The sequence below is a fragment of the Azospirillum sp. CT11-132 genome, from assembly GCF_047302835.1.
Lineage (GTDB): Bacteria > Pseudomonadota > Alphaproteobacteria > Azospirillales > Azospirillaceae > Azospirillum.
The window spans coordinates 1,416,407-1,637,680 of record NZ_JBGLZA010000003.1; the positions used below are offsets into that span (position 1 = coordinate 1,416,407).

The following is a 221,274-nucleotide window of genomic DNA, read 5'->3' on the forward strand; positions in this document are numbered from 1 at the left end:
CAGATCCTGCGCTGCCTGCTGAACGGCAACAGCAACAAGATGATCGCCAACCACCTGAACATCACGGAAGCCACCGTGAAGGTTCACCTGAAGAGCCTACTGCGCAAGATCAACGCCTCCAACCGCACCCAGGCCGCCATCTGGGCGTTGAACAACGGCATCGGTGACCAGACTGCCGAGGCCGGCGTCGCCGCCACCGTCTGATCCATTCGACCGCTCTGCCAAAAGGTCTCGCCCGCCTTCCGTCCTGGCCGCCCGCCCCATCCATCCGGGGCAGGCGGTCGGCGGAGCGGAGCGTTGCCTTTTGCAGTGCTTTTCCGTCTCCGGAGCACTGAATTTGAGGTGCGACCCTGCCCCTCGGCCAGGAAAGTGCGACGGGCATAGAGGAAGCGGTCTAAGACCAAAAGCGAACTACAGCGTCAGAACGGGCGTTCCTATGTGAACGTCCGGGCCGATGACGCCATCCCGGTGTCGGATCGCCGCAACCTTCTGGAAATGCCCGCGATGAACGTGCTGATCGCCGACGATCACCTGCTGTTCCGAGACGGTCTGCGCCGGCTGCTGGCGCAATTCGACGCCGACATGACGTTTTTCGAAGCCAGCACCTATGACGAGGTGCGGGCGCTGTGCGATGGCACCAGACCCTTCGACCTGATCCTGCTCGATCTCGGGATGCCGGGCTGGACCGGCTTCTCGGCGCTGGGCGACATCCATGCCAGCCTGCCGAAGGCGCTTCTGGTGGTGGTGTCGGGATCGGAGAAGCGCTCCGACCTGCTGGCGGCCCTCGAGAACGGCGCCGCCGGCTATATCCCGAAATCCTCCAGCGCCAAGGTTCTGCTGGGTGCGCTGCAGTTGGTGCTTGCCGGCGGCATCTATCTTCCCGAACAGGCGATCCGCGGCGGCGATCGTGTCGAGCAGATGCATGGCGGCCACGGCGGGAGCGGCTCCGGCGACACGATGGACGAGTCCACGGCGCTGGGGAACGGCAACGGCGACCAGCTGACGCCACGCCAGCGCGACGTTCTGGCCCGCCTGCGCGACGGCAAATCCAACAAGCAGATCGCCCATGAGCTGGGGCTGACGGAAGGCACGGTGAAGGTCCACGTCACCGCGATCCTGCGGCATCTCGGCGTCCGCAACCGCACCCAGGCCGCTCTTACCGCCCAGAGTTTGTGACGCCAGGGTTTGTGATCGGGAGGACCTGCACCGCGCAGGTCCGCTACCGCCTCTTTTCTCCTACCGCCCTCTTACCGTTGGGCGCGCTCCACTGCGGAGACCAGCGCCAGCAGCGCGCCGCGCAGTTCGGCCGCATGGGTCCGCGGGCGGACGGCGGTGGCGTCGGGCACCGCGACGACCGTCAAGGTCCGGCAGCCGGTCAGCCCGTCCTCCAGCCGCGCGAAGAGGCCGGCCGGGTCGCTGCCCTGCATCAGGGTCACCGGCACCCGCACCGCCGGCAATTCGGAAACAAGCTCTCCCAGATCGCCGGACAGCACCGCCGGCAGCGCCCAACCGAAACGGGTGGCCAGCGCATTCCAACGGCGTCGCATCGGCGATTCGGCCCCGACATCGTCGACGATCATCACGCCACCGACCCGCTCCGGGTAATCGAGCGCCGCGGCGATTGCGAGCGGCGCCGTCACCGCCCCCGCCACCAGCACCGGCCGGCGCCCGCCACGCTCAACCAGCAGGGGAGACAGGATCGCCGCCCCGGCCGACGCCGGCACGGTCAGCCATTCCTGGCCCTTCGGCACATGGTCCAACAGGCGCCACCACGCCCCCTTGCCGGGATGAAGGAAGATCACCCGCCGTCCGGATGGATCGCCGGCACGGTCGGCCGTGCGGTCGCCCACCCCCTTCAAGGCCCCGTCCACGGTCCCATCCACGGCCAAGCCGGTCACCGGAAAGCGGGCGGCATCTGCCCGTCCGGCGCGGACGGTGGAAGGCTGGGTGTGAAAGAACACGGTCGCGGTCCCCGGTGCTGGCGTTCCGCGATGGGACTGCCCCATCGCCGAAGCCAACCCTAACGAAGCGGAACCCAAATCGTCCCGTACGATAAATCGGGCAGAAACCTTAACACGGCCCGAAAAGCCGCCCTGCCCGCAAAAGGTTTCAGCCGCCGCCGAAACACGACAAAAGCAAAGCAAATTCCAAGACTTGCCGACATGTCCGGACCACAGGCCGCCGGCCGGCAAGGCGATCGGTCAATGCAGGGTCACCTCCTCCCCCTCGCCATCCGGTGCCACCGCCAGCGGGCGGCGCAGCTCGCCGGACAGGCTGCGCCATTCCGGCGCTCCACCCAACTGTTGCAGCAACTGTGCGGTGAAGGCGAAGACCGCATGTTCCAGAGGCCCGTTGTCCTCGGCATGTGCATTCACGGTCAGGCAGGATTCCGCGGCGCTTTCGAAGATGGCGGCCGCGGCGCTGGCACCCGGTCCGGGGTCCGGCAATGGGATGGCCTGTGGCTTCTCCCCGCTGACACGCAGACGCGACAGGTTGTCGGCCAGCAGGCGGGTGCGGATGGCGTTGTCGACCGCGGCGGCCATGGTGTAGCCGGCCTCCTCCTCGACGGTGGCGCGCAGGATGCGCAGGCCGGCGATCAGCCCGCGGACCACATCGCCGTTGCCGCCGCGCTTGGCCGCCGCCGCGACGGCGGTGCCGAGGATGGCAGCGACCACCGGCGAGAGCGATTCGCCGTCGCCCGGGACGTTCGGCGCATCGGCGCCGGAGTCGGTGTTCAAAGCCTCGTTCATGCGGCCTCCGATCCGTGTGAACCGGAAACGGGCGGCCCGCCGGCGATGCTGCCGACGAAGGACCCGTCCGGATGCGTCGTCATGATGCCTGTACCGGATCTGTGGACCGAACGGATACGGTTCAAGGCATGGATGGCATACACCACCCCCTCTTTCGCGCCGCCGGACGGGGTGCTCCATCTTTGGAGTGTCCAAAGTCCGAAAGGCCACGGTTCGAAAGGCCCGCCTCTAGGCGCGCGGTGCGACCGTCCCCACATCTGCGGCGAAAGGGAGGGTTTCGTGTCATGTCTCTGCTCAGTCTTCTCCTCAACCTGCTGTGGCTGGTCACGGGCGGCATCTGGATGGCGCTGGGCTGGCTGTTGGCCGCGGTTCTGATGGCTCTGTCCATCGTCGGCCTGCCCTGGGCCCGGTCCGCCCTGACCATCGCCCATTACACCCTGCTCCCCTTTGGGCAAACCGCCGTACGCCGGGATGAGTTCCGCGGGCGCGAAGACATGGGCACAGGCGCCTTGGGCTTCGTCGGCAATGTCGTTTGGTTCGTGCTGGCCGGCTGGTGGCTGGCGCTTGGCCATCTGATCTCGGCGGTCGGTCTTGCCATCACCATCATTGGCCTGCCCTTCGCCTGGGCGCATCTGAAGCTTGCGCTGCTGGCTCTCTGGCCGATCGGAACCGAGATCGTGCCGTCGGACGATACCGGCCGGCGCGTGGCCGGACGGTTCTGATCTCGGTCCTGCGGCACTTTCCGCCAATTCAGTTCGGGGCGGCGGTTTCCATCCCCTTCGCCGCCCCGCCTTCCTGCCCAGCCTTTTCCCGCGCCTTCATCGCCTTCAGCATGACCGAGGCGCGCCAGAAACCCAGCCCGGCGCCGTCGACGAAATGCACATGGCGGTCGGCCGTCACATCGCCGACCAGACAGGTGACGGTGGTGGCATCGGCCCGTGCGGTGCCGTAGCGGATCGAGCCGGCCTGGGCCGCCTGGGCCAGCAGCCTTTCGATCGCGTCCGCCTCCCCCTCCGTCACGTCCAGCACCAGCCGCGGCCCGCCGGCCGATTTGCGGAAATCGGTACGCTCCGCCATGTGGCGGCGGTAGCGCTGCGGATCGAAGCCGCCAAGCGTCAGCCCCAGTTTCAGCAGCAGGACCAGCAGCCCCGACCCGGCCAGAGCCTTGCCCACCCGCCGGATGCGCGTGCCCAAACCGGCGCCGTCCCGACCGCCGCGCGCCTCCATCAGCAGGGCGCGCCAGTCCGGCGGCCAGCGCGCCTCCAGCCGCTCCCCCACCCCCAGCGGAGCGGCGCCGGCGGTGGGCACGATCGCCTCGATGGCGCGCTGGACGCGGGCCAGTTCCAGCAGCCCGGCCGCACCGGAATCGACCGCATCGACGATGACGCACAGCACGGTTCCGCGCCTCGGCGGCACCGGGTTCCAGCGGCAGGACACCGACTCCAGCCCGGGCAGCGGCCCTTTCCGCGGCGGCAGGCGCCAGCGCGCATCCTCCTTCACCCAGGCGTCGGCGGCCACCACCCCGGCGCCCAGGAACAGCCCGAAACTGTTGCCATTGCCGACATCGTGCAGGGCGGCCATCACCTCAAGCCCGTGGTCGAGCAGCGCCCGCACCGGCACCAGCCCGACGCGCAACGGCACGTCCATCACCTCCGCCGACCAGTGGGCAAGCGCCGAGAGCGCAGCCCGTGCCGCGTCCTCCCGCCCCGGCGGCACCGCGGCGATGGCGCCGTCGCCACCGAACTGGCAGGCCACCTGCTCCTGCCCGACCCGTACAGCGTCGGACAGCACCGCGACCACCCCGGCGGCGACGAAATTCACGTCACGGTGACGGCCCTGCCCGGCCAGTTGCGTGCTGCCGGTGACGTCGGCCACCGCCAGCGACCATCCGCCGTCCAGCGCCGCATAGCGGCGTGGGTCCGAGGCCTCGGCGGCGAAATCGCGGATCACCGGCAACAGCGGCATGGCGGACCCTCCCCAACGGGCAGCGGCAAGGCGAGGGTCGACCGTAGCACGCCCCCGGCCATGACGGCAGGGTGGTGGAACCCTGAAAGTCGAGCGACATCACCGTCGAAGCGGATCCTGAATACGGAAATTTCCATGCCGTAACCGATGCTTACGTCATTAACCGTTGTTAAAGGATATGGCGCCGAAACTGTCGGAATATGTCGGCACGGTTTCAGGTCTTCGAAACGAGGGGACGTCGCTCTTCATGTCTTGGCTGTCGAGATTTTCCGGAGGCAACAAGGAACCGGGTGGCACGAAGGCCGCCGCGGAACCGCGCAAGGAGCGCCCGTCCTCCCTGCCCAAGATCGTGATCGACCACCACGAATATGTGCCGGAGGAGTTCGTCCTCGGTTCCTTCCGCATCCGTCCCTATGACGGCGACCTGATCGCCAAGCAGAAGTTCGACTTCCGCCTGCAGTTCGACATCGGCGGCGATCCGGTCGACGTGTCCTGCATGGGTATCGTGGTGAAGCTGACCGCAGAGGCCGGCCTCGTCGCCCGCTACCAGTCGCCGCAGCCCTTCTACGAACGCAAGCTGGTCGACTACATGAAGGCCTTGAAGGGCCTGTAAGCGCGCAAACATGGCCGAAGATGGTGGTGCCGCGCGCCGGCTGCCACTATATCTATGGGCATGCCGATCCGACTGCTTCCCGAAACACTGGTCAACCGCATCGCCGCCGGTGAGGTGGTCGAGCGTCCCGCCGCAGCCGTCAAGGAGCTGGTGGAGAACGCCATCGATGCCGGCGCCACCCGCATCGACGTTGTGGCGCGCGACGGCGGCAAATCGCTGATCGCCGTCACCGACGACGGCTGCGGCATGACCGCGGACGAGCTGGTGCTGGCGGTCGAACGCCATGCCACCTCCAAGCTGCCGGGCGACGATCTTCTCGACATCCGCTCGCTCGGCTTCCGGGGGGAGGCGCTGCCCTCCATCGGCGCCGTCAGCTGCCTGACCATCACCAGCCGCGCCCGCGGCGCCGACAGCGCCTGGAGCCTGACGGTGGATGCCGGCGCCAAGGGATCGCCGCAGCCGGCGGCGCTGGCCCAGGGCACACGGATCGAGGTGCGCGACCTGTTCGCCGCCGTGCCGGCCCGGCTGAAATTCCTGAAGGCGTCGCGCACCGAATACGACCACATCGCCGATTGCCTGGAGCGGCTGGCGATGGCCCATCCCGGCGTCGCCTTCACCCTCAGCGACGGCGGGCGCGGCGGCCTGCGGCTGAGCGCGGCGCAGGGCGAATTGCTGGACGCCCGGCTGACCCGGCTGGGCGCCCTGATGGGCCGCGATTTCCAGGAGAACGCCGTGCCGGTGATGGCGCAGCGCGAGGGCGTGTCGCTGGCCGGCTGGATTGGCCTGCCCACCCTGCACCGCCCGACCGCCAAGCACCAGCACCTGTTCGTCAACGGCCGCCCGGTGCGCGACAAGCTGATGGTCGGTGCCGTGCGCGCCGCCTATGCCGATTTCCTGCCGCGCGACCGCCACCCGATGCTGGCGCTGTTCCTCGACATCGACCCGCAGGAGGTCGACGTGAACGTCCACCCGGCCAAGGCCGAAGTGCGCTTCCGCGACCAGGGTCTGGTGCGCGGCCTGATCGTCGGATCGCTGAAACACGCGCTGGCCGAGGCCGGCCACCGCGCCTCCACCACCGTCGGCCTCGCCACGCTGGGCGCCCTTCGGCCAGAACAGTCCGGCGAGAGCGACAGCGGCTTCACCCCCTCCCCCCTCCCCTACGGACGTTCCGGCGGCGGGTCGGGTGGGAGTTGGGGTGGCTCCTATACGCCGACCGCCGTGCCGCGCGGTCTGGCGGAGCGCTCCGCCGCCTTCCAGGCACCGACCCAGACTGGCCTGCCGCCCTTGCAAGGCCGTCTCAGCGGCTTCGGCAACGGCTTCGCCCCTGGCGCCCGCCCGCCGGAATACCGCACCCCCGACCCGTCGGCGCAGAAGCCCGAGCCGCCGCCCGACAGCCACCCGCTGGGCGCGGCACGGGCGCAGGTCCACACCACCTACATCGTGGCCCAGACCCGCGAGGGCATCGTCATCGTCGACCAGCACGCCGCCCATGAACGGCTGGTCTATGAACGGATGAAGGCCGCCCTGCTTGACGGTGGAGTGAAGCGTCAGGCCCTGCTGATCCCCGAACTGATCGAGCTGGACGAACCCTCCGCCAACCGCCTGCTGGCTCGCAGCGCCGAACTGGCCGAGCTTGGTCTGGTGATCGAGGGCTTCGGCCACGGCTGCGTCATGGTGCGCGAAGTGCCGGCCCTGCTCGGCCAGTCCGACGTGAAGAACCTGATCCGCGACCTTGCCGAAGAACTGTCCGAACTGGGCGACGCCCTGTCGCTGAAGGAGCGCCTGGAGGAGGTCTGCGCGACGATGGCCTGCCACGGCAGCGTCCGCGCCGGCCGCACGCTGAGCGTCGACGAGATGAACGCCCTGCTGCGGCAGATGGAAGCGACGCCGCACAGCGGACAGTGCAACCACGGGCGGCCGACATATGTGGAGCTGAAGTTGGCGGATATTGAGAGGCTGTTTGGGCGGAGGTAGGGGTTGCTCCCACCACGGGAGCACATGTAAGCTCCCTCCATGAGGATCATTTCACGCCGAACTCTGCGGGAGCATTGGGAAATGCCCGGTCGGGGTGACAGCGAGGCGCCGTTGACGGATTGGTTCAACGTGGTTCGCAACGTCGACTGGCCGGATACGGCAGCCGTCAAGGCTCAGTTCCGCTCAGCGTCTTTCGTGGGTGACCAGGTGGTCTTCAACATCGCCGGCAACAAATACCGGCTCGTTGCCGGGATCGATTACCGGTACCGCACGGTTTATGTGAAATGGGTCGGTACGCATCGGGAATACGACTCCATCGACGTGAGGACGGTGTAATCATGGATATTCGCCCGATCCGGTCCGATCAGGATCACGCCGCCGCCCTGGAGGAAATCGACCGCCTGTGGGGCGCCGATCCCGACACCGCCGACGGTGCGCGGCTCGAAATCCTGATGATGCTGGTGGAGGCCTATGAAGAGGCGAACCACCCGATCCCGCCGAGCGATCCGATCAGCGCCATCGAGTTCATGATGGAACAGCGCGGGCTGACCCGGCACGATCTGGAACCGATGATCGGCAGCCGCGCCCGGGTCGCCGAGATCCTGAATCGCAAGCGTGCCTTGACCCTGCCGATGATCCGACGACTGGCGGAAGGCCTGCATATCCCCGTCGATATCCTGGTGCGCGACTATCCCGTCCAGCGGGCAGCCTGACTCGACTTCCTCAACACAACGGGCGGCGCCCTTTTCGAACGCCGCCCGCCTACCCTCAGTACCCCACCGTGAACCGCTTGCGCTCTTGCTTCGGCGTTTCGATTTCGTCGACCAGCGCCACGGCGAAGTCCTCGTAGCTGATCCAGCTGCGCCCAGCGCCGTCCACCAGCAGCGCGTCGTCGCCAAGGCGGAACTTGCCGGAGCGCTCGCCCAGCACGAACTCGGCGGAAGGCGACAGGAAGGTCCAGTTCAGGTCTGGCTCGGCCTTCAGACGGTCGAGGAACTCGGCGCCCTTGCTGGCTTCGGCCTTGTAGAGGTCCGGGAAATCCGGGGTGTCGATCAGGCGGACGCCGGGGGCGACCTCCAGGCTGCCGGCACCGCCGACCACCAGATAGCGCGGCACGCCCGATGCCTTCACCGCGCCGATCAGGCTGTCGGCATCGCTCATCAGGAACATCACGGCGCTGACCACCGCGTCATGGCCGGCCAGCAGCGGGGCAAGCGTCCCGGCATCGTTGCCGTCGCCGGCCTTCACCGTCAGGCCGGGGGCGGCGGCGACCTTGGTGGGGTCACGGACGATGGCGGTCACGCTATGGCCGCGGCGGAGCAGTTCGGCCTGGATACGGCTGCCGGCGCGGCCGGCGGCACCGATGATGGCGATCTTCATGGCGGGTGTCCTTTCACCAGGTTTCCAATGGTGACTTGATGGCCGGTTGGAAATCTGGTGTAAAGAAGGCACCTTTTCGTTACATGGTCACCCGTGCGTAACCGCGGGCAGCCGGCGGCCGGGGGATTTGTCATGCACCAGTGCGGAACCGATCAGGATGGAAACGCCTATGCCTCCGCTTGTCCGACGCGGCAAGCGCTGGACCGGATCGCCGACAAATGGACGGTGCTGATCCTCGGTCTGCTGGAAAGCGGGCCGATGCGCTTCAACCAGCTGCGCCGCGAGATCGAGGGCATCTCGCAGAAAATGCTGTCGCAGACCCTGAAAAGCCTGGAGCGCGACGGGCTGGTCAGCCGCAAGGTCTTCGCCACCGTGCCGGTCACCGTCGAATATTCGATCACGCCGCTGGGCGCGACGCTGGCCGAAACGCTGGTGCCCCTGCGCGTGTGGGCCGAGACCCACATCGCTCAGATGCTGGAAGCCCGGTCCGCCTATGACCGCAGCGACGAGGATGGACCGGCCCGGCTGGACGTCGCTTAGACCGACTTGCCCGGTTTCACGTCCGCCTCCGTCCGGCGCAGCAGGTAATCCAGCCCGCCGACCCGGAACCAGCGATAGCCATAGGCCTCCATCACCAGACGGTGGCGGCCCTCGGCGTCGGGTTCGCTGTGGTCCTCCGACAGCAGGTTGACCAGCCGGCAGGCCTCGCCGTGCCCGTCCACGTCCAGCACGATCTCGCAGGGCTTGTCCGACAGGTTGTGCAGAACCACCACGCCGTTGTTGCGCCAGTCATAACGCAGGGCCAGCACCTCCGGCCGGCCGGTCTTCAGGATGCGGAAGTCGCCCCAGCCGATTTCCGGGCACTCCTTGCGCATGCGGATGATGCGCTCGGTCCAGTTCAGCAGCGATTCGGGATCGCGGCGCTGGATCGCGGCGTTGATCCGCTCGAACCCGAAGACGCCGCCGCTGATGACCGGGCTTTCCGGTTCGTCGGACTTGGTGAAGCCGCCATGCGGCTCGTCCGACCATTGCATCGGCGTGCGGGCGCACTCGCGTTCGGGCAGCGACAGGTCGTCGCCCATGCCGATCTCATCGCCATAACGGATAACCGGCGTCCCCGGCAGGGTGAACATCAGGCTGTAGGCCAGCTCGATCCGCCGCCGGTCGTCGTGCAGCATCGGCGCCAGCCGCCGCCGGATGCCGCGGTCATAGAGCTGCATGGATTTTTCGGGCCCGAAGGCGGCGAAGACTGCCTGGCGCTGCTCGTCGGTCAGCCGGCCGAGGTCGAGCTCGTCATGGTTGCGCAGGAAGCAGCCCCATTGCGCGGTGGCCGGGCGCGGCTTGGTGATCTCCAACGCCTTGGCCAGCGGCCCGGTGTCGGCGGTGGCCAGCGCATAGAACAGGTGCTGGTTGACCTGGAAATTGAACATCATGTGGCAGCGGTCGCCGTCCTCGCCGAAATATTCCAGGTCGTCCTCCGGCAGGATGTTGGCCTCCGCCAGCAGCACGGCGTCACCGCGCCGCCACTGCACGAATTCGCGGAAGCTGCGCAGCATGCCGAACTGCTCCTTCGGCTTGGCGATGTCCGCTCCCTTCTCCGCGATGATGAAGGGAACGGCATCCATGCGGAACCCGGCGACGCCCAGCTGGATCCAGAAGCCCATGATCTTCAGCAGTTCGGCATGCACCTCCGGGTGCGAGGTGTTCAGGTCGGGCTGGAACTTGTAGAAGCGGTGGAAATACCAAGCCTTCGCTTCGCGGTCATAGGTCCAGGTCGATTTCTGCACGCCGGGAAAGACCATGCCCTTGTCGGCATTCTCCGGCTTCTTGTCGGACCAGACATACCAGTCGCGATACTTGCTGTCGGGATCGCTGCGGGCGTCCTTGAACCAGGGATGTTCGTCGGAGGTGTGGTTGATGACCAGATCGATGATGACGCGGATGCCGCGCTGTTCGCAGGCATGGGTGAACTCCACGAAGTCGCCCAACGTGCCGTAGCGGGGATCGACGCTGTAGTAATCGGCGACGTCATAGCCGCCGTCCTTCATCGGCGAGGTCTGGAACGGCCCCAGCCACAGGCAGGTCACCCCCAGCCCCTGCAGATAGTCCAATCGGCGCAAAAGCCCCTGGAAATCGCCGATGCCGTCGGCGTTGGCGTCCATGAAGGTCGATAGCGACAGATTGTAGATGACCGCGTTCTTGTACCAAAGGTCCCGGATCATGGCCGCTCCATCCCTTTTGCCGATCCCCGGCCCAAAGCGGGGCCGACAGGCGGGGAACAGCGGCAGGGCCGGTTTGGTTGCGCCGGAGGATCGGTCTTTGGCGGTATGAGGCCCTGCGGCAAAGTTGCAGGTCAGGCATCCGGCATCTGGCATGCAAAACTTTTTGCGGTGGCATGCCAGTTTGCTTATGTTGCAGCACAGCATGACTTGGCCGTCACCGTGGGCGATCGCCGTCCGCGGGGGATGCCGTTTGCGGACATGCGCTGTTGTTCCTGTCGACGCCCTCCCCTCCCCGATAAGGACGTTTTCCTCATGATCGAGACCCAGGCCCTTCTGTTCCTCGCGCTGACCGGCATGATCGGCCACGCCGTCTATATGGCCAGCGGCCGCGGCGGCTTCACCGTGATCGAGCCCGAGAAGGACGAGACGGAGGAAGAGCCGGGCATCCTGTTCTCCTCCGACCGCTTCCAGCAGGCGGCCCAGAATGAGGCGAAGTCCGACAAGGCCAAGGACCGCCCTTTCTGGATCGAATGAATGATGCGGCCGACGAAATGGGCCGGGGTGCTTTGCGCATCCCCGGCCCGCTTTCATCAGCCAGTTCCCTGAACCAGCCCCCCAACCGTCCCCTTACCCGTTGGCGGTGCTGGCGGCGGCCCCGACCGGGACGGAATGTCCGGTTTCACCCTGCTCGGCACGGCGCGCCAGTTCGGCGTTGCGGGCATGGTGTCGGGCCAGCATCGGCTTCAGAACCAGCAGCGCACAGGCCGCCGCGGTCAGGTCCATGGTGGCCGTGACGTACAGCACGGTCGCCCAGGTGCCGGTGGCTTCCATCAGCAGGTTGCCCATCGGCACCAGCAGCGCCGCGACACCCTTGGCGCAGTAGAGGACGCCGTAGATCTTGCCGGCATGCTTGGTGCCGAAGGTGTCGGCCGAGGTGGCGCTGAACAGGCTGTAGACTTCGCCCCAGGCCAGGAAGACCATGCCACTGAGGATCAGGAACATCATCGGGTCGTGGCCGAAGCGGCTCAGCATGATGATGCCGACGCCTTCCAGCGTGAAGGCGACGAACATGGTCGCCTCACGGCCGATGTGATCCGAAATGAAGCCGAACAGCGGGCGCGAGATGCCGTTCATCACGCGGTCCAGCATCAGGGCGAAGGGCAGAGCCGCCATGGTCAGGCCGAAGACGCTGACCGGGGCTTCCTTCACGCCCAGATCGTGGGCGATGACGCCCAGCTGGGCCACCGCCATCAGGCCGCCGGTGACGGTGCCGATGAACATCGCCCACATCACCCAGAACACTGGCGTGCGGACCGCTTCGCCCAGCGTGTAGTCGCGGCGGGTCTGCGCGACCTTCGTGGAGGCCTTGACCTGCTCCTTCTGCGGCATGCGCAGGAACAGCGCAGCGCAGATGATGATGGCGCCCTGCACCAGACCGAACCAGAAGAAGGCCGACTGATAGCCGCTGCTGTGGATCATCGCCGAGATCGGCAGGATGGTGAGCGCCGAACCGGCGCCATAGCCGCCCGCCGTCAGGCCGACCGCCAGACCGCGCTTTTCCGGGAACCACTTCAGCGCGTTGTTGACGCAGGTGGCGTAGACGCACCCGACGCCGATGCCGCCGATGGCCGAGCCGACATACAGCATGCTGAGCGTGCCGGCATAGCTGTCGATGATCCAGGACAGGCCGGTGAAGAAGCCGCCGGCGGCGACGATCACGCGGGGGCCGTATTTGTCGATGAAATAGCCCTCGATCGGCGTCAGCCACGTCTGCACGACGACGAAGATGGTGAAGGCGGTCTGGATCGATGCGCGCGTCCAGCCATGGGTTGCCTGGATTTCTGGGACGAACAGCGTCCAGGCATACTGGATGTTGGCCGCCGCCACCATGCAGACGATGCCGACGACGATCTGCGTCCAGCGGACCGCATCGGTCACCGGCGGCGCCGATGCCGCCGGTTGTGAATTCATATGAGCCATCGTGCCTCCCGTTTAACTTGCCTGAGCCGGCGGCGCGGCCCCTCTCCCGGGGACCGGCACGCCAATCACGATTGCGGAATGACCCGGACGGACCGCTCTTGCTGACGGTTCCTTTCCGGAACTCGGCGCGGATGCCGACAATCGCTCGGAGTTCGATTGTCCCGATTTAGGAATGCCAGATATGTAATCTGGTATGCCAAAACCGGGGACAAAAAGACACCGACGGACGGATCGACGCCGTATGCATACAGTCAGACAAAGTAAAAGCTACAATTCGCGTCGCGCCGGATGCCCGGTCCACACCGGTTCTTGTGTCGGTTCACCCGCTTTGACGTAGGTTCTGCAAAAAGAAGCCGTGCCGGTACCTGCACGGCCCCCTCGAACGAGGGTGTGCAGTCTTAGGAGATAGATAGATGCCGCCGTTTCCATAAGGAACCGCATCGGCGACACATGATTTTTTGCTCGGATTGTTTTGGAACTCAACAGTCCGTTTCGTCTTTCCGCATGATGGAAAAACACGGATGTCCGTCTTGGAACGCAAGGGATGCGTCACCACCGGCCTTTGGGCATGGTCGGCAAAAAATGAAACTCGGGGGATTGAAACAGCGGACCGGCGACCCCGGGGAGGGGGCCGCGGTATTCGTCCCTGCGGTCAGGCCGGGCGGCGGACCGTCAGGAAGGCGACGCGGGTGTCGCCATAGCGGCGTTCATCGACCGCCGTGAAACCGTCGGGAAGAGGCAAGGGGTCGCGATCGGCAACCTCAACCACCGCGAGAGCGCCGTCGGCCAGCCAGCCGGCGCGCAGCAACCCCTCCAGCGCGCGCGGCGCCAGCCCCTGGCCATAGGGCGGGTCGAGGAAGGCCAGCGTGCAGGCGTGGGACGCCGGGGGTGGCTTGGTCGCGTCGGCGCGCAGGATTTGAGCGTTCGCCGCTTCGCGCAACGCCTCTACATTGGCGCGCACGGCGTCCAGCGCCGGCCGGCCCATGTCGAGGAAGCCGCACCAGGACGCCCCGCGCGACAGGGCTTCCAGCCCCAGCGCGCCGGTGCCGCAGAAGGCGTCGACAACCGCGGCGCCCTCGAACTCGGGCGCCCAGTCGGCATGGGCCAGGATGTTGAAGATGGCTTGCCGGGTGCGGTCGGTGGTGGGGCGGGTGTCGCGCCCGCCCGGCGCCACCAGACTGCGGCCGCGATGCTTACCGCCGACGATCCGCACGCGGGCGCTCCGTCCGTCCGCCGGCACCGCCACCGGACCTGTCGCCGCCACCCTTCGGCCCGCCCCGCGGCGCCGGGCCGGCACCCTTCGGGCCGTTCCCCTTCGGGCCGGCGGATTTGGGACCCGCAGTTTTGGGTCCTGCCGCCTTGGACTCGGCCGCCTTGAAGCCCGGAGCCTTGCCGTCTCTCGGCTTAGCCTCCCGGGGCTTGGCATCCCGCGAACGGGCGCCTTCGGAGCGCGGGGACTCGGACCGGCCTGCGTCGGGCCGCCGGGTGTCGGACCGCGCGCCCTCCGGCTTGCCGGGACGACCCGGCTTGGCCGCCGCACCACCGCCCAGCGACAGGGTGCCACGGGTCGATGCGCCGCGCCGGGCCGGCTTGGCCTCTTCGGTGCGGGCGGCTTCGGCCTCGTGCCGCTTGGTGGCGGAGCGCGGCGCGCGCTTCGGAGCGGTTTTGGCGTCCGCCTTCGCATCCGTCTTGCCGGTCGGACGGCCGCCGGAAGCCGCCTTCGCCGGAGCGGCCTTCACCGCCGCATCGGCGCGTGCCTTCGCGCGTTGCTTGGTCCCGGATTCGGCAGGCTCCGCCCCTTCGGGCGTGCCGAAGAAGGGGGCGATCTGTTCACGGACGACGCGCTTCGGCACCTCCTCGACGGCGCCCTCCTCCAGCTTGCCGAGTTGGAAGGGGCCATAGGCGACGCGGATCAGCCGGTTCACCTGGAGCCCAAGCGACTCCATGACCTTGCGGATCTCGCGGTTCTTGCCTTCCTTCAGGCTGACGGTCAGCCAGGCATTGCGGCCCTGGATGCGGTCCAGCGCGGCCTCGATCGGGCCGTACTTGACGCCTTCGATGGTCGGCCCCTTCTCCAGCGCCGCCAGTTGCCGCTCGTCCACCTCGCCGAAGACGCGCACGCGGTAGCGGCGGGTCCAGCCGGTGGCCGGCAGTTCCAGGAAGCGTGCCAGTTCGCCATCGTTGGTCAGCAGCAGCAGCCCCTCGGTCGTCAGGTCGAGACGGCCGATGGAGACCACGCGCGGCAACTCGGGCGGCAGGCGGTCGAAGACGGTTTCGCGCCCCTTCTCGTCACGGGCGGTGGTAACCAGCCCCGACGGCTTGTGATAGCGCCACAGGCGGGCCGGCTCCGGCTCCGGAATGACCTTGCCGTCGACCTGCACGATATCGCCGGGGCGCACCACGCAGGCGGGGCTGTCGAGCACGCGGCTGTTGACCGCGACGCGGCCCTCGGCGATCCAGCGTTCGGCGTCGCGGCGCGAGCAGAGCCCGGCGCGCGCCAGTCGCTTGGCGATGCGTTCGCCGCCGTCGGCGGCGGGGCCGGCGGCAGGGGTGGCGGCGGATTTGGATTTCTTGGCGGTATCGGAGCGGTCCATGGCCGGACCATAGGGCCTGGACGCGCCGCCCGCAACACGAGTCCAGTGCCCGGACGCCGGAATCCGGTTGACGCGCTCCCGGCGGGGTTGGCACCTTGCCCGGCCATGCCGTCTCCCCGCTATATGGACCTTGCCTTCGCCGCCGCCGAGGCCGCCGCCGCGCGTGGCGAGGTGCCGGTTGGCGCCGTCGTCGTCGACCCCGCGACGGGCACCGTCCTCGCCACCGCCGGCAACCGCACCGAGGAGCTGTGCGACCCCTCCGCCCATGCCGAGTTGCTGGCGATCCGCGAGGCCTGCGCCGCCCGCGGCCAGCCCCGCCTGCCCGGCTGCGACCTGTATGTGACTCTGGAACCCTGCGCACTGTGCGCCGCGGCGATCAGTTTCGCCCGCATCCGGCGGGTCTATTACGGTGCCTATGATCCCAAGGGGGGCGCGGTGGACCACGGTCCGCGCTTTTTCACTCAGCCCACCTGCCACCACGTGCCGGAGGTCTACAGCGGCATCGGGGAAACACGGGCGGGCGCGCTGCTGCGGGGATTCTTCAGGGAGCGGCGGTGAGCGCCCCGCGGGTCTCAGCCGGTTCCGCGACGCAATGTTATTGCCGGCGCCGTGCAATTGAATTGCGCAACGGTCAGGCTTATGCCCCGCAACTCATGCCATAGCAAAGACAGGTGAAAATCCCCCTTCCGGAACAACCGACGCATATAGTTCGTGTAAATACGGTTCACTCTGTTAAGTGTTTGTTTAGCGAATATATGCTCATGATGCGCTGACCGCCTTCAGCCATCAGGAGTTACGAAATGTTGTCGTTCCGCAAGCCGCAGGACAATCAGGCCGCCGAAGAGCTGGCCCTGCTGGGGCGCCATGCGGGTGTCGGGCTTTGGGATGCGGTGATCCACGACGGCGATCCGATGCACGCGCAAAGCCGTTGGCACTGGTCGCCGGAGTTCCGCCGACTCGCCGGCTTCGACCGCGACGACAAGGCAGGCTTTCCGGACAAGGTCGGTTCCTGGGCCGACCGGCTGCATCCGGACGATGCCAAGCCGACCTTCGACGCCTTCATGGCCTGCCTGAACGACCGCAGCGGCCGTACCGGCTACGATGTGAATTACCGGCTGAAGGTGAAGGACGGCAGCTATCGCTGGTTCCGCGCCATCGGCGGTGTCGCTCGCGACAGCAGCGGTCTGGCGCTGCGTGCCTGCGGTTCCCTGATCGACATCGATGCCGAGCGCAATGAACTGGAGCGGGCAAAGCTGCTCGACCGCCACGCTGGTGTCGGGTTGTGGGATGCGGTCTTCCACAATGGCGATCCGATGCATGCGCAGAGCCGTTGGCATTGGTCGCCGGAATTCCGCCGTCTCGCCGGCTTCGACCGCGACGACAAGGCAGGCTTTCCGGACAAGGTCGGTTCCTGGGCCGACCGGCTGCATCCGGACGATGCCAAGCCGACCTTCGACGCATTCATGGCCTGCCTGAACGACCGCAGCGGCCGTACCGGCTATGATGTCGATTACCGGCTGAAGGTTAAGGACGGCAGCTATCGCTGGTTCCGCGCCATCGGCGGCGTCGCCCGCGACAACAACGGCGTGGCGTTGCGCGCCTGCGGATCGCTGATCGACATCGATGCGGAGAAGCTGTCCGAACTGCGACAGGTGGAGATGGACGGCGAGCGCCGCCGCACCGTTTCCGGGCTTGCCGAATCGCTGGACCGCGAGGTGGGCACCGCCGCCGACCGCGCCACCGCCAACGCCCAGACCGTCGCCGCCGCGACGGAGGAGCTGTCGGCCTCGATCTCCGACATCAGCAGCCGCGCCAACGAGGCATCGGGCGCCTCGCTGAAGGCGTCCGAGGAGGCGTCGCGCACCAACGCCGCGGTGGAAGCCCTGGTCACTTCGGCGGAGCGCATCGGCGCCATCACCAAGCTGATCAACAGCATTGCGTCGCAGACCAACCTGCTGGCGCTCAACGCGACCATCGAGGCCGCCCGCGCCGGAGAGGCCGGCCGCGGCTTCGCCGTCGTGGCGAATGAGGTAAAGTCGCTGGCCCAGCAGAGCGGCAGTGCCGCCGACGACATCGCCGCGCAGATCGCCTCGGTCCAGCAGGAAGCGCTGCACGCCGTCGACGCCATCCGCCGCATCGGCGCCATCGTCACCGACGTCCAGCAGATCTCCACCACCATCGCCGCCGCCGTATCGCAGCAGGAATCGGCGACCAAGGAGATCGCCCACAGCGTCACCCGCGTGGTCCGCGACATCGAGGTGGTGTCGCAGAACATCGCAACCGCGTCGGAACGGCTGCGGGCGTGATGCTGACATGAAAAGGGGGCGCAGCGATGCGCCCCCCTATTCCATGGAAAATATGCGCCGGGGGATTTTTCAGGAAGCGGCGGTCAGCAGAGAGCGGACGTCACCGAGGAAATGTTCGGCGTTGGCGAGATGCTTGGCCGCACGCTCGCGCGTCACGTCCGCCGCGGGTTCCTCGTAATCGGTCAGCAGGCGGTCGCGCAATGCCGCCGCAAGCGCCTGGGCATGCTCCATCGGCATCAGACCGGGCTTCGCGACATGTTCGAAGAAAAGAGCCTGTACGCCCCGATGCGACTTCGAGCCGAATCCGTAACGGGTCAGGATCGCCAATGCCGCCAATTCCATCGCCAGATGCGCACGATTGACGCAGTCACGCGGAAATCCACCCGAATAAAGGAGCTTTGCGGCGTTCAGAGCTTCTTCGGCCCGGCCCAATCGTGCCAGAGGATCAATGGTTCCGGTCACACCGGCACTCCCTGCTCCCGAACCGTCTTGATCAGCGGATGTTGGGACGTGCGCAACGTCCGTACCGACCAGACGAAAGGCTGGACGATCCGGCCCGCGTCCATGGTCGGCACGAAAGCGATGTCCATGACCCGATCCGCCTCCTCCAGCGGATCGGCCGGCTCATCCTTCAGGATCACGGCCAGATCGAGATCGGACTCGTCGGTATAGTCGTCGCGCGACCGTGAGCCGAACAACAGAATCGAATCCAGACGGGAGCCGAAGACGGCTTCGGCCCCCTGGCGGAATGCGGCGATGGCCGCGCGGGTCTGGGGAGCGGTGTCCATACCGGGGCAAACGGCTTCAGTTGGGACCAAGTTCAAAATAGTCCCTTCGAGACTGCTTTTGTAGGTTCTTCCCTTACCCTTACCGCCCCACCGCCCGCCAGCCGATGTCGCGGCGGCAGAAGCCGTCCGGCCAGTCCAGCGCGTCCACCGCCTTGTAGGCCGCCGCCTGCGCCTCCGCCACCGTCGGGGCCAGCGCGGTGACGCCCAGCACCCGGCCGCCGACCGACAACACCCGGCCGTCCTCGGCCCGCTTGGTGCCGGCGTGGAAGACGGTCACATTCTCCACCGCGCCGGCCTTGTCCAGCCCGCGAATCTCGGTGTTCTTGGCATAGTCCCCCGGATAGCCGTTGGCCGCCATAACCACGCAAAGCGCGGTCTGGTCGTGCCAGCGCAGGTCGATGCTGTCCAGCACCCCGTCGGCCGCCGCCACCAGCGCCGCCAGCGCGTCGGACTTCAGCCGCATCATCAGCGTCTGGCATTCCGGGTCGCCGAAGCGGACGTTGAACTCCAGCGTCTTCGGCACCGGGCCGTCCGGCGTCTGCATGATCATCAGGCCGGCAAACAGAACGCCCTTGAACGGCTTGCCTTCCGCCGCCATGCCCTTGACCGTCGGCAGGATGATCTCGCGCATCACGCGATCCTGCAGGTCGGGGGTCAGCACCGGCGCGGGGGAATAGGCGCCCATCCCGCCGGTGTTGGGACCGGTGTCGCCGTCGCCCACCGCCTTGTGGTCCTGGGCGGATGCCAGCGGCAGCGCGTTCTCACCGTCGCACAGCGCGAAGAAGCTGACCTCCTCGCCGTCCAGGAACTCCTCCACCACCACCTCGGCACCGGCGGCGCCGAAACGGCCGCCGACTAGCGCGTCGTCGATGGCCTCGAAGGCTTCCTGCTCGGTGCGGGCGACGGTGACGCCCTTGCCGGCGGCGAGCCCGTCGGCCTTCACCACGATGGGCGCGCCATGCTTGCGGACATAGGCCTTGGCGGCCTCCGGGTCCTTGAAACGCTCGTAGAAGGCGGTGGGCACCCCGTATTTCGCCAGGATGTCCTTCATGAAGCCCTTGGAGCCTTCAAGCTCCGCCGCCGCGGCGCTGGGGCCGAAGGCCTTGACGCCCAGCGCGGTCAGCTTATCCACCAGCCCCAGCACCAGCGGGCCTTCCGGACCGACGACGACGAAGTCGATGGCATTGTCCTGGACGAAGCGCACCAACCCATCAACGTCTTCCGACCCGATGGGAACCAGCGTGGCGACATCGGCGATGCCGGCGTTGCCCGGCGCGCAATAGAGCGCGTCACACAGCGGCGAGTTGGCAATGGCCCAGCAGAGCGCGTGCTCACGACCGCCCGATCCGACGACGAGGACTTTCATGGGGTGGCGCTCCTTCCGCCTTGTTGCGATCTGCGCGCCTTGTATCATGGCGGCGCCCCAACTCAAGAGCGCCATGACGTCCGAAAACGCACCCCTCATCGCCCCCGAACCGCGCCCCGGCTCCAACCTGCCGGAATTCACCGTCGGCGACCTCGCCCGCCGGCTGAAGCGCAGCATCGAGGAGGAATTCGGCTTCGTCCGCGTCCGCGGCGAGATCAGCCAACCGAAGAAGCACAGCTCCGGCCATTGCTACATGCGGCTCAAGGACGACACCGCGGTGATCGAGGCGGTGTGCTGGCGCGGCACCATGGCGAAGCTGGCGGTCCGGCCGGAGGAAGGGCTGGAGGTCATCGTCACCGGCCGCATGACCACCTACCCCGGCCGCTCGCAATACCAGCTGATCGTCGAGTCGATGGAGCTGGCCGGCGAAGGCGCCCTGCTGAAGATGCTGGAGGAGCGCAAGCGCCGGCTGGCGGCGGAGGGGCTGTTCGACCCCGCCCGCAAGAAGCGGATCCCCTTCCTGCCCGACGTGATCGGCGTAGTCACCTCCCCCACCGGCGCGGTCATCCGCGACATCCTGCACCGGCTGAACGACCGCTTCCCCCGCCATGTCCTGCTGTGGCCGGTCGCCGTCCAGGGCGAGCGCGCGGCGGCCGAGGTGACGGCGGCCATCGAGGGCTTCAACCGCATCCAACCTGGTGGCCGCATCCCCCGACCGGATCTGATCATCGTGGCGCGCGGCGGCGGCTCGCTGGAGGACCTGATGGCCTTCAACGAGGAGAATGTGGTGCGCGCCGCGGCGGCCAGCGCCATCCCGCTGATCTCCGCCGTCGGGCACGAGACCGACACCACCCTGATCGACTTCGCGTCCGACCTGCGCGCGCCCACCCCGACCGCCGCCGCCGAGATGGCGGTGCCGGTGCGCGGCGAGCTGCTCGCCCAGATCCTGGACGATGAGCGCCGGCTGCTCGCCAGCGCATCGCGCGCGGTGGAGGATCGCCGAAACCGGGTGGAGGGGTTGGCCCGAGGCCTCGGCGATCCCCGCGCCCTCCTGGAAGGCCATGCCCAGCGGCTGGACGATCGTGCCGAACGGTTGAACCTTGCCGCCTCCGCGCTGCTGGAGCGGCGACGCACCCGCGTCGGCGAGCTGGCCGCCAAGCTACGCCACCCGCGCGAGAAGCTGGCCCAGGCCGAACAGAGATTGTCGTCGGAGAGCCGGGCGCTCGACTCGGCGCTGCGCCATGCAGTGACCACCGCCGGCGGACGCTTCGACCGCGTGGCCGGCCGGCTGTCGCTGACCCCGGCGCGGGTGAAGCTGACGGATGGCGAGCGCCGCGTAGCCGACCTGACGCCGCGGCTCGACCGCAGCTATGCCAAGGGTGTCGCCGACAAGGCGGCCAAGCTGGCGTCGCTCGGCCAATTGCTGGAAAGTTACAGCTACAAGGGCGTGCTGGCCCGCGGCTTCGCCCTGGTCGAGGACCGGGACGGCCGCCCGGTGACCCGCGCCGATCAGGCGACGCCGGGGCTAGCCGTCAACATCGTCTTCGCCGACGACGCCAAAGTTGCAGCAACCATCGACGGCGGCGCCCCGAAGGCGGAGGTCAAGACCGAGGCGCCGGCGGAGGCCAAGCCGGAGAAGAAGGCGGCTCCGCGCAAGCCGCGGGTGGTGCCGGTGCAGGGGACACTTTTCTGAGGTCGGATGCCGCGCCCGCATCGGAGGGGCGCGGCATCCGAACCGGTCACACCGCGCCCGCGAAGCTCCAGCGCAGGGTCTCGCCACTGCGGAAGGGCAGGACGGCGTCGCCTTCGCTGACCAGGATCAGGTCGGGGGTAACCGATGGGCGGCGTTCCAGCGCCACGTGCTCCTCGCTGACCGGCAGGTTGTAGAAACGCGGGCCGTTCAGGCTGGCGAAGGCTTCCAGCTTGTCGAGCGCACCGGCCTCGTCGAAGGCCTCGGCGTAGAGTTCCAGCGCGTTGGCGGCGGTGAAGCAGCCGGCGCATCCGCAGGCCGACTCCTTGGCCGTGACCGTGTGCGGAGCAGTGTCGGTGCCCAGGAAGAACGGCCCCTCGCCGGAAATCGCCGCCTCGACCAGAGCCACCCGGTGGATTTCGCGCTTGGCGATCGGCAGGCAGTAGAGGTGCGGGCGGATGCCGCCCTGGAAAATGTGGCTGCGGTTGATCAGCAGGTGATGCGCGGTGATGGTGGCGCCGATCCGGCCGCTGGCGGCATGCGCCCGCACGAACTGCACGGCGTCGGCCGTGGTCACATGCTCCAGCACCACGCGCAGGGTCTGGTGACGCTCCAACAGCGGGGCCAGGATGGTGTCGATGAACACCGCCTCGCGGTCGAAGATATCGACCGACTGGTCGGTCACCTCTCCATGGATCAGCAGCGGCATGCCGATCTCCGCCATCCGCTCCAGCACCGGGGCGATGCGGGCGATGTCGGTGACGCCATGGGCGCTGTTGGTGGTGGCGTTGGCGGGATAGAGCTTGGCGGCGGCGAACACCCCGTCCTTGAAGCCCTGGGCCAGATCATCGGCGTCGGTGCCGTCGGTCAGATAGGCGGTCATCAACGGGGTGAAGTCCACGCCGTCCGGCAGGGCCGCCAGGATGCGCTCGCGATAGGCTACGGCATCAGCGGCCGTCGCCACCGGAGGCTTCAGGTTCGGCATGACGATGGCGCGGCCGAACTGGCGGGCGGTGAAGGGCAGAACCGCCTTCAGCATGGCGCCGTCGCGCAGATGGACATGCCAGTCGTCGGGACGGCGGATGACAAGACGGTCGTTCGGCATGGATCGGGTCCCGGCGCTGGTGTCGAGGAAGGTGGCGAGCTTGGACGACGTTCTATCGCCATCGCCGCCGCATCTCAACAGAACCGGGACGCCGCATCCTCGTGCCGGAGCGCCTCCCCACCCGCCGGCCGGCGTTGGCGGGTGGGCAGGCGCAGCCGGAATGCAGCTTTACTGAATGGTGGTCGAGGTCTTCACCCCCAGTATGTTGTCGATCTTCGCGGCCTGCTCCGCCGTCACCGGCTTGCCGCCAATGGTGGCGAGCTGCTGCCGGGCCTCAGCCATGGCCTTGTCGCGGGCTGCGCTGTCCTTCAGCGCATGCGCGGCCAGCATCTGCTCGTGATACTTGCCGAGCTGGACCGTCAGCTGCTCGGTCGGCTTGGCGCCCAGTTCCTTGGCGACGGCATCGGCCTGGGTCTTGGTCACCTCGGCCTTCGGCGTGGCCGCGACCTGCTCATGCTTGGTCTTGCCGGCATCGGCCTTGGTCGCGTCGGCCTTCGGCGCCTCGTGCTTCGTGGCTTCGGTCTTGGTGGTCTCGCTCTTGGTGACGGCCTTATGGTCGGTCTTCTGCTCGACCTTCGGCGCAGTCGTGGTGGAGTCGGTCGTCGCGGCGGGGGCGGACGCGGCCGGCGCGGCCGGAACGACCGTTGCGGCACCCGCGCTCAGCACGGGGGCTGCCGCCATCAGGGCGGCAAACGCAAGGGTCGAAACGGACGAGCGGATACGCGACCCAAAGATGGTGCCGGACATTTGGTTTCTCCATTTCGGTGAACGATCCGCGCTGCGGGATCGTGCTTAGATGAACGCCGCCCCGCCGCCGTTCATTCCACGCCCTTCCAAAAAATTTCGCGGCCACTGAAAAATTTTCCGGCGCAGGTGACGGGGCCGGCGAAAGGGGCTAGAAAACGCACGCTTTTCCTATCCAAGCGCGGACCCTCTCCGATGAGCCTGATCACGCCCCGCACCCCGCCCGGAACGATGGAGCTGCTGCCGCGCCAGCAGGTGGCCTTCCAGCGCATGCTGGACACCATCCGCCGCGGCTACGAGCGGTTCGGCTTCGTCCCCGTCGAAACCCCGGTGTTCGAGACGGTGGACACGCTGCTGACCAAGTCGGGCGGCGAGACGGAGAAGCAGGTCTATTTCGTCCAGTCCACCGGAGCGATCCAGCAGGGCAACAAGCCGGAACTGGCGCTGCGCTTCGACCTGACCGTGCCGCTCGCCCGCTATGTGGCGGAGCATGAGCGCGATCTCGCCTTTCCCTTCCGCCGCTATCAGATCCAGCGGGTCTACCGCGGCGAGCGGGCGCAGCGCGGGCGCTTCCGCGAATTCTACCAGTGCGACATCGACGTGATCGGCAAGGACAGCCTGTCCGCCCATTACGACGCCGAGATCCCGGCGGTGATCCACCATGTCTTCACCGAGCTGAACTTCGGCGGCTTCACCATCAACGTGAACAACCGCAAGATCCTGCTGGGCCTGCTCGACGGTCTGGGCGTTGCCGACGCCGACACCCGCGTCCTGGTTCTGCGCGAGATCGACAAGCTGGACAAGATCGGCCGCGACAAGGTGCGCGCGAGCCTCCTGGGCCTCGGCGTGACCGAGCATGCCGCCGACACCATCCTGTCGCTGATCGACATGAAGGGCACGAACGCCGAAACGCTGGCCGCACTCGGCGCGCTCGACATCGAGAACGCCATCTTCCGCGAAGGCGTCGGCGAACTGACCACCGTCATCGAGGGGCTGAAGGCCTTCCAGGTGCCGGAGGGGACGGTGCGCATCAACCTCGCCATCGCGCGCGGCCTCGATTACTACACCGGCACCGTCTACGAGACCTTCCTGAACGACCATCCCGGCATCGGTTCGGTCTGCTCGGGCGGGCGCTACGAGAATCTCGCCAGCCACTACACCAAGTCGAAGCTGCCCGGCGTCGGCATCTCCATCGGCGCCACCCGCCTGTTCTACCAGCTGATGGAGGCCGGCATCATCAAGGACGCCGCCCCCACCGCGCAGGTGCTGGTGACGCAGATGGACCCGGCTCTGTCCGCCAACTATTTCCGCATGGCAAGCGAGCTGCGCGCCGCCGGCATCAACACGGAAATCCAGCTGGACGGCGGCAAGATCGCCAAGCAGATGAAGTATGCCGACCGCGCCGGCATCCCCGTCGTCCTGCTGATGGGCTCCGACGAGAAGGCCCGCGGCACCGCGACCCTGAAGCATCTGGTCAAGGGCGAGCAGGTCGAGGTTCCGCTGGGTGAACTGGCGGTGCGGACGAAGGCATTGCTGGAGGGGTGAGGGGTACCGCCTTAAACTCCCCGTTAACCATAAATCCCCTATCGTTCCGGCCTACACCGACCGTGTGAGTCGGGCGGCAGGGGGTTCGCTTCCGATATGGCCAAGGGGTGGATGCAGGTTGGGCGTTGGGCTCGGCGGGCGGCGATCGGCGTGACGCTGGCGACCACCATGGCCGCCGCCGGCTATGCCGGCTGGCGGGAGATGGAGACCTCGCGTCTCCAGGCCCGGCTGCTCTCCGGCGTCGCCCAGTCGATGACCGTGTCCTTGCGCGAAGGCCCCAACCCGCAGGCACGCTATCCCAAGCATGGGCCCTACAACGAGCGGCTCGGCTACACCGCCCTGCCCGGCTATCTCGACGCGCTGACCCATGACCTCTATGCGGTCGAACGGCAGGCGGTGCTGTCGCCGGTGCTCGATCGCTTCATGGCAGGCGGCGGCTTTCCGATCTATCGCGAGAAGACGCAGGCCGGGCTGACCCTGCTCGACCGCAACGGCGCCGTCATGTATTCGGCGCGCTATCCCGAACGGGTGTTCGACGGCTTCGATGATGTGCCGAAGCTGGTCGCCGACACGCTGCTGTTCATCGAGAATCGCGAGCTGCTGGACGCCGACCAGCCGCGCCGCAATCCGGCGGTGGAATGGGACCGCTTCGGTGCGGCGGTGGCGATGCTGCCCTTGCAGATGGTCCGGCCGGGTCAGCGTTCCCCCGGCGGCTCGACGCTCGCCACCCAGATCGAGAAGTACCGCCATTCGCCCGACGGACAGACCACCGGCAGTGTGGAGAAGCTGCGCCAGATGGCGTCGGCCAGCGTCCGCGCCTACAGCGACGGCGAGGACACCACGCAGGCCCGCCGCCGCATCCTGGTCGATTACCTGAATTCCACCCCGCTGACCGCGCGGGCCGGCTTCGGCGAGGTGAACGGGCTGGGCGACGGGCTGTGGGCCTGGTTCGGCACCGACCTGTCGATCGCCAAGCGCGTGCTGGTCGAGCCGGCACCGGACCTTCGCACCCTGAAGCTGAAGGCGCTGGCCTACAAGCAGGTGCTCGGCCTGCTGCTGGCGCAGCGGCGGCCCTCCCATTACCTGATCCAAGACCGCGCCGCGCTCGACCGGCTGGCCGATGCCCACCTGCGGGCGCTGGCGCAGGCCGGGGTGATCGATCCGGCGCTGCGCGACGCGGCGCTGGCCACGCCGCTGGCCTTCCGCGAGGAGGCGCCGACCGCCCCCGCCACCTCCTTCGTCGAGCAGAAGGCGACCAACGCCATCCGCGCCCGGTTGCTGGGCATGCTCGGCGTTTCCAACCTCTATGCGCTCGACCGGATCGACCTAACCGCGCAATCCACCCTGGATGCGGAGACGCAGGCCCGCGTGGTGGAGGTGCTGGGCAAGCTGAACGAACCCGATAATGCCCGCTCGCTGGGGCTGACCGGCGAACGGCTGCTCGACGCCCGCAACAACGACCTGTCCAAGCTGGTCTACTCGATCACGCTGTACGAGCGCGGACCCGAGGCCAATTACCTGCGCGTCCAGGCCGACAACCTCGACCAGCCGCTGGACATCAACGACGGCGCGAAGCTGGACCTGGGATCCACCGCAAAGCTGCGCACGCTGGCAACCTATCTGGAGATCATCGCCGAACTGCACAGCCGCTACGCTCATCTGGCGAAGGATTTGCTGGCCGATGTGGAGGACGAGGCGTCGGACAACCTGACGCGCTGGGCGACCTCATGGCTGGCGTCGGCCCCCGACCGCCGGTTGCCGGCCATGCTGGACGCGGCGATGCAGCGGCGCTATTCCGCCAGCCCCGGCGAGGTGTTCTTCACCGGCGGCGGCCAGCATACCTTCGTGAACTTCAACAAGGACGACAACGGCCGCATCCTGACCGTGCAGGAGGCGTTGCGGAACAGCGTCAACCTGCCCTTCATCCGGCTGATGCGCGACGTCGTCCAGTTCTATATGGATGAGGGGGCCGACGACGGCGCCCACATCCTGCGCTCGCCCGACCACCCGGCCCGGCAGGCCTATCTCGCCCGCTTCGCCGACCGCGAGGGCTCGGACTTCCTCAACCGCTTCTACAACGACTACCGCAAGCGTACACCGGACGAGGCGCTGGCCCGGCTGGCGACCCGCTCGCGCCCGGTGCCGCACCGGCTGGCGGTGATCTTCCGCACCGTGCGGCCCAAGGCCGGGCTGGCCGAGTTCTCCGCCTTCCTGCGCGCCCAGCTGCCGAAGTTGGCGTTGTCCGACGGGCAGCTTTCGGCGCTCTACGCCAAATACGGGCCGGACCGCTTCCCGCTGAACGATTTGGGCTATCTCGCCCGCGTCCATCCGCTGGAACTGTGGCTCGTCGCCTATCTCCAGCAGCATCCCGGCGCCACGCGATCCGAGGTGCTGGCCGCCAGCGCCGACGAACGCCAGGAAAGCTACCGCTGGCTGTTCAAGAAGGGCATGGCCGCCCAGAACACCCGCATCCGCATCGGGCTGGAGGAGGAGGCGTTTCAGCGCATCACCGCCCAGTGGCGCAGCGTCGGCTACCCGTTCGAAACGCTGGTGCCGTCGCTGGCGACCGCCATCGGCAGCTCGGCCGACCGCCCGGCGGCGCTGGCGGAGCTGATGGGGCTGATCCTGAACGACGGGGTGCGCCAGCCGACGGTGAAGATCCGCTCGCTGCATTTCGCCGCCGGCACGCCTTATGAGGCGAAGCTGGGGCTGGGACCACTGAAGGGCGAGCGCGTGCTGCGGCCGGAGGTCTGCGCCACCCTGCGCCGCGCGCTGATGGATGTGGCGCAGAACGGCACCGCCAAGCGCGTCTGGGGCTCCTTCAAGGACCCGTCCGGCGCGCCGATCCCGATGGGCGGCAAGACCGGCACCGGCGACCATCGGCTGGACCGCTGGGGGCCGGGCGGCGTGCTGATCGAATCGAAGGCGGTCAACCGCACCGCGACCTTTGTCTTCTACATCGGCGACCGCTTCTTCGGGACGATGACCGCCTTCGTCCATGGGCCGGAGGCCGACAACTACCGCTTCACCAGCGCCCTGCCCGCCCAGCTTCTGAAAAGCCTCGCCCCGGCGCTGCAGCCGCTGATCGACCAGGGTGCCACCCGCACCGCCGACACGCGCGCGACACCCACCGGCCTGTAAGGCGGAATGACCGGCTTCTTGCAGCCGGGCCTATTGCAACCTGGTGGCGGCGATCTTGGCGGTGTCGACCGGGGTGGCTGTGCAGCCGCCCAGCGTCGGGCCGACCGGAAGCTCGCCGAAGGCGGCAAGCGCGCCTTCCGCCTTCAGCCGGCCGACGAAACCGGGCTCCACCCCGCGGGCGACCCAGGCGAACCCCAGCCAGGTGGAGCGGACCGGCTCGCCGCCCGCCCGCACCATCGCCGTCATCGCCTCGGCATCGCTGGTGCCGGGGGAAAAGACCGCCAGCATCATTCCGTCGGTTGCATCCGGCAGCGCGGCGCGCTGCAGCGACAGCCCCATCAGCCCGGCCCAGACCAGCAGGATGCCGCCCAGCAGCGCCGCGGCGAGGCCGTGGCCGATGGGAAGTCCGGAAGAGGGTTGGGCGGGGCTGTCGCTCATGGTGGTCTACCTTACGCCTTCGCCTCGGCCGCCGCCAGCGACGGAGCCGGCTTCTCGGCGATCGGCCAGTGGACGATGGTCGCGAACATGGCCAGCGCCACGCCCAGCCACCAGACGACGTCGTAGGATCCCGTGCGCTCGTACAGCACGCCGCCGAGCCAGACGCCCAGGAAGCCGCCGACCTGATGGCTGAAGAAGGCGAAACCGTAGAGCGTGCCCATGTAGCGGGTGCCGAACATCAGCGCGACGAGCCCGGAGGTCGGCGGCACGGTGGACAGCCACAGCAGGCCCATCACCGCGGCATAGGCGATGACGGTGACCGGCGAGATCGGCACAAGGATGAAGATGGCTGTCGCGATGCCGCGCGAGAAATAGTTGGCGCACAGCAGGTAGCGCTTGCTGACCTTGCCCGCCAGCACGCCGGACGCGTAGGAGCCGATGACGTTGAACAGGCCGATCAGCGCCAGCGCCCAGGCGGCGAGCGACGCGCTGATGCCGGCCTCGGTCAGGTAGGGCGGCAGATGGGTGGTGATGAAGGCCAGCTGGAAGCCGCAGACGAAGAAGCCGGCGACCAGCAGCACATAGCTGCGGTGCTGGAAGGCCTGCCGCACCGCGGCGATGTAGCCGATGTTGGCGCCGGTCACCGCCGGGGTGCCGCTCGCCGTCATGCCCTTCGGTCCGGGGAAGACGCCGGCCAGCAACGGCACCGCGATCATCGAGGCCGCCAGCAGCAGCAGGGCGGTCTGCCAGCCGAAGCCGGCGATGAAGGCCTGCCCCATCGGGGCGAACAGGAACTGGCCCATCGATCCGGCGGCGGTGGCGATGCCGACCGACCAGCTGCGCTGTTCCGGCGGCAACAGCCGGGTGAAGCCGGCGATGATGATGCCGAAGGACGCGCCGGAAAGGCCGAGCCCGATCAGCACACCGGCGGTCAGGTACAACTCCACACTGGTGGTGGCGTAGGGCATCAGCGCCAGACCGGCCGCATAGAGAATGCCGCCGCCGGCCAGCACCGGGGCCGGGCCGTAGCGGTCGGTCAGCGCCCCGGCGAAGGGGCCGCCGGCGCCCCACAGGATGTTCTGGATCGCCATCGCCAGTGCGAAGACGTCGCGGCCCCAGCCGCGGGTTTCCGAAAGCGGGCCGATGAACAGGCCCATGCTGGACCGCGGTCCGAAGGCCAGCATCGAGATCAGGCAACCGCAAACGACGACGAGTGCGGGCGTCCTCCAGGAGGGCGCCGGTGCGGGGGTGGCGGTGGTCAAGGCGTCCTCCCGGAAGGGTCCGGCATTGCGCGCCGGTGTTGTGGAACTGCTATGCCCCGACGATAGGCGGGCACCAACAGTTCGGCAAATTCATAATCGGCAACCGGGTCATTCCGCGGCGGAATGCAGGATGGGAGGTGGCGCGGTCCGGCGATCGGGCCGATGCGAGGCTGACAACTCATGCCGCAGCGACTGCTCCAGCCTGTCGAACACCGGGGCGATGCGACCGGTCGTCCGCGACTGGATCAGCCAGATCGTCACCGCCATCCGGAAATCGGGCAATTCGAGTGGCCGGACGGCGACCGCACCGGGAATCGGCGCGATCAGCCCCATCGGCGCCAGACCGAAGCCGACTCCGCGTGCCACCAGCGACACCAGCAGGCTCTGGTCATAGGCCTCCACCGTCACGTTCGGCTGCAGGCCGAGCGGCGCCAGCGCCTGATGAAGCGCCTCGCGATAGCGGCAGCCGTTCGGCTGCAACACCCAGCCGCGCCGGTTCATGGCGGCCAGATCGGCGGAGCCGTCGCCGGGAGAGGCGATGATGCTGACCGGTTCGGTCCCGATCCGGCGGACCGGCAGATCGTCGGGCGGCGGCTGATCCTCGCACAGCAGGATCACCGCACCGTCCAGGCTGCCGGCGCGAACCTGCTCGATCAGCGGGTTGCTCCAGTCGGCATGCAGCCGCAGGGTCAGGCCGGGGAAGCCGGCGCGCAACTCGTCCAGAGGCCGGCCGGCGGCCAGCGCGGTCAGCACATGCGCCGTGCCCAGCCGCAGCAGCCCGCGCGGCTCGACCGACCCGGCGAAGGCGTCGGCGAAGTCGCTGGTCGCCGCCAGGATGCGCCTTGCATGGGCCAGCGCCAGTTCGCCGTCGCGGGTCAGGGCCAACGGCTTGGTCTGCCGGTCGAACAGCACGACGCCCAATTCCGCCTCCAGCCGCTGGATCAGCCGCGACACGGCCGACTGCGTCAGCCCCAGCCGGTTGCCGGCCTCCTGCACCGACTGCGCATCGGCCACGGCGATGAAGGTGCGGATCTCGTTGAGCTTCATGGGGCAGCCACAAGGTCGGGTGGGTTGCGCCGACAGGACGCGGCGATGCGTCTTCGCGTCTGGCATCCCAGTGTCGGACCGCGCTACCCTCGGGTCAAGCCATCGATAGGGAGCCATTCATGCCCGCCACCCCGCCCGACCGTTCCAGCCGCGAATATCCCGACCGTCCCTGGGTCGGTGTCGGGGCCGTCGTCTGGCGCGGCGACAAGGTTCTGCTGATCCGCCGGGGCAAGGCGCCGCGGATGGGCCAGTGGAGCCTGCCCGGCGGAGCGCAGTCGGTCGGCGAAACGGTGTTCGAGACCGCCGTGCGCGAAGTGCGCGAGGAGACCGGGTTGGAGGTGGTGCCGACCGGGATCGTCACCGTGGTCGACGCCATCACCCCCGATGCCGAAGGCCGCGTCCACTATCACTACACTCTGGTGGAAGTGGCGGCGGAGAGTGCCGAGGGCGACGCGGTCTGCGCCGACGATGCGCTGGAAGCCTGCTGGGCCACCGCCGAGGAGGCGGGCGAACTGACGGAATGGGACGAGACCCGGCGGGTCATCCTGATGTCTGCGGCCCAGCGGAGGAACCCGACCCCATAGGACGCAGGGTGCCGATAAGGCTCCGTTCGGCCAGGAACTCGCTCACCCCGTCTGCGCTCATCGGGCGCGACAGCCAATAGCCTTGCAGAACGTCGCAGCGGTAAGCCTGGAGGTAGAGCCGCTGTTCCGGCGTCTCCACCCCTTCCGCCACCACGCCCAAATCCAGCGCATGGGCCAGCGCCACCACCGCCTGGACGATGGCGGCGGCGTCACGGTCCTCCACCATCGCCTGGACGAACTGCTTGTCGATCTTCAGCGCTTCCACCGGCACCCGGCGCAGGGTCGCCAGCGACGACCAGCCGGTGCCGAAATCGTCCAACACCAGCCGGATTCCGGCGCCGCGCAACTGCAGCAAGGCCTCGCGCGCGTCGGCGCCTTGGCTGAACATGCTGGTTTCGGTCAGCTCCAGCTTCAGGTTGGCGGCAGGCAGGCCGGTCTCCGCCAGGATCGCCAGCACCTTCAGCACCAGCCCCGGATCGTCGAGCTGCCGCGCCGACAGGTTCACCGACACCGGAATGTCGGGATAGCCGGAACGCAGCCAGCCGGCGGCCACCCTGCAGGCGGTCCGCAGGGTCCATTCGCCCAGCAGATGGATCGCTTCCCCCTGCTCCGCCATCGGCACGAAGACGTCGGGCGGCAGCATGGTGCCGTCGGACAGGCGCCAGCGCGACAGCGCCTCGAACCCGGTCAGGCGGTTGGTGACGACGTCCGCCTGCGGCTGGAAGACAAGGGAGAGTTCCTGACGGTCGATGGCGTCGCGCACCCGCTCGGCGAATCCGGCGTCGGATATCCCCTGCGCTTCGGGTCCGTTCGACGTCGCGTGCGTGTTCGCCACCGTCCGCTCCCTCTCGACAACCATTCCCGGGTTCGACACCGGCCCGCTGGGCCTCATTGCCATAACAACCACAGGAACGATTTGTTAACCATGTCGCGAAAGAGCTTGACGAATTTTATATGGTTACGAAAGTGTTAACGTGGCTGGGCTGGTGACAAGAAAAGGTCGAAGCGGAAGCCATGCCGCACCCCCATTGGGAGCGGACGGTCACGCCCGTGCTTCCCCTCGTTTGAGGCGGCTGGGCAGAAGCTCCCCCGATTGATCGAGCACCGGATAGGCGGCGGCAACCAGATGGGCGTTGATCCGGCGCAGGTCGCGCAGAATGTCCAGATGGAGGGCACTGGTCTCCACGCTTTCCTTGCGGCCGGCGCGCAGGCGGGCGAAATGCGCCTCGGTGGCGCTGGTCTCCAGATCGCGGATTACCTCCTTCTCGTGGATCAGCGCGCGGGCGGACCGGACATCGCCCGACACGAAGACGGCGGCGGCCAGACGCTGGGTTTCGCTCAGCCGTTCCAGCATGCCGGCGATCTCGGCCGCCCCCTCGGTGGAAAAGCGCAGCCTGCGCCGGATCTTCTTGGAGGCCGCCTCCATCAGGTTGCGGTCGACGATGTCGCCGACATGCTCCAGATTTATGGTGAAGGTCAGCACGTCGGACACCCGGCGGGCGTCGCGTTCGTCCAGATCCTCGACATTGATCTGGGTAAGATAGCGCTTGATGGCGTCGTGCAGCCGGTCCAGCACATCGTCCATTCGCCGGATCTCCTGCACCCGCTTGCGGTCGTCGGTCTGGATGACGTCCAGCGCGCCGCGCAGCATGCTGTCCACCGTGTCGGCCATGCGCAACGCCTCGCGCGACGCGTTGGCGATGGCGAGATGGGGGACGCGCAGAGCGCTGCGGTCGAGATAGAGCGGCATCGCCGGGTCGGCGACCGCAACCCGTTCCGGGAACATCCGGGTCAGGACCCGCGCGAACCAGGGAAGCGGCCCGATGAACAGCCCGGCCATCGCCAGATTGAAGGCGAGGTGGAAGTTGGCCGCCAGCCGCGCGGCATCCGGCGACACCGCCTGCAAGCCGGCTGTGATCGGCCCCAGCAGCGGCACGACGATGAGGCAGCCGACGAGCCGGTTGATGAGATTGCCCACCGGCAGCCGCCTTGCCGCCGGGTTGCGGCCGTCGCCGCCCGGTCCCTCCACCACCGGATTGACGGCGCTGCCCAGATTGGCGCCGGCGACCATGGCGACCGCCGCCTCCGGCCCGATCACCCCGCCGCCGGCCAGCGAGGCGATCAGCAGGATGGCGGCGACGCTGGAATGGGCGGCCCAGGACAGCAGCGCCGCCAGCATCACAGCCACCAACGGATCGGCGGTCAGCATCGCCAGCATCCGCCGCAGCATCGGCGCGTTCTCCGCCGGGGCGATGGTCGCCAGCAGCAGGTGCAGCGACAGCAGCATCAGGCCCAGCCCGATGGCGACCCGGCCCAGGTCGCGGCTGCGCGTCCGCGCCCCGCGGCGGAAAGCGATGAAGCCGCCCAGCAGAAGGACCGGCGCCACATGCGCAACGTCGAAGGCGAGAATCTGGACGATCAAAGTGGAGCCGACATTGGCCCCCAGCATCACCGCCAGCGCCGGCATCAGCGACACCAGCCCGGTGGCGGTGAAGCCGGTCGCCATCAGACCGGTGGCGGTGCTGCTCTGCAGCAGCATGGTGATGCCCATGCCGGACAGGAAGGCGGTCCAGCGGTTGCGCAGCCCGGCCCCCAGGATGCGGCGCAGGTCGCCGCCAAGCGCGCGGGTCAGCCCGCTTTGCACCATGTGCAGCCCCCACAGGAGCAGCACGACATTCCCGGCCAGTTCCAGCAGCACCCGCGTCGCCTGCATCGCACCCCCTCTGTCGGGTCGGGGATGCGATCAAGCGGCACCCCTAACTGAAGTGTGGGGTGCGCCGATTGTTACGACAATATGACAGTTGGGTGACGGCGGAGGTGGAAAGGGAGACGATGATGCCGCCGCCTCCCCGATGCCCGCTTACTCAGACGTTGAAGCGGAAGTGGAAGATATCGCCGTCCTGGACGACATATTCCTTGCCTTCCTGGCGCATCTTGCCGGCGTCCTTCGCCCCCTGCTCGCCACCCAGCGTGACGAAACTGTTGTAGTCGATGGTCTCGGCGCGGATGAAGCCGCGTTCGAAGTCGGTGTGGATGACGCCGGCCGCCTCGGGAGCCTTGGCGTTGCGGCGCACGGTCCAGGCCCGCGTCTCCTTCGGGCCGACGGTGAAGAAGGTGATCAGGTCCAGCAGCTTGAAGCCGGCGCGGATCAGCTTGTTCAGCCCGGTTTCCTCCAGCCCCATCGACTCCAGGAATTCGGCCTTCTCGGCCGGGTCGGAGAGCTGGGCGACCTCGGATTCGATGGCGGCGGAGATGACGACGACCTCGGCATTCTCGGCCTTGGCCTTCTCGGCGACCTTGGCGGAGAAGGCGTTGCCGGTCGCGGCCGACGCCTCTTCCACGTTGCAGACATAGAGCACCGGCTTGTCGGTCAGCAGCATGAACTGCTTGAACACCGGCTTTTCTTCGTCGGACAGCTCGACCACGCGGGCGGGCTTGCCGTCCTGGAGCACCTTGAGGGCGCGCTCCATCAGGTCGGCCTTGATCTTGCTGTCCTTGTCGCCGCCCTTGGCCTTCTTCTGAAGGCTGGTCAGCTGGCGTTCCAGGCTTTCCATATCGGCGAGCATCAGCTCGGTCTCGACCACCTCGGCGTCGCGCAGCGGATCGACGTTGCCTTCGACATGGGTGATGTCGTCGTCTTCGAAGCAGCGCAGCACATGGACGATGGCGTCGACCTCGCGGATGTTGGCGAGGAACTGGTTGCCCAGCCCTTCACCCTTCGACGCGCCGCGGATCAGGCCGGCGATATCCACGAACTCCAACTGGGTCGGGACGACCTTCTGCGACTTGGCGATTTCCGCCAGCTTGTCCTGCCGCGGGTCGGGCACGCCGACGCGGCCGACGTTCGGCTCCTTGGTGCAGAAGGGGAAATTCGCCGCCTCCGCCGCCTGGGTGGCGGTCAGCGCGTTGAAAAGGGTCGACTTGCCGACGTTCGGCAGGCCGACGATGCCGCAATTGAAGCCCATGGGTGGGTGCTCGCCGTCGGAAATTCTGGAATTGAGGCGCTTTATCCTACGATGGGGGCCAAAGCGCAAACGCGAAGTGGGGGAAGGTCCGGCAGGCCGCGGCTTATCGCGCCTGCGTCGCCACTGTCACCTTGTTCATGAACAACTCCGGCTGGCCTTCCACCATCAGCGGCAGGTTGTCGGACACGGCATCCAGCAGCGGGTCGATCCAGCTCTGGTCGGCCTTGGCGAAGTCGTGCAGGACGTAGCCGCTGACCAGATCCTTGTTGCCGGGATGGCCGATGCCCAGGCGGATGCGCCAGTATTCCTTGCCGATATGCGCGTCGATCGAGCGCAGGCCGTTGTGGCCGCCATGGCCGCCGCCCTTCTTCACCCGGATCTTGCCGGGGGGCAAGTCAAGCTCGTCATGGATGACGACGACGTTCTCGGGCTTCAGCTTGTAGAACTGCAGGGCCGCCACCACCGACTGGCCGGACAGGTTCATGAAGGTGGCGGGCTCCAGCGCCAGAACCTTGTCGCCGGCGACGGTGCCCTCGGAGGTCTGGCCCTGGAAACGCTTCTTCCACGGGGTGAAGCGATGGCGCTGGGCGATGGTCTCCACCGCCATGAAGCCGATGTTGTGGCGGTTGCGGGCATACTCGTTGCCGGGGTTGCCCAGTCCGACCAGAAGCAGCATGTCCCTCACCCTTTGGAAACCACTCTCCACAAACGAAGCGGGGGGCCGAAGCCCCCCACCGTAACCATCTTCAAAGGTCGAACGCTCCTTATCAGGAAGCGGCGCCCTCTTCCGACTTCAGGCCCGACGGCGCAACGATGGTCGCGATGGTGAAATCGCGGTCGGTGATCGTCGAGGTCACACCCTCCGGCAGCTTGACCGAGGAGATGTGGATCGAATCGCCGACGTCGAAGCCTTCGCACGAGATGGTGATGTGCTCGGGGATGCTGTCGGCCGGGCAGCTCAGCTCCAGCTCGTGACGGACGATGTTCAGCACACCGCCGCGCTTCAGGCCGGCCGACTTGTCCTGGTCGACGAACTCGACCGGAACCTGCACGTTGGTGCGGGTGTCGCCGGACACGCGCAGGAAGTCGACATGCAGCGGGAAATCAGTCACCGGGTGGAACTGCACGTCGCGCGGCAGGACGCGGTGGGCGGTGCCGTCGACGGTCACTTCGAACAGGTGCGTGAAGAAGCCCGGCTGATGCAGGACGCGGGTGAACTCGAACTTCTCGAGCGAAATGGTCAGGGGAGCCTGCTTGCCACCATAGATGACGGCCGGAATACGGCCATCACGGCGGGTCTGGCGGGCGGTCCCCTTGCCGGCCCGTTCGCGCGTCTCAGCGCCGAGCGGAATGATCTTGGTCATGACGATGCTCCAAAACGAAAGGGCGCCGGCCTCCAGGGGTGCCGGCGCATGCGCGGGGTGCATACGGCAATCGGCCGGGCGCGTCAAGGAAAACGGGGCGTTCTCGCGGAGCGACCGCCGCCGGGGCGCTTCCGCTCCCAAAGGAGCCGAAAGCCGGCAAATTGGGCCTCACCAACGGTGGACGCGCGGCACTTGCGGTGTCATAGTGCGGCCCGCATTCGACCAGCCCCGTGTCCACGGGGCCAGACTCCGGAATTCGTGAGCGACGATGAGCGAGCCGATCTCCCTGTTCACCAAACTGGCGAACATCCACATCCGTTACGTCACGTGGCGTCGGGGCGCCAAGGTCGGCAGCGACCGCTTCGGCAACGTCTATTACCGCAACAAGGACGCCCAGCCCGGCACGCGCGAGCGCCGCTGGGTCCTGTATGCCGGTGAGCCCGATGCCTCCAAGATCCCGCCGGAATGGCATGGGTGGCTGCACCACACCACCAAGGAGCCGCTGCCCGAGGGGTCTAGCGCCTTCCACAAGCCGTGGCAGAAGGAACATCTGCCCAACATGTCGGGCTCGGTCCAGGCCTACCGTCCGCCCGGCCATGTGCTGGCCGGCGGGCAGCGCGTGCCGGCCACCGGCGATTACGAGCCCTGGACGCCGAGCTGATCCCTGCCGGGACTGACCATCACGTCGGAACGGAAAGCCCGGCCCCTTTCGGGCCGGGTTTCGATTCGGGAACTCGCAGCAGGATAGCTCTATGCGCCGGAATGTGATCGAAACCGTGCTGGGCGGCGTCGTGCTCGCCGTGGCCGCCGTGTTCCTTGCCTTCGCCTACAAAAGCGCCGACCTGCGCAAGGTGCAGGGCTATGACGTCACCGCCAACTTCAACAGCATCACCGGCCTGCAGAGCGGCGCCGATGTGCGCATCAGCGGCGTGAAGGTCGGCACGGTCACCGGACTGACGCTCGACCCCACCAGCTATCAGGCGGTCGTCCATCTTTCGGTCGACAATTCGGTGAAGCTGCCCAAGGACACCGCAGCGGTCATCGCATCGGAAAGCCTGCTGGGCGGCAAGTTCCTGTCGCTGGAGCCGGGCGGCGACCCCGACATGATCAAGCCGAACGGCAAGATCGAGTTCACGCAGAGCACCCCGGGCCTGGAACAGCTGCTGGGTCAGGTCATCTTCTCGCTGCAGAGCATGAGCAAGTCCGGCGATCAGGCCAATGGCCAGTCTTCCGGTGGCCAGCAGGGTCAGGCTCCCGGCCAGGCGCCGGCCCAGCCGCCCAAGCTGTAATTCCCTCAACCCTGGGCGTGGCCGGAACCGACGGACACGCTCAAGCGTTCCTCCTGCCATCCGGACGGCAATGCTCCCGGATCACGAGGCAGGAGGAAATGCGATGCGTCTGTCCCATTTGGCCGTGCTCGGCCTTGCCCTGGCGACCGCCGCCTGCGGCGCCGACATGGAAGAGAAATCGGCCACCGGCGGGCTTGGCGGCGCCGCGGCCGGCGCGGTGGTCGGCGGACCGGTGGGTGCCGTGGTCGGAGCCGCCGCGGGCGCGGGCGCCGGTGCGGCGACCCAGAAGATCGAAGACCGGAACGAGCCCCAGAGCGGGTCCGGCGCCACCTACAGCGCCCCCGCCTCGCGCAGCACCGTCACGCGCTGAAACACCCGATCCGCACAACGCACCCCGCACAACACACCCCAGCGTCCCCCGCCACTGGACGCTGACCCCGCTTCCGGGATAGAAGGCGGAGCGCCCCGGCGGAGGTCCCCTGATTGGCTGGATCCTGCCGCGGAGCGCCGTCCGCAATTACGGAAGCGATCCGACGTGACGAGACTTCTCCGACTTCTCCCGCTGGCGACCGCCCTGCTGGCAACCGTGTCCGTTCAGGCCGCTCCGGTCCCAAGCCAGATGATCGAACGGCCGGCGGCCAAGCTGCAATGGCTGGACAAGGTGACCGCCCGCACCTCCACCTTCACCATGAAGGTCGGAGAGACCAAGGCGATGAGCAGCCTGCGCATCACGCTACGCGCCTGCCGCGAGAACCCGCCGATTGAAACGCCGGAATCGGCCGCTTTTCTGGAAGTGACGGAAATCAAGCCCGGCGAACAGGCGGAATCGGTCTTCAGCGGCTGGATGTTCGCCTCCAGCCCCGCCCTGTCGGCGATGGAGAACCCGATCTATGACGTGTGGGTTCTGGGCTGCGAGCAACAATAGGCACGGCGAGCCCCCATCCAACCGCCCACGCTCTCGTGGGGACGGTTGGATGGGGATGGATTTACTTACTCCGCCACCGCCGCGATGGGATTGCCCAGCGCCTTGTCCAGATAGTCGTCCACCTGGATCGCCAGATCGTCGGTGCGGTTGACGAAGAAGTGACTGGCGCCGGGGACGACGCGGTGGTCGATGCGGATGTCCTTCTGGTGCGACAGCTTGGTCACCAGCTTGGTCACCGCGGCCTGGGGCACCACCTCGTCCTTGTCGCCATGGATGATCAGGCCCGAGGACGGGCACGGCGCCAGGAAGGAGAAGTCGAACAGGTTGGCCGGCGGCGAGACCGAGACGAAGCCGTCGATCTCCGGTCGGCGCATCAGCAACTGCATGCCGATCCAGGCGCCGAAGGAAACGCCGCCGATCCAGCAGAGCGGCGCATTGGGGTTGTAGGTCTGCAGCCAGTCGAGCGCCGCCGCCGCATCGGCCAGTTCGCCCTCCCCCTTGTCGTAGGTGCCCTGGCTGCGCCCGACGCCGCGGAAGTTGAAGCGGAGAGCCGAATAGCCGCGCTTGGTGAAGGACTGGAACAGGGTGAAGACCACCTTGTTGTTCATCGTCCCATTGTGCTGCGGGTGCGGGTGCAACAGCAGCGCAACCGGGGCGTTCGGCTGCTTGCCGTGGGTGTAACGGCCTTCCAGGCGACCGGCGGGACCGTTGAAGAGCACTTCAGGCATGGGAACGACGTTCCTGACGCGGACAAAGGGTTGTTGGGACCGCCATGGCGACCGACCGGACCTTCATCCGACCAACCGCCCCGGCGCACGGGCCTTTCGGGCCCGTCACGGATTTTCCCGTCTTGGAGTGGGGTTTTCCGCACACAATTCTTGACCGTTTTGCTTGGTCATCATATATGCGTCGTAACGTCCTCCGGGACAACCCGCCTGACCCGCCCGATCGGCCCCAGCGCTTGCGGGACCGATCGATAAGTCCGGGTCCCTGCCGGCCGGAACCCGAATGGGTCCGAACCGGAAAGGTCCTGAACCGCGAGGGTCCGACAGGCCGAAGCCGGGCGCGGGCGGCCGATGAGAGCGGCGGACTATACCACGGCGGGTGATGGCGTGTTCAAGCATCTTCGCGAAGAGATCGATGGGATCATGGCGCGGGACCCCGCCGCCCGCTCCCGGCTGGAGGTGGCGCTCTGCTACCCCGGCTTGCATGCCATCGTGCTCCACCGCATCGCCCGGCGCGCCCGTGACGCCGGCTGGCACACCACTGCCCGGCTGATCTCCCAGATCGCCCGCTCGCTGACCGGCATCGAAATCCATCCCGGCGCCACCATTGGTCGCCGCTTCTTCATCGACCATGGCATGGGCGTGGTGATCGGCGAGACGGCGGAGATCGGCGACGACGTCATGCTCTATCATGGGGTGACGCTGGGCGGCACCTCGCTGAACCCCGGCAAGCGCCACCCGACGCTGGGCGATGGCGTGATCGTCGGGGCCGGCGCCAAGATCCTGGGCGCCATCACCATTGGCCGCGGCGCGCGCATCGGCGCCAACGCGGTGGTGGTGGCGGACGTGCCCGCCGACACCGCGGTGGTCGGCATCCCGGCCAAGCCGGTCATTCCGCGCGACCGCGCGGAAACCCGGAAATTCATGCCCTACGGCACCCCCTGCGGCGAGATCCCCGACCCGGTCGCCCGCGCGCTGACCGGCCTGCTCGATCAGGTGACGGCGCTGCAGGCCCGTGTCGGAGAGCTGGAAGCGGACCGCCCGTCCGCCGCCCTCCCCCGATCAACACCCACACCGCTAGAGACGGTGGCGTCCCACAATGGCGGGATGCACGAAGCGCAAGGAGAATCGCGATGAGACTCAGCACCAAGGGACGCTATGCCGTGATGGCGATGGTCGATCTGGCCGCCACCAGCCAGGGCAGCCCGGTCGCGCTGGCGGACATCGCGGAGCGGCAGGAAATCTCGCTGTCCTATCTGGAACAGCTGTTCGCCAAGCTGCGCAAGGGCGGTCTGGTCAAGAGCGTGCGCGGCCCCGGCGGCGGCTATCTGCTCGCCCATCCGGCCGACGCCACCCGCGTCTCCGACATCATCCTGGCGGTGGACGAGCCGATCCGCACCACCCGCTGCGCCAACGGCACGCCGCAGGGCTGCCGCACCAACCGCTCGCGCTGCCTGACCCACGATCTGTGGGAGGAGCTGGGCAACCAGATCCATATGTATCTCAGCTCGGTCACCGTCGCCGACGTGGTGGAGCGGCGGATCATCGGCACCAGCGGCCTGAACCTGCTGCGCCCGGCCCCGGCCGCCGACAGCACCGCCGTCGCCGCCGCAGAGTGACGCCGCCGGATGAGATTGGCCTTCGCAGCTGAACGTGCCTGAAAAGTGACCACCCCGTTCGTCGCCCCCTTTCGTCGGACCGGTGTCTATCTCGACCACAACGCCACCGCTCCGCTGAAACCGGAGGTCAAGGCGGCGATGGGTCAGGCGATGGATCTGGTCGGCAACCCGTCCTCCGTTCACGCCTTCGGCCGCAGCGCCCGCCGGGCGGTGGAGGAGGCGCGCGCCGCCGTCGCGGCACTGGCCGGCGTGAAGCCGGCGCAGGTGCTGTTCACCGGCAGCGGGACGGAGGCGAACAACTTCGCGCTGCGCGGCTTCCCCGGCCGCCGGCTGCTGACCTCCGCCATCGAGCATGAGTCGGTGCTGGCCGCTTGGCCCGATGCGGAGCGCTTCGGCGTAACCCGCGACGGCGTCGCCGACCTCAAGGACCTGGAACGCCGGCTGCCCGCTGCGGACGGTCCGGCGCTGGTCTCGCTGATGCTGGTCAACAACGAGACCGGGGTGATCCAGCCGGTGGCCGAGGCCGCCCGCATCGCCCATGCCCGTGGCGCGCTGATCCATTGCGACGCGGTGCAGGCCGCCGGGCGGCTGCCGCTGTCGCTGCCCGACCTCGGCGTCGACCTGATGACGCTGTCGGCCCACAAGCTGGGCGGTCCGACCGGCGTCGGCGCGCTGGTCCTGGCCGAAGGGCTGGAGCCCGACGCGCTGATCCGCGGCGGCGGGCAGGAACGGCGCAAGCGGGCCGGCACCGAGAACCTGCTGGGCATCGTCGGCTTCGGCGCCGCCGCAAGGCTGGCGCGGGAGGGGCTGGCGGAGGCCGCTGACCTCGCGGCCCTGCGCGACCGGCTGGAGCGCGAGGCGCTGGCCGCCATTCCGCGCGCCCGGGTGATGGGGGCCGGTGCGGCGCGGGTCGCCAACACCAGCTGCCTGATGCTCCCCGGCCTGCCCGGCGAGACCCAGGTGATGACGCTCGATCTTGCCGGGGTGGCGGTGAGCGCCGGATCGGCCTGTTCCAGCGGCAAGGTGAAGCCGTCCCATGTGTTGGCGGCGATGGGCGAGGACGACCGGTCCGCCGCCAGCGCCATCCGTGTCAGCCTGGGCTGGACCAGCGACGACGAGGCGGTCGACCGTTTTCTGACGGCCTGGACCGCGATGGCGCGGCGAAGCGCGTCCGCGGATGGCTGAGTTCCGCTGTCGCCCGCCTGCCGCCCGCCATGCCTGCGCGACCATCTGTCCCCCGCCCGGAAAGTCCGCATTCGCGCATTGCGCCGGCTGCGGCTTATGGGTATGACCCCGCGGAAGGCCCGCCGGCTTGCAGTGGCGGCCTGATGTCGGGGTATCGATCCTATCGGCCGATCCTTTCGGCGTTTTGACGGACTGTGCGCATGACCCGTTCCAAATCCGGCCCGCCCGGCAACAGCAGCGGCGGAATTTCCGGCGCCATCGCCGGCGATCTGGAGCCCTGCGGCACCTGCGGCCGCTCGGTGGCGCCGCGCGCCCTGTTCTGCCACGCCTGCGGTGCGGCCCAACCGCCGCGGCCGCTCGACCCCTTCACCCGGTTAGGGCTGGAACGCCGCTTCGACATTGATCTGGAGCAGTTGTCGAAGCAGCATGCCGGCTTCACCCGCGCCATGGACCCGGAGCGCTTCGCGGCCCGCGGCCCGCGCCAGCAGGCCAACGCCAAGGCCCAGATCAACGCCCTGCGCGACGCCTATGAGGTGCTGCGCGATCCCATCCGCCGCGCCCATGCGCTGCTGGCCCTGATGGGCTGCACGCCGGCCGTCGGCGACGAGGACGGCAATGGGGATGAAGAAATCGCCGACCTCTCAACGCGGCTGTCCCGCGCCGACGATGCGCTGGAACTGGACCGCATAGGGCTGGACCTCAGCCAGCGGGTCGAGGCCTGCATCAAGTATCTCACCCCGGCCTTCCGCAAGGCGCAGACGGCCGCCGGCCCCGACAGCCCGCCGGCCTCCGACGGCGCCGCCCGCATCCTGGCCCGGCTGGAACGGCTGGAGGCGCTGGCCGCCGAGGTCCGCGACCGCCGCGCCGCCCTGACACCGCCGCGGCCCTGATCCGCTTTTACCCTACAATCACCCCCTAAATCGCCCCCCTAAACCGCTAGGCAACCTTAAAGGAACGAGGACCCCATGCCCAAGATGACCTTCATCGAGCCCGATGGCACCCGCCGCGAGGTGGACGCCCCGCTCGGCCTGTCCGTGCTGGAGATCGCGCACAAGAACAGCCTGGACCTGGAAGGCGCCTGCGAGGGCTCGCTGGCCTGCTCCACCTGCCATGTCGTGATCGAGCCGGAATGGTTCGACGTCCTGCCGGAAGCGCAGGAGGACGAGGAGGACATGCTGGACCTCGCCTTCGGCCTGACCAAGACCTCGCGCCTGGGCTGCCAGATCATCATGACGGAAGAGCTGGACGGTCTGATCGTCCGCCTGCCGGGCGGCAGCAACAACGCGATGAAGTGACGGTCCAGGGGAACCCTGTTCCGGCCGCCGGGGCCCGTGTCGCGCGATGCGGCGCCCGGCGGCCTTCTTTCCCTGCCGTTCCCCTGTCCCCGCCCTGCTTTCCTACCTTTTCCGGGCGCCTGCCCGCCCCATATAGGGCGCCATGAACTCCCTCGGTCTTTCCAAGCGCCCCCAGGACACCCGCGTCGTCGTCGCGATGTCCGGCGGGGTGGATTCCTCCGTCACCGCCGCCGTGCTGCGGGAGGAGGGCTATGATGTCGTCGGCATCACGCTGCAGCTTTACGACCACGGCCTCGCGTTGCAGAAGCCGGGCGCCTGCTGCGCCGGCCAGGACATCTACGACGCCCGTCAGGTCGCCGACCGCATCGGCATCCCGCATTACGTCCTGGATTACGAGGGCCGCTTCAGCCAGGACGTGATGGATGATTTCGCCGACAGCTATCTGCGCGGCGAGACGCCGATCCCCTGCGTGCGCTGCAACCAGCGCGTCAAGTTCCGCGATCTGCTGAACACCGCCCGCGATTTGGGCGCCGACGCGCTTGCCACCGGCCACTACGTCCGCCGCATCGCCGGCCCGCAGGGTGCCGAGTTGCACCGCGCCGTCGACCCCGCCAAGGACCAGAGCTATTTCCTGTTCGCCACCACGCGCGAGCAGTTGGAGTTCCTGCGTTTCCCGCTCGGCGGCCTGACCAAGCCGGAGACCCGCGCGCTGGCCGAGCGCCACGGGCTGGAAGTGGCGGCCAAGCCCGACAGCCAGGACATTTGCTTCGTCCCCAACGGCAACTATGCCGAGGTGGTGGCGAAGCTGCGTCCCGGCTCCGTCGAGCCCGGCGACATCGTCCATGTCGATGGCCGTGTGCTGGGCCGCCACAAGGGCGTCGTCCACTACACGGTCGGCCAGCGCAAGGGGCTGGGCATCGGCGGCATCCGCGGCCAGGAGGAGGAGGCGCTCTACGTCGTCCGCCTGGAGCCCGCCCGCCGCCGCGTCGTCGTCGGCCCGCGCCGCGACCTCGCCCGCTCGCTGGTGATGGTGCGCGACGTGAACTGGCTGGGTCCCGATCTGGCCGACGGTGCCGGGATCGAGGTGTCGGTAAAGCTGCGCTCCGCCCAGCCCGCCGCCCCTGCCCTGTGGCGCGCCGGCCCCGACGGCACCGCGCGGGTCGAACTGCTGGAGCCCCAGCACGGCATCGCTCCCGGTCAGGCCTGCGTCGTCTATCAGGGCGACCGCGTGCTGGGCGGCGGCTGGATTTCCGGCACGGCGGGAGGTGTGGCCGAGGGTGTGGAGGTCGGGGAAACGGTAGCCTGAATCAGGGGGTTATGCGGGTTTTTGCCGACCGGCCGAAAAAAATCGCACCCCCTGAAAATTCCGCGTTGACAGGCCAAGTCGCCCTATCCTATATAGCGGCTCCCGGCGGCAACGACGGGACACGATGGTAGCCAACGGCGGCGGAAACGCCAACAACGGCGCTCACGATGGCAGCGTAGCTCAGTGGTAGAGCAGGGGAATCATAATCCCTTGGTCGGGGGTTCAAATCCCTCCGCTGCTACCATCAAAGACAAAGGGCTGGCTCAGCAATGAGCCGGCCCTTTGGTCATTTTGGGTTTTCTAAGAACCAATCCTGGGCAACAGAAGCTGTCTGAAGGACAGCGCCGATGGTATTTCCGGCACGACGAGGAGCTTGGCCCGTCGGCACTCAGATTGCGCGTCCAGGCCGCTTTGCGTTAGTTTCCAATGGCTCCAAGCCCGTCCAACGGCCTCAAGGTTCCTTCAGTCGTCCGGTTCGACAAGCTGGTGACGCTGGACAGGCGGTTGGTGGTGGGTGAGTTGGGGAATGCAGAATCCGACTGGCTGACAGCCGCTCGATCGGCCTTCCATGGCGTGTTCGGGTTCGAGCCGCCTCAGTCGTAATCCCGCATCCGGACAAAGCCCGCCGAGGTCATCCGCAGCACGCCCGCCCCTACCCCTGTATCGACTTCGGCAGCGCGATCTGCGGTTCGACCTCCACGCGGTTGCGGCCGGCATTCTTGGCGCGGTAGAGCGCGGCGTCGGCACGGGCCAGCAGCGGTTCGATGCCGGTGTCGGGGCCGGTCAGCCAGCTCAGGCCAAGGCTGACGGTCAGGTACAGCTCGCCGCCGTCCTCCAGCTTCACCGGTTGGGCGGCGATCGCCTGGCGGAGGCGCTGGGCGGCGGCGAAGGCGTTTACCGGCGGGGTTTCCGGCATCACCACGGCGAACTCCTCGCCACCCAGGCGGCCGATGATATCGCAAGCGCGCAGAGTGTCCTTGCAGGCGCGTACCGTGCTGCGGATCGCCTCGTCGCCGGTGGCGTGGCCGTGGGTGTCGTTGACCCGCTTGAAGTGGTCGATATCCAGCATCACCACCGACAGCGGACGCTCGTATCGTCGCGAGCGGGTAAACTCTTCAGCCCCCCTTTCCAGGAAGCGGCGGCGGTTCATGGCGCCGGTCAGGGCGTCGGTGGTCGCCAGCCGTTCCAGGTCGCGCTGCATCGCCACGACGCGCGAGGCCGCCAGCAGGCGCGCCGCGGTCCATTTCCAGTCGAGCGGCTTGCGCAGGAACTCATCGGCGCCGGCCTCCACCAGTTCGTGGAACTGGTCGGTCATGCTGCCGGGGATCATTAGAATCAAGTAGAGGTGGCGAAGCCCCTGGGCGGTGCGCAGGTGCCAGCACAGCTCGATGCCGGTCATGTCGGCCAAACGGATGTCGGCCATCACCACGTCGAACCGCTCATTCGCCACCGCTTCGATGGCGGCGGCCCCGCTGTGGACCACGCTGGTGGCGTAGCCGAGCTTGTTCAGCTCATACACCATCATGGTCAGGTGGCGCGGTGAATCGTCGACGATCAGAATCCGCAACTCGAAAGCTCCCGGCGATCCTTGCCCGTTTATGGAGCATGAGGCCCAGGTTGTGCAAATGTCCTTAACGTCATGTCGCAGAACAATAACGAAAAGCCGGGGTCATACGCCGGTATGCCCCAGGCATGGCAGCGGCCGTGGCTGGGGTCGGACGGCGGCGCGGTCTGATGCTTTTGCACATGTTGCCTATCGGGCCGGCCGGTTGGTACTGTTCCTTGTAATTATGTTCGCGGGACAAGCGGACGACGACTGCGGGAGGCACGACCATGGACAGCGCGCGCGCGGCCCACATCGATGAACTCGTCCGTGTCTCCACTGGCCGTGTCTCCGCCGGCTTGCGGTCCGCCCGCGACCCGATCATAGAAAGCTCTTGGCGCCGCTGCGTCGCCGACCACAAGCTGGACCCCACCGTCGGGCGCGAGCCGCACATCCTGCCGCAGGAACGGCTGCGCGAGCATCGCGACGCCATGGACGAGTTCCTGCGCATGGCCCGCTTCGGGCTGGAGGCGCTGTACCGGCAGGTCGCCGGCATGGGTTATGTCCTGCTGCTGACCGACAGCAACGGCGTCACGGTGGACTTCATCGGCGACCCGACCTTCGACAACCATCTGCGCCGAGCCGGGCTGTATCTGGGGGCTGACTGGAACGAGGGGCATGCCGGCACCTGCGCCGTCGGCACCTGCATCGCCACCGCCCAGGCGCTGACCGTCCACCAGACCGACCATTTCGACTCCACCCACATCCCGCTGACCTGCACCGCGGCGCCCGTCTTCGACAGCGGCGGCGAACTGGCTGCCGTGCTGGACATCTCCGCCCTGCATTCGCCGGAACCGAAGATCAGCCAATATCTGGCGCTGCAGATGGTCCGCGCCTATGTCCATAAGATCGAAACGGCCAATCTCTACAACAACTTCCGCCGCGACTGGGTGGTGAAGCTGTCCGCGTCGCAGGAGTTCGCGGAGGTCGATCCCGACTTCGTCCTGGCGCTGGACGGCGGCGGGCGGGTGGTCGGCTTCAACCACAAGGCCCGCGACCTGCTGGTGGAGGATGGGAGGTCGCCGCTCGGCCGCTCCTTCGCCGAGCTGTTCGACTGCGAAGTGGACGATCTGGTCCATTTCGTCCGCTCGCTGCCGACCGAACAGCGCACGCTGCGCCTGCGCCGCACCGGCCTGCCGCTGTTCGCCCAGGCGATGCCGCCGCCTGCCGTGTCATTGCCGCGCAGCCATGTGCCGGACCATGGCGGCGACACGCTGCCGGAGCCGTTGCGCGTGGTGTCCGGCGGCGATCCGGCGCTGAAGGCGGTGCTGACGCGGGCGGCCAAGCTGGTCAACACCCGCATGAGCCTGCTGATCCATGGCGAGACCGGCACCGGCAAGGAGCATCTGGCCAAGGCGCTGCACAAGGCCAGCATCCGCCGCAACAAGCCCTTCGTCGCCATCAACTGCGCCGCACTGCCGGAAAACCTGATCGAGAGCGAACTGTTCGGTTACGAGCCGGGCTCCTTCACCGGGGCGACGGCGCGCGGCAAGAAGGGGCTGATCCTGGAGGCCGACGGCGGCACCCTGTTCCTGGACGAGATCGGCGACATGCCGCTGTCGTCGCAGACCCGCCTGTTGCGCGTGCTGGCCGAGCGGGAGGTGACGCCGATCGGCCGGACCAAGGCGGTTTCGGTGGATGTTCGCGTCATCGGCGCCACCCACCGCGATCTGGTGGAACTGGTCAAAGCCGGCAAATTCCGCGACGATTTGTACTTTCGTCTCAACGGCGCGGTGTTCACCGTGCCGCCCTTGCGCCAGCGCGGTGACTTGGAGTGGCTGATCGAGCGGCTGCTGGCCGAGCGGACGGAACGTGACGGCATCGGCTACCGGTTGACCCCGGCGGCGCTGGCGGCTCTGCGCGGACACGGCTGGCCGGGCAATGTGCGGGAACTGGTGAATGCGCTGGACTATGCCTGCGCGGTCAGCGACGGCGGGCTGATCGACCTCGACGACATTCCGGAGCCGGTGCAGCACAGCGGCCTGTTCCAGGCTTGGCCGGCGGAGGTGGCGGCAAAGCCCGAGGCGGAGGAGGACCCGGCCACCCGGCTACGCGAGACTTTGCGGCGGCACCACTGGAACGTGTCGGCGACGGCGCGGGCGATGGGGGTCGACCGTTCGACCATCCACCGGCAGATGCACCGCTTCGGCATCGTGGCGCCGCATCGGGCGGAGTGAGGGTGCGGCTCCGTTTGCCCCCACCGCAGGGGAGGGAACTCCGCCGCCTTCCCCAACAAGCACTTACCCCCTCCCCCGCCCAGCGGGGGAGGGGAGGGGTGGGGGCATAACGCCCCTCCCCTTACCCCACCGCCCCGAACCCGCCGCCGCCCGGCGTCTCAACCACCAGGGCGTCGCCCGGCCGCATCGCCGTGCTGTCCTGGGACGCCAGTTCCTGCACGCTGCCGTCGCTGCGCTGGACCCAGGTCCGGCCGACCGCACCGTCGGCACCGCCCTTCAGGCCGAAGGGAGCGATCTTGCGGTGGTTGGCGAGGATGGCGGCGGTCATCGGTTCCAGGAAACGCAGGCGGCGGATCACGCCGTCACCGCCGCGCCAGCGCCCTGCCCCGCCGGAGCCGCGGCGGATGCGGAAGCTCTCCACCAGCACCGGGAAGCGCCATTCCAGCACCTCCGGATCGGTCAGGCGCGAGTTGGTCATGTGGGTCTGCACCGCGTCGGTGCCGTCGAAGCCGTTGCCGGCGCCGGAGCCGCCGCAGACCGTCTCGTAATACTGGTGCCACTCGTTGCCGAATGTGGTGTTGTTCATCGTCCCCTGGGCCGATGCCATCACCCCCAGCGCGCCGAACAGCGCGTCGACGATGCACTGGCTGGTCTCCACATTGCCGGCAACCACCGCGGCCGGCGGGTTGGGCGACAACATGGAGCCGGGCGGGATGACGATCTCGATGGGGCGCAGGCAGCCCTCGTTCATCGGGATCTCGTCGTCCACCAAACAGCGGAAGACATACAGCACCGCCGCCCGGCAGACCGCCGACGGGGCGTTGAAATTGTTGGTCAGCTGCGTGCTGGTCCCGGAAAAATCGACGATCGCCGAGCGGGCGGCATGGTCGATCGACACCCGCAGCTTGATGACCGCCCCATTGTCCAGAGTCACCGCGAAGTCGCCGTCGCTCAGCACACCGATGGCGCGGCGGACCTGCTCCTCGGCATTGTCCTGGACGTGGCGCATATAGGCGATGACGGTGGACAGACCATGCAGGCGGACGACGCGGTGCAGTTCGCGGGTGCCCTGCTCGTTGGCGGCGACCTGCGCCTTCAGATCGCCGATGTTCTGCGCCGGGTTGCGCGCCGGATGCGGGCCGGAGCGCAGAAGCTCGACCATGGCCTCCTCGCGGAACTGGCCGTTCTCCACCAGCGGCACGCAATCCAGCAGCACGCCCTCGTCGGCGATGGTCTTGCTGTCCGGCGGCATGGAGCCGGGGGTGATGCCGCCGACATCGGCGTGATGGCCACGCGAGGCGACGAAGAACAGCAGGTCCTTGCCGGCCTCGTCGAACACCGGCGAGACGACGGTGATATCCGGCAGATGGGTGCCGCCATGGTAGGGATCGTTCAGCGCAAAGCTCTCGCCCGCGGTGAAGCTGCCGCCGCGCCGCTCGATGACCGCGCGCACGCTCTCGCCCATCGATCCCAGATGAACCGGCATGTGCGGGGCGTTGGCGATCAGCCCGCCGTCGCGGTCGAACAGGGCGCAGGAGAAGTCCAGCCGCTCCTTGATGTTCACCGAGCGGGCGGTCTTCTCCAATGTCACGCCCATCCGCTCGGCGATGGACATGAACAGGTTGTTGAAGACCTCCAGCGTCACCGGATCGACCTTCGCCCCGCCCTTGACCCCGCCCTTCACCCCGATGGCCTGACGCTGGGTCGCCGGCTCCAGCCGGGTCAGCACCAGATGGTTCTTGCGGGTAACCTCCGCCATCCAGCCGGGCTCGACCACGGTGGTGGAGACGGCTTCGGCCAGGATCGCCGGGCCGACGACGCGGTTGCCGGGCTGAAGCTGGCGGCGGTCGTAGAGCGGCGCCTCGCGGCGCTGGCCGCCGATATGCATCGCGACGGTGGCGAGCCGGCGCGGCAGCACCGCGGTGGTCGCGGGAAGCTCCGGATCCTCCAGCACGTCGGTCAGGCCGACGGCCTCCAGCGTCACCGACTCAACCTCCAGCGCGGTGCCGGGGGTGAGGAAGCCGTAACGGCGGCGGTGCGCCTCCTCGAAGGACTTGGTCATCGCCACCTTCGAGCCGAAGGCGACGGTCAGCGTGGTGTCGGAGCCGGCGGCCTTCAGATGGACGCGGCGGTTGATCGCCTGCCGGTCGGCGGCGACGCCCTGGCGGGTCAGCTCCGCCCGCCCCTCGGTCTCCAGGTCGGTGAACAGCATGGTCAGCCGGTCGACCACGGCGTCGCTCAACGGGCCTTCCACCGCTCGCTCGCGGATGGCGACGGTGTCGGCCAGCCCGATGCCGTAGGCCGACAGCACGCCGGCCTGCGGGTGCAGGAACACCCGCGTCATGCCCAGCGCGTCGGCGACGGCGCAGACATGCTGGCCCGCCGCTCCTCCGAAACCGTTCAGCGTGTAGCCGGTGACGTCATAGCCGCGCTCGACCGAGATCTTCTTGATGGCGTTGGCCATGTTGTCGACGGCGATGCGCAGGAAGCCTTCGGCGACCTCCTGCGGCGTCATCGTCGTGCCGAGCTTGGCGTTGACGGTGGCGGCCAGTTCGGTGAAGCGGGCCTTCACCACCTCGGCGTCCAGCGGCTGGTCGCCGTTGGGGCCGAAGACATGCGGGAAGAAGCGCGGCTGGATCTTGCCGACCATGACGTTGCAGTCGGTGACCGTCAGCGGCCCGCCGCGGCGGTAGCAGGCAGGCCCCGGATTGGCGCCGGCGCTGTCCGGCCCCACACGGAAGCGGGTGCCGTCGAAGACGCAGAGCGAACCTCCGCCGGCCGCCACGGTGTGGATGTGCATCATCGGCGCGCGCACCCGAACGCCGGCCACCACCGCGTCGAAGGCGCGCTCATACTCCCCGGCATAATGCGACACGTCGGTGGAGGTGCCGCCCATGTCGAAGCCGATGACCCGGTCGAAGCCGGCCATCCCGGCGGTGCGCACCGCACCCACCACGCCGCCGGCCGGACCCGAGAGGATAGCGTCCTTGCCCTGGAAGCGGCGGGCGTCGGTCAGGCCGCCGTTGGACTGCATGAACATCAGCGGCACCGGCATGCCGTCGACGCTGAGATCGTTGGCGACCCGGTCGACATAGCGGCGCAGCACGGGGGAGAGATAGGCATCGGCCACCGTGGTGTCGCCGCGGCCGACCAGCTTCATCAGCGGGCTCACCAGATGGCTGACCGAGACCTGGGTGAAGCCGACCGCGCGGGCCAGCGACGCGACCTGCCGTTCATGCTCCGGATAGCGGTAGCCGTGCATCAGCGCGATGGCGGCGGCGCGGAAGCCCTGGCGGTAGGCCTCCTCCAGCCCGCGGCGGACGGCGTGCAGGTCGACCGGCTTCAGCACCCGGCCGTCGGCCATCACCCGCTCCGGGACCTCCACCACATGGGAATAGAGCTGGTCGGGCAGATGGATGTGGCGCGCGAAGATCTTCGGCCGGGCCTGATGGCCGATGCGCAGCTGGTCGCCCAGCCCTTCGGTGATCAACAGGACGGTCGGCTCGCCCTTGCGTTCCAGCAGGGCGTTGGTGGCGACGGTGGTGCCCATCTTCACCACCTCCACCGTGTCCGGCGGGATCGGCTGGCCCGGCTTCAGGCCCAGCAGGTCGCGGATGCCCTGGACGGCGGCGTCGGCATAGCGCTCCGGATTTTCCGACAGCAGCTTGTGGGTCACGACCGACCCGTCCGGCCGGCGGCCGACGATGTCGGTGAAGGTGCCGCCGCGATCCACCCAGAACTGCCACCGGGCCGGCCTGGTCTCCGCCGCTCCGGCCACTGCCCCTCCGGCCACCGCCGCGTTCTCCGTCTCACCCATCGTCGCACCCGCCGAATTCCGTGCGCGGCAACCGCACCGCGCGTGGGCCGGAGTTTCGCGATCCGGCAGCGAATTTCAACCGCTTGAGTGGCCCGTCCCCATCAGGAGGTTGGGAAGCGGCGGAAAGAACACAGGATCACCGATGAAGGGCCCCGCCGCTCAGGCGGCCAGTCGCTCCGGCGACGGGGTGGGCAGGCGGCCAAGGATGGCGTTGCCGGACAGAATGCTGTTGAAGGCGCCGGTGCCGTCCTCCAGCGCCTCCAGGGCGAGGGAGAACTGGTTGGGCGGCGGCAGCTCGAAGCGGGAGGTGATCTCGCCGCTGTCCAGGGCCAGCCGGCCACCGAAACGGCGGGCCAGCGCACGCATGCGGACATTCTCCGACAGGCACATCATGTGGACATGGCGGATGCCGCGGTTGCGGGCGACGGTCAGGATGCGGCGGACCAACGTGCTGCCGACGCCCTTGCCCTGCAGCACCGATTCGACGCTGACGCCGAACTCCGCCTGTTGCGGCCAGAGGATGCGGTCGCCGCACAGTTCGACAGCCCCGCGCAGCACGCCATCCTCGAACGCGCCAAGAATGACCGTCCGGCCCCAATCGATGGCCGCGCAATGCCGCTCCACCGCCTCGTCCGACAGGGTGCCGGTAAAGCGGGCATAGCGGTCCGTCCGGTCAAGGCGGAGAAGATGCGCCCGGTACTGGGGCAGTTCGGTCGGCAGGATCTTGCGGATGATAGGCATGGCTCTGCTCACGGTTCTCGAAAATCCGAAAACGCATTCGCGCAGAACGTTTTTCCCCAGGCTCCGGCGCCGCCACCGGCGGACACCGCTTTTGTCACGGCCGGCGCTCTCTGCGGCGCCCTTTGTTGCATTGCAACATGGCGTGGCCGATGGGAATCGCAAGCGCTTATTAGAACTTCGCGATGCGAACAATGCTGGCCTGTTGCCCGTGCGCCACAGTTGGCCCGCCCGGTTCCGGCCGCTATGCTGCCCCCGGTTGGGGAGCCTGCGGACATAAGGGCGTAGCATGAGCATTTGGGGCAAGATCCTGGGCGGCGCGGCCGGCCTGTTCACCGGCGGGCCGATTGGTGCCCTGCTGGGCGGTCTGGCTGGGCATGCGGTCGACCTGTGGTCGCCCTGCGGCCCGGACGACCAGCAGCGCCGGGGCATGAGCGACGCCGATGCCGAAGCGGCCAAGCAGACCGTCGCCTTCACCATCGGCGTGATCGCGCTGGCCGCCAAGATGGCGCGGGCCGACGGCGTGGTGAAGCGGGTGGAGGTCGACACCTTCAAGCGGCTGTTCCGCGTCCCGCCGGAGGAGTTGGGCAATGTCGGCCGCGTCTTCGACCTCGCCCGCCGCGACACCCGCGGGTTCGAGGAGTATGCCCGCCAGATCGCCAAGCTGTTCGAGGACAAGCACGCGGTGCTGGAGGAGTTGCTCGATAGCCTGCTGATGATCGCCGAAGCCGACGATGAGCTGCACGAGACGGAAGTGGAGTATCTGCGCGCGGTCGCCGTGATCTTCGGCTTTGACGAGGCCGACTTCCGCCGCATCGTCGCCGGTCACCATCTGGCCGGTACCCCGATGGAGACCGACCCCTACGCCGTGCTGGGCGTGTCGCGCCACGCGGATGACGACGCGGTGAAAACCGCCCACCGGGCGCTGGTGCGCGAACACCACCCGGACCGGCTGATCGCCCAGGGCATGCCGCAGGAGTTCATCGACCTCGCCACCCAGAAACTCGCGCTGATCAATGCCGCCTACGACCGTATTCGCCGACAACGGGAGGGAGCCGCGGCCCTGTCCTGAGATGTCGCGATTCGTCACAGCTTTTGATGATCTGAAATTGCTTTGTCATAGGCTTTATCCCGTTTCCTGACATATCGTTCCCGGTGGGGCGGGCGATCGGTTGCCCGCGCGCTTTGGGGGCGACATGACGATGCGACGCACGATCATCCGGACGATCTTCGCCGCGGTTTTGGGAACGACGATGGCGGCGGGCGGCGCCGCGCAGGCGCAGATGCCGACGGCAGCCGCCGACACCACGGTGGTGCTGGGACAGCCGCTGACACTGAACCTGGGGGTGCCGCCGGCCGGCACCGACTGCGCCATCCAGGCCGCGACGCTGAACGCGCAAGCCCTGGTCCTGGTGGCCAACGGCCAGACCATCCCCGGCGCCCGCGCCAGCTTCGGTTGCTCGGCCAAGGGCGAGCTGGTGGGCACAGCCTCCACCTCCATCTCCGGCAACGGCGACGACGCGGCCCAACGGCGGGCGGCGTGGCAGACCGCCTTCAGCGGCTTCTTCAGCCTCGCCGGCGCCAAGACCCTGCCGGTCGCCTTCGGCCCGGCCACCGGCGGCATCACCACCGCGCCGAAGATGGTCTCCATCCAGGGCGCCAGCGACCGCGACCTGGGGCTGGCCGCGATCTGGTTCGCGCTGGTGGCGGCGCTGTTCCTGTTCGCCTTCTTCCGCCACTTCGGCCGCACCGACGCCATCACGCCGATCGCCGGCGTGCCGATGCCGGCCAACTACCGGGCGCCCTACAGCCTCGCCCGCTTCCAGCTCCTGTGGTGGAGCGGGATCGTCACCGCCTCCTACGTCGCCATCCTGACCATCATCGGGTCGATGGACACCATCACCACCGGCACCATGGCGCTGATGGGGATCGTCGGCGGCACCTCCGTCCTGGCCGCCTTCCAGGATCGCCGGCCGAGTGACGACGACACCCGGCGCCACCAGCATGCCGCCGCCTACCTCGCCGCCGCCGCGGCCACCCCGCCCGACCAGACCGCGATGGCCGCCAGCCTGGCCGAGGTCTATCCGCCGTCCCAAGGGTTGCTGCCCGACCTGCTGAGCGACGCCGCCGGCTACAACATCCATCGCCTGCAACTTCTGGCCTGGACCGGTGTGCTCGGCATCACCTTCCTCTATGAGGTCACCCGCACGCTGGGCATGCCGGAGCTGTCGGCCAACCTGCTGGCGCTGACCGGCATCAGCAACGGCACCTATTTCGGCTTCAAGATGCAGGAACAGCAGGTGCCGACGCCGACCGGGACCGCGTAACCGGCCGGCAATCGCAGGGGACGCAACCCGCCCAACCGTTTTTCCGGGTCGCGGCGGAGGGGGATGGCACGCTATAACCCATCCTCTCCTCTCGATTTTCCGGCGCACGAACGGTCCATGGCTCCTCCCGCACCCATCACGGCGCTCCAGGGCGTCACCGTCACCTTCGGCGGCCGGCCGCTGTTCGACGGCATCGACCTGTCCATCGGCCGCGGCGACCGCGCCTGTCTGGTCGGTCGCAACGGGTCGGGCAAGTCGACGCTGATGAAGGTGCTGGCCGGGATGATCCACCCCGACGGCGGCACCGTCTTCGTGCAGCCGGGCGCCCGCTTGGCCTACCTGCCGCAGGAGCCGGACTTCACCGGCTGCGCCACCGTCCACGACTATGTCGTGCAGGGCCTGCCCGCCGACGAGCAGGACGAGGCGCACCGCGTCGACGCCGTGCTCGACCGGCTCCAGGTGGACGGCAATCGCGATCCCCGCACCCTGTCGGGCGGCGAATCGCGCCGGACGGCGCTGGCCCGCACGCTGGTCGGCAATCCCGACGTCATGCTGCTGGACGAGCCGACCAACCACCTCGACCTCCCCACCATCGAGTGGCTGGAGGAGGAGTTGCTGGCCTTCCGCGGCGGGCTGCTGCTGATCAGCCACGACCGCGCCTTCCTGAACCGGCTGGCCAAGCGGACGCTGTGGCTCGACCGCGGCACGGTGCGCGCCACCGATCGCGGCTTCGCCGAGTTCGAGACCTGGCAGGCCGAGGTGTTCGAGGCGGAGGAGGCCGCGGCCCACAAGCTGGACCGCAAGATCGAAAGCGAGATGAAGTGGCTGCGCGAGGGCATCTCCGCCCGGCGCACCCGCAACATGGGTCGAGTCCGCAACCTGCTGGACCTGCGCGCCGGGCGCGCGGAGCAGATCAAGGGCGGCCAGCAGGCCAAGCTCGCCATCGCCGAGGCCGAGCGCGGCGGCCGGCTGGTGATCGAGGCGACCGGCATCTCCAAGGGCTTCGACACGCCCGAGGGCCGCAAGACCATCGTGAAGAACTTCTCCACCCGCATCCTGCGCGGCGACCGGGTGGGGCTGATCGGGCCGAACGGCGCCGGCAAATCGACCCTGCTGAAGATGCTGACCGGCCAGCTCGAGCCCGACGAGGGCACGGTGAAGCTGGGCACCAGCCTCGACACCGCCTATTTCGACCAGCGACGCGAGGGGCTGGACCCGGAGGACACCATCCGCAAGGTGCTGTGTCCCTTCGGCGGCGACGCGGTGATGGTCAACGGCGTGTCGCGTCATGTCGCCGGCTATATCAAGGACTTCCTGTTCGACACCCGGCAGCTGGACAGCCCGGTCAAGGCGTTGTCCGGCGGCGAGCGCAACCGGCTGCTGCTGGCCCGGCTGTTCGCCAAGCCCAGCAACATGATGATCCTCGACGAGCCGACCAACGACCTCGACATGGACACGCTGGACCTGCTGGAGGACGTGCTGGGCGACTATCAGGGTACGCTGCTGCTGGTCAGCCACGACCGTGACTTCCTCGACCGGCTGGTGACTGCCACCATCGCGCTGGAGGGCGACGGCACCGCCACCGAATATGCCGGCGGCTATTCCGACTATCTGGTGCAGCGCCCGGCCAAGGCGGCGCCCGCCGCTGCCGCCAAGCCCAAGCCGGCGGCCGTGGCCCCGGCCGCAGCAGCCAAGCCGCGCGGCAAGCTGAGCTACAAGGATCAGCGCGAACTGGACGAACTGCCCGCCCGCATGGACGGGCTGGGCACCGAGATCGCCAAGCTGGAGAAGGCGCTGACCGACCCTGACCTGTTCAGCCGCGACCCCGCCAAGTTCCAGAAGACCAGCGAACAACTGCACGCCAAGCAGGCGGCGCTCGCCGCCGCGGAGGAGCGCTGGCTGGAGTTGGAGGCGATGCGCGAGGAACTGGAAGGTGGGCGGGCATGACATTCGCCCACACGCTCCAGGCGCTGGTGGTGATGGCGCTTTGGGGGCTGAACTTCGTCGTGGCGAAATGGGCGCTGGCCGAATTTCCGCCGCTGTTCGTGATGTTCCTGCGCTTCGCCCTGGTGGCGGTGCTGATCATCCCCTTCTTCCGCGTGCCGCGTGACAAGCTGTGGAAGATCGCACTGTTGTCGGTGACGTTGGGCAGCATCCATTTCCCGATGATGTTCAGCGGGCTCAACGGGATCGACGCCGCCACCGCGTCGCTGGCGGCACAGGTGCAGGTGCCCTTCTCCTCCCTGCTGGCGGCGCTGGTGTTCAAGGACAAGCTGGGCTGGCGCCGCGGCATCGGCATGGCCGCCGCCTTCGCCGGCGTGGCGGTGATCGCGGGCGAGCCACGGCTGGGCGAATCGCTCTATTCGCTGCTGCTGATCCTGGCGGCAAGCTTCGCCTTCGCGGTGGCGAGCGTGCAGATGAAGCTGATCGGGTCGGTGAACGGCTTCGCCGTCAACGGCTGGATGGCGCTATTCGCCATGCCACAATTGCTGGTCCTGTCGCTGCTGATGGAGCATGGACAGATGGCGGCACTGGCGAACTCGACCTGGGTCGGCTGGGCATCCATCGCTTATATGGCCGTCGCCGTCACCATCATCGCCTATGGGCTGTGGTATCCCTTGCTGGGACGCTATTCCGTCAACCAGACCATGCCCTATCTGCTGACCGTGCCGGTCTTCGGCGTCGCCAGTGGCGTGCTGCTGATGGGCGACCCGGTGACGATCAACCTCGCCATCGGCGGGCTGCTGACCATCGGCGGAGTCGCGGTGATCGTTCGGCGCGGGCCGAAGGCGGTCAACCAGACGGTCACCAATCCAACCTGATCCGGCCCGACCTGATTAAGGTGCCGACATGAGCAGCTTCCGCCGGATCGACCGCCCCTCCCCCAACCACGGCCCGCGGGCCGATGGTTCACGGGTGGAGTTGCTGATCCTGCACTATACCGGCATGCCCACCGCCGCCCATGCGCTGGAGCGGCTGTGCGACCCGGCGGCCCAGGTCAGCGCCCATTACACGGTGGACGAGGACGGCACCATCTACACCCACGTTCCGGAGGACCGGCGCGCCTGGCATGCCGGCCGGTCGGGCTGGCGCGGCGCCGGGGACGTCAACAGCCGCTCCATCGGCGTCGAGATCGTCAATCCGGGCCACGAGTTCGGCTATCGCCCCTTTCCGCCGGCGCAGATGGCGGCGGTGGCCGAGCTATGCCAGGGCATCGTGAAGCGCCACGGGATCGCCCCCGCCGACGTGCTGGGCCACAGCGACGTGGCGCCCGCCCGCAAGGAGGATCCGGGCGAGCTGTTCGACTGGCCGGGCCTCGCCACCCAGGGAATCGGGATTTGGCCCACGCCGTCCCAGGCCGACGACGGCCCCTTCACCGATGCGGAGGTCGCCGCCCTGCTGGGACGCTATGGGTACGACCCGGCCGAACCGCGGGCTCTGCTGGCCTTCCAGCGCCATTTCCATCCCGAATGCCTGACCGGCGTCCCCGATCCCGAATCGGTGCGGCGCCTGCGCGCGCTGCTGCGGCTGACCGGACGGTGATGGCGTCTCGCCGAAGCGGGGCCGATCCCTTATATTAGGCACTCCGACCCAGTTGAGCGGGAGAGCGGCATGTCGTCCCTGGCGTACAAACGGATGAGCCTCGACGAGTTCCTGTCGTGGGACGATGGAACGCAGACCCGCTACGAACTGATCGACGGCGTGCCGGTGGCGATGGCGCCCAGCTATGGCGCCCACCAGATCGTTGCCGGGAACATCGCCCTGGAGATCGGCAGCGTTCTGCGCAAGCGCCCGCCCTGCCATGTCCGGTCCGAGGCCGGCATCCTAAAGCCCAACAGCTTCCGCAATTTCTTCCAGGCGGACCTTGCGGTCACCTGCACGCCACACCGGCACGGGCAGTACCACACGCCCGACCCGCTGGTGATCGTGGAGATCCTGTCGCGTTCAACCGAGGACCACGACCGCAGGGTGAAGCTGCCGGTCTACCGCTCCATCCCGTCGGTTCAGGAAATCCTGCTGGTGCAGAGCGAGTTCCTGTTCGTCGAGGTGCATCGCCGGTTGGACGGCAGCCGCTGGCAATGCGACCTGCTGGTGGAATCCGACGACGTGCTGCGGCTGGACAGCGTCGGCGTCGAGGTGCCGGTATCCGCGCTCTACGCCAATGTGGAATTGGGTCCGGAACCGTCGGACGTCGAACAGGCTCCCTGATCGAGCTTCCCTGATCCCCGGCTGCCATTTGGGATTTGCCCCCACGGCCGCTTCCCTATATGAACGACCGCGCCAGATGGCCGGATGGCCGCCTTCGGTTTCGACCGGGGGAGGAAAGTCCGGGCTCCACGGAAACACGGTGCCGGCTAACGGCCGGCGGGGGCGACCCTAGGGAAAGTGCCACAGAAAGCAAACCGCCGGCGTTTCGACGCAGGTAAGGGTGAAAGGGTGCGGTAAGAGCGCACCGCGGACCCGGCAACGGGGACGGCACGGTAAACCCCACCGGGAGCAAGACCGAATAGGAGCGGCCCGACCACCGTCCCCGCAACGGGATGGGCGTGGGTCAAGCGCGTTTCCGCGCCGCCGCTCGGGTTGGTCGCGCGAGGCGTCCGGGCAACCGGCGTCCCAGACGAATGGCCATCGCCTGCCCCTCGGGGCGGGACACAGAACCCGGCTTACAGGCCATCTGGCGCTTTTCCCATACCCTTTGCCCATTCCATCCCATTCCGGTGTCGCCGGTTGGGCGCATGATCCCATGGCGCCCCATGGTGGCACCCGTTTGCCCCCGCCCCGCCCGTTCGGATGGTCCGGCCTGGGACGGCATGGGCGGCCGTCCGCGTCATCCACAGGGCGGACGCCCCTTCTCCCCACGCTCCCCTCGCGGTTCGCCGGGCTTTTCCGCGGCCATCCCCAGGATGTGCACGGCCCCATCCACATTTTCCCCAGACTAATCCACAGCCGGTGGATAACTGTGGGGCGAATTCCCATGCCATCCCATGCCGGACCCGCCTTTCCCACCCAAGGTCCTATGCCGTCCGAGGGGGTCGATTCGGCCGGATGACAAACCATGGATTGATCACATTTTCTTAAAACTTTGGAACGTTCGACGAACGCGTGTGGATAACTTTATCCACATCGTGGGAGTCCAGCGAAATACTGCGAAGATTCTGAAAATTCGTACACCAACTTGCCTGGAAGCCACAGCCTGACCCAAAAGTCTTGACACCCCCGTCTGAATACTCGGGGGGCCGTTGACGCCCATGCCGTCCCATGCTATCCCAAGAATGCCCATTTAAGGGGGGCTCCTACCCATTTTGGTTAACACCGGGGGCGGGGGCTGAATGGGCCAAGCGGGGCTAGCGCGGGGCACCCGACCGCGCATGGGGGATAGCAGGGGGGACCACCGGGCCTATGGCCGTTTTCCTGTCCACATACGTCAACAAAGTTGACAGGAAAGGGCGTGTGTCCATCCCGGCACAGTTCAGGCAGTCGCTTGCCAAGACGTCGGCTCCCAGCACCGTCTACCTCTGGCCTTCGCTGAACCACCAAGCGCTGGAAGGCGCCGACCAGGACTATCTCGACGTCCTCTCCGAGAGCCTCGAATCCCCTGACCTCGATGCCGACGAGCGCGACATGATCGAGACCTTCATCTTCGGAAAGCTGATCCCCGTCTCCTCCGACGCCGAAGGCCGCATCGTCCTGCCCAAGGAGCTGGCGGAGTTCGCCGGCATCACCGAGGAGGCCGCCTTCATCGGCCGCCGCAAGACCTTCCAGATCTGGGAACCCGACGCGCTGAAGGCCCACGAGGCCGCGCTTCGCGAGCAGGTCGTGCGCAAGGACATCTCGCTCAGCCAGATCGTCGCCAAGGCCTCCCGCGGCGCCGCCAGCCGGAGCGGGGAGGGCGCATGATGACCGACACCCGCATCCATATTCCCGTCCTGCTGGACGAGGTGATCGCCGCGCTGTCCCCGCGCGACGGCGGCCTCTATGTCGACGGCACCTTCGGCGCCGGCGGCTACAGCCGCGCCCTGCTGCGGTCGGCCTCCTGCCGCGTGATCGGCATCGACCGCGACCCCGCGGCGATCGAGCGCGGCCGTGCCCTGGCCCAGGAATTTCCCGGCCGGCTCGAGGTGATCGAGGGCCGCTTCGGCGACATGGACACGCTGCTGGCGGACCATGGCGTCGACAAGGTCGACGGCGTGGCGCTCGACGTCGGCGTCTCCTCCCCCCAGATCGACGAGCCGGAGCGCGGGTTCTCCTTCCGCTTCGACGGCCCGCTCGACATGCGGATGGGACGGGATGGGCCGACCGCCGCCGACGTGGTCAACAGCGCCGACGAGGCGGAGCTGGCCGACATCATCTATCACCTGGGTGAGGAACGGATGGCGCGCCGCGTCGCCCGCGCCATCGTCGCCGCCCGCCGCGAGGCGCCGATCGAGCGCACGGCGCGGCTGGCCGACATCATCCGCTCGGTGGTGCCGAAGGGGAAGGGCGACGGGATCGACCCGGCGACCCGGACCTTCCAGGCGCTGCGCATCCATGTGAACGACGAATTGGGCGAGTTGCGGCGCGGCCTGTCCGCCGCCGAGTCGCTGCTGGCGCCCGGCGGGCGACTGGCCGTCGTCTCCTTCCATTCGCTGGAGGACCGCGAGGTCAAGGCGTTCCTGCGGGAACGCTCCTCGCCGCCGCCCTCCCCGTCCCGCCATACGCCCGTGACCGCGGTCGCGGCGCATCATCCATCCTTCCGCCTGCTCTCCCGGAAACCCGTGGACCCGAGCGAGGCCGAAGCCCGCAACAACCCCCGCGCCCGGTCCGCCCGGCTGCGCGCGGCTGAACGTACCGAGGCGCCCGCGTTCCCGGCGCCCGGCAAGGAGGCAGCATGAAAGGCAAGACCTGGCTGTTCTGGGGCGGCCTGATCGCGGCCGCCGGTGGCGTGCTGTTCCAGACCAGCTACGACGTCCAGGATCTTGAGGAGAAGCTCGCCGGGCTGAACCGCAAGATCATTCAGGAACAGGAGTCCATCCAGGTCCTGAAGGCCGAGTGGAGCTACCTGAACGACCCGACCAAGCTGGAACAGATGGCGCAGGCCTATCTGGCGCTGCAGCCCAGCGAGCCGCGCCAGTACATGGCGATGGACATGATCCCCATGCGCCCGGGTGACGCTGTCCAGCCGCCTGCCCAGACGAACCCTGCCCCGCTGCCGCCGATGGTGCGCGCGCCCGGCACCGGCGCCCCGCAGGTCGCCGCCGCCCGCATCCCCGCCGCTCCCAACAACAATGCCGCCGCCGGAATTGTTCCGGTCAGCCTGCCGGCCGGTGCGGCCCTGGCGAAGCCGCTGCCGATGGACAAGGCGCTGGAACGCGCGCCGGTCGTCGTGCCCGCCTCCCTGCCCTCCGCCGGCGGTCTGGCCGACCCGTCGCGCGGCGCGCGGATCAAGCCCGCCGCCCTGGTGCCCGGCTCCGCCCGCGCGCCGGCGGAGAAGGCGCCCGACCGCGCCGCCGGCAAGCTTGCGCCCAACGCGCCGACCGCGCGCCCGACCGAACTGGCGGCCCGCCCGACTCCGCCGGCACCGGCACCGGCTGTGGCGCCTAAGGCTGCCGCTGCTGCGGCCCAGCAGCCCTACCAGCCCAAGCCGACCGACAGCCTCGGGCTGCTCGTTGCGCGCCTGGGGGCCAATCGATGAACGGTCACGACCACGGCGGCCCGGCCGGCTACGGCCAGCCCGGCGCCAGCACTGGCAGCACCTATGTGCCGCCGCCGGCGCCCTCGCCCTTTCCCCCGTCGCCCCAGCAGCAGTCCGCCAAGCCGCGGACCTCGCTGGCGGTTGCGCTGGAACAGAGCCGTTACCGCCTGATGGTGACGGCTGCCGTGGTCACGACCGTCTTCACCGCGATCAGCGTCAAGCTGGCGATGGCCACCCTGTTCGCGGGCGGCGGCGAACCGCGCCAGCATGTGGCGCTGGAACTGGACAACACCACCACCAACCGCGCCGACATCCTCGACCGCAACGGCAACCTGCTGGCGACCTCGCTGGTCACCCAGTCGCTCTACGCCGACCCCAAGCTGGTGTCGCGCCCGGAAGAGGCCGCGCAGAAGCTGGTCAGCGTCCTGCCAGAGCTTGATTACAAGGATGTCCTGGGCAAGCTGGTCGGCGACCGCCGATTCGTCTGGCTGAAGCGCAACCTGACGCCGAAGCAGCAGGCCGCCGTCCATCGGCTGGGCATTCCCGGCATCGCGTTCGAGCGGGAGGAGCGCCGCTTCTACCCCGCCGGCCCGCTGACCTCCCACGTCGTCGGCTTCACCGGCATCGACAACAACGGCCTTGCCGGCATGGAGCAGGGCTTCAACAAGCGGCTGACCGAGGATCCGGGAACGCCACTGCAGCTCTCCATCGACCTTCGGTTGCAGCATGTCCTGAAGAAGGAACTGGCCGCCACGGTGCAGGAGTTCAGCGCCATCGGTGCCGCCGGCATCGTCTTCGACGTGCGCAACGGCGAAGTGCTGGCGATGGTGTCGCTGCCCGATTTCGACCCGCAGGACCCGACCGGCCTGAACCCCGACACGCTGTTCAACCGGGCGACGCTCGGCGTGTACGAGATGGGCTCGACCTTCAAGATTTTCAACTCCGCGTTGGCCTTCGACAGCGGCAAGATCCGGGTGTCGGACATGTTCGACGCAGCCCACCCGATCAAGATCGGCCGCTTTACCATCAACGACTACCACAACCTGCACCGCGCCCTGACGGTGGCGGAAGTGTTCCAGCACTCCTCCAACCTCGGCTCCGTGCGCATGGTGCAGCAGGTGGGCGTGGCGGCGCAGAAGGCCTTCATGACCAAGATGGGCTTCACCAAGCCCACCGGTCTGGAGCTACCGGAAAGCGGCTGGCCGCTGGTGCCGAATCCGTGGCGCGAGGTCAACAGCTACACCATCTCCTTCGGCCATGGCATCTCGGTCAGCCCGATGCACACGGTGGCCGCCGCCGCGTCCGTCATCAACGGTGGTCTCTTTCACAAGCCGACGCTGCTGAAGCGCAAGGCGGCCGACGAGATCCCGACCGAACAGGTGGTGTCGCGTCAGACCTCCGACATGATGCGACGCATGTTCCGCTTCGTGGTCACCGAGGGCACCGGCAAGTCGGCGGAAGTCAAGGGCTATGTCGTCGGTGGAAAAACCGGCACCGCCGACAAGCAGAAGGGGCGGCATTACCAGAAGAACTCGCGCATGTCGTCGTTCCTGGGCGCCTTCCCGATGAACGATCCGCGCTACATCGTCTATGTGCTGGTGGACGAACCCAAGGCCACGGCCAAGACCTACGGCTACGCCACCGGCGGCTGGGTCGCCGCCCCGGCGGTGGGCCGCATCGTAAAGCAGATCGGCCCGTTGCTGAACACGCCGATGGTGGACGAGAACGCGCCGGAAATCCTGAACTCCACCTACCTGAACGCCGCCGGTTCCACCAACTGGCAGCAGACCATGCCCTCCGTCACCGCCCCACCCCCGTCGAAGGGAAGCACCGTTGCGTCTTTCCCAACTCAGACCAAACCGCGCTGACGCCACCGCCGGCGCTGCCGACCCCGACATCGCCGGGCTGACCGCCGACAGCCGCGCGGTCAGGCCCGGCTTTGTCTTTGCCGCCCTGCCCGGCGTGAAGGCCGACGGGCGCACCTTCATCGCCGATGCGCTCGCAAAGGGCGCCGCCGCCGTGCTGGCGCCCGAGGGCACCGAACTGCCCGCCGGCTCCACCGCCGTCCTGCTGACCGATCCGCAACCGCGCCTTGCCTTCGCGCGCATGGCCGCCGCCTTCCATGGCGGGCGCCAGCCGGAGACGGTGGTGGCGGTGACCGGCACCAACGGCAAGACCTCCACCGTTCAGTTCGCCGCCCAGATCTGGACCCGGCTCGGCCTGCCCGCCGGCAGCCTGGGCACGCTGGGCCTGCTCGGCCCCGGCCTGCATGGCTATGGCGGGATGACGACTCCGGACCCGGTGTCGCTGCACCGCGACCTCGCCGCCGCCAAGGACGCCGGCATCGACCATCTGGCGATGGAGGCGTCGAGCCACGGGCTGGAGCAGTTCCGGTTGGACGGCGTGGCGATCAAGGCCGCCGGCTTCACCAACCTGACGCTGGACCATCTGGACTATCACGGCACGATGGAGGCGTACCGCGACGCCAAGGCGATGCTGTTCGACCGGGTCCTGCCGCCGGGCGCCGTCGCGGTGCTGAACGCCGACTCTCCGGAATTTCAACATTTTGCCACCATTTGTAACCACCGTGGTCACCGCGTCCTGTCCTATGGTCTGGCCGGCATCGAGCTTCGGGTGACCGGGGTGGAGCCGCTGGCCCATGGCCAGCGCCTCGCCCTATCCGTGCTCGGCCGCGACGTGACGGTGGACCTGCCGCTGGCGGGTCGCTTCCAGGCCTGGAACGTGCTCTGCGCGCTGGGCCTGGTCATCGGTTCCGGCTGTGAGGCCGGGCGGGCGCTGGCCACGCTTTCCTCCCTGGAAGGCGTGCCGGGCCGGTTGCAGCATGTCGCGACCCACCCCAATGGGGCGACGGTCTACGTCGATTACGCCCACACGCCCGACGCGCTGGAAACGGTGCTGCGGGCGCTGAAGCCGCATGCCGCGCGCCATCTGGTGACGGTGTTCGGCTGCGGCGGCGACCGTGACCGCAGCAAGCGGCCGGTGATGGGAGCGCTGGCGGCCAGACTGGCCGACCGTGCCATCGTCACCGACGACAACCCGCGCACCGAGGATCCCGCCTTCGTGCGGAGCGAGGTGCTGGCCGGGGCCACCGGGGAACTGGCCGGCCGGCTGGAGGAGATCGGCGACCGGGCCGAGGCGATCCGCACCGCGGTGCGGCAGCTTCAGCCCGGCGACGTGCTGGTCATCGCCGGCAAGGGCCATGAACAGGGACAAACGATCGGCACCGAGGTGCGTCCGTTCGACGATGCGGACGAGGCCCGGAAAGCCGTAGCGGAGGTTGGAGCATGAGTGCGGAGAAGACGGTCCTCTGGACTGCGGCGGACGCGGCGGACGCCACCGGCGGGCGTCTGGCCGGCCCGTCCGCCTGGACCGCCACCGGCGTCACCATCGACAGCCGCAAGGTGGCGCCGGGCGACCTGTTCGTCGCCATCCGCGGACCGAATTTCGACGGGCACGCCTTCGTCGGCGCCGCGCTGGCCGCCGGGGCCGCCGCGGCGCTGGTCGACCATCTGCCTGATGGTTTGCCCGATGACGCTCCGCTGTTGATCGTCCCGGTCGACACACTGGAAGCGATGGCGGCGCTGGGCAAGGTCGCGCGGGCACGCTGCGGCGCGCGCTTCGTCGGCGTCACCGGCTCGGTCGGCAAGACCGGCACCAAGGAGACGCTGCGCCACGTCCTGTCGGCGCAAGGGTCGACCTATGCCACCGAAGGCAGCCTGAACAACCATTGGGGCGTGCCGCTGTCGCTCGCCCGCCTGCCCGCCGATTGCGCCTATGGCGTGTTCGAGCTGGGGATGAACCACGCCGGCGAACTCGGCCCCCTGTCCCAACAGGTCAAGCCGCATGTCGCCATCATCACCACGGTCGAGGCGGCGCATCTGGAATTCTTCTCCGGCGTCGAGGCCATCGCCGACGCCAAGGCCGAGATCTTCGAAGGGCTGGACGCGGACGGCGTCGCCGTGCTGAACCGCGACAACGGGCAATATGCCCGGCTGGCCGCCGCCGCGCGCCGCCGTGGCCTGACCGACATCTGGAGCTTCGGCACCCATGAGGAGGCCGACGCCCGGCTGGTCGACTGTTCGCTGCACGCCACCTGCAGCGCGGTGACCGCGGTCATCCGCGGCGAGCGGCTGCAATATTGCCTGTCGCTGCCGGGCAAGCACTGGGTGATGAACAGCCTCGCGGTGCTGCTGGCGGTGAAGGCGCTGGGCGCCGACGTTGCCGCCGCCGCCCGGTCGCTGTCCAGCCTGCAGCCGGTCAAGGGCCGCGGCACCCGCAAGCGCATCCAGCTGCCGCAGGGCGCCTTCACCCTGATCGACGAAAGCTACAACGCCAGCCCGGCCGCCATGACGGCGACGCTGGAGGTGCTGGGCAAGATCGACCCCGGCGCCGGCGGCCGGCGCATCGCCGTGCTGGGCGACATGCGCGAGCTGGGCGACCGCGCCGACACGCTGCACATCGCGCTGGCCGAGCCGCTGCGCGCCGCGCAGGTGGACGCCGTCTATGCCTGCGGGCCGCACATGAAGGCGCTGTTCGACCGCCTGCCGGCGGCGATGCGCGGCGCTTGGACCGAGACCAGCGTGGAGCTGGCCCCCATCGTGACCGGGACCGTAAAAGGCGGCGACGTTATCATGGTCAAGGGGTCCCTGGGCAGTCGTACAGGTCTGATCGTCGATGCGCTCGCGGCACTCGACAGCGGGCGCGAAAGCGAGGACAAAGCCGCCTCCCGAACCACCAACCAGCCACAGGCGGCGGCGCAGTCCGCGCAGGCGCCGCGAGGCTGACGGACCCAAATGCTCTACAACCTCCTCTTCGGTCTGGCCGACGTCTTCACGCCGTTCAACCTGTTCCGGTATCTCACCTTCCGGACCGGCGGCGCCGTGCTGACGTCGCTGGTCATGAGCTTCGTGTTCTTCCCGCGCCTGATCGCCTGGCTGAAGCGCAAGCAGGGTGAAGGCCAGCCCATCCGCGCCGACGGCCCGGAGACCCATTTCAAGAAGAAGGGCACGCCCACCATGGGCGGCCTGATGATCCTGATCGCGATGACGGTCAGCACCCTGCTGTGGGCCGACCTGACCAACGCCTACATCTGGATCGTCCTGCTGGTGACCATCGGCTATGGCCTGATCGGCTTCGGCGACGATTACCTGAAGCTGACCAAGCGCAACACCAAGGGCCTGTCCGGCCGCTTCCGCCTGGGCTGGGAGATCACCATCGGGCTGGTCGCTTCGGCGCTGATCATGTGGGTATCGGCCCCGCCGCTTTCGGGCGGCGTCGCGGTTCCCTTCGTCAAGGATTTCCTGATCCAGCTGTCCTGGTTCTTCGTGCCCTTCGGCGCCTTCATCATGGTCGGCGCCTCGAACTCGGTGAACCTGACCGATGGGCTGGACGGTCTGGCCATCGTGCCGACGATGATCGCGGCCGGCTGCTTCGCCCTGATCTCCTACCTCTCCGGCAACGCGATCTTCGCCAACTACCTGCAGATCCATCATGTGCCGGGTTCCGGCGAGCTGACGATCTTCTGCGGGGCGCTGATCGGCGCCGGCATCGGCTTCCTCTGGTACAACGCCCCGCCGGCGATGGTCTTCATGGGCGACACCGGGTCGCTGTCGCTGGGCGGTGCGCTGGGTGCGGTCAGCGTGGTGACCAAGCACGAGATCGTGCTCGCCATCATCGGCGGCCTGTTCGTGCTGGAGACGGTGTCGGTGATCGTGCAGGTCGCTTCTTTCAAGCTGACCGGCAAGCGAGTCTTCCGCATGGCCCCGCTGCACCATCACTTCGAGAAAAAAGGCTGGGCCGAACCGACGGTGGTGATCCGCTTCTGGATCATCGCCTCGATCCTGGCGCTGGTCGGCCTGTCCACGCTGAAGCTGCGCTGAGGGGGGACCGGCGATGATCGACCTGTTCTACATGCAGGAGCTGCCCGTCGCGGTGATGGGGCTGGGCAAGTCCGGTCTCGCCACCGCCCGCGCGTTGCGCGACAGCGGCGCCGAGGTGCGGGTGTGGGACGACAACCCCGCCTCCCGCGCCGCCGCGGAGGCGGAGGGCTTCGCCGTCGTCGATCTCGCCACCGCCGATCTATCGGACCTGACCACCATCGTCTGGTCGCCCGGCATCCCCCACACTTTCCCCAAGCCGCATCCGGTGGCGGAGCGTGCCCGCGCGCTGGGGATCGAGCTGATCTGCGACATCGAACTGCTGGGCCGGGCGGAGCGCGACTGCGCCTTCATCGGCATCACCGGCACCAACGGCAAATCGACCACCACCACGCTGGTCGGCCACATCCTGGCCGCCGCCGGGCGCAAGGCCGCCGTCGGCGGCAACCTCGGCACGCCGGTGCTGACCTTCGACCCCATCGGGTCTGGCAACACCTGCGTGCTGGAGATGTCGAGCTACCAGCTGGAGCTGACCCACTCCATCACCTTCGACATCGCGGTCCTGCTGAACATCACGCCCGACCATCTCGCTCGCCATGGCGGGATGGAGGGCTATGTCGCCGCGAAGAAGCTGATCTTCCATCGCCAGACCTGGCCGCGCACCGCGGTGATCGGGGTGGACGACGAGCATTGCCGGAAAATCCACGCCGACCTCGCCGCCGCCGGCGACCAGCGCGTGTGGCCGATCTCGGCCCGGGGGCCGGTGGCGGGCGGCGTCTATGCCACCGACGGCTGGCTGGTCGACGACACCGACGGCGAGGCGGTGCGCGTGGCGGAGTTGTCGGCGCTGCCGACCCTGCTGGGCGCCCACAACTGGCAGAATGCCGCCGCCGCCTTCGCCACCTGCAAGGCCGCCGGCCTGCCGGTGGCGGCCATCGTCGCGGCGATGGCGACCTTCCCCGGCCTCGCCCACCGGCAGCAGCTGGTCGGCACGCTGGAGGGTGTGCGCTTCGTCAACGACAGCAAGGCGACCAACGCCGACGCCACGGAAAAGGCGCTGGCGACCTTCGATCCGATCTATTGGATCCTCGGCGGACAGGCCAAGGACACCGGCCTTAACGGGCTTGAGGGCTATATGGGCCGCGTGCGCCACGCCTTCCTGATCGGCGAGGCGCAGGAACAATTCGCCGCATGGCTCGATGCGCAGGGCGTTGCCTATACACGCTGCGGAACGCTGGATGTCGCGACCGCGAAGGCGGCCGGGATGGCGCTGGCGGAGCGGCTGGAGGGCGCCTGCGTGCTGCTGTCGCCGGCCTGCGCGTCGTGGGACCAGTTCGCCAATTTCGAGAAGCGCGGCGACGCCTTCGCGGCCTATGTCGCGAACATCGTTTCCGCGCATGAGAACACCGGGACCGGTACCAGCGGAGGCGTTGCATGATCACCTTCGACCGCACCGACCAATCGATCTTCGGCCGCTGGTGGTGGACCGTCGACCGCTGGCAGCTGGGCGCCGTCGCCCTGCTGATGTTCCTCGGGACCGTCCTGATCACTGCGGCCAGCCCGCCGGTAGCCGAGCGCATCGGTATCCAGGACACCTTCTATTTCGTCGAACGCCACGTGATGATGCTGATCCCGGCGATCATCATCATGGTCGGCGTCTCGCTGCTCAGCCCTCGCGGCGTGCGGCGGGTGGCGCTGGGGGTGTTCCTGATCTCGGTGGTGCTGGTCTACGCCACGCTGGTCGTGGGCGTGGAGATCAAGGGCGCCCGCCGCTGGATCCATGTCCCCGGCCTGTCGATCCAGCCGTCGGAGTTCGTGAAGCCGGCCTTCGCCGTGGTCGCGGCCTGGCTGTTCTCGCTGTCGCGCACCAATCCGGGCTTCCCTGGCGCGCTGGTGTCGATGGTGCTGTACGGCGTCACCATGGTCGGCCTGATCCTGCAGCCCGATTTGGGCATGACCTTCGTCGTCTCCGCCGTCTGGTTCACCCAGTTCTTCCTGGCCGGGCTGAACCTCGTGCTGGTGATGGGGCTGGGCGGCTTGGGTATCGTCGGACTGGTCGGCGCCTATTACACGCTGCCGCACGTCACCAGCCGCATTGACCGCTTCCTCGACCCGCATGCCGGCGACAATTACCAGGTCAATCGTTCGCTGGAGGCCTTCGCCAACGGCGGCCTGATGGGAACCGGCCCCGGTCAGGGCACGGTGAAGTTCTATCTGCCTGACAGCCACGCCGACTTCATCTTCGCGGTCGCCGGCGAAGAACTGGGGCTGATTTTCTGCTTGGGATTGGTGGTGCTGTTCGCCTTTGTCGTGCTGCGTGGATTCGCCCGCATCTTCAACGACAACAACTACTTCGTCCTGCTGGCCGCCGCCGGTCTTCTGATCCAGTTCGGGCTTCAGGCGGCGATCAACATGGGTTCGTCCTTGCATCTTATGCCGACCAAGGGCATGACCCTGCCGTTCATCTCTTACGGCGGCTCCTCGCTGCTCGCTCTCGGGTTCGGCATGGGCATGGTTCTGGCTTTGACACGCAAACGCTTCGGCCCCCTGGAATGAGGAGGCCGACGGACTTGAGCGCGACGACCCTCGACGCGAACGCCAACAAAGTGATCGTGCTGGCCGCCGGCGGCACCGGCGGACACATGTTTCCGGCCGAAGCGCTGGCGCGCGAGCTGCTGTCCCGCGGCCGCGCGGTGACGCTGGTCACCGACAAGCGCGGCCACGCCTTTGGTGAAAATCTGCCGGAGGTGCCGGTCCACCGCATCCGCGCCGCCTCCCCCGGTGCCGGCATCGTCGGCAAGCTGAAGGCAGCCCTGCAGATGGGTCTCGGCCTGCTGGAGGCGCGGGCGCTGATGCGCCGGCTCGATCCCGCCGCGGTCGTCGGTTTCGGCGGCTACCCGTCCGTGCCCACCGTCTATGCCGCCATCCAGTCCAAAGTGCCGGCCCTGCTGCACGAACAGAATGCCGTGCTGGGCCGCGCCAACCGGATGCTGATCGCCGGGGCCAGCCGCATCGCCGTCGCCTTCCCCGGCATCGAGAAGCTGGGCGAGGCGCAGCGCGCCAAGATCGTCCGCACCGGCAACCCGGTACGCCCGGCGGTCGCCGCCCGCCGCCTCTCCCCGTACGAGGCGCCCGGCGCCGCCGGCCCGATCCGCCTGCTGGTGATGGGCGGCAGCCAGGGTGCCCGCGTCTTTTCCGAGGTGATCCCCGCAGCGCTCGCCCTGCTGCCGGAGGAGATGCGCGCCCGCATCCATCTGGCGCAGCAGTGCCGTCCGGAAGACCTGGAAGCCGCCCGCGACGCGCTGGAGCCGCTGGGCCTCGCCCGGCTGGAGTTGCAGACCTTCTTCCGCGACGTGCCGGAGCGGCTGGCCGCCTGCCACCTAGCCGTGACCCGCGCCGGCGCCTCCACCATCGCCGAGCTGACCTGCGTCGGCCGTCCGGCGATCCTGGTGCCCTACCCGCACGCCACCGACGACCACCAGACCGCCAACGCCCGCCATCTCGCCGAGGCCGGCGCCGCCTGGCTCGTGCCGCAGCCCTCCTTCACCGCCCAGGCCCTGGCCGAGCGGCTGTCCTCCCTGCTGGCCGACCCGCAGGCGCTCGCAGCATCGGCGCGGGCCGCCCACGAGTGGGGCACCGCCGACGCAGCCACTGCGCTGGCCGACGCCGTGCTGGCGATGCTGGACGGCGGGCGAGCCGCCCGCACCGACCACACCGATCCCGTCAAGACCGATCCGAAGCAGACCGATCCAAGCCTGACCGACCACGACCAATCCCACAACGCCCGGCGGTCCGCCGCCGGCGCCAGCGCCAAGGGGGCCGCGGAATGATCAAAGCCAGGACTCTGACCAGACCGACGCCCCGTCCGCTGCAGGACTGGCCGGCGGACATGACTCGGACCGAGGGCGGCTGGTACAACCGTCCGGGCTGTCCGCTGGTGCCGCGCTTCCTCGCCGAAGGCGGCTTCCTGCGTGACCGCCTGTCGATGATCCACGGATCGCAGCCCCTCCCCGACGACCTGTCCGATGCGGCGGTCGACGCCACCCTTCGCCTGATGCTTCGCCGCGGAAAGTAAGCCTGACATGCGCGCCCTCCCCCTCTCGATCGGCACCATCCACTTCGTCGGCATCGGCGGCATCGGCATGAGCGGCATCGCCGAGGTGCTGCGGAACCTGGGCTATACCGTCCAGGGTTCCGACCTCGCCGAGAACGCCAACGTCAAGCGCCTGCGCGAACTGGGCATCAAGGTGTTCGTCGGCCATCGCGGCGAGAACATCGCCGGCGCCGCCGTGGTCGTCGTCTCCTCCGCCGTCAAGCGCGACAATCCGGAGGTGGTGGCCGCCCGCGCCGCCCTGGTGCCGGTGGTCCGCCGCGCCGAGATGCTGGGCGAGCTGATGCGCCTGAAATGGGCCATCGCCATCGGCGGCACCCATGGCAAGACCACGACCACCTCGATGGTCGGCCACATGCTGGAGCATGCCAACCTCGACCCCACCGTCATCAACGGCGGCATCATCAACGCCTACGGCTCCAACACCCGGCTCGGCACCGGCGACTGGATGGTGGTGGAGGCGGACGAGAGCGACGGCACCTTCGTGAAGCTGCCGGCCTGCATCGCCGTCGTCACCAACATGGATCCGGAGCATCTGGACTTCTACGGCACCTTCGACAACGCGCGCGCCGCCTTCGACAGCTTCGTCCAGAACATTCCCTTCTACGGCTTCGCCGCGCTGTGCATCGACCATCCCGAGGTGCAGGCGATGATCCCCCGCGTGTCGGACCGCCGCATCGTCACCTACGGCTTCTCGCCGCAGGCCGACATCCGCGCGGTCAACGTGGAACTGGGTCCCGACGGCGCCAAGTACGACGTGCTGATCTACGACCGCCACACCGGCGAGAGCCGCGCCATCGCCGGCGTGCGCCTGCCGATGTACGGGCCGCACAATGTCCAGAACTCGCTGGCCTGCTTCGCCGTCGGCAACGAGATGGGCCTGCCCGACGTGGTGATGCGCGACAGCATGGCCAAGTTCCAGGGCGTGAAGCGCCGCTTCACCAAGACCGGCGAGGCCAACGGCATCACCGTCATCGACGATTACGGCCACCACCCGGTGGAAATCGCCGCGGTGCTGAAGGCCGCGCGCACCGCCGGCACCGGCCGCACCATCGCCGTGGTCCAGCCGCACCGCTACTCCCGCCTCGCCGCCCTGTTCGAGGAGTTCTGCACCTGCTTCAACGACGCCGACGCCGTGATCGTCGCCGACGTCTATGCCGCCGGTGAGACGCCGATCGAGGGCGTCAGCCGCGACAGCCTGGTGGAGGGCCTGCGCATGCACGGCCACCGCCATGTCGTGGCCCTGCAGAACCAGCAGGAACTGGCGCAGGTCGTGCGCGAGATGGCGCGGCCCGGCGACTTCGTCGTCTGCCTGGGCGCCGGCAACATCACCCAGTGGGCGAACGCCCTGCCGGGCGAGCTGACCGCCCTCTATGGCGCCACGCGATGACGGCAGCGCCCCGCATGAGCCCGGCAGACGGCCACCTGCCCAACGGCCATCTGATGACACGGATGCCCGCCGTGCGCGGCCGGCTGACCGCCGACGCTGCGCTGGCGCCGGTGACGTGGTTCCGCGTCGGCGGCCCGGCCGAGGTGATGTTCCGCCCGGCCGACGCCGACGACCTCGCCGACTTCCTGGCCGCCCTGCCGGCCGAGGTGCCGGTGACGGTGATCGGCGTCGCCTCCAACCTGCTGGTGCGGGACGGCGGCGTGCCGGGCGTCACCATCCGGCTCGGCCGCGGCTTCACCGACATCGCCGCAGACGGGATGAGTTTGACGGCGGGGGCCGCGGCACTCGACCTGAATGTCGCCATGGTCGCCCGCGACGCCGGGATCGCCGGGCTGGAGTTCCTCTCCGGCATCCCCGGCACCATTGGCGGTGCGCTGCGCATGAACGGCGGCGCCTATGGCCGCGAGCTGGCCGATGTGCTGGTCTCCGCCACCGCGGTGGCGCGCGACGGCCGGCGGCTGGAGTTCAGCCATGCCAGCATGGGCTTCACCTACCGCCACAGCGCGGCGCCGGAAGACTGCATCTTCACCGGCGCCGTCCTGCGCGGCGAGCCCGGCAACCCGCTGGAGATCGCGCGCCGCATGGCCGAGATCTCCGACAAGCGCGCCGACAGCCAGCCGGTCCGCTCCCGCACCGGCGGTTCGACCTTCAAGAATCCGGAAGGCCACAAGGCCTGGGAGTTGATCGACAAGGCCGGCTGCCGCGGCCTGTCCATCGGCGACGCCCAGGTGTCGGAAAAGCACTGCAACTTCCTGATCAACAACGGCACGGCCACCGCCGCCCAGCTGGAAGCGCTGGGCGAGGAGGTCCGCCGCCGCGTGTTCGAGACCAGCGGCGTCACGCTGGAGTGGGAAATCAAGCGCATCGGCGTTCCCGCCGCCGAAGGAGCCGCCCAATGACCGAAGCCCTGCTCCACGCCCACAAGAAGCATGTCGCCGTCCTGATGGGCGGCTGGTCGGCCGAGCGCGAGGTGTCGCTGGTCAGCGGGGCCGGCGTCGCCAAGGCGCTGGAGGAGGAAGGCTACCGCGTCACCGCCGTCGACGTGCAGCGCGACCTGGGCGGGCTGATGAACGCCCTGAGTAACCCGCGCCCCGACGTGGTGTTCAACGCCCTGCACGGCCGCGGCGGCGAGGACGGGACCATCCAGGGCGTGCTGGAGTTCCTCGGCCTGCCCTACACCCATTCGGGCGTCCAGGCCGCGGCCATCGCCATGGACAAGGCGATGACCAAGCGGGTGCTGGACACCGTCGGCATCCGCTCCCCCAAAGGCATGGTGCTGTCCCGCGGGGAAATCACCGGCGGTACCCACCCCATGCCGGCGCCCTATATCGTCAAGCCTGTGGACGAAGGCTCGACCGTTGGCGTAACCCTGGTCCGCGAGGGGCAGAACAGCCCGGTCGGCGATGCGTGGACCTTTGGCGAGCGCGCGCTGATCGAGGAGTTCATCCCCGGTCGCGAGCTGACCGTGGGCGTCATGGGTGACCGCGCTTTGGCGGTGACCGAGATCGTCTTTCAGGCTCAGGTCTACGACTACACCGCGAAATACAGCGCCGGCCACGCCGTCCACACCATCCCCGCCGCGGTTCCCGAGGCGGTGGCGGAAGAAGCGAAGCGGCTGGCGGTGCTTGCGCACCACACCCTGGGCTGCCGGGGCGTGTCGCGCAGCGACTTCCGCTGGGATGACAGCCGGCCGGGAACGGACGGTCTGTACTTCCTGGAGATCAACAACCAGCCGGGCATGACGCCCCTGTCGCTGGTGCCCGAACAGGCCGCGCATGTGGGGATCACCTACGGCGCGCTGGTCGGCTGGCTCGTGGAGAACGCCGCATGTCAGCTCGCCTGATGGCCGACCCGGATTTTCGCGCCGCCGCCGCCGGTGCGCGCGCCCGGGACGAGATGCCGACCCCGCCGCGCGCCATGGCCGCGTCGGCGCAGAAAGGCAAGCGGCGCCGCGCCTGGCCGCGCTGGACCCGCTCCGCCGTCAAGGCGGCGCTGCTGCTGGTGCCGGTGCTGGGGCTGACCGCCGCCGCCGGCTCCGCCTGGAAGCGCGGCACCCTGGCCGACACGCTGGAGGCGGCGCAGGACAGCGTCATCCGGCTGACCGGTGACCTGGGCTTCCGCCTGTCGGAGATCCTGGTGGTCGGCCGCAGCGAGACGGAGCGCGACGCCGTGCTCGACGCGCTGGGCGTGCGCCGGGGCGAGCCGATCCTGTCGATCGATCTGGCCGACGCCAAGCAGCGGCTGGAGGAGCTGCCCTGGGTGTCGTCGGCCTCCATCGAGCGGCGGCTGCCCGGCTTCCTCTATATCCAGCTTTCCGAACGCCAGCCGATGGCGATCTGGCAGCATGACCGTCAGTTCACCGTCATCGACCGCGCCGGCCGCCCGCTGGCCGACGCGGCGGAACTGGCGCGCCGCGGCAACCAGCGGATCGAGACTCTGCCGCAGGTGATCGGCGCCAATGCTCCGCAGCAGGTCCACACCCTGCTGTCGGCGCTGGATGGTGCGCCGACCATCGCACCGATGCTGTCCTCGGCCAGCTGGATCAGCGACCGCCGCTGGAACCTGCAACTCAGCAACGGCGTGACGGTGAAGCTGCCGGAAGGCACCGCCGACATGCGCCGCGCCCTGCGCCAGCTGGAGCAGATGCAGACGGCCAGCCGGGTGCTGGACCGCGACATCGTCGCCATCGACATGCGCCTGCAGGACCGCGCCGCGATCCAGACGTCGTCCACCGCCCAGCTTCCGGGCTGGGACGACGATACGAAGAAGAAGAACGGCAAGAAATCATAAGGCCGGTCGGCGGCAGGCTCTTGTGGGGAAGCGCTTATCGCCGGCAGACAAGAGTTGAAGGGAAGTCTTGGGGGGCATGTTCGGGATGGGATTCAACGGTGCCAAGAAGCCGAAGCGGCCGGCCCGTGGCGGGATCGTCACGGCGCTGGACGTCGGCTCGACGAAGGTGTGCTGCGTCATCGCGCGGATGGAGGAACCCGGCTCCCTCCGCGTGATCGGCGTCGGCCACCAGATCGCCACGGGCATCCGCGCCGGGACCATCATCGACATGGAGGCGGCGGAGACCTCGATCGGCGCCGCCGTGCATGCCGCCGAGCAGATGGCCGGCGAGACTGTGCACGACGTCGTCATCAACCTGTCGATGGGCAACCCCCGCTCCCACGCCTTCACCGCCACCGTCCCGGTTTCCGGCCAGGAGGTGACGGAGGGCGACATCCGCCGCGCCATGGCCCATGCCCGCACCCTGCAGGCCGGCCCCGATCAGGCGCTGATCCACACCATCCCGCTGAGCTTCACCCTGGACGGCATCCGCGGCATCCGTGATCCCAAGGGGATGAGCGGCCATACGCTGGGCACCCAGCTGCATGTGGTCACGGCGGCCAAGGGCGCCATTCTCACGCTGGGCGCCTGCGTCGGGCGCTGCCATCTGCATGTCGAATCCGTCGTGGTCAGCCCCTTCGCCTCCGGCCTCGCCTGTCTGGTGGAGGACGAGATGGAGATGGGCGCCGCCTGCGTCGACATCGGCGGCGGCGGCACCACAATCTCGATCTTCGCCGAGGGCAATCTGGTGTGGACCGGCTTCGTGCCGCTCGGCGGACGCCACGTCACCAACGACATCGCCCACGGCCTGACCACGCCGCTGTCCCATGCCGAACGGCTGAAAGTCCTCTACGGCAGCGCCCGGGTGAACCCGGCCGACGAGCGCGAGATGATCGAGGTGCCGCAGATCGGCGAGGACGAGCGCAGCGGCAGCGGCACCGCCAGCCACCCGCGCTCCTTCCTGGTCAGCATCATCCAGGCGCGGATGGAAGAGATTTTCGAAGAGGTGCGCAGCGCCATCGAGCAGTCGGGCCATTCCAAGCTGGTCGGCCGTCGCGTCGTGCTGACCGGCGGCGCCAGCCAGCTGCCCAACACGCGCGACATGGCCGCCCCCATCCTGGACAAGCAGGTCCGCATCGCCCGTCCCACCCGGATCGCCGGCCTCAACGAGGCGCATGGCGGACCGGCCTTCTCGACGGTGGCGGGCCTTCTCCTACATGCCGTCCGCAATCCGACGGAGCTGATGGTGACCGGCCAAGAGGCGGTCGCGTCAACCGGGCTCCTCGGCCGCGTCGGCCTGTGGCTGCGGGAGAATCTGTAGATGACTCTCCCCGCCGCCGCCATTCACCGATTCCCGATCGGACAGACACCGGACACAACCGGGCGCCGGTCGCGGCATATCAAACATCAAACCCAACGAAAACAGGTTGTGGAGGCCTGAATAGAATGATCAACGTGACCATCCCCCAGATCGAGCCCGAGTTGAAGCCGCGCATCACCGTGTTCGGCGTCGGCGGCGCCGGCGGCAATGCCGTCAACAACATGATCAAGTCGAACCTGGAAGGCGTTGACTTCGTCGTCGGCAACACCGACGCGCAGGCGCTGAAGGGTTCCTTGTGCGAAAAGCGCATCCAGCTCGGCACGGGCACCACCCGCGGCCTGGGCGCCGGCTCCAAGCCGGATGTCGGCCGCGCGTCGGCCGAGGAGCAGATCGACGAGATCGTCCAGTATCTCGAAGGCTCCAACATGGTGTTCATCACCGCCGGCATGGGCGGCGGCACCGGCACCGGTGCGGCACCGGTCATCGCGCGCGCGGCCCGCGAGCGCGGCATCCTGACCGTCGGCGTCGTCACCAAGCCCTTCCATTTCGAGGGCGGCCATCGCATGCGGCTGGCGGAAGGCGGCATCGCCGAACTGCAGCAGTATGTCGACACCCTCATCATCATCCCGAACCAGAACCTGTTCCGCATCGCCAACGAGAAGACGACCTTCGCGGATGCCTTCAAGATGGCCGACGACGTTCTGCATTCGGGCGTGCGCGGCGTCACCGACCTGATGGTAATGCCCGGCCTGATCAACCTGGATTTCGCCGACATCCGGTCCGTCATGACCGAGATGGGCAAGGCGATGATGGGCACCGGCGAGGCCGGCGGCGAGCGCCGCGCCATCGAGGCCGCCGAGGCCGCCATCTCCAACCCGCTGCTGGACGACGTGTCGATGAAGGGTGCCCGCGGCGTCCTCATCAACATCACCGGCGGCTACGACATGACCCTGTTCGAGGTCGACGAGGCGGCCAACCGCGTCCGTGACGAGGTCGATCCCGACGCCAACATCATCTTCGGCTCGACCTTCGACAGCTCGCTGGACGGCGTGATGCGCGTGTCGGTCGTCGCCACCGGCATCGACGCCGCGGCGATGAGCAACCCGCGCACCCTGCATCCGGTCAACCTGTCGCTGGTCCCCGGCGACCGCGCCAAGAAGCCGGCCGCTCCCGGCAACCTGACCGGCGCCCCGGCTCCGGCCGCCGCCCAGGCCTCGGCCATCCCCAGCGCCGCAGCCGGTCTGCGCACGCCGCAGCCGGTCACCGCCGGTGCCGCCGCCATCCAGCACGACCCGGCCCAGCAGCAGCCGGCCCACCCGCAGGCCGCCCAGCAGCATGCGGAGGCGCCGAAGCCGGCGGCCGGTCCGCTGCATGGCGAGAACCAGGGCGGCCACTTCTTCGCGCCCAAGCCGGCCGATGCCCCGCGCCAGCCGATGACCGTCGGTGCCGCGCCGCTGTCGACCCCGCAGCAGCCGGCTCCCCAGCAGCACGCCCCCCAGGCGCCGCAGATGCAGGGCCATCAACAGCCGCATCAGCATCAGCCGCAGCAGCCCGCTCCGATGGCCGCTCCGCAGCACCACCATGCCCCGCAGGGTCATCAGCAGCACCCCGGCGGCCTGTCCGTCGGTCCGGCCCCGGCCCCCGCGCCGGAACCGGCGCCGGCCCGCAAGGGCAACTTCCTGTTCGGTCTGGTGACCGGCCTCGGCCGCAAGTCCGAACCGGCGCACCCGCCGGCGCCCCAGCCCGTGCATCAGCCGGCCCCCCAGGCCTACCAGCCGCAGCAGGCTCCGCAGGCCTATCAGCCCGCGCCCCAGAGCTATCCGCAGCAGCAGCCGACCTATCCGCAGCAGCCGCAGGCTCCCCACCAGGGCTACCCGGCGGGCCAGTATCCCGCGGCCCCGCAGCAGCCGCCGGTCTACCCGCCGCAGCAGAGCGCTCCGCAGCAGGCTCCGGGCTATCCGGCCGCTCCGCAGCCGCAGGCTCCGGCCCCGCGGGTGGATGCCAAGCCGGGTGAGCAGGAGGAACTGGACATCCCGGCCTTCCTGCGCCGTCAGGCCAACTGAGCGGACGGACCGACCCGGACGTGAACCGACCTTGGCCGCCGGACCTTTTCCGGCGGCCGGCCGATCCCGGCGAAAGCCGGAGATAACCGCCGTCGCCGCAGCCTCCTAATCGCGGCGCCGGCGGCTCCACAACCTGACCGAACCTTTCGGACCCCGGTGGCGCCCTCGTGCGTCTCCGGGGATTTTTTGTTGCCTTTTTCATGCGGGGCTAAGCTGATTGCTTGTATTGCGCACCACTTTTGCCCTGCAACAAACGGTAACAATGAGTGATTTGCCGATTTCCAACCTCGGGTGTTACCTATCAGCATGGTCGAAAGCGAACGCCGCCGACGTGATGATCTTCCAAGATCTTGCGGCGCGGCATTGCTGGGAACCTCTCCTTCACGACCAAGATGGAAAAGACATCGTGGCCAACAATCGCAGCAACGCGGACGGAATGTTCCAGCAGACCCTGAAGAAGTCGGTGACCATCGCCGGCGTCGGGCTGCATTCGGGCGTCATCGTCACGCTGACGATTTCGCCGGCCGATGCGAATTCCGGGATCACCTTCCTGCGCACCGATCTTCGTGGGGCCGCCGCCGTCATTCCGGCGCGCTGGGACACGGTGGTCGACACCCGCCTGTGCACCGTGATCGGCAACGAGCATGGCACCACCGTCGGCACGATCGAGCATCTGATGTCCGCGCTGGCCGGCTGCGGCATCGACAACGCCATCGTGTCGCTGGACGGCATCGAGGTGCCGATCATGGACGGCAGCGCCGCCCCCTTCGTCGCCGCCATCGAGCAGGCCGGCATCGCCGTGCAGAAGTCGCCCCGCCGCATCATCCGCATCCTGAAGCCGGTCGTCATCGGCGACGGCGTCAAGAGCGCGTCCTTCACGCCCGACGACGCCACCAGCTACAGCTTCGAGATCGACTTCGACAGCGCCGCCATCTCCCGTCAGGCCCGCGCGCTGGAGATCGACCCGGACAGCTTCAAGGACGAGATCAGCCGCGCCCGCACCTTCGGCTTCCTGCATGAGGTCGAGGGGCTGCGCAAGATGGGCCTCGCCCGCGGCGGCTCGCTGGACAACGCGGTGGTCATCTCCGGTGACACGGTGATGAACGCCGAGGGCCTGCGCTTCAAGGACGAGTTCGTCCGCCACAAGATCCTGGACGCCGTCGGCGACCTGTATCTGGCCGGCGCGCCGATCGTCGGTCATTTCCACGGCGTGCGCTCCGGCCACGCGCTGAACAACCAGCTGCTGCGCGCTCTGTTCGCCGACCGCAGCGCCTGGCGTTACGAGACGGCGGTGTCGCTGCCGGTCGCGCGCTGCGGCCTGGAGCAACTGGCGGTCGCCTGATCGCCACCGTCTTTCCTGAATGTCTGCCCCTGCCCTCCCCCACCGGGGAGGGCTTTTTCTTTGCGCGCAACTCCCCTCCCCTGCCGACATGGTGAGTCACGCAAAAGAAAAGCGCCCTCCCCTCTCGGAGCGGGCGCCGCGCGCAAATTCGGATAGCTTGCAGGTTTGTGAGTTGTTTCAGTATTTTAGGTAATTTTCTTTATGCGAAACTTTAGGCGGGTGGGAGACGGACCAGCCTCCCCTATTCCGCCACCGCCATCTCCGCCTCATTGCCGGCATACTCACCGAAGCGGGTGTCTTCCTTCAGGATGTGCTTGCCCAGCCAGTCGGAGCAGAACAGGAACACCTCCTCGCCACTGATCCGGCCGCCATCGGCGCGGAAATCGTCGCGGTAGCTTTCGACCTGCCGGGTCAGCCGGTCGTGCAGGGCCTTGTGCGCGGCGAAGGTCGGATAGTTCAGCCGCTCCATCTGCGCCTCCTCCTCCGCGAAATGATGGCGGGTGTAGGCGATCAGCTCGTTGAGGATGGCTTCGATGAGAGCGGGGTCCTGGCGGTTGGCCTCATCATACAGCTTGTTGACGATGGCGATCAGGACGCGGTGATCCTCGTCCAGCGCGTCGTTGCCCACGCTCATCCAGCGCGACCACTGAATTGGCTCCATGGCGTTTCCTTCGTCCCCCGTTTGCTCGGCACCGGGTGGGCGGGTGCGGGCGTTGACCGCCCGTCGGCACCGCCCTCCGCTGGAGGAGCGGGCCACCTGCCCGGCATGGTTTCGCTTTTCCTATAAGCGTTGTCTGATTTCACTCCCCCCATCCCCGTCCGTCAATCCGACCGAACGGGGATGCGACATTTTGGCGAACGCGGGATTCGGGATCAGGTCAGCCGCCGATCCTGGCCAGCCATTCGTCCTCGGTCAGGATCTCGACGCCCAGTTCCTTGGCCTTGGCCGCCTTGCTGCCCGCATCGGCTCCGGCGACCAGATAGTCGGTCTTGCCGGAGACGGAGCCCGCCACCTTGGCGCCCAGCGACTCGGCGCGCGCCTTCGCCTCCGACCGGGTCATCCGCTCCAGCGTCCCGGTGAAGACCACCGTCTTGCCGGCGATGGGGGAGTTGCTGGCCTTCGGCACCTCGGCCTCCAGCACGGTCAGCCTCTCCATCAGTCCGTGGACGATGGCGAGGTTGCGCTCTTCGGCGAAGAAGCCGGCCAGTTCCTCCGCCGCGACCTCCCCCACATCGGGGGTGGCGACCAGATCGAGCCAGGGCTGACCCGGCGCCTGCCCGGCCGCGCGCTCCATCGCCGCCCGCCACTCGGCCAGCGTGCCGTAGCGTTCAGCGAGCGCCTGTGCCGCCGGCTTCTTGACGCCCTTGATCCCCAGCGAGGCGATGATGGTCTCCAGCCGAAGCGCATCGTTGCCGGCCCCATCTTTGCCAGCATAGAAATCCAGCTTCGCCCCACACTCCGGATCGGCGAACCAGCCGATGATGGCGTCGGCGGTGGCACGGCCGACACCCTTCAGCTCGTGCAGGTCGCGCCAGTCCTGGCCGGGCATCGCCCGTTCCGCCGCCAGCATGCCGTCGACCCAGCCCTGCATGGTCTTGTACTGGCGGGCCAGCGACTTGGCCGTCACCTCGCCGACATGGCGGATGCCGAGCGCGTAGATCACCCGGTGCAGGTCGATGCCGCTGCGGCGCTGCTCGATCGCCTTGAACAGGTTCTGGACCGACTTCTCCTTCCAGCCCGGCCGGCCGATCAGTTCGACACGGCCCTCCAGGGTGAAGATGTCAACCGGGGACTTGATGAAGCCCTCGTCCCAGAACTCCTCGATGATCTTCTCGCCCAGCCCTTCGATGTCGAAGGCGTCGCGCGAGACGAAATGGCGGAGTCGCTCCTTCGCCTGGGCCGCACAGATCAGGCCGCCGGTGCAGCGCCGCACCACCTCGCCGGCCTCGCGGATGGCGAGGCTGCCGCAGACCGGGCAGGTTTCCGGTGCAACATAGGGGATGGAGTCGGCGGGGCGCTGGGACAGCACCACCTCCACCACCTGCGGAATGACGTCGCCGGCGCGTTGGACCACCACGAGGTCGCCGACGCGGATGTCCTTGCGGGCGATCTCGTCCTCGTTGTGCAGGGTGGCGCGGCTGACGACGACGCCGCCGACGGTGATGTCCTCCAGTTCCGCCACCGGGGTCAGCGCACCGGTGCGGCCGACCTGGATGGTAATCGCCTTCAGCCGGGTCTGAGCCTGCTCGGCCGGGAACTTGTGGGCGATGGCCCAGCGCGGCGCCCGGCTGACGAAGCCAAGCCGCTGCTGGAGTTCCAGGCTGTCGACCTTGTAGACGACGCCGTCGATGTCGAAGGGCAAGCCAGCACGACGCCGGCCGATGCCCTCGTAATAGGCCAGCAGCTTGTCCTTGCCGTCGCACAGCTCCGCCGGCCGGTTCAGTTGGAAGCCCCAGCCCTTCAGCCGCTCGCGGATACCCCATTGCGTCTCTGCGATCGGTTCCGACACCTCGCCCAGCGCATAGCCGAAGAAGCAGAGCGGCCGGGCGGCTGTGATGGAGGGATCGAGCTGGCGCAGGCTGCCGGCCGCCGCATTGCGCGGGTTGGCGAACAGCTGCTCGCCCTTCTCCGCACGGGCGGCGTTCATCGCCAGGAAGTCGTCGCGGTTCATATAGACCTCGCCGCGGACCTCCAGGACTTCCGGAAAGGGAGCCGGCAGGCGGTGCGGCACGTCACGGATGGTGCGGACGTTGGCGGTGACGTTCTCGCCCTCCGCCCCGTCGCCGCGGGTGGCGGCCAGAACCAGTTCGCCCCTCTCGTAGCGCAGCGAGCAGGACAGTCCGTCGATCTTCGGTTCCGCGACAAAGGTCAGCGGCGCATCGTCGGACAGACCGAGGAAGCGGCGGACGCGGGCATCGAACTCTGCCACATCCTCCGGCGCGAAGGCGTTTCCCAGCGATAGCATCGGGACGGCGTGACGGACCTTGCCGAAGCCGGCGGCCGGAGCGGCGCCAACCCGCAGGCTGGGCGAATCGGCACGCCGCAAGTCTGGAAAACGCGCTTCAACGGCGAGGTTGCGGCGGACCAGCGCGTCATAGTCGGCGTCGGAGATCTCCGGCTGGTCCTGCTGGTGGTAGAGCCGGTCATGATGGGCGATCTCGGCGGCCAGCGCCGCCAGCTCCGCCGCGGCCTGGTCCGGCGTCAGGGCATCGACGGCGATGCTGCGGGGATCGGGCGGCGTGTCGAACAGGTCCTGCATGGCGCGTCTCATGACGAATCGGGAGCTTCCGAAGAAGGGCCGCGCAGGATAGCGCATCGGGCGACTGCGAGGGCAAGTCCCTATATACTGGCTGACACACCCTTCGGAGTCCGCTGGCCTGATGAGCAAAGCCTATCTGCCGGACCTGCGCATCGACGACCGCATGATCGTCGCCGCCGCGCTGGACCGCATCCTCTACGACGATCCCGACCATTTCGCGGCCGAAGACGCGCGCACCGTGCGCCGGCTGATCCCGCACAGCCGCTCCGCCTGGCTGCGGCTGGGCTTCCGCGCCGAGCGGCAGGGACCGTCAATGAAGGGCGAGGCCGCCGGGATCGGCGATGTGCGGATGGAGGGCGACAAGAAGGTGGTGGAGGGCAGCGTCGGCGAATCGGCGACTTGGCGCTGCGGCCAGTACAAGATCACCAACCACGGCAGCGACCTGGAAATCTGGCAGGTGATGAGCGACGAATACGCGCCCGAGCCCAAGGGCGCCCGGCTGGAGTTCGACGAGAAGGGCGAGCCGGAACGGCTGACCTTCTTCCAGCCGCGGGATATCGAACTGCGGATACCCTTCACCAGCCTCGCCGTCGGCGTGCGGCTGGGCGGCTGGCAGCCTTGGAAGCTGGTGGCAAGCTAGCCCCCCACCTATCCTCCCCCGCTGGGCGGGGGAGGGACTGCCGCTATCTTCCTAAACAAGCACTTGTCTCCTCCCCCGCCCAGCGGGGGAGGATTAAGGTGGGGGCAATCGAAGACGACTATTCACGAACGCCCCCAACCTCACGTCACCCCTGCCGGTAGTTCGGCGACTCGTTGGTGATGGTGATGTCGTGGACGTGGCTCTCGCGCAGGCCCGCGTTGGTGATGCGGACGAACTGGCACTTCTCGCGCATCTCGGCGATGGAGGCGCTGCCGGTGTAGCCCATGGCCGCGCGCAGGCCGCCGACCAGCTGGTGGATGACCGCCGACACCGGACCCTTGTAGGGAACGCGGCCTTCGACGCCTTCCGGCACCAGCTTCATGGTCGAAACCTCCTGCTGGAAGTACCGGTCCGCCGAGCCGCGCGCCATGGCGCCGACCGAGCCCATGCCGCGATAGCTCTTGTAGGAGCGGCCCTGGAACAGGATGACCTCGCCCGGGCTCTCGTCGGTGCCGGCGAACAGGCTGCCCAGCATGGCGACGCTGGCGCCGCCGGCAATGGCCTTGGCCAGATCGCCCGAATACTTGATGCCGCCGTCGGCGATCACCGGGATGCCGTGCTTCTCGCACTCGTCCACCACATCCATGACCGCGGTCAGCTGCGGCACGCCGACACCGGCGATGATGCGGGTGGTGCAGATGGAGCCCGGACCGATGCCGACCTTGACGGCGTCCACACCGGCGTCGATCAGCGCCTTGGCCGCTTCCGCGGTGGCGACGTTGCCGGCGATGACCTGGGTGTAGCTGGACATGGCGCGGGCGGCGCGGACCTGCTCCAGCACCTTGGCGGAGTGGCCGTGCGCGGTGTCGACCACCAGCACGTCGACGCCGGCGTCGAACAGGGCCTCCGCACGGGCCAAACCGTCATTGCCGGTCCCGGTGGCGGCGGCGACGCGCAGGCGGCCCTTGCCGTCCTTGCAGGCGTTCGGATAGGCCTGCGCCTTCTCGATGTCCTTCACGGTGACGAGGCCGATGCAGCGGTAATCCTCGTCGACGACCAGCAGCTTCTCGATGCGGTGCTGGTGGAGCAGGCGCTTGCCTTCCTCCTGGCTGACGCCCTCGCGGACGGTCACCAGCTCCTTGGTCATCAGCTCACTGACCGGCTGCTTGGGATCGGTGGCGAAGCGGACGTCACGGTTGGTCAGCATGCCGACCAGCTTGCCGCTGCCGAGCTGATCGCGGCTTTCCACCACCGGGATGCCGGAAATGCGGTAATCGGCCATCAGCTGCAGCGCGTCGGCGAGCGTGGCGTTCGGCGTGATGGTGATCGGGTTGACGACCATGCCCGACTCGAACCGCTTGACCTTGCGGACCTCTTCGGCCTGCTGCTCGATGCTCAGGTTGCGGTGGACGACGCCGATGCCGCCGGCCTGGGCCATGGCGATGGCGAGGCGGCTCTCGGTCACCGTGTCCATCGCCGAGGACATCAGCGGGATGCCCAGCTCGATGGTCTTCGTCAATCTTGTCCGGGTGTCCACGTCGTTCGGCAGGACCGAGCTTTCGGCCGGAACCAGCAGCACGTCGTCGAAGGTCAGGGCTTCGCGGATTTTGGTGTCGCGCGCCATGTGTGAATCTCCCGGAAGATAAACGTGGCGCACTTATACACAAGACCATGGGCTTGTGAACCCGTGCGCACACAGCATCTGTCATGCAAGTGCGAAAAGAGGTCCCCTCCCGCTTCGGGAGGGTGAAATGGTTCAGTCCTCGGCCTTGCCGCCGCGGAAGCCGGTGGCGACGACATAGGTCTCGGACGACTCCGCGCGGCTGGCCGGCGGCTTGGCATGCTTGACCACGGCGAAGTCGCGCCGCAGCCGGTCGAGCAGCGAGCGCTCCGCCCCGCCCTGGAACAGCTTGGCGACGAAGGCGCCGCCGGGGGCCAGCACCTCCTCGGCGAAATCGTAAGCCGCCTCGGCCAGACCCATGATGCGCAGATGGTCGGTCTGCTGGTGCCCGGTGGTGGGGGCGGCCATGTCGCTCAACACCAGATCGGCCGGGCCGCCCAGCGCCTCCTTCAACGCCTCGGCGGCGCCTTCCTCCAGGAAGTCGGCCTGCATGGTGGTGGCGCCGGGGACCGGGTCCATCGGCAGGATGTCCAGCCCGACGACCTTCCAGCCGTCCTTGGCGGTCTGCACCTTCTCCACCGCGATCTGCGTCCAGCCGCCGGGGGCGGCGCCGAGATCGACCACACGCTTGCCGGGGCCGAGCAGGCGGAACTTCTCGTCCAGTTGCAGCAGCTTGAAGGCCGCGCGCGAGCGGTAGCCGCGCTTGGTCGCCTCGGCCACATAGGGGTCGTTCAGGTGGCGCTCCAGCCAGCGCTTGGAGGATTCCGTGCGCTTGCCGGCGGTCTTCACACGGACCGTGGCACGGCGCCCGCCCGGGCGCGTCGACGGAGTCTTTTCGGTCATGATCGCTGCAGTTCCTCGGTCATCCGGCGCAGGCGGGGAGCCTTTCCCCTCCTGTCCAATCATCTATCCGGTCGCATCGACCGGTTTATTCGCCGGCGGCCCCGATCAGGTCCACCAGAATTCCTTCGCGTAAGCCGCGGTCGGCGATGCGCAGACGCTCCACCGGCCAGACGTCGCACAGCGCGTCCAGAACGGCGCAGCCGGCGACCACCAGATCGGCGCGGTCCTGGCCGATGCAGGGATGGCGGGCGCGGCCGTCGAAATCCTGGGCGACCAGATGGTCGATCACCGCGCGGGCATGGTCCACCCGCAGATAGCTGCCGTCCACCGCCCGCCGGTCATAACGGCAGAGCCCCAGATGCACGCCGGCCAGCGTCGTCACCGTGCCGGAGGTGCCGAGCATCTGCACCTTGCCGGCGGCGATGCGGCTCTGGATACGGTTGCGCGCCTCGAACGGGGCGATGGCGTCGGCCACCGCCTCCACCATTTGGGTGTAGTTGACGCGGGTGACATCGGGGCCGCCATATTCCTCGGTCAGCCCGATGACGCCGCAGCGGATCGAGGTCTGGTCGAGCAGGCGCGGCGCCCTGCCCTTCTCCACCTGCAGCCACATCAGCTCGGTGGAGCCGCCGCCGATGTCGAAGACGATGGCATAGGGATGGGTCGGCTCCAGCAGCGCGGCGCAGCCGGCCAGCGCCAGCCGCCCTTCCTCCTGGCTGGAGATGATTTCGAGCGGGATGCCGGTCTCGCGCTCCACCGCCTCGACGAAGGCGGCGCCGTTGGCGGCGCGGCGGCAGGCCTCGGTCCCGACCGCGCGCACGGCGGTCACGCCCCGGCGCTCGATCTTTGAGCCGCAGACGCGAAGCGCCGCGATGGTGCGTTCCATCGCCGGCTCCGACAAGTGGTCGTTGCGGCTCAGCCCCTCGCCCAATCGGACGATGCGCGAAAAGGCGTCGATGACGCGGAAGCCGCCCGGCGCCGATTTGGCGATCAGCAGACGGCAATTGTTGGTGCCGAGGTCCAGCGCGGCGAAGACCGGGCGCACCAGCGCCGACGAACGCAACCGTCCGGTGTCGTTCTGCCGTTCGCTTTGCACCTGTAGATCCACGTACCGTCCCCGCCGTGCCTAAAGAGCGGAGTGTAACCCGGATCGCTGTCCGGCGGGAACCCTTCTCGACTCGGTTTCCGCCGGCGGCGACCCGCAGGTCACATCTGCGCCAATCACTTGGCTTTCACAAATCTCACTTGGCCTTCACGAAGGGGCAGGTGCTGGACTCGATCGGCAGGAAGGCCTCCGATGCCGGGATGCTGCGGACCTGCTTGTAATAGTCCCACGGCGCCTTGCTCTCCGCCGGGGCCTTCACCTGATACAACTCCAGATCGTACAGCACGCGACCGTCCTTACGGATGCTGCCGGGGGTGCCGAAATAATCGGTCGGCATCGCCTTCATCGCAGCGGTGACCGCCTCGGCATCGGTGGTGCCCGCCGCCTTGACGCCCTTCAGCCAATGCAGGGTGGCGAGGTAGGTATTGGCCTGCTCCTTGGTCGGCATCTTGCCGTGACGCTCGAAGAAGCGCTTCGCCCAGGCCCGGGTCTGGTCGTTCTTGTCCCAATAGAAGCCGCTGGTGACGTACAGCCCCTTGGCGAGGTCGAGACCCAGCGAGTGGATGTCGGTGATGAAGACGATGTAGCCGACCAGCCGCTGGCCGGACTGGGTCAGCCCGAACTCGCCCGCCTGCTTGATGGTGCCGATGGTCTCCGCGCCAACATTGGCGAGCGCCACCACCTTGGCGCCGCTGCCCTGGGCGCTGAGCAGGTAGGAGCCGAAATCGCTGGTGCCCATCGGGTGACGCACGCCGCCGACCACGGTGCCGCCGGCCTGTTTGATCGCCTCGGTTGCCGCCTTCTCCATGGCGGAGCCGAAGGCGAAATCGGCGGTGATGAAGTACCAGCTGGTGCCGCCCGACTGCACCACCGCCTTGGTGGTGCCGACCGCCAGCGACGCGGTATCGTCGGCCCAATGGATGCTGTAGGGCGAGCACTGGGCGTTGGTCAGCTCGGTCGTCGTCGCGGCGCTGATCATCAGCACCTTCTTTTTCTCGCGCGCGACCGCCTGCACCGCCAGCGCGACCGAGGAGACCGGGATGTCGGTCACCATGTCGACGCCTTCGCGGTCGAACCAGCTGCGCACGATGTTGGACGCCACGTCCGGCTTGTTCTGCATGTCGGCGGACAGCACCTCCACCGGCCGGCCGAGCACGTTGCCGCCGAAATCCTCCACCGCCATCCGGGTGGCGAGCACCGCGCCCGTCCCGCCGATGTCAGACGCGAAGCCCGCCTCATCCGCCAGCACGCCGATGCGCACCGGCTGGGTGGTCTGCGCCTGTGCGGAATGTGCCGCCGCTGACAACGCCGTCGTGGCAAGCAAGGCCGCCAGTGTGAAAGGCCTTAGAAAACGCCCCATGCGATCCTCCCCATCCCCGATTTTGCGTAACGGGTGCGTGCGCCGGGCTGCGACGTCCTGCCGCACCGTTCCTGTCCGTGGATAGCGGGATTTGGTTTCAGGCGCAAACAGTATCGTTTGCAACGTATTCCCCGGCGCCTTGCGAACCTCGCATCGGAAGAGTCCACGCAAAACAAAAGCCCTCGCTCCGAACTGGGGCGAGGGCTTTCGCATCGGGCATCAACGGCCCAAATGGTGTCGCCAATCAGGCGAGATAAAACTGAGCTATATCGGCCGAACAGTTCGGCAATATCACGTAAGCGCCGGTGGAGTCATGATCTTACTCACCCTCCCTGGTATCGGTCTCTACTGTTCCGCCCAAGCCATCTGCTTGAACGGTAAGGCGTTTCCGATGCTCGCTCACTTCACCTCAGTGTCGATTACTGTAAGACGAAGCCTGCTCCCCTTTCACAGAGCTGTCAAGAAAATCGCATGCTGCGGCGCAGTATCATTTTGGGAGGTTCGATCGCCCGTCCAATCGGGGGAGGGCTGGCCTTTTGCCGGGGCCGAACCCACCTTGTGGGGCATGCCGGAACACGATGAGAACACATGGGGCGGGCGGGTCGCGCGATATGCGCGGGTCGGCACCGCCGTTGGCGGGCTGGCCGCGCGGCTGGCGGGCGAGCGCGTGCTGGGAATCCGCGTGGAGCGGGAACGCCACGCGGCGGAACTGCGGGCGGCGCTCGGCGGGCTGAAAGGACCGCTGATGAAGGTGGCACAGATCCTGTCCACCATCCCCGACGCCCTGCCGAAGGAATACACCCAGGAACTGGCCCAGCTACAGGCCGACGCGCCGTCGATGGGCTGGCCCTTCGTCAAGCGGCGGATGGCGAGCGAGCTTGGTCCCAACTGGCAGTCGCGGTTCCGCAGCTTCGAGCACACGGCCGCCGCCGCCGCCTCGCTGGGGCAGGTCCACAAGGCCATCGGACCGGACGGGCGGGAGCTGGCCTGCAAGCTGCAATATCCCGACATGGCCTCGGCGGTGGAGGCCGACCTGCGGCAGTTGGGCCTGATCTTCGCGATCTTCGAGCGGACCGACAGCGCCATCTCCACCCGCCAAATCCAGAAGGAGATCGGCGCCCGCCTGCGCGAGGAGCTGGATTACGAACGCGAGGCCAAACACGCCCGACTTTATCAGTCGATGCTGGCCGGCACACAGGGCGTCCATGTGCCGGACGTGGTGCCGGAGCTGTCGAGCAAACGGCTGCTGACCATGGGCTGGGTGCATGGCCGCAAGATCCTGGAGTTCGTCGCCGAGCATCCGGAGGCCCGCGACGAGTTGGCGATGAACATGTTCCGCGCCTGGTACGTGCCCTTCTACAATTACGGCGTCATCCACGGCGACCCGCACCTGGGCAACTACACGGTCCGGCCCGACCGCTCGATCAATCTGCTGGATTTCGGCTGTATCCGCGTCTTCAAGCCCAGCTTCGTCAAGGGCGTGATCGACCTCTACAACGCCCTGCGCACCGAAAACCGCGAGCAGGCTGTGGAGGCCTACCGCACCTGGGGCTTCGTCAACCCGTCGAACGAGCTGGTCGACGTGCTGAACATCTGGGCGCGCTTTGTCTATGCCCCGATCATGGAGGATCGCCAGCGCAAGATAGAGGAGACCAACGGCGGCCATTACGGGCGAGAGACCGCCGGCAAGGTTCACGCCGAGCTGCGCCGCGTCGGCGGCGTCGAGATCCCACGCGAGTTCGTCTTCATGGACCGCGCCGCGGTGGGGCTGGGTTCAGTCTTCCTGCATCTGAAGGCGGAGTTGAACTGGTACCAGATGTTCCAGGGTCTGATCCGCGACTTCGACGTGAACGAACTGGCGGCGCGGCAGAGCGCGGCACTGGCGGCGCAGGGGTTGCCGCAGGCGGAGTGAGGGGGTGCCAATCCTTTGCCCCCTCCCCATCCCTCCCCCGCCGTTGGCGGGAGAGGGGGCAGGAGCTTTGGCGAGATACGGCGGCAGTTCCCTCTCCCGCGGAACGCGGGGGAGGGTTAGGGAGGGGGCATAGGATTGGCACAGCCCAGACCCTTCCCATCCGCCCACCGTTCAGTCTATAGCTTGCCCCTCCCATGAAGACCGCCGATTTCGACTTCGACCTGCCGCCCGACCGGATCGCCGAGCATCCCGTCCGGCCGCGTGACGCCGCCCGCCTGCTGGAGGTGGGCCAGACCTTGCGCGACCTCATCGTGCGGGACCTGCCGACGCTGCTGCAGCCGGGCGACCTGATGGTCGTCAACGACACCCGCGTGATTCCCGCCCGGCTCGACGGCCGGCGGGGCGAGGTGGCGGTGGAGATCACGCTGCACAAACGGTTGGGCGAGCGGGAATGGGCGACCTTCTCCAAGCCCGGCAAGCGGCTGAAGCCCGGCGACACCATCGTGATTGCCGAGGACTTCAGCGCCGAGGTGATCGCAAAGGACGGGATGGAGGTGCGGCTGCGCTTCTCCGCCGGCGGGGCGGAGCTGATGGAGGCGCTGCACCGCCATGGCCGGATGCCGCTGCCGCCCTACATCCGCCGCAAGGCCGACGAGGGCGACAACGCCGACTACCAGACCGTCTTCGCCGCCCGCGAGGGCGCCGTCGCCGCTCCCACCGCCGGGTTGCACTTCACGCCGGAACTGCTGGCGGCGCTGGATGCGCGCGGCGTGCGGCGGGTACCGGTGACGCTGCATGTCGGCGCCGGCACCTTCCTGCCGGTGAAGGTCGACGACATCGCCGACCACAAGATGCACAGCGAGTGGGGCGAAATCTCTCATGAAACCGCCGCGGCGGTGAACGAGACGCGCAAGGCCGGCGGCCGGATCGTCTCGGTCGGCACCACGGCACTGCGCATCCTGGAGACGGCGGGGCGGGAGGACGGGACGCTGGTTCCCTTCAGCGGCGACACCGACATCTTCATCACCCCCGGCTACCGTTTCCGCATCGTCGATCTCTTGTGGACCAACTTCCACCTGCCGAAATCGACCCTGTTCATGCTGGTCTGCGCCTTCGCCGGCTATGACCGCATGCGGGCGGCTTATCAGCACGCCATCGACACCAACTATCGCTTTTTCAGCTACGGCGACGCCTCGCTGCTGCACAGGACGGACCCATCATGACCGGCATCGGCTTTGACCTTCTGGCGACCGACGGGCGGGCGCGGCGTGGCCGCGTGACCACCGCCCACGGCACCATCGAGACGCCGGCCTTCATGCCGGTCGGCACCGCGGCAACGGTGAAGGCGATGACCACCGACGCGGTGGCCTCGACCGGCGCGGAAATCCTGCTGGGCAACACCTATCACCTGATGCTGCGCCCGACGGCGGAGCGGGTGGCGCAGCTGGGCGGACTGCACCGCTTCATGAACTGGGACAAGCCGATCCTGACCGACAGCGGCGGCTTCCAGGTGATGAGCCTGTCCGACCTGCGCACCATGTCGGAGGAAGGCGTCACCTTCAAATCGCACCTGGACGGCAGCCGCCACCACCTGACGCCGGAACGCTCGATCCAGATCCAGCACATGCTGGACAGCAACATCACCATGTGCCTGGACGAGTGCACGCCCTTCCCGGCGACCGAGGCTCAAGCCGAATCGTCCATGCGCCTGTCGATGCGCTGGGCGCGCCGCAGCAAGGACGCCTTTGTCGAGCGGCCCGGCTACGGCCTGTTCGGCATCGTCCAGGGCAGCGTCTATCCGGAGTTGCGGGCGGAGAGTGTCGCCGCCCTGAGCGACATCGGCTTCGACGGCTACGCCATCGGCGGCCTGGCGGTCGGCGAGGGTCAGGAGACGATGTTCCGCGTGCTGGACTTCACCGAACCGCTGATGGTCAAGGACCGCCCGCGCTACCTGATGGGCGTCGGCCGGCCGAGCGACCTGATCGGCGCCGTGCGGCGCGGTGTCGACATGTTCGACTGCGTGATGCCGACCCGCTCGGGCCGCACCGGACAGGCCTTCGTCCGCCGCGGCACCATCAACATCCGCAACGCCCGCCATGCCCATGACGAGCGCCCGCTCGACGCCGACTGCACCTGCCCCGCTTGCCGCAGCTACAGCCGGGGCTATCTGCATCATCTGTTCAAGGCGGACGAGATGCTGGGGCCGATGCTGCTGACCTGGCACAACCTGCATTACTACCAGGACGTGATGCGGACGATGCGGCAGGCCATCGAGGACGGCAATTTCGAAGAGGTCGCCAGCGCGATGGAAGCCCGCATGAACGAAGGCGACATCGAGGCGACCGTCGACCCCATCGCCAAGCCCGGCAAGCCGCCGAAGCAAGGCCGCCCGCCGAAGGCGGGCAAAGACAGCGATCCGCCGAAGGCAGAGCGGGTGGCGGAGGAAAAGACCGATGACTGAGAACATCTATGCCGGCCTGACCCAGCTCGGCGGCTCTACCGTCCAGCCCAAGACCCCGGAGGAGGCGGTGCTGGAGCGGGTGCCGAACCCGAATCCCGGCACCCCCTACTGCGTGCGCTTCACCGCGCCGGAGTTCACCTCGCTCTGCCCGATCACCGGCCAGCCCGATTTCGCCCATCTGGTCATCGACTATGTGCCCGGTGACTGGCTGGTGGAATCGAAGTCGCTGAAGCTGTTCCTGACCAGCTTCCGCAACCACGGCGCCTTCCACGAGGCCTGCACCGTCGGCATCGGCAAGCGGCTGGTGGACGAGTTGTCGCCGGTGTGGCTGCGCATCGGCGGCTACTGGTATCCGCGCGGCGGCATCCCCATCGACGTCTTCTTCCAGACCGGCGAACCGCCGAAGGGCGTCTGGATCCCTTCGCAGGACGTCCAGACCTATCGTGGCCGCGGCTAAGCCCGCTCCGCTGGCGTCCGCCGACCCGGCGCGGCTGCGCGACGCCATCCGCGACCGTGCGCTGGCGGTGGGATTCGACGCGGTGGGATTCGCCCCCGCCGCGCTGGGACCGGAGGCGCGCGAGCGGCTCGCCCGCTTCGTCGCCGCGGGCCGGCATGGCGACATGGGCTGGATGGCAGAGCGCAGCGACCAGCGCAGCCATCCGCAATCCCTGTGGGACGAGGCGCGCACCGTTATCGCGCTCGGCACCAGCTACGCCCCGCACGACGACCCGCGCCGGCTGGCGGAGCATCCCGACCGCGGCGTCGTCTCCGTCTATGCCCGCAACCGGGACTATCACGACTTGGTCAAGGGGCGGCTGAAGACGCTGGCCCAATGGCTTGCCCACCAGACCAAGGCGGGGGTGAAGGTGTTTGTCGACACCGCCCCGGTGATGGAAAAGCCGCTGGCGGCGCAGGCCGGGCTCGGTTGGCAGGGCAAGCACACCAATCTGGTGTCGCGCGACCATGGCTCCTGGCTGTTCCTGGGCGAGATCTACACGACGCTGGAGTTGCCGCCGGACCCGCCGGCCCGCGACCGCTGCGGCTCCTGCGACCGTTGCCAGACCGCCTGCCCGACCGCCGCCTTCCCGGCTCCCTACCAGATCGACGCTCGGCGCTGCATCAGCTATCTGACCATCGAGCATAAGGGGCCGATCCCCGACGAGCTCAAGCCGCTGATGGGAAACCGCATCTATGGCTGTGACGATTGCCTCGCCGCCTGCCCCTGGAACAAGTTCGCCCGCGCGACAAGCGAACCCGCCTTCCTGCCGCGGGCCGAATTGACCGCGCCGCGGCTGGCCGATCTGGCGCAACTGGACGATGCCGGTTTCCGGCAGGTGTTCAGCGGCTCCCCCATCAAGCGCATCGGCCGCGACCGCTTCGTCCGCAACGTGCTGGTCGCCATCGGCAACAGCGGCGATCCGGCGTTGCGACCGGTGGCCGAGGCCCTGCGGGAGGACGGCAGCGACGTGGTGCGCGAGGCGGCCGGATGGGCAGCGGAAAGGTTGAGCAGCGCGACAAATGCACACGCTTGAGTGAGATTTCTTCAAACTGACGGCACTCCCCGCCTACCTTGTCGGCGCCCGCGCTGTTGCGCTATCATCCTTGCGGAGGCGTACATGTCGAACAATGCCGAAATTCTGAACGCGATCCTGGATCTGAAGACCCACTTCGACGGGAAGTTCGAGCGGGTGGAACAGCGGCTTGACCGTGTAGAACAGCGTCTCGACAGCGTGGAACAGCGCCTCGACCGGGTGGAGCAGCGGCTTGATGGCGTCGACCAGCGCCTTGACGGCATAGACCACCGCCTCAAAGACCTGCAGGTCACCGTCCACAATCAGGGCGAACGCATCAGCCGGATGGAAGGCCGCCTGGATGAACAGTCGCGCATCCTTGCCGCTCTGATCCCGACCCGCGTCGCCGCGGTCCCGCCCGCCGCAGAATGAGCGGAGGACGGCCGTCTCCCTCCCCGCTCCACATCACGGGTATGGCCCGGCCCATCCGGACGAACTGAGCGACGTCGCTCACCTCGCGCGGCTCGGCTTCGGGCTGTCGCGCGATCTGTTCGACCGCTATGCCGGGCTGTTCGGCATCGACAGCATCCGCGTCTTGAGAGTTCCACGACCCACGGGCACCGTATTGGCCGCCTGTGCCGCGCACTGGATGATGGAGCAGTGGTTCGGCGGACGCCCGGTTCCGGTGCAGGCCATCGCCATGGTGGCGGTCGACCCGGCCCTGCGCGGCGCCGGTCATGGCAGCGCATTGATGCGGGCCCTGATGATGGAAGGGCGGAATGCCGGGGCGGCGCTTTCGGTCCTCTGCCCGGCAACCCTACCCTTTTACCAGCGACTCGGCTTCGGCCGCGGCGGTGTCACCTGTCGCTGGAGCGCCCCGCCGATGGCCTTCGCACAAGCCGGGGCGACGGCAGCCTCCCTCCTGCCCGCGGATCCGCTCGATGCCGCGCCGCTGGCGATGCTCCGCCGGCCGATGCTTGCGGAACAGAACGGCCTGCCGGAACGGACAGAGGCGCTGTGGACGCTCGCCCTCTGCCCCGATGGCGAACCGGCCGACCTCTATCGCAACGACGACGGCTATATCGCGGTGACGCCGCCGCAGGACCGGCGGCTTGCCGTCGCTGATGCCTGCCTGCCCTCGCCGCGGGCGCTGGAGCCCGCCATGGCCCTGTTGGCCGGTTTCCGTGCCCAGGTCGACCGGGTGACTTGGCGCGGCGGCCCCGACGACACGCTGGCGCTGATGGCCGGAGACGGCGTGACGCTGGAGATGCGCGAGGAGTGGCTGATCCGCCCGCTCGATATAGCGCTGTCGCTGGAGGCGCGCGGTTATCCGGCCGGCCTGTCGGAATCTGCCACTTTTGAGATAAAAGATCATTTAATCCCCGGTAACTGCAGGAAGTATCACCTTGAGGTTGTTCAATCCAGGGGAAACATCTCCGAAATGGAGCAAGTCATTGAACCACCGATCCGCCTGGGCGTGGCCGCCTTCGCCAGTCTGTTCACGGGGCATGCAAGCGCTCGTTCATTGTGGAGAACCGGTTTGCTTCATGGTGAAGAAAAGATGATCGACCGGTTGCACCGCATATTTTGCGGCGCACCGTCGTGGATGCCCGACCGCTTCTGAAATAAGTGGGTTTCCTGACCTGAATCAAACCGGACGTTAACCGAGCTGTGGTTCAATCGTCCCAATGATCGGGAGAAAAGGGTCGCCGCACAGGCGATGCCATCGGGGAGTCCAAAATCCATGACGATCGGAACGCGGATCGCGCTTGGCTTCGCCGCCGTGCTGCTGCTGACCGTGGGCGTGGCGTTCGTCGGCTGGAACAGCCTGAGCACCTATGCCGAGCGGGTCGATTTGGCGTCACACACCGCCGACCTCGACACCCGGCTGAAGTCGGTCCGGCTGGAGGAGGCGCGCTTCGTCACCGAACGCGATGCCAAGGCCGCGGCCAATGTTCCGGGAATGCTGGACGCCCTGCAGAGCGAAGCGCAGGAAACCCGCGCCGCCCTGACCGAGGGCGAGGGCCGGCGTCTGCTGGACGAGGTTCTGTCCGGCATCGACGGCTACCGTGGCGCCTTCGCCAATTTCGTCGCACAGGACGGCGAGGCGCACGCCCGCACCGCCAGCATGGAAACGCGCGCCCGCGCGCTGCGTGAGATCGCCGAAAAGATCGGCAAGCAGCAGTCCGAACGCTATGATTTGAACATGGCCAGCAAGCGCGGCGCCGATACCGAGCTGCGCCACAGCATGGATACGGCCGAGCGCGCGAACCGTGTGATCGAACGGGTTCTGGAAGTCCGGCGTCAGCAGAGCGAACTCCGCCGCAACACGGACGAGGCGCTGGCCGACCGCATCGTGGCGGCGCTGGACGAGCTGGTGGAGACCACCGACACCGTTGCCAAGGACCTCGTCGGCACCAATGACGAGGAACTCGCCGCCCGGATCGCCGGCGATGCCCGCGCCTATCACGATACCGTCAAGGCCCTGCGCAGCAAGGGCATCGCGGCGCTCACCGAGGCGGGGGTGGCCACCGGACTCGACGAGGCCGCGCGCGGCGTGCAGGAGCGCGCGGTGGAGTTGCAACAGAATCAGGCAATGGTGACCGAGGCCCTGAGCGAAGCCTCCAAATACGCCCAGAGCGAGGTGAACGAGGCGGTGATGCTGCGCGGTCTGGCAATGCGGCTGGTGCAGGGCGCCCAATCCGCGATGCTGGGCCAGCGCGATTTTCTGCTGACCGGCACGGCCGACGCCAAGGCCATGGTCGACACCGCGGTGAAGGAGATCCTGGGGCTTGCCGAACAGGCCGGCGCCGTTCTGGTCGACCAGGAAGGGCGCGCGCTGATCGCCGCCATCACCGAAGCCGCGCGGGCCTTCGACTCGGAATTCGCCTCGCTGTCGTCCGCCGTCGCCAAGCAGCACGAGGCATCGGCGGCGATGGCCAAGGCGTCCGCGACGGTCAGCGGGCAGGTCGGCCGGCTGGTCAGCCTGCAGCGCGACGACCGCGAAGCCGGGCGCGCCAGCGCCGGGATGGTGATCGCCGTGGGGGCCGCCGTTGCGCTGATCCTCGGCATGCTGATGGCCTGGATCATCGACCGTGCCATCACCCACCCGTTGCACGCCATGACCGGCGCCATGGGCCGGCTGGCCGAAGGAGACCTGACTGTCGACGTCCCCGGCAGCGACCGCAAGGACGAACTGCGCAACATGGCCGCCGCCATGACCATCTTCAAGGACAACGCCCTGGAGATGCGGCGGATGGAGCGCGAGCGGGAGGAGATGCGCATCCAGATCGACGCCGACCGTCGCCGCACGATGAACGAGTTCGCCAACGGCTTCGAACAGGCGGTGTCGGGCGTGGTCATGTCGCTGACCGAATCGGCTAACTCGCTGGGCCGGGATGCGCAGGAGATGTCGTCGGACGCGGCGCTGACCACCGCGAAGTCCACCGCCGTCGCCACCGCCTCGCAGCAGGCGACCGCCAACGTGCAGACGGTCGCGGCGGCGGCGGAGGAGTTGTCGGCTTCCATCGCCGAGATCTCCCGCCAGCTCAACGCCAGTTCCGCCACCGCCTCCGGTGCCGCCGATAAGGCGGTGCAGACCAACAGCATCGTCGAAGGGCTGTCGCTCGCCGCCGAGCGGATCGGCCAGGTCGTCGGCCTGATCGGCGAGATCGCCGAGCAGACCAACCTGCTGGCGCTCAACGCGACCATCGAAGCCGCCCGCGCCGGTGAAGCCGGCAAGGGTTTCGCCGTGGTGGCGACCGAGGTGAAGAACCTCGCCGGCCAGACCGCCAAGGCGACCGAGGAGATCTCCGCCCAGGTCGCGGAGATGCAGACCGCCACCACCAGCGCGGTGGACGCCATCCGCACCATCTCCGAAGCCGTGACCGCCATCAGCGGAACCGTCACCGACATCGCCCATGAGATGGAGCAGCAGGGCAGCGCAACCCGCGAAATCGCCCAGAATGTCCAGCAGGCGGCCGAAGGCACCCAGCAGGTGATGCGCAACATCGCCGAGGTGACCACCGCCGCCACCAAGACCGGCGGCGCCGCCGATGCGGTCCTGACCGCCAGCCGCACGCTCGCCACCCAGGCCGACCGCCTGCGCGGCGAGGTCCAGGGCTTCCTGAACAAGGTGCGGACAGCCTGATTTTTCGAGCCTGCTTTTTAGGAGGCGTGCGGCAGCGGAGCCGCACGCCCGACCTCCGCGCCGTCAGGCCGCGGCGGCCGACCAGCGCCGGATCGGCGCGCGGGACAGGGCGGAGTTGCCGTAGGCGCGCAGGGTGGTGACCTCCGCACCGATCCAGTCCGGCAGCGGCACCATCTGGTCGGGAGAGTCCAACTCGACTTCCGCGATGACCAGCCCGGCATTTTCGCCGTGGAAGACGTCGATCTCCCAGCACAGCCCATCCTGACGGTGGCGATAGCGCGTCTTTTCGATCACCCGCCCTTCGCAGCCATGGAGCAGAAGTTGGCAGGCGAAATCCAGTGCCAGCGGGTGTTCCACCTCGTCCCGGCAAGCGCCCCGCTTCAGCGATTTTATCGTCAATGTGGCGCAGTCCTCCGCAATGCGGACGCGGACCGTGCTGGCGCCGTCAGACGGCAGGTATCCCTGGAGGATTCGGATGCCATCCCGGCAGAGATGCCGGACATCCTTGCGGACCAGAAAGCGCCGCTCGATTTCCAGTGCCATGGCTAGGCCCTTCGGACGATCTCGCCGACGACCCTAGCGGAAAGTCCCTGCCGGCTTCAACCTCGTCGCTCTGTGCGGAGCGCAACCGAGACTGCATGCGCCCGGACTATGATGTGACGATCGGTCGCTACAGGTCTGGGAATGATGCTATCGTCGGTCGATGAACGCCGATCTCTCCGCCTGGATTCCTGGGGCCCTGTTTCCCTGGCTGGTCCTATTCGTCCTCTATGGGCTGCCGCTTCTGCATGTGGCGCTGTCGCGCCGTGGCGGCGGCTGGCGCCCGCCGGCCGGATCGCGCTGCCCGTTCGGGCCACGCGCCGGCTGGTTGGTGATGGTGCTGATGCTGGGGCCGGTCGGATGGCTGATGTTCGCGCTCCGCCGGCCCCGCCGCGCATCTGGCAGATAGCATCAGACAGACAGGCTGGGGATCAGATCCGGCCCATCAGCAGCAGAACGATCAGGACGATCAGCAGCACGCCGAGGATGCCGCTGGGACCGTAGCCCCAGCCACGGCTGTGCGGCCAGGCCGGAACGGCACCGAGAAGCAACAGAATCAGGATGATGAGCAGAATAGTGCCGAGCATGGCCTTCTCCCTTCTGGTGGAGCATTTGTGACGGACAAGCGGAAACTGAACGGCATCCCCTGGACTTTGTTCCTGTCCGGCTCGAACGTGACCGCTTGCCACCACCAAGGGGGAAGGGCGCTCCTCCGGCGCTCCCCAAACGCGACGCGCCCAACCGTTCGGCGAGTTCACCCCTGTTGACTGTCGGCGACAGGCCGCTTAGGCTCCTCTCCATGATCGTGCATCGCTTCGACGGCATTCTGCGAATTAGCGGCCCGGTTCTCCTTTGAGAGCCGGGGATTTCGCTCGTCCATTCCGCAGAACCGTCTGAAGGCCCGATCACGCCATGTCCAAGACCATGAACACCGCTGCCGCATCCGCTTCGGATGCCCGTGTTACCGCGCCCGGTCGCCGCGTCGCCTTTTCCCTGGTCGCCGACGCCGATCCCGGCACCCTGCCCCGCATCCTCGAATATCTCGCCAAGCGCGGGCTGGTCCCGCTGGCCCTGCACAGCCGGCTGACCGACGATACGCTCGCCATCTCCATGGAGGTCGGCGACCTGCCGCAGGCGGAGACCGACCATATCGGCCGCTGCCTGGGACAGATCCCGATGGTGGCGCGGGTCACCGTCGCCGAACTGGCCGCCACCGGGTCTGCAGCCGAACTGGTGGCGGAACTGGCTGCGGCGGAATGAGAAGACGGGAAGCCGGTCAGACCGGCTTCCTTGGCTCACCCCCGGGGGTCGTGGCTTCGGTGGCCTGCGACTCCGGCGGCTCGGGATACTGCGACTCGGGAACCGGCTCCTCGATCTCCGTTCGCATCAGTTCTGCGGCACGCTGCAGCTTGCGGAACTGGGCGATGGAGAATGGCAGGCTGACCATATAGACGGTGCCGACGATGGACAGCGTCCACCAGGGCTGGCTGACCATCATCGCGGCCAGCAGGCCGACACCGGCCAGCGCCGGTACCACCCAATGGGCCGGAACCCGCGCGCCTTTGAAGGAGAAGGTCGGCAGGGTGCTGACCATCAACCCGCCGATCAGCAGCGTCCACGGCACGATGACCGCCGGATGTCCGGGATATTGCGGCCCGATCTCGAACCCCAGGATCATCGGCAGCAGCACGAGGCCGGCACCGGCCGGCGCTGGTACGCCGGTGAAATAGTTGTAGGCCCAGGGCGGCAGATCGACCACGCCGAGACGCGAGTTGAAGCGCGCCAGACGCAGCGCACAGCACACGGCATAGGCCATGGCGGCGATCCAGCCCAGGCTGCCCGCCCCGTTCAGCCCCCACAGATACATCATGAAGGCCGGCGCGACGCCGAAGCTGATGGCGTCGGACAGGCTGTCCAACTCCGCCCCGAACTTGCTCTGTCCGTTCAGCAGACGGGCGATTCGGCCGTCCAGCGCGTCCAGGATGGCGGCGATGACGATGGCGATGACCGCCGGCTCCCACCGCCCCTGCATGGCGAATCGGATCGCCGTCAGGCCGGAGCAGAGCGCCAGCACCGTCAGGACGTTCGGCAACAGGTGGTTGATCGACAGCCCTTTCAGCCGTGGATGCGGCCGGCCGGGACGGCGGGCCCGGTGCGGGCGGAAGATTTGCTGGCGGAAGACGGGCGGTCGTTTCATCGCCGCACGTCCCCTTGCCGTTGCGGTTCGGTGCCGTTCAGGTCGGCCAGGATCGTCTCGCCGCCGATGGCGGTCTGGCCGACGCAGACCAGCGGAGACACGCCGTCCGGCAGATAGATGTCGGTGCGGCTGCCGAAGCGGATCAGGCCGAAGCGTTCGCCCGCTTTCACCTGCTGCCCGGCCTTCACCCACCACAGGATGCGGCGCGCCACCAGCCCGGCGATCTGGACATAGGCGATCTCGCGCCCGTCCGGCAGGCGATGGCGGAAGGCCATCCGTTCATTCTCGTCGCTCGCCTTGTCCAGCGCGGCGTTGACGAAGGTGCCCTTGTGGTATTCCGCCGCCACGATGGTGCCGTCGGCCGGCACACGGTTGACGTGGACGTTGAAGACGTTGAGGAAGACGCTGATCCGGGTCAGCGCCTTGTCGCCCATGCCCAATTCCTTCGGCGGCACGGCCTGGACGATCATGGTGACGCGCCCGTCCGCCGGACTGACCAGCAGGCCGGGCCGCGTCGGCGTCACCCGGTCGGGATCGCGGAAGAAATAGGCGCACCACAGGGTGAGCACCAGGCCGATCCAGCCGAGCGGCGCCCAGACGGCGAGACCGAGGATCAGGGAAACCACGGCGAATCCGGCGATGAAGGGCCAGCCGGCACGGTGGATGGGGACGACGACGGTATCGATGGCGGACATCGCCTGCTTTCTTCGTATTTTCAGACCACAGCGAACAGCCATTCTAGCTGTGCGTTCCGAGCCTTTACAGAATTTTAGCGGCCAGCGCCCATGCTGTCGTTTCCGTCGACCCAGAAGCCGAGCGTGCCGCCTTGTCCGTTCCCGATCTGAAGACCATTCAATCGCTGGCCGAAGTGCCGGACGGCGCCCTGCCGATCAATCCCGGTTCGATCGAGGTGACGCCGGAAGGCGTGCTGGGCATCGCCAAGCCACCCCGCCCCTGCAAGCTGACCTTCATGGCCGACGGCCTGCCCTTCAACGTCGCCGTCCGGCACGAGGGGCCGGAGGAAGGCGGCGGGTCGATCTGCCAGATTTGGGCCGATGTCGGCCATGTTCCCTACACCGCCCAGGCCCCGGAGCGCCGCCGCGCCCTGCTCGCGGTCCTGCGCGGGATCGAAGGGCTGCCGCATGTCCGCTTCATCGTCCAGGGCGGGCAGAAGATCATCCTGTTCTCGGAAATCCGCCTGGAACATCACGCCTCGCCCGAGGACCTGTTCCACCAGACCACCCTGGTCCTGCAGGAAGCCCGTCCGTTCCTGCGGCTGCTGGGCGAGTATCTGTAGCGCGAGAAGGCGTCAGGAGGCGCCGCTCAGGCGTCCGGCCAGAACGACTCGTCCATCATCTCGGCGAAGCTCCACGGGCACTCCGAGGGAAAAACTCGACGCGAAATGCCGGTTTCGCGTTCGGCCGCAATCAATGAAAGCCGGTATGCATCCTCTACGGACTCCCCAAGCGATGACTTGAGGCTCAGGTTGTCACGCAAATGGGCGGCCAGCCGATAGCGCTGCTCCTCAATGCTGAGGCGCCAGCTGTTGCCACGCAGCGGCGCCTGATAGCGCCATTTCAGCAAATGAAGGAGCAGAACGACCAAGCGGTTGACCAGTTCACGCTTCTCGCTGCGCCCCATGCTCTCGATCTCCTCGGCGATGTGCTCGATGTCCGCCGCGTCGAGCTTGCCGGCCCGCAGAAGGGCCGCCTGTTCATTCGCCCAGGCGTAGAAATCGCGGTCGTAGAGGCTGCTTCCATCCATCGCCCCCCCCCCCACATCGCCGATCCGCACGGGCGGACCGGAGGCACACTCCCCCGGTCCGCCGCGCGGAATCGCAGTGCTTACTTCGGAACCTTGCCCTGCACGCCTTCGACGTACCAGTCCATCTTCAGGATCTGCTCGTCGGTGGCATGCTTGCCTTCCGGAATGACGACCTTGCCGGACTGGTCCTTGACCGGCCCCTGGAAGGAGTGGCGCTTGCCCGACACGATGTCGGCCTTGATCTGGTCGGCCAGCGTCACGACGTCGGCCGGGATGGCCGGGTTGTAGGGAGCAAGTTCGACCATGCCGGACTTGATGCCGCCCCAGGTGTCGATCGGCTTCCAGGTGCCGTCCAGCACCGCCTTGACGCGGTCGACATAGTAGCCGTTCCAGTCCTCGACGATCGCGGTCAGGTGCGACTTCGGACCGAAGCGGGTCATGTCCGACGACTGGCCGACCGACCACAGCCCGCGCTCCTGCGCGGTCTGGATCGGGGCCGGGCTGTCGGTGTGCTGGACGATGATGTCGGCGCCCTGGTCGGCCAGAGCCTTGGCGGCCTCGGCTTCCTTGCCGGGGTCGTACCAGCTGTTGACCCAGACCACGCGGACCTCGGCCTTCGGGTTCTGCTCGCGCAGCGCGATAGTGAAGGCGTTGATGCCGCTGACCACCTCGGGAATCGGGTAGGAGCCGATATAGCCGATGATGTTCGACTTGGTCATCTTGCCGGCGATCGCGCCGACCACCGTGCGGGCCTCGTAGAAGCGGCCTGAATAGGTGGCGACGTTCTCGGCGCGCTTATAGCCGGTGGCATGCTCGAACTTCACGTCGGGGTGGCGCTTGGCCACCTTCAGCGTCGGGTTCATGAAGCCGAAGGACGTGGTAAAGATCAGCTTGTGGCCGCTGGAGGCCAGTTGCTCGATCACGCGCTCCGCGTCGGCGCCTTCCGGCACATTCTCGACGAAGGTGGTGGTGACCTTGTCGCCCAGCGCCTTCTCCACGGCCAGACGGCCCTGGTCGTGCTGGTAGCTGTAGCCGTGGTCGCTGACCGGGCCGACATAGACGAACCCGACCTTCAGCTTCTCCTGCGCGAAGGCGGACCCCATGCCCACGCTCAGCGCGACCGCGGCACCGGCCAAGCCAAGCACCGCCTTGCCCATCGTCCTTCTGTTCACGTCGACGCTCCTTGTTCTTCAGGTCTTTTAGAGTTCTGCTGATCTTTAGATATGGGCTTTGTTTCGATTTCAAAACGACGCGTCAAGCATCGGGATGAAACAGTTTTCCCAGACAGGCCGGCGCGTTCAGGCGGATGCGGGCGACGTCCCGCGAAATCAGCACCAGAACCAGAACGGTAGCCAGATACGGCAGCATCGACAAGAGCTGCGACGGCACGTCGATGCCCAGCCCCTGGACGTGCAGCTGCAGGATGGTGACGCCACCGAACAGCCAAGCGCCCAGCATGGCGCGCGCCGGTTTCCAGGTGGCGAAGACCACCAGCGCCAGCGCAATCCAGCCGCGGCCCGACGTCATGTTCTCCGCCCACATCGGCGTGTAGTCCATCGACAGGAAGGCGCCGCCCAGCCCGGCCATGGCCCCGCCGAACAGCACCGCCAGAAAGCGGATGCGCAGCACCTTGTAGCCAAGCGCATGGGCTGCCGTGTGGTTCTCCCCCACCGCGCGCAGCACCAGACCGGCGCGGGTGCGGTAGAGGAACAGATGCACCAGCGGCACGGCGGCCACCGCCAGATAGACCATCACGTCCTGCCCGAACACCGCCTGCCCCACCACCGGGAGGTCGGTCAGGACCGGGATGTACAGCTTCGGCAGCCCGTCCAGCGGGATGCCGACGAAGCCCTGGCCGATCAGCGCCGACAGGCCGACGCCGAACAGGGTGAGCGCCAGCCCGGTCGCCACCTGATTGGCCAGCAGGAACAGCGTCAGCACGGCGAACAGCGAGGCGGTGGCGGCACCGGCCAGCGCGGCGACGAGGAAGCCGGCGGTGGCGCTGCCGGTCTGCACCGTCACGGCAAAGCCGCAAACGGCGCCGACCAGCATCATCCCCTCCACACCGAGGTTGAGGACGCCCGACTTCTCGACCACCAGCTCGCCGAGGGCGGCGAGCAGCAGCGGCGTCGCGGCGGCGAACATTGCGGCCAGGATCGGGCCGATCAGGGCGAGGTCGTTCATGCCACGGCCCTCCGCGCACCGAAGCGGAACCGGTAGCGGATCAGCACATCGCTCGCCAGCAGGAAGAACAGAAGCATGCCCTGGAACACTCCGGTGATGGCCTTGGGCAGGCCCATGGCGATCTGCGCCGCCTCGCCGCCGATGAAGGACAGCGCCATCAGCAGCGCCGCCAGCAGGATGCCGACCGGATGCAGCCGGCCCAGGAAGGCGACGATGATGGCGGTATAGCCGTAGCCGGGCGAGATGCTGGCGGTGATCTGGCCGATCGGGCCGGCGATCTCGCCCATGCCGGCGACGCCGGCGAGCGCGCCGGACAGCAGCAGCGTCAGCCAGACGATGCGCTTCTGGTCGAAACCGGCATAGCCGGCAGCGGCCGGGGTCAGGCCGATCACCTTGATCTGGAAGCCGATGAAGGTGCGCGCGATCAGCAGCCAGCCGCCGGCCACGGCCAGCAGCGCGAAGAGCGCCCCCAGATGGACACGCGTCCCCGCCCACAGGATGGGCAGCGTGGCATCGGCCTCGAACAGCCGCGATTCGGGGAAGGCGAAGCCGTCCGGGTCGCGGAAGGGGCCATGGACCAGATAGTTCAGCAGCAGCAGAGCCACATAGTTCAGCATCAGGCTGGTCAGGATCTCGCTGGCGTTGAAGCGCAGCCGCAGATAGGCCGGCACCGCAGCCCACACCGCCCCGCCGATTGCCCCGCCGATCACCATCAGCGGCAGCAGCCACCAGCCGCCCTCGCCATAGAAGGCCAACGCCAGCCCGCCGCCGGTGATGGCGCCCAGCGTCAATTGCCCTTCGGCGCCGATGTTCCAGACATTGGCGCGGAAGCCGATGGCGAGCCCGACGGCGCAGAGCACCAGCGGCGTCGCCTTCACCACCAGCTCGCCCAGCCCACGCACCGAGGTCAGCGGCGCGATGAAGAAGGAATAGAGCGCCTTCAGCGGGTCGAAGCCCATCGCCATGAACAGGATGAAGCCGCTGAGCAGGGTCAGCGCCACCGCCAGCAGCGGCGTGGCATAGACCATGGTCTTCGACGCCTGCCCGCGCGGTTCCAGACGGATGAAGCTCATGCGGCGTCTCCGGCGTTCAAATAACCATCAGACCGCACGCGTGATCTCCCCGTCTTCGTCCGGCGGCGTGCCGAACAGGCCGCCCATCAGCAGGCCGATGCGTTCCACCGTCGTCTCGTGCGTCGGCCGGCTGTCGGACAGGCGGCCGTGGAACAGCACGGAAATGCGGTCGCTCAGCACGAACAGCTCGTCCAGGTCCTGGCTGATGACCAGCACCGCCGCACCCGAGCGCGCCAGCTCGATCAGCGCCTTGTGAATGGCGGCCGCGGCACCGGCGTCGACGCCCCAGGTCGGCTGGCCGACGACCAGAAGCTTGGGCTTTTGCAGGATTTCGCGGCCGATGATGAATTTCTGCAGATTGCCGCCGGACAGCGACCGCGCCTCCGCCCGATGGCCATGGGCGACAACGTTGAAGCCGCGGATGATGGTCTCGGCATAGGCGCGGGCGCGGGCGAAATGGACCATGCCGCCGCGCACCAGCGGTTCGCGGGCATAGCCGGACAGCAGCGCGTTCTCCGACAGGCTCAGTTCCGGCACGGCGCCGCGGCCCAGCCGCTCCTCCGGCACGAAGGCGAGGCCGAGTTCGCGGCGGGCCCGCGGTCCCAGATGACCGGCCGACGAGCCCTCGATCACCACGGCGTCGGCGTCGGCCAGCAGCACCTCGCCGCTCAGCGCCGCCATCAGTTCCGCCTGACCGTTGCCGGCGACACCAGCGATGCCCAGGATCTCGCCCGCCCGCACTTCGAAGCTGACATCCTTCAGGTTGGTGGCGAAGGGATTGTCGGAGGTCGTCGACAGATGGCGCACCGTCAGACGGGCAGTCCCGGCGGCGCCCTGCGGCGGCCGTTCCGGGGTGGACAGTTCCGCCCCCATCATCATCTCGGCGAGGCTGCGTGCGGTCTCCTGCCGCGGATCGGCGTCGCCCACCACCTTGCCGGCGCGCAGCACCGTCGCGCGGCTGCACAGGGCGCGGATTTCCTCCAGCTTGTGCGAGATGTAGAGGATCGTGCAGCCTTCGGCGGCCAGGACGCGCAGCGTCTCGAACAGCTTGGCGGCCTCCTGCGGCGTCAGGACCGAGGTCGGCTCATCCATGATCAGCAGCTTCGGGTCCTGCAACAGGCAGCGCACGATCTCCACCCGCTGCCGCTCGCCCACCGACAGGTGGAAGACATGGCGGCCGGGGTCGAGCGCCAGCCCATAGCGTTCGGAAACGGTGCGGATGCGGTCGGCGAGCTGGTCCATTGGCCCGGCATTGTCGAGGCCGAGCGCAATGTTCTCCGTCACCGTCAGCGTGTCGAACAGCGAGAAATGCTGGAACACCATGCCGATGCCGAGCCGGCGGGCGCCGGCCGGATCGGGCACCGTCGTCTCCACTCCCTGCCACAGCATCGTGCCGGAATCGGGGTGCAGCACCCCGTAGATCATCTTGACCAGGGTGGATTTGCCGGCCCCGTTCTCGCCCAGCAGCGCATGGATCTCGCCCGGCTGCAGCACGAGGTCGACATGGTCGTTGGCCAGGCAGCCGGGGAATCGCTTGGTGATGCCGCGCAGCTCCAAACGGGGCGGCGGAGCGTCCGGGGGTGAGGTCTCGGCGTGCGAAGGCAAGGGGGAGCAATCCGCGAAAAGGTCAAACCTGCATGGCATTGCCAAAGCCATGCCACCGCTACCAACAGAGTAATCCGGCGGCACCACCGGCCGTCAACAACCGATCCTCTGCCCAACGGTGATGCATCTGCCGCTTTGGTCATCATGCCACAGTCGGCTGCCGCAACCCAGCCTTCCGCAACGCGGCAGACTCTTGCCAGCGGGCCCGTTCGGCCCAACACTTCAGGCTATCGAGTGATGGGGAGGCTAGGATGTCGGCGGGTTACGCAGTGCTGGACCAGCGGAGCGTGGTGGCGGTTTCGGGCGAGGACCGCAAGGCCTTCCTGCAGGGGCTGGTGTCCAACGACGTGCTGCGGGTCACGCCCGACCATGCCGCCTATGCCCTGTTCCTGACCCCGCAGGGCAAGTTCCTGCATGATTTCAGCATCGTCGAGTCGGACGGCGGCGAGGACGCCGTCCTGCTGCTGGATCCGGAAACGGATCGGCGCGCCGACCTGCTGCGGCGGCTGAAGATGTACAAGCTGCGGTCGAAGATCGCCCTGGAAGACCGGGCCGACCGGCTGCGCGTGGCCGTCGCCTTCGGGGACGGCGCGCTGGAGGCGCTCGGGCTGCCTGCCGAACCGGGGGCGGCCCGGCCCTTCGCCGGCGGCGTCGCCTTCACCGATCCGCGGCTGCCGGCCTTGGGCGCCCGCCTGTTCCTGCCGGCCGATGGGGTCGTCGCACTGGCGTCGGCCGGATTGGCGCAGCGTGAGGTTGCGGGCTACGACCGGCTGCGCCTGTCGCTCGGCGTGCCCGACGGCACGCTGGACCTGATCCCGGAAAAGTCGATCCCGCTGGAAAGCCGGATGGACGCGCTGAACGCCATCTCCTGGGACAAGGGCTGCTACATGGGGCAGGAACTGACCGCCCGCACCAAATACCGCGCCCTCATCAAGAAGAAGCTGTTCCCCGTCACCTTCGACGGCGCGGCGCCGGAAGCGGGGACTCCGGTGACGCTGGACGGCAAGGATGCCGGCGAGATCCGCAGCGCCCGCGATGGCGCCGCACTCGCCCTGCTGCGGCTGGAGGATGTGCAGCGTGCGGCCGAAAATCGGCTGACCTTCCAGGCCGGTCCGGTGACGCTGAGTCCGCACGAACCGGACTGGGACCACACCTCAAAGGGGTAGTCACTCACCAAAAGAATTCCCGGAAGGTGAAATAAAACGGGCTCCGTCGCTGTTGTTCCGATGTCTCTCGACACACGAACCTCGTGTCCTCGACACAACGACAAAGGAGCCACCCCCATGCGTCGCATCCTGATCGCTACCGCCGCTTCGCTGGCTCTCATGACCGGAGCCGCCGTCGCACAGACCACTTCGCCGACCGTGGGCAACCCGTCTTCCTCCACCTCCAGCATGTCCAACACCGCGGCCCCGGACGGCACCAAGACCGGCACGACGAAGTCGGATACGATGAAGTCGGACGCCACCAAGTCTGACAGCATGACGTCCGGCAGCGCCGCCACGTCCGGCGGCCTGGGCGGCCAGCTGGCCAGTGCCGACGAGCTGATCGGCAAGAACGTCTACGGCCGGGACAACAACAAGATCGGCGAAATCGAGGACGTCATCCTCGACGCCAACGGCAAGGCCAAGCAGCTGGTCATCAGCTCGGGCGGCTTCCTCGGCATCGGCGAGAAGCAGGTCGCCGTCGATTACAGCGCCGCCAACTGGGATTCGCAGAACAACCGCCTGAACCTGGCCGGCATGAGCCGCGACGACGTGAAGTCGATGCCGGAGTTCAAGTACGACGACACCATGACGTCGCTGAACAAGAGCCGCAAGCCGGCCGAGACTGAGAAGGTCGCACCGGGCGCCGCCCCGACCGCCGGTTCGACCGGCACCACCACCACGAAGTAAGGGGTTTCTGACGGTGTGGGGGTCTGCCCCCCACACCTCACCCCCGCAGCAAATCCACGAACCGTCTGCAGGCCACGATCTCCGCGCGCACGTTCGCGCGGCGCTTCGTGGCCTCGGCGTCTTCGCCCCATTGCTCGATCTGATAGGTTTCGTCCAGCTGCGAGACCTCGAACGCCTCTTCGGCGCTGAGGCGGCCTTCCAGCAAGGCCAGCGCCACGACGATCGACCCGCAGACGCCGGTCGCGGTCTGCAGCGCCGACAGATACCAGTCGTCGGTCCGCTCCACCACCCGGCGCAGGGCGGCCAGCGCCTCCTCCGGCTGCGGCTTCGGCATCAGCCCGGCGCAGACATGCAGCGGCGCGTCATATGTCAGCGCCGCCCAATCCAGCAGCGGCTGCCAGAGCTGCGCCTGCCGTTCCACCAGCGGCTGGGGATGTTCGGCGCGGTAGCACAACAGGTCGGTGCCGGCATAGGCGCTGATGGCCTGGACGATGTCCGGCCGCTTGGCCGGGATCAGGTCAACGGCGGTGCTCGATAGCTGCATCAGCGGCATGGAATGAGCGTCGATCTGGTCGCCCTGCGCGGCCCATTCGTCAGCCACGCCCTGGGCCAGCGGCCGGCTGGAGAAGACCAGCGGCGCCTTGGCGGGGCTGCGCACCGGACGGCCGTCCAACTCGACCTGAAAGCCGCGCTCGGTCTCGCCGACGCCCGCCGCCTTGTAGAAACGCTTCATCGCTTACCCTTCCAAAAGCTCCAGCACCGCGGTGGCGACGTCACGCCCGCGGTGGACGATGCGGTCGGCCCCGGCCCGCTCCAGCTCCGGCACCGCATGGTACCCCCAGGAGACGCCGACCGACCGCACCCGCGCGTTGCGGGCCATCTGAATGTCGTAGGTCGTGTCGCCGATCACAACCGTCGCCGCCTCGTCCGCACCGGTCTCCGCCAGCGCACGCTGCACCATGTGCGGGTTCGGTTTGCCGGGACCGACATCGGCGGTCTGCAGCGTCACGAAACGACCGGTCAGCCCGTGCCCCTTCAGCACCGCGTCCAACCCGCGACGCGACTTGCCGGTGGCGACGCCCAGCAGCACACCCGCTTCCTCCAGAACCGCCAGCGTGTCGACGATCCCGGGAAAGAGCGGCTCGTCCACCTCACCGCGGCTGCGGGCGGATGAGAAGGCGCGCTTGTAACTCTCCGCCACCGCGACATGGGTCTCGGCCTCCCGCTGCGGCAGCAGAAGGGCCACCGCCTCCACCAGCGACAGGCCGACCATGCGGCGAACATCGGCCGGGTCGGGTTCCCCCAGCCCATGCTCGGCCCAGGCCTGGGTCATGGCGTCGATGATGGCGAACTGGCTGTCGACCAGGGTGCCGTCGCAATCGAACAGCGCGAGACGCAGCGGCGCTTTCCCCGCGGAGGCCATCACTCGAAATCCTCGAACGGGTCGTCGCGCAGGTTGGGGCTGAAACCGAAATACTTCCAGGTCGCCTGCATATGGTCGGGCAGCGGCGCCGTCACGTCGATGGTCTTGCCGCCGCGCGGGTGCGGCAGGATCAGCCGGCGGGCATGCAGGTGCAGCTTCTTCGCCACCTCCGCCCCGGCCAGGAAGGCGCCCTGCCCGGCATATTTGCCGTCGCCCAGGATCGGCGTGCCGACGGCGGCCATATGGACGCGCAGCTGGTGGGTGCGGCCGGTCAGCGGCCACATGGCGACGAAGGCCGCCTGCTTGCCGACATTCTCCTGCACAGAATAGACGGTGACGGCGCGCTTGCCCTCTTCCTTGTTCTCCGCCACCCGCTCGCCATGCGGGCCGCCTTCCTTGGCCAGCGCGAGGTCGATCTTGCCCTGGTAGGGCGTCGGCACACCGACGGTGACGGCCCAGTAGATCTTGCGCACGGCGCTGCCGCGGAACAGCTCGGTCAGCTTGCTGGCGGCGAAGGTGGTGCGGGCCAGCAGCAGCACGCCCGAGGTGTCCTTGTCCAGCCGGTGGACCAGCTTCGGCCGCTCGTTGCCATCGAAGCGCAGGGCGTCCAGCATGGCGTCGAGGTGCTTGGAGGTGCCGGTGCCGCCCTGCACCGCCAGACCGGCCGGCTTGTTGATGGCGATGACATCGGCGTCGCGATAGAGCACCAGCGCCTGCAGCTCGGCGATCTGCTTGTCCGACATGCCCTTGGGCTTGCTGGCCCCCTGACTCGGCCCCCTGACCGGCGCGGCCCAGGCGGCCAGCGGCGGGATGCGAATGCCCTGCCCGGCCGCCAGCCGCGACGACGTCTCCGCCCGCTTGCCGTCGATGCGGACTTGGCCCGTACGCAGCAGCTTCTGCAGATAGCTGTGGTTCACGTCGGGGAAATGCCGCTTGAACCAGCGGTCGAGCCGCATGTCGGCCTCGTCGGCCGTGACGATGCGGGTTTCGACCTTGCTGTCGCTTTTGGCTTCAGTCGACGTGGTATCAGCGTGATCGGGAGAGTCAGTCATCAGATGGACACCGAAACAAGAGAACGCACGGCCCACAGGCCGGCAAAGAAGCCCACCACGCTGAACAGCGTCGAGGCGAGGAAGTATCCCGCCGCCGCGGCGATCTCGTCACGGGCGACGAGGACGCCGATGTCCAGCGTGAAGGAGGAGAAGGTGGTGAAGCCGCCGAGCACGCCGACCAGCAGCAGGGCGCGGATTTCCGGCGATGGCGACCATGTCAGGCTCGCCAGTTCCGACAGCACCCCCATCACCGTACAGCCGATCAGGTTGACGATGATCGTCCCCATCGGAAAACGGGTGCCGACCCACTGCGCGATCAGCAGCAGCGTCAGATAACGCGCCACCGATCCGGCGGCACCTCCGACGGCGACGGCGAGCAATGACAGGGGGGATGCGAGCACGGCGCCTCCGGACGAGCGCTTGAAACGGGAAACGAGGGTCGAGCGCCGGATTAGAGCCAGAAACCGGCGGACTTGTCACGCGATGGACTATCGCGGCAGGATCGTCGGCATGGAAACCCTCCCCGCTCCCCTGCCCACCAACACCGCTTTGCTGCTCGTCGACCTGCAAAAGGCCATCGACGACCCGCGCTGGAGCCACGTCGGCCCGCGCAACAACCCCGATGCGGAGGCCAACGTCGCGGCCTTGCTGGCGGTCTGGCGGCGGGAGGGGCTGCCCATCGTCCATATCCGCCACGATTCGACGGAGCCCGACTCCACCTACCGCCCCGGTGGCCCCGGCCACGCCTTCAAGGACGAGGCGATGCCGCTGCCGGGAGAGACGGTGATCGGCAAGCGGGTGAACAGCGCCTTCATCGGCACCGGCCTGGACGACTGGCTGCGCGCCCGCGGCATCGGCGCGCTGGTGGTGGCCGGCGTCATCACCAACAACAGCGTCGAGGCGACGGTGCGGATGGCCGGCAACCTCGGCTACGATGTGCGACTGGCGGCCGACGCCTGCTTCACCTTCGCCCGGAAAGACCGGTCGGGGAGGCTGCGCACGGCCGACGAAGTCCACGACCTGTCGCTCGCCAACATGGATGGGGAGTATGCGACGGTGGTGGACACGGCGGAGGTGTTGGGAGAGGTTTCGCGCTGATTGCCCCCACCCCAACCCTCCCCGCTCTCAGCGGACCTACGGTCCGCTGAGAGCGGGGGAGGATAGGTGGGGGTCTAACTCCACCCCCTACGCCAGCTTCGCCTTCAAAAACTCCACCGTCCGCTTCCAGGCCAGATCGGCGGCGTCCTTGTTGTAGCGCTCGGCCGAGGTGTCGTTGTGGAAGGCGTGGTTGACGCCCTCGTACACGTAAATCTGATGCTCGACGCCGGCCTTCTTCAGCGCCTCGTCATAGGCGGGGATGCCGGCGTTCACGCGCTGGTCCAGCCCGGCATAGTGCAGCAGCAGCGGCGACTTCACCGTACCGACCAGCGCCGGGTCGGGGGTCGGGCCGTAGAAGGCGACGCCGGCCTTCAGGTCGGGCGCCTTGATCGCCAGCCGGTTGATCATGCCGCCACCCCAGCAGAAGCCGACCGCACCGACCTTGGCCGAGGAATAGCGGTAGGCCATCAGGTAACTCATGGCCGCGACGAGGTTGTTGACCGTCTTGTCGGTGTCGAGCTGACCGATCATGTCGCGGGCCTTGTCTGCATCCTGCGGCGTGCCGCCCAGCGGCGACAGCAGGTCCGGCGCCATCGCCACGAAGCCTTCGGTGGCAAGGCGGCGGGTGACATCCTCGACATAGGCGTTCAGGCCGCGATTTTCGTGGATGACCAGCACCGCCGGAGCCTTGTCGATCAGCTTCGGCCGAGCGAGATAGCCGGACACGTTGCCGGTCGCCCCCTGGAAGCTGATCTTTTCCGCAGCCAGACGGGTGTCGTCCTCACCGACGATGGCGGCGCGGGCATAGTTCGGCTCAATCGCCGCCAGGATCGCGGGGATCGCCGCCGCACCGCCAGCCATTGCTGCCAGCCGTTCCAGGAAGACCCGGCGTGGCAACGGCGCGTGGGTGTATTCGTCGTAGAGGTCGATGATCCGCTGGTCCATCCCCGATGCCCCTGTTTTGTCGGTGCCGCAGCTCAGCCGGTGCGGTCGCGCATGAGAGTGGGGGCGCCGCGCCGGCTTGGCAACCAGGGGGAGGTTCCGCTTTCGGTCTATGACGCTTCTTATGATGCTTCCGGCGCGACCTCGCTCAGCGGCACCAGTTCCGACGGCTGATACTCCACCAGATGCCCGTCGCGCATCTCCAGAACCCGGTCCATGCGACGGGCGAGGTCGAGGTTGTGGGTCGCCACCAGGGCGCCGACCTTGGCCTGCCGGACGATGGCCGACAGCATGGCGAAGACATGCTCCGCCGTGTGGGGGTCGAGGTTGCCGGTCGGCTCGTCGGCAATCAGCAGCGACGGGGCGTTGGCCAGCGCGCGGGCGATGGCGACGCGCTGCTGCTCGCCGCCCGACAGGCGGGCCGGACGGTGGGTGCCGCGCTGCTCCAGCCCGACCATGCGCAGAAGCTCGTCCGCGCGCTGCCGGGCGACCGACTTCGACACGCCGGCGATCATCTGCGGCAGGACGATGTTCTCCCGCGCCGAAAACTCCGGCAGCAGGTGGTGGAACTGGTAGACGAAGCCGATGGAGCGGCGCCGCACTTCGGTCCGCTTGCCGTCGTCCAGGTTGGACACGTCGGTTCCGGCGATGCGCACCGTGCCGGCGGTCGGCCGCTCCAGCAGGCCGGCGATGTGCAGCAGCGTCGATTTACCGGCCCCCGACGGGCCGACCAGCGCCACCAGTTCCCCGGCGCCGACGGTCAGATCGACCCCCCGCAGCACCTCCAGCGTCTCGCCCGCCTGTTCGAAGCGGCGGATGATGCCCTTCAGTTCCAGCATCGGCTGCATGACGGCGTCACTCATAGCGCAGGGCCTCCACGGGATCGAGCCGGGCGGCGCGCCACGACGGATAGATGGTCGCGGCGAAGGACAGACCCAGCGCCATCAGCGTCACCTGGATCACCTCGCTCCAGTCGATCTTGGCAGGCAGGTGGGACAGGAAATAGATCTCGGCATTGAACAGGTTGGTGCCGGTCAGCCCCTGGATGACCTGCCGGATGCTCTCAATGTTCAGCGCGAAGGAAACGCCGAGCGCGAGACCCAGCAAGGTCCCCGTCACTCCGACGCTGGCGCCGGACAGGAAGAAGATGCGCATGATCATGCCGCGCGTCGCCCCCATGGTGCGCAGGATCGCGATGTCGCGCCCCTTGTCCTTCACCAGCATGATCAGGCTGGAGATGATGTTGAAGGCGGCGACCATGATGATCAGCGACAGGATCAAGAACATCACGTTGCGTTCGACCTGAAGCGCCGTGAAGAAGCTGGCGTTGGACTGCTGCCAGTCGACCACCCGGCCCTCCCCGGCCACCGTCGACTGAACGGCGGCGCGGGCGGACGCGATCTGCATCGGGTCGCTCACGAAGACCTCCAGCGAGGTCACGGCGTCGCCGGTGCGGAAGAAGGCCTGCGCCTCCTCCAGCGGCAGGAAAATGAAGCTGTTGTCGTATTCGAACATGCCGACGTCAAAGATCGCGCCGATGGGGTAGCTGCGCATCCGCGGCACGGTGCCGAAGGCGGTGACGTTGCCCTGCGGCGCGATCAACGTGATCTGGTCGCCGATGCTCAGTCCCAGCCGCTGGGCCATGCGCACGCCAATGGCGACGCGGTCCTCGCCGAACTCATCCACCGAACCGCGGATGATGTTGTTGGCGAGCGTCGGCCGAACCTTGAAATCTTCCGCCCGCACGCCGCGGATGACGGCACCGGAGGCGACGCCGCGCACCGACACCAGCGCCTGCCCCTCGACCGTCGGGGTGACGTTGACCACGCCCGGCGTGTTGCGCAGCTTGCCGGCCAGGATATCGAAGTCCGGCAGCGGCCCGCCTCGTGAACTGTAGACGTTGAGATGCCCGTTCAGACCGAGCACCCGGCCCAGCAGCTCCGCCCGGAAGCCGTTCATCACCGCCATCACGATGATGAGCGTCGCCACGCCGAGCGCGATGCCCAGCAACGAGAACCCCGCGATGACCGAGATGAACCCTTCCTGGCGGCGCGCCCGAAGGTAACGCATCGCGACCATGCGTTCGAAGGCGTTGAAGATCATGCGGCTGGGATCCTGTGGGGGAGGCCCTGTGGGCGGGCGGAAACGATGCCCTAGATAAGAACGTGAGCGTGGCGGGAAAAGGGCAAAGCCCGGATCGCCGACTTGGGCGATCCGGGCTTCCTCTTCGAGCTAAGCCGATCAGCCCAGCAGCTTCGCCAGCGCCGCCTCGACCGGCAGCTCTTCCTTCTCGCCGGAGGCGCGGCGCTTCAGTTCGACGACGCCGTTCTTCAGGCCGCGCGGGCCGACGACCAGCTGCCAGGGAACGCCGATCAGGTCCATGTCGGCGAACTTGGCGCCGGGACGCTCGTCGCGGTCGTCATAGGCGACCTCCAGGCCGGCCGATTCCAGCTTCGCATACAGCTCGGCGCAGACGCGGTCGGTCTCGGCATCGCCGGACTTCAGGTTGATGAGGCCGACATTGAAGGGCGCGACGGCGTCCGGCCAAATGATGCCGTTGTCGTCGTGGCTGGCCTCGATGATGGCGCCCATCAGGCGCGACACACCGATGCCGTAGCTGCCCATCTCCACCGGGATCGACTCGCCGTTCGGGCCGGCGACCACGGCGTTCATCGGCTTGGAATACTTGGTGCCGAAGTTGAAGATGTGGCCGACCTCGATGCCGCGGGCCGACACCAGATCCGACTCCGGCACCGGGCTGTTGGCCGGGTCGTGCTTCTCGTCGGTCGCCGCGTAGATGCCGGTGACGCGGTCGAAGAAGGGCTGCAGGTCGTCCTCGATGCCGGGGGCGTCCTTCAGCACGTCCAGGGTCATCCAGTCCTTGTGGCAGAAGACGCCGCTCTCGCCGGTCTCGGCCAGGATGATGAACTCGTGGCTCAGGTCGCCGCCGATCGGTCCGGTGTCGGCCCGCATCGGAATCGCCTTCAGCCCGATGCGGGCGAAGGTGCGCAGATAGGCCAGGAACATCTTCTGGTAGGAACGGCGCGCGCTGTCCGCATCGATGTCGAAGGAATAGGCGTCCTTCATCAGGAACTCGCGGCCGCGCATCACGCCGAAGCGCGGGCGGATCTCGTCACGGAACTTCCACTGGATGTGGTAGAGGTTCAGCGGCAACTGGCGGTAGCTCTTGACGAAGGAGCGGAAGATGTCGGTGATCATCTCCTCGTTCGTCGGGCCGAACAGCATCTCCCGGTCGTGACGGTCGGTGATGCGCAGCATCTCCTTGCCGTAATCGTCGTAACGACCGCTCTCGCGCCACAGATCGGCCGACTGGATGGTCGGCATCAGCAGTTCCTGCGCGCCGGCAGCGTCCTGCTCCTCGCGGACGATCTGCTCGATCTTGCGCAGAACCCGATAGCCCAGCGGCAGCCAGGCATAGATGCCGGCGCTGGTCTGGCGGATCATCCCGGCCCGCAGCATCAGGCGGTGCGAGACGATCTGCGCCTCGGTCGGGGTCTCCTTGAGGGTCGGCATGAAGAAGCTGGACAGCCGCATGGCTCTGCTCTCGTGTGCGAGGTGTTCGACAAGGCCGCGCACGCATGGCTCCTGCGGACAGGAACGGACACGGCGGCGGCGGGTGAGCGACTTTAGGAAGGTCGCCCGCACTTGTCCACTGTAAGCCCCCCGCCTGGCCGCCGGCTACCGGGAGCGGCAATAGACGTAGAGGCGTTCCTCGGCACCCGGATAAATCGGCTGGCCGTTGAGATAGAGTTGGTTCCCGACGACGGTCAGCCACACCGCGGTGACGTCGTCGGGCAGAAACGGCACCGACGGCAGGGCGATTCCCATCCGCCGGGCGAGATCGACCGACAGCGGCAGGTCGATGGGGATCGGCGGCTGCGCGCCTGCACTGCCGGCCAAGTCGGCGGGGGCGACCGCGCGGCCATGCACATCCACGCCCGGCCGGTATTCCACGTCGGCGGCCGGCACATGGCGGGTCAGCCGTTGGCACAAGGACAGATCCACCACCGGCCGGTCGCGGGCGGCATCGGGGGTCAGCGGGACCGGGCCGGGACGCGGCGGCTGGGTTTGCGCCGATGCCGGTGCGGTCGCCAGGGACAACGCCGCCGCCGTCAGACCGGCGTACAAGATGCCGCGCGGGCTCACAGCGTGTGCCGCTCGGCCACCGGGGCCGGGTTGCGCATGGATTTCCAGTAGATCGACAGGTAGGGCATTCCTTTTTCCGCCTCCTCCTGGGTCCGCGCCGACTGGCGGATGTATTTGCCGATGAAGGGCTTGTTCACATGCTCCAGGTCCACCGCGGCCTTCAGCACCAGGAACTCGCCGATCTTGTCCGGCAGATTGTAATGCCATTTCTGCAGACACTCGGAGGTCACACCCGGCTTCGCCTGTTCGGGTTCGGGCAGGTAGAATTCCTGGTGGTGGTACTGCGAGATCTCCTTCCACGCCTGCGCCACCCGGCCGGGCTTCAGGCGCGGCAACGCCTTCAGGATGCGGACATCGTCATGGAACAGCGGCAGGAAACCCCGCTTTTCCCCCAATTCGGTCAGCATCGTATGCAGGCCGGCCATGACACCGCCCTCGCCGCCCTCGCCTCCGCCCTCGCCGCCGCCGTCCGCCTTCTGCTCGCGCTTGCGGCCGAACAGAGCGCTGAAGAAGCCCTTCTTCGGCTTGGCCTGGCTTCCGCCACCGCTATCCTGCCCGACCTTGCGCTCGTCCCACAGCGAGTCCCAGGCATATTCCCAGGCGGTGAAGACGGCATTGGAGCGGTCGTCGAGGACCGTCAGCAGATATTCGCGCCCCTCCCGCGCCCAATCGACGTCACCGACAATCGCGCGCACCGGACGGCGGCTGAGCACCACCGGCAGGATGCCGACGCGCACCAACTCCTGATAGAACTCTACGAAGGACGGTGTCTGGATGAAGGGCAGGATCGAGCATGGCTGAAGCTCCGGCGCCAGCAGCTCCATGCTTTTCTTTGTCCGCTCCAACAGTTCAATCGACAGAACCGCGGCGAACTGATCGAACCGTTCGTTTTCATTCGCGGCCATCGGCGCCTCGACTGTCGTCCTTCTTCCTGCCACCCGCCGAAGCGGGCAAAGGCTCAACCTGTAAGCGGGCAAAGCGGAATCGCCCCGGCGGACTGGCCCCGGTGGTGATGGTTCAGCCCGGCTGATAGCCCTGATTGGGGAAAACCCGATGCGAGCTAATCCAAGCAACGCTACCAAGTAAACCGTTAACGTTTTCTGGAGCAGCGCGGAAATTTTCTGTCCGCGACCCTGCCCTGTCTCCTCCCATCCGCCGGAAAAAGAAAGGCCGCGCGGCAAAAGCGGCGCGGCCTGTCGAGTTTAGGGAGGAATCGCCACCAGGCGTCGGAAAGGGAGGAATATCCTCCCTCATCACTCCAAAAGAGTGAACCCGAGCCACGGCGATGGCAAGCCCAAAACGGAGGCACAAGCGCTTCATGCACAAAGTTTTTGCAATTCTGCCCAGCTCTTCGGCGATTGCCGCCGTTCTGAGCGGACGTTTGCCTATTCCATGGGCGCGTACCCGCGATACCCGGCCTCCACCGCAGCCTTCCAAGGCGGACTCTGGGCAAGCACGACAGCTTGGACCGGACAGTCGGGCTGATGAGCGCCCGGCAGATAGCCCAGGCTCATCAGGAACTCCCCGACAATCTCGCCACCGGTGAAACGGAAGGTCCGGCCGAACAGCTTCACCCATTCCGGCTTGGTCAGCGGATGATGGGCGCGCAGCCAGCCGTCGAAGGAGCCGTGGGTTTCCCGCAATGCGACGATGCGGCGGGCGTTCTCGATCACCGCGTCCACCTTCAGGCGGTTGCGGATGATGCCAGCGTCGGCCAGCAGCCGCGCCCGCTCCGCCTCTCCATAGGCGGCGACCCGGTCGATGTCGAACCCGTCGAAGGCGGCGCGGAAGGCGTCACGCTTTTTCAGGATGGTCAGCCAGGACAGGCCGGCCTGATTGATCTCCAGCACCAGACGCTCGAACAGCACCCGGTCATCGCTGCTGGGAAAACCGTACTCGCCATCATGGTAGGGTCCGTGATGGGGATGGCCGGGTGCGGCCGCGCAGTAGGTCAGGCTCACCCGCCTCGCTCCTCTCGATGGTCAGAGCAATCCGGCGTCAGAACATGTCCCGCGCCATGTCCCGGAAGGAGATGATGCCGGACCGCTCGATGCCGAAGATCACCAGCCACACCAGCAGGGCGACCAGCGACGTGATCATGAATTTCCGCAGGATGCGCGGCTCGACCGGCGCGGAGGAGGCCATGCCCGGTTCAGGGTTCTCCTGGGTCCGAACGCCCCAGGGCAGCACCGCGAACAGCACCACCCACCAGACGACGACGTAAACGAAGGCTCCAGTCACCCAGTTGTTCATCGTCCCCTCCGCGTGTCAGCCGTCTCAGGCCTGCTCCAGTTCCACCAGCGTCCCGCAGAAATCCTTCGGGTGCAGGAACAGGACCGGCTTGTCATGGGCGCCGATCTTCGGTTCACCGTCGCCCAGCACGCGGGCGCCCTGCTCCTTCAACCGGTCGCGAGCGGCCAGAATGTCTTCGACCTCATAGCAGATATGGTGGATGCCACCCGACGGGTTCTTCTCCAGGAAGCCGGCGATCGGCGACTTCTCGCCGAACGGATGCAGCAGTTCGATCTTGGTGTTTGGCAGGGTGACGAAGACCACGGTGACGCCGTGCGGCGGCAAGTCCACCGGCTGCGACACTGCGGCGCCCAGCGTGTCCCGATAGAGTGCGGTCGCCGCCGGTAGGTCCGGAACGACGATGGCGACGTGGTTGAGCTTCCCGATCATGCGTGTCCTCTCGCTGGCTGTTCTTGGCCCGTTAGCGGGCTCTGATAAGCCTGTTATACATCAAATCCGTTCTTGGGTTCGGTCAGACGCGGACCAGATGGACCTCCGTCACCGGCTTCTTGCCGTGGGTCGCGTTGAAGCAGCGGCGCACGGCGATCCGCGCCGCCTCCTTCACCTGGGCATCGTCGGCCCGCGCCGATTTGGGCAGCATCGCCACCGACTCGCGCACTGCATCCACCACGTCCAACAGCAGGTCGCGGTCGGTCGCCTCGTCGATCAGCCCCATCACCGCCAGCTGCGGAGCGGTCAGCAACTCGCCCGTTCCGGTCATCACCAGCGTCACCACGGCGGCACCGTTGTTCACCATGCGGTTGCGGGCGCGCATCATGCCGGTGTCGAGCGGCACCAGACGCTTGCCGTCCACCGCCATGCGTCCGGCGCGCACGTTGGCCACCACCCGCGCGCCCTCCGGCCCGTCGAGCCGAAGGACTTCGCCGTTGGCCGGAACGATGCTGTGGGCGACTTGACACTCCTCCGCCAAGGCGGCATGGGCCTGCTGGTGGCGCTGCTCGCCATGGACCGGGACGGCGATGCGTGGACGCACCCATTGATACATGCGCACCAGCTCGTCCCGCGCCGGGTGGCCGGAGACATGGACCGGCGCCTCGTCCGCCGTCACCAGTTCGACTCCCTGGGCGACCAGCTGATTCTGCATGCGGCCGATGGCGCGCTCGTTGCCGGGAATCTCGCGGGAGGAGAAGATCACCACGTCGCCGCGCGACAGCGTGATCTGCGGATGATCGTTGGCGGCGATACGGGCAAGCGCCGACCGCGGCTCGCCCTGACTGCCGGTGCAGATCAGCACCAGCTTTTCGCGCGGCAGATAGCTGGCGTCATGCTCCGACAGGAACTTCGGCACGTCGGCGAGATAGCCGGTGGCCCGTGCCGCCTCGTTGATGCGCCACAGCGAGCGGCCGACCAACGCCACATGGCGGTCATGGGCGGCGGCGGCGGCGGCGATGCTCTCCAGTCGCGCCACATTGGTGGCGAAGCAGCTGACGGCGATGCGGCGGTCGCGGTAACGGCCGAACAACTCCATCAGGGCATCGCGGACGGTCGCCTCCGACCCGGCGGCGCCGGGCACCAGCGCGTTGGTGCTGTCGCCGACCAGCGCCAGCACCCCTTCATCGCCAATGGTGCGCAGCCGTTCCTCATCGGCCGTCTCGCCGACCAGCGGATCGGGGTCCAGCTTCCAGTCGCCGGTGTGCAGGATGGTCCCGGCCGAGGTGCGGATGGCGAGCGCGTTCGGTTCCGGGATCGAATGCGTCATGGTGACGTATTCGACGGAGAAGGGACCGGCCTCCACCGTGCCGCCCAGCGGGATTTCGTGGATCGGCACCGTGCTGCTCAGGCCCTTCTCATGCAGCTTGGCGCGCAGGAAGGCCGCGGTGAAGGGTGTGCAATAGACGGGACAGCGCAGCTCCGGCCACAGATACTGCACCGCGCCCAGATGGTCCTCATGCGCATGGGTCAGCACCAGACCGACCAGATCGTCGCGACGCTCGGCGATGAAGGTCGGGTCCGGCATGATCACGTCCAGCCCGGGCATGGTGTCGTCGGCAAACGAGATGCCGAGATCCACCATCAACCACTTGCCCTGATGGCCGTAGAGATTGAGGTTCATCCCAATCTCGCCGGAACCGCCGAGCGGGACGAAATACAGTGCGCCATCCTCCGGAACGAAGGTGTCCGCCGGGGCTTCGGACGTTCCGGCGGCTGTCTTGGAGGATTGTGTCATTGGACCGTGTTGCGCTTGTGGATCAGGAGGAGACCGCGGAGCGTCAGCTCGTTGTCGGTGTGTTCGATCACATGGGTAGCCTTGGCGAAAAGAACAGCCAATCCGCCAGTGGCGACCACCCGCATCGGTTCGCCGTACTCCGCCCGGATGCGGGAGACCAGCCCTTCGATCAGCCCGACATACCCCCAGAAGATGCCGGACTGCATGCAGGCGATGGTGTTCTTGCCGATCACCTCGGACGGCGGCTGAATCTCGACCCGCGGCAGCTTGGACGCGGCCCTCTGCAGTGCCTCCAGCGACAGGTTCAGCCCCGGCGCGATCACGCCGCCGCAATAGTTGCCCTCGGCATCCACCACGTCGAAGGTGGTGGCCGTACCGAAATCGATGACGATCAGCGGCGTCTTGTAGGTCGCCGCGGCAGCCACCGTGTTGACCAGACGATCGGCACCCACCTCCTCCGGCCGGTCGACCAGGGCCTTGGCACCGAGATCGACTCCGGGCTGACCGACGATCACCGGCTCGCAGCCGAAATGATCCTTGCACAGCCGCTTCAGATTGAAGGTGGCGCCGGGCACCACGCTGGCGATGATCGCGCCATGGATGTCCACCGGCTTCAGCCCCTTCAACGCCATCAGGTGGGTCAGCCACACCATGTATTCGTCGGAGGTGCGTTTAGGATCGGTCGCCGTGCGCCAGATGCCGCGCTGGCGGTCGCCGTCATAGATGGCGAACACCACATTCGTGTTTCCGGCGTCGATGGCAAGCAGCATGGCAAGGTCCTGAAGGCGGTGGGCGTTTGAACTCGGCTGGCGAACTCAGCTTGCTGGGGGCGGCGCGAAGAACACGTCGCCTGCGGCGATCCGCTGCCGCGGCCCGCCGTCCGTTGGATCAAGCAACAGAACGCCGTCGCTGTCCAGATCGGCGAAAGTGCCGGGGATCGTCCGATCGGCCAGCCTGACCAGGATCGGCCCGCCAAGCCCCTTGGCCCGCGCCAGCCACGCCTCGCGCACGGGCGCGAAACCATGGGCGCGCCAGCGGCGGTACCAGGTCGCCAGATGCTCCGCATAGACCTCGAGAAGCGCGCCCGGCCCCATCGGCGGAGCGCCCTCGGCAATCAAGGAGGTGGCGCCATAATCGGCGGTCGCGGGAAAATGCCGCAGGTTGATGCCGACCCCCAGCACCACCCAGGCGACCTTGCCGTCGGCTGCCGGCTCCGACTCGAGCAGGATGCCCGACACCTTGCGGTCATGCACCAGAACGTCATTGGGCCATTTGCAGCGAACGCCGCTCGGATCAGGCAGGACCGACTCGGCAGTTTCCGCGATGGCGAGCGCCGCGACGAAGGAGATCTGCGCGGCTTCCGCCGGTGGCAGGCCGGGCCGCAGGATGGTCGTGCTGTATAGATTTCCTTCGGGGGAGGTCCAGGCCCGGCCGCGGCGGCCACGGCCGCTGTCCTGGCGGCGCGCCCAGACGATGGTGCCTTCGGGCGCCCCGGAACGCGACAAGGCCTTCGCTTCGTCGTTCGTACTGCCGACGGAGTCGAAGGCCTTGATCTGGAAGCCCGGAGGCAGGCGCAGACGCGCCGCCTCCGCTTCGAGCGATACCGTCATCGGTCGGATGTCACCCGGCGAACAGGGCCGCCGCGGCAGCCGCCGCACCGTTCAGGATCGGCGCCGGAGCGACGAAGAACAGCAGGGTGAACAGGCTGGTCAGCACCAGGACGCCGGTCATGCTGTCGTCGTCGACCTTGTCGACCACCACTGCGGGCTCATCGAAATACATGATCTTGATGATGCGCAGATAATAGAAGGCACCCACGACGCTGGTCAGCACACCGACGACGGCCAGCGTGTATTCCTGCGCGGCGACGGCGGCCAGGAAGACATAGAGCTTGCCGAAGAAGCCCGCCATCGGCGGGATGCCGGCCATGGAGAACATGAAGATCGCCATGGTCGCGGCCAGCATCGGATTGGTCTTGGACAGGCCGGAGAAGTCCTTGATCTCCTCCAGCATCTGGCCCTTGGCCTTCATGCTGAGGATGACCGCGAAGGCGCCGATATTCATGGCGATGTAGAGCGCCATGTAGATCAGCACGCCGCGCACGCCGTCCTGCGTACCGGTCGTCAGGCCCACCAGCGCGTAACCGACATGGCCGATGGAGCTGTAGGCCATCAGGCGCTTGATGTTGGTCTGCATGATGGCGACGAAGGAACCGATCACCATCGACAGGATGGCGGTCGCCACCAGAACCTGATGCCACTGGGCGGCGAGGTGGCCGAACGGCTCCATCACCACGCGGGTCAGCAGGGCGATGGCCGCCACCTTCGGCGCCGCCGCGAAGAAGGCGGTCACCGGGGTCGGCGCACCCTCATAGACGTCCGGCGTCCACATGTGGAACGGAGCGGCCGAGATCTTGAAGGCCAGACCGGCCATCACGAACACCAGACCGATCACCAGACCCGGCGACACATGGGCGCCGCCGGCGAACAGCGCCGCCACCTTGTCGAACGAAGTCGTGCCGGCGAAACCATAAACCAGCGAAGCACCGTACAGCAGCATGCCCGAGGAGAGCGAGCCGAGGACGAAATACTTCAGGCCGGCTTCCGACGACTTCCCGCTGTCGCGGCGGAAGGCCGCGATGACATAGAGCGCCAGGCTCTGGGTCTCCAGGCCGACATACAGCGAGATGAAATCGTTGGCCGAGATCATCATCAGCATGCCGAGCGTGGCGAAGACCATCAGCACCGGGAACTCGAAGCGGGCCATCTGCTCCCGCTCGTTGAAGCCGAGCGAGAGAACGACCGCAAAGGCCGCGGAGACCAGCACCAGCACCTTCATGAAGACGCCGAAGGCATCCATCACGAACATGCCGTTGAAGGTGACGACGCGGCCGCTGCCGTAGCCCATCGCCAGGATGGCGGCGAGCAGCATGCAGACGATCGCCAGGTAGGAGACGGGACGGGTGAAGCCGTCGCCGCGGAACACGCCCAGCATCAGCAGGGCGACGCCCGAGAGCGCCAGGAAGATCTCCGGCAGGGCCGGCCAGATGTCGGGAAACACTGCGGTCATGTCGAAGAACCCCTTACCGAGCGGCGACCGAGACACCGGACGCGGCGTGCGACGCGGCCAGCTTGGTCTGGTAGGTCTGGATCAGCTGCTCGACCGATGCCGAGGTGACGTTCAGGAAGCTGCTGGGATAGACGCCCATCCACAGGACGACAACGATCAGCGGCACGAACACCGCGATTTCGCGCGGAGTTATGTCGAACATCGCCTTGACGTCCGGCTTGGTCAGCTTGCCGTAGACAACGCGGCGGTACAGCCACAGCGCGTAGGCGGCGCCAAGAACCATACCGGTGGCGGCCAGGGCGGCGACCCAGGTGTTGTCGCGGAAGACGCCCATCAGCACCAGGAACTCGCCGACGAAACCGGCAGTGCCCGGCAGACCGACCGAGGCCATGGTCATGAACAGGAAGACCACCGCGTATTTCGGCATGTTCTTCACGAGGCCGCCGTAACGGGCGATCTCGCGGGTGTGCAGCCGGTCATAGACAACGCCGACGCACAGGAACAGCGCACCCGACACGACGCCGTGCGACAGCATCTGAAACACCGAACCCTCGATGCCCTGCTGGTTCAGCGCGAACATGCCGATGGTGACGAAGCCCATGTGGGCAACCGACGAGTAGGCGATCAGCTTCTTCATGTCCTCCTGGGCGAGAGCGACCAGCGAGGTGTAGATCACGGCGACGACCGACAGGGTGTAGATCAGCGGCGCGAAATACTCGGTCGCTTCCGGCAGGATCGGAATGTTGAAGCGCAGGAAGCCGTACCCGCCCATCTTCAGCAGCACACCGGCCAGGATCACCGAACCGGCGGTCGGCGCCTCGACGTGGGCATCCGGCAGCCAGGTGTGGACCGGCCACATCGGCACCTTCACCGCGAAGGAGGCGAAGAAGGCCAGCCACAGCCACAGCTGCATGTTGCGCGGGAACTGGGTGGCGGTGATGGTCGGGATGTCGGTGGTGCCCGCCACGTAATACATGGCCAGGATCGCCAACAGCATCAGGACCGAGCCGAGCAGCGTGTAGAGGAAGAACTTGAAGGCGGCATAGACGCGGCGCGGGCCGCCCCAGACACCGATGATGAGGAACATCGGGATCAGGACGCCTTCGAAGAACATGTAGAACAGGATGAAGTCCAGCGCGCAGAACATCCCGATCATCAGGGTTTCCAGCACGAGGAACGCGATCATGTATTCCTTCAGGCGGACCTGCACCGACTCCCAGCTCGCTAGGATGCACAGCGGCATCAGGAAGCCGGACAGGACGACGAACAGCACCGAAATGCCGTCGACGCCCATGTGGTAGTTGATGCCGAACTCGGGGATCCAGCCCGCCTTCTCGACCATCTGGTAGCCGGGATTGCGGGGATCGAAGTTGGCCCAGACCAGAAGGGTCAGGACGAAGGTGACGAGGGTCGTCCACAGCGAGATGTACCGCACGTTCCGCAGCACGTCCGGGGAATTGCCCCGGCAGAACAGCAGGATCAGCGCGACGCCCACGAGCGGCAGGAAGGTCGCGAACGACAGGATCGGCCAGCTAGCCATTGTTGTTGTTCTCCTTCGAAACCGCTCAGCCGAAGACCGACAGCCAGGCGACGAGCAGGACGACCCCGATCACCATGGCAAAGGCGTAGTGATAGACGTACCCCGACTGCAGCCGGCTGGCGCGTGCCGCGACGTCGCGGGTGGCGGCGGCGATGCCGTCCGGACCCACGCCGTCGATCACCGCCCCGTCGCCAGACTTCCACAGGCCGTAGCCGATGGCCTTGGCCGGACGGGTGAACAGCGCGTCGTACAGCTCGTCGAAGTACCACTTGTTGTAGAGGAACTGGTGGATGCCGCGGAAGGTGGAGGCGATCCGGCCCGGCAGGCGCGGCATCATCACATAGCCGATGTAGGCCATGGCGATACCGATCAGGCCGACCACCAGCGGGGCGATAGCGACCCAGCCCGGGGTGTGGTGGTGCGCGGCCTCGATGGCGTCATGCTCGTGCAGGGTCATGATGGCCTTGCCCCAGAACTCCATCCGGTCGTGGCCGATGAACCACTGGTGGAAACCGAAGCCGGCGAACAGCGCGCCAAGCGTCAGGACCGCCAGCGGGATCAGCATGACGACCGGCGATTCGTGAGCGTGGTCGTAGACTTCCTTGTCCATCCGCGGCGTGCCGTGGAAGGTCATGAACAGCAGGCGCCAGGAGTAGAAGGCGGTCAGCAGAGCAGCCGCGATGCCCAGGGCGAAGGCGAAGCGCCCCACCCCGCTGCCCGAGGCGAAGGCCGCCTCCAGGATCATGTCCTTGGAATAGTAGCCGGCGAAGAAGGGCAGGCCGGCGAGCGCCAGATTGCCGATCCACATCACCGCATAGGTGAAGGGAATCTTGCGCCAGACACCGCCCATCTTCCGCATGTCCTGCTCATGGTGCAGGGCATGGATGACCGAGCCGGCGCCGAGGAACAGCAGAGCCTTGAAGAAGGCGTGCGTGAACAGGTGGAACATGGCCGCGCCGTAGGCCGAGACGCCGGCGGCGAAGAACATGTAGCCGAGCTGCGACATCGTCGAATAGGCGATGACGCGCTTGATGTCGAACTGGGTGAAGCCGATGGTCGCCGCGACGAAGGCGGTCAGGCCGCCGACCACCGTCACCACCTCGAGCGCCGTCGGGGCGTATTCGAAGACGGGCGACAGGCGGCAGACCATGAAGACGCCGGCGGTGACCATGGTGGCCGCGTGGATGAGCGCCGACACCGGGGTCGGGCCTTCCATCGCGTCCGGCAGCCAGGTGTGCAGACCAAGCTGCGCCGACTTACCCATCGCGCCCATGAACAGCAGCAGGCAGGCGATGGTCAGGCCGTTGAAGTCCCAGCTGAGGAAATGCAGCGTCTCGCCGGTCAGCGTCGGGGCCTTGGCGAAGATCGTGTCGAACTGGACCGAACCGGTCAGCACGAAGATCGCGAAGATGCCGAGCGCGAAGCCGAAGTCGCCGACGCGGTTGACCAGGAAGGCCTTCATGGCGGCGGCGTTCGCAGAGGGCTTCTCGTACCAGAAGTTGATCAGCAGGTAGGAGGCCAGACCGACGCCCTCCCAGCCGAAGAACAGCTGGACCAGGTTGTCCGCCGTCACCAGCATCAGCATGGCGAAGGTGAACAGCGACAGGTAGCCCATGAAGCGCGGCTTCTGCGGATCCTCGGCCATGTAGCCGATGGAGTAGACGTGCACGCAGGCCGAGACGGTGTTGACGACGATCAGCATCACCGCGGTGAGCTGGTCGACGCGCAGCGCCCACTTCACGTCCAGCGTGCCGCTCTGGATCCAGGTCATCAGCTCGATCGTGCGCGGGTTGCCGTGCACGGCGACGTCGAAGAACAGGATCCAGGACAGGATCGCCGAGACGATGACTGCGCCCGCAGTCACGAACTGCGAGACGCGGTCGCCCACGGTCGGCGGCCCGGCGACGACATGGTGGTCGTCGTGGGCGTCGTCGTGCGCGTGGTCCAGCTCGTCATGCGAGATGTGATGGGAATGATCGTCATGGGCATGGGCGATCTGGGCGTGCCCGTGATCGTCATGGCCATGACCGTGGCTTCCGTGACCCGCGGCGGCCGGCTCGGCCTTCGGCCCGCCGAACAGCGCGATCGATCCGGCGACGAGGAACGCCAGGAGCGGAAGGAATACGACTAGCACTTCCATGGCGCCGCCTCAGCCCTTCATCATGTTGATGTCTTCGACTCGGATCGAGCCGCGATTGCGGAAGTAGACCACCAGGATGGCGAGGCCGATGGCCGCCTCAGCGGCGGCGACGGTCAGGATGATCATGGCGAAGATCTGGCCGACCAGATCGTGCAGGAAGGTCGAGAAGGCGACGAGGTTCAGGTTCACCGCCAGCAGCATCATCTCGATCGACATCAGGATGATGATGACGTTCTTCCGGTTCAGGAAGATGCCCAGCACACCCAGCGTGAAGATGATGGCCGAGACCGTCAGGTAATGTCCGAGACCGATCTCCATGATCACACGCCCTCCCCGGTCGTAACCTTGCGAATGACGACCACGTCTTCCCGGCGACGGGAAATCTGGGCGCCGACATTCTGTTTGCGCACGCCCGGACGGTGCCGCAGCGTCAGCACGATCGCGCCGATCATGGCGATCAGCAGGACGATGCCCGACGCCTGGAACAGATAGACGTACTGCGTGTACATCAGCCGGCCCAGCGCATGGGTGTTCGTGACCTGATCGAGCGCCGGGGTCGGCGCGCCGGCGATGGCGGCGACGTTGGGAGCCACGATCCAGCCGCCGAGCACGGCGGCCAGTTCGGCCAGCAGGATCAGCCCGACCAGCGCGCCCAGCGGCAGCGCTTCCATCGCACCCTTGCGCAGTTCGCGGAAGTTGATGTCGAGCATCATGACCACGAACAGGAACAGCACGGCGACGGCACCGACATAGACGATGACGAGGATCATCGCGATGAACTCGGCGCCCATCAGGACGCAGAGACCGGCCGCCTGGAAAAAGGCGAGGATCAGGAAAAGGACAGAATGAACGGGGTTCCGCGCCGAGATGACCATCACACCGGAGGCCACCAGCAGCGCGGCGAACACGTAGAAGGCGATGCCTTGGAGTATCATCGTTTTTCTCGCTTCCGCTTACCGGTAAGGAGCCTCGGCCGCGAGGTTCTGGGCGATTTCCGCCTCCCAGCGGTCGCCGTTCGCCAGCAGCTTCTGCTTGTTGTAGAAGAGCTCTTCACGGGATTCGGTGGAGAACTCGAAGTTCGGCCCCATGACCACCGCATCGACCGGGCAGGCTTCCTGGCACAGGCCGCAGTAGATGCACTTGGTCATGTCGATGTCGTAACGCGTGGTGCGGCGGCTGCCGTCGTCGCGCGGTTCGGCCTCGATGGTGATGGCGAGAGCCGGGCACACCGCTTCGCACAGCTTGCACGCGATGCAGCGCTCCTCGCCGTTCGCATAACGGCGGAGCACATGCTCGCCGCGGAAGCGGGAGCTGATGGGGCCCTTCTCATAGGGGTAGTTGATCGTGACCTTGGGCTTGAACATGTAGCGCAAGGTCAGCGCCATGCCGCCCAGCAGCTCGGTCAGGAACAGGCTGCGCGCCGCGCGGTCGAGGAACGCCATGGCCTCTTCGTCTCCTTCCTCGCCGGCAGCCGCCCTTTGGTCGGGCGGCTCGCCGGCACTCAAATCGACATGTCGATGGTGGGTTCGGTGCAGGCTTTCGCCGTTGCTTACTTCGGCAACCAGCCGAAGGTCACCAGGACGCCGGCGGTCAGCACGACCCAGAACAGTGACAGGGGCAGGAAGACCTTCCAACCCAGCCGCATCAGCTGGTCGTAGCGGTAGCGCGGCACGGTGGCGCGAACCCAGACATAGGTGAACAGGCAGAACGCGATCTTCAGGGCGAACCACACGATGCCCGGCACCCAGGTGAAGGGCGCGAAGGGCAGCGGGGGCAGCCAGCCGCCGAGGAACAGGATGCTCGTCATCGCGCTCATCAGGATCATGTTGGCGTATTCGCCAAGGAAGAAGAGCGCGAAGGGAGCCGAGCTGTACTCGACCATGAAGCCGGCGACCAGCTCCGACTCGCCTTCCGGCAGGTCGAAGGGAGCGCGGTTGGTTTCCGCGAGCGCCGAGATGAAGAACATCACGAACATCGGCAGCAGCGGAATGCAGAACCAGACCGTCTCCTGGGCCCGCACGATGTCGGTCAGGTTCAGCGAACCGACGCAGAGCAGCACGGTGATGATGATGAGGCCCATCGAGACCTCGTAGGACACCATCTGCGCCGCGGAACGGAGCGCACCGAGGAAGGCGTAGCGCGAGTTCGAGGCCCAGCCGGCCATCACGATGCCGTAGACGCCCAGCGAGGAGATCGCGAACAGGTACAGCACGCCGACGTTGATGTTGGACAGCACCACCCCGTAGTCGAACGGGATGACCGCCCAGGCGATCAGCGCCAGGAAGAAGGTCAGCATCGGCGCGACGTAGAACACGACGCGGTTGGCGCCTTCCGGCAGGATCTGCTCCTTCGCGAACAGCTTCAGACCGTCGGCGAAGGGCTGCATCAGGCCGAAGGGACCGACGATCGCCGGTCCCTGGCGCAGCTGCATCGCGCCCATGATCTTGCGCTCGGCATAGGTCATGAAGGCGACGGCCACCAGCAGCGGCACGGTGATCGCCAGGATCTCCAGAACCATAATGATCAGCGGCAGGAGGAAGCCGCTCCAGAACTCAGCCATGGGTGCCAGTCCTCTCCTGAGCAGGGCCCACCAGCGCTTCCGTGCAGTTGGCCATCGTCACCGAGGCCCGGCTGATCGGGTCGGTCATGTAGAAGTTGGTGATCGGCGTCACGAAGGGGGCGGCATCGACCGGGCCCTGCGCGCCGAACGGCGCCCAGTTGGCCGGGGTCATCTCGCCGACCGCACCGAAGATCGGGTTCGCCGCCATCAGCCGCTGGCGCAGCTGACCGTGGGTGTCGAAGGGCAGCGTGGTGCCCAGGACTTCCGACAGGGCGCGGACGATCTTCCAATCCTCGCGCGCTTCGCCCGGCGGGAAGACCGCGAGGCGGGCGAGCTGAGGACGGCCTTCGGTGTTGACGTAGACCGCGTTCTTCTCGGTGTAGGCGGCGCCCGGCAGGATGACGTCGGCGCGGTGGGCGCCGGCATCGCCATGGTGGCCCTGGTAGACGACGAAGGCGTTGCCAAGCTTGGCCATGTCGATCTCGTCGGCGCCCAGCAGGTAGACGAAGTCGATCTCGCCCTTCGACGCGCCGTCGAGGATGCCGTGGGTGTCACGGCCACCCTCGCCCGGCAGGAAGCCGGCCTCGATGCCGCCGACACGCGCCGCGGCGGTGTGCAGGACGTTGAAGCCGTTCCAGTCGTCGCGGAACATGCCGTAGGCCTCACCGACCAGACGGGCGGCGGCCTGGACCGCGAGACCGTCGGCGCGCTGGAAGGCGCCCATGCCGACGATGATCATCGGGTTCTTGGCGGCGCGCAGCGTCTCGGCGAACGGATGGCTGCCGTCGACCAACTGCTGCAGCGTGTCCGGACCGGAGCCGATCACGCTGTAGGGATAGGTCAGGTCACGCTGTTCGCCGATGGAGGCGATGGTGACGCCGCCGGCCAGATAGCGCTTACGGATGCGGGCGTTGACCAGCGTGCCTTCCCAGCGCGGGTTGGTGCCGACCAGCAGGATCACGTCGGCCTTCTCGATGCCGGCGATGCCCGAATTGAACAGGTAGCCGGCGCGAACCGAGGTGTCGAACCGCGCGCCGTCCTGACGACAGTCGAGGTTCGTGGAACCCAGACGCGACAGCAGCTCCTTCAGCGCGAACTGCGCCTCGACATCGACCAGATCGCCGGAGATGGCGGCGATGCGGTTGCCGGACAGGCCCTTCAGGCGCGCCGCGACGGCGGTGAAGGCCTCGGCCCAGCTGGCCGGGACCAGCTTGCCGTTCTGGCGGATGTAGGGGCGGTCGAGGCGCTGGCGCTTCAGGCCATCGTAGGAGTAGCGGCTCTTGTCGTTCAGCCACTCCTCGTTGATGTCGTCGTTGACGCGCGGCAGGACGCGCATCACCTCGGCGCCACGGGCGTCGACGCGGATGTTCGAGCCGACGGCGTCGAGGACGTCGATGGTCTCGGTCTTGCGCAGCTCCCACGGACGGGCCGTGAAGGCGTAGGGCTTGTGGGTCAGCGCGCCGACCGGGCAGACGTCGGCGAGGTTGCCCGACAGCTCCGAGCCGATCGCCTTCTCGACGAAGGTGGTGATCTCCATGTGCTCGCCGCGGTAAACGGCGCCGACATCGGGAACACCGGCCACTTCGTTGATGAAGCGGATGCAGCGGGTGCAGTGAATGCAACGGGTCATGATGGTCTTGATGACCGGACCCATATACTTGTCCTTGACCGCCCGCTTGTTCTCGCCGTAGCGGCCGCGGTCGAAGCCATAGGCCATGGCCTGGTCCTGCAGATCGCACTCGCCGCCCTGATCGCAGATCGGGCAATCCAGCGGGTGGTTGATCAGCAGGAATTCCATGACGCCCTTGCGGGCCTTCAGGACGGTCTCGCTGTTGGTGCGGACGACCATTCCGTCGCCGCAGGGCATGGCGCAGGACGCGACCGGCTTGGGCGCGCGCTCCATCTCCACGAGGCACATGCGGCAGTTGGCCGGCACGCTGAGGCGCTCATGGTAGCAGAAGCGCGGAATCTCGATCCCCAGTTGCTCGCAAGCCTGGAGGATCGAGGTGCCCGGCTCGACCTCGATCTCGATCCCGTCGATGGTCAGTTTCGGCATGGGAACGGGAACTCCTTACTCGGCCGCCAGCGGGGCGCTGTTGCGGTAGGCCTGGATGCGCCGCTCCACTTCCGGGCGGAAGTGGCGGAACAGGCCCTGGATCGGCCAGGCGGCAGCGTCGCCGAGCGCGCAGATGGTGTGGCCTTCGACCTGCTTGGTGACCTGCAGCAGCATGTCGATCTCTTCCAGGCGGGCGTTGCCGGTGACCATGCGCTGCATGACGCGGTTCATCCAGCCGGTGCCTTCGCGGCACGGCGTGCACTGGCCGCAGGACTCATGCGCATAGAACTGCGACAGGCGGGCGATGGCCTTCACGATGTCGGTGGATTTGTCCATCACGATCACCGCGGCGGTGCCGAGGCCCGACTGCACTTCACGCAGGCTGTCGAAATCCATCAGAACAGTGTCGCAGATCGACTTCGGCAGGACCGGAACCGACGAGCCGCCGGGGATGATGCCCAGCAGGTTGTCCCAGCCGCCGCGCACGCCGCCGGCATGCTTCTCGATCAGCTCCTTCAGCGGGATGCCCATCTCCTCTTCCACGTTGCACGGTTTGTTGACGTGCCCGGAGATGCAGAAGAGCTTGGTGCCCGAGTTCTTCGGACGGCCGAGGCCGGCGAACCAGGAGGCGCCGCGACGCAGGATGGTGGGAACAACCGCGATCGATTCGACGTTGTTCACCGTGGTCGGGCAGGAATAGAGACCGGCCTGGGCAGGGAACGGCGGCTTGTTGCGCGGCTGCCCCTTCTTGCCCTCGATCGACTCGATGAGCGCGGTTTCCTCGCCACAGATGTACGCGCCCGCACCGCGGTGGATGTAGACGTCGTAGCTGTAGCCGGTGCCGCAGGCGTTCTTGCCGATCAGCCCCGCCGCATACGCCTCGTCGATGGCGCGCTGGACGTTGGAGCCCTCGTTGTAGAACTCGCCGCGGATGTAGATGTAGCAGGCGCTGGCACCGATGGCGAAACCGGCGATCAGGCAGCCTTCGATCAGCTTGTGCGGATCGTGGCGCAGAATGTCGCGGTCCTTGCAGGTGCCGGGCTCGCCCTCGTCGGCGTTGATGACGAGGTAGACGGGCTTGTCGGTCACGTTCTTCGGCATGAAGGACCACTTCATGCCGGTCGAGAAGCCGGCGCCGCCGCGGCCGCGCAGCCCCGATTCCTTCACCTGATCGATGATCCAGTCCCGGCCATTGGCCAGGAAGGACGCCGTGTTGTCCCAGTCACCGCGCTTGCGGGCCGCCTCGAGACCGAAGTCCTGGTAGCCGTAGAGGTTGGTGAAGATGCGGTCCTCATCGCGAAGCATCGCTGTCCCCTCCCCCTCAATCGTCCGCTTGCGCGGTGGTGAAAGCCTTCAGCGTCGTCGGGCCGCCGACCGGCTCCGAGGACTGACGGCCGATCTGCGAACCGGGCTTCGGCGTCTCGCCGCGCGCCAGCGCGTCGAGGATGCGCTCCATATGCTCCGGCGCCACGTCTTCGTAGTAATCGTCGCCGATCTGCACAACCGGCGCGTTGACGCAGGCGCCCGAGCACTCGACCTCGCCCAGCGTGAACTGGCCGTCGGCCGTGGTCTCGCCCACGTCGATGCCGAGCTTGCTCTTGCAGGTGTGGACGATCTCGTCCGACCCGCGCAGCCAGCAGGGGGTGGTGGTGCAGACCTGGATGTGGTGCTTACCGACCGGGTTCTTGTTGTACATCGTGTAGAAGGTCGCGACCTCGTACACGCGGATGCGCGGCATGCCGAGCAGGTCGGCCACGGCATCCATGGCGACGCGCGGCAGCCAGCCGCCGTTCTGCCGCTGGGCAACGTCCAGCAGCGGCATGCAGGCGCTGGCCTGCTTGCCCTGCGGGTACTTGGCGATGATGCGCTTCGCCAGCTCCAGGTTTTCCGGAGTGAAGGTGAAGCTGGTCGGCTCGGCGTGGCCGTGATCGGAAGCGGGCGCGCTCATCGATCGATTTCTCCGAAAACGATGTCCATCGAGGCGATGTTGGCGACGGCGTCGGCCAGCATGTGACCCTTCGACATGAAGTCCAGGCCCTGAAGGTGGGCGAAGCCCGGCGCGCGGATCTTGCAGCGGTAGGGCTTGTTGGTGCCGTCGGACACCAGATACACGCCGAACTCGCCCTTGGGCGCCTCGATGGCGGTGTAGGTCTCGCCGGCGGGAACGTGGAAGCCCTCGGTGAAGAGCTTGAAGTGGTGGATCAGCGCTTCCATCGAGCGCTTCATCTCGCCGCGCGGCGGCGGGGACACCTTGCGGTCCTGGATCTTGTAGGGACCGGCCGGCATCTCCTTGCAGCACTGGCGAATGATGCGCAGCGACTGCTTCATCTCCTCCATGCGCACGAGATAGCGCGCCCAGCAGTCGCCGGTCAGGCCGACCGGGACGTCGAACTCCATGCGGTCATAGACTTCGTAGGGCTGCGACTTGCGCAGGTCCCAGGCGACGCCGGAGCCGCGCAGCATCGGGCCGGTGAAGGCCCAGTCGAGCGCCTGCTCCTTCGTGACGATGCCGATGTCGACCGTGCGCTGCTTGAAGATGCGGTTCTCGGTCAGCAGGCTTTCGAGGTCGTCCATGAACTTCGGAAAACGCTCGGTGAAGGCCCAGATGTCGTCCAGCAGCCCGTCCGGGATGTCCCAGGCGACGCCGCCCGGCCGGAAATAGTTGGCGTGCAGGCGGGCACCCGATACGCGCTCGTAGAACTCCATGAGGATTTCGCGTTCCTCGAAGCCCCAAAGCGCCGGGGTGATCGCGCCGACGTCCAGCGCACCGGTCGTGATCGACAGGATGTGGTTCAGGATGCGCGTGATTTCCGAGAACAGCACGCGGATGTACTGGGCACGCAGCGGCGCCTTGATCTGCAGCAGGTTCTCGATGCCGAGCACATAGGCGTGCTCCATGCACATCGGGCTGACGTAATCCAGGCGGTCGAAATACGGCACGGCCTGGACGTAGGTCTTGTACTCGATCAGCTTTTCGGTGCCGCGGTGCAGCAGGCCGATGTGCGGATCGCAACGCTCCACCACCTCGCCGTTCAGCTCCATCACCAGACGGAGCACGCCGTGGGCGGCCGGGTGCTGCGGCCCGAAATTCATCGTGTAGGGCTTGATCTGCGTCTTGGTCTCCGGACCGGAGGCGCTGATCGCCCCGTTCGGACCAGTCGAGACGACGCCGGTCGCCGATTCGGTCGAAACGGTCATGCTCACGGCTTCTTGCTCCCGTCCTGGAGGGCCGCCTTCTCATCGCCGGGCAGCATGACGTTGGTCATGCCCTCCCACGGGCTGAGGAAGTCGAAGGCGCGGAAATCCTGGGTCAGACGGACCGGCTCGTAGATCACGCGCTTCTGGTCTTCGTCGTAGCGGGCTTCGACGTAGCCGGTCAGCGGGAAGTCCTTGCGGAACGGGTGCCCCTCGAACCCGTAGTCGGTGAGGATGCGGCGCAGGTCCGGATGGTTCTCGAAGAAGATGCCGAACAGGTCCCACACCTCGCGCTCGAACCAGTTCGCGGCGCTGAAGACGGCGACGGCCGACGGGACGGGCGTGTCCTCATCGGTGGCCAGCTTCACGCGCATGCGCCGGTTGTGGGTGTAGCTGAGCAGCTGGTAGACGACCTCGAACCGCTCCGCGCGGTCCGGGTAATCGACCGCGGTGATGTCGGTCAGCTGCTCGAACCGGGTGGCCGGATCGTCGCGCAGCGCGGTCAGCACCGCCAGGATGGCCGGCCGTTTGACCGTCACCATCAGTTCGCCGAGCCTCACCTCGACCTTCAGGACGTCGCCGCCGATCTTGGCGGCGATGACGTCCCCGAGTTCCTTCAACGCCTGTTCGGACATGGGTGGGACCCTGCCTTCCTACTTGTCTTCAGCGCGCTTCTCTTCCGGCCGCGGGACCGGAGCCTTGTCGGCCCCGGCCGGTCCGGTCCGCTGGGATCAGCGGGCGATGCGGTTGCCGCGCTTGATCTTCTTCTGGAGCTGGAGGATGCCGTAAATCAGCGCCTCCGCCGTCGGCGGGCAGCCGGGCACATAGATGTCCACCGGCACGATCCGGTCGCAGCCACGCACCACCGCGTAGGAATAGTGGTAGTAGCCGCCGCCGTTGGCGCAGGAACCCATCGAAATGACCCAGCGCGGCTCCGGCATCTGGTCGTAGACCTTGCGGAGCGCCGGGGCCATCTTGTTGGTCAGGGTGCCGGCGACGATCATGCAGTCGGACTGGCGCGGGCTGGGACGCGGAATCACGCCGAAACGGTCCAGGTCATACCGGCTCATATAGGCGTGGATCATCTCCACCGCGCAGCAGGCCAGACCGAAGGTCATCGGCCACAGCGAGCCGGTCCGGGCCCAGGCCAGCAGGTCCTCGTACTTCGCCAGCACGAAGCCCTTGTCCTGGATCTCGTCCGAGACCGCGCGGATGTAGGCGTCCTGTTCCGGTCCGGGCGGAATCGGCGCCAGCGGCTTGGCGACCTCTACTCCCATTCCAGAGCTCCTTTCTTCCACTCATAAATGAAGCCGATGGTCAGGATGCCCAGGAACAGCATCATCGACCAGAAGCCGAACAGCCCGATGTCACCCAGGGCGACCGCCCACGGGAACAGGAAGGCGACTTCAAGGTCGAAGATGATGAACAGGATCGAGACCAGGTAGAACCGCACGTCGAACTTGGTGCGCGCGTCCTCGAACGGCTCGAAGCCGCATTCGTAGGGGGAGACCTTCTCGGCGTCCGGGTTCTTCGGGCTGATGACGTAGGATGCCCCCACCATCACCGCGGCCAGCGCGATGCCGATCAGCAGAAACACCAGGATCGGAAGATACTCAATGATCAGCGGAGTCGACACCGCGTTCCTCCCATAAGCCCACGACCACGGGCGCCGTTCCGGCCGGGAAATCGGCGGAAGCGCAAAGCCGTGGCAGCCATGCCTTGGATTAGCCCATCAGACGGGCCGGAATATATGCCGAGACCGTGGGCAAGGAAAGCGCTTTGAATCGCTTTTCACCACGCGGAAGGACAAGCCGGTCCCCGCGCGAGAGCTTGGTAATACCACGTTTTTAAAACGGGGAAAAGAAAAGACAATACGCATGCGAAAAAGGACCCGCGGTTTGCGAGTCCTTTGCACATACTGGCGCGTTACGCGCAATTTGAAAAAGGAAGTGGCGCGAGTGACGGGACTTGAACCCGCGGCCTCCGGCGTGACAGGCCGGCGCTCTAACCAACTGAGCTACACCCGCGCAGAGCGACTTGTTTCAAAACACCGCACCGTCACAGAGCCAAAGGCTTGAACCGCTTGGTGTTTTTAACTGGAACCGTTGAAGGCCCCCGTCGTTCGGTGGGCGGTTTGTAGTCGCCCCGGCCGCCGCCTGTCAATCACCAAATTGCAAAAAAATCACCGGAGCTGACGCCTGCGGCATGGTGGTGCCCCGCCCGCCCGCTCAGGGCAGACGGTGGGCATCGCGACGCAGGGCCTCCAGCCGGTCGAAAGCCTGCAGCATGCCCGCCGACAGTTCGCGGTGGTCGACCGCATCCGGTCCGCCGAAGCGGGTCAGCGTCTCTTCCAGCGCGCGGGCCAGATGTTCGGCAACGTCGAGATGCTTCTGTTCCAGGGCCAGCTCCAGCGCGGCAAGGATGCGGTCGCCGAGCCGCCGTTCATTCAAGGTCATGCGTTTCCCCACCCATATCCGGCAACGGGCGGCGATGCGCCGTCCCGTTTGCGTTTCCGGCCGAGAATAGCAGCTTCGCCATTCGTGCGCGGTGGGATTCGCATCGCTGCGACATTTCGGAGGCAGCCCTTCCGGAACCGCCCTACCCCGTGCGATAGTGCGGCCATGACGTTCCGCGACTCGCCCCTCTTCCGTCTCATCGCCGTTCTTCCGGCCCTCGCCGTTTTCGCGGCGGCGGGCCCCGCCATGGCGGCCGCCAACGTATCGGCCGCCCAGGCCGAGGCGAAGGAGATCGCGAAGTCGATGGGCAACTGCACGCCGGCGAAGGTCGAGGTGCTGCGCTACACCGTCGGACGGGAAGGGTCGACGACCTTCAAGGTCGGCTGCACCGAGGACAAGGACGCCTTCGTCGTCGTGCAATGCCGGGCACGCATCTGCTCCCTGCTTCGTTGAGGCACGCCCCACCGGCGAATTCACCGCTCGTTAACCGGGGTCACGCGCAATGTGCAGGGTTGGGTGGCCCATGTTTGGCAAGAGCGCTTGGCGAGAGGAATTGCAGGATGATGGGCGCAGGTATGGACGCGGCGCGAATGGGGTCCAGGCGCGGTCGGCTTGTCCTGTCGCTGGCGATTTCGGCGTGGGCGCTGACCGGCTGCACCTCCCCGCTCGGGCTGGCGGCGGCTGGTGCCGATGTCGTGACGCTGAATGCGACCAAGAAAACGATCGGCGATCATATCGTGTCGGCGGCCACCGGGCGCGATTGCTCGATCCTCAGCTTCGAGAAGGACGGCGATTATTGCCCTGACAAGGTCGAGGTCGACCGGTCGCGGCTCTATTGCTACCGCACGCTTGCCGACGTCGAGTGCCACCACATCCCGGATCCCTACCGCAACGGCAACACCGCGCTGGCCAGTCCGCCGCCGGACGTCCGGACGCTGCCGCGCAAGCGGGGCTGGTTCGACGACGCCACGCCCTATACGCCCAACAACGGGTCGTAAGGCGTCAACGCACCTTCTTGGCGACGAAGGCCTTGGCGATCGCCATCATCGCCTTCTCATGATTCGGCCCGCCGGCCGGTGCATTGTGAATGGTGGCACCCTTCCCCGCCGGCGCGGACTTGCCGGCAGGCGTCGCGCGCTGCGGAGCCGGCTGCTCGTCCGGCTCGCGGCCCAGCTGGTTCAGCAGGTTCTCAAGCGCATCGCGGCTGAGGCCGGAGGCCGACGGACGCCCGCCCCCCGCCCCGCCGGCGGCGGCCGGACGCGCGGCCGGCCTGCTGCTCGCCGGACGGCCGGCGCGTTCGATGGCGGCGGCGGCGATGGCCTTCAGGAAGGGCTGGGCGATGCCGCGCAGCAGGTCGGGATCCTCGACAGCCCAAGCCATCAGGATCTTCTGCGCATTCATCCGGCTGCCCTTGGCCGCCAGGATCGCTTCGCGCACCTTGCCGTCGACGTAGGAATTGCTCATCGGGAATCGCCCACCGGGATGTGTCCGCCGGCTTTACAAATATCGGCGGTACTGTTCAGGACTGTTGGGCCAACTCGGTTAACAAACGGTTGCGGGCCCTTTCCGGCCCGCGGGATGAGACGGAAGAAGCGGTTGCTCCGTGGGGAGGAGGCGCGGATAGTGGCGGCATGCTGATCGAAACCTTCGCCGACCTGATCTGCCCCTGGTGCTACATCGGCAAGCGCAGGCTTGACCGGGCACTGATGCAGCGGCCGAACCTGCGCCCGGAAATCCGCTGGCAGCCGTTCCAGCTGAACCCGGACATGCCACGCGGCGGGATGTCGCGCGACGACTATCTCGCCGCCAAGTTCGGCGGGGCGGAGCGGGCGCGGCAGATTCACCGGGTGGTGGAGGATACCGCGGCGCGCGACGGATTGCCGCTGGCGCTCGACCGCATCCAGCGCACGCCCAACAGTTTCGACGCGCACCGTCTGGTCCGCATCGCCGGCCGCCTGGGGCTGGGCAATGCCATGGCCGACGCGCTGTTCGCCGCCTATTTCGTCGAAGGTGTGGACATCGGCGACCCGGACGCGCTGGCCAGCGTCGCCGCCGGACTGGGGATGGACTTCGTCGAGACACGGCATCAGCTCTCCACAGATGCCGAATCGGCGTCAGTCCTTGCCGCCGATGCGCTGGCCCGCCAGATGGGGCTGCAGGCGGTGCCCTGCTATATCTTCAATCGCCGCTACGCGCTCTCCGGCGCGCAGGAGCCCGCGAGTTTCCTGCCGCTGCTCGACCTCGGCAGCGAGGAACCGGAGAACCTGTCGGTCGTCTCATGCTGATCCCGGCCCCAAAATGAAGAAGGGCGGCCCGAAGGCCGCCCTCTCCCGGTTTTGGCGTGTCAGGCTGGCGTATTGCTGACTTTGGCGTAGCCCAAGGTCTTCAGCGCGTCGGCGATCTCCGGCAGGATGCCCGGATCGTCGATGGTCGCCGGCATCTTGTAGTCCTGGCTGTCGGCGATCTTCTGCATGGTGCCGCGCAGGATCTTGCCGGAGCGGGTCTTCGGCAGACGATCGACCACCAGGGCGCGCTTGAAGTCGGCGACCGGGCCGATCTGCTCGCGCACAAGCTGGACCACCTCCTTGACGATCTCCTCATGCGGGCGGGTGACGCCGGCCTTCAGGCAGACGAAGCCCAGCGGCACCTGCCCCTTCAGATCGTCGGCCACGCCGATCACCGCGCATTCGGCGACGTCCTTGTGGCTCGACAGCACCTCTTCCATGGCGCCGGTGGACAGGCGGTGGCCGGCGACGTTGATGATGTCGTCGGTGCGGGCCATGACATAGACATAGCCGTCATCGTCGACGAAGCCGGCATCGCCGGTCTGGTAGTAGCCGGGATAATCGGCGAGATAGGACTTCTTGAAGCGCTCGTCGGCGTTCCACAGCGTCGGCAGCGTGCCCGGAGGCAGCGGCAGCTTGACGCAGATGGCGCCGATGTCGCCGCGCGGAACCTCCTTCAGCTCGGCATTCAGCACGCGTACGTCCCAGCCCGGCATCGGACGGGTGGCCGAACCGTACTTGATCGGGAACAGGTGGACGCCCAGCGGGTTGCCGGAGATCGCCCAGCCGGTCTCGGTCTGCCACCAGTGGTCGATCACCGGGACGTTCAGATTGTCCTCGGCCCAATGCAGCGTGTCGGGGTCCGAGCGCTCGCCGGCCAGGAACAGGGCGCGGAAGTGCGACAGGTCGTACTTCTTCAGGTAATTGGCGTCCGGATCCTCGCGCTTGATGGCGCGGAAGGCGGTGGGGGCGGTGAACAGCGTGCCGACCTTGTGCTGCTCGATCACGCGCCAGAAGGTGCCCGGATCGGGGGTGCCGACCGGCTTGCCCTCGAACACCACGGTGGTGCAGCCGGTCAGCAGCGGCGCATAGACGATGTAGGAATGGCCGACGACCCAACCCACGTCCGACGCCGCCCAATATACCTCGCCCGGCTTGACGTTGTAGATGTTGGTCATGGTCCAGCGCAGGGCCACCGCATGGCCGCCATTGTCGCGAACCACGCCCTTGGGCTGGCCGGTCGTGCCGGAGGTGTAGAGGATATAGAGCGGATCGGTCGCCTTGACGGGCACGCACTCCGCCGGCTCGGCCTTCGCCACCGCCTCGGCCCAGTCGACGTCGCGGCCGGCGATCAGCGTCGCCGTCTCCTGCGGGCGCTGCCAGACGATGACGCTGCCCGGCTTGTGGGCCGACTGCTCGATGGCGGCATCCAGCATCGGCTTGTACTTGACGATGCGGTTCGGCTCGATGCCGCAGGAGGCCGAAACGATGGCCTTCGGCTTGGCATCGTCGATGCGGGTCGCCAGCTCGTGCGGGGCGAAGCCGCCGAAGACCACCGAATGCACCGCACCCAGACGGGCGCAGGCCAGCATGGCGACCAGCGACTGCGGGATCATCGGCATATAGAGGAGGACGCGGTCGCCCTTCTCCACCCCCTGGGCGCGCAGCGCGCCGGCGAAGCGGGCGACCTGGTCCTGCAACTCCGCATAGGTGATGGTCTGGACGGTCTGGGTGACCGGGCTGTCATAGATGATCGCAGCCTGAGCGCCGCGCCCGCCTTCCACATGACGGTCCACCGCGTTGTAGCAGGTGTTCAGCTCCCCGCCGGTGAACCAGCGGTAGAAGGGCGCGTTGCTGTCGTCCAGCACCTTGTCCCACGGCTTGAACCAGGAGATGTCCTTCGCCGCCTCGCCCCAGAACCCGGCGGGGTCCGACAGGGAGCGGGCATGCATCTGGTCGAAAAGCTCTGCAGTCGTGGTGCTGGCGGTCGGGCTCATGGCAGGGCGTCCCTCGTTCTATTTTGGTACTATTCGGTGCGCATTTCCTCTCGGCCGCGAAACGATCCGTTACGCAGCCTCCACAATCTGCGACAAAAGCATAAGTGCAGGCAAATGTCAGAAGGTCGGGGGTGCGGCGAGCTGTCGCATTCCCCATTCGTGAAACGATGTTCCGGGAATTGGAATAGCCCCGCTGTTTCAGAAGGAGACGCACACCGGCCGAATGGCCAGCCCGACCGACTGCTGGTGGAAACGGTCCTTGTACAGATCGACGATTTCGTGGATCAGCCGCAGCGTCGCCGGGTCGCCATCGGCCAACAGAGTGAGGATTTTGCTGGGTTCCCGCACCAGATGGCCGGTCTGGATGTCGCGCCAGTGGCCGGAGGCGTCGACGACGGTCAGCCCGTTGGGAAAGCGCGGCGTCACCTCCCGGTCCAGGAAGTCGGTCCATTCGCGATCGCTGACGCCAAGCTCGTTGCCGATGTTGCGGCCAAAGAACAATTGCGCCTCGATCATCGCGCCGGCCGCATAAGCCTCGCACACCGTTGGTGACACCGCCGGCGCGGGTGCCAGCTGGGCCGCGGCGGGGCCGGTCAGCAGAAGGAGCGAAAGGACGGCGGACGACAGGCCGGGACCATGGCGCAGGACGGGGCGGTTGAAGAGACGCATGGGCGATTCTCCGTTCGGGCGGGAGAGGAAGCGTCGGCGGCGCGATCAGCGACGCTCTGGTCAGGACGCCCCTGGACCGTTATGCATGGATCATGGCCGTCGATCCACCCATCACCGGGATTCGCCCGATCCTGACCGTCGTTCACGGCAACGGCGAGCGCCTGATCGTGGCCCGTCTCACCAACCTGGGCGGCGGCAGCCAGTCCAACCGCTTCGTCCTGCGCCGCGCCGATTTCCGCGCGCCGTGGGAGCAGCCGGACAAGGGCTATTTCGGCTATGCCGAGGTTGCCCGCGCTCTGGACGCCAACGGCTGGCGCGGCTGCATCATCGAGGCGATGGCGACCACCGACCTGGAGGAGCGCCGCGCCCGCCAGCTCGCCCGCAAGAAGCTGCACCTGCAATGCGTGGAGGCGGCAATCCGGCGGGCGCAGGAAGGGGAGACGCCCAAAGCGGGCTAGGTTCCGCGCTCAGCACTTCCCCAGTGCCCTCATACGCCGATCGAAATCGGCTGCGAGATCGGCGAGCGTCACTTGGCCGAGATGGCGGACAAGCACCGCCTCCGCCTCACGCAATGCCCCGTCGAGGGCGGCATTGACGGCCTGCTCCACCAGGCAACTCGGTTCGTCCGCCGTTGGACCGATGGCGAAGACCCCCGGTTCCCCCAATGCGCGGTGAATGTCCAGCAGGGTGATCCCGTCGAGCGGCCGTGCCAGCCGCCAGCCGCCGCCATGGCCCTTTTCCGACCGCACATGGCCGGCCTCGCGCAGCCCCGCCATGGTCCGGCGGATGACCACCGGATTCGTGTTCAGCATCTCAGCGATCGCTTCCGACGTCAGCGCACCGTCATGCCGGTCCATGTGGATCAGCACATGCAGCATGCGGGAAAGGCGGCTGTCCTGCCTCATCGGTGATCGGTCCTTTCGGGGGTGACGCAGGCGGCCGGTCAACTCAGGCCACTTCATAAGTTACATGGCACATTGACCGCGCCCTTTCATGTAACTTATCATGTGTCGTGATCGGACGCGGACTGCGCGCCGGTAATTCCGTGGAAAGGCACAGGCATGAACGGAAACGACACGACGACCTATGACGCCATCATCGTCGGCGGCAGCTATGCCGGCATGGCCGCCGCGCTGCAGTTGGCTCGTGCCCGGCGCCGGGTTCTGGTGGTGGATGAGGGACTGCGGCGCAACCGCTTCGCCAGCCACTCGCATGGTTTCCTCGGTCAGGATGGTCGTCCACCGGGAGAAATCACCGCCGAGGCCCGCAACCAGTTGATGAACTATCCGACCGTCACCTGGATGACCGGTCGGGCGGAACAGGCCGCGAGGACACCCGAGGGATTCCGAATCACCAGCTCCGACGGCATCGGCTACCGAGGGCGTCGGCTGTTGATCGCCGTTGGTGTGGTCGACGAACTGCCGGCGATCCCCGGTCTGGTGGAACGTTGGGGACGCTCCGTGTTCCATTGTCCCTACTGCCACGGCTATGAGCTGATGCAAGGTCGTATCGGTGTCGTCGCCGTATCCGGGCAATCCATGCACCACGCGCTGATGCTGCCGGATTGGGGACCGACGACACTGCTCCTGAATGGAGCGTTCGAGCCCGACGCCGACCAGTCGGCCCATCTGGCGCGGCGCGGGGTGGCCGTCGAGACTGCCCTCATCAGCGGGATCGACGGCGATTCGCCGGAGGTCTCGCTCGCCGACGGACGCAGATTGCCTTTCGCCGGACTGTTCGTGCTGCCGCGAAGCCGCGTTGCAAGCCCGCTGGCCGCACAGCTCGGGTGCGTGACCGAAGACGGACCGCTCGGCACCCATATTCGCGTCGACGCGATGCAGGAAACCAGCATCCCCGGCGTCTTCGCCTGTGGCGATGCGGCACGAGCCGCGGGATCGGTGGCGCTGGCCGTCGGCGCCGGCACGATCGCCGGGACGGCGCTGCACCGGTCGCTGCTGTTCTGCGACGACGACGCCTTGTTCGTCCGCTCCTAACCGATCAGCAGGCCCGCCGCGATGGTCCACATCACCAGGGCGATGACACCGTCCATCACCCGCCACGCGGTGGGCCGGGCGAACAGCGGGCGCAGCAGCCGGGCGCCGTAGCCAAGCGCGAAGAAGAACAGGAAGGACGCCGTCATCGCCCCCAGGGCGAAGGCGCCCCTGGCCTCGGCGAAGCGGGCGGAGACCGAGCCGACCAGCACCACCGTGTCCAGATAGACATGCGGGTTCAGCCAGGTCAGCGCGAGGCAGGTCAGCAGTGCCGGCAACAGCCCGCCCGGTTCACGATCGGCCGGGTTCAGCCCACTGCCGCCGGCCCACGCCGACCGGGCGCTCCGCAATCCATAGACCAGCAGGAAGGCAGCGCCGGCATAGCGCATCAGCGGTTCCAGCCAGGGCCAGCGCGCCGCGACGGTGGCGAATCCGCTCACCCCCGCCAGGATCAGCACGGCGTCGGACAGCGCACAGGTGGCGCAGATCACCAGCACATGCTCGTTGCGCAGGCCCTGACGCAGCACGAAGGCGTTCTGCGCCCCGATGGCGACGATCAGGCTGAACCCGAGGAACAGCCCCGGCAGGAAGGCAGGCATCAGGGCGGCGGGAGAAAGGTCGGTCATCGCGGCGGCTCCGGAGGCGGCGGATGTCATTCCGCTACCACCTCGCGCTCCTTTGCCGTACTTAATCCTTCTTGCTGTGATTAAGCAGAGCTAAACCATGCTGGACTATCCGCTGCTGATGGCTCTGGCCGCCGTGATCCGCACCGGCAGCTTCGAGCGAGCCGCCCGGCAGCTGCATGTCACCCCGTCGGCGGTGTCGCAGCGGGTGAAGCTGCTGGAGGAGCGGCTGGGCACCGTCCTTGTGGTCCGTGGCCAGCCCTGCACCGGCACCGCCGCCGGCCTGCGCCTGTGTCAGCACGTGGAGCAGGTGGCGCTGCTGGAAAGCGAACTGCGCGGCACCCTGCCCGGGCTCAACCCGGCCGATGGTCCGGTCACCTTGCGGATCGCGGTGAATGCCGACAGCCTCGCCACATGGTTCGTCGCGGCGATGGCCGAGTTGCCGGGCTGCCTGTTCGATCTGGTGCTGGACGACCAGGACCACAGCGCCGAATGGCTGCGCAAGGGCGAGGTGCTGGCCGCCGTCACCGCCAGCGCGGCACCGGTTCCCGGCTGCAACAGCCATCCGCTTGGCGCACTCCGCTACCGCGCCACCGCCAGCCCGGATTACCTGCGCCGCCATTTCGCCGACGGGGTGACGGCGGACGCCTTGGCGAACGCGCCTTGCCTGACCTTCAACCGCAAGGATCAGTTGCAGGCGCAGTGGCTGCGCATGGTGCTGAGCGACTGCGATCCGGCACAGGCGCCCACTCCGCCGACTCACTGGCTGCCCTCCACCCATGCCTTCGTCGATGGGGCGCTGGCCGGGCTGGGATGGGGAATGAACCCCGACCCGCTGGTTGCCGACCATCTGGCGACGGGGCGTCTGGTGGAGTTGGTGCCCGGCCGGCCGCTGGACGTGCCACTCCATTGGCAGCAGAGCCGGATCGCCGGAACCGCGCTGGCCGACCTGTCGCGCGCGGTCCTGCGCGCCGGACGGCGAGCCCTCCATCCCACCGGCGAAGAGGCAGGAAGCCCGCCCGCCCGATGAAGGCTTTGCCCGCGCCGAGTGCGCGCTTATATGGATTCAACCAATCTCTGGAGGGACTCGATGACCAGCAGCGCCGCCACGGCCGCAAACGACACCCCCGATCTGGGTGCGCTTCCCACCTGGGACCTGAGCGACCTCTATCCCGGCACCGAGTCGCCGGAGCTGAAGGCCGACCTCGACCGGATGGAGCGGGAGTGCAAGGCCTTCCGCGAGCGCTATGCCGGCAAGCTGGCGGCGCTGAACGGCGACGATCTGGCCGCGGCGATCCGCAGCTATGAGGACATCGACGAGACGCTGTCGCGCGTCATGTCCTATGCCGGGCTGGTCTACAACGGCAACATGATCGACCCGGCCATCGCCAAATTCTATCAGTCGGCGCAGGAGCGGGTGAACGACATCTCCGCCCACCTGATCTTCTTCACGCTGGAGATCAACCGGCTGGACGAAAAGGACCTGGCGGCCAAGCAGAAGGCTTCGGCGGCCCTGCGCCATTACGAGCCGTGGCTGCGCGACGTCCGCCTCTACCGCGACCACCAGCTGTCCGACGAGATCGAGCGGCTGCTGCATGAAAAGCACGTGGTCGGCCGCGCCGCCTGGAATCGCCTGTTCGACGAGACCATCGCCAGCCTGCGCTTCCCCATGGGCGGGAAGGACCTGACCTGTGCGGAGGCGCTGAACCGCCTGTCCGACCGCAATCCCGCCATCCGCCGCGAGGCCGGCGAGGTGGTGGGCAAGGTGCTGGGCGAGAATGCGCGGCTGTTCTCGCTGGTCACCAACACGCTGGCCAAGGACAAGGAGATCGAGGACGACTGGCGCAACTATCCGACGCCGACCTCCGCCCGCAACCTGTCCAACCGGGTCGAGGATGAAGTCGTCGACGCGCTGGTCTCCGCCGTCAAGGGCGCCTATCCGGAGCTGTCCCACCGCTATTACGCGATGAAGGCCAAATGGTTCGGCCAGGACCATCTGGATTACTGGGACCGCAACGCTCCCCTGCCGGAGGATGCCGACCGCAGCATTCCCTGGGACGAGGCGCGCGACATCGTGCTGGGCGCCTATGGCCGCTTCTCCCCCCACCTCGCCAGTCTGGGCAAGCGCTTCTTTGACAACCCCTGGATCGACGCGCCGGTCCGCCCCGGCAAGGCGCCGGGCGCCTTCGCCCACCCGACCGTGCCCAGCGTTCACCCCTATCTGCTGGTCAACTACCAGGGCAAGACGCGCGACGTGATGACGCTGGCCCATGAGCTGGGGCATGGCGTCCACCAGATCCTGGCCGGCAAGCAGGGTCACTTCCTGTCCGACACCCCGCTGACGCTGGCGGAAACCGCCTCCGTGTTCGGCGAGATGCTGACCTTCCGCGCCCTGCTGGCGGCGGAGACCGACCCCAAGCGCCGCCGCATCATGCTGGCCGGCAAGGTCGAGGACATGCTGAACACGGTGGTCCGCCAGATCGCCTTCTTCGATTTCGAACGCCGCGTCCACACCGAACGGCGCGAGGGCGAACTGACCTCTGACCGCATCGGTGAAATCTGGATGGCGGTGCAGATCGAAAGCCTGGGGCCGGCGCTGCGCTTCGACGAGGGATACCGGCATTACTGGTCCTACATCCCCCACTTCATCCACTCGCCTTTCTATGTCTACGCCTATGCCTTCGGCGACTGCCTGGTGAACTCGCTCTATGCGGTCTATCAGGATGCCGAACAGGGCTTTGCCGAGAAATATCTGGCAATGCTGACGGCCGGCGGCACGCTGCGCCACAAGGAGCTGCTGGCCCCCTTCGGCCTCGACGCCTCCGACCCCGCCTTCTGGCAGAAGGGGCTCGGCGTCATCCGCGGCTTCATCGACGAGCTTGAGGCCGGCGAGGCGAAAACCTGACGATTCTGGTGTCTTGACCACCGTCAAGAGACCCTGACCGGCGTGCGGGTATGGTGGCCTTCGGAGCGTCGTCTCCGAAGGCCATCTTTTTTGGAAGCGAACATCATGCTTGCGACCACCACGCCCTCCGCCCCATCCGCTGACGTCCCCCTCCTTGGCTACGAGGCCATGGACCGCGACCACGCCGATTCCCTGGCGCTTTGGCAAGTTGCCCACGACGCCCCCGCCGGCCAACTCCGGGCGCCCTTCGCCGCTTTCGCCAAGCATCTGCGCGAGCATTTCGCCCGCGAGAACGCGCTGATGACCCAGTACGGCTTTTTCGCCCTGCATTGCCACAAGGACGAGCACACCCGCGTCCTGAAGGTGGTCGCGACCATGGAAGCCGAACTGGAGGAGGGTAACGAGGCCCGCGCGCGCCTGTATGTGACCGAGCATTTCCCCGACTGGTTCCACACCCATCTGGCGACGATGGATCGGGTGACCGCGGATTTCCTGGCGCAGGCAGAGGGGTGAAGGACAGCGCCGATTGAGCGGCTCTCCTGCCTGTTCCGTGAAGCGCTCAGCCTTCGATCGCATCCGGAGGAACGGCATCCGGTCGAGGCGGATCGCTTCTCAGGAATTGGTAAGGAGCATCGCGACGCTGGGCGCGGTGCGATAGAGATCGGGACCGGCCGGAGCCGTATTCAGAAAATAGGACTTCGGAAATTTGGACCGCAGCAGTGGAAGGCTGTCGAAGACGCTGTAGCTGTAGGCGATTCCATCCCCTTCCGATTGAACATAGCCTTTCCCATTGGTCTTTATGAAATCCGCCAGCGGCCAAAGCCCGATCCGGTGAATGGCCTGTTTGACGCGACGGGCCAATGGCCCCCCATGGCCGAAATTGTTGGAATCCGAAATGAACACGGCGTTACCTGCCACTCGCGCCATCTCGCGCACGGCACGCATGTCATCCTGGACATGATGCAGAACACCGAATTCGCAGACCAGATCGAAGCTGTTGTCGGGATAGGGAATGTCGAGAGTGCTGCCTTCGACAAGCCGGTCGGGCCGATGACCCTTGCGAATTGCCTCGGCAATCATCTCGGGAACAGGTTCCAACCCGAAGACCTCGACATCCGGCGCATGCTGGGCCAGCCACAGCCCGACGCGACCGGTCCCACACCCGACGTCAAGCACACGTCGGAACCCATAAAACCGAATGAGTCCGGTCAACCACTGCAAAGCGAATGTATGTTCATCGGCCTGAGAGACATGCATCCGATCATAAAGTTGCGCGGTCTTCCTGTAATAGGCGCGCTGAGATTCCGACATGTCCGGATCCAATCGAACCAATGATTCTTGCATGGCGGCTTACCAACATGGCCCCGCTCACGCGAACTCAATCATCAAACAGGACAAGGCGCGATGGTACAAAGCGAAAAGGCCCGGCTCAAGGCCAGGCATCGAAGCTACACGACTTTTTTAGAGAACGGATGGTGGGCGCACAAGGACTCGAACCTTGGACCCGCTGATTAAGAGTCAGCTGCTCTACCAACTGAGCTATGCGCCCATCCGTAGGATATGTTCAAGAGATGGTGGGCGCACAAGGACTCGAACCTTGGACCCGCTGATTAAGAGTCAGCTGCTCTACCAACTGAGCTATGCGCCCATCTCTTGCTGCGGTGAACCTGGCTGAAATCCTTGCTGAAATCAGCCGACTGTTCATCGCGCCGGCCAAGCCGTTGTCCCGGCCGGTGTGGCGCGGTTTATAGCGAAGGGCTTTTGGCCTGTCGATAGCAAAAACGCACCCCATGTGAATTTTTTGGCGCGTGCTTTTCGGTGGCCGGACTCCTGCCCCGGCGGCTACACCGGCGCTGTCGGAACGGGACATCGGAACGGGAGATCGGGGATGGGCGGCTGGACCGAAGGCTATGTCGGCGGCATCGACTATATCCGCGCCATCTATCGCGACTGGTCGCCGGCCCTGCTCTGCTTCGCCCTGACGCTGAGCGGCTGGCGTCCGCCCGAGGCGCTGCGCCGCGGCAGCTTCACCATGGCGGAGCCCGGCTGCGGCCATGGGCTGACCAGCGCGCTCCTGGCCGGCGCCCATCCGGCGGCGCGGTTCGAGGCGATGGACTTCAACCCCTCCCACATCGCCGGCGTCCGCCGGCTGGCCGTCGACGCCGGGCTGGCCAATGCCGAGTTCCTGGAGGAAAGCTTCGCCGAGTACGCCCGCCGCGACGGCCCCATGCTGGACGTGGTCGCCCTGCACGGCGTCTGGTCCTGGGTGAGCGGGGAGAACCGCGCGATCCTGCTGGACACGCTGCGCCGCCGGTTGGCGCCCGGCGGTGTCGTCTTCGTCAGCTACAATGCCCTGCCCGGCACGCTCGCCCATATGCCGCTGCGCCGCCTGCTGGTGGAGCGCTGCGCCGAGGGCGACGGCCCCCTGCCCGACCGCATCGCCCGCGCGGTGGAGTTCGCCGCGCGGATGGCGGCGCAGGGCGGCGGCTGGTTCGCCAACACAGAGGGCGTGGTGGAGCGGATCGAGCAGCTTCGCCACAAATCGCCCAACTACATCGCCCACGAATATCTGAACGGCGACTGGACCGCCTTCTACCATGCCGACGTGGCGCGCGAGCTGGCCGGCGCGAAGCTGGAATTCGCCGGCGCCGCCGTGCCGATGGAACAGTTGCACGACCTCACCCTCTCCCCCGCCCAGCAGGCGCTGGCAGATGAGGCGCGCGAGCCCTCCCAAGCGGAGACCCTGCGCGACGTGATGACCAACCGCAGCTTCCGCCGCGACCTGTTCGTGAAGGGCGGCGAACGGCTGGGTCGGGCCGAGCGCCGCGCGTTGCTGGGCGAGACCCGTTATGCGCTTCTGGTGGCCGCCGACGACCTGCCAGAGGTCGCGTCCACGCCCATCGGCCGCCTGCCCTTCCCGCAGGCGCTCTACCAGCCGCTGGCCGACGCCCTGGCAGAAGGGCCACAGAGCTTGGACGCGCTGCTCGCCCGGCCGGCCCTGGCGGCGCAGGGGGAAGAGGCGGTGCTGCGCGCGCTGGTGCTGCTGACCAGCCTGTCGCTGGCGGCACCGGTGATGCCGGACGAGGGCTATGCCGAACGGGAGACTTCGAGCGACCGCTTCAATGCCGCCGTGCTGGAACGCCATCGCTTCGGCGACACGCCGGGGCAGCTCGCCTCGCCCCTTCTGGGCGCCGGCGTGCCGGTGTCGCGGATCGAGGCTCTGTTCCTCCTGGCCGCCCGCCTTGGCGAGGAGCCGGCCGCCTTCGCCTGGAACCACCTGTCGGCCGACGGCATCGTGCTGGGGCGCGATGGCGAGCGTTGCGTTGGGGATGATGCCAACCGCGCGGAACTGGCGCGCCGTCATGCGGCCTTCGTGCAGCGGCGATTGCCGTTGCTGCAGGGATTCGGGGTGGCTTGAGGGCTGGAGTGCCGGCGTCAGCGCTCCGCCGCCGTCTTTGGCAGCTTTTCGGCAATGCCGTAAAGCGCCTCGCGACGGCGGATTTCGGCGAAGACGTCGTCGGGATGGATGTTCAGCGTCGCCCACAGGACAGACAGGTTGTAGAGCAGGTCGGCGCTTTCGTTGATGACGCCCTGGCGATCCTCGTTCATGGCGTCCAGCGCCACCTCGACCGCCTCCTCGCCCACCTTCTTGGCGATCTTCTTCGGGCCGGCGGCGATCAGCCGCGCGGTCTTGGAGTGCGCCGGATCCATCTGCTGGCGATCGAGGATGGCGGCATAGAGGCGGATCAGGTCGTCGGTCATCAGGTGGGATTTGTCTCGTGTGCGGGCGACGGAAGCATCGTTTCGATAACGTGATCGCTCCGCGACGGAATTACCATCCCCCATAGGCGCGGTGAGGCGCCGCACGATGGCCTTATGCCTTGCGGCGCAGCGCCGTTTCAGCTCACCGGGTCATAGGAATGGTCGGCCTTCGGACGCTCGTCCAGCAGGGCTTCGCCGGTGCTGACGAAATAGACGACCTCGGCGATGTTGGTGGCGTGGTCGCCGATGCGCTCCAGGTTTTTGGCGATCATCATCAGGTGCATGTGCGCCGTGAACTGGTCCGGCGCCGCCAATGCTGACCGTTCCACCTCCGCAACGAGGCTGGTGTAGAGGGCATCCACCTCGTCGTCGGTGCGCCAGATGCGCAGGGCCGCCTCGCCGTCATTGTCGACATAGGCGTCGATCACGGCGCTGAGGCGCTCGCGCACCAGCCGGCCGAGCTGCGGAAGCCCCGCCATCGATCCGGCGTCGGGCAGGCTGAAGATGGCAACAGCCCGCTTGGCGGTGTTGGCGGCATGATCGCCGATCCGTTCCAGATTGCCGGCGATCTTCAGCGCCGCGATCACCTCGCGCAGATCGTCGGCAACCGGTTGACGCAGAGCCAGCAGGCGCATGCAGTGGGCTTCGATGTCATGCTCGAAGGAGTCGAGTCGCGCATCCGATTCCACGATTTCCCGCGCAAGCTCGGGATTGCGCTGGGCCAGGCAGGTCAGCGCCTGGTCGATCTGCGTCTCCGCAGCGCCGGCCATCTGAACGATGGCGGATTTCAGCCGCTTCAGCGCGTCCTCGAACGCGGACACGATGTGCGGAGCGGAGGTCTTCATGGTCGCCAAACCCTTCCCGGCGGTCTTCTGCAAAGCCCTCACCATAGCGCCCGGACGTTACGGTACGATGACAGTCCTTATGACCAAAGGCGGTTCCCGCTCCCCCCTCGCCCACCCCGGAAACTGCCTGATTGATTTTGCGGCGCAGCATTGCGACACATGTGTGGAGTCCGCGCTTTCTCCCCCACTCAACGACGTGCCGAACCCGCCATGATCGAACGCCGCTTTGAACAGATCATTTTTGCCAGCCGTTGGCTGCTCGCCCCCTTCTATCTCGGGCTGGTCGTCTCGCTGGGTGCCTTGCTGGTGAAGTTCATGCAGGAAATCCTGCATATCGTCCCGCACGTGCTGGAAATGAGCGAGAAGGACGTGCTGCTGGCCGTTCTGACGCTGATCGACATGTCCTTCGCCGGCAATCTTCTGCTGATGGTGATCTTCGCCGGCTACGAGAACTTCGTCTCCAAGATCGACGTGGCCGATCACGAGGACCGGCCGGACTGGATGGGCAAGGTCGATTTCGGCGGATTGAAGCTGAAACTGATCGCCTCGATCGTCGCCATTTCGGGCATTCACCTGTTGAAGGCCTTCATGAACTTGTCGCAGACCTCCCACGAAGAGTTGATGTGGCTGGTCATCATCCACATGACCTTCGTGATCTCCGGTGTTCTGCTCGCCTGTATGGACAGGCTGGAGGGGCACCACGCCCCTGCCGCGAAGTCCGGACCCAAATCTGCAACGGATCAACACTGAACCGGAAAGACGGGCCGGCAAAAGGCCATTGCGGCGCATCATCGACAGGGATAGACACTCTACGGTCACGCCGGCTTGCCGGGCCGTCGGCGGATCGGAACGGGCTTGACCGCAGGGCTTCTGCCCGTTGACGGAATATTAACCCTAACACGCCAATGTCCCGATCACCAGACGCCGCGCCGCAGCGGTCACCGGTCCTCCGGAGGCTGTCATTGCGGCAGGTATCAGGGCTGCCGGGCGCACTCTCCGCTTGAGCGTGCGGGCGCATTCGACTATGGAACCGTTGGCGGGCATGCTATGCCAGTCCGCCGGCTCGGCCGTCTCAACCGCTTTGATAGAGTTCGTCAGCTCCATGCTCTCCAAACTGCTCGGCGTTCTGTCCGCCGACATGGCGATCGATCTGGGGACGGCCAACACCCTGGTCTATGTCAAGGGCCGCGGCATCGTCCTGAACGAACCGTCCGTCGTCGCCATCGCCAATGTGCGCGGCAAAAAGCAGGTCCTCGCCGTCGGTGACGAGGCGAAGATGATGCTTGGCCGCACGCCCGGAAACATCCAGGCCATCCGGCCGCTTCGCGACGGCGTCATCGCCGATTTCGAAGTTGCGGAGGAAATGATCAAGCATTTCATCCGCAAGGTTCACAACCGCCGCAGCTTCGCCAGTCCGCAGGTCATCATCTGCGTGCCGTCGGGCTCGACCGCGGTGGAACGCCGGGCGATCCAGGAATCGGCGGAGGCCGCAGGCGCCCGCCGCGTCTTCCTGATCGAGGAACCGATGGCCGCCGCGATCGGCGCCGGCCTGCCGGTGACGGAGCCGACGGGCTCGATGGTCGTCGACATCGGCGGCGGCACCACCGAGGTGGCCGTGCTGTCGCTGGGCGGCATCGTCTACTCCCGCTCGGTCCGCGTCGGCGGCGACAAGATGGACGAGGCCATCATCGGCTACATCCGCCGCAGCCACAATCTGCTGGTCGGCGAAGGCTCCGCCGAGCGGATCAAGAAGGAAATCGGCTCCGCCTGTCCGCCCGAGGACGGTGAAGGCCGCATCCTGGAGATCAAGGGCCGCGACCTGATGAACGGCGTGCCCAAGGAGCTGATCATCTCCGAACGTCAGATCGCCGAGTCGCTGGCCGAGCCCGTTTCGGCCATCGTCGAGGCGGTGAAGGTGGCGCTGGAGCACACCGCTCCGGAACTGGCCGCCGACATCGTCGACAAGGGCATCGTCCTGACCGGCGGCGGCGCGCTTCTGGGCAACCTGGACTTCGTCCTGCGCCACGCCACCGGCCTGCCGGTGTCGATCGCGGACGATCCGCTCTCCTGCGTGGCGCTCGGCACCGGCCGCGCGCTGGAGGAGATGAAGACGCTGCGAAACGTCTTGGTCAGCGCCTACTGATTGGTGTATCCCTGGTTGGAAGGCCTCCGGTCCCACGCTCTCTGAGAGCGGCTGAGGACCGGAGACGGACCGCGTATCTGGACGGGAATTTCCTGTGAAGCCACGCTCATCCGGCTCCGTCATCCGCCTTGCCGCCCCTTTGCGGGCTCTCGCGCAGCGTTTCTCCTTCCTTCTGCTGGTTCTGGCCTCCGTCGCGCTGATGATGGTGGGCAAGATCGAGTCCGTTTCGGTGGACAGCGCCCGCGCACGCGTGACCGATGCCTTCGCCCCCATCCTGGACGCCATCTCCCGCCCCGCCGCGACGGCGGCGCGCGTGGTCGAGTCCGCGGTGGAGCTTGAGAACGCCTTCGACGAAAACCAGCGGCTGAAGGCCGAGAACGCCCGGCTGCTGCAATGGAGGCAGGCGGCGTTGCGGCTGGAGGCGGAGAACAACAGCCTGCGCAGCCTGCTGCGCGTCCGCCCGGAGCCGGCCGTCAACTACATCGCCGCCCGCGTCATCGCCACGCCCGGCAGTTCCTTCGTCCGCACGCTGGTGGTCACCGCCGGCCGACGCGACGGGGTGCGCAAGGGACAGGCGGCTCTGGCCGGCGCCGGTCTGGTCGGCCGGGTGATCGAGGTCGGCGAATGGTCGTCCCGCGTCCTGCTGCTGACCGACATCAACGCCCGCACTCCGGTGATCCTGTCGAACACGCGCCAGCGCTCGATCCTGGCCGGCGACAATTCCGATCAGGCCAAGCTTCTGTACCTGCCGCCCGACTCGCCGATCCAGGTGGGAGAGCGGGTGGTGACCTCGGGCGACGGCGGTCTTTTTCCGCCCGGCTTGCCGGTCGGCGTGGTGACCGCGGTCAGCGAACGCGGCATTCGCGTCCTGCCCAGCGCCGATCTGTCGCGCGTCGAATATCTGCGTCTGGTGGATTTCGGCCTGCCGAGCACCGATCTGGACCCGTCGCCGGATTCCAAGTGAACCGGATGTGGAAGTGAGCTGGATGTGGACGTGAGCCGGACGGACGGTCCGCCGACCGGGGGATTGCCGATATGACGGCGACTTTCTGGCAGAAGGTGGACAAGACCGGGCGCAATCTGGCGCCCTTCGCCGTCACGGTGATGATGGTGCTGGTCGGCATGATTCCGGTGCCGGTGCCCGGCTACGCCCCGGTGGCCCCGAACCTGACGCTGGTTTCGGTCTATTACTGGACGATCCACAGGCCTGACCTGATGCGTCCGGGGGTGGCCTTTCTGATCGGGTTGCTGCAGGATTTCCTGGTCGGCGGACCGCTGGGCGTGAATGCGCTGCTGCTGGTCGTCGCTCAATGGGCGGTGCTGAACCAGCGCCGGGTGTTCCTGGCCAGCACCTTCGCCCTGCTGTGGTTCGGCTTCACGCTGGTGATGGCGGGTGCCGTGCTGCTGCAATGGCTGGCCTTCACGGTGCTGGACGCTGCCGCGCTGTCGATCCTGCCGGCGCTGTTCCAGGGCCTGCTGACGGTGGCTGTGTTTCCTGCGGTGGGTTGGCTGCTGATCCGCGTCCACCGCGCGTTCCTGAACGGGTAAAGGGCCCCGACGGATCTCATGAGTTCAATCGATCGCGACACCGACCGCTCCCGCCTGCTGGCGCGCCGCGCCCTGGTGCTGGGCGGCATCAAGCTGGCCGGCCTGTCCGCGTTGGTCGGTCGCCTGTATTACCTGCAGGTCGTCGAGTCGGCCCGCTACACCATGCTGGCGGAGGAGAACCGCATCAGCCTGCGGCTGATCGCGCCCTCGCGCGGCAACATCGTCGACCGTTTCGGCGTGCCGCTGGCGGTCAACGAGCAGAACTATCGCGTCGTCGTGGTGTCGGAACGCACCCACAACATCCAGGAGACGCTCGACAAGATCTCCCGCATCGTGCCGCTGACCGACGGCGACCGCCGCCGGGTGCTGCGCGAGTTGCATCGCAAGCGCCGATTCGTGCCCGTCACCGTGCGCGAGAACCTGACCTGGGAGCAGGTGGCGACGCTGGAGACCAACACCCCCGACCTGCCCGGCGTGGCGATCGAGGTGGGCGAGCTGCGGCATTACCCGCAGGCGGACGCGACCGCCCACATCCTGGGCTATGTCGGCGCCGTATCGGAAGCGGAGCTGAGCGGCAACAGCGATCCGGTGCTGTCCCTGCCCGGTTTCCGCATCGGCAAGGCCGGCATCGAGAAGTTTCACGAGAAGGTGCTGCGCGGCACCGCCGGCACCAGCCAGCTGGAAGTCAATGCGGTCGGCCGCGTCATCCGCGAACTCTCCCGCGACGAGGGGCAGTCGGGCCGGGAAATCCAGCTGACCATCGACATGGCCCTGCAGCGCTTCGTGCAGGAAAGGCTGTCGCAGGAGGTCAGCGCCTCGGCGGTGGTGATGGACGTGCACACCGGCGGCATCTACGCCCTGTGCTCGCACCCCAGCTACGATCCCAACCAGTTCACCATGGGCATCAGCGCCGAGCTGTGGGAGGAGTTGCTGTCCAACCCGGCGACTCCGCTGAACAACAAGGCGGTGGTCGGCCAATACCCGCCGGGCTCCACCTTCAAGATGATGGCGGCTCTGGCGGCGCTGGAATCGGGGGTGGTCAGCAACCGCCATACGGTGTTCTGCCCCGGCTACCTCGAACTGGGCGACCACCGCTTCCACTGCTGGAAGCGCGGCGGCCACGGCACCGTCGATTTCGTCGGCGCGCTGCGCCATTCCTGCGACGTGTTCTTCTACGACGTGTCGCGCCGGATCGGCATCGACCGCATCGCCGAGATGTCCAACCGCTTCGGCCTGGGCCACCGCACCGACATCGACCTGCCGCACGAGCGCGCCGGCCTGATCCCCTCGATCGCCTGGAAGAAGGCGACGCTGGGCAAGGGCTGGGACATGGGCGAGACGCTGGTCGCCTCTATCGGCCAGGGCTATGTGCTGACGACGCCGCTGCAGCTGGCGGTGATGGTCTGCCGGCTGGCCAATGGCGGCTATGCGGTCAAGCCGCACCTGACCAAGCAGATCAAGACCGTCAGCGGCGAACAGACCGCATGGCCCGGCATCGGCGTGAAGAAGGAGAATCTCGACATCGTGCTGCGCGGCATGACCGAGGTGGTGAACGCCCCGAACGGCACCGCCTTCAAGTCGCGCATCACCGAGGTCGGGTACGAGATGGCCGGCAAGACCGGGTCCGCCCAGGTCCGCCGCATCACCATGGCCGAGCGCAACAGCGGCGTGAAGAAGAACGAAGACCTGCCCTGGCGCGAGCGCGACCACGCCCTGTTCGTCGCCTTCGCGCCGATTCAGGCGCCGCGCTATGCCTGCGCCGTCTTCGTCGAGCATGGCGGCGGCGGGTCGACCGCGGCGGCGCCGATCGCCCGCGACATCCTGCTGGAAACCCAGAAGCGCGACCCCGGCCGTGCCGCCGTCGCCGAAACCCCGCCGCCGAGCGGCATGCCGGAACCCCGGGGCTGAGGTTTCCTGATCGGAACGATGCTTCCAACGAGGGACTGCGCGGGCACCCTCCTCCCTCAGACCACCTGCAGCCCGAACACCGCGGCGCCGAGAAGACGGGCATCGCTGTTGCGAGGATCGACCGTCACTGGGCGGACGGCATCGGGCGCGTCGATCCAGAGGGTCAGAAGATCGTCCTGCCTGTCCTCGCGCCGGGGGATCGGCACGGCCACCGACGTGGTTTGACCGAAAGCCATCCTGACCTCGACCGGTGCTGCAAAGTTCAGGGAGAGGAAGACCGACTGCCGCTCGTGATAGGGTAGGCCTGCCAGCGTGATGAGCAGCGACTGGCACGCTGTCTCCGGAATGCGCAGGACGACGACCGCCTGCCTGCTGGTCCAGATCCAATTCTCTTCGTGGTGATGGAAGCCGCTCCAGCCGGACAGAACGGAGCCGATCCCACGCGCCACCGGATATTCCCGTCCACGCAGCAGGGTAGCGATCGGCGGGATTGCCGGGATGTGGCGCCGGCTCCCATCATTGACACCCGCGGCCCGAGGAGCCGATGCGGCATGCGTTCCGGTGAGGCGGTTGCGGGATCGCATCCAATGGTCGGTTTGTGCCAGGAAATCGGCGTTCCAGCGCGCCTCGGTCGCAGCCGCCCGCACCGGGTCGAGTTTTCCGTTGGTGCGCAGCCAAGCAAGATCACGCAGGCGCTGCGCACAGACCATGAGCTTCAAGGCCGCAGAATGCTCCTGGGTGGCGAGGTCGGAACCCTGCCATCCGCTGACCCGGTGACTGTTGCTGGCATGCTGCCGCCACCCGACCAAAGGACGCGACCGGTAATGATGGCTTCCGAGCAGCGTTGCCCTGAAGCCGGTGAGGAGATCGAGGCCATATGGACAGAGTTCGGGGTCGAGCGGCGGAAATGCCTCGATCACGGAACGATGATAGGCCGACGAGGCGCCCAGCCAGCAGGGTTCCATCTGGCGGTCGAGCAGTGTGACGGGGTCGTCGAAGACCGTGTCCGGCATTTCCGCACCGCTCAGGGAGATCGGGATGCCGCCCTCGCTCAGCAGGAGCGCATTGGACGTGAACAGCCGGCAACCAGGGTTGGCGGCGAAATGGTTGATGATCGTGTCAAGTCGGCCCGGGAGCGTGATGTCGTCGCTGTCCGCCTGGATAAGCAGCGGCGCCCGCGAGAGGGCGACGAGGCTGGGCAGCATGCCATGACCGATCGCCTGGCTATTCCGCATCACCGTCGCGGCCACGTCCGGCCGGCCGCTCAGCCGCTCCAGGGCCACGGAAAGGCTGCCATCATCGGACCCGTCGTCGATCAGAACGAGTTCGGTGTCCGATCGCCATTGGGAAAACAGACTGTCCAGCTGTTGGCCGATCCAGCCGGCATGGTTGCGCAACGGGATGAAGACCGTCGCCGCAAAGCTCTGATGCGGAGCGGCCGGCGGCTGGACGGGGGCATCCTCGGCCCAGCGCTCGATGGCGCCGGCGATCTCGTCGGCAGCATAATAGCTGCTGACGTCCGGATGAGCGTAGATCGCCTCCAATGCCGGACGAGGCAGGCGAAAACAGCTCTTCAGAGCGCGATAGATCTCGCTCGTCGGTTTGGTCGTGCCGTCGTTCGAATGCGGCAGGCGGAACTCCATCCCCGGAAAGAGTTCGGCCAGTCCGTTCTGGATTGCCGTCGGTGCGTTCTCGTGGCGGAACAGCAGAAGGCGGACATTCCCCCTGGTCAGGATCGAGTAGCCGCGTTGCCGATCGAAAGCATGCGCCCGCAGATCGAAACCGAAGGGCGTCTCGATCTCTTCCCGAAACCAGATCAGGGGGGCGCGGATCATCCGCTCAAGATAAAGGCGATTGGGATCGCCATCGGGCGTATCGCGGAGCCACAGATCGCCGACGCGCGCGGCGAGAGCCTCCGCCGTCGCCTCCGCCGTGGCGCCAAGGCAATCCGCGAAGTCGGCGTCAAGGTTCTGCATGGCGACGGAGATCGAGCGGACGATAGGGTCGCGGACACCGCTGACGATGGTTACGGACTCGCCTTTGGCCATGGCCTCGGCCAGGCGGCGGGCAATCCCCGGCGCTTCTGTGTGGAACGGCGGCATGTCCTGCTGGGCCGTCGCCCGCAAGGCGAGAGCATGTGCCAAAGGTTCGTGCAGCCAGGACCCGAGCCCATGACTGTTGAAGACCTCACCAGGAAAGCGCGCAGCCAGCAACTCGGTTATGGAGGTTGTGCAGACCTTGGCATAGGTAAGGACGAGGATCATGGTCTAGCTCATGTGGCAGCGGCAGACAGGGTGATTGGGCGGCCGTCTGGCTGCAGGTCACGTCCCCCGTGGATTACCCGCCGCTGCGTGCCGTTCTTGCAAAGGTAAGACGGTTCCGGATGGATGTCGGACGATTGCAAATGGCAATGGACCCATCCGGCATGTCGTTTCGGATGACGGCATTGACGCCGATCCGGCAATCATCGCCGATGCTGACTCCAGCATGGATGCGTGCGCCCATTCCGATCATGCACCGCTTGCCGATCCGCACGTCGCTCGCCACGGTCGCATGGGGCAGAACGACGCTGAAATCGCCGACCGCGACCCGCGCACCCAGGACATTGTGCGCAAAGAGATGAACATGCCTGCCAAGATCAACATCGGTGACGAGTGCGAAGGGGCCGACGTAGCACCCTTCCCCCATCTGGGCGTGGGATGAAACCACCGAGGATGGATGGATGATTCGCGGCCAGCGGCAGCCGCGCAGGGCCGGACGCTCGCGGATCGCTTGAGCGTGATCGGGATCGGCAACGGTCAGGAGTGCATCCACCGTCGCGCCATCCACATCATCTATAAAACCAACCTCATGCCCGAGAACCGATCCGGCAGGCCGGTCATCCACAACCCTGCCGACAGTAATTCCCGCGGTCTCCAGAATGCAAATAAGATTACGAGCATTTCTCCCCCCGCCAACCAGCAGCAAGCCCTCAGCTACAGGAGAAACAGAAGCACTCATTCCCATCGCAATTCTTATCTTTCGCGCGTTCTTCATCAGCTAATCAAACTGTATCAGTTCGCATTCCTCCGGACAATATGTTGACGCTGAAGCGGTACACAGAGCCTGTTTTCAATGTTGGACACTTGGTTCCATTGCGCAAATTTCTTTTTCGCGCTGTGGTTGGGCAGGAGCGGAAAATGGCTTCGCAAAAGGCGTGAGGCCAAAAGAAAAGCGCGCCCCCGAAGGGACGCGCTTTTCAACAGACCGATGCGGCTTTCGCCAGATCAGTTCTTCGACTTGTCGACCAGACGGCGCTCGGCGATCCACGGCATCATGGCGCGCAGCTTCTCGCCGACCTTCTCGATCTCGTGCTCGGCGTTGCGGCGGCGGATCGCCTTGAAGGACGGCTGGCCGGCCTTGCACTCCAGCATCCAGTCGCGGACGAAGCGGCCTTCCTGGATGTCGGTCAGGACGCGCTTCATCTCGGCCTTGGTCTCGGGCGTGATGATGCGCGGGCCGGTGCGGTAGTCGCCGTATTCGGCCGTGTTGGAGATCGAGTAGCGCATGTTGGCCATGCCGCCCTCGTACATCAGGTCGACGATCAGCTTCACTTCGTGCAGGCACTCGAAGTAGGCCATCTCGGGGGCATAGCCCGCTTCGACCAGCGTCTCGTAGCCGGCGCGGATCAGCTCGGTCAGGCCGCCGCAGAGCACGGCCTGCTCGCCGAACAGATCGGTCTCGCACTCTTCCTTGAAGGTCGTCTCGATGATGCCGGCGCGGCCGCCGCCATTGGCCGAGGCGTAGGACAGGGCGATGTCCAGCGCGTTGCCCGAGGCGTTCTGGTGCACGGCGACCAGCGACGGCACGCCGCCGCCACGCTGGTATTCGCTGCGCACGGTGTGGCCGGGGCCCTTCGGCGCGATCATGAACACGTCGAGGTCGGCGCGCGGCTCGATCAGGTTGAAGTGGACGTTCAGGCCGTGCGCGAAGGCCAGGGCGGCGCCCTGCTTCATGTTCGGGGCCAGATCGTCACGGTACAGGTCGGCCTGCAGCTCGTCCGGGGTCAGAACCATCACGACGTCGGCCCAGGCGGCGGCTTCGGCCGGGGTCATCACGGTGAAGCCGGCGGTCTCGGCCTTCTTGATGGTGGCCGAACCCGGGCGGAGCGCGATCCGCACGTCCTTCACGCCGCTGTCACGCAGGTTGTGGGCGTGGGCATGGCCCTGGCTGCCGTAGCCGACGATGACGACCTTCTTGCCCTTGATCAGGTTGACGTCGGCATCACGATCGTAATAGACGCGCATTGAGATGGTTCCTTGAATTCGCAACGAACGAAGACTGAGTGCGTTTCCTGCGGCGGATTACTCCATTGAGCAAAGCCGTCCGTCAAGGGAAACAATCGCTCGATGGAGCGGCGAAGCGCAAAGCTTCCTTGCGTTTTTGCCGCCCCAATCTTTCGCAGAATGCTATTCCGCGGGTAACGGCGCCTCAGAACGCCGCCGGTCCCTTCGACATGGCGACCACGCCGGTGCGGCTGGCTTCCACGAGGCCGAGCTGGCTCATCAGGCCGACGAAGTCGTCGACCTGCTCGGTGGTGCCGGTCAGCTCAAAGATGAAGCTGGTCAGGGTGGCGTCGACCACCTTGGCCTGGAAGATGTCGGCGAGGCGAAGCGCCTCGATCCGGCGGTCGCCGGTGCCGGCCACCTTGACCAGCGCCAGTTCGCGTTCCACCGACGGCCCCTCGTCGGTCAGGTCGTGGACGCGGTGGACCGGAACCAGCCGGCCGAGCTGCGCCTTGATCTGCTCGATGATCATCCGGGTGCCGGAGGTGACCAGCGTGATGCGCGACAGGTGCTCGGCGTTGTTCACCTCCGCCACCGTCAGGCTTTCGATGTTGTAGCCGCGGCCGGAGAACAGCCCGATGACACGGGCAAGCACGCCCGGCTCATTGTCCACCAGCACGGCGATGGTGTGCTTTTCGATCGCGTTTTCCATGAGACCCATTCCCCCGTTCGTTCGTCGTCAGCCGATCAGACCAGCACCATGCCGTCTTCCGGCGTGGCATCGGACGGGCTGTCGTCCGGACCGAACAGGATCTCGTTGTGGGCCTTGCCGCCCGGGATCATCGGGAAGCAGTTTTCCTTCGGATCGACGGCGATATCGATGATGCAGGGGCGGTCGGTGACCGTCAGCATCTTCTCGATCACCTGATCGACCTCGGCCACCGTGGTGGCGCGCAGGCCGACGCAGCCCCAGGATTCCGCCAGCTTCACGAAGTCCGGCAGGGCTTCCGAGTAGCTCTGGGAATAGCGCGAGCCGTGCAGCAGTTCCTGCCACTGGCGCACCATGCCCATATACTGGTTGTTCAGGATGAAGATCTTGACCGGCGCGCGGTACTGCACGGCGGTGCCGATCTCCTGCATGTTCATCAGGAAAGACGCCTCGCCAGACACGTCCACCACGATGGCGTCGGGGTGGGCCAGCTGGGCGCCGATGGCGGCCGGCAGGCCGTAGCCCATGGTGCCGAGCCCGCCCGAGGTCATCCAGCGGTTCGGCTGGTCGAAGGGCAGGAACTGGGCGGCCCACATCTGGTGCTGGCCGACTTCCGTCGTGATGTAATGATCCTTGCCGCGCAGAGCCTCGCGCAGGCGCTCCAGCGCGTACTGCGGCTTGATGACCGATTCGGTGCGGTTGTAGTTCAGGCAGTTGCGGGCGCGCCAGCCCTCGATCTTGCCCCACCACTCCTTCAGCGCGGCCTTGTCCGGCGACTTGGCGCGCGCCTTCCAGATGCGCAGCATGTCTTCCAGCACGGCGCCGCAGTCACCGACGATCGGAATGTCGACCGCGACGTTCTTGTTGATCGAGCTGGGGTCGATGTCGACGTGGATCTTCTTCGAACCCGGCGAGAAGGCCGACAGCTTGCCGGTCACGCGGTCGTCGAAGCGGGCACCGATGTTGATCATGACGTCGCATTCGTACATGGCGAGGTTCGCCTCGTACGTGCCGTGCATGCCCAGCATACCCAGCCACTGGTTCTCGGACGCCGGGAAGGCGCCCAAGCCCATCAGGGTGGAGGTGATCGGGAACCCGGTGGTCTTGACGAACTGGGTCAGCAGCTTGGCCGCGAAGGGGCCGGCATTGATCACGCCGCCGCCGGTGTAGAAGACCGGGCGCTTGGCGTTGGCGATCAGTTCCACCGCCTCTTCGATGCGGGCGATCTCCGGCTTCACCTGCGGCCGGTAGGTCTTGTGCTTGACCTCCGCCGGCGGGACATAGGTGCCGTCGGCGAACTGCACGTCCTTCGGGATGTCGACCAGCACCGGGCCGGGACGCCCGCTGCGCGCGACATAGAAGGCCTCGTGCAGGGTGCGGGCCAGGCTGTCGACGTCCTTCACCAGGTAATTGTGCTTGGTGCAGGGGCGGGTGATGCCGGTGGTGTCGGCTTCCTGGAAGGCGTCGTTGCCGATCAGGTGGGTCGGCACCTGGCCCGACAGGCAGACCAGCGGAATGCTGTCGCACAGGGCGTCCAGCAGGCCTGTCACCGCGTTGGTGGCGCCGGGGCCGGAGGTCACCAGCACGCAGCCGACCTTGCCGGTCGAGCGCGCATAGCCCTCCGCCGCGTGAACCGCGGCCTGCTCGTGGCGTACAAGGACATGCTTCAGGTCGTTCTGCTGGAACAGCGCGTCGTAGATGGGAAGTACGGCGCCGCCGGGATAGCCGAAGATGATGTCAACGCCCTGATCCTTCAGGGCTTTGATGACGATCTGGGCGCCGGTCAGCTTCTGTTCGGACATCGGTCACGACCTTCTCATGTGGGCGCCTCCTCTAGGGCGCCCGGTTCCTTGGGAACACCAACCCCGCCTGGAGGGGATGCCGTTCATAACAACGGCTTAGCTCCGATGGCGTGTGCTGGGATGGGCAAATTAGTCAAATCATCCGTCATAGGTCAACCCTATTCGCGAATGTTTGCAAAGTTTTTTTGCCGCAGTTTTTCCAATTGTTGCGCGCCCATTGGAGGTGGTCGTCCCGTTCCACCCCCTGCCGCGCCAGCGCTTGCCGCAAACGGAAACGGCGGCCGCACCGAAGCGCGGCCGCCGTTCCAAAAAGGCGACTGAGTTTGCGCAGCCCGTCAGGCGGCGGTCTTCAGCAGTCCGCAGAGCCGGCGGATGCCCTCGCGGATCTGGGCCGGCTTGGTGACGGAGAAGGCCAGACGCAGCGTGTTCTTGCCCGACCGGTCGGCATGGAAGGCCGAGCCGGGGACGAAGGCGACGTTGGCCTCCTTGATCGCGCGGGCGAGCAGCTCGGTGCCGTCGACGCCTTCCGGCGCCTCGATCCAGACGAACAGGCCGCCCTCCGGCTTGGTCCAGGTGACGCCCGGCGGGGCGAACTCGTCCAGTGCCGCCAGCATGGCGTCGCGGCGCTCCTTGTACTGGGTGCGCAACAGCTTGATGTGGCTGTCGAAGATCTGCGAGACGACGTCGTGCATGACGATCTGGTTGATCGTGCTGGCATGCAGGTCGGCAGCCTGCTTCATCAGCACCAGCCGGTTCACCACCTCCGGCGCCGCATTGACCCAGCCGATGCGCATCGCCGGAACCATCGTCTTGGAGAAGGTGCCGCCGAAGATCACGTTGGTCAGCTTGCCGCCGTTGCGCTCGCAATCCAGCGCCGCCATCAGCGGCAGATGCTCGCCGTCATAGCGCAGCTCGCAATAGGCGGTGTCCTCGATCACCGGCACGCCGGCGGCCTCGCAGGCGTCCAGGATGGCGTGGCGGCGGGCCAGCGTCACCGTGGTGCCGTTCGGGTTCTGGAAGTCGGGGACGAGGTAGAAGAACTTCGGCTTCTGCGCCAGCGCTTCGTTGAGCGCCGCCATCTCCGGCCCTTCCTCGTCCATCGGGATGGAGAGGTAGGTGGGCTCGTAGGGCGAGAAGGCCTGCAGCGCGCCGAGATAGGTCGGGCGGGTCACCACGATCTTGTCGCCGGGGCCGATCAGCAGCTTGCCGACGAACTCCAGCACCTGCTGCGAGCCGTTGGTGATGAGAACGCCGTCCAGCCCGACATTGACACCCTTGCCGCCCATGTAGTCGCAGATCCATTCCCGCAGCGGCGTGTAGCCTTCGGTTATGGAGTATTGCAGGGCGGCGCCGGCCCCGGCGTTGGACTGGAAGATCTTCTCGTAGGACCGCGCGATGGCGGAGCTGGGGAACAGGTCCGGGTCAGGAATGCCGCCGGCGAAGGAGATGATCTCCGGACGGTCGATCAGCTTCAGCAGTTCCCGGATTTCGGACGCCGTCATGCCGCCCACGCGGCCCGCGAACACATGACCCCAATCAACCGACACGGTGCTTCTCCTTCGGATCAGTAATTTAGTATCGTTCTCAGGCGGTCGAGCATTGCATTTCGTACCGCGGGCGAACAAGGCAGATCGATGGTATGGCAGCTATGCTGTCCTGTATCACTTACCAGCATATCAGAGAATTTGCCAACAATCTGACGCCGAAACCAAGTGACCTGCCGTTTGGCATAGCGGCGGGTCGATTGCTGGGCCAGCGCGACGGCCTCGTCCAGCGGGATCTCGCCATGCAGGACGCGGCGCAACTCCGGCACGCCCAAAGCCTTCAGCACCGGCAGGTCGGGGGCGAGCGCCTGCTCTCGCGCCAGCGCGTCCAACTGCCGCACCTCCTCCAGCGCGCCCTGCTCCATCATCAGATGGAAGCGCTTGTCGCATTGGGCGTAGAGGTCGGCCCGCGGCGGGTCGAGCACGAGGATGGTGAAGCGCAAATCCTCCGGCGCGCCCTGGGCCGTTTGGCTCTGCCAGTGGGACAGCGGATGGCCGGTGGCCTCCAACACCTCCCAGGCGCGCGTCAGGCGGGTGGTGTCGCCGGGGTTCAGCTTGGCCGACGCGGGGTCGCGGGCGACCAGTTCGGCGCGGAACTCCTCGCCGCCGATGGTTGCCAGCCGGGCATGGGCGGCGGCGCGCACCTCGTCGGGGATGGGGGGCACTTCGCTCAAGCCCTGCATGAGGGCCCGCAGGTAGAGACCGGTGCCGCCGACCACCACCGGCAGCCGGCCCTCGGCCTTGGCGGCGGCGATCTCCGCCAGAGCCATGTCGCGCCAGCGCGCCGCCGATCCGCGTTCCGCCGCCGTCAGCACGCCATAAAGACGATGGGGCGCCCGCGCCAGATCCTCGGACGGCGGCCGGGCGGTCAGCACGTCCAGATCGGCATAGAGCTGCATGCTGTCGGCATTGATGACGGTGCCGCCGAACGCCTCGGCAATCGCCAGCGCCAGCCCCGACTTGCCCGATGCGGTCGGGCCGCCGATGACGATGACATCGGTGAGCGTGTTCATCGCCCTTCCATGGGGCCACGGCGTTTCCTTTGCAACACCCATCCGCATGCCCCAACCGCATGCCGACGCCGAAGCTTCGTTGGACCGGACCCCTCGCCTGTGGTAGGCAGCGCGCAAAGGCCCTCTTTTTTGCTCGGGACACCCGCCGATGAACGCCATCGTCACGCTGATCGCCCCCCGTACCGCCACGCTCGACGAGGCCGTCGTCCAGACCGCCAAGGCGGCGCTGGTGGGCTTGGGCGCCGATGCCGGCGCGCCGGACTGGCTGGCTCCCGGCACCGCCTGCGACCTGCCCTTCGGCAATCTGGCGCCGGAGCAGGCGGAAGCGGCGATCCGCCATGCCCTGAACGGCGCCACGCTGGACATCGTCGCCCAGCCGGCGGCGACCCGGCGCAAGCGGCTGCTGGTCGCCGACATGGAATCGACGATCATCGAGCAGGAGATGCTGGACGAGCTGGGCGACTATGTCGGGCTGAAGGACCACATCGCCGCCATCACCGCCCGTGCCATGAACGGCGAGATCGACTTCAAGGATGCGGTGCGCGAGCGGGTCGCCCTGCTGAAGGGCCTGAAGGAGACGGTGATCGACGAGGTGTGGCAGCGCGCCACCCTGATGCCGGGTGCGGCCCAGCTGGTCGGCACCATGCGCGCCAACGGCGCCGCCTGCGTCCTGGTGTCGGGCGGCTTCCGCTGCTTCACCGGCCGGGTGCGCAGCTGGATCGGCTTCGACGACGACCGCGGCAACGAGTTGGAGGTGGTCGACGGCGTGATGACCGGCAAGGTGATCGAGCCGATCCTGGACAAGGACAGCAAGCTGCAGGCGCTGATGGCCTATGCCGGCGAGCACCGCGTGCCGATGGCGGAGACCATGGCCGTCGGCGACGGTGCCAACGATTTGCCGATGCTGCTGGCCGCCGGTCTGGGCGTCGCGTTCCATGCCAAGGCGGTGGTCGCCGCCGAAGCCCGCGCCCGTGTCGACCACGGCGACCTGACCGCCCTGCTCTACGCCCAGGGCTACCGGGCGGCGGAGTTCGTGGGATAAGGAAGGGTTCGCCTTTGCCCCTCACGCCCACACGCCGCGGACATAGGGTGTCAGCTGCGTGTCCGTCAGGATGATGTGGCGGACCAGCCAGTCGGCGGTGAATTTATAGAGCTTCTCGGCGTTCTCGTGGGTGGGTTCGTTGGAGAACTGGTTCGACAGCTCGCTGACCTTCTGGACAGCGGCGCGGTGCATGGCGACATGCTCGTCGAACTTCGGGTAATGCACGATCTGCATGATCCGCTCTTCGCGGGCGAAATGCTCCTTGGTGTATTCCAGAAGTTTGATCAGGATCTTGGCAACGCGAACCGGCTGGAACCGCGGGGCGGCCAGCGCGGCGTCGAGTTCGTTCAGATACTCGATCAGGTGTTTGTGATCGTCGTCGATGGCCGGCTGCCCGACGCTCAACTGCCGTCGCCATGTGATGGCGCCCATGACCTTGCGGCCTCCCCCCTTAACCGGCACCCCGTTGGGGAGGATTATGAATGGTGTTACCACCGCACCCAAACAGCCGCCGGCGTCACACGGCAATTTGACGCACCCGCATGACGCGAACCGGAACGGAGCGGGGCGGATGCGTCGCCGCACCCGCCCCGTTCTACAGACTTACGTTGATAAATCTCAGCCGACGATCGAATACCCGCAATCGACATAGGTGGTGTCGCCGGTGATGCCCTTGGCGCCGTCGGTGGCGAGGAAGGCGGTGGTGTAGCCGACCTCCTCGATGGTCACCAGACGGCCTTCGGGGGCGCGCTCGGCGGCCTTGTTCATCAGCTCGTCGAAATGGGCGATGCCGGAGGCGGCGCGGGTCTTGATCGGGCCGGGCGAGATGGCGTGGACGCGGATGCCCTTCGGACCGAGTTCCGCCGCCAGATAGCGCACGCTGGCCTCCAGCGCCGCCTTGACGGGGCCCATGACGCCGTAATTGTCGATGACGCGGTTGGCGCCGAAATAGGACATGGTGAACAGCGACCCGCCGTCCTTCATCAGCGGCTCAGCATAGCGGGCCATGCGGATGAAGGAGTGGCAGGAGACGTCCATCGCCTGCTGGAAGCCCTCGCGCGAGCAATCGACGACACGGCCGTGCAGGTCCTCCTTCGGCGCGAAGGCGATGCTGTGCAGCGCGAAGTCGAGCTTGCCCCACTTCTCGCCGATCTTGTCGAACAGGGCCTTCAGCTGGCCTTCGCCGGTGACGTCCACCGGTTCGAAGATCTCGGCCTCCAACTGCTGGGCCAGCGGCTCGACGAACTTCTTGGCCTTGTCGTTCAGATAGCTGACCGCAAGGTCGGCACCCATGGCGCGAAAGGCGCGGGCGCAGCCCCAGGCGATCGACTGGTCGTTGGCAATGCCAAGGACGAGCCCCTTCTTGCCTTCGAGCGTGGCGGCGGCGGGAATGATCGTGGTCATGCGGACTGTCCTGCGGTCGATGGGACGGGAGGAGCGGCCGCAACCCCGGCCGCCTTTCGCCAGGTGAGATCACGCGGCGCTCCTTGTGCAGTGCACCATAAACCAACCGCCGGAGGTCCGCAATGTGCAATGGGCGCGCTCCGCACATGCGCCTCAATCATTGCGCAGCATTGCTCGGAAAGCGTTCAGTAAAAACTGAATTGTTGCCGTTTCAGTCTTTCATTGATCCATATCAAAACGGCCTGCCAGTATGGGACTGGCAGGCCGTTTCTTGATGACATTTCCGTTATGGCGTCACGCCGCTTGTGCGGTCCGCCTCCTTAGCGGGCAACACCCGGCGTAAAAGACGGCGGATCGCTGGCCGGGAAGGATTCCTGCGAGGCCTCGTCGACGATCTCCTCCTCACACGCCTCCTCATAGATGTCGCCGGGATGGCGGGAGTAGCGATTGACGCCCTGGTTCACATCCTGTGCCGGAATCGCCGCCCGGTCGTTGTGCGACCAGTCGGCCAGCATCGCCTTGCCGGGGCAATAGCCGGTCAGACCGCGCGCCACGAGAGCGCCGCCGGCAAGCGCCATCGCGGCGCCGGTCCAGTTGGGCCGGCGCAGGCCCAGGACCGCCAGCAGCACGCCGCCGGCCAGCGACGCCAGCCGCTCGGTATGCCCGACATTGATGCTGTAACCGCCGCTGGGTCCGTGAATGCGGTCGTTGAGGCCGCGCAGGTTGCGCTGGGCCGTTTCGGTGATGAAAGAGAGTTCCATGTCGGTCCTCCTGAATGCGGGTCCCGGTCGGGGATCGTCCGCCATCGGATCGTTATCGCGTCACTGTTGGGAAACCGGCGGCTGGGGGGTGCCGTTCCCGGACGTCGTCCCGGAAGCAGACCCCGGCGCCGATTGCGAAGTGCCGCCCTGACTGCTTCCCTCCTGGCCGCTGGAACCGGCGGCGCCGCGCGCCTGCTGCAGTTCACGGTTCAGCCGCGCCACCTCCTGCGACAGGCGCTGCACCTCCTGGCGCAGCGGCGCAGCCGAGGCATCGCCGCCGCCCGCCGAGCCGGCGATGGCGGCCAGCGTCGCCGAATCCCGCATCCAGTAGGGCGCCACGCCGTAATAGGTGTGGACCGCCATCGCCCATTGGCGGTCGTTCATGTTCGGCCGGTTCTTCTCGTCGAAGCGCGGGGCGTTGGTCAGCTTGTCCTTCGGCACGTTCAGGACATAGCCGTCGCCGGACGGGGAGAACAGCGCCCAAGGCACCGGGAAGTGGCTGTCGCCGATGCCGAGGAAGCCGCCCAGCTCGACCACCGCATAGGCGACCCGGCCGCTGGCGGGATCGATGATCAGTTCGGACACGCTGCCGAGATCCTTGCCGTCCGGGCTGCGCAGCTTGGCGTCCTCAAGCTCGTCGGCGGCGATCGCGCGCGGATGGGCGATGGAGTCCTGCAGGGCCGCCGCCTCGCCCAGGATGGCCTGGCAGGCGGGCGCGTTGCCCTTCTGCGCGGCGGCCTGTGCCGCCTGCTGCAGGGCGCGGAGCTGTGCGGTTTCCTGCTGGGTCACCGGAGCGGGGGTACCGGGGCCGGCAGCCTCAAGAGCCGCCGCCTGCTGTCCCAGCCGGTCGAGCCCGGCCGCGCAGTCGTCGGCCGCCAGCGCGGGCGCGGCGAAAGACAGGGTTCCCAGCGCGGCCAGCAGCAGGGCCGTTGCAGGGGTGGGGCGCGTCATTAGGGCATCCTCCGGCTTGAATCGTCTCATGCTGCATGAACAGCATGGTCAAGCCGGAGGTTCCATCAGCCAGAGATTCCCTGGCGCCGATCTTCCCCCAGTTGTGAAAGGTCAACCCGGAAGGGGCAATCCGCCGCGCTGGATGATGAAGGACTGGATGGCGTCCAGACCCTCGCCCGCCTTGACGTTGGTGAAGACGAAGGGGCGATCACCACGCATCTTGCGGGCGTCGCGGTCCATCACCTCCAGGCTGGCGCCGACCATCGGGGCGAGATCGGTCTTGTTGATGACCAGCAGATCCGAGCGGGTGATGCCCGGCCCGCCCTTGCGCGGGATCTTGTCGCCGGCCGACACGTCGATGACGTAGATGGTGATGTCCGCCAACTCCGGCGAGAAGGTCGCCGCGAGGTTGTCGCCGCCCGATTCGATGAAGATCAGGTCCAGGTCGGGGAACTTCGCGTTCATCTGGTCGACGGCGGCGAGGTTGATCGAGGCATCCTCGCGGATCGCGGTGTGCGGGCAGCCGCCGGTCTCCACCCCCATGATCCGTTCCGGCTTCAGCGCGCCGGAGCGGGTGAGGAATTCCGCATCCTCCTTGGTGTAGATGTCGTTGGTGATCGCCGCCACCTCCCAATCGTCGCGCATGCGCTTGCACAGCGCGTCGGTCAGCGCGGTCTTGCCGGAGCCGACGGGACCGCCGATGCCGACGCGAAGCGGACCGGCGTGGCTCTTTTCGATAGCGGGGAGAGCGCTCATGAGCGGAACAGCCTCGTATATTGGGTTTCGTGGATCATTGAGGTCCAGTCGACAGCCATCGCCCGGCCGCCGAGATCGTCCAACGGGGCGGCCAGCGCCGCCTCCGCCGCGCCATGCGTGATGGGGTCGAGGGCGGCCAGCGCGCGCTGTCCGTCGGTCTGGCCCAGCGGCACCAAGCGAACGCCGGCCGACACCAGATTGGCGGCGAAGGCGTGCAGGTAGGCGGTCAGCGCCGGCCCCTCCGCCACGCCGATCAGCGCCGACACCAGCGCCACCGCCACCGCATAAGCGACCGGCCGGCCGGTGGCGGCGATCACCGAATCCCAGCGCGGCAGGTTATCGAGCGGCCATGCGGCGCGGATCGCCAGCAGGAAAGCCTGCCCCTGCGCCCGCGATTCGAGCGCGGTCTCGGCGGACGCGCGGAGGATGTCGGCCCGCTCCACCGCCCAGGCGAAGCCGGTCTCGTCCCCCACCAGCACGGCACGGTGGGCGGCGGCGAACAGCATGCCGTCGGTGCGCCCGGCGCCGTGGCGCAGGATGCCGTCGAGCCAGACGATCATCGTCGCCCGGTCCCGCACCAGCCCCTGCTCCACCGCCGCCTCGATCCCATGGCTGTAGGAGAAGCCGCCGACGGGAAAGCTGGGCGACAGCCACGCCAGCAGGCGCGTCAGGGCGTGGGTGGAGACGCTGTGATCGACCTCAGTGCGAATGCCCATGCCCGCCGCCATGCGAATGCCCGCCATAGGCGCCGCCTTCCGGCATGAAGGGGGCGATCACATCGCGCACCTCCGCCCCCAGCCCGCGCAGCATGTCCTCGATCACATGATCGCGGCGCAGGCGGATGGTGTCGCCGACGATCTGCACCGGCAGGTGACGGTTGCCGAGATGCCAAGCGACCCGCGCGAAAGCCTCGACCGGGCCGGGCACGCGGACTTCCATCAGCTCCTCAGAGGCGGCGACCACGCGCAGGAAGCTGCCGTCGATCAACTCCAGCCCGTCGCCGTCGTCCAGCGCCACCGCCCGCGGCAGGTCGAGCAGGAAGGCGCCGCCGGCATCGTCGGTCATCGCCATGCGGCGGCGGAAACGGTCATCGAAGGCGAGCGTCACGGTGCCGGCCGCCTGCTCGACCGGCCAATGGCCGCGGGCGTGGACTCGGGTGGCGCGGCGGGTGGGATCGGTCATCAGCGAAGCCGTTCAAAGGGGGTCGGGTGGCCGAAGAAGCGGCCGGCCAGATCGCTGACCAGCGCCGCGTCCCCGGTGGTGAAGAAGCGCAGGCCCCGTTCGGCAGGATACGGCCGGTATTCGGGGTGACGGTCGAGATACTGCTCCAGCGAGCGGGCGGTCAGCGTCGGCTGGCACAGCACCTCCACCCCCGGCGGCAGCGCACGGGCGAACAGGTGGCGCACCAGCGGGTAATGGGTGCAGCCCAGCACCACCGTGTCCAGCGGCTGGCTGCCCATCTTGTCCAGCAGCACGCGGACATAGCCGGCGACCGCCGGTTCGATCTCGTCATCCGACGCGCCGCGCTCGATCAACGGCACGAGGTCGGGACAGGCCTGCTGCACGACGCGGACCGAAGGCGCCCGCTTGCCGATCTCCCGCGGGAAGGACCCGGAATTGACCGTGGCCGCGGTGGCGAAAATGCCGACACTGCGCGGTTCGGCGAGATGGTCGGGCGGAACGGTGTCGATCATCCACGGCACGCGGGTGATCGCCTCCACCATCGGCACCAGCACGCCCAGCACGTTGCGGCCGGGATGGGCCGACGGCAGCCATTCCTGCTGCAAACGGCGCAGCGCCACCGCGGCTGCGGTGTTGCAGGCGATGACGACCAGCCGGCAGCCCTGGGCGAACAGCCGATCCATCCCGGCGATGGTCAGCCGATAGATGTCGTCCTCGCTGCGCGGGCCGTAGGGAGCGGCGGCATGGTCGCCGAGATAGACGAATGGCCGGTCGGGTGCCGCATCCACCAGGGCGCGCAGCACCGTCAATCCGCCATGTCCTGAGTCGAATACACCGATCAACTGTTTGAGCCTTCGCAACCATTACCCTCTCCCGCCCCGGGAGAGGGAGGGACCCGCCGAAGGCGGGAGGGTGAGGGGGGTTCCGGACATGGATCTAATCCTTGGAATACCCCTCACCCTTCCCAAGCTTCGCTTGGGCCCCTTCCCTCTCCCGGGGCGGGAGAGGGAGCGTACCATCAGAACAGGAAATACCGCTGCGCCATCGGCAGGACGTCCGCCGGTTCGCAGGTCAGCAGTTGCCCGTCCGCCCGTACCTCGTAGGTTTCCGGGTCCACCTCGATGTACGGCGTGGCGTCGTTGTGGATCATGTCCTTCTTGCCGACGGTGCGGGTGCCCTGGACGGCGATCAGTTCGCGGTGCAGGCCAAGCTGGCGGCCGACCTCCAGCTCCATCGCCTTGGCACTGACGAAGGTCACGCTGCTGGCCTGGAGCGAGCGGCCGAAGGCGCCGAACATCGGGCGGTAATGCACCGGCTGCGGCGTCGGGATGGAGGCGTTCGGATCGCCCATCAGCGCGGCGGCGATGGTGCCGCACTTGATCACCATGTCCGGCTTCACCCCGAAAAAGGCCGGCGACCACACCACCAGATCGGCGAGCTTGCCGACCTCGACCGAGCCGACGACATGACCGATGCCGTGCGACAGCGCCGGGTTGATGGTGTATTTGGCGATGTAGCGCTTGACCCGGAAATTGTCGTTGTCGCCGGTCTCCTGCGGCAGCCGGCCACGCTGGAGCTTCATCTTGTGGGCGGTCTGCCAGGTGCGGATCACCACCTCGCCCAGCCGGCCCATCGCCTGGCTGTCCGACGAGATCATGGAGAAGACGCCCAGATCGTGCAGGATGTCCTCCGCCGCGATGGTCTCGCGCCGGATGCGGCTCTCGGCGAAGGCGACGTCTTCCGGGATGCGCGGGCTGAGGTGGTGGCACACCATCAGCATGTCGAGATGCTCGTCCACCGTGTTGATGGTGAAGGGCCGCGTCGGGTTGGTCGAGCTGGGCAGCACGTTGCCGAGGCTGGCCACCCGGATGATGTCCGGCGCATGGCCACCGCCCGCCCCTTCGGTGTGGAAGGTGTGGATGGTGCGGCCCTTGAACGCCGCGATGGTGTCCTCGACGAAGCCCGATTCGTTCAGCGTGTCGGTGTGGATCGCCACCTGGACGTCGAGCTGGTCGGCAACCGTCAGGCAGGTGTCGATGGCGTCCGGCGTGGTGCCCCAATCCTCGTGCAGCTTCAGGCCGCAGGCGCCGGCGGCGATCTGCTCCAGCAGCGCGTCAGGGCGGCTGGTGTTGCCCTTGCCGAAAAAGCCCAGATTGATCGGCAAGCCTTCGGCGGCCTGGAGCATCCGCTCCATATGCCACGGCCCCGGCGTGCAGGTGGTGGCGGAGGTGCCAGCGGCCGGGCCGGTGCCGCCACCCAGCATGGTGGTGACGCCGCTGTTCAGCGCCTCGTCGACCTGCTGCGGGCAGATGAAATGGATGTGGGCGTCGATGCCGCCGGCGGTGACGATCTTGCCCTCGCCCGCGATCACCTCGGTGCCCGGACCGATGATGATGTCGACGCCGGGCTGGATGTCGGGGTTGCCGGCCTTGCCGATGGCGGCGATGCGCCCGCCGGTGATGCCGATGTCGGCCTTGACGATGCCCCAATGGTCGATGATCAGGGCGTTGGTGATCACGGTGTCGACGGCCCCCTGGTGGCGTGAGCGCTGGCTTTGTCCCATGCCGTCGCGGATCACCTTGCCGCCGCCGAACTTCACCTCCTCGCCATAGACGGTGTGGTCGCGTTCGACCTCGACGATCAGGTCGGTGTCGGCCAGCCGGATACGGTCGCCGGTGGTCGGGCCGTAGAGGGCCGCATATTCGGCCCGGTCGATGCGATGCGCCATTGTCGTTCGCCCTTCCCTGTCGGCCCGTCAGAGGGCGCCGTTGACCATGCGGTTGAAGCCGATCACCACCCGGTCGCCGCCATAGGCGACCAGAGTCACGCGCCGGGTCTGGCCGGGTTCGAAGCGAACCGCCGTCCCGGCCGGAATGTCGAGCCGGAAGCCGCGCGCCTTCTCGCGGTCGAAGGTCAACGCGCTGTTGGTCTCGTAAAAGTGGAAGTGCGAGCCGACCTGGATCGGCCGGTCGCCGGCGTTGGCGACGTCGAGTTCGACGGTGGCGCGGCCATCGTTCAGCACGATCTCGCCGGCCGCCGGGAAGATTTCACCGGGTTTCATGGGCAGTCCCCCTCAACGGATCGGCTGGTGGACGGTGACGAGCTTGGTCCCGTCGGGGAAGGTTGCTTCAACCTGGATGTCGTGGATCATGTCGGCCACGCCGTCCATCACCTGATCCCGGGTCAGCACGGTGGCGCCGTCACGCATCAGTTCGGCGACCGTGCGGCCATCCCGCGCGCCTTCCACCACATAGTCGGTGATAAGGGCGACCGCCTCCGGATGGTTCAGCTTGACCCCGCGTTCCAGCCGCCGCCGCGCCACCATCGCGGCCATCGCGACAAGCAGCTTGTCCTTCTCGCGCCCTGTCAGGTTCATCGGGGGATTGCCCTTTCGCCACCCTGTTCGTTACCGGCGATTATGCCACGCCGAAGCGGTGCGCCAAGTGCGTCGTATGACGTAGAGGGTTGAACCAGTTGACGCGGAAGCCTGGGCTCGGCCGTCACACCTCCCACAGCCGCGGCAGGCGGGTGGGCAGGCCGGCGGCCTCGGCGCGCAGGCCGGACCACAGCGTCGCGTAGGCGCGCCGCACCGCACGGGCATCGCCGCCGAGAATGCGCACGATCAGCAGGCCGTCCAGCGCGGTGGCGCCGATGCGGGCCCCCTCCAGCGGCTCGGCCAGCGCGCGGACGGCGTCGAGATGGGTGCCGGCATCGGGAGCGGCGTGCAGCAGAGTGGCGCAGGCCGCTGCTCCGCCGAAGCCGGCGGGGTGGGCCAGCGCCTCGGCGATGTCGTCGTCCAGATGCAGGGAGTCGGCCCAGATCAGACGGCCGTCGCGGGCGACCTCCCAGGCGTCACGGATCAGGCCACGGGTGACGGTCTCGCCGAAGGCGGCGCGGCCGAAGACCAGCATTTCGCCGGCGATGACGCGGCCGTCACCCGCCAGATCGATCCGGGTCAGGCGGCGAAGACGGGAGCCTTCGAAAACGATCGCCTCCTGCGGCATCCATTCCAGCCAGCCATCGTCCTCCACCGACAAGGCGGTGTCGATGCGGCAGTCGGCGCCGGTTGAGCGGTAGACCTTCTCGGCCGCCTGGGTGGTGACCAGCGCCCTGGCACCCGGCCCGATCGACAGGGCGATGTCCATGCGGTCACCGCCGACCATTCCGCCGGATGTTGTGGCAAGCACCGCGATGGGAAGGTCATCGCGGCGCGGCGTCGGCATCAGCACCCGCAGCGGGTCATGATGGTAGAGAGTCGCCAGTCGGGTCTCGCCGTGGCGATGCTCGAACCGGACGGTCGCCGCGCCATGGACGGCGACCTTCTTTTCCTCACGCGCCGAGCCTTCCGGCCTGTCGGCCACCGCCACCTGAACCAAGCGCCCGCTCCCCGACTGCCAACTGGACTCTGCGGGCGCCAGTCTGCCGGAAGCGAAGCCGTTCAGGCAATGCGGACAAACACCCCGCCCCGCTCAGCCCTCGCCGTTGAAGCAGCCGTTGCGGGCGGCGACCACCGCGACCTGGGTGCGGTTGCGCACGCCCAGCTTCTGCATGATGGCGCGCACATGCACCTTCACCGTGCCCTCCAGCACGCCCAGGCCGCGGGCGATCTCCTTGTTGGAGTGGCCGGCCAGCAGCAGTTCGAAGACGTCGCGCTGGCGGTCGGTCAGGCGGTCGAGGATGTCGTCGTTGCCGCGCGGCCCCTCGGCCAGCGCCCCGTTCAGCACCGCGCGCGGCAGCGGCAGGAAGATGTCGCCGCTGAGCGCCAGCGAGATGGCATGCTCCAGCACCTCCGGCGGGCTGGTCTTCAGCACGTAGCCGCGGGCGCCCATGCGGACGCTGTCGACGATGTCGGCAACCTCGTCGGAGTTGGTGAGGATCAGGACCGGCACGTCGCCCAGCGTCTCCTTCAGCCGTCGCAGCCCGGCGATGGTGCTGCCGCCCGTGTCATCCTCTTCCCCGCGCGGCGGGCCTGGATCGTAGAGAACCAGAGCCAGCTCGGGAGTCTGGCGGCCAATGTTCAGCGCTTCATCCAACGACCCGGCCTCCAGCACGCGCGTCCCAGGGCAGATTTCGCCGATGGACAGCGCGAAGCCATGGCGCACCATCGGCTGCTCGTCGACCACCAGAAATATCCGCGTGGGATTGCCCGCGCTACGCGAACCATCGCGCGCTTGAAGCTCGAACTCCATTGTGTCCCCTTATTCTCAGCGGACCGCTCCTCAGTAGGGCCAAGAACACCAAAAAGCCCCAACGGAAAAGCGGTTCATTCGCGCCGCTCTTTGGCGCAGCTACCCCTAAATATCGAATGAACGGATCTGCGTTCAATTTCCGGCCAAATCTGATCTATTGCCTGTGACTTTCCTGTTCTCACCTTGCGCCGTTGGTTAATGAACCGTATAAATCATCCCGGCATGAAGCGTAAAGCCCGCTGTTCCGAACAATATTGTTCTAATTTTCTATGTTCGGAGTCTGCGTGGGCCGGATCAACCGGTCCGGTCCTTGGCCTGATCCTTCAGGCGCGGACAAAAAGGGGGGATCGCCGCCGCCCGGTGATAAGGGCGGCCCAGCGGAGGATGAACAATGACGACATGGAATGTGATGCTGGTCGACCATGACCGGCTGTTTTCGGCGGCCTTGGCAACGTTGATCGGCGGCGGCCCCTTCCGGGTCAGCGCCCACGCGGCCAGCGCCGACGACGCGCTCGACCTCATTGCCGATGGCGAGGAGCCCGACCTGATCGTGCTGGCGCTCCAGGACGGCATGCCTGAGGAAATCGCCGGCATCCGGCGCCTGCGCGACGGCACATCGGCCCGGATCGCGGTGCTGGCCGACACCATCGCCGACCGCAGCCTGTCCCAGTCGCTGAAGGCGGGCGCCGACGCCTATCTGAACAAGAGCATGTCGAGCGAGAGCCTGCTGCGCTCGCTGCGGCTGGTGATGCTGGGCGAGGTGGTCTATCCGACCCATGTCGCCGGCCTGCTGATGGCCGCCGCCAACGAACGCCCGCAGCACAGCCCGACCCCGATCGCCATGCCGCCCAGCGGTGACCTGTCGAAGCGCGAGGTGCAGATCCTGCGCTGCCTACTGGCCGGCCAATCGAACAAGGCCATCGCGCGCAACCTGCACATCACGGAATCGACCGTGAAGATGCATTTCAAGAACGTGATGCGGAAGATCAACGCGCAGAACCGCACGCAGGCGGCGGTGTGGGCGATCCAGAACGGGCTGTCGCCGCTGGTGACGGCGTAGGGATAAGCTGGTGTCGGCGTAGGGATAATTTGTGTAGGTGCGGGCTTCGATTGCCCCCACCTTAATCCTCCCCCGCTGGGCGGGGGAGGAGACTAAGTGCTGTATTGGCAGAGTGGCGGCAGTCCCTCCCCCGCCCAGCTCTCGCACAAAGCTATGCTTTGTGCTGACGCGGCAGGCGGACCGTAGGTCCGCTGAGAGCGGGGGAGGTTAGGTGGGGGTCTAACTCCGCCAGAATCCCGCCGCCCCCTATTCCGCCGCGTGGCGATGGCCGGCGTGGCGGCCTTCGCCGAATTCCTCGATCATCTTGCGGCAGAAGGCCGGAATGTCGTCGGGCTTGCGCGAGGTGACCAGACCATGGTCGGTCACCACCTGCTCGTCGACCCAGGTCGCGCCCGCGTTGCGCAGGTCGGTCTGCAGCGACGGCCAGGATGTCATCCGCTTGCCACGCACGCCGCCGGCGTCGATCAGCGTCCAGGGGCCGTGACAAATTGCGGCGATGGGACGATCCGAATTCACGAAGCTCTTCACGAACTCGATCGCCTTCGGTTCCAACCGCAGGCTGTCCGGATTCATCACGCCGCCCGGCAGCATCAGCGCGTCGTAGCGGCCGGCATCGGCTTGGTCGAGCGTCACGTCGACATCGACCTTGTCGCCGCGGTCATGGTGGTTCCAGCCCTGGATTTGCCCGCTTTTCGGAGCGACCACATGCACGGTGGCACCGGCGTCGCGCAGGGCCTTCACCGGCTCGGTCAGTTCCACCTGTTCGAAGCCGTCGGTGGCGAGAACGGCCACGGTCTTTCCATTGAGGTTCTGGGCCATGGAGGGGCCTCCTTCGCTGTTGGTCATGCCGCAGCAACCGGATTACCCCTGCATCGTTCCCTGGGAACTGTCCCGCAATTCCCATGTTGATTGTGACATACGAGACACACATCAGCGAAGGGAGCCCGAATCATGAGGTTCCAGACCCTGTTGGCCGGCCTTGCGCTGGCAGCGACCCTGCCATTCGCCCACATCGAGTCGGTCCAGGCGGCCGATCCGCGTGCCGGCGACGATCTTGTCGGGCTCGAAGTGACCGGTCTGCTCGGCGAAGAATTGGGCCAGATCGTTTCCGTTTCGCCCAGCGCCGACGGCAAGGACACCAGCATCCTGGTCGAGGCCAGCGGCATGCTGGATGTCGGTCACCGCTTCTTCACCGTCCGCCGCTCGCAACTGTCGCCGGGCGAGGACGTGGACACCGTCACCTATAAGAAGACCGCGGAGGACGTGATCCGTCGCATCCACAACGACACCCAGGTCGCGGCGCGCTGAACCGGCGCCCCGCGTGCCGTCCGGCCGCTCAGGCCGGTTCGTCAGGGTGGCAGGGTTTGCAGCCGGTGGGCCAGGGCTCGCCCAGATCCTCCACCACCATGCGCCAGGATGCTCCGTCCAGGCGGACGCAGCCGCCGCCGGCGAAATGCAGGGCGATCCCGCCCTCCATCGTCTCCATCGACAGCAACTCCAGGATCCGGCCGCGATCCTTCAGATCGAAGCCGCGCAGCTTGGCGCCGGTCACCCCGTCCACCCGCACGCCGCAATGGACCCGCTCGTAGGGGGCCAGATCGTCATCGTCGGCGGCGGGGCCGGGACGCGGGCGGTCGGCGGCCTCCCAGCGGAAGCGGTTGACGACCATGACGAACCGCTTGTCGTCGGGCTGGAAGCACATGTCGCCGACCGGAAGGATGGCGTCCTGCAGGCAGGCGGAGACGACCTTCAGGTCCTCCTCGTCTTCGGCGCGCAGGCGGATCGGGGTCATGGCTGAGGCCGTCATGGTCGTGGGCACCTCTCGGGAATGGCCAACCTTATCGGGATGGCGGAGGGGCGCCCCCGCCGCTTACTCGTCGCCGCCGTGGATGCGTTCGATCTCCGCACCGCAGGCAGCCAGCTTCTCCTCCACCCGCTCATAACCGCGGTCGAGGTGGTAGACGCGGTTGACCATCGTCTCCCCCTCCGCCGCCAGCCCGGCAAGCACCAGCGACACCGAAGCGCGCAGGTCCGTCGCCATCACGGGCGCACCGGTCAGCCTCTCCACACCGCGCACCAGGGCCGACGAGCCGTGGACCGTGATCCGCGCGCCCATGCGGGTCAGCTCCGGCGCGTGCATGAAGCGGTTCTCGAAGATCGTTTCCGTGATCATCGCCGCGCCCTTCGCCGTGCACATCAGGGCCATCATCTGGGCCTGAAGGTCGGTGGGGAAGCCCGGGAACGGCTCGGTCATCACATCGACGCCGTGCAGTTCGCCGTTCGCGCGCGACACGCGGATCCCGTTCTCGATCTCCTCGAAGGCGACGCCGGCCGGAGCCAGCGCCTTGACCGCCGCTTTGATCAAATCGAGACGGGTGTTCATGATGTCAAGACGGCCGCCGGTGATCGCCGCGGCCATGGCGTAGGTGCCGGTCTCGATGCGGTCGGCCACCACCATGTGGCGGGCGGCATGCAGCCGGTCGACACCCTCGATCACCAGCCGGTCGGTGCCGATGCCGGTGATCTTCGCCCCCATCTTGACCAGGCATTCGGCGAGGTCGGTCACTTCCGGCTCGCGCGCGGCATTGACCAGGATGGTGGTGCCCTTGGCCAGCGTGGCGGCCATCAGCAGGTTCTCGGTCGCACCCACCGACACCTTGGGGAAGACGTATTCCGCACCGCGCAGGCCGCCGGCCGGAGCCTTGGCGACGATATAGCCCGCCTCGATCCGGATGTCGGCGCCCATCGCCTCCAGACCCTTGATGTGCAGGTCCACCGGACGCGCGCCGATGGCGCAGCCGCCGGGCAGCGACACCTTGGCCTCGCCGCAGCGAGCCAGCAACGGCCCCAGCACCAGCACGCTGGCGCGCATCTTGCGCACCAGATCATAGGGAGCGGTGGTGTTGGTGATGTCGCGCGCGGTGAAGTCCACGGCGCGTCCGGCGCAATCGCCGCCGGCACCGGCCATGTGGATCGCCACGCCATGCTGCAACAGCAGATTGCACAACGTGTTGATGTCGGCCAGGATCGGCAGGTTGGTCAGCGTCAGCGTCTCGTCGGTGAGAAGCGACGCCGTCATCAGCGGCAGGGCGGCGTTCTTGGCGCCACCAACTGTGATGGAGCCGTTCAGCGGGCGGCCGCCGCGGATGCGGATCTTGTCCATGGACCTGTTTCTTTCGCGGATACGCTTTTGAGGAGCGATCAGATAGGAGTGCTCAGAGCCGGGGCAGCGTGACGCCCTTCTGCCCCATATATTTGCCGGACTTGTCGGCGTAGGACACCTCGCACACGCTGTCGCCCTTCAGGAACAGGAACTGGCACAGCCCCTCGTTCGCGTAGACCTTGGCGGGCAGCGGGGTGGTGTTGGAGATCTCCAAAGTGACGTGGCCTTCCCACTCCGGCTCCAGCGGGGTGACGTTCACAATCAGGCCGCAGCGGGCATAGGTGCTCTTGCCCAGGCAGATGACCAGAACGTCGCGCGGGATGCGGAAATACTCGACCGTGCGGGCCAGCGCGAAGCTGTTCGGCGGAATGATGCAGACGTCGGTCTTGCGGTCGACGAAGCTCGAATCGTCGAAGCGCTTCGGATCGACGATGGCGTTGTCGACGTTGGTGAAGATCTTGAACTCGTCGGCGACCCGGGCGTCGTAGCCGTAGGACGACACGCCGTAGGAAATCACGCCTTCGCGCTTCTGGGTCTCGACGAAGGGCTCGATCATGCCCTTGGTCTCGGCCATCTCGCGGATCCAGCTGTCCGGCATGATGCCCATCGCGGGGGTACTCCTTGGCGTATCGATTGGGTGGAGGGGTGGTGAGGCTGGTTTGTAGCCGAGCGCGCGGCGAGGCTCAAGAAAAGCCGGGCCGCTTGTGGTGCATGGACGGTTCTTTATCACGGCGCTGGTCTTCCGCGCGGTCGCGGCTAAGCTTCGCCGCATGACACAGAGCTTCATCCTGTCCGTGACGGACACCCCCGCCCCGGCCGATCTGGCCGGCGTCTTCGACGGCCTGCGCGCCTATAACGAGGCGTCGCTCGGCCGCGCCTATGACCGACGCGATCTTGTGGTCGTCGCCCGCGATGCCGACGGCACGCTGAAGGGTGGGCTGGTCGGCTACACCAACTGGGACTGGCTGTATGTCGACCTGTTGTGGGTGGACGACTCCACGCGCGGCAGCGGCCTCGGCGGCCGGTTGCTGGCAGCGGCGGAGGCGGAGGCCAAGGCGCGGGGCTGCCGCTGGTCGCGGCTCTACACCTACGATTTCCAGGCGCCGGGCTTCTACCCGAAGCAGGGCTATCAGGTGTGGGCGGAGATGGAGGGCTATCCGCCGGGGCACAAGCAGATCTGGTTCAGGAAGGATTTGGCTTAGGGGGCGGCGCCCCTCGACCGCTCGCCCCCTCCCCGACCCTCCCCCGCTCCGCGGGAGAGGGAGCCATATGCGAAGCGGCGGCAGTCCCCTCTCCCTCGAAGAGGGGGAGGGTTAGGGAGGGGGCACAGACGCCTAACTTCCCACTCACTCTCCCCGCTGCCGCGCCTGCTCCTTGCGCTTGCGCAGATTCTCTCGCAGGCGGGCGGCGAGGCGTTCATCACGGTCTTTCACCGCCGGCTTCGGCTTCACCGGTGCCGGCGGAGTGTTCAGCGTCTCGGCAGTGTCGTCCATCGGCGCGGCTCCGCGCAGGCTGTCAGTGGTCGGAATGATGCAGGATCTGATCGCGCAGGCCGGTCTCGTAACCGACGCCGGTCGCGGTCAGGATCGCGGCGCCGGGGGTGCGCTTCACGATGCCCTTGCGCTCCAGAATGGTCCAGACCGCATCGTTCTGCAGTCCGGTGGCATCCTTGGCGGCGACCACGGCATGGCCGAGGTGGAAGTGGTTGCCGTGAGCATGCGGCAGGGAGGTGATCTGGAAGCCCCCCTCCTCATCCTCGGCCGGAGCGTTCTCCAGACGGGCGATCTCCTGCAGAAGGGTCAGGGTGCGCAGCTGCAGCGGGTTCAGGTTCAGCGGATTCTTCTTCGGGGGCATCGATGGTCCCATCGGTCCTGGTGTGTCGCGGTCGCGCAGTAGACCGGCAGGGCGGATCGGCTGTCAAGCGTGCGAACCGGTCACGGAAAGGTCGTGGAAGGAGGCTGGCGCCCCGGCCGCCGCTCGGGCATAAGACCGTCGGACCATCGTCATAAGGGTGTCGGACCATGACTATCCTCGTCACCGGGGCCGCCGGCTTCATCGGATCGCATGTCGCGGCGGCTCTGCTGGACCGCGGGGAGAGCGTGCTCGGCCTCGACAACCTGAACGACTATTACGCGGTGGCGCTGAAGGAGGCGCGGCTGGCCCGGCTGACCGGCCGGCCCGGCTTTCGCTTCATCAGGGCCGACATCTCCGACCGCGCGACGGTGGAGGGGCTATGGCCGCAGTTCGCCGATGTGACCGGCGTTGTCCATCTGGCGGCGCAGCCGGGCGTGCGCTATTCGATCGAGAATCCCTATGCCTATGTCGACGCCAACGTCACCGGTCAGGTGACGCTGCTGGAGGCGGCGCGGCGCATGCCGGGGCTGAAGCATTTCGTCTACGCCTCGACTTCTTCGGTCTACGGCGCCAACCGCAAGATGCCCTTCTCGGTGGAGGATCGGGTGGACAGCCCGGTGTCGGTCTATGCCGCCACCAAGAAGGCGGCGGAGATGCTGGCCTTCACCTACAGCCATCTCTACCAGATGCCGGCGACCGGCCTGCGCTTCTTCACCGTCTATGGTCCGTGGAGCCGCCCGGACATGGCGACTTGGCTGTTCGCCGACGCCATCACCGCCGGCCGGCCGATCCGCGTTTTCAACGGCGGCAAAATGAAGCGCGACTTCACCTATATCGACGACATCGTCGCCGGGGTGCTGGCCGCCCTCGACCGCCCGGCCCCGGTGGATGCGGAGACCGGCGCCCCGCACCGCGTCTTCAACCTCGGCAACAACCGGTGCGAGGAGCTGATGCGCTTCATCACCGTGCTGGAGCAGGCTTTCGGCCGCGAGGCGGTCAAGGTGATGGAGCCGATGCAGGCCGGCGACGTGCAGGAGACCGCCGCCGACATCGAACTGAGCCGCCAAGTTCTGGGCTTCGAACCGAAAACCCCGATCGAGATCGGCCTGCCCCGCTTCGTGGAGTGGTACAAGGGCTATCACAAGCTCTGAGCCGTCCCCTCTCCCCCACCGTCCGAGCCACCATGACCTCCACCGCCTATTCGTCCGCGCTGATCGGCGTCTTCCTGCTGTGTCTGGCCGTCGGCTGGTACCTGTCGACGCGGGTTCTGCGTTATCTGCTCGCCAGCAGCATCATGGACATCCCGAACGAGCGGTCGAGCCATCAGGCCCCCACCCCGCGCGGCGGCGGCTGGGCGGTGATGCTGACGGTGGTGCCGGTCTTCGCCATTGCCGGGATCGTTTTCGGCCGGCCGCTGGAGACCGGGGCGGTGCTGCTGGGCACGCTGGCGCTGATGGGAGTGTCGTGGATGGACGACCGGCGCACCCTGTCGCCGCTGCTGCGGCTGGCGGTGCAGGCGCTGGCGGTGGCGTTCGGGCTGCTGGCGCTGCCGTCCGACCAGCTTGTGTGGCAAGGCTGGCTGCCCTGGGGGCTGGACCGGGCGGCGACGGCCTTCCTGTGGCTGTGGTTCGTCAACCTCTACAATTTCATGGACGGGATCGACGGGCTGGCCGGCAGCGAAACCATCCTGATCGGCGGCGGCGTGGCGCTGGTGTCGCTGGTGATGGGCGATTTCGGGCTGACAGGGGTCGCCGGGGCGGCGCTGGCCGGGGCGGCGGCGGGGTTCCTGACCCACAATTGGCGGCCGGCCCGCATGTTCATGGGCGATGTCGGCAGCATCCCGCTCGGCCACATCCTGGCCTTCCTGCTGGCCTCGCTGGCGGCGCGCGGCGATTGGGCGGCGGCGCTGATCCTGCCCGCCTATTACCTGACCGACGCCACCATCACCCTGCTGCGCCGGCTGCTGCGCGGCGAGAAGATCTGGCAGGCCCACCGCGAGCATTTCTATCAGAAGGCCGCCAAGGGTGCCGGCCGGCATGACCGGGTGGTGCTGACCATCATCGGCTACAGCCTCGTCCTCGTCGCGGCTGCGCTGGCTGCCGGGACCTACGGTGCCTGGACGCTGGCGCCGGGCGCGGTCACCGTCGCGCTGCTGCTGGCGACGCTGACGCGCATGTCGAAGGCCTGATCGCGATGACCACCGATTTCCTCGACCTCTCCGTCGTCCTCTACCACCCCGACCCGGACCTGTTGGCCCGCTCGCTCGACACCATCGCCGCCGCCGCCGACCGGCTGGCCGAGGGAGCCGGGGTGCGGACCCGGCTGTGGATCATCGACAATGGCGCACCGGAGGGCAGCGACCCGGCGACAAACCCGTTCCAGCCGCTGTTGGACCGCTATGCCGAGGCCGGTCGTCCGCCGGTGACGCTGATCGCCGGGCATGGCAACGTCGGCTACGGCGCCGGGCACAATCTGGCGATCCGGCAGGGCAATGCGCCCTATCACCTGATCCTGAATTACGACATCCTGCTGGAACCGGACGCGCTGCTGGCCGGCTGGCGCTATATGGAGGCGCACCCGCGCACCGTGCTGCTGACACCAAAGGTGTTTGGTCCGTCAGGCGAGCAGGAGTTCCTGTGCAAGCGGCGGCCGACCGTGTTTGATCTGGGCCTTCGCGCCTTCGCCCCCGCTTCGATCAAGCGGATGTTCGCAAAGCGGCTGAACCGCTACGAAATGCGCGACATCACCGGCGACAGCGTCGTCACCGGGCTGGAGCAGGTCAGCGGCGCATTCATGCTGTTCCGACGCGACGCGCTGACCCGGCTGGGCGGGTTCGACGACGGCTATTTCCTCTATTTCGAAGATTTCGACTTGTCGCGCCGGGCGATGGCGCTGGGCGAGATCGCCTATGTGCCGGACGTGCGCATGGTGCATTTCGGCGGCAAGGCGGCCCGCAAGGGCAGCGCGCACATCCGCATGTTCGCCCGGTCCGCCCTACGCTTTTTCAACACCCACGGATGGCGGCTGGTCTGAGCTGTGCGACTTCCGCAGCCCCGGCCGGCCGCGGGTCTTCAGCAGCAGCGGGTTCCAGGCGATCATGCGGGCGACCTGCCCCAGCGTCGCCTTGCGGTCGCGCTGGATGACGCGGCGCTTGGCGATCATGCCCGGCAGCCCGCACAGCGCGTCGCGGATGCCGCGGCCGATGGCGCCGGTGCGCTCGCTGCCCAGGCTGCGGACCACCAGATAGACCACCAGCAGCGCATGGCCCGCCAAGGCCAGCGGCAGCAGCGGCAGCGGCATGTTCTTCACCATCGTCCACACCAGATTGCGGACGCCGTGATACTGGGCGAAGGTGCCGTACTGCTTGGACACGCCGCTGCTGACATGCTCCACCACCGCGTCGCCGACCTGCACGGCCGGACCGCCGCCGAGCCGGATGCGGAAGCCGAGGTCGACATCCTCGCAATAGCAGAAGAAATCCTCGTCAAAGCCGCCGACGGCCTCGAAATAATCGCGCCGGTACATGGCGGCGGCGGCGCAGGGCGAGAAGACTTCGCCACTGTAATAGGGCGGCTTCAGCATGCGGCGGTAATTGACCCGCCAGGCGAAGCCGAAGATGGAATACTGGTCACCCTCGCCATCGATCATGCGGGGGTCGTGCGAGAAGAGTTGGGTCGAGCCGAACATCGCCACGTCGGGCTGCGCATGGGCGGCGGCCTGCAGCCGCTCCATCCAGTCGCGGCGCGGGAAGGCGTCGGGGTTCAGCGTAACGATCCAGGGAACGGTGGCACCGGCAGCGCCGATGTTGTTGGCCTTGGCGAAGCCGACATTGCTGTCCAGCCGGATCATGCGGAATCGCGGGTCGGCGGGCAAGGCGATCCCGTCGACGTCCTTCGACGCATTGTCGACGATCACCACCTCAAAGGCGGGATCGGTCTGGTCGAGCAGACAGCCAATGACGCGATTGACGAAGTCGGCGCAGTTAAAGCTGACGATGATGATCCGGCTGTGCCGATCATTTGCACCGTCCACAATGTGTGACATGTCTTGGTAGCGTCCTTATTCACGCGTCCCTATTCAGCTTATAGCCATTCCCACCACCAACCGAAAGCCGGAAAAGGGTTCTGGGACTTTGCGCCGTGGCGCCACCCGGCCAAACCGGATACTAAGTCACGGTTCAGTCCATCATACGACACCAGCCCGGATCGTTCTGCCAATGCGCGTTCTTCTGACCGGCGCCACCGGCTTCGTCGGCCGCCACACCGTCCCGCTGCTGGTTGCCCGCGGACACCATGTGCGCGCCGCCCTGCGCAGCGCCAAGGAAGGGCCGTGGGAGCCGGCCGTCGTCGGCGACATCGGCCCCGACACCGACTGGACCGCGGCGCTGGAGGGTGTCGATGCGGTGATCCACATGGCGGCCCGCGTCCATGTGATGCGCGACAAGGCCGCCGACCCGCTGGCCGAATTCCGCCGCGTCAACACCGCCGGCACCGTCCGGCTGGCGGAGCAGGCGGCGGCAGCCGGCGTGAAGCGCTTCGTCTTCCTCAGCAGCATCAAGGCGATGGTGGACGAAAGCCGCCCCACCCCGCTGGACGCCGCGACGCCGCCCGACCCGCACAGCCCCTACGGCATCTCGAAGCTGGAGGCCGAACGGGCGCTGGCCGCGATCTCCGCCCGCACCGGCATGGAAGTGGCGGTGATCCGTCCGCCGCTGGTCTATGGACCCGGCGCCGCCGGCAACATGCGGGCTCTGGTGAAGCTGGTGGCGACCGGCCTGCCGCTGCCGCTCGGCGGCATCCACAACCGGCGGAGCCTGATCTATGTCGGCAACCTCGCCGACGCGGTGGTGACGGTGCTTGAGCATGCCCACGCCGCCGGCGGGACCTTCCTGGTCCAGGATGGCGAGCCGGTTTCGACCGCCGATCTGGTGCGCGCCATCGCCGCGGCGCTGGGCCGGCCGGCGCGGCTGGTCCCGGTGCCGCGCGGCCTGATGGCGCTGGGGGCGGCGCTGACCGGCACGCGCGCGGTGTTCGACCGGCTGGCCGGCACGCTGACGGTGGATGACGGTCCCATCCGTGAAAGGCTCGGCTGGCGCCCGCCCCATGACCTTGCGTCCGGGTTGCGCGCCACCGCGGAATGGTTCAAAGCTTCCCGCGGCTGATTACCCGGCCGAATCGGCGATGGCCGGCTTCGGCCCCCGGTTCTCAAGGCCGAACGAATGAACAAGGTTTAGCGGCATGCGTATCCCGTCCGCACGGGCATCCCTGGTTTTCCTGCATGATCTGGTGATGACCGGGGTGGCCCTGGTCGTCGCCCTGTACCTGCGGGTGGGCGGCTCCGCCTTCGGCCTGTATTTCGATGCGCTGGTCATCGCGCTGCCGACGCTGGTCGGCATTTCGGCAGCCGTTTTCGTGCTGTTCGGCCTGTACCGCGGCATCTGGCGCTACGCCTCCATTCCCGACCTGATGCAGGTGGTGCGCGCCGTCACCGTGGCGGTGCTGTGCTTCGTCCTGGCGATGTTCCTGCTGACACGCGCCGAGCTGCTGCCGCGCTCCCTGCCGCCGATCCTGTGGCTGGTGCAGATGCTGCTGCTCGGCGGGCCGCGCTTCGCCTACCGCTTCATGAAGGACCGCCGCTTCAGCTGGGCCGAGGCGGTGGAGGGCGTGCCGCGCATCCCCGTCCTGCTGCTGGGGGTCGGCGACGCGACGGAACTGTTCATCCGCTCGCTCGACCAGCCCGGGCAGTCGGCCTACCGCGTCGTCGGCATCCTGGACGACAAGGGCCGTCGCATCGGCCATGCCGTGCGCGGCGTGCCGGTCCTGGGCGGCCCCGACGATCTTGAGCAGGTCGTCCACACGCTGGAGCGCAAGGGTGAACGGCCGCAGCGGCTGATCGTCACCAAGGGCAATGCCGAGTTGAAGGGATCGACCCTGCGCAGCCTGCTCGACCGGGCGGAGGCGCTGGGTCTGGTGCTGTCGCGCCTGCCCAGCCTGACCGAGTTCAAGTCGGCTCTCGGCGAAGGCAAGGGCGTGGAGGTGCGGCCGATCGCGCTGGAGGACCTGCTGGGCCGGCCGCAGGCGGTGCTGGATCGCGGCGCCATTTCCGGGCTGATCGGTGGGCGGCGGGTGATCGTCACCGGCGCCGGCGGCACCATCGGCAGCGAGCTGGTCCGCCAGATCGCCACGCTGGGGCCGGAGCGGCTGATCCTGCTCGATGCCGGGGAGTTCAACCTCTACAGCATCGAGATGGAGGTGCGGGAGAAGTTCCCCGGCCTCGACACCCGCGCGGTGATCGCCGACGTCCGTGACCGCGACCGGGTCATGCGCCTGTTCCAGGACGAGCGCCCGGCCCTGGTCTTCCACGCCGCGGCGCTGAAGCATGTGCCGCTGGTGGAGGCCAACCCGTGCGAGGGCGTGCTGACCAACGTCATCGGCACCCGCAACGTGGCGGACGCCGCGCGCGCCGCCGGCTGCCTCGCCATGGTGCTGATTTCCACCGACAAGGCGATCCGCCCGACAAGCGTCATGGGAGCGGCCAAGCGCTTCGCCGAGACCTACTGCCAGGCGCTGGACGTCCTGCCGCCGCGTGACGCGACGGAACAGGCCACCCGCTACATGACCGTGCGCTTCGGCAATGTGCTGGGCTCCTCCGGCTCTGTCGTGCCGCTGTTCACCCGCCAGTTGGCGCAGGGCGGGCCGCTGACCGTCACCCACCCCGACATGCGCCGCTATTTCATGACGGTGCGCGAGGCGGTGGAACTGGTTCTGCAGGCCTCCGCCCACGGCGCCACCCGCGCGGAGGACCGCGGCAAGATCCTGGTGCTGGACATGGGCGAGCCGGTGAAGATCGCCGACCTCGCCCGCCAGATGATTCGGCTGGCCGGCTACCGGCCCGGCGTCGACATCGAGATCGCCTATACCGGCCTGCGTCCCGGCGAGAAGCTGTTCGAGGAAATCTTGACCGCGGCGGAGGCGCCGAGCCGCACCGAGGCCGACGGCGTCTTCCTCGCCTCCCCCCGGCTGATCGACTATGCGCTGATCAACCGCGCGGTGGGTGAGCTGGAGGCGGCGGCGCGCGCGGGCGACGGCGAGCGGGTTCTGTCGATCCTGGGCACCGTCGTGCCCGATTTCCGCGCCGAGGCGGTGCTTCCGTCCGCAGCGACGCAGGCGTGATTCGGGCACTTATTCGGGGCGGGAAAAAAAGTGGGTCGCAGGGTGATTTTAAGCGCTTGCATCCCCCAAAGGCCTGTGGCATAACCCGCGCCACTTCGGGGGGCGGCCAAGCCTGGACGCCTCACCCGGACGCATCGCCCCGGCGATGATCGGTTATCGGGGCTGCCGTAGCTCAGTGGTAGAGCACTCCCTTGGTAAGGGAGAGGTCGAGAGTTCAATCCTCTCTGGCAGCACCATTCCTCCGATCCTGTGACCAGGCGTTCGTATCCGGCGCTGCCGTAGCTCAGTGGTAGAGCACTCCCTTGGTAAGGGAGAGGTCGAGAGTTCAATCCTCTCTGGCAGCACCATCCTCCTTTAAAAAACTCCCTTAAAAAATCAGCGCATCGCTTCCTTGACCTTGCCGCCGAAAGGCCGCAAGAAACGCGCGCAACCGCTTTGCGGTCGCGGGTTCGTTTCGGGAGGATGTCACCATGGCCGGCAACAGCTTCGGCACGCTTTTCCGCTTCACCACCTGGGGCGAGAGCCACGGACCGGCCATCGGCGTCGTCGTGGACGGCTGCCCGTCGCTGATCGACCTCGTGGCGGAAACCGACATCCAGCCCTGGATGGACAAGCGCCGGCCCGGCCAGTCGCGCTACACCACCCAGCGCCAGGAACCCGATCAGGTGAAGATCCTGTCCGGCGTGTTCGAAGGCAAGACGACCGGCACGCCGATCTCGCTGCTGATCGAGAACACCGACCAGCGATCCAAGGACTACAGCGACATCGCCGGGAAATTCCGCCCCGGCCATGCCGACTACACCTACTGGCAGAAATACGGCATCCGCGATTACCGTGGTGGCGGACGCTCCTCGGCGCGGGAAACCGCCTGCCGGGTCGCCGCCGGCGCGGTGGCGCGCAAGGTGCTGGGGTCCGCCATCCAGGTGCGCGGCGCCCTGGTGCAGATCGGCCCGCACAAGATCGACCGCAGCCGCTGGGACTGGGCGGAGATCGACAACAATCCCTTTTTCTGCCCCGATCCGGTCGCGGCCACCCAGTGGGCCGAGTATCTTGACGGCATCCGCAAGAGCGGCTCCTCCGTCGGCGCGGTGGTGGAGTTGGTGGCGTCCGGCGTGCCGGTGGGGCTGGGCGACCCGCTCTATGACAAGCTGGACAGCGACCTCGCCTGCGCGATGATGACCATCAACGCGGTGAAGGGTGTGGAGATCGGCAACGGCTTCGCCGCCGCGGAACTGACCGGCGAGTTGAACGCCGACGAGATGCGCATGGGTTCGGACGGACAGCCGCAGTTCCTGTCCAACAATGCCGGCGGCATCCTGGGTGGCATCTCCACCGGGCAGGACATCGTCGTGCGCTTCGCGGTGAAGCCGACCAGCTCGATCCTGACGCCGCGCCAGACGGTCGACACCGCCGGCAACGACACCGACATCCTGACCAAGGGCCGCCACGACCCCTGCGTCGGCATCCGCGCCGTCCCCGTGGGCGAGGCGATGATGGCCTGCGTGCTGGCCGACCACCTGCTGCGGCGCCGGGCGGAACGGCGGGAGTGATCGTTCCATGCCCGTTCGCCGCCACGGACAGCGCCTGATCCTCGCCCTGGCGACGCTGATCGCCGCCGTACCAGCGGCTTTGGCAGCCGACAAGCCCTTTCAGGAGTTCGACGAGACCTTCAAGTCCTGGAAGCTCTACTGTCAGCTCTGGACCGGCACGCGGCAGGTGGAGTGCGAGTTGACCGCCCGCGGCACCAACGACCGCACCGCCCGGCTGGTCTGGCTGCGCTCGACCGACAAATGGCGCGAGGGGCTGCGCTTTCGCGTGAATGCCGAAGCGCTGGACCTCGACAAGCTGGTGCGGGTCTGGGCCGACCGGGCGGTGTTCAAGCCCGACTCCCCCTGCAAGCCCTACCGGTTCGAGACGAACACCTGCGCCGTGACCGATCCCGACATCAACCGCCGCATGGTGGAGAAGATGGCTCCGGCGCCGGAGGTCTCCATCGTCGGTCAGTCGCCGGCCGGCGAGAAAACGGAGGTGCGCTTCCCGCTCGCCGGCTTCCGCGAGGCGCTGGAGCGCAGCGACGCCATCCGTGCGATGGCTGGCAGACCGTGGGCGACGAGCCCTGATGCTGATTGATCCCTATATAGCCATACCAGCGACAAGAACCGACGGACTGCCCGCCCAGTGACCGACAGCCATTTCCCCAGCAAGGACGCCATCCTCGCCTTCATCCGGTCCAGCACCACCCCGGTCGGCAAGCGCGAGATCGCCCGCGCCTTCAAGCTGTCCGGATCAGCCGACCGCGAGACGTTGAAGGACCTGCTGCGCGAACTGGAGGCGGACGGCGCGGTGGAACGTGGACGCAACAAGCGGATGGCCCCGCCGCAGGCGCTGCCTGCCGTCGCCGTGCTGCTGGTCACCGGCGCCGATGCGGAGGGCGAGTTGTCGGCCCGCCCGCTGACCTGGACCGGCGAGGGCGACCCGCCGCGCATCTTCCTGCTGCCGGAAAAGAAGTCGCGGGGGGAGGACAAGCCGCTGGCGGTCGGCGACACGCTGCTGGCGAAGCTCGCCCGCATCAACGACCGCCTGTACGAAGCCCGCGTCATCCGCCGCATTGACGGCGAGCGCGAGGGCCGCATCCTCGGCGTCTACCGGCCGAGCGCCGATGGCGGCCGCATCCACCCGACCGACCGCCGCCACAAGACCGAGTTCCTGGTGCTGCCGCCCAACCGTGGCGAGGCCGAAGCGGGCGATCTCGTCTTCGCCGACATCCTGCCGGCCGGGCGCGCCGGCCAGCCGCAGGCCCGCGTGGTGGAGCGTCTCGGCTCCACCGACGAGCCGCGCGCCTTCAGCCTGATCGCCATCCACGCCCACGGCATCCCCACCGCCTTCCCGCATGCCGCCTTGCGCGAGGCGGAACTGGCGGCGGTGCCGGCGCTGATGCAGCGGGAGGATCTGCGCAACATCCCGCTGGTGACCATCGACGGCGCCGACGCCCGCGACTTCGACGATGCCGTGTGGGCGGAGCCGGACAGCGACCCCGAGAACCCGGAAGGCTGGCACCTGATCGTCGCCATCGCCGACGTGTCCTATTACGTACGCCCCGGATCGGCGCTCGACTGGACAGCGTACGAGCGCGGCAACTCGGTGTACTTCCCTGACCGCGTCGTGCCGATGCTGCCGGAGGCGCTGTCGAACGGCCTGTGTTCGCTCCGGCCGGGGGAGGATCGCGCCTGCTTGGCCTTCCACCTGTGGATCGACCGCAACGGTGTGCTGATCCGGCATCGGCTGGTCCGCGGACTCATGCGGTCGGCGGCGCGGCTGACCTATGAACAGGTGCAGGATTGCCACGACGGCCGGCCGGACGAGGAAACGGCGCCGCTGGCCGACGGCGTGATCGCCCCGCTGTTCGGCGCGTACGCCCGACTGGCCGCCGCCCGCGCCAAACGCGGCACGCTGGAGTTGGACCTGCCCGAACGCCGGGTGCTGATCGACGAGCGCGGCCGGGTCGCCGAGATCGCCCGGCGCGAACGGCGCGACAGCCACCGGCTGATCGAGGAGTTCATGATCGCCGCCAACGTCGCCGCGGCGGAGGTGCTGGAACGGCGCACCATGCCCGGCCTGTACCGCATCCACGACCGTCCCTCCATGGACAAGATGGAGGCGCTGCGCGGCTTCCTGGCGGAGATCGGACATCCGCTGGCAAAGAGCGCCGACCTGACGCCCAGCCACTTCACCCGCATCCTGCGCAAGGTGGAGGGCACCTCGCACGCGCCGCTGGTCAGCGAGGTGATCCTGCGCGCCCAGGCCCAGGCCGCCTACAGCCCGGACAACATCGGCCATTTCGGGCTGGCACTGCACCGCTACGCCCATTTCACCTCGCCGATCCGCCGCTATGCCGACCTGATCGTCCACCGGGCGCTGATCCGCACGCTGGGGCTGGGCGTCGGCGGGCTGGACGACGAGACGCTGGGCCGACTGGCGGAGATCGGCGAGCATCTGTCCGGCACCGAACGCCGTGCCGCGGTGGCCGAGCGCGACGCGGTGGACCGCTACACCGCCGCCTTCCTGGCCGACCGGGTGGGGGAACGCTTCAGTGGCCGCATCTCCGGCGTCAGCCGCTTCGGGCTGTTCGTCCGGCTGGACGAAAGCGGCGCCGACGGCCTGATCCCGGCCAGCAGCCTGCCCGACGACAGGTACGATCATGACGAGGCCGCACACGCGCTGGTCGGGCAGCGTACGGGGCGGACGTACCGCCTCAGCAGCCCGGTCAAGGTGGTGCTGGTGGAGGCCGATCCGGTCAGCGGCAGCACGCTCTTCCGGCTGGCCGACTCAGGCTGACGACTCGGAAGCCGTCGGCACCGTTGCACAACGGCAACGCTTGAGCAATGTGGCCGAATCGTGGCGCGGCCAAGCTTTGGCCACATCGCCACCATACCAGCGTGACCTTGGCGACACAGAATCGGACAATCCGCGACATTGTGGTGCGGCCCGTAATTTTGTCCCGCCCGGCCTCCTGAACGAAGGTGTATCTATCACCCATCCGGGATCGGCAACATCCTCGTCCGGTCCGGCTGCAGGAAAGGGAGGCCGCGGTTCGCCCCATGGCCCAGTTCGATCACAACCTGTGCGATCACGGCGTGTGCGATCCGAATGCACCGCCCCGAGTGCCGCCTTTTAACTTGCCGTCTTTCCGGATCCCCGCGATGTCGAACTTGGCGCGCCGCCTGAGCCGTTCGCTCCGACATCTGGCGCTCCAGCTTCCCACCGCCGCCCTGTTCGCCACCACCGCCTTCGCCGGGCCGCCGCAGGTCGCGATCGTCGCGCCGCCGCCCCCGGTGACGGAACAGGTCTTCACCGTCGGCTTCAACAAGATCGCCGAGGTCTATCTGGACCCGGTTTCCTTCGACCGTCTGGGGATGGACGGGATGAAGGGCCTGAGCACCATCGATCCGTCGGTGACGGTGGAGCAGACCGGCAACACCGTACGCCTGTACGTATCTGGCGCGCTGGCGGCGGAGTATGGCGCCGCGGCGGACCGCGATGCCGCCGGCTGGGCGGTTCTGACCACCCGCATCATCGACCGCGCCCGCAGCCAGTCGCCGATCCTGGCGAAGGCGACGCCGGAACGGCTGTATCAGGTCGTCTTCGACGGCGTCACCGCCGACCTCGACGGCTATTCCCGCTATACCGGCGTCCAGCGCGCCAGCAACGAGCGCGCCCAGCGCGAAGGCTACGGAGGCGTCGGAATTTCGCTGGACAGCGCCACCAACGGCCGCGTCACCGTGCACGACGTCATGCCGCACAGCCCGGCCGAGCGCGCCGGCATCGTCGGCGGCGACCTGCTGCTGGCGATCGACGGCGACCTGACGACGCGGATGACCGCGGCGGACATGCGCGAGCGTCTGCGCGGCCCCACCGGAACCCTGCTCACCCTCACCGTCGCCCGCGACGGCGGCGCTCCCCGCCGGCTGCCCCTGCGCCGCGAACGGGTGGTGCCGAACACCGTCACCTATTCGCTGTCCGGCGACGTCGGCATCGTCAAGCTCGACCGCTTCAACGCCACCACGGCCTCCAGCCTGCGGTCGGCGGTGACCTCCATCCGGCAGGCGGCCGGCCCGACGCTGCAGGGCATGGTTCTGGACCTGCGCGGCAATCCGGGCGGGCTGCTGGACCAGGCGGTCGCGGTCGCCGACCTGTTCATCCGCCGCGGCCGGATCATCTCCACCGAAGGACGCAATCCCGAAAGCCGCCAGCGCTTCGACGCCAACCCCGACGACCTGCTCGACGGGCTGCCGCTGGTGGTTCTGGTCGATGGCCGGTCCGCCTCGTCGGCCGAGGTTGTGGCGTCCGCACTGCAGGACTCCGGCCGCGCGGTGGTGGTGGGGGCCTCCAGCTACGGCAAGGGCAGCGTCCAGACGGTCAACCGCCTTCCCAACGACGGCGAGCTGTTCCTGACCTGGAGCCGCATCTACACGCCGGCCGGCTACACCCTGCATCGCCAGGGCGTGCAGCCCACCGTCTGCACCAGCCGGGCCGGCCAGACCGATCCGGAGGCGCTGTTGTCCGACCTGCGCGAAGGGCGTCTGCGCCCGGCCCAGATCGCCAGCTGGCGGTCCAAGGCGGCCGACGACGAACATGCGCTGAACGCCCTGCGCGAAGCCTGCCCGTGGAAGGAGCATGAGCCGGAACTGGACCTGCAGGTCGCCATGCGGCTGTTGGCGGAGCCGGCGCTGTACCAGCGGGCGGTCGCCTCCGCGGTTGTCAACACCGTGGCGGAGCGCTGAGCGGATCGGAGGGCGGCGGCGCTGTGGCAATTGCCGTCGGACGCCGATTTCCCCGCCCATAACGCTTGACATTGCGGCGTCAGACGGTATTTTCCGCCGCTACGACGCCGCCCCCGCCGGGCCGGCGGGGCACGGATTTTTTGTCGGGATCGAGATCATGGCCAAGCAGAACACCGTCCTCATCAAGCTGGTGAGCACGGCAGACACCGGTTTCTTCTACGTCAAGAAGAAGAACCCGAAGAAGACCACCGAGAAGCTGTCGTTCCGCAAGTACGACCCGGTGGCGCGCAAGCACGTCGAGTTCAAGGAAGCCAAGATCAAGTAAGGCTTGTCCGACACTGAGCTGTGCTTCGAATGAACAAGGCCGCCTTTCTGGCGGCCTTTTCGTTTTTGGCACACCCTTCCAGCATCTTCCGCGCCCTTGCCGGTGCGGCATCCGGTCGCAGCCACTATTTGCGGTGACGGCGACACCACGGATGCATGCATTCCAAAAGGGGCGCTCCGGGCGGACACTCTCCGAAAAGCTCTGGATTTCGGAGGGACCGCCCGTGCCCGACACCCATGCCAGCCCGATCGCCGAGCCACCCACCGCACCGTCAGCCGGATTGTCCGCCGCTGAGCGCCGGCAAACGCTCGCCACCCGCTTCCAGAAGGCGCGCGCCCGCACCGCCGAGCTGGTCGCCACCCTGTCGCCGGAAGACCTGATGGTGCAGACGGTGGCGGACGGCGCGCCGGCGAAATGGCACCTCGCCCACACCAGCTGGCTGTTCGAGGTCGCGGTGCTGATCCCCTTCAGCCCCGGCTACCGGCCGGCCGACCCGGCCTTCCTCGACCTGTTCGCCGCCCGCACCGACGGCGGCCCCGCGCCTCCCCGCGTGCTGTCGCGTCCGACGGCGGCCGAGATCATGCGCCACCGCGACCAGATCAACGGTGCGGTGCTGCATTTGATCGACGCGCTGGACGGGTCGCTTTGGGAGGCCGCCGAATCGGCGCTGATGATGGCCATCGCCCATGAACGGCGCCACCAGGAGCGGATGCTGCTGCACATCAAGCACGCCCTGTGGTGCAACCCGCTGCGTCCGGCCTATGAAGAGGCGCCGGACCACCCGCATCTCGGCGCCCCGCCCGATGGCTGGCTGGCGCAGCCCGGCAGCCTCGTCGAGGTCGGCAGGCCGGCGCCGCTGCCCGGTTTCGACCATGAAAGCCCGCGCCACCGCGTCTGGCTGGAACCCTACCGGCTGGCCGCCCGCCCGGTCACCTGCGGCGAGTTCCTGGCCTTCATCGACGCCGGCGGCTACAGCGACCGCTCGCTCTGGCTCACCGACGGCTGGGAGACCGCGCACGCCGAAGGCTGGAGCGCCCCGCTCTATTGGGAGCGCGGCGGCTTCGGGTCCGGCGCCCGCTGGCAGGTCTTCACCCTGTACGGCATGCAACCGCTCGACCCCGACGAGCCGGTTTGCCATGTCAGCTGGTACGAGGCCGACGCCTACGCCCGCTGGGCCGGCAAGCGCCTGCCGCGGGAGGCGGAGTGGGAGGCGGTCGCCGCCGGCTGCGACAGCATGGGCAATCTGCTGGGCTCCGGCCACCGTCATCCCCGCGCCGGGACCTGCCACGGCACCGGCCCCTGGCAGATGTGCGGCGATGTGTGGGAATGGACCGGCGACGCCTTCCTGACGTACCCCGGCTACCGCCGGCCCCACGGCGCGGAAAAGGCCGTTCCGGACGAGGCGGTCAACGGCCGGCTTGCCGCCAACCGCATGGTCCTGCGCGGGGGCAGTTGTCTGACTCCCTTCGACCATGCCGGCCCCTGGACGCGACACTATCTGCGGCCGGAGACCCGGCTGTCGGTGAGCGGGTTCCGGCTGGCGGAAGATGCTTAAGGAGAGACTTGCGGGGAGATTTGTCCGCCCGCGCCGGCGGTCAGCGCCCGCGCCTGCCCCTGGGTGAGGATCCCGCGCTCCGTCAGGCGGGACAGCAGCGCCACGGCCAGTTCGGCCTGGAACAGCGCCTCCCCCTGCGGACCATTGCGCGGGTGGCGGGGCACGCCGAAGGCCTCGGCCAACCGGTCGGGCGACGCGCCGGCCAAAGCTGGATCCAACGCCGCCGCCAATGCCCCGAGGTCGAGCGACGGCGGCAGCGTCGGATCGGCGATACCCGCCTGGGCGGCCGACCGCGCGAGGGCGGAGAGGCTCGAGTCGATGCCGATGCCGACGGCGATGCAGTTGTGCAGCGCGTCCTGGATCGCCGGCCACACCGCGGCGAACGGGCGCTCGCCCGCCACCATGACGGTGCCGATGCCGTGACGGGCGGTCGCTTCGGCCGGGACGGGGTCGATGGGGTCGATCAGCAGGGCGAGCGACACGGTGGGGAAGATGCGCGATCCCACCAGCCGCACGGTGCCGATCGCGATCACAGGACCGCTGTCCGGCTCCATCCCCGCCGTCGCCACCCAGAGCGCGACGAAGGGCAAGGCCGCCAGCGGCTCCTCATCACCGAGCGGGCCGGCGGCATGGGCCACTCGCAGGCTGAGCGTGCGCTTGCCGCTGAGCCCGGCGGCATGGGCCATGCCACGGGCGGGGAAGGACAGGATCGCACCGGCGCTCAGACCCAGATCGGCGATCCGTGCCGACAGCTCGCCCTCTTCGATCCGGCGCAGCACGGCGGTGACGGGAGCGCCGCCACCGCGCGCCCGCTCCATCGCACGGGCCAGATCGTCGCGAAGCAGGGACTTGCCGATGTCGGCCCCCTCCTCCACCGCCAGCAGCCTTGCGGCGGCGGGGTTCAGCTGTTCCACATGCCCGAGTTCGTCGAGGACCAGCAGGGGATCGTCGGCCAAGGCCAGCACCGCCCGCAACGCCCGGTCCGCGCGTCCGCCCCCAAGCGGTCCGACCCCCAGAGGGCCGTCGCCAAGCCCGCGCTCACCGCCACGGGCGAGGCTCGCCGCTTCGGCAAGACGCGCCAGCTCGCCGCCCGGTCCGCCGGAGATCGGCTCCAGATCCACCCGGCTACGGGCACCGGACAGGCGGTCCGACAGACGGTCGAGGTCGCGGAAATGGCGCGACAGGCGGGAGAAGACGAACCAGACCGCCAGCAGGCCCAGTCCGCAGATCGCCAGCCCGCGGGTGAAGGCGGTGCGGTTATCGGCCGCCAGTTGCGTGATTTCCACGCCAAGAAAGACCAGCGCGGCCGCGGCCACCGCCAGTCCAAGCATCACCACGCGCCAAACGCCGCCCTTCATCGGGCCGTCTCCCCGTCATTTCATGCCGAGTCTAGCCGGCAGAACGGAAACGGAGAAGCCGCGTGCGTGTTCAGCGCGCCATGACCGCCGCCCGTGCCCCCTCCACCTGCGTCATGAGGCCGGCCAGCGCGCCGCGCACCTCCCCCGACAGCCCGAACAGCAGCAGCGCCACCAGCGCAACCGCCAGCGCATGATCCAGCAGCGGCCGGCCCGGCCGGCGCGCCCCTGAACGGTGGCGGAAAGGAATTTGGAAGAACGGCATCGCTGGCGGCTCCGGCATGGATCAAGGCGTCAGGATGCCAGCCTACCGGCGGAGAGGACGAACGAACCCTTAACAGCGCTCGATCGACGGCCGATTGCCCCGCTTTTGTCTCGGCTCTATTTCGGTTCGGAGGCGTTTTCAAAGTCGAGACTGCGCTTTCCCCCTGCTGTGGAGGGCTCTACCCTTTGCGGGCAGCATCGCAAATTCGAGTTACCGCCTTTGCGTAAAATACATAGCAATTTGCGACGCGATTTTTGCTGTGCTTTTGCTGCATTTCCTGGTTTGCCTGCTTGTCGGATGATGCTAAGAGTAATGCATCCAACGAAAACACTCCTTTCTGCATAGGCAATTGCTTAGGAGGCCGGCAATGACTTTGGTCTATCGTCCCCTGCCCTATGGCGGGCACGAAGACCGGCGGACGGGCCGCCACCTGCTTCTGGTGGTCGCGCTGATCCTCGCCATTCCGACCGCTTTGGGCGCCGGCTGCACCGTCGATGCTCTGCGCAGCTATGCCGTGGAGGCGCGGCTGTCGCAAGCCGTCGATGCCGCCGCATTGGCCGGCGGTCGGGTGATGTTCGATTCGCAACGCGACGGCCACATCCGCAGTTTCTTCGACAAGGCCTTCCCCAACGGCTTTCTGGGATCGAACCTGTCGCCGCTGACGATCGCCGAGGATGCGGCGGCCGGCACGCTGACGGTCAGCGCCCACGCCACCGTCAACGCCATCTTCCTGCGCCTGTTCGGGAAGAAGGAAGTGACGGTGGAGGCCCAATCCGTCGTCCGCCGCGGTCTGCACGCCCGCACCAAGCTGCAATAACTCCCTTTCCGCATTCCAGCCAGCTTCATCGCCGATTCGCGAGGCTCGCATTCGCGGAATGCAGCCCGGCGCCTTCGCAACTGCGGTAGAAGGGACGCACAGCGCCCCTTCCATCGGAGTCCGCGATGCTCGGAACCCTGACGCTCCTGCTGCTCTGCCAACTGGCCGGCGAGTTGGCCGCCCGCCTGCTGCACCTGCCGATCCCCGGCCCGGTGCTGGGCATGCTGCTGCTGTTCGCCGGCCTGCTGCTGCGCGGCGGCGTGCCGGCCGCGATCCAGGACACCGCCGGCGGGCTTCTGCGTCACCTGTCCCTGCTGTTCGTGCCGGCCGGCGTCGGCGTGATGGTGCATGTCACCCGCCTGGAGACGGAGGCGCTGCCGATCATCGTCGCCCTGTTCGGCAGCACCCTGTTCGGCATTGCGGTGACCGCCAAGGTGATGGCCTTCCTGTTGAGCCGCAGCGATCCGCGGCTGGAGGACGTACAGCCGGCCGGGAATTCGGCGAAGGGAGACCGGACATGAGCGCCGATCTCCACCAGATCTGGGTCTATCTGTCTGCCAGCCCGCTGGCCGGGCTGACGCTGACCCTGGTCGCCTACCAGATCGGCCTGTGGGTGTTCGAGAAGCTGGGCCGCCGCCCGGTGCTGAACCCGGTGCTGATCGCCGTCGTCCTGATCGCCGGCACGCTGAGCCTGTCGGGCATCGATTACCGCACCTACTTCGACGGCGCGCAGTTCGTCCATTTCCTCCTCGGCCCGGCCACGGTGGCGCTGGCCGTCCCGCTCTACAACCAGTTCCAGGAGGTGCGGCGCTCGGCCCTGGCAATGATGGTGGCGCTGCTGGTCGGGTCGGCCGCCTCGGCACTCAGCGCGGTGGTGCTGGTCTGGATCTGCGGTGGCACGAAGGTGACGATCCTGTCGATGGCGCCAAAATCCGTCACCTCCCCGATCGCCATGGGCGTGTCGGAGCAGATCGGCGGACTGCCATCGCTGACCGCGGTGTTCGTCATCATCACCGGCATCGTCGCCGCCAGCCTCGGCACCTGGGTGTTGAACCTTGTCCGGGTGAAGGACTGGCGCGCCCGCGGATTCGGGATGGGGGTGGCGGCGCACGGCATCGGCACCGCCCGCGCGCTTCAGGTCAACGAGGTGGCGGGTGCCTTCGCCGGGCTGGGCATGGGCCTGAACGGGCTGGCGACGGCGCTGCTGCTGCCGACGCTGTACCACTTGATCTGGGGCTGAGGGCGGCAATGGTTGGTGCATCCCGCAGTCCGATTTTCGCCAATCCAGGCTTGACAGCCATGCCGCACCTGCGCACAGTGCGCCCCATGAACACCATCGACCGCAAGAACGCTCTTCTTCGACTTCTCGGCCCGGCGCTTTAAGCGTCCGGGTTTGTCGCGTTCGCATACCATTTCCATCGGTCGAAGTGTCTGTTCCATGAGCGATGTTTGCAAAGGCGCCGGCATCGGCGTCGCCCGGCAGGGGCCGGGACTGCGACTTACCGACGGTCGCTGAGCCACTTCCGGCGGCTCCGCGGCCGTACCCCTCGCCGGTCCCTCCGCCTTTCAAAATCCGATCCGCCGCCTCCTGCCCGCACTGAAAACCGGGGCCCGAGGCCGCCAGTGGAGCCGAACGACGCCATGAGCACCGCCACCAATATCCCGACCCTGCCGAAGTCCCCGTCCAAATACGCCCCCTTCCCCCAGGTGAAGCTGACCGACCGCCAGTGGCCGTCGCGCACCCTGGACAAGGCGCCGATGTGGTGCTCGGTCGACCTGCGCGACGGCAACCAGGCGCTGATCGAGCCGATGGGGCCGGACCGCAAGCGCGCGATGTTCGACCTGCTGCTGCGCATGGGCTTCAAGGAGATCGAGGTCGGCTTCCCAGCCGCCTCGCAGACCGATTTCGACTTCTGCCGCGAGATCATCGAGCAGGGCAAGATCCCCGACGGCGTCACCATCCAGGTGCTGACCCAGTCGCGTGAGGAACTGATCCGCCGCACCTTCGACGGCATCAAGGGCGCCAAGCGGGCCATCGTCCACCTGTACAACTCCACGTCCGAGCTGCAGCGCCGCGTGGTGTTCGGGCTGGATCGCCAGGGCATCGTCGACATTGCCATCGCCGGCACCAAGCTGATCAAGCAACTGGCCGCCGAAACGCCGGAAACCGAGATCGTCCTGCAGTACTCGCCGGAAAGCTTCACCGGCACCGAGTTGGACTTCGCGGTCGAGATCTGCGAGGCGGTGATGGAGACCTGGGGGGCCTCGCCCACCAACAAGGTCATCCTGAACCTGCCGGCCACGGTCGAGATGTCGATGCCGAACGTGCATGCCGACCAGATCGAGTGGTTCTGCCGCACCCTGAAGAACCGCGAATCGGCGATCATCTCGCTGCACCCGCACAACGATCGCGGCACCGGCGTCGCCGCGGCTGAGATGGGGCTGCTGGCCGGTGCCGACCGCGTCGAAGGCACCCTGTTCGGCAACGGCGAGCGCACCGGCAACGTCGACGTCGTCACGCTGGCGCTGAACATGTTCACCCAGGGCGTCGATCCGGAACTGAACATCGACGACATCAACGAGATCGTCCGCGTGTCGGAATACTGCACGCAGCTGCCGGTCCACCCGCGCCATCCCTATGCCGGCGAGCTGGTGTTCACCGCTTTCTCGGGCTCGCACCAGGACGCCATCAACAAGGGCCTGAAGGCGCTGACCAAGTCCAACACCGGCAAGTGGGAGGTCCCGTACCTGCCCATCGACCCGCAGGATCTGGGCCGCAGCTATGAGGCGGTGATCCGCATCAACAGCCAGTCCGGCAAGGGCGGCATCGCCTATGTGCTGGAGAAGGACTACGGCCTGCAGATCCCGCGCCGCCTGCAGATCGAGTTCTCCAAGGTCGTGCAGCGCGTCGCCGACGAGACCGGCAAGGAGCTGTCGCCTGCCGACATCCACGCCGCCTTCAAGGCGGAGTATCTGGACGCCGACAGCCCGCTGGAACTGGTCGAGCATTCGACCGAGCCGCGCGGCCCGAACTCCGGCGCCCGCGCCATGAGCGTGGTGATGCGCCGGAACGGCGAGATCATCACCACCAAGGGCAAGGGCAACGGCCCGATCGACGCCTTCCTGGACGCCCTGCGCCAGGGCTGCGGCACCGACCTGCACGTCGTCGATTACCGCGAGCACGCCATCGGCTCCGGCGAGGACGCCCAGGCCTGCGCCTATGTCGAGGTGAAAACCGGCGACAGGACCCTGTTCGGCGTGGGCATCGACGCCGACATCGTGACCGCCTCCCTGCGGGCGCTGGTGAGCGCGGCCAATCGGGCGACGCGGTAAGGTTCTGGCTTCGATACCCCCACCTAGCCTCCCCCGCTCTCAGCGGACCTGCGGTCCGCCTGCCGCGTCAGCACAAAGTGAAGCTTTGTGCGAGAGCTGGGCGGGGGAGGGACTGCCGCCACTCTCCCGTTTCAGCACTTGCCTCCTCCCCCGCCCAGCGGGGGAGGATTGAGGTGGGGGCATCGCCAGCCCGCACGCCCCCAACCTTGCCCCGCCCGCCCCGCCCGCCTATAAGTCCCCACGAAACGCGTCGAGCAACAGCGGACAGCGCTATGATCGTGGTCACCGGCGGGGCCGGCTTCATCGGGTCCAACCTTGTCGCGGCATTGGCTGCGCGCGGCATCACCGACGTGGCGGTCATCGACCGCTTCCGTGACGGCGAGAAGTGGCAGAACCTCGCCAAGCGCGAGGTCGCGGCCCTGGTGCCGCCGGAGCAGACGCTGGCCTTCCTCGACCAGCATGCGGCGGAGATCGACACCGTCTTCCATCTCGGCGCCATCTCCGCCACCACCGAGCGGGACGTCGACAAGATCGTCGCCAACAACGTCGCGCTGACGCTGGACCTGTGGCGCTGGTGTTCCTGGCGCGGCTGCCGGCTGATCTACGCCTCCTCCGCCGCGACCTATGGCGACGGTTCCGCCGGTTTCGACGATGACGGTTCCTGCGAGGGACTGGCGCGGCTGCGGCCGCTGAACGCCTATGGCTGGTCCAAGCATCTGGTCGACCGCCGCATCGCCCGCGCCGTCGCCGGCGGCGACCTCGTGCCGCCGCAATGGGCCGGGCTGAAGTTCTTCAACGTCTACGGCCCCAACGAAGCCCACAAGGGCGACATGATGAGCGTGGTCGCCAAGCTGTATCCGCAGCTGACGGCCGGCAATCCGGCGCGCCTGTTCAAGTCGCACAAGGACGGCTTCGAGGATGGAGGCCAGCTGCGCGACTTCATCCATGTCGACGACTGCGTCGCGGTGATGCTGTGGCTGTACGACCATCCGGAGGTCAGCGGCCTGTTCAATGTCGGCACCGGCAAGTCGCGCAGCTTCAAGGACCTCGCGCTGGCGACCTTCGCCGCTCTGGGGCTGCCTCCCCGGATTGAGTACTTCGACATGCCTGAGCATCTGCGCGGCAAATACCAATATTTCACGCAGGCGACGACGGATCGCCTGCGCGCCGCCGGGTTCGACCAGCCCTTCACCGAGCTGGAGGAGGGTGTCCGGCGCTATGTGCAGGATTTCCTGTCGCAGCCCGACCCGTACCGCTGACCGGAGTTCCTATGTTCGCCACCCTGCCAGTCGTCGCCTTTCCCACCATCGATCCGGTCGCCATCGCCGTCGGCCCAGTCGTCGTCCGCTGGTACGCGCTGGCCTATCTGGCCGGGTTCGTGCTGGGCTGGCGCTATTGCATGGGGCTGGCGCGGCTCGACCCCGATCTGCGGCCCAAACCCGAGGAGTTTGACGACTTCCTGACCTGGGCGGTGATCGGCACCATCCTGGGCGGGCGGATCGGCTATGTGCTGTTCTACAACCTGCCCTACTACATGGAAAATCCGCTGGACGCCCTTCAGGTCTGGCATGGAGGCATGTCCTTCCATGGCGGCATGGTCGGCGTGCTGACGGCCATCGGGCTGTTCTGCTGGCGCCGCGGCATCTCGCCCTTCGTCTTCGGCGACATCATCGCCGCCTGCGCGCCGATCGGGCTGTTCTTCGGCCGCATCGCCAACTTCATCAATGGCGAGCTGTATGGCCGGCCGGCCCCCGACTTCGCCTATGCCATGGTGTTCCCGCGCGATCCGTTGCAGGTGCCGCGCCATCCCAGCCAGCTTTACGAGGCGGCGCTGGAAGGCGTGGTGCTGTTCATCCTGCTGGCGATCGCCATCCGCACCCCGGCGCTGCGCCACCGGCCGGGCACGGTCGGCGGGCTGTTCCTGATCGGCTACGGCCTGTCGCGCATCACCGTGGAGTTCTTCCGCGAACCCGACCCGCAGTTGGGCTTCCTGTTCGCCGGCGCGACGATGGGACAGCTGCTGTCGCTGCCGATGCTGGCCATCGGGTTGTGGCTGGTCGTGCGCGGCCGGCGCCACGCTCTGCCGGCCTGACGCCATGGCGGGGGATGAGAGCGCCGCTCCGGACAGTCTGGCCCGCCTGCTGGCCCGCCGCATCGTGATGGACGGGCCGATCAGCGTCGGCGCCTTCATGGCGGAGGCGCTGGGCCATCCGCGTTTCGGCTACTACATGCGGCGCGACCCGTTCGGCAAGGGCGGCGATTTCACCACCGCGCCGGAAATCAGCCAGATGTTCGGGGAGCTGGTCGGGCTCTGGTGCGTCGATACATGGGCGCGGCTGGGCGGCCCCGGCCCCTTCCATCTGGTGGAGCTGGGTCCCGGCCGCGGCACGCTGATGGCCGACGTGCTGCGGGCGGCGGCGGTGCTGCCGCTGTTCCGCGACAACGCCATCATCCATCTGGTGGAAACCAGTCCGCACCTGCGCGAACGGCAGCGCCAGACGCTGCAGCCGATCCTGGGCGACTCCGTCCAATGGCACGACCGGCTGGAGGACGTTCCGGACGGCCCGACCATCCTGATCGCCAACGAGTTCTTCGACGCCCTGCCGATCCGTCAGGTGCAGAAGACCAACCATGGCTGGTTCGAGCGGCTGGTCGACATCGACCCCGACAGCACGGAAGGCGAGCCGCGCTTCCGCTTCGTGCTGGAGGCGTTCGGCAGCTCCGGCAGCCGGCTGGTGCCGGACGCACTCCGCGATGCGCCCGACGGCAGCGTGGTCGAGGTCTCCCCCGCATCGCAGGCGGTGGCGCGGCTGATCGGCGCCCGGCTGGCCGCGGCACCCGGCGCGGCACTGGTGATCGACTATGGCTATGCCCAGGGTCCGGCGGTCGGCGACACGCTGCAGGCGATGCGCCGCCATGCCTATGCCCCCGTGCTGGAGGCGCCGGGCGAGGCCGACCTGACCGCCCATGTCGATTTCGCCGGCATCGCCGCCGCGGCGCGGGAGGGCGGCGCCCAGTCCTTCGGCCCGGTGGAGCAGGGGGAATGGCTGACCCGGCTGGGCATCCGCCAGCGGGCCGCCGCCCTGTCGGCCAAGGCCAGCCCGGCCCAGGCGCAGGACATCCGCAGCGCGCTGGACCGCTTGATCGATCCGGCGCAAATGGGCAGGCTGTTCAAGCTGGTCGCGCTTGCCACGCCCGGAGCCTTCGCCGACGCCACCCCGCCGGCGGGCTTCTGACCAATAAGTGCCGAAACCGGTTAGAGACACCGCACCGTAACCGCCACCGGAACAATCCGGGCGGACGGTGCATCGCGGCCCCCTGCCCTGTTGGGCATGAGAGAGGCCACAGAACAGGGAAGGACGGCGTTCGTGATCACACTCGGCGCGCTGAACGACATCACACATATCCGCCACGCCTTTTTCACCCGCACCGGCGGAGTATCCACCGGGCTCTACGCCTCGCTGAACTGCGGGCTGGGCTCCAACGACTCGAGCGCCGCCGTGCATGAGAACCGCGCCCGCGCCGCGGCACGCATGGAGGTGGAGCCCGGCAATCTCGTCACCTGCCATCAGGTCCACAGCCCAACCTGCGTGGTGGTGGAGGAACCGTGGACGCCTGAGACGGCGCCGAAGGCCGACGCCATGGCGACCCGGCAGTCGGGGATCGCGCTGGGCATCCTGACCGCCGACTGCGCGCCCGTGCTGTTCGCCGACAGCAAGGCGCGGGTGATCGGCGCCGCCCATGCCGGCTGGAAGGGCGCCAAGGCCGGCGTCATCGAGGCGACCGTCGCCCGGATGGTGGAGTTGGGAGCCAAGCCGAACCGGATCGTCGCCTGCATCGGTCCCTGCATCGCCCAGCGCTCCTATGAGGTCGGCCCGGAGTTCCCCGCCCCGTTCGAAGAGGAGGACCCGCGCAACCGCGATTATTTCGCCCCGGCCCGCAAGCCCGGCCATTTCCTGTTCGATCTGGCCGCCTACGTCACGCGCCGGCTGGGCGACTCCGGCGTCACGGTGATCCAGCGCTGCCCCAACGACACGGTGGCGGAGGAAGACCGCTTCTTCAGCTATCGCCGCTCCTGCCTTCGGGGCGAATCGGATTACGGCCGCGGCCTTTCGGCCATCGTCCTGCAGACCTGAAGCAGCCCGAACGGGCAACGGTGTGGGCCACGGTCATGCCGCCCGCGCAGGGCGGCATTCCCCAATGGGGAAAGGCCACACCGTCATGGAACGTTTACATGCGCCCGGCCCTTTGTTATGGTCCGCCCCGTTTTCAAGGGGCGACGGCGTGCAAGCGTCCAACGTGCCTTGAGCCGTATCCCTGCAAAGAGAGCCGACCCCGATGAAGGTGCTTGCCGGCAACAGCAACCGTCCGCTGGCCGAGGCGATCTCCACCTGTCTCGGCGTGCCGCTGACGAAAGCGAGCGTACGCCGTTTCTCCGACATGGAGGTTTTCGTCGAGATCCTGGAGAACGTGCGCGGCGAGGACGTGTTCGTCGTCCAGTCGACCTCGGCTCCGGCCAACGACAACCTGATGGAACTGCTGGTGACGATCGATGCGCTTCGGCGCGGGTCGGCCCGGCGCATCACGGCGGTCATCCCCTACTACGGCTACGCCCGGCAGGATCGCAAGACCGGCCCGCGCACGCCGATCTCGGCCAAGCTGGTCGCCAACCTGATCACCCAGGCCGGCGCCAACCGCGTGCTGACGATGGACCTGCACGCCGGTCAGATCCAGGGCTTCTTCGACATCCCCACCGACAACCTGATGGCCGCCCCGGTCTTCGAAAAGGACATTCGCCAGTCCTTCGAGAACATCGGCGAAGTCACCATCGTGTCGCCGGACGTCGGCGGCGTGGTGCGCGCCCGCGCGCTGGCCAAGCGCCTGGACGCCGATCTGGCCATCATCGACAAGCGGCGCGAGCGCGCCGGCGTGTCGGAGGTGATGAACATCATCGGTGACGCCAACGGGCGCCGCTGCATCCTGATCGACGACATCGTCGACTCGGGCGGCACGCTGTGCAACGCCGCGGTCGCGCTGATGGAAGCCGGCGCCAAGTCGGTCCACGCCTTCTGCACCCACGGCGTCCTGTCCGGCGGTGCGGTCGCCCGCGTCGCCGTGTCGCCGCTGGAGCAGCTGGTCACCACCGACAGCATCCAGGCGACCGAAGCGGTGCGCGTGTCGCGCAACATCCGCCAGTTGACCATCGCCCCCCTGCTCGCCGAAGCGATCATGCGCATCAGCGAAGAGCGGTCGGTGTCGAGCCTGTTCTCCTAAGAGCGACAGCTTCACAAAAAAGGCCCTTTCCCATCGGGAGAGGGCCTTTTTTGTTGCGCGCGTCTTGCACCCTCCCTAACCCTCCCCCAGCCCATGGAAATCGTTCGCCGTCACCTGCCCGCCGGTGGCCGCGGCGATGCGGGCCATCACGGCGGGACGGGGGACGCGGCGGCCATGGCGGTAGCGGTTGACCGTGGCCTGGCTCGTCCCGATCAGGGCGGCAAAGGCCTCTTCCTTGGTTCCGGTCCGGGTGAGCCAGTCGTCGAGCGTCATGCCGCTATGGTTTAAACCAAGCCGAGTTCTACGCGCAACTGGCTTTATGCCGCAGTTATGGACTTTTCAAAGCCAATTTGGTATGAACGGCCCATGACCACGATGCGTGAACTGCGGCAGGCCGCCGGGTTGAGCCAGGAGAAGCTGGCCGAACTGGCGGGCACCTCCCAGCCCCAGATCAACAAGCTGGAGACCGGCCAGCGCAAGATGACCGTCGATTGGGCGGTCAAGCTCGCCCGCCCCCTGGGCGTGGAGCCGGCGCTCCTGCTCGGCCTCGATGTGCCGGCGCCCCCCGGCAGCGCCCCGCCCCGCCCGCCCGGCGCTCGCGCCGCTGCTCCGCACGGCACCGGTTCCGCAGGCGCAGGCGGCCGCCTCGATGCCGGTGCGGGCGGCGGCGCGTGGCGGGGTGGATCAGGAGATGTTCCTGGAGGACGGCCCCATCGACTGGATCGCCCGGCCCGACTACCTGAAGAACGCCCGCGATCCCTATGCCATGTATGTGGTCGGCGACTCGATGATGCCGCGCTTCCGCCCGGCCCAGCTTCTGCACGTCAACCCGCACAAGCCGCCGGCGCCGGGGTCCGGCGTGGTGGTGGTCAAGCGCAACAAGGCGGTGCTGGTGAAGGAGTTCGTGCGCCGCGGCGCCGACGCGGTGATCCTGCGCGAATACCGTCCGGCCGACCGCGAGTTCGCCGTGGCGCTGGAGGACCTCGACACCCTGCACACCGTGGTCGGCCTGCAGGAGCCCTGACGCCTATACCGCTTCGGTATCGTCTTTCGTTAGGCTGAATAGTCCATTTTGGACTATTCCTTGTTCAGCGGATCGCCGGACAGTCCGGCGCATCGAATCCGAGCAAGGAGACACGGCCATGCCCCAGCCCCATCCCCGCTTCCACCCCGGCCCGTCGGCCGGTCGCCTCGACAGCTTCAGCGAGCGCGGCGCCCGCGAACTGGCCCGCCGCATCCGCACCGCCTGGGCCAACATCGGCTGGGACGTGGAGGTGCGGGTGGAGCGCATCGCCAGCGAGGAGCTGGGCGACGGCCGCAGCATCGCTCATTTCATCGTCCGCAGCGACCTGATCAACGGCCTGCCGCAACGACGTCTGGATGGGGCGGCGGCACGGGCGCTGCCGCGCGCCGCCTGACGCCGATCACTTCAGCCGCTCGTCCAGCTCCACCTGATAGCCGACGGCAAGGCGGTTGGTCTCGTTGGCCATGCCCACCACCGCCATCAGCTCGCCGAACTGCGCGTCGGTCATGCCCAGCCGGCGCGCCGCCGCCTCGTGCGAGCGGATGCAGTATTGGCAGTTATTGGTGACGCTGACCGCGACGAAGATCATTTCCTTCACCAGCGGATCCAGCGCGCCGGGGGCCATCACCTCCTTCAGGCTGTCCCAGGTCCGCGCCAGGGTCGGCGGGTGGTGGGCGATCATCTTCCAGAAATTGTTGACGTCCGGAACGTTGCGCGTCGCCTTGATGTCGTCGTAGACGGCGCGGACTTCCGGTGCGGCATCGGCCTGTTCGATGAGGGGGAGCGGCATGGCGGCGGAAACTCCTGTGTGGGACGGGTGACTTGCGATAAGGCCGGACATCGTGTCGCAAGGCAACCGCCGGTCTATGCCCTTCCCCGATCCATCGGCCACATTGACCAATGCTTGCCCCCCTGGTAGTAGAGACTTGCAACAGATCGCGCAAACGTTCGGACGATGATCCGGCCGCAAGCGGCGGCGCAGCAAGACTTCCATAAGACACGAAAACCATTCGTGCAGCGTTCCCATGCGGCCCGGTCCCGGCATTCGCCCGATCCGGCCCGACTGCCGGGAGGAACAGCGTGGAGAGCACGGCTCTAGAAGCCCTGTCACCGCTCCGCCAGGGCGGGGTCCCCGTCACGAACCGCACCGGTTCCGGCGGCCTGGATCCGGGCGCCACCGCCGAGGGGCTGCGCCTTCTCGCCCATCTGCATGCCGAAGAGCCGACCCCCGCCCTGCTGGAGGCGCTGCGCAACGCCCCGGTCGCCCGCGGTCCCCTGGCGCTCGACCGCGATGACGCCCTGCAGGCCGCCGCCCTGGTCGACGAGGTGGTAAGCGACCTGCCGGAGCGGATCACCCGCCGCAGCCTCACCCCGCTGTCTGCCGATTTCGCCGCCATCCACCGGAGCGGCGAGCTGCGCGCCTGCCCGACCGAAGGCTCCTGGCTGGACGAGGAGTTGCGGGCCGATGCCGCCGCCTCCCTGTCCCGCTGGCGGAGCGGCCTGGAGACGGAGTTGCGGCGCTCGCCGCTCGACCGGCTGCCGGACGACCATGTCGCCGCGGAACTGGCGTTGCTGGCGGCACTGCTCGACGGCGGCCGCATGATCGATGCGGTCCGCTTTCTCGACCGTCATCCGCTGCGCTGGGTTCCCGATTTCTGCAGCCGGGTCGCCACCCGCTGCCGGGAGCCATTCTTCGCCGGCATCGCCATTCTGACCAATGCGCTGCTCGACGATCTGCGCGACCGGCTCGGCGAGGCCTGCGGACTGCCGCGGCCGGCCGAGGATGGAACCGATGTCCGCCGCCGACGCCGCTGGACCGAAGGCCGCTTTCCCCGCGCCTGCACCTGCGACCCATGACGCATCCGGCGGCGCCCTGCCGTAAAGTCGGAGTTGCCCCGCCTTAAATGCTTGGGCCATGGTGACCGGGGCGGGCTTCGCTCTGCCGGCGTGGGTCGGCACGGTCCATTTCCTTGGCAATGGTTGGTGATGCCCTTTCGCAGCTTCGACAGTCGGACCGACCGCAGGGGATCCTTGCGCCTCCTGCGCCTCCTCCTGGCGGTGTCGGTCGCCCTGCCGCTGGTGCTGTTCGTCGGCATCGGCTGGCGCGAGCGGTGGGAGGCCCAGGAAGAAGCCGAACGGAATAGCCGCAAGAACGCACTGATCCTGCACGAGCATGTGCTGAAGGTATTCGACACCATGGCCCAGGTGCTGGACCGGGTGGACGAGCGAGTCCACGGACGCAGTTGGCGCGAGATCGCCGAGTCGGAATCGCTGCACCAATATCTGCGGACGCTGAAAGGCGAACTGGACCAGATCGGCGCCATCGGGCTGACCGATCCGGATGGGATCGTGCGCAACTCCAGCCTCGTCTTCCCCTCGCGCAAGACCTATGTCGGCAATCGTGCGGATTTCCGGGAGCAGCGGGAACAAGACTCCGGTCTGCTCATCGCCGGTCCGGTTGCCGATCCCGCCACCGGCAAGCCCAGCTTCGGCATCAGCCGGCGCCGCAGCGGTCCCGGCGGCCCGGACGGCAGTTTCGACGGGATGATCGCCGCCATCGTCAATCCCGATTACTTCGCCAGCTTCTACCGGCAGGTCATCGGCGACGAGGGAGAGTCCATTTCGCTGATCCGCGAGGACGGCGCGATCCTGATGCGTTACCCCACCCTGGACCCGTCACGACCAACGGCGGCGCTGCCCACCCTGCCCGCCGACCGCGGCCTGCGCGCCGAGATCGGCAGGCATCCGGACGAGGGGATCTTCCGCACCGGGCGCAGCCATGTGCAGGGACTGTCGCGCGTGTTCGCCTACAAGCGCGTCGGCGATTTCCCGGTCTATGTCGTCTATGGGCTGGACCAGACGCAGATCGCCCGCTCCTGGTGGCGGAACATGGCGCTGGACGCCGCCTTCGTCGCCCCGGCGACACTTGCGCTGGCGCTGATCGCCTGGCTGGCCTACAGCCGCGCCGCCTCCGAAAATGCCGCCGTCCGGCGCTGGGCGGACGAGGTGCGCAACCGCGAACGGCTGGAGGAGGCACTTCGCCAAAGCCAGAAGATGGAAGCGCTGGGCCAATTGACCGGCGGCGTGGCGCACGACTTCAACAACCTGCTGACCGCCGCGCTCGCCAACCTGCATCTGATGGCCCGCCATCTGCCGGCCGAGGGCCAGCGTTTCCTGGCCGGGACGCGGACCGCGCTGGATCGGGCGGAGAAGCTGACCCGGCAACTGCTGTCCTTCTCGCGCCAGGACGCCGTCAACCTGACGGTGATCGATCTGGGCGAAAGCCTGCGCCGGATGGCCGATCTGCTGGAGCGGTCGGTTCGCGCCGACATCGCCCTGGACTGGGACATTGCCGCGCTGCCGATGCCGGTCGCCGTCGATCCGGTGCAGCTGGAAATGGCGATCCTGAACCTCGTGCTGAACGCCCGCGACGCCATGCCCGGCGGCGGACGCATCCGCGTCGCAGCATCCCCCGGGCCGGAGCCTCGCACCGCCCGCATCGCGGTTTCCGACACCGGGGCCGGCATGCCGCCGGAGGTGATGGCCCGCGCCTTCGATCCCTTCTTCACCACCAAGGGCGTCGGCAAGGGGACGGGGCTCGGGCTGTCGATGGTCTACGGCTTCGCCCGACAGTCGGGCGGCATCGCCGCCATCGACAGCCGGCCCGGCGACGGCACCTGCGTCCGCAT

The 221,274-nt window shown here is 67.5% G+C and carries 217 protein-coding genes, 6 tRNA genes, 1 other RNA gene and 2 pseudogenes (2 of these 226 only partly in view); 113 read left to right on the forward strand and 113 right to left on the reverse strand.

Annotated elements, in window-relative coordinates; all coding sequences use genetic code 11:
* Together ACCD06_RS12415 and ACCD06_RS12420 are read left to right on the forward strand one after the other, a co-directional pair.
* A protein-coding gene (locus ACCD06_RS12415) for a LuxR C-terminal-related transcriptional regulator (protein ID WP_109073881.1) crosses the window boundary here: on the forward strand, positions 1-204 show its end. It extends 477 nt beyond the left edge of the window; only the last 204 of its 681 coding nucleotides appear in the window; the start codon falls outside the window, past its left edge; its stop codon occupies positions 202-204.
* A 300-nt stretch (positions 205-504) separates the two neighbouring features.
* A complete protein-coding gene (locus ACCD06_RS12420; protein ID WP_109074072.1) occupies positions 505-1,176 on the forward strand; it encodes a LuxR C-terminal-related transcriptional regulator in 672 nt (223 codons plus the stop codon).
* 71 nt (positions 1,177-1,247) lie between these two features.
* On the opposite strand, the gene ACCD06_RS12425 is transcribed toward ACCD06_RS12420, so the two are convergent.
* Both ACCD06_RS12425 and ACCD06_RS12430 read right to left on the reverse strand, forming a co-directional pair.
* Complete coding sequence (locus ACCD06_RS12425) at positions 1,248-1,961, reverse strand: alpha/beta fold hydrolase (protein WP_413340967.1); 714 nt, start codon at positions 1,959-1,961, stop codon at positions 1,248-1,250.
* A 240-nt stretch (positions 1,962-2,201) separates the two neighbouring features.
* The gene (locus tag ACCD06_RS12430; protein WP_413340969.1) at positions 2,202-2,750 is read right to left on the reverse strand and encodes a hypothetical protein; all 549 of its coding nucleotides are present in this window, start codon (positions 2,748-2,750) and stop codon (positions 2,202-2,204) included.
* 284 nt (positions 2,751-3,034) lie between these two features.
* Here ACCD06_RS12430 and ACCD06_RS12435 point away from each other — a divergent pair, with 284 nt between their 5' ends.
* Positions 3,035-3,472 carry a YccF domain-containing protein gene (locus ACCD06_RS12435; protein ID WP_109073884.1) on the forward strand — a complete coding sequence of 146 codons (438 nt, stop codon included), beginning with the start codon at positions 3,035-3,037 and terminating at the stop codon, positions 3,470-3,472.
* A 28-nt stretch (positions 3,473-3,500) separates the two neighbouring features.
* On the opposite strand, the gene ACCD06_RS12440 is transcribed toward ACCD06_RS12435, so the two are convergent.
* The gene (locus ACCD06_RS12440; protein ID WP_413340972.1) at positions 3,501-4,715 is read right to left on the reverse strand and encodes a DUF3095 family protein; all 1,215 of its coding nucleotides are present in this window, start codon (positions 4,713-4,715) and stop codon (positions 3,501-3,503) included.
* Between the two features lie 247 nt (positions 4,716-4,962).
* Here ACCD06_RS12440 and ACCD06_RS12445 point away from each other — a divergent pair, with 247 nt between their 5' ends.
* From ACCD06_RS12445 to ACCD06_RS12460, 4 genes are all read left to right on the forward strand, one after another.
* Positions 4,963-5,328 (forward strand): hypothetical protein, encoded by a 366-nt coding sequence (locus tag ACCD06_RS12445; protein ID WP_109154207.1) that lies wholly within the window; start codon positions 4,963-4,965, stop codon positions 5,326-5,328.
* 60 nt (positions 5,329-5,388) lie between these two features.
* On the forward strand, positions 5,389-7,302 hold the full coding sequence (gene mutL, locus ACCD06_RS12450) for a DNA mismatch repair endonuclease MutL (RefSeq protein ID WP_109074073.1): 1,914 nt from the start codon (positions 5,389-5,391) through the stop codon (positions 7,300-7,302).
* A gap of 81 nt (positions 7,303-7,383) precedes the next feature.
* Positions 7,384-7,638, forward strand: coding sequence for a type II toxin-antitoxin system HigB family toxin (locus ACCD06_RS12455; protein WP_413340975.1), 255 nt, complete (start codon positions 7,384-7,386; stop codon positions 7,636-7,638).
* 2 nt (positions 7,639-7,640) lie between these two features.
* Positions 7,641-8,015, forward strand: a complete 375-nt coding sequence (locus ACCD06_RS12460) for a helix-turn-helix domain-containing protein (RefSeq protein WP_109073888.1) — start codon at positions 7,641-7,643, stop codon at positions 8,013-8,015.
* 55 nt (positions 8,016-8,070) lie between these two features.
* On the opposite strand, the gene ACCD06_RS12465 is transcribed toward ACCD06_RS12460, so the two are convergent.
* Positions 8,071-8,682 (reverse strand): NAD(P)-dependent oxidoreductase, encoded by a 612-nt coding sequence (locus ACCD06_RS12465; protein WP_413340977.1) that lies wholly within the window; start codon positions 8,680-8,682, stop codon positions 8,071-8,073.
* A 132-nt stretch (positions 8,683-8,814) separates the two neighbouring features.
* Between ACCD06_RS12465 and ACCD06_RS12470 the strand changes: the two genes are divergently transcribed.
* Positions 8,815-9,222, forward strand: a complete 408-nt coding sequence (locus ACCD06_RS12470; protein ID WP_413340979.1) for a winged helix-turn-helix transcriptional regulator — start codon at positions 8,815-8,817, stop codon at positions 9,220-9,222.
* Here the strand turns inward: ACCD06_RS12470 and ACCD06_RS12475 are convergent.
* Complete coding sequence (locus ACCD06_RS12475; RefSeq protein ID WP_413340981.1) at positions 9,219-10,904, reverse strand: alpha-amylase family protein; 1,686 nt, start codon at positions 10,902-10,904, stop codon at positions 9,219-9,221. The genes ACCD06_RS12470 and ACCD06_RS12475 overlap by 4 nt on opposite strands.
* Before the next feature lie 312 nt (positions 10,905-11,216).
* Here ACCD06_RS12475 and ACCD06_RS12480 point away from each other — a divergent pair, with 312 nt between their 5' ends.
* Positions 11,217-11,438: a hypothetical protein gene (locus ACCD06_RS12480; protein ID WP_109073892.1), complete on the forward strand. Its 222-nt coding sequence runs from the start codon at positions 11,217-11,219 to the stop codon at positions 11,436-11,438.
* Between the two features lie 93 nt (positions 11,439-11,531).
* Here the strand turns inward: ACCD06_RS12480 and oxlT are convergent, their stop codons facing one another.
* The 3 genes from oxlT to ACCD06_RS12495 form a co-directional block, all read right to left on the reverse strand.
* Entirely contained in the window at positions 11,532-12,875 is a 1,344-nt protein-coding gene (gene oxlT, locus ACCD06_RS12485) for an oxalate/formate MFS antiporter (RefSeq protein WP_109073893.1), read from the reverse strand.
* A gap of 661 nt (positions 12,876-13,536) precedes the next feature.
* On the reverse strand, positions 13,537-14,097 hold the full coding sequence (gene rsmD, locus ACCD06_RS12490; protein WP_413340984.1) for a 16S rRNA (guanine(966)-N(2))-methyltransferase RsmD: 561 nt from the start codon (positions 14,095-14,097) through the stop codon (positions 13,537-13,539).
* Complete coding sequence (locus ACCD06_RS12495) at positions 14,078-15,478, reverse strand: pseudouridine synthase (protein WP_413340986.1); 1,401 nt, start codon at positions 15,476-15,478, stop codon at positions 14,078-14,080. The genes rsmD and ACCD06_RS12495 overlap by 20 nt, the downstream gene beginning before the upstream one ends.
* A gap of 105 nt (positions 15,479-15,583) precedes the next feature.
* Here ACCD06_RS12495 and ACCD06_RS12500 point away from each other — a divergent pair, with 105 nt between their 5' ends.
* Both ACCD06_RS12500 and ACCD06_RS12505 read left to right on the forward strand, forming a co-directional pair.
* Positions 15,584-16,036 carry a nucleoside deaminase gene (locus ACCD06_RS12500; protein WP_413340988.1) on the forward strand — a complete coding sequence of 151 codons (453 nt, stop codon included), beginning with the start codon at positions 15,584-15,586 and terminating at the stop codon, positions 16,034-16,036.
* Between the two features lie 242 nt (positions 16,037-16,278).
* On the forward strand, positions 16,279-17,784 hold the full coding sequence (locus ACCD06_RS12505; protein ID WP_413340990.1) for a PAS domain-containing methyl-accepting chemotaxis protein: 1,506 nt from the start codon (positions 16,279-16,281) through the stop codon (positions 17,782-17,784).
* A 69-nt stretch (positions 17,785-17,853) separates the two neighbouring features.
* Here the strand turns inward: ACCD06_RS12505 and ACCD06_RS12510 are convergent, their stop codons facing one another.
* The 3 genes from ACCD06_RS12510 to purD form a co-directional block, all read right to left on the reverse strand.
* Positions 17,854-18,246: a HEPN domain-containing protein gene (locus ACCD06_RS12510; RefSeq protein ID WP_413340992.1), complete on the reverse strand. Its 393-nt coding sequence runs from the start codon at positions 18,244-18,246 to the stop codon at positions 17,854-17,856.
* Positions 18,243-18,572: a nucleotidyltransferase domain-containing protein gene (locus ACCD06_RS12515; protein WP_109073898.1), complete on the reverse strand. Its 330-nt coding sequence runs from the start codon at positions 18,570-18,572 to the stop codon at positions 18,243-18,245. Before ACCD06_RS12515 ends, ACCD06_RS12510 begins: the two co-directional genes overlap by 4 nt.
* Positions 18,573-18,651: 79 nt before the next feature.
* On the reverse strand, positions 18,652-19,938 hold the full coding sequence (gene purD, locus ACCD06_RS12520) for a phosphoribosylamine--glycine ligase (RefSeq protein WP_109073899.1): 1,287 nt from the start codon (positions 19,936-19,938) through the stop codon (positions 18,652-18,654).
* A gap of 73 nt (positions 19,939-20,011) precedes the next feature.
* On the opposite strand from purD, the gene xseA reads away from it, so the two are divergent.
* Complete coding sequence (gene xseA / locus ACCD06_RS12525) at positions 20,012-21,631, forward strand: exodeoxyribonuclease VII large subunit (RefSeq protein ID WP_413340995.1); 1,620 nt, start codon at positions 20,012-20,014, stop codon at positions 21,629-21,631.
* Positions 21,632-21,677: 46 nt separating this feature from the next.
* Here the strand turns inward: xseA and pyrC are convergent, their stop codons facing one another.
* Positions 21,678-22,733: a dihydroorotase gene (gene pyrC, locus ACCD06_RS12530; protein WP_413340997.1), complete on the reverse strand. Its 1,056-nt coding sequence runs from the start codon at positions 22,731-22,733 to the stop codon at positions 21,678-21,680.
* A gap of 168 nt (positions 22,734-22,901) precedes the next feature.
* Complete coding sequence (locus ACCD06_RS12535) at positions 22,902-23,480, reverse strand: hypothetical protein (protein WP_109073902.1); 579 nt, start codon at positions 23,478-23,480, stop codon at positions 22,902-22,904.
* A gap of 192 nt (positions 23,481-23,672) precedes the next feature.
* Between ACCD06_RS12535 and hisS the strand changes: the two genes are divergently transcribed.
* Both hisS and ACCD06_RS12545 read left to right on the forward strand, forming a co-directional pair.
* Positions 23,673-25,022: a histidine--tRNA ligase gene (hisS, locus tag ACCD06_RS12540; protein WP_413340999.1), complete on the forward strand. Its 1,350-nt coding sequence runs from the start codon at positions 23,673-23,675 to the stop codon at positions 25,020-25,022.
* A 111-nt stretch (positions 25,023-25,133) separates the two neighbouring features.
* Positions 25,134-28,163 (forward strand): transglycosylase domain-containing protein, encoded by a 3,030-nt coding sequence (locus ACCD06_RS12545; protein WP_413341002.1) that lies wholly within the window; start codon positions 25,134-25,136, stop codon positions 28,161-28,163.
* A 30-nt stretch (positions 28,164-28,193) separates the two neighbouring features.
* Here the strand turns inward: ACCD06_RS12545 and ACCD06_RS12550 are convergent, their stop codons facing one another.
* The 3 genes from ACCD06_RS12550 to ACCD06_RS12560 all read right to left on the reverse strand — a co-directional run bounded on the left by ACCD06_RS12550 (position 28,194) and on the right by ACCD06_RS12560 (position 30,910).
* A complete protein-coding gene (locus ACCD06_RS12550; RefSeq protein WP_109073905.1) occupies positions 28,194-28,601 on the reverse strand; it encodes a hypothetical protein in 408 nt (135 codons plus the stop codon).
* A gap of 11 nt (positions 28,602-28,612) precedes the next feature.
* A complete protein-coding gene (locus tag ACCD06_RS12555; protein WP_413341004.1) occupies positions 28,613-29,863 on the reverse strand; it encodes an MFS transporter in 1,251 nt (416 codons plus the stop codon).
* Between the two features lie 108 nt (positions 29,864-29,971).
* Positions 29,972-30,910, reverse strand: coding sequence for a LysR family transcriptional regulator (locus ACCD06_RS12560; RefSeq protein ID WP_413341006.1), 939 nt, complete (start codon positions 30,908-30,910; stop codon positions 29,972-29,974).
* Between the two features lie 119 nt (positions 30,911-31,029).
* Here ACCD06_RS12560 and ACCD06_RS12565 point away from each other — a divergent pair, with 119 nt between their 5' ends.
* Positions 31,030-31,494: an NUDIX hydrolase gene (locus ACCD06_RS12565; RefSeq protein WP_413341008.1), complete on the forward strand. Its 465-nt coding sequence runs from the start codon at positions 31,030-31,032 to the stop codon at positions 31,492-31,494.
* Here ACCD06_RS12565 and ACCD06_RS12570 read toward each other — a convergent pair.
* The 5 genes from ACCD06_RS12570 to ACCD06_RS12590 form a co-directional block, all read right to left on the reverse strand.
* The gene (locus tag ACCD06_RS12570) at positions 31,451-32,329 is read right to left on the reverse strand and encodes an EAL domain-containing protein (protein WP_413341010.1); all 879 of its coding nucleotides are present in this window, start codon (positions 32,327-32,329) and stop codon (positions 31,451-31,453) included. The two genes, ACCD06_RS12565 and ACCD06_RS12570, sit on opposite strands and share 44 nt — an antisense overlap.
* Positions 32,330-32,536: 207 nt before the next feature.
* Positions 32,537-34,207 (reverse strand): Na/Pi cotransporter family protein, encoded by a 1,671-nt coding sequence (locus ACCD06_RS12575; protein ID WP_413341013.1) that lies wholly within the window; start codon positions 34,205-34,207, stop codon positions 32,537-32,539.
* Positions 34,208-34,358: 151 nt separating this feature from the next.
* Positions 34,359-35,459 carry a redox-regulated ATPase YchF gene (gene ychF / locus ACCD06_RS12580; RefSeq protein ID WP_136704309.1) on the reverse strand — a complete coding sequence of 367 codons (1,101 nt, stop codon included), beginning with the start codon at positions 35,457-35,459 and terminating at the stop codon, positions 34,359-34,361.
* 103 nt (positions 35,460-35,562) lie between these two features.
* Positions 35,563-36,135 (reverse strand): aminoacyl-tRNA hydrolase, encoded by a 573-nt coding sequence (gene pth / locus ACCD06_RS12585; protein WP_413341015.1) that lies wholly within the window; start codon positions 36,133-36,135, stop codon positions 35,563-35,565.
* 91 nt (positions 36,136-36,226) lie between these two features.
* Positions 36,227-36,823, reverse strand: coding sequence for a 50S ribosomal protein L25/general stress protein Ctc (locus ACCD06_RS12590; RefSeq protein ID WP_109073914.1), 597 nt, complete (start codon positions 36,821-36,823; stop codon positions 36,227-36,229).
* Between the two features lie 268 nt (positions 36,824-37,091).
* On the opposite strand from ACCD06_RS12590, the gene ACCD06_RS12595 reads away from it, so the two are divergent.
* The 4 genes from ACCD06_RS12595 to ACCD06_RS12610 all read left to right on the forward strand — a co-directional run bounded on the left by ACCD06_RS12595 (position 37,092) and on the right by ACCD06_RS12610 (position 39,037).
* The gene (locus tag ACCD06_RS12595; protein ID WP_109073915.1) at positions 37,092-37,484 is read left to right on the forward strand and encodes an NADH:ubiquinone oxidoreductase subunit NDUFA12; all 393 of its coding nucleotides are present in this window, start codon (positions 37,092-37,094) and stop codon (positions 37,482-37,484) included.
* Positions 37,485-37,575: 91 nt separating this feature from the next.
* On the forward strand, positions 37,576-38,112 hold the full coding sequence (gene mlaD / locus ACCD06_RS12600) for an outer membrane lipid asymmetry maintenance protein MlaD (protein ID WP_109073916.1): 537 nt from the start codon (positions 37,576-37,578) through the stop codon (positions 38,110-38,112).
* A gap of 103 nt (positions 38,113-38,215) precedes the next feature.
* Positions 38,216-38,482: a hypothetical protein gene (locus ACCD06_RS12605; protein ID WP_413341018.1), complete on the forward strand. Its 267-nt coding sequence runs from the start codon at positions 38,216-38,218 to the stop codon at positions 38,480-38,482.
* 165 nt (positions 38,483-38,647) lie between these two features.
* On the forward strand, positions 38,648-39,037 hold the full coding sequence (locus ACCD06_RS12610) for a DUF2155 domain-containing protein (protein ID WP_413341020.1): 390 nt from the start codon (positions 38,648-38,650) through the stop codon (positions 39,035-39,037).
* Between the two features lie 65 nt (positions 39,038-39,102).
* Here the strand turns inward: ACCD06_RS12610 and ACCD06_RS12615 are convergent, their stop codons facing one another.
* Complete coding sequence (locus ACCD06_RS12615) at positions 39,103-39,765, reverse strand: alpha/beta hydrolase (RefSeq protein WP_109073919.1); 663 nt, start codon at positions 39,763-39,765, stop codon at positions 39,103-39,105.
* Positions 39,766-40,113: 348 nt separating this feature from the next.
* Here ACCD06_RS12615 and epsC point away from each other — a divergent pair, with 348 nt between their 5' ends.
* From epsC to ACCD06_RS12650, 7 genes are all read left to right on the forward strand, one after another.
* Complete coding sequence (gene epsC, locus ACCD06_RS12620) at positions 40,114-40,899, forward strand: serine O-acetyltransferase EpsC (protein ID WP_413341022.1); 786 nt, start codon at positions 40,114-40,116, stop codon at positions 40,897-40,899.
* Entirely contained in the window at positions 40,896-41,381 is a 486-nt protein-coding gene (locus ACCD06_RS12625; RefSeq protein ID WP_085089868.1) for an Rrf2 family transcriptional regulator, read from the forward strand. Before epsC ends, ACCD06_RS12625 begins: the two co-directional genes overlap by 4 nt.
* A gap of 45 nt (positions 41,382-41,426) precedes the next feature.
* Positions 41,427-42,566 (forward strand): cysteine desulfurase family protein, encoded by a 1,140-nt coding sequence (locus ACCD06_RS12630; protein ID WP_413341024.1) that lies wholly within the window; start codon positions 41,427-41,429, stop codon positions 42,564-42,566.
* Between the two features lie 200 nt (positions 42,567-42,766).
* A complete protein-coding gene (locus ACCD06_RS12635) occupies positions 42,767-43,456 on the forward strand; it encodes a molecular chaperone DnaJ (RefSeq protein ID WP_413341026.1) in 690 nt (229 codons plus the stop codon).
* A gap of 75 nt (positions 43,457-43,531) precedes the next feature.
* On the forward strand, positions 43,532-43,861 hold the full coding sequence (locus ACCD06_RS12640) for a ferredoxin family 2Fe-2S iron-sulfur cluster binding protein (protein WP_109073923.1): 330 nt from the start codon (positions 43,532-43,534) through the stop codon (positions 43,859-43,861).
* A 142-nt stretch (positions 43,862-44,003) separates the two neighbouring features.
* Positions 44,004-45,167 carry a tRNA 2-thiouridine(34) synthase MnmA gene (gene mnmA, locus ACCD06_RS12645; RefSeq protein ID WP_413341028.1) on the forward strand — a complete coding sequence of 388 codons (1,164 nt, stop codon included), beginning with the start codon at positions 44,004-44,006 and terminating at the stop codon, positions 45,165-45,167.
* Positions 45,168-45,336: 169 nt separating this feature from the next.
* Positions 45,337-45,411: transfer RNA gene (locus ACCD06_RS12650), tRNA-Met, on the forward strand.
* 408 nt (positions 45,412-45,819) lie between these two features.
* Here the strand turns inward: ACCD06_RS12650 and ACCD06_RS12655 are convergent.
* A complete protein-coding gene (locus tag ACCD06_RS12655) occupies positions 45,820-46,734 on the reverse strand; it encodes a GGDEF domain-containing protein (RefSeq protein ID WP_136704316.1) in 915 nt (304 codons plus the stop codon).
* A gap of 266 nt (positions 46,735-47,000) precedes the next feature.
* Between ACCD06_RS12655 and ACCD06_RS12660 the strand changes: the two genes are divergently transcribed.
* Positions 47,001-48,947, forward strand: a complete 1,947-nt coding sequence (locus tag ACCD06_RS12660) for a sigma-54-dependent Fis family transcriptional regulator (protein ID WP_413341030.1) — start codon at positions 47,001-47,003, stop codon at positions 48,945-48,947.
* 121 nt (positions 48,948-49,068) lie between these two features.
* On the opposite strand, the gene ACCD06_RS12665 is transcribed toward ACCD06_RS12660, so the two are convergent.
* Together ACCD06_RS12665 and ACCD06_RS12670 are read right to left on the reverse strand one after the other, a co-directional pair.
* Positions 49,069-52,764, reverse strand: a complete 3,696-nt coding sequence (locus tag ACCD06_RS12665) for a hydantoinase B/oxoprolinase family protein (protein WP_413341032.1) — start codon at positions 52,762-52,764, stop codon at positions 49,069-49,071.
* Positions 52,765-52,923: 159 nt separating this feature from the next.
* Entirely contained in the window at positions 52,924-53,505 is a 582-nt protein-coding gene (locus ACCD06_RS12670) for a GNAT family N-acetyltransferase (RefSeq protein ID WP_413341034.1), read from the reverse strand.
* A gap of 286 nt (positions 53,506-53,791) precedes the next feature.
* On the opposite strand from ACCD06_RS12670, the gene ACCD06_RS12675 reads away from it, so the two are divergent.
* From ACCD06_RS12675 to lpxC, 25 genes are all read left to right on the forward strand, one after another.
* Complete coding sequence (locus ACCD06_RS12675) at positions 53,792-54,574, forward strand: TerB family tellurite resistance protein (RefSeq protein ID WP_109073930.1); 783 nt, start codon at positions 53,792-53,794, stop codon at positions 54,572-54,574.
* A 124-nt stretch (positions 54,575-54,698) separates the two neighbouring features.
* Entirely contained in the window at positions 54,699-55,829 is a 1,131-nt protein-coding gene (locus ACCD06_RS12680; protein ID WP_413341037.1) for a hypothetical protein, read from the forward strand.
* 117 nt (positions 55,830-55,946) lie between these two features.
* On the forward strand, positions 55,947-57,776 hold the full coding sequence (locus ACCD06_RS12685; protein WP_109073932.1) for an ATP-binding cassette domain-containing protein: 1,830 nt from the start codon (positions 55,947-55,949) through the stop codon (positions 57,774-57,776).
* On the forward strand, positions 57,773-58,651 hold the full coding sequence (locus tag ACCD06_RS12690; protein ID WP_136704323.1) for a DMT family transporter: 879 nt from the start codon (positions 57,773-57,775) through the stop codon (positions 58,649-58,651). Before ACCD06_RS12685 ends, ACCD06_RS12690 begins: the two co-directional genes overlap by 4 nt.
* A gap of 28 nt (positions 58,652-58,679) precedes the next feature.
* Positions 58,680-59,372: an N-acetylmuramoyl-L-alanine amidase gene (locus ACCD06_RS12695; RefSeq protein ID WP_413341040.1), complete on the forward strand. Its 693-nt coding sequence runs from the start codon at positions 58,680-58,682 to the stop codon at positions 59,370-59,372.
* Between the two features lie 69 nt (positions 59,373-59,441).
* Complete coding sequence (locus ACCD06_RS12700) at positions 59,442-60,038, forward strand: Uma2 family endonuclease (protein WP_109073935.1); 597 nt, start codon at positions 59,442-59,444, stop codon at positions 60,036-60,038.
* Positions 60,039-60,110: 72 nt separating this feature from the next.
* An RNA gene (rnpB, locus tag ACCD06_RS12705) (RNase P RNA component class A) lies at positions 60,111-60,512 on the forward strand.
* A 768-nt stretch (positions 60,513-61,280) separates the two neighbouring features.
* Positions 61,281-61,727 (forward strand): division/cell wall cluster transcriptional repressor MraZ, encoded by a 447-nt coding sequence (locus ACCD06_RS12710; RefSeq protein ID WP_014248340.1) that lies wholly within the window; start codon positions 61,281-61,283, stop codon positions 61,725-61,727.
* Positions 61,727-62,701, forward strand: coding sequence for a 16S rRNA (cytosine(1402)-N(4))-methyltransferase RsmH (rsmH, locus tag ACCD06_RS12715; RefSeq protein WP_136705769.1), 975 nt, complete (start codon positions 61,727-61,729; stop codon positions 62,699-62,701). The genes ACCD06_RS12710 and rsmH overlap by 1 nt, the downstream gene beginning before the upstream one ends.
* Positions 62,698-63,501: a hypothetical protein gene (locus ACCD06_RS12720; protein WP_413341043.1), complete on the forward strand. Its 804-nt coding sequence runs from the start codon at positions 62,698-62,700 to the stop codon at positions 63,499-63,501. Before rsmH ends, ACCD06_RS12720 begins: the two co-directional genes overlap by 4 nt.
* Positions 63,498-65,369 carry a peptidoglycan D,D-transpeptidase FtsI family protein gene (locus ACCD06_RS12725; protein WP_136704326.1) on the forward strand — a complete coding sequence of 624 codons (1,872 nt, stop codon included), beginning with the start codon at positions 63,498-63,500 and terminating at the stop codon, positions 65,367-65,369. The genes ACCD06_RS12720 and ACCD06_RS12725 overlap by 4 nt, the downstream gene beginning before the upstream one ends.
* A complete protein-coding gene (locus ACCD06_RS12730; protein ID WP_413341045.1) occupies positions 65,335-66,810 on the forward strand; it encodes a UDP-N-acetylmuramoyl-L-alanyl-D-glutamate--2,6-diaminopimelate ligase in 1,476 nt (491 codons plus the stop codon). Before ACCD06_RS12725 ends, ACCD06_RS12730 begins: the two co-directional genes overlap by 35 nt.
* Positions 66,807-68,306 (forward strand): UDP-N-acetylmuramoylalanyl-D-glutamyl-2,6-diaminopimelate--D-alanyl-D-alanine ligase, encoded by a 1,500-nt coding sequence (locus ACCD06_RS12735; RefSeq protein ID WP_413341047.1) that lies wholly within the window; start codon positions 66,807-66,809, stop codon positions 68,304-68,306. The genes ACCD06_RS12730 and ACCD06_RS12735 overlap by 4 nt, the downstream gene beginning before the upstream one ends.
* 9 nt (positions 68,307-68,315) lie before the next feature.
* A complete protein-coding gene (gene mraY / locus ACCD06_RS12740) occupies positions 68,316-69,401 on the forward strand; it encodes a phospho-N-acetylmuramoyl-pentapeptide-transferase (RefSeq protein WP_109073941.1) in 1,086 nt (361 codons plus the stop codon).
* 13 nt (positions 69,402-69,414) lie between these two features.
* A complete protein-coding gene (gene murD, locus ACCD06_RS12745) occupies positions 69,415-70,836 on the forward strand; it encodes a UDP-N-acetylmuramoyl-L-alanine--D-glutamate ligase (RefSeq protein WP_413341050.1) in 1,422 nt (473 codons plus the stop codon).
* Positions 70,833-71,954 (forward strand): FtsW/RodA/SpoVE family cell cycle protein, encoded by a 1,122-nt coding sequence (locus tag ACCD06_RS12750; RefSeq protein ID WP_109073943.1) that lies wholly within the window; start codon positions 70,833-70,835, stop codon positions 71,952-71,954. The genes murD and ACCD06_RS12750 overlap by 4 nt, the downstream gene beginning before the upstream one ends.
* Positions 71,951-73,228 carry an undecaprenyldiphospho-muramoylpentapeptide beta-N-acetylglucosaminyltransferase gene (murG, locus tag ACCD06_RS12755; RefSeq protein WP_413341052.1) on the forward strand — a complete coding sequence of 426 codons (1,278 nt, stop codon included), beginning with the start codon at positions 71,951-71,953 and terminating at the stop codon, positions 73,226-73,228. The genes ACCD06_RS12750 and murG overlap by 4 nt, the downstream gene beginning before the upstream one ends.
* A 59-nt stretch (positions 73,229-73,287) precedes the next feature.
* Positions 73,288-73,473 carry a hypothetical protein gene (locus ACCD06_RS12760; protein WP_246457781.1) on the forward strand — a complete coding sequence of 62 codons (186 nt, stop codon included), beginning with the start codon at positions 73,288-73,290 and terminating at the stop codon, positions 73,471-73,473.
* A 7-nt stretch (positions 73,474-73,480) separates the two neighbouring features.
* On the forward strand, positions 73,481-74,899 hold the full coding sequence (murC, locus tag ACCD06_RS12765) for a UDP-N-acetylmuramate--L-alanine ligase (RefSeq protein WP_109073946.1): 1,419 nt from the start codon (positions 73,481-73,483) through the stop codon (positions 74,897-74,899).
* Positions 74,900-74,913: 14 nt separating this feature from the next.
* Positions 74,914-75,858, forward strand: a complete 945-nt coding sequence (gene murB, locus ACCD06_RS12770) for a UDP-N-acetylmuramate dehydrogenase (protein WP_413341055.1) — start codon at positions 74,914-74,916, stop codon at positions 75,856-75,858.
* On the forward strand, positions 75,855-76,802 hold the full coding sequence (locus tag ACCD06_RS12775) for a D-alanine--D-alanine ligase (protein ID WP_109073948.1): 948 nt from the start codon (positions 75,855-75,857) through the stop codon (positions 76,800-76,802). Before murB ends, ACCD06_RS12775 begins: the two co-directional genes overlap by 4 nt.
* Positions 76,787-77,749: a cell division protein FtsQ/DivIB gene (locus ACCD06_RS12780; protein WP_109073949.1), complete on the forward strand. Its 963-nt coding sequence runs from the start codon at positions 76,787-76,789 to the stop codon at positions 77,747-77,749. The genes ACCD06_RS12775 and ACCD06_RS12780 overlap by 16 nt, the downstream gene beginning before the upstream one ends.
* Before the next feature lie 85 nt (positions 77,750-77,834).
* A complete protein-coding gene (ftsA, locus tag ACCD06_RS12785) occupies positions 77,835-79,109 on the forward strand; it encodes a cell division protein FtsA (RefSeq protein WP_109074075.1) in 1,275 nt (424 codons plus the stop codon).
* 125 nt (positions 79,110-79,234) lie between these two features.
* Entirely contained in the window at positions 79,235-81,172 is a 1,938-nt protein-coding gene (ftsZ, locus tag ACCD06_RS12790; protein WP_413341057.1) for a cell division protein FtsZ, read from the forward strand.
* A gap of 406 nt (positions 81,173-81,578) precedes the next feature.
* Positions 81,579-82,514, forward strand: a complete 936-nt coding sequence (gene lpxC / locus ACCD06_RS12795; protein WP_413341059.1) for a UDP-3-O-acyl-N-acetylglucosamine deacetylase — start codon at positions 81,579-81,581, stop codon at positions 82,512-82,514.
* 241 nt (positions 82,515-82,755) lie between these two features.
* Here the strand turns inward: lpxC and ACCD06_RS12800 are convergent, their stop codons facing one another.
* Both ACCD06_RS12800 and ligA read right to left on the reverse strand, forming a co-directional pair.
* Positions 82,756-83,175 carry a bacteriohemerythrin gene (locus tag ACCD06_RS12800; protein WP_413341061.1) on the reverse strand — a complete coding sequence of 140 codons (420 nt, stop codon included), beginning with the start codon at positions 83,173-83,175 and terminating at the stop codon, positions 82,756-82,758.
* Between the two features lie 217 nt (positions 83,176-83,392).
* Complete coding sequence (gene ligA, locus ACCD06_RS12805) at positions 83,393-85,774, reverse strand: NAD-dependent DNA ligase LigA (RefSeq protein WP_413342495.1); 2,382 nt, start codon at positions 85,772-85,774, stop codon at positions 83,393-83,395.
* 121 nt (positions 85,775-85,895) lie between these two features.
* Here ligA and ACCD06_RS12810 point away from each other — a divergent pair, with 121 nt between their 5' ends.
* On the forward strand, positions 85,896-86,414 hold the full coding sequence (locus ACCD06_RS12810; protein ID WP_109073954.1) for a hypothetical protein: 519 nt from the start codon (positions 85,896-85,898) through the stop codon (positions 86,412-86,414).
* Between the two features lie 145 nt (positions 86,415-86,559).
* Here ACCD06_RS12810 and guaB read toward each other — a convergent pair whose 3' ends face one another.
* From guaB to ACCD06_RS12830, 4 genes are all read right to left on the reverse strand, one after another.
* Positions 86,560-88,038: an IMP dehydrogenase gene (gene guaB / locus ACCD06_RS12815; protein ID WP_109073955.1), complete on the reverse strand. Its 1,479-nt coding sequence runs from the start codon at positions 88,036-88,038 to the stop codon at positions 86,560-86,562.
* A gap of 132 nt (positions 88,039-88,170) precedes the next feature.
* Entirely contained in the window at positions 88,171-88,878 is a 708-nt protein-coding gene (locus ACCD06_RS12820) for an RlmE family RNA methyltransferase (protein WP_109073956.1), read from the reverse strand.
* A gap of 85 nt (positions 88,879-88,963) precedes the next feature.
* Entirely contained in the window at positions 88,964-89,974 is a 1,011-nt protein-coding gene (locus ACCD06_RS12825) for a Ppx/GppA phosphatase family protein (RefSeq protein WP_247882797.1), read from the reverse strand.
* Between the two features lie 145 nt (positions 89,975-90,119).
* Positions 90,120-91,343, reverse strand: coding sequence for an ABC transporter substrate-binding protein (locus ACCD06_RS12830; RefSeq protein WP_413341064.1), 1,224 nt, complete (start codon positions 91,341-91,343; stop codon positions 90,120-90,122).
* Positions 91,344-91,908: 565 nt separating this feature from the next.
* Here ACCD06_RS12830 and ACCD06_RS12835 point away from each other — a divergent pair.
* The 9 genes and pseudogenes from ACCD06_RS12835 to ACCD06_RS12875 all read left to right on the forward strand — a co-directional run bounded on the left by ACCD06_RS12835 (position 91,909) and on the right by ACCD06_RS12875 (position 101,377).
* Complete coding sequence (locus ACCD06_RS12835) at positions 91,909-93,255, forward strand: ABC1 kinase family protein (protein WP_413341066.1); 1,347 nt, start codon at positions 91,909-91,911, stop codon at positions 93,253-93,255.
* Positions 93,256-93,449: 194 nt separating this feature from the next.
* Positions 93,450-94,478 carry a tRNA preQ1(34) S-adenosylmethionine ribosyltransferase-isomerase QueA gene (queA, locus tag ACCD06_RS12840; RefSeq protein WP_413341068.1) on the forward strand — a complete coding sequence of 343 codons (1,029 nt, stop codon included), beginning with the start codon at positions 93,450-93,452 and terminating at the stop codon, positions 94,476-94,478.
* A complete protein-coding gene (gene tgt, locus ACCD06_RS12845) occupies positions 94,475-95,716 on the forward strand; it encodes a tRNA guanosine(34) transglycosylase Tgt (protein WP_136704341.1) in 1,242 nt (413 codons plus the stop codon). The genes queA and tgt overlap by 4 nt, the downstream gene beginning before the upstream one ends.
* On the forward strand, positions 95,709-96,173 hold the full coding sequence (gene queF / locus ACCD06_RS12850) for a preQ(1) synthase (protein ID WP_109073962.1): 465 nt from the start codon (positions 95,709-95,711) through the stop codon (positions 96,171-96,173). Before tgt ends, queF begins: the two co-directional genes overlap by 8 nt.
* Positions 96,160-97,248, forward strand: a complete 1,089-nt coding sequence (gene queG, locus ACCD06_RS12855; protein WP_413341071.1) for a tRNA epoxyqueuosine(34) reductase QueG — start codon at positions 96,160-96,162, stop codon at positions 97,246-97,248. Before queF ends, queG begins: the two co-directional genes overlap by 14 nt.
* 84 nt (positions 97,249-97,332) lie before the next feature.
* Positions 97,333-97,659 carry a hypothetical protein gene (locus tag ACCD06_RS12860; protein WP_413341073.1) on the forward strand — a complete coding sequence of 109 codons (327 nt, stop codon included), beginning with the start codon at positions 97,333-97,335 and terminating at the stop codon, positions 97,657-97,659.
* A gap of 61 nt (positions 97,660-97,720) precedes the next feature.
* A pseudogene (locus ACCD06_RS12865) lies at positions 97,721-98,062 on the forward strand (GNAT family N-acetyltransferase); the annotation flags it as partial.
* A 432-nt stretch (positions 98,063-98,494) separates the two neighbouring features.
* Positions 98,495-98,851, forward strand: a complete 357-nt coding sequence (locus ACCD06_RS12870; RefSeq protein WP_413342497.1) for a sterol carrier protein domain-containing protein — start codon at positions 98,495-98,497, stop codon at positions 98,849-98,851.
* A gap of 120 nt (positions 98,852-98,971) precedes the next feature.
* Positions 98,972-101,377: a methyl-accepting chemotaxis protein gene (locus ACCD06_RS12875; protein ID WP_413341076.1), complete on the forward strand. Its 2,406-nt coding sequence runs from the start codon at positions 98,972-98,974 to the stop codon at positions 101,375-101,377.
* A 63-nt stretch (positions 101,378-101,440) separates the two neighbouring features.
* On the opposite strand, the gene ACCD06_RS12880 is transcribed toward ACCD06_RS12875, so the two are convergent.
* Complete coding sequence (locus ACCD06_RS12880) at positions 101,441-101,920, reverse strand: CYTH domain-containing protein (RefSeq protein WP_413341078.1); 480 nt, start codon at positions 101,918-101,920, stop codon at positions 101,441-101,443.
* 160 nt (positions 101,921-102,080) lie between these two features.
* Between ACCD06_RS12880 and ACCD06_RS12885 the strand changes: the two genes are divergently transcribed.
* Positions 102,081-102,326, forward strand: coding sequence for a hypothetical protein (locus ACCD06_RS12885; RefSeq protein WP_413341080.1), 246 nt, complete (start codon positions 102,081-102,083; stop codon positions 102,324-102,326).
* A 22-nt stretch (positions 102,327-102,348) separates the two neighbouring features.
* Here ACCD06_RS12885 and ACCD06_RS12890 read toward each other — a convergent pair whose 3' ends face one another.
* A complete protein-coding gene (locus tag ACCD06_RS12890) occupies positions 102,349-102,504 on the reverse strand; it encodes a DUF3309 family protein (RefSeq protein ID WP_082860756.1) in 156 nt (51 codons plus the stop codon).
* A 325-nt stretch (positions 102,505-102,829) separates the two neighbouring features.
* On the opposite strand from ACCD06_RS12890, the gene ACCD06_RS12895 reads away from it, so the two are divergent.
* The gene (locus ACCD06_RS12895; protein WP_413341083.1) at positions 102,830-103,177 is read left to right on the forward strand and encodes a hypothetical protein; all 348 of its coding nucleotides are present in this window, start codon (positions 102,830-102,832) and stop codon (positions 103,175-103,177) included.
* 16 nt (positions 103,178-103,193) lie between these two features.
* Here the strand turns inward: ACCD06_RS12895 and ACCD06_RS12900 are convergent, their stop codons facing one another.
* Complete coding sequence (locus ACCD06_RS12900) at positions 103,194-104,114, reverse strand: CDP-alcohol phosphatidyltransferase family protein (RefSeq protein ID WP_413341085.1); 921 nt, start codon at positions 104,112-104,114, stop codon at positions 103,194-103,196.
* Positions 104,111-104,809, reverse strand: coding sequence for a phosphatidylserine decarboxylase (locus ACCD06_RS12905; RefSeq protein ID WP_413341087.1), 699 nt, complete (start codon positions 104,807-104,809; stop codon positions 104,111-104,113). The genes ACCD06_RS12900 and ACCD06_RS12905 overlap by 4 nt, the downstream gene beginning before the upstream one ends.
* A 131-nt stretch (positions 104,810-104,940) precedes the next feature.
* Here ACCD06_RS12905 and ACCD06_RS12910 point away from each other — a divergent pair, with 131 nt between their 5' ends.
* Complete coding sequence (locus tag ACCD06_RS12910) at positions 104,941-105,411, forward strand: hypothetical protein (protein ID WP_413341089.1); 471 nt, start codon at positions 104,941-104,943, stop codon at positions 105,409-105,411.
* 26 nt (positions 105,412-105,437) lie between these two features.
* Here the strand turns inward: ACCD06_RS12910 and ACCD06_RS12915 are convergent, their stop codons facing one another.
* From ACCD06_RS12915 to ACCD06_RS12935, 5 genes are all read right to left on the reverse strand, one after another.
* Positions 105,438-105,878, reverse strand: a complete 441-nt coding sequence (locus ACCD06_RS12915) for a DUF29 domain-containing protein (protein ID WP_413341091.1) — start codon at positions 105,876-105,878, stop codon at positions 105,438-105,440.
* A gap of 80 nt (positions 105,879-105,958) precedes the next feature.
* Positions 105,959-107,035 (reverse strand): BMP family ABC transporter substrate-binding protein, encoded by a 1,077-nt coding sequence (locus ACCD06_RS12920; RefSeq protein ID WP_109073972.1) that lies wholly within the window; start codon positions 107,033-107,035, stop codon positions 105,959-105,961.
* A 97-nt stretch (positions 107,036-107,132) separates the two neighbouring features.
* A complete protein-coding gene (locus tag ACCD06_RS12925; RefSeq protein WP_109073973.1) occupies positions 107,133-108,062 on the reverse strand; it encodes an ABC transporter permease in 930 nt (309 codons plus the stop codon).
* Positions 108,059-109,135: an ABC transporter permease gene (locus ACCD06_RS12930; RefSeq protein ID WP_413341093.1), complete on the reverse strand. Its 1,077-nt coding sequence runs from the start codon at positions 109,133-109,135 to the stop codon at positions 108,059-108,061. The genes ACCD06_RS12925 and ACCD06_RS12930 overlap by 4 nt, the downstream gene beginning before the upstream one ends.
* A 27-nt stretch (positions 109,136-109,162) precedes the next feature.
* Entirely contained in the window at positions 109,163-110,779 is a 1,617-nt protein-coding gene (locus tag ACCD06_RS12935) for an ABC transporter ATP-binding protein (RefSeq protein ID WP_413341095.1), read from the reverse strand.
* A gap of 212 nt (positions 110,780-110,991) precedes the next feature.
* On the opposite strand from ACCD06_RS12935, the gene ACCD06_RS12940 reads away from it, so the two are divergent.
* A complete protein-coding gene (locus ACCD06_RS12940; protein ID WP_109073976.1) occupies positions 110,992-111,906 on the forward strand; it encodes a YgfZ/GcvT domain-containing protein in 915 nt (304 codons plus the stop codon).
* Positions 111,907-112,023: 117 nt separating this feature from the next.
* On the forward strand, positions 112,024-112,635 hold the full coding sequence (locus ACCD06_RS12945; protein WP_109073977.1) for a PRC-barrel domain-containing protein: 612 nt from the start codon (positions 112,024-112,026) through the stop codon (positions 112,633-112,635).
* Positions 112,636-112,672: 37 nt separating this feature from the next.
* Here ACCD06_RS12945 and ACCD06_RS12950 read toward each other — a convergent pair whose 3' ends face one another.
* From ACCD06_RS12950 to crcB, 4 genes are read right to left on the reverse strand one after another with little or no spacing between them, the layout of a single operon-like run.
* Positions 112,673-113,368, reverse strand: coding sequence for an ATP12 family chaperone protein (locus ACCD06_RS12950; protein WP_109073978.1), 696 nt, complete (start codon positions 113,366-113,368; stop codon positions 112,673-112,675).
* A gap of 3 nt (positions 113,369-113,371) precedes the next feature.
* On the reverse strand, positions 113,372-114,058 hold the full coding sequence (locus ACCD06_RS12955) for an HAD-IA family hydrolase (RefSeq protein WP_109073979.1): 687 nt from the start codon (positions 114,056-114,058) through the stop codon (positions 113,372-113,374).
* Positions 114,058-115,110 carry an RluA family pseudouridine synthase gene (locus ACCD06_RS12960; protein WP_136704351.1) on the reverse strand — a complete coding sequence of 351 codons (1,053 nt, stop codon included), beginning with the start codon at positions 115,108-115,110 and terminating at the stop codon, positions 114,058-114,060. Before ACCD06_RS12960 ends, ACCD06_RS12955 begins: the two co-directional genes overlap by 1 nt.
* The gene (gene crcB, locus ACCD06_RS12965; RefSeq protein ID WP_109073981.1) at positions 115,110-115,511 is read right to left on the reverse strand and encodes a fluoride efflux transporter CrcB; all 402 of its coding nucleotides are present in this window, start codon (positions 115,509-115,511) and stop codon (positions 115,110-115,112) included. The genes ACCD06_RS12960 and crcB overlap by 1 nt, the downstream gene beginning before the upstream one ends.
* Before the next feature lie 109 nt (positions 115,512-115,620).
* On the opposite strand from crcB, the gene ACCD06_RS12970 reads away from it, so the two are divergent.
* On the forward strand, positions 115,621-116,208 hold the full coding sequence (locus tag ACCD06_RS12970; RefSeq protein ID WP_109074077.1) for a cysteine hydrolase family protein: 588 nt from the start codon (positions 115,621-115,623) through the stop codon (positions 116,206-116,208).
* 87 nt (positions 116,209-116,295) lie between these two features.
* Here the strand turns inward: ACCD06_RS12970 and ACCD06_RS12975 are convergent, their stop codons facing one another.
* From ACCD06_RS12975 to ACCD06_RS13110, 28 genes are all read right to left on the reverse strand, one after another.
* The gene (locus tag ACCD06_RS12975) at positions 116,296-117,153 is read right to left on the reverse strand and encodes a dienelactone hydrolase family protein (protein ID WP_136704353.1); all 858 of its coding nucleotides are present in this window, start codon (positions 117,151-117,153) and stop codon (positions 116,296-116,298) included.
* Between the two features lie 119 nt (positions 117,154-117,272).
* Positions 117,273-118,013 carry an ABC transporter ATP-binding protein gene (locus ACCD06_RS12980; RefSeq protein ID WP_413341099.1) on the reverse strand — a complete coding sequence of 247 codons (741 nt, stop codon included), beginning with the start codon at positions 118,011-118,013 and terminating at the stop codon, positions 117,273-117,275.
* Entirely contained in the window at positions 118,006-119,253 is a 1,248-nt protein-coding gene (locus ACCD06_RS12985; protein WP_413341101.1) for a lipoprotein-releasing ABC transporter permease subunit, read from the reverse strand. The genes ACCD06_RS12980 and ACCD06_RS12985 overlap by 8 nt, the downstream gene beginning before the upstream one ends.
* 138 nt (positions 119,254-119,391) lie before the next feature.
* Positions 119,392-120,705 (reverse strand): proline--tRNA ligase, encoded by a 1,314-nt coding sequence (proS, locus tag ACCD06_RS12990; RefSeq protein ID WP_413341103.1) that lies wholly within the window; start codon positions 120,703-120,705, stop codon positions 119,392-119,394.
* A 144-nt stretch (positions 120,706-120,849) separates the two neighbouring features.
* Positions 120,850-121,299, reverse strand: coding sequence for a hypothetical protein (locus ACCD06_RS12995; protein WP_413341105.1), 450 nt, complete (start codon positions 121,297-121,299; stop codon positions 120,850-120,852).
* A 14-nt stretch (positions 121,300-121,313) separates the two neighbouring features.
* Complete coding sequence (locus ACCD06_RS13000; RefSeq protein WP_413341107.1) at positions 121,314-122,222, reverse strand: hypothetical protein; 909 nt, start codon at positions 122,220-122,222, stop codon at positions 121,314-121,316.
* Positions 122,223-122,702: 480 nt separating this feature from the next.
* Entirely contained in the window at positions 122,703-123,278 is a 576-nt protein-coding gene (locus tag ACCD06_RS13005) for a DNA-3-methyladenine glycosylase I (protein ID WP_136704359.1), read from the reverse strand.
* Between the two features lie 37 nt (positions 123,279-123,315).
* Positions 123,316-123,570 (reverse strand): DUF1467 family protein, encoded by a 255-nt coding sequence (locus tag ACCD06_RS13010; RefSeq protein WP_109073989.1) that lies wholly within the window; start codon positions 123,568-123,570, stop codon positions 123,316-123,318.
* A 24-nt stretch (positions 123,571-123,594) separates the two neighbouring features.
* Positions 123,595-123,999 (reverse strand): methylmalonyl-CoA epimerase, encoded by a 405-nt coding sequence (gene mce, locus ACCD06_RS13015; protein ID WP_085089939.1) that lies wholly within the window; start codon positions 123,997-123,999, stop codon positions 123,595-123,597.
* Positions 124,000-124,081: 82 nt separating this feature from the next.
* Positions 124,082-125,797: a ribonuclease J gene (locus ACCD06_RS13020; protein WP_136704360.1), complete on the reverse strand. Its 1,716-nt coding sequence runs from the start codon at positions 125,795-125,797 to the stop codon at positions 124,082-124,084.
* Positions 125,794-126,567 (reverse strand): type III pantothenate kinase, encoded by a 774-nt coding sequence (locus ACCD06_RS13025; RefSeq protein ID WP_109073991.1) that lies wholly within the window; start codon positions 126,565-126,567, stop codon positions 125,794-125,796. The genes ACCD06_RS13020 and ACCD06_RS13025 overlap by 4 nt, the downstream gene beginning before the upstream one ends.
* Before the next feature lie 45 nt (positions 126,568-126,612).
* Positions 126,613-127,407 carry a biotin--[acetyl-CoA-carboxylase] ligase gene (locus ACCD06_RS13030; protein WP_413341111.1) on the reverse strand — a complete coding sequence of 265 codons (795 nt, stop codon included), beginning with the start codon at positions 127,405-127,407 and terminating at the stop codon, positions 126,613-126,615.
* A gap of 10 nt (positions 127,408-127,417) precedes the next feature.
* Positions 127,418-128,866: an NADH-quinone oxidoreductase subunit NuoN gene (gene nuoN, locus ACCD06_RS13035; RefSeq protein ID WP_136704362.1), complete on the reverse strand. Its 1,449-nt coding sequence runs from the start codon at positions 128,864-128,866 to the stop codon at positions 127,418-127,420.
* 13 nt (positions 128,867-128,879) lie between these two features.
* The gene (locus ACCD06_RS13040) at positions 128,880-130,406 is read right to left on the reverse strand and encodes an NADH-quinone oxidoreductase subunit M (RefSeq protein ID WP_109073993.1); all 1,527 of its coding nucleotides are present in this window, start codon (positions 130,404-130,406) and stop codon (positions 128,880-128,882) included.
* A gap of 25 nt (positions 130,407-130,431) precedes the next feature.
* The gene (gene nuoL, locus ACCD06_RS13045; RefSeq protein WP_109073994.1) at positions 130,432-132,546 is read right to left on the reverse strand and encodes an NADH-quinone oxidoreductase subunit L; all 2,115 of its coding nucleotides are present in this window, start codon (positions 132,544-132,546) and stop codon (positions 130,432-130,434) included.
* A 9-nt stretch (positions 132,547-132,555) separates the two neighbouring features.
* Positions 132,556-132,864: an NADH-quinone oxidoreductase subunit NuoK gene (nuoK, locus tag ACCD06_RS13050; protein ID WP_014248409.1), complete on the reverse strand. Its 309-nt coding sequence runs from the start codon at positions 132,862-132,864 to the stop codon at positions 132,556-132,558.
* 2 nt (positions 132,865-132,866) lie between these two features.
* Positions 132,867-133,481 (reverse strand): NADH-quinone oxidoreductase subunit J, encoded by a 615-nt coding sequence (locus ACCD06_RS13055; protein ID WP_109073995.1) that lies wholly within the window; start codon positions 133,479-133,481, stop codon positions 132,867-132,869.
* An 18-nt stretch (positions 133,482-133,499) separates the two neighbouring features.
* Positions 133,500-133,988 carry an NADH-quinone oxidoreductase subunit NuoI gene (gene nuoI, locus ACCD06_RS13060; protein WP_014248411.1) on the reverse strand — a complete coding sequence of 163 codons (489 nt, stop codon included), beginning with the start codon at positions 133,986-133,988 and terminating at the stop codon, positions 133,500-133,502.
* A 107-nt stretch (positions 133,989-134,095) separates the two neighbouring features.
* Positions 134,096-135,106 carry an NADH-quinone oxidoreductase subunit NuoH gene (gene nuoH / locus ACCD06_RS13065; RefSeq protein WP_109073996.1) on the reverse strand — a complete coding sequence of 337 codons (1,011 nt, stop codon included), beginning with the start codon at positions 135,104-135,106 and terminating at the stop codon, positions 134,096-134,098.
* Positions 135,099-137,162, reverse strand: coding sequence for an NADH-quinone oxidoreductase subunit NuoG (gene nuoG, locus ACCD06_RS13070; protein WP_413341116.1), 2,064 nt, complete (start codon positions 137,160-137,162; stop codon positions 135,099-135,101). Before nuoG ends, nuoH begins: the two co-directional genes overlap by 8 nt.
* Before the next feature lie 15 nt (positions 137,163-137,177).
* Positions 137,178-138,467, reverse strand: coding sequence for an NADH-quinone oxidoreductase subunit NuoF (gene nuoF, locus ACCD06_RS13075; RefSeq protein ID WP_413341118.1), 1,290 nt, complete (start codon positions 138,465-138,467; stop codon positions 137,178-137,180).
* Between the two features lie 16 nt (positions 138,468-138,483).
* Positions 138,484-139,110 carry an NADH-quinone oxidoreductase subunit NuoE gene (gene nuoE, locus ACCD06_RS13080; RefSeq protein WP_109073999.1) on the reverse strand — a complete coding sequence of 209 codons (627 nt, stop codon included), beginning with the start codon at positions 139,108-139,110 and terminating at the stop codon, positions 138,484-138,486.
* Complete coding sequence (locus ACCD06_RS13085) at positions 139,107-140,255, reverse strand: NADH-quinone oxidoreductase subunit D (RefSeq protein WP_413342499.1); 1,149 nt, start codon at positions 140,253-140,255, stop codon at positions 139,107-139,109. Before ACCD06_RS13085 ends, nuoE begins: the two co-directional genes overlap by 4 nt.
* Before the next feature lie 107 nt (positions 140,256-140,362).
* Positions 140,363-140,992, reverse strand: coding sequence for an NADH-quinone oxidoreductase subunit C (locus ACCD06_RS13090; protein ID WP_109074000.1), 630 nt, complete (start codon positions 140,990-140,992; stop codon positions 140,363-140,365).
* A gap of 96 nt (positions 140,993-141,088) precedes the next feature.
* Positions 141,089-141,634 (reverse strand): NuoB/complex I 20 kDa subunit family protein, encoded by a 546-nt coding sequence (locus tag ACCD06_RS13095; RefSeq protein ID WP_174470176.1) that lies wholly within the window; start codon positions 141,632-141,634, stop codon positions 141,089-141,091.
* Entirely contained in the window at positions 141,625-141,993 is a 369-nt protein-coding gene (locus ACCD06_RS13100; RefSeq protein ID WP_045580751.1) for an NADH-quinone oxidoreductase subunit A, read from the reverse strand. The genes ACCD06_RS13095 and ACCD06_RS13100 overlap by 10 nt, the downstream gene beginning before the upstream one ends.
* 314 nt (positions 141,994-142,307) lie before the next feature.
* Positions 142,308-142,384, reverse strand: a tRNA-Asp gene (locus ACCD06_RS13105).
* Positions 142,385-142,585: 201 nt separating this feature from the next.
* Positions 142,586-142,813 (reverse strand): hypothetical protein, encoded by a 228-nt coding sequence (locus tag ACCD06_RS13110; RefSeq protein WP_085089951.1) that lies wholly within the window; start codon positions 142,811-142,813, stop codon positions 142,586-142,588.
* A 165-nt stretch (positions 142,814-142,978) separates the two neighbouring features.
* Between ACCD06_RS13110 and ACCD06_RS13115 the strand changes: the two genes are divergently transcribed.
* Both ACCD06_RS13115 and ACCD06_RS13120 read left to right on the forward strand, forming a co-directional pair.
* Complete coding sequence (locus ACCD06_RS13115; RefSeq protein WP_413341121.1) at positions 142,979-143,266, forward strand: hypothetical protein; 288 nt, start codon at positions 142,979-142,981, stop codon at positions 143,264-143,266.
* Between the two features lie 107 nt (positions 143,267-143,373).
* A complete protein-coding gene (locus ACCD06_RS13120; RefSeq protein WP_413341123.1) occupies positions 143,374-143,811 on the forward strand; it encodes a hypothetical protein in 438 nt (145 codons plus the stop codon).
* Between the two features lie 4 nt (positions 143,812-143,815).
* On the opposite strand, the gene ACCD06_RS13125 is transcribed toward ACCD06_RS13120, so the two are convergent.
* The gene (locus ACCD06_RS13125; RefSeq protein WP_413341125.1) at positions 143,816-144,277 is read right to left on the reverse strand and encodes a hypothetical protein; all 462 of its coding nucleotides are present in this window, start codon (positions 144,275-144,277) and stop codon (positions 143,816-143,818) included.
* A 167-nt stretch (positions 144,278-144,444) separates the two neighbouring features.
* On the opposite strand from ACCD06_RS13125, the gene ACCD06_RS13130 reads away from it, so the two are divergent.
* Positions 144,445-145,098 (forward strand): DsbA family oxidoreductase, encoded by a 654-nt coding sequence (locus ACCD06_RS13130; protein ID WP_413341127.1) that lies wholly within the window; start codon positions 144,445-144,447, stop codon positions 145,096-145,098.
* A 59-nt stretch (positions 145,099-145,157) separates the two neighbouring features.
* Here ACCD06_RS13130 and ACCD06_RS13135 read toward each other — a convergent pair whose 3' ends face one another.
* Positions 145,158-147,095 carry a propionyl-CoA synthetase gene (locus tag ACCD06_RS13135; protein ID WP_413341129.1) on the reverse strand — a complete coding sequence of 646 codons (1,938 nt, stop codon included), beginning with the start codon at positions 147,093-147,095 and terminating at the stop codon, positions 145,158-145,160.
* Positions 147,096-147,293: 198 nt separating this feature from the next.
* Positions 147,294-147,764: a DUF3574 domain-containing protein gene (locus tag ACCD06_RS13140; RefSeq protein WP_136704371.1), complete on the reverse strand. Its 471-nt coding sequence runs from the start codon at positions 147,762-147,764 to the stop codon at positions 147,294-147,296.
* Positions 147,765-147,856: 92 nt separating this feature from the next.
* Between ACCD06_RS13140 and ACCD06_RS13145 the strand changes: the two genes are divergently transcribed.
* The gene (locus ACCD06_RS13145) at positions 147,857-148,222 is read left to right on the forward strand and encodes a hypothetical protein (protein WP_109074006.1); all 366 of its coding nucleotides are present in this window, start codon (positions 147,857-147,859) and stop codon (positions 148,220-148,222) included.
* Between the two features lie 9 nt (positions 148,223-148,231).
* Here ACCD06_RS13145 and ACCD06_RS13150 read toward each other — a convergent pair whose 3' ends face one another.
* Complete coding sequence (locus ACCD06_RS13150) at positions 148,232-148,669, reverse strand: Rrf2 family transcriptional regulator (protein ID WP_136704372.1); 438 nt, start codon at positions 148,667-148,669, stop codon at positions 148,232-148,234.
* 156 nt (positions 148,670-148,825) lie between these two features.
* Here ACCD06_RS13150 and ACCD06_RS13155 point away from each other — a divergent pair, with 156 nt between their 5' ends.
* Positions 148,826-149,758 (forward strand): NAD(P)/FAD-dependent oxidoreductase, encoded by a 933-nt coding sequence (locus tag ACCD06_RS13155; RefSeq protein ID WP_413341132.1) that lies wholly within the window; start codon positions 148,826-148,828, stop codon positions 149,756-149,758.
* On the opposite strand, the gene ACCD06_RS13160 is transcribed toward ACCD06_RS13155, so the two are convergent.
* Positions 149,755-150,381, reverse strand: a complete 627-nt coding sequence (locus ACCD06_RS13160; protein ID WP_413341134.1) for a LysE/ArgO family amino acid transporter — start codon at positions 150,379-150,381, stop codon at positions 149,755-149,757. The genes ACCD06_RS13155 and ACCD06_RS13160 overlap by 4 nt on opposite strands.
* Before the next feature lie 97 nt (positions 150,382-150,478).
* Between ACCD06_RS13160 and ACCD06_RS13165 the strand changes: the two genes are divergently transcribed.
* The 3 genes from ACCD06_RS13165 to ACCD06_RS13175 all read left to right on the forward strand — a co-directional run bounded on the left by ACCD06_RS13165 (position 150,479) and on the right by ACCD06_RS13175 (position 153,796).
* The gene (locus tag ACCD06_RS13165) at positions 150,479-151,408 is read left to right on the forward strand and encodes a LysR family transcriptional regulator ArgP (protein ID WP_413341136.1); all 930 of its coding nucleotides are present in this window, start codon (positions 150,479-150,481) and stop codon (positions 151,406-151,408) included.
* Between the two features lie 60 nt (positions 151,409-151,468).
* Positions 151,469-153,283 carry a M3 family oligoendopeptidase gene (locus tag ACCD06_RS13170; protein ID WP_413341138.1) on the forward strand — a complete coding sequence of 605 codons (1,815 nt, stop codon included), beginning with the start codon at positions 151,469-151,471 and terminating at the stop codon, positions 153,281-153,283.
* A gap of 105 nt (positions 153,284-153,388) precedes the next feature.
* Positions 153,389-153,796, forward strand: a complete 408-nt coding sequence (locus ACCD06_RS13175; protein ID WP_413341140.1) for a bacteriohemerythrin — start codon at positions 153,389-153,391, stop codon at positions 153,794-153,796.
* A 99-nt stretch (positions 153,797-153,895) separates the two neighbouring features.
* On the opposite strand, the gene ACCD06_RS13180 is transcribed toward ACCD06_RS13175, so the two are convergent.
* The 3 genes from ACCD06_RS13180 to ACCD06_RS13190 all read right to left on the reverse strand — a co-directional run bounded on the left by ACCD06_RS13180 (position 153,896) and on the right by ACCD06_RS13190 (position 154,931).
* Positions 153,896-154,594 (reverse strand): class I SAM-dependent methyltransferase, encoded by a 699-nt coding sequence (locus ACCD06_RS13180; RefSeq protein WP_413341142.1) that lies wholly within the window; start codon positions 154,592-154,594, stop codon positions 153,896-153,898.
* Between the two features lie 162 nt (positions 154,595-154,756).
* Positions 154,757-154,832, reverse strand: a tRNA-Lys gene (locus ACCD06_RS13185).
* 23 nt (positions 154,833-154,855) lie between these two features.
* Positions 154,856-154,931 (reverse strand) — tRNA-Lys (locus tag ACCD06_RS13190).
* 240 nt (positions 154,932-155,171) lie between these two features.
* On the opposite strand from ACCD06_RS13190, the gene ACCD06_RS13195 reads away from it, so the two are divergent.
* Positions 155,172-156,701, forward strand: a complete 1,530-nt coding sequence (locus tag ACCD06_RS13195; RefSeq protein WP_413341144.1) for a class I SAM-dependent methyltransferase — start codon at positions 155,172-155,174, stop codon at positions 156,699-156,701.
* Positions 156,702-156,718: 17 nt separating this feature from the next.
* Here the strand turns inward: ACCD06_RS13195 and hisE are convergent, their stop codons facing one another.
* Entirely contained in the window at positions 156,719-157,045 is a 327-nt protein-coding gene (gene hisE, locus ACCD06_RS13200) for a phosphoribosyl-ATP diphosphatase (protein WP_085089963.1), read from the reverse strand.
* Positions 157,046-157,182: 137 nt separating this feature from the next.
* Positions 157,183-157,890, reverse strand: a complete 708-nt coding sequence (gene phoU / locus ACCD06_RS13205) for a phosphate signaling complex protein PhoU (protein ID WP_085089964.1) — start codon at positions 157,888-157,890, stop codon at positions 157,183-157,185.
* Between the two features lie 213 nt (positions 157,891-158,103).
* Between phoU and ACCD06_RS13210 the strand changes: the two genes are divergently transcribed.
* From ACCD06_RS13210 to mrdA, 5 genes are all read left to right on the forward strand, one after another.
* Complete coding sequence (locus ACCD06_RS13210; RefSeq protein WP_413342501.1) at positions 158,104-158,640, forward strand: TIGR00645 family protein; 537 nt, start codon at positions 158,104-158,106, stop codon at positions 158,638-158,640.
* Between the two features lie 352 nt (positions 158,641-158,992).
* A complete protein-coding gene (locus ACCD06_RS13215; protein WP_012974729.1) occupies positions 158,993-160,033 on the forward strand; it encodes a rod shape-determining protein in 1,041 nt (346 codons plus the stop codon).
* Positions 160,034-160,127: 94 nt separating this feature from the next.
* The gene (gene mreC / locus ACCD06_RS13220; RefSeq protein WP_109074015.1) at positions 160,128-160,997 is read left to right on the forward strand and encodes a rod shape-determining protein MreC; all 870 of its coding nucleotides are present in this window, start codon (positions 160,128-160,130) and stop codon (positions 160,995-160,997) included.
* A gap of 71 nt (positions 160,998-161,068) precedes the next feature.
* Positions 161,069-161,581 carry a rod shape-determining protein MreD gene (gene mreD / locus ACCD06_RS13225; RefSeq protein WP_109074016.1) on the forward strand — a complete coding sequence of 171 codons (513 nt, stop codon included), beginning with the start codon at positions 161,069-161,071 and terminating at the stop codon, positions 161,579-161,581.
* A gap of 18 nt (positions 161,582-161,599) precedes the next feature.
* Positions 161,600-163,489, forward strand: coding sequence for a penicillin-binding protein 2 (gene mrdA, locus ACCD06_RS13230; protein WP_109074017.1), 1,890 nt, complete (start codon positions 161,600-161,602; stop codon positions 163,487-163,489).
* A 56-nt stretch (positions 163,490-163,545) separates the two neighbouring features.
* Here the strand turns inward: mrdA and ACCD06_RS13235 are convergent, their stop codons facing one another.
* The 7 genes from ACCD06_RS13235 to miaA all read right to left on the reverse strand — a co-directional run bounded on the left by ACCD06_RS13235 (position 163,546) and on the right by miaA (position 172,822).
* Positions 163,546-165,753 carry a glycosyltransferase gene (locus ACCD06_RS13235; RefSeq protein WP_413341148.1) on the reverse strand — a complete coding sequence of 736 codons (2,208 nt, stop codon included), beginning with the start codon at positions 165,751-165,753 and terminating at the stop codon, positions 163,546-163,548.
* A gap of 73 nt (positions 165,754-165,826) precedes the next feature.
* Positions 165,827-166,525, reverse strand: coding sequence for a DapH/DapD/GlmU-related protein (locus ACCD06_RS13240; RefSeq protein ID WP_109074019.1), 699 nt, complete (start codon positions 166,523-166,525; stop codon positions 165,827-165,829).
* Between the two features lie 230 nt (positions 166,526-166,755).
* Entirely contained in the window at positions 166,756-167,775 is a 1,020-nt protein-coding gene (gene ilvC, locus ACCD06_RS13245) for a ketol-acid reductoisomerase (RefSeq protein ID WP_014248441.1), read from the reverse strand.
* Between the two features lie 184 nt (positions 167,776-167,959).
* Complete coding sequence (gene ilvN, locus ACCD06_RS13250; protein WP_109074020.1) at positions 167,960-168,466, reverse strand: acetolactate synthase small subunit; 507 nt, start codon at positions 168,464-168,466, stop codon at positions 167,960-167,962.
* Between the two features lie 35 nt (positions 168,467-168,501).
* The gene (locus ACCD06_RS13255; protein ID WP_109074021.1) at positions 168,502-170,265 is read right to left on the reverse strand and encodes an acetolactate synthase 3 large subunit; all 1,764 of its coding nucleotides are present in this window, start codon (positions 170,263-170,265) and stop codon (positions 168,502-168,504) included.
* A 335-nt stretch (positions 170,266-170,600) separates the two neighbouring features.
* The gene (locus tag ACCD06_RS13260) at positions 170,601-171,812 is read right to left on the reverse strand and encodes a PLP-dependent aminotransferase family protein (RefSeq protein ID WP_109074022.1); all 1,212 of its coding nucleotides are present in this window, start codon (positions 171,810-171,812) and stop codon (positions 170,601-170,603) included.
* A gap of 17 nt (positions 171,813-171,829) precedes the next feature.
* Positions 171,830-172,822: a tRNA (adenosine(37)-N6)-dimethylallyltransferase MiaA gene (gene miaA / locus ACCD06_RS13265; RefSeq protein ID WP_413341152.1), complete on the reverse strand. Its 993-nt coding sequence runs from the start codon at positions 172,820-172,822 to the stop codon at positions 171,830-171,832.
* 148 nt (positions 172,823-172,970) lie between these two features.
* Between miaA and serB the strand changes: the two genes are divergently transcribed.
* The gene (gene serB / locus ACCD06_RS13270) at positions 172,971-173,864 is read left to right on the forward strand and encodes a phosphoserine phosphatase SerB (RefSeq protein ID WP_413341154.1); all 894 of its coding nucleotides are present in this window, start codon (positions 172,971-172,973) and stop codon (positions 173,862-173,864) included.
* A 21-nt stretch (positions 173,865-173,885) separates the two neighbouring features.
* Here serB and ACCD06_RS13275 read toward each other — a convergent pair whose 3' ends face one another.
* From ACCD06_RS13275 to ACCD06_RS13335, 13 genes are all read right to left on the reverse strand, one after another.
* Complete coding sequence (locus tag ACCD06_RS13275) at positions 173,886-174,296, reverse strand: bacteriohemerythrin (RefSeq protein WP_109074025.1); 411 nt, start codon at positions 174,294-174,296, stop codon at positions 173,886-173,888.
* A gap of 186 nt (positions 174,297-174,482) precedes the next feature.
* Positions 174,483-175,268: an enoyl-ACP reductase FabI gene (gene fabI, locus ACCD06_RS13280; RefSeq protein WP_109153454.1), complete on the reverse strand. Its 786-nt coding sequence runs from the start codon at positions 175,266-175,268 to the stop codon at positions 174,483-174,485.
* A 320-nt stretch (positions 175,269-175,588) separates the two neighbouring features.
* Entirely contained in the window at positions 175,589-176,029 is a 441-nt protein-coding gene (locus ACCD06_RS13285; protein WP_413341157.1) for a DUF2892 domain-containing protein, read from the reverse strand.
* A gap of 60 nt (positions 176,030-176,089) precedes the next feature.
* Positions 176,090-176,980 carry a PRC-barrel domain-containing protein gene (locus ACCD06_RS13290; RefSeq protein WP_413341159.1) on the reverse strand — a complete coding sequence of 297 codons (891 nt, stop codon included), beginning with the start codon at positions 176,978-176,980 and terminating at the stop codon, positions 176,090-176,092.
* 111 nt (positions 176,981-177,091) lie between these two features.
* On the reverse strand, positions 177,092-177,736 hold the full coding sequence (gene ureG / locus ACCD06_RS13295) for an urease accessory protein UreG (RefSeq protein ID WP_413341161.1): 645 nt from the start codon (positions 177,734-177,736) through the stop codon (positions 177,092-177,094).
* Positions 177,733-178,452, reverse strand: a complete 720-nt coding sequence (locus ACCD06_RS13300) for an urease accessory protein UreF (protein WP_348770406.1) — start codon at positions 178,450-178,452, stop codon at positions 177,733-177,735. The genes ureG and ACCD06_RS13300 overlap by 4 nt, the downstream gene beginning before the upstream one ends.
* Positions 178,436-178,918, reverse strand: a complete 483-nt coding sequence (locus tag ACCD06_RS13305; RefSeq protein WP_109074030.1) for an urease accessory protein UreE — start codon at positions 178,916-178,918, stop codon at positions 178,436-178,438. Before ACCD06_RS13305 ends, ACCD06_RS13300 begins: the two co-directional genes overlap by 17 nt.
* Positions 178,918-179,778, reverse strand: a complete 861-nt coding sequence (gene murI / locus ACCD06_RS13310; protein ID WP_413341163.1) for a glutamate racemase — start codon at positions 179,776-179,778, stop codon at positions 178,918-178,920. Before murI ends, ACCD06_RS13305 begins: the two co-directional genes overlap by 1 nt.
* Positions 179,779-179,936: 158 nt before the next feature.
* Positions 179,937-181,646, reverse strand: coding sequence for an urease subunit alpha (gene ureC, locus ACCD06_RS13315; protein ID WP_413341165.1), 1,710 nt, complete (start codon positions 181,644-181,646; stop codon positions 179,937-179,939).
* A gap of 27 nt (positions 181,647-181,673) precedes the next feature.
* A complete protein-coding gene (locus tag ACCD06_RS13320) occupies positions 181,674-181,979 on the reverse strand; it encodes an urease subunit beta (RefSeq protein ID WP_149267881.1) in 306 nt (101 codons plus the stop codon).
* A 12-nt stretch (positions 181,980-181,991) separates the two neighbouring features.
* Positions 181,992-182,294, reverse strand: coding sequence for an urease subunit gamma (locus ACCD06_RS13325; RefSeq protein WP_085089984.1), 303 nt, complete (start codon positions 182,292-182,294; stop codon positions 181,992-181,994).
* Positions 182,295-182,418: 124 nt separating this feature from the next.
* Positions 182,419-183,285 (reverse strand): urease accessory protein UreD, encoded by an 867-nt coding sequence (locus ACCD06_RS13330; protein ID WP_413342503.1) that lies wholly within the window; start codon positions 183,283-183,285, stop codon positions 182,419-182,421.
* A 102-nt stretch (positions 183,286-183,387) separates the two neighbouring features.
* Positions 183,388-184,041 carry a LuxR C-terminal-related transcriptional regulator gene (locus tag ACCD06_RS13335; RefSeq protein WP_413341168.1) on the reverse strand — a complete coding sequence of 218 codons (654 nt, stop codon included), beginning with the start codon at positions 184,039-184,041 and terminating at the stop codon, positions 183,388-183,390.
* 457 nt (positions 184,042-184,498) lie between these two features.
* Between ACCD06_RS13335 and ACCD06_RS13340 the strand changes: the two genes are divergently transcribed.
* Entirely contained in the window at positions 184,499-185,167 is a 669-nt protein-coding gene (locus ACCD06_RS13340) for a LuxR C-terminal-related transcriptional regulator (protein WP_136704393.1), read from the forward strand.
* 246 nt (positions 185,168-185,413) lie between these two features.
* Here ACCD06_RS13340 and ACCD06_RS13345 read toward each other — a convergent pair whose 3' ends face one another.
* Entirely contained in the window at positions 185,414-185,986 is a 573-nt protein-coding gene (locus tag ACCD06_RS13345) for a type 1 glutamine amidotransferase domain-containing protein (RefSeq protein ID WP_413341170.1), read from the reverse strand.
* 132 nt (positions 185,987-186,118) lie between these two features.
* Here ACCD06_RS13345 and ACCD06_RS13350 point away from each other — a divergent pair, with 132 nt between their 5' ends.
* Positions 186,119-186,475 (forward strand): hypothetical protein, encoded by a 357-nt coding sequence (locus ACCD06_RS13350; protein ID WP_109074038.1) that lies wholly within the window; start codon positions 186,119-186,121, stop codon positions 186,473-186,475.
* A 28-nt stretch (positions 186,476-186,503) separates the two neighbouring features.
* Here ACCD06_RS13350 and ACCD06_RS13355 read toward each other — a convergent pair whose 3' ends face one another.
* The 3 genes from ACCD06_RS13355 to dcd all read right to left on the reverse strand — a co-directional run bounded on the left by ACCD06_RS13355 (position 186,504) and on the right by dcd (position 188,937).
* Positions 186,504-186,974, reverse strand: coding sequence for a DUF2948 family protein (locus ACCD06_RS13355; RefSeq protein ID WP_413341172.1), 471 nt, complete (start codon positions 186,972-186,974; stop codon positions 186,504-186,506).
* A 63-nt stretch (positions 186,975-187,037) separates the two neighbouring features.
* The gene (murA, locus tag ACCD06_RS13360) at positions 187,038-188,330 is read right to left on the reverse strand and encodes a UDP-N-acetylglucosamine 1-carboxyvinyltransferase (RefSeq protein ID WP_136704395.1); all 1,293 of its coding nucleotides are present in this window, start codon (positions 188,328-188,330) and stop codon (positions 187,038-187,040) included.
* A gap of 52 nt (positions 188,331-188,382) precedes the next feature.
* Positions 188,383-188,937 (reverse strand): dCTP deaminase, encoded by a 555-nt coding sequence (gene dcd, locus ACCD06_RS13365; RefSeq protein WP_014248468.1) that lies wholly within the window; start codon positions 188,935-188,937, stop codon positions 188,383-188,385.
* Positions 188,938-189,100: 163 nt separating this feature from the next.
* Between dcd and ACCD06_RS13370 the strand changes: the two genes are divergently transcribed.
* Entirely contained in the window at positions 189,101-189,532 is a 432-nt protein-coding gene (locus tag ACCD06_RS13370; RefSeq protein ID WP_413341175.1) for a GNAT family N-acetyltransferase, read from the forward strand.
* A 144-nt stretch (positions 189,533-189,676) separates the two neighbouring features.
* On the opposite strand, the gene ACCD06_RS13375 is transcribed toward ACCD06_RS13370, so the two are convergent.
* Positions 189,677-189,823 carry a hypothetical protein gene (locus ACCD06_RS13375; RefSeq protein ID WP_169055012.1) on the reverse strand — a complete coding sequence of 49 codons (147 nt, stop codon included), beginning with the start codon at positions 189,821-189,823 and terminating at the stop codon, positions 189,677-189,679.
* A gap of 22 nt (positions 189,824-189,845) precedes the next feature.
* Positions 189,846-190,184, reverse strand: a complete 339-nt coding sequence (locus ACCD06_RS13380; protein ID WP_085089992.1) for a hypothetical protein — start codon at positions 190,182-190,184, stop codon at positions 189,846-189,848.
* Positions 190,185-190,351: 167 nt separating this feature from the next.
* On the opposite strand from ACCD06_RS13380, the gene ACCD06_RS13385 reads away from it, so the two are divergent.
* Genes ACCD06_RS13385 through ACCD06_RS13395 form a run of 3 tightly spaced genes read left to right on the forward strand, consistent with a single transcriptional unit; the run spans position 190,352 to position 193,217 of the window.
* On the forward strand, positions 190,352-191,335 hold the full coding sequence (locus ACCD06_RS13385; protein ID WP_413341177.1) for an SDR family NAD(P)-dependent oxidoreductase: 984 nt from the start codon (positions 190,352-190,354) through the stop codon (positions 191,333-191,335).
* A gap of 32 nt (positions 191,336-191,367) precedes the next feature.
* Positions 191,368-192,372 (forward strand): MraY family glycosyltransferase, encoded by a 1,005-nt coding sequence (locus ACCD06_RS13390; protein ID WP_413341179.1) that lies wholly within the window; start codon positions 191,368-191,370, stop codon positions 192,370-192,372.
* A 5-nt stretch (positions 192,373-192,377) separates the two neighbouring features.
* Complete coding sequence (locus ACCD06_RS13395) at positions 192,378-193,217, forward strand: glycosyltransferase family 2 protein (protein WP_413341181.1); 840 nt, start codon at positions 192,378-192,380, stop codon at positions 193,215-193,217.
* On the opposite strand, the gene ACCD06_RS13400 is transcribed toward ACCD06_RS13395, so the two are convergent.
* On the reverse strand, positions 193,179-194,228 hold the full coding sequence (locus ACCD06_RS13400; protein WP_413341183.1) for a glycosyltransferase family 2 protein: 1,050 nt from the start codon (positions 194,226-194,228) through the stop codon (positions 193,179-193,181). The genes ACCD06_RS13395 and ACCD06_RS13400 overlap by 39 nt on opposite strands.
* A gap of 172 nt (positions 194,229-194,400) precedes the next feature.
* Here ACCD06_RS13400 and ACCD06_RS13405 point away from each other — a divergent pair, with 172 nt between their 5' ends.
* The 10 genes from ACCD06_RS13405 (at position 194,401) to egtB (ending at position 205,517) form a co-directional block, all read left to right on the forward strand.
* A complete protein-coding gene (locus ACCD06_RS13405) occupies positions 194,401-195,345 on the forward strand; it encodes a UDP-glucose 4-epimerase family protein (RefSeq protein ID WP_109074045.1) in 945 nt (314 codons plus the stop codon).
* Positions 195,346-195,421: 76 nt separating this feature from the next.
* The gene (locus tag ACCD06_RS13410; protein ID WP_413341185.1) at positions 195,422-197,356 is read left to right on the forward strand and encodes a polysaccharide biosynthesis protein; all 1,935 of its coding nucleotides are present in this window, start codon (positions 195,422-195,424) and stop codon (positions 197,354-197,356) included.
* A gap of 161 nt (positions 197,357-197,517) precedes the next feature.
* A tRNA-Thr gene (locus tag ACCD06_RS13415) sits at positions 197,518-197,592 on the forward strand.
* 36 nt (positions 197,593-197,628) lie between these two features.
* A tRNA-Thr gene (locus tag ACCD06_RS13420) sits at positions 197,629-197,703 on the forward strand.
* A gap of 123 nt (positions 197,704-197,826) precedes the next feature.
* Positions 197,827-198,906 carry a chorismate synthase gene (gene aroC, locus ACCD06_RS13425; RefSeq protein WP_109074047.1) on the forward strand — a complete coding sequence of 360 codons (1,080 nt, stop codon included), beginning with the start codon at positions 197,827-197,829 and terminating at the stop codon, positions 198,904-198,906.
* Between the two features lie 7 nt (positions 198,907-198,913).
* Entirely contained in the window at positions 198,914-199,486 is a 573-nt protein-coding gene (locus tag ACCD06_RS13430) for a hypothetical protein (protein ID WP_413341187.1), read from the forward strand.
* A 48-nt stretch (positions 199,487-199,534) separates the two neighbouring features.
* On the forward strand, positions 199,535-201,691 hold the full coding sequence (gene rnr, locus ACCD06_RS13435) for a ribonuclease R (RefSeq protein WP_413341189.1): 2,157 nt from the start codon (positions 199,535-199,537) through the stop codon (positions 201,689-201,691).
* 365 nt (positions 201,692-202,056) lie between these two features.
* Complete coding sequence (locus ACCD06_RS13440) at positions 202,057-203,637, forward strand: S41 family peptidase (RefSeq protein WP_413341191.1); 1,581 nt, start codon at positions 202,057-202,059, stop codon at positions 203,635-203,637.
* Positions 203,638-203,794: 157 nt separating this feature from the next.
* Complete coding sequence (rpmG, locus tag ACCD06_RS13445) at positions 203,795-203,962, forward strand: 50S ribosomal protein L33 (protein WP_012974790.1); 168 nt, start codon at positions 203,795-203,797, stop codon at positions 203,960-203,962.
* Positions 203,963-204,185: 223 nt separating this feature from the next.
* Positions 204,186-205,517 carry an ergothioneine biosynthesis protein EgtB gene (gene egtB, locus ACCD06_RS13450; protein WP_413341194.1) on the forward strand — a complete coding sequence of 444 codons (1,332 nt, stop codon included), beginning with the start codon at positions 204,186-204,188 and terminating at the stop codon, positions 205,515-205,517.
* Here egtB and ACCD06_RS13455 read toward each other — a convergent pair.
* Both ACCD06_RS13455 and ACCD06_RS13460 read right to left on the reverse strand, forming a co-directional pair.
* A complete protein-coding gene (locus ACCD06_RS13455) occupies positions 205,514-206,875 on the reverse strand; it encodes a PAS domain-containing protein (RefSeq protein WP_413341196.1) in 1,362 nt (453 codons plus the stop codon). The two genes, egtB and ACCD06_RS13455, sit on opposite strands and share 4 nt — an antisense overlap.
* Before the next feature lie 70 nt (positions 206,876-206,945).
* On the reverse strand, positions 206,946-207,137 hold the full coding sequence (locus ACCD06_RS13460; RefSeq protein ID WP_413341198.1) for a hypothetical protein: 192 nt from the start codon (positions 207,135-207,137) through the stop codon (positions 206,946-206,948).
* A gap of 367 nt (positions 207,138-207,504) precedes the next feature.
* Here ACCD06_RS13460 and ACCD06_RS13465 point away from each other — a divergent pair, with 367 nt between their 5' ends.
* The 9 genes from ACCD06_RS13465 to ACCD06_RS13505 all read left to right on the forward strand — a co-directional run bounded on the left by ACCD06_RS13465 (position 207,505) and on the right by ACCD06_RS13505 (position 216,561).
* A complete protein-coding gene (locus tag ACCD06_RS13465) occupies positions 207,505-207,954 on the forward strand; it encodes a pilus assembly protein TadG-related protein (RefSeq protein WP_109074054.1) in 450 nt (149 codons plus the stop codon).
* A gap of 125 nt (positions 207,955-208,079) precedes the next feature.
* Positions 208,080-208,475, forward strand: coding sequence for a CidA/LrgA family protein (locus ACCD06_RS13470; protein WP_136704409.1), 396 nt, complete (start codon positions 208,080-208,082; stop codon positions 208,473-208,475).
* On the forward strand, positions 208,472-209,194 hold the full coding sequence (locus ACCD06_RS13475; RefSeq protein ID WP_413341201.1) for an LrgB family protein: 723 nt from the start codon (positions 208,472-208,474) through the stop codon (positions 209,192-209,194). Before ACCD06_RS13470 ends, ACCD06_RS13475 begins: the two co-directional genes overlap by 4 nt.
* A gap of 401 nt (positions 209,195-209,595) precedes the next feature.
* Positions 209,596-211,287, forward strand: a complete 1,692-nt coding sequence (leuA, locus tag ACCD06_RS13480; RefSeq protein ID WP_136704411.1) for a 2-isopropylmalate synthase — start codon at positions 209,596-209,598, stop codon at positions 211,285-211,287.
* Between the two features lie 272 nt (positions 211,288-211,559).
* Positions 211,560-212,546, forward strand: coding sequence for an ADP-glyceromanno-heptose 6-epimerase (rfaD, locus tag ACCD06_RS13485; protein ID WP_413341203.1), 987 nt, complete (start codon positions 211,560-211,562; stop codon positions 212,544-212,546).
* An 11-nt stretch (positions 212,547-212,557) separates the two neighbouring features.
* Positions 212,558-213,379, forward strand: a complete 822-nt coding sequence (gene lgt, locus ACCD06_RS13490) for a prolipoprotein diacylglyceryl transferase (protein WP_413341205.1) — start codon at positions 212,558-212,560, stop codon at positions 213,377-213,379.
* A gap of 4 nt (positions 213,380-213,383) precedes the next feature.
* On the forward strand, positions 213,384-214,523 hold the full coding sequence (locus ACCD06_RS13495; RefSeq protein ID WP_413341207.1) for a class I SAM-dependent methyltransferase: 1,140 nt from the start codon (positions 213,384-213,386) through the stop codon (positions 214,521-214,523).
* 132 nt (positions 214,524-214,655) lie between these two features.
* On the forward strand, positions 214,656-215,423 hold the full coding sequence (pgeF, locus tag ACCD06_RS13500) for a peptidoglycan editing factor PgeF (protein ID WP_413341209.1): 768 nt from the start codon (positions 214,656-214,658) through the stop codon (positions 215,421-215,423).
* A gap of 202 nt (positions 215,424-215,625) precedes the next feature.
* Entirely contained in the window at positions 215,626-216,561 is a 936-nt protein-coding gene (locus ACCD06_RS13505) for a ribose-phosphate pyrophosphokinase (protein ID WP_085090015.1), read from the forward strand.
* 75 nt (positions 216,562-216,636) lie between these two features.
* On the opposite strand, the gene ACCD06_RS13510 is transcribed toward ACCD06_RS13505, so the two are convergent.
* Positions 216,637-216,834, reverse strand: coding sequence for a helix-turn-helix domain-containing protein (locus ACCD06_RS13510; RefSeq protein WP_413341212.1), 198 nt, complete (start codon positions 216,832-216,834; stop codon positions 216,637-216,639).
* Positions 216,835-216,936: 102 nt separating this feature from the next.
* Between ACCD06_RS13510 and ACCD06_RS13515 the strand changes: the two are divergent.
* From ACCD06_RS13515 to ACCD06_RS13525, 3 genes and pseudogenes are all read left to right on the forward strand, one after another.
* Positions 216,937-217,041, forward strand: a pseudogene (locus tag ACCD06_RS13515) (helix-turn-helix domain-containing protein); the annotation flags it as partial.
* Between the two features lie 70 nt (positions 217,042-217,111).
* Positions 217,112-217,585: a helix-turn-helix transcriptional regulator gene (locus ACCD06_RS13520; protein WP_413341214.1), complete on the forward strand. Its 474-nt coding sequence runs from the start codon at positions 217,112-217,114 to the stop codon at positions 217,583-217,585.
* A 118-nt stretch (positions 217,586-217,703) separates the two neighbouring features.
* Positions 217,704-217,979 (forward strand): hypothetical protein, encoded by a 276-nt coding sequence (locus ACCD06_RS13525; RefSeq protein WP_413341216.1) that lies wholly within the window; start codon positions 217,704-217,706, stop codon positions 217,977-217,979.
* 6 nt (positions 217,980-217,985) lie between these two features.
* Here the strand turns inward: ACCD06_RS13525 and ACCD06_RS13530 are convergent, their stop codons facing one another.
* A complete protein-coding gene (locus ACCD06_RS13530) occupies positions 217,986-218,375 on the reverse strand; it encodes a carboxymuconolactone decarboxylase family protein (protein WP_109157692.1) in 390 nt (129 codons plus the stop codon).
* 290 nt (positions 218,376-218,665) lie between these two features.
* On the opposite strand from ACCD06_RS13530, the gene ACCD06_RS13535 reads away from it, so the two are divergent.
* Both ACCD06_RS13535 and ACCD06_RS13540 read left to right on the forward strand, forming a co-directional pair.
* Complete coding sequence (locus tag ACCD06_RS13535) at positions 218,666-219,442, forward strand: molecular chaperone (protein WP_413341217.1); 777 nt, start codon at positions 218,666-218,668, stop codon at positions 219,440-219,442.
* 174 nt (positions 219,443-219,616) lie between these two features.
* On the forward strand, positions 219,617-221,274 hold the 5' portion of the coding sequence (locus tag ACCD06_RS13540) for an ATP-binding protein (RefSeq protein WP_413341218.1). 496 nt of this gene lie beyond the right edge of the window; the window shows 1,658 of its 2,154 coding nt (coding positions 1-1,658); it begins with the start codon at positions 219,617-219,619; the stop codon falls past the right edge of the window.

What these genes read in the sequence shown, in the direction of transcription:
- ACCD06_RS12420 (WP_109074072.1), top strand. Translation starts at nt 505, where the DNA reads ATGAACGTGCTGATCGCCGACGATCACCTGCTGTTCCGAGACGGTCTG.
- ACCD06_RS12430 (WP_413340969.1), bottom strand. Translation starts at nt 2,750, where the DNA reads ATGAACGAGGCTTTGAACACCGACTCCGGCGCCGATGCGCCGAACGTC.
- ACCD06_RS12435 (WP_109073884.1), top strand. Translation starts at nt 3,035, where the DNA reads ATGTCTCTGCTCAGTCTTCTCCTCAACCTGCTGTGGCTGGTCACGGGC.
- ACCD06_RS12440 (WP_413340972.1), bottom strand. Translation starts at nt 4,715, where the DNA reads ATGCCGCTGTTGCCGGTGATCCGCGATTTCGCCGCCGAGGCCTCGGAC.
- ACCD06_RS12445 (WP_109154207.1), top strand. Translation starts at nt 4,963, where the DNA reads ATGTCTTGGCTGTCGAGATTTTCCGGAGGCAACAAGGAACCGGGTGGC.
- mutL (WP_109074073.1), top strand. Translation starts at nt 5,389, where the DNA reads ATGCCGATCCGACTGCTTCCCGAAACACTGGTCAACCGCATCGCCGCC.
- ACCD06_RS12455 (WP_413340975.1), top strand. Translation starts at nt 7,384, where the DNA reads ATGCCCGGTCGGGGTGACAGCGAGGCGCCGTTGACGGATTGGTTCAAC.
- ACCD06_RS12460 (WP_109073888.1), top strand. Translation starts at nt 7,641, where the DNA reads ATGGATATTCGCCCGATCCGGTCCGATCAGGATCACGCCGCCGCCCTG.
- ACCD06_RS12465 (WP_413340977.1), bottom strand. Translation starts at nt 8,682, where the DNA reads ATGAAGATCGCCATCATCGGTGCCGCCGGCCGCGCCGGCAGCCGTATC.
- ACCD06_RS12470 (WP_413340979.1), top strand. Translation starts at nt 8,815, where the DNA reads ATGCACCAGTGCGGAACCGATCAGGATGGAAACGCCTATGCCTCCGCT.
- ACCD06_RS12475 (WP_413340981.1), bottom strand. Translation starts at nt 10,904, where the DNA reads ATGATCCGGGACCTTTGGTACAAGAACGCGGTCATCTACAATCTGTCG.
- ACCD06_RS12480 (WP_109073892.1), top strand. Translation starts at nt 11,217, where the DNA reads ATGATCGAGACCCAGGCCCTTCTGTTCCTCGCGCTGACCGGCATGATC.
- oxlT (WP_109073893.1), bottom strand. Translation starts at nt 12,875, where the DNA reads ATGAATTCACAACCGGCGGCATCGGCGCCGCCGGTGACCGATGCGGTC.
- ACCD06_RS12495 (WP_413340986.1), bottom strand. Translation starts at nt 15,478, where the DNA reads ATGGACCGCTCCGATACCGCCAAGAAATCCAAATCCGCCGCCACCCCT.
- ACCD06_RS12500 (WP_413340988.1), top strand. Translation starts at nt 15,584, where the DNA reads ATGCCGTCTCCCCGCTATATGGACCTTGCCTTCGCCGCCGCCGAGGCC.
- ACCD06_RS12505 (WP_413340990.1), top strand. Translation starts at nt 16,279, where the DNA reads ATGTTGTCGTTCCGCAAGCCGCAGGACAATCAGGCCGCCGAAGAGCTG.
- ACCD06_RS12515 (WP_109073898.1), bottom strand. Translation starts at nt 18,572, where the DNA reads ATGGACACCGCTCCCCAGACCCGCGCGGCCATCGCCGCATTCCGCCAG.
- purD (WP_109073899.1), bottom strand. Translation starts at nt 19,938, where the DNA reads ATGAAAGTCCTCGTCGTCGGATCGGGCGGTCGTGAGCACGCGCTCTGC.
- xseA (WP_413340995.1), top strand. Translation starts at nt 20,012, where the DNA reads ATGACGTCCGAAAACGCACCCCTCATCGCCCCCGAACCGCGCCCCGGC.
- pyrC (WP_413340997.1), bottom strand. Translation starts at nt 22,733, where the DNA reads ATGCCGAACGACCGTCTTGTCATCCGCCGTCCCGACGACTGGCATGTC.
- ACCD06_RS12535 (WP_109073902.1), bottom strand. Translation starts at nt 23,480, where the DNA reads ATGTCCGGCACCATCTTTGGGTCGCGTATCCGCTCGTCCGTTTCGACC.
- hisS (WP_413340999.1), top strand. Translation starts at nt 23,673, where the DNA reads ATGAGCCTGATCACGCCCCGCACCCCGCCCGGAACGATGGAGCTGCTG.
- ACCD06_RS12545 (WP_413341002.1), top strand. Translation starts at nt 25,134, where the DNA reads ATGCAGGTTGGGCGTTGGGCTCGGCGGGCGGCGATCGGCGTGACGCTG.
- ACCD06_RS12550 (WP_109073905.1), bottom strand. Translation starts at nt 28,601, where the DNA reads ATGAGCGACAGCCCCGCCCAACCCTCTTCCGGACTTCCCATCGGCCAC.
- ACCD06_RS12560 (WP_413341006.1), bottom strand. Translation starts at nt 30,910, where the DNA reads ATGAAGCTCAACGAGATCCGCACCTTCATCGCCGTGGCCGATGCGCAG.
- ACCD06_RS12565 (WP_413341008.1), top strand. Translation starts at nt 31,030, where the DNA reads ATGCCCGCCACCCCGCCCGACCGTTCCAGCCGCGAATATCCCGACCGT.
- ACCD06_RS12575 (WP_413341013.1), bottom strand. Translation starts at nt 34,207, where the DNA reads ATGCAGGCGACGCGGGTGCTGCTGGAACTGGCCGGGAATGTCGTGCTG.
- ychF (WP_136704309.1), bottom strand. Translation starts at nt 35,459, where the DNA reads ATGGGCTTCAATTGCGGCATCGTCGGCCTGCCGAACGTCGGCAAGTCG.
- pth (WP_413341015.1), bottom strand. Translation starts at nt 36,135, where the DNA reads ATGCTGCTTCTGGTCGGACTGGGCAACCCCGGCAACGAGTATGCCCGC.
- ACCD06_RS12590 (WP_109073914.1), bottom strand. Translation starts at nt 36,823, where the DNA reads ATGACCAAGATCATTCCGCTCGGCGCTGAGACGCGCGAACGGGCCGGC.
- ACCD06_RS12595 (WP_109073915.1), top strand. Translation starts at nt 37,092, where the DNA reads ATGAGCGAGCCGATCTCCCTGTTCACCAAACTGGCGAACATCCACATC.
- mlaD (WP_109073916.1), top strand. Translation starts at nt 37,576, where the DNA reads ATGCGCCGGAATGTGATCGAAACCGTGCTGGGCGGCGTCGTGCTCGCC.
- ACCD06_RS12605 (WP_413341018.1), top strand. Translation starts at nt 38,216, where the DNA reads ATGCGTCTGTCCCATTTGGCCGTGCTCGGCCTTGCCCTGGCGACCGCC.
- ACCD06_RS12615 (WP_109073919.1), bottom strand. Translation starts at nt 39,765, where the DNA reads ATGCCTGAAGTGCTCTTCAACGGTCCCGCCGGTCGCCTGGAAGGCCGT.
- epsC (WP_413341022.1), top strand. Translation starts at nt 40,114, where the DNA reads ATGAGAGCGGCGGACTATACCACGGCGGGTGATGGCGTGTTCAAGCAT.
- ACCD06_RS12625 (WP_085089868.1), top strand. Translation starts at nt 40,896, where the DNA reads ATGAGACTCAGCACCAAGGGACGCTATGCCGTGATGGCGATGGTCGAT.
- ACCD06_RS12635 (WP_413341026.1), top strand. Translation starts at nt 42,767, where the DNA reads ATGACCCGTTCCAAATCCGGCCCGCCCGGCAACAGCAGCGGCGGAATT.
- ACCD06_RS12640 (WP_109073923.1), top strand. Translation starts at nt 43,532, where the DNA reads ATGCCCAAGATGACCTTCATCGAGCCCGATGGCACCCGCCGCGAGGTG.
- mnmA (WP_413341028.1), top strand. Translation starts at nt 44,004, where the DNA reads ATGAACTCCCTCGGTCTTTCCAAGCGCCCCCAGGACACCCGCGTCGTC.
- ACCD06_RS12660 (WP_413341030.1), top strand. Translation starts at nt 47,001, where the DNA reads ATGGACAGCGCGCGCGCGGCCCACATCGATGAACTCGTCCGTGTCTCC.
- ACCD06_RS12665 (WP_413341032.1), bottom strand. Translation starts at nt 52,764, where the DNA reads ATGGGTGAGACGGAGAACGCGGCGGTGGCCGGAGGGGCAGTGGCCGGA.
- ACCD06_RS12670 (WP_413341034.1), bottom strand. Translation starts at nt 53,505, where the DNA reads ATGCCTATCATCCGCAAGATCCTGCCGACCGAACTGCCCCAGTACCGG.
- ACCD06_RS12675 (WP_109073930.1), top strand. Translation starts at nt 53,792, where the DNA reads ATGAGCATTTGGGGCAAGATCCTGGGCGGCGCGGCCGGCCTGTTCACC.
- ACCD06_RS12680 (WP_413341037.1), top strand. Translation starts at nt 54,699, where the DNA reads ATGACGATGCGACGCACGATCATCCGGACGATCTTCGCCGCGGTTTTG.
- ACCD06_RS12685 (WP_109073932.1), top strand. Translation starts at nt 55,947, where the DNA reads ATGGCTCCTCCCGCACCCATCACGGCGCTCCAGGGCGTCACCGTCACC.
- ACCD06_RS12690 (WP_136704323.1), top strand. Translation starts at nt 57,773, where the DNA reads ATGACATTCGCCCACACGCTCCAGGCGCTGGTGGTGATGGCGCTTTGG.
- ACCD06_RS12695 (WP_413341040.1), top strand. Translation starts at nt 58,680, where the DNA reads ATGAGCAGCTTCCGCCGGATCGACCGCCCCTCCCCCAACCACGGCCCG.
- ACCD06_RS12700 (WP_109073935.1), top strand. Translation starts at nt 59,442, where the DNA reads ATGTCGTCCCTGGCGTACAAACGGATGAGCCTCGACGAGTTCCTGTCG.
- rsmH (WP_136705769.1), top strand. Translation starts at nt 61,727, where the DNA reads ATGACCGACACCCGCATCCATATTCCCGTCCTGCTGGACGAGGTGATC.
- ACCD06_RS12720 (WP_413341043.1), top strand. Translation starts at nt 62,698, where the DNA reads ATGAAAGGCAAGACCTGGCTGTTCTGGGGCGGCCTGATCGCGGCCGCC.
- ACCD06_RS12725 (WP_136704326.1), top strand. Translation starts at nt 63,498, where the DNA reads ATGAACGGTCACGACCACGGCGGCCCGGCCGGCTACGGCCAGCCCGGC.
- ACCD06_RS12735 (WP_413341047.1), top strand. Translation starts at nt 66,807, where the DNA reads ATGAGTGCGGAGAAGACGGTCCTCTGGACTGCGGCGGACGCGGCGGAC.
- mraY (WP_109073941.1), top strand. Translation starts at nt 68,316, where the DNA reads ATGCTCTACAACCTCCTCTTCGGTCTGGCCGACGTCTTCACGCCGTTC.
- murD (WP_413341050.1), top strand. Translation starts at nt 69,415, where the DNA reads ATGATCGACCTGTTCTACATGCAGGAGCTGCCCGTCGCGGTGATGGGG.
- ACCD06_RS12750 (WP_109073943.1), top strand. Translation starts at nt 70,833, where the DNA reads ATGATCACCTTCGACCGCACCGACCAATCGATCTTCGGCCGCTGGTGG.
- murG (WP_413341052.1), top strand. Translation starts at nt 71,951, where the DNA reads ATGAGGAGGCCGACGGACTTGAGCGCGACGACCCTCGACGCGAACGCC.
- ACCD06_RS12760 (WP_246457781.1), top strand. Translation starts at nt 73,288, where the DNA reads ATGACTCGGACCGAGGGCGGCTGGTACAACCGTCCGGGCTGTCCGCTG.
- murC (WP_109073946.1), top strand. Translation starts at nt 73,481, where the DNA reads ATGCGCGCCCTCCCCCTCTCGATCGGCACCATCCACTTCGTCGGCATC.
- murB (WP_413341055.1), top strand. Translation starts at nt 74,914, where the DNA reads ATGAGCCCGGCAGACGGCCACCTGCCCAACGGCCATCTGATGACACGG.
- ACCD06_RS12775 (WP_109073948.1), top strand. Translation starts at nt 75,855, where the DNA reads ATGACCGAAGCCCTGCTCCACGCCCACAAGAAGCATGTCGCCGTCCTG.
- ACCD06_RS12780 (WP_109073949.1), top strand. Translation starts at nt 76,787, where the DNA reads ATGTCAGCTCGCCTGATGGCCGACCCGGATTTTCGCGCCGCCGCCGCC.
- ftsA (WP_109074075.1), top strand. Translation starts at nt 77,835, where the DNA reads ATGGGATTCAACGGTGCCAAGAAGCCGAAGCGGCCGGCCCGTGGCGGG.
- ftsZ (WP_413341057.1), top strand. Translation starts at nt 79,235, where the DNA reads ATGATCAACGTGACCATCCCCCAGATCGAGCCCGAGTTGAAGCCGCGC.
- ACCD06_RS12800 (WP_413341061.1), bottom strand. Translation starts at nt 83,175, where the DNA reads ATGGAGCCAATTCAGTGGTCGCGCTGGATGAGCGTGGGCAACGACGCG.
- ligA (WP_413342495.1), bottom strand. Translation starts at nt 85,774, where the DNA reads ATGCAGGACCTGTTCGACACGCCGCCCGATCCCCGCAGCATCGCCGTC.
- ACCD06_RS12810 (WP_109073954.1), top strand. Translation starts at nt 85,896, where the DNA reads ATGAGCAAAGCCTATCTGCCGGACCTGCGCATCGACGACCGCATGATC.
- guaB (WP_109073955.1), bottom strand. Translation starts at nt 88,038, where the DNA reads ATGGCGCGCGACACCAAAATCCGCGAAGCCCTGACCTTCGACGACGTG.
- ACCD06_RS12820 (WP_109073956.1), bottom strand. Translation starts at nt 88,878, where the DNA reads ATGACCGAAAAGACTCCGTCGACGCGCCCGGGCGGGCGCCGTGCCACG.
- ACCD06_RS12830 (WP_413341064.1), bottom strand. Translation starts at nt 91,343, where the DNA reads ATGGGGCGTTTTCTAAGGCCTTTCACACTGGCGGCCTTGCTTGCCACG.
- ACCD06_RS12835 (WP_413341066.1), top strand. Translation starts at nt 91,909, where the DNA reads ATGCCGGAACACGATGAGAACACATGGGGCGGGCGGGTCGCGCGATAT.
- queA (WP_413341068.1), top strand. Translation starts at nt 93,450, where the DNA reads ATGAAGACCGCCGATTTCGACTTCGACCTGCCGCCCGACCGGATCGCC.
- tgt (WP_136704341.1), top strand. Translation starts at nt 94,475, where the DNA reads ATGACCGGCATCGGCTTTGACCTTCTGGCGACCGACGGGCGGGCGCGG.
- queF (WP_109073962.1), top strand. Translation starts at nt 95,709, where the DNA reads ATGACTGAGAACATCTATGCCGGCCTGACCCAGCTCGGCGGCTCTACC.
- ACCD06_RS12860 (WP_413341073.1), top strand. Translation starts at nt 97,333, where the DNA reads ATGTCGAACAATGCCGAAATTCTGAACGCGATCCTGGATCTGAAGACC.
- ACCD06_RS12870 (WP_413342497.1), top strand. Translation starts at nt 98,495, where the DNA reads ATGCGCGAGGAGTGGCTGATCCGCCCGCTCGATATAGCGCTGTCGCTG.
- ACCD06_RS12875 (WP_413341076.1), top strand. Translation starts at nt 98,972, where the DNA reads ATGACGATCGGAACGCGGATCGCGCTTGGCTTCGCCGCCGTGCTGCTG.
- ACCD06_RS12880 (WP_413341078.1), bottom strand. Translation starts at nt 101,920, where the DNA reads ATGGCACTGGAAATCGAGCGGCGCTTTCTGGTCCGCAAGGATGTCCGG.
- ACCD06_RS12885 (WP_413341080.1), top strand. Translation starts at nt 102,081, where the DNA reads ATGAACGCCGATCTCTCCGCCTGGATTCCTGGGGCCCTGTTTCCCTGG.
- ACCD06_RS12890 (WP_082860756.1), bottom strand. Translation starts at nt 102,504, where the DNA reads ATGCTCGGCACTATTCTGCTCATCATCCTGATTCTGTTGCTTCTCGGT.
- ACCD06_RS12895 (WP_413341083.1), top strand. Translation starts at nt 102,830, where the DNA reads ATGTCCAAGACCATGAACACCGCTGCCGCATCCGCTTCGGATGCCCGT.
- ACCD06_RS12900 (WP_413341085.1), bottom strand. Translation starts at nt 104,114, where the DNA reads ATGAAACGACCGCCCGTCTTCCGCCAGCAAATCTTCCGCCCGCACCGG.
- ACCD06_RS12905 (WP_413341087.1), bottom strand. Translation starts at nt 104,809, where the DNA reads ATGTCCGCCATCGATACCGTCGTCGTCCCCATCCACCGTGCCGGCTGG.
- ACCD06_RS12915 (WP_413341091.1), bottom strand. Translation starts at nt 105,878, where the DNA reads ATGGATGGAAGCAGCCTCTACGACCGCGATTTCTACGCCTGGGCGAAT.
- ACCD06_RS12920 (WP_109073972.1), bottom strand. Translation starts at nt 107,035, where the DNA reads ATGGGCAAGGCGGTGCTTGGCTTGGCCGGTGCCGCGGTCGCGCTGAGC.
- ACCD06_RS12925 (WP_109073973.1), bottom strand. Translation starts at nt 108,062, where the DNA reads ATGAACGACCTCGCCCTGATCGGCCCGATCCTGGCCGCAATGTTCGCC.
- ACCD06_RS12930 (WP_413341093.1), bottom strand. Translation starts at nt 109,135, where the DNA reads ATGAGCTTCATCCGTCTGGAACCGCGCGGGCAGGCGTCGAAGACCATG.
- ACCD06_RS12935 (WP_413341095.1), bottom strand. Translation starts at nt 110,779, where the DNA reads ATGCCATGCAGGTTTGACCTTTTCGCGGATTGCTCCCCCTTGCCTTCG.
- ACCD06_RS12940 (WP_109073976.1), top strand. Translation starts at nt 110,992, where the DNA reads ATGTCGGCGGGTTACGCAGTGCTGGACCAGCGGAGCGTGGTGGCGGTT.
- ACCD06_RS12945 (WP_109073977.1), top strand. Translation starts at nt 112,024, where the DNA reads ATGCGTCGCATCCTGATCGCTACCGCCGCTTCGCTGGCTCTCATGACC.
- ACCD06_RS12950 (WP_109073978.1), bottom strand. Translation starts at nt 113,368, where the DNA reads ATGAAGCGTTTCTACAAGGCGGCGGGCGTCGGCGAGACCGAGCGCGGC.
- ACCD06_RS12955 (WP_109073979.1), bottom strand. Translation starts at nt 114,058, where the DNA reads ATGGCCTCCGCGGGGAAAGCGCCGCTGCGTCTCGCGCTGTTCGATTGC.
- ACCD06_RS12960 (WP_136704351.1), bottom strand. Translation starts at nt 115,110, where the DNA reads ATGACTGACTCTCCCGATCACGCTGATACCACGTCGACTGAAGCCAAA.
- ACCD06_RS12970 (WP_109074077.1), top strand. Translation starts at nt 115,621, where the DNA reads ATGGAAACCCTCCCCGCTCCCCTGCCCACCAACACCGCTTTGCTGCTC.
- ACCD06_RS12975 (WP_136704353.1), bottom strand. Translation starts at nt 117,153, where the DNA reads ATGGACCAGCGGATCATCGACCTCTACGACGAATACACCCACGCGCCG.
- ACCD06_RS12980 (WP_413341099.1), bottom strand. Translation starts at nt 118,013, where the DNA reads ATGAGTGACGCCGTCATGCAGCCGATGCTGGAACTGAAGGGCATCATC.
- ACCD06_RS12985 (WP_413341101.1), bottom strand. Translation starts at nt 119,253, where the DNA reads ATGATCTTCAACGCCTTCGAACGCATGGTCGCGATGCGTTACCTTCGG.
- proS (WP_413341103.1), bottom strand. Translation starts at nt 120,705, where the DNA reads ATGCGGCTGTCCAGCTTCTTCATGCCGACCCTCAAGGAGACCCCGACC.
- ACCD06_RS13000 (WP_413341107.1), bottom strand. Translation starts at nt 122,222, where the DNA reads ATGGCCGCGAATGAAAACGAACGGTTCGATCAGTTCGCCGCGGTTCTG.
- ACCD06_RS13010 (WP_109073989.1), bottom strand. Translation starts at nt 123,570, where the DNA reads ATGAACAACTGGGTGACTGGAGCCTTCGTTTACGTCGTCGTCTGGTGG.
- mce (WP_085089939.1), bottom strand. Translation starts at nt 123,999, where the DNA reads ATGATCGGGAAGCTCAACCACGTCGCCATCGTCGTTCCGGACCTACCG.
- ACCD06_RS13020 (WP_136704360.1), bottom strand. Translation starts at nt 125,797, where the DNA reads ATGACACAATCCTCCAAGACAGCCGCCGGAACGTCCGAAGCCCCGGCG.
- ACCD06_RS13025 (WP_109073991.1), bottom strand. Translation starts at nt 126,567, where the DNA reads ATGCTGCTTGCCATCGACGCCGGAAACACGAATGTGGTGTTCGCCATC.
- ACCD06_RS13030 (WP_413341111.1), bottom strand. Translation starts at nt 127,407, where the DNA reads ATGACGGTATCGCTCGAAGCGGAGGCGGCGCGTCTGCGCCTGCCTCCG.
- nuoN (WP_136704362.1), bottom strand. Translation starts at nt 128,866, where the DNA reads ATGACCGCAGTGTTTCCCGACATCTGGCCGGCCCTGCCGGAGATCTTC.
- ACCD06_RS13040 (WP_109073993.1), bottom strand. Translation starts at nt 130,406, where the DNA reads ATGGCTAGCTGGCCGATCCTGTCGTTCGCGACCTTCCTGCCGCTCGTG.
- nuoL (WP_109073994.1), bottom strand. Translation starts at nt 132,546, where the DNA reads ATGGAAGTGCTAGTCGTATTCCTTCCGCTCCTGGCGTTCCTCGTCGCC.
- nuoK (WP_014248409.1), bottom strand. Translation starts at nt 132,864, where the DNA reads ATGGAGATCGGTCTCGGACATTACCTGACGGTCTCGGCCATCATCTTC.
- ACCD06_RS13055 (WP_109073995.1), bottom strand. Translation starts at nt 133,481, where the DNA reads ATGATACTCCAAGGCATCGCCTTCTACGTGTTCGCCGCGCTGCTGGTG.
- nuoI (WP_014248411.1), bottom strand. Translation starts at nt 133,988, where the DNA reads ATGGCGTTCCTCGACCGCGCGGCGCGCAGCCTGTTCCTGACCGAGCTG.
- nuoH (WP_109073996.1), bottom strand. Translation starts at nt 135,106, where the DNA reads ATGGCTGAGTTCTGGAGCGGCTTCCTCCTGCCGCTGATCATTATGGTT.
- nuoG (WP_413341116.1), bottom strand. Translation starts at nt 137,162, where the DNA reads ATGCCGAAACTGACCATCGACGGGATCGAGATCGAGGTCGAGCCGGGC.
- nuoF (WP_413341118.1), bottom strand. Translation starts at nt 138,467, where the DNA reads ATGCTTCGCGATGAGGACCGCATCTTCACCAACCTCTACGGCTACCAG.
- nuoE (WP_109073999.1), bottom strand. Translation starts at nt 139,110, where the DNA reads ATGAGCGCGCCCGCTTCCGATCACGGCCACGCCGAGCCGACCAGCTTC.
- ACCD06_RS13085 (WP_413342499.1), bottom strand. Translation starts at nt 140,255, where the DNA reads ATGAATTTCGGGCCGCAGCACCCGGCCGCCCACGGCGTGCTCCGTCTG.
- ACCD06_RS13090 (WP_109074000.1), bottom strand. Translation starts at nt 140,992, where the DNA reads ATGTCCGAACAGGCGTTGAAGGAACTCGGGGACGTCATCGCCGCCAAG.
- ACCD06_RS13095 (WP_174470176.1), bottom strand. Translation starts at nt 141,634, where the DNA reads ATGGGAGTAGAGGTCGCCAAGCCGCTGGCGCCGATTCCGCCCGGACCG.
- ACCD06_RS13110 (WP_085089951.1), bottom strand. Translation starts at nt 142,813, where the DNA reads ATGACCTTGAATGAACGGCGGCTCGGCGACCGCATCCTTGCCGCGCTG.
- ACCD06_RS13115 (WP_413341121.1), top strand. Translation starts at nt 142,979, where the DNA reads ATGACGTTCCGCGACTCGCCCCTCTTCCGTCTCATCGCCGTTCTTCCG.
- ACCD06_RS13120 (WP_413341123.1), top strand. Translation starts at nt 143,374, where the DNA reads ATGATGGGCGCAGGTATGGACGCGGCGCGAATGGGGTCCAGGCGCGGT.
- ACCD06_RS13125 (WP_413341125.1), bottom strand. Translation starts at nt 144,277, where the DNA reads ATGAGCAATTCCTACGTCGACGGCAAGGTGCGCGAAGCGATCCTGGCG.
- ACCD06_RS13130 (WP_413341127.1), top strand. Translation starts at nt 144,445, where the DNA reads ATGCTGATCGAAACCTTCGCCGACCTGATCTGCCCCTGGTGCTACATC.
- ACCD06_RS13135 (WP_413341129.1), bottom strand. Translation starts at nt 147,095, where the DNA reads ATGAGCCCGACCGCCAGCACCACGACTGCAGAGCTTTTCGACCAGATG.
- ACCD06_RS13140 (WP_136704371.1), bottom strand. Translation starts at nt 147,764, where the DNA reads ATGCGTCTCTTCAACCGCCCCGTCCTGCGCCATGGTCCCGGCCTGTCG.
- ACCD06_RS13145 (WP_109074006.1), top strand. Translation starts at nt 147,857, where the DNA reads ATGGCCGTCGATCCACCCATCACCGGGATTCGCCCGATCCTGACCGTC.
- ACCD06_RS13150 (WP_136704372.1), bottom strand. Translation starts at nt 148,669, where the DNA reads ATGAGGCAGGACAGCCGCCTTTCCCGCATGCTGCATGTGCTGATCCAC.
- ACCD06_RS13155 (WP_413341132.1), top strand. Translation starts at nt 148,826, where the DNA reads ATGAACGGAAACGACACGACGACCTATGACGCCATCATCGTCGGCGGC.
- ACCD06_RS13160 (WP_413341134.1), bottom strand. Translation starts at nt 150,381, where the DNA reads ATGACCGACCTTTCTCCCGCCGCCCTGATGCCTGCCTTCCTGCCGGGG.
- ACCD06_RS13165 (WP_413341136.1), top strand. Translation starts at nt 150,479, where the DNA reads ATGCTGGACTATCCGCTGCTGATGGCTCTGGCCGCCGTGATCCGCACC.
- ACCD06_RS13170 (WP_413341138.1), top strand. Translation starts at nt 151,469, where the DNA reads ATGACCAGCAGCGCCGCCACGGCCGCAAACGACACCCCCGATCTGGGT.
- ACCD06_RS13175 (WP_413341140.1), top strand. Translation starts at nt 153,389, where the DNA reads ATGCTTGCGACCACCACGCCCTCCGCCCCATCCGCTGACGTCCCCCTC.
- ACCD06_RS13180 (WP_413341142.1), bottom strand. Translation starts at nt 154,594, where the DNA reads ATGTCGGAATCTCAGCGCGCCTATTACAGGAAGACCGCGCAACTTTAT.
- ACCD06_RS13195 (WP_413341144.1), top strand. Translation starts at nt 155,172, where the DNA reads ATGGGCGGCTGGACCGAAGGCTATGTCGGCGGCATCGACTATATCCGC.
- hisE (WP_085089963.1), bottom strand. Translation starts at nt 157,045, where the DNA reads ATGACCGACGACCTGATCCGCCTCTATGCCGCCATCCTCGATCGCCAG.
- phoU (WP_085089964.1), bottom strand. Translation starts at nt 157,890, where the DNA reads ATGAAGACCTCCGCTCCGCACATCGTGTCCGCGTTCGAGGACGCGCTG.
- ACCD06_RS13215 (WP_012974729.1), top strand. Translation starts at nt 158,993, where the DNA reads ATGCTCTCCAAACTGCTCGGCGTTCTGTCCGCCGACATGGCGATCGAT.
- mreD (WP_109074016.1), top strand. Translation starts at nt 161,069, where the DNA reads ATGACGGCGACTTTCTGGCAGAAGGTGGACAAGACCGGGCGCAATCTG.
- mrdA (WP_109074017.1), top strand. Translation starts at nt 161,600, where the DNA reads ATGAGTTCAATCGATCGCGACACCGACCGCTCCCGCCTGCTGGCGCGC.
- ACCD06_RS13235 (WP_413341148.1), bottom strand. Translation starts at nt 165,753, where the DNA reads ATGATCCTCGTCCTTACCTATGCCAAGGTCTGCACAACCTCCATAACC.
- ACCD06_RS13240 (WP_109074019.1), bottom strand. Translation starts at nt 166,525, where the DNA reads ATGAAGAACGCGCGAAAGATAAGAATTGCGATGGGAATGAGTGCTTCT.
- ilvC (WP_014248441.1), bottom strand. Translation starts at nt 167,775, where the DNA reads ATGCGCGTCTATTACGATCGTGATGCCGACGTCAACCTGATCAAGGGC.
- ilvN (WP_109074020.1), bottom strand. Translation starts at nt 168,466, where the DNA reads ATGGAAAACGCGATCGAAAAGCACACCATCGCCGTGCTGGTGGACAAT.
- ACCD06_RS13255 (WP_109074021.1), bottom strand. Translation starts at nt 170,265, where the DNA reads ATGTCCGAACAGAAGCTGACCGGCGCCCAGATCGTCATCAAAGCCCTG.
- miaA (WP_413341152.1), bottom strand. Translation starts at nt 172,822, where the DNA reads ATGAACACGCTCACCGATGTCATCGTCATCGGCGGCCCGACCGCATCG.
- serB (WP_413341154.1), top strand. Translation starts at nt 172,971, where the DNA reads ATGAACGCCATCGTCACGCTGATCGCCCCCCGTACCGCCACGCTCGAC.
- ACCD06_RS13275 (WP_109074025.1), bottom strand. Translation starts at nt 174,296, where the DNA reads ATGGGCGCCATCACATGGCGACGGCAGTTGAGCGTCGGGCAGCCGGCC.
- fabI (WP_109153454.1), bottom strand. Translation starts at nt 175,268, where the DNA reads ATGACCACGATCATTCCCGCCGCCGCCACGCTCGAAGGCAAGAAGGGG.
- ACCD06_RS13285 (WP_413341157.1), bottom strand. Translation starts at nt 176,029, where the DNA reads ATGGAACTCTCTTTCATCACCGAAACGGCCCAGCGCAACCTGCGCGGC.
- ACCD06_RS13290 (WP_413341159.1), bottom strand. Translation starts at nt 176,980, where the DNA reads ATGACGCGCCCCACCCCTGCAACGGCCCTGCTGCTGGCCGCGCTGGGA.
- ureG (WP_413341161.1), bottom strand. Translation starts at nt 177,736, where the DNA reads ATGAGCGCTCTCCCCGCTATCGAAAAGAGCCACGCCGGTCCGCTTCGC.
- ACCD06_RS13300 (WP_348770406.1), bottom strand. Translation starts at nt 178,452, where the DNA reads ATGGGCATTCGCACTGAGGTCGATCACAGCGTCTCCACCCACGCCCTG.
- ACCD06_RS13305 (WP_109074030.1), bottom strand. Translation starts at nt 178,918, where the DNA reads ATGACCGATCCCACCCGCCGCGCCACCCGAGTCCACGCCCGCGGCCAT.
- ureC (WP_413341165.1), bottom strand. Translation starts at nt 181,646, where the DNA reads ATGGCGCATCGCATCGACCGGGCCGAATATGCGGCCCTCTACGGCCCG.
- ACCD06_RS13320 (WP_149267881.1), bottom strand. Translation starts at nt 181,979, where the DNA reads ATGAAACCCGGTGAAATCTTCCCGGCGGCCGGCGAGATCGTGCTGAAC.
- ACCD06_RS13325 (WP_085089984.1), bottom strand. Translation starts at nt 182,294, where the DNA reads ATGAACCTGACAGGGCGCGAGAAGGACAAGCTGCTTGTCGCGATGGCC.
- ACCD06_RS13340 (WP_136704393.1), top strand. Translation starts at nt 184,499, where the DNA reads ATGACGACATGGAATGTGATGCTGGTCGACCATGACCGGCTGTTTTCG.
- ACCD06_RS13345 (WP_413341170.1), bottom strand. Translation starts at nt 185,986, where the DNA reads ATGGCCCAGAACCTCAATGGAAAGACCGTGGCCGTTCTCGCCACCGAC.
- ACCD06_RS13350 (WP_109074038.1), top strand. Translation starts at nt 186,119, where the DNA reads ATGAGGTTCCAGACCCTGTTGGCCGGCCTTGCGCTGGCAGCGACCCTG.
- ACCD06_RS13355 (WP_413341172.1), bottom strand. Translation starts at nt 186,974, where the DNA reads ATGACGGCCTCAGCCATGACCCCGATCCGCCTGCGCGCCGAAGACGAG.
- murA (WP_136704395.1), bottom strand. Translation starts at nt 188,330, where the DNA reads ATGGACAAGATCCGCATCCGCGGCGGCCGCCCGCTGAACGGCTCCATC.
- dcd (WP_014248468.1), bottom strand. Translation starts at nt 188,937, where the DNA reads ATGGGCATCATGCCGGACAGCTGGATCCGCGAGATGGCCGAGACCAAG.
- ACCD06_RS13370 (WP_413341175.1), top strand. Translation starts at nt 189,101, where the DNA reads ATGACACAGAGCTTCATCCTGTCCGTGACGGACACCCCCGCCCCGGCC.
- ACCD06_RS13375 (WP_169055012.1), bottom strand. Translation starts at nt 189,823, where the DNA reads ATGGACGACACTGCCGAGACGCTGAACACTCCGCCGGCACCGGTGAAG.
- ACCD06_RS13380 (WP_085089992.1), bottom strand. Translation starts at nt 190,184, where the DNA reads ATGCCCCCGAAGAAGAATCCGCTGAACCTGAACCCGCTGCAGCTGCGC.
- ACCD06_RS13385 (WP_413341177.1), top strand. Translation starts at nt 190,352, where the DNA reads ATGACTATCCTCGTCACCGGGGCCGCCGGCTTCATCGGATCGCATGTC.
- ACCD06_RS13390 (WP_413341179.1), top strand. Translation starts at nt 191,368, where the DNA reads ATGACCTCCACCGCCTATTCGTCCGCGCTGATCGGCGTCTTCCTGCTG.
- ACCD06_RS13395 (WP_413341181.1), top strand. Translation starts at nt 192,378, where the DNA reads ATGACCACCGATTTCCTCGACCTCTCCGTCGTCCTCTACCACCCCGAC.
- ACCD06_RS13400 (WP_413341183.1), bottom strand. Translation starts at nt 194,228, where the DNA reads ATGTCACACATTGTGGACGGTGCAAATGATCGGCACAGCCGGATCATC.
- ACCD06_RS13405 (WP_109074045.1), top strand. Translation starts at nt 194,401, where the DNA reads ATGCGCGTTCTTCTGACCGGCGCCACCGGCTTCGTCGGCCGCCACACC.
- ACCD06_RS13410 (WP_413341185.1), top strand. Translation starts at nt 195,422, where the DNA reads ATGCGTATCCCGTCCGCACGGGCATCCCTGGTTTTCCTGCATGATCTG.
- aroC (WP_109074047.1), top strand. Translation starts at nt 197,827, where the DNA reads ATGGCCGGCAACAGCTTCGGCACGCTTTTCCGCTTCACCACCTGGGGC.
- ACCD06_RS13430 (WP_413341187.1), top strand. Translation starts at nt 198,914, where the DNA reads ATGCCCGTTCGCCGCCACGGACAGCGCCTGATCCTCGCCCTGGCGACG.
- ACCD06_RS13440 (WP_413341191.1), top strand. Translation starts at nt 202,057, where the DNA reads ATGTCGAACTTGGCGCGCCGCCTGAGCCGTTCGCTCCGACATCTGGCG.
- rpmG (WP_012974790.1), top strand. Translation starts at nt 203,795, where the DNA reads ATGGCCAAGCAGAACACCGTCCTCATCAAGCTGGTGAGCACGGCAGAC.
- ACCD06_RS13455 (WP_413341196.1), bottom strand. Translation starts at nt 206,875, where the DNA reads ATGAAGGGCGGCGTTTGGCGCGTGGTGATGCTTGGACTGGCGGTGGCC.
- ACCD06_RS13460 (WP_413341198.1), bottom strand. Translation starts at nt 207,137, where the DNA reads ATGCCGTTCTTCCAAATTCCTTTCCGCCACCGTTCAGGGGCGCGCCGG.
- ACCD06_RS13465 (WP_109074054.1), top strand. Translation starts at nt 207,505, where the DNA reads ATGACTTTGGTCTATCGTCCCCTGCCCTATGGCGGGCACGAAGACCGG.
- ACCD06_RS13470 (WP_136704409.1), top strand. Translation starts at nt 208,080, where the DNA reads ATGCTCGGAACCCTGACGCTCCTGCTGCTCTGCCAACTGGCCGGCGAG.
- ACCD06_RS13475 (WP_413341201.1), top strand. Translation starts at nt 208,472, where the DNA reads ATGAGCGCCGATCTCCACCAGATCTGGGTCTATCTGTCTGCCAGCCCG.
- leuA (WP_136704411.1), top strand. Translation starts at nt 209,596, where the DNA reads ATGAGCACCGCCACCAATATCCCGACCCTGCCGAAGTCCCCGTCCAAA.
- rfaD (WP_413341203.1), top strand. Translation starts at nt 211,560, where the DNA reads ATGATCGTGGTCACCGGCGGGGCCGGCTTCATCGGGTCCAACCTTGTC.
- lgt (WP_413341205.1), top strand. Translation starts at nt 212,558, where the DNA reads ATGTTCGCCACCCTGCCAGTCGTCGCCTTTCCCACCATCGATCCGGTC.
- ACCD06_RS13495 (WP_413341207.1), top strand. Translation starts at nt 213,384, where the DNA reads ATGGCGGGGGATGAGAGCGCCGCTCCGGACAGTCTGGCCCGCCTGCTG.
- ACCD06_RS13505 (WP_085090015.1), top strand. Translation starts at nt 215,626, where the DNA reads ATGAAGGTGCTTGCCGGCAACAGCAACCGTCCGCTGGCCGAGGCGATC.
- ACCD06_RS13510 (WP_413341212.1), bottom strand. Translation starts at nt 216,834, where the DNA reads ATGACGCTCGACGACTGGCTCACCCGGACCGGAACCAAGGAAGAGGCC.
- ACCD06_RS13520 (WP_413341214.1), top strand. Translation starts at nt 217,112, where the DNA reads ATGTGCCGGCGCCCCCCGGCAGCGCCCCGCCCCGCCCGCCCGGCGCTC.
- ACCD06_RS13525 (WP_413341216.1), top strand. Translation starts at nt 217,704, where the DNA reads ATGCCCCAGCCCCATCCCCGCTTCCACCCCGGCCCGTCGGCCGGTCGC.
- ACCD06_RS13530 (WP_109157692.1), bottom strand. Translation starts at nt 218,375, where the DNA reads ATGCCGCTCCCCCTCATCGAACAGGCCGATGCCGCACCGGAAGTCCGC.